The sequence below is a fragment of the Lysobacter sp. DMC104 genome (genome assembly GCF_056313665.1).
This window is the reverse complement of the sequence record NZ_JBQUZW010000003.1, coordinates 115,343-338,674: the sequence shown is the minus strand read 5'-3', so window position 1 is coordinate 338,674 and position 223,332 is coordinate 115,343. Positions and strand designations below refer to the sequence as shown.

General features: G+C 69.3%; 215 protein-coding genes (2 of these 215 only partly in view). 143 read left to right on the top strand and 72 right to left on the bottom strand.

Annotated features, from left to right (window positions below):
- A protein-coding gene (locus ACT53R_RS06495; protein ID WP_476171031.1) for an FdhF/YdeP family oxidoreductase crosses the window boundary here: on the bottom strand, window positions 1-737 show its beginning. The gene continues 1,576 nt to the left of window position 1, outside the view; the window shows 737 of its 2,313 coding nt (coding positions 1-737); it begins with the start codon at window positions 735-737; the stop codon falls past the left edge of the window.
- A gap of 182 nt (window positions 738-919) precedes the next feature.
- Here ACT53R_RS06495 and ACT53R_RS06490 point away from each other — a divergent pair, with 182 nt between their 5' ends.
- From ACT53R_RS06490 to ACT53R_RS06475, 4 genes are all read left to right on the top strand, one after another.
- Window positions 920-2,977, top strand: a complete 2,058-nt coding sequence (locus ACT53R_RS06490; RefSeq protein ID WP_476171030.1) for a tetratricopeptide repeat-containing sulfotransferase family protein — start codon at window positions 920-922, stop codon at window positions 2,975-2,977.
- A gap of 112 nt (window positions 2,978-3,089) precedes the next feature.
- Complete coding sequence (locus tag ACT53R_RS06485; RefSeq protein WP_476171029.1) at window positions 3,090-5,537, top strand: TonB-dependent receptor; 2,448 nt, start codon at window positions 3,090-3,092, stop codon at window positions 5,535-5,537.
- A 117-nt stretch (window positions 5,538-5,654) separates the two neighbouring features.
- Window positions 5,655-6,602, top strand: coding sequence for a DUF4349 domain-containing protein (locus ACT53R_RS06480; protein ID WP_476171028.1), 948 nt, complete (start codon window positions 5,655-5,657; stop codon window positions 6,600-6,602).
- Window positions 6,603-6,734: 132 nt separating this feature from the next.
- Window positions 6,735-8,171, top strand: a complete 1,437-nt coding sequence (locus ACT53R_RS06475; RefSeq protein WP_476171027.1) for a hypothetical protein — start codon at window positions 6,735-6,737, stop codon at window positions 8,169-8,171.
- Window positions 8,172-8,219: 48 nt separating this feature from the next.
- Here the strand turns inward: ACT53R_RS06475 and ACT53R_RS06470 are convergent, their stop codons facing one another.
- Together ACT53R_RS06470 and ACT53R_RS06465 are read right to left on the bottom strand one after the other, a co-directional pair.
- Window positions 8,220-9,632, bottom strand: coding sequence for a serine/threonine protein kinase (locus tag ACT53R_RS06470; protein ID WP_476171026.1), 1,413 nt, complete (start codon window positions 9,630-9,632; stop codon window positions 8,220-8,222).
- 1 nt (window position 9,633) lies between these two features.
- The gene (locus tag ACT53R_RS06465; RefSeq protein WP_476171025.1) at window positions 9,634-10,389 is read right to left on the bottom strand and encodes a metallophosphoesterase family protein; all 756 of its coding nucleotides are present in this window, start codon (window positions 10,387-10,389) and stop codon (window positions 9,634-9,636) included.
- A 115-nt stretch (window positions 10,390-10,504) separates the two neighbouring features.
- Here ACT53R_RS06465 and ACT53R_RS06460 point away from each other — a divergent pair, with 115 nt between their 5' ends.
- The gene (locus tag ACT53R_RS06460; RefSeq protein WP_476171024.1) at window positions 10,505-11,461 is read left to right on the top strand and encodes a hypothetical protein; all 957 of its coding nucleotides are present in this window, start codon (window positions 10,505-10,507) and stop codon (window positions 11,459-11,461) included.
- 45 nt (window positions 11,462-11,506) lie between these two features.
- Here the strand turns inward: ACT53R_RS06460 and ACT53R_RS06455 are convergent, their stop codons facing one another.
- Window positions 11,507-12,487 carry a peptidylprolyl isomerase gene (locus ACT53R_RS06455; RefSeq protein ID WP_476171023.1) on the bottom strand — a complete coding sequence of 327 codons (981 nt, stop codon included), beginning with the start codon at window positions 12,485-12,487 and terminating at the stop codon, window positions 11,507-11,509.
- A gap of 184 nt (window positions 12,488-12,671) precedes the next feature.
- Between ACT53R_RS06455 and ACT53R_RS06450 the strand changes: the two genes are divergently transcribed.
- Window positions 12,672-13,073: a PadR family transcriptional regulator gene (locus ACT53R_RS06450; protein ID WP_476171022.1), complete on the top strand. Its 402-nt coding sequence runs from the start codon at window positions 12,672-12,674 to the stop codon at window positions 13,071-13,073.
- Window positions 13,070-14,026 carry a sensor domain-containing protein gene (locus tag ACT53R_RS06445; RefSeq protein ID WP_476171021.1) on the top strand — a complete coding sequence of 319 codons (957 nt, stop codon included), beginning with the start codon at window positions 13,070-13,072 and terminating at the stop codon, window positions 14,024-14,026. The genes ACT53R_RS06450 and ACT53R_RS06445 overlap by 4 nt, the downstream gene beginning before the upstream one ends.
- Window positions 14,027-14,125: 99 nt before the next feature.
- Here the strand turns inward: ACT53R_RS06445 and ACT53R_RS06440 are convergent, their stop codons facing one another.
- Window positions 14,126-15,451 carry a polyhydroxyalkanoate depolymerase gene (locus ACT53R_RS06440; RefSeq protein ID WP_476171020.1) on the bottom strand — a complete coding sequence of 442 codons (1,326 nt, stop codon included), beginning with the start codon at window positions 15,449-15,451 and terminating at the stop codon, window positions 14,126-14,128.
- Window positions 15,452-15,569: 118 nt separating this feature from the next.
- On the opposite strand from ACT53R_RS06440, the gene ACT53R_RS06435 reads away from it, so the two are divergent.
- Window positions 15,570-15,959, top strand: coding sequence for a TfoX/Sxy family protein (locus ACT53R_RS06435; RefSeq protein ID WP_476171019.1), 390 nt, complete (start codon window positions 15,570-15,572; stop codon window positions 15,957-15,959).
- Window positions 15,960-16,076: 117 nt separating this feature from the next.
- Here the strand turns inward: ACT53R_RS06435 and ACT53R_RS06430 are convergent, their stop codons facing one another.
- The 8 genes from ACT53R_RS06430 to ACT53R_RS06395 all read right to left on the bottom strand — a co-directional run bounded on the left by ACT53R_RS06430 (window position 16,077) and on the right by ACT53R_RS06395 (window position 21,920).
- On the bottom strand, window positions 16,077-16,694 hold the full coding sequence (locus ACT53R_RS06430; protein WP_476171018.1) for a methyltransferase: 618 nt from the start codon (window positions 16,692-16,694) through the stop codon (window positions 16,077-16,079).
- Window positions 16,691-17,485 carry a 4,5-DOPA-extradiol-dioxygenase gene (gene ygiD / locus ACT53R_RS06425; protein WP_476171017.1) on the bottom strand — a complete coding sequence of 265 codons (795 nt, stop codon included), beginning with the start codon at window positions 17,483-17,485 and terminating at the stop codon, window positions 16,691-16,693. Before ygiD ends, ACT53R_RS06430 begins: the two co-directional genes overlap by 4 nt.
- 48 nt (window positions 17,486-17,533) lie before the next feature.
- The gene (locus ACT53R_RS06420; RefSeq protein ID WP_476171016.1) at window positions 17,534-18,394 is read right to left on the bottom strand and encodes an arginase family protein; all 861 of its coding nucleotides are present in this window, start codon (window positions 18,392-18,394) and stop codon (window positions 17,534-17,536) included.
- Window positions 18,395-18,396: 2 nt separating this feature from the next.
- A complete protein-coding gene (locus tag ACT53R_RS06415) occupies window positions 18,397-19,356 on the bottom strand; it encodes a hypothetical protein (RefSeq protein ID WP_476171015.1) in 960 nt (319 codons plus the stop codon).
- The gene (locus tag ACT53R_RS06410) at window positions 19,353-19,880 is read right to left on the bottom strand and encodes a GTP-binding protein (protein ID WP_476171014.1); all 528 of its coding nucleotides are present in this window, start codon (window positions 19,878-19,880) and stop codon (window positions 19,353-19,355) included. Before ACT53R_RS06410 ends, ACT53R_RS06415 begins: the two co-directional genes overlap by 4 nt.
- Before the next feature lie 83 nt (window positions 19,881-19,963).
- Window positions 19,964-20,905: a hypothetical protein gene (locus tag ACT53R_RS06405; protein WP_476171013.1), complete on the bottom strand. Its 942-nt coding sequence runs from the start codon at window positions 20,903-20,905 to the stop codon at window positions 19,964-19,966.
- 82 nt (window positions 20,906-20,987) lie between these two features.
- On the bottom strand, window positions 20,988-21,344 hold the full coding sequence (locus ACT53R_RS06400; protein ID WP_476171012.1) for a roadblock/LC7 domain-containing protein: 357 nt from the start codon (window positions 21,342-21,344) through the stop codon (window positions 20,988-20,990).
- Between the two features lie 126 nt (window positions 21,345-21,470).
- On the bottom strand, window positions 21,471-21,920 hold the full coding sequence (locus ACT53R_RS06395; RefSeq protein WP_476171011.1) for a roadblock/LC7 domain-containing protein: 450 nt from the start codon (window positions 21,918-21,920) through the stop codon (window positions 21,471-21,473).
- A 330-nt stretch (window positions 21,921-22,250) separates the two neighbouring features.
- Between ACT53R_RS06395 and ACT53R_RS06390 the strand changes: the two genes are divergently transcribed.
- On the top strand, window positions 22,251-22,673 hold the full coding sequence (locus ACT53R_RS06390; RefSeq protein WP_476171010.1) for a CopD family protein: 423 nt from the start codon (window positions 22,251-22,253) through the stop codon (window positions 22,671-22,673).
- Between the two features lie 114 nt (window positions 22,674-22,787).
- Here ACT53R_RS06390 and ACT53R_RS06385 read toward each other — a convergent pair whose 3' ends face one another.
- Window positions 22,788-24,488, bottom strand: a complete 1,701-nt coding sequence (locus tag ACT53R_RS06385; RefSeq protein ID WP_476171009.1) for an alkaline phosphatase — start codon at window positions 24,486-24,488, stop codon at window positions 22,788-22,790.
- Between the two features lie 142 nt (window positions 24,489-24,630).
- On the opposite strand from ACT53R_RS06385, the gene ACT53R_RS06380 reads away from it, so the two are divergent.
- Window positions 24,631-25,947, top strand: coding sequence for a dicarboxylate/amino acid:cation symporter (locus ACT53R_RS06380; RefSeq protein ID WP_476171008.1), 1,317 nt, complete (start codon window positions 24,631-24,633; stop codon window positions 25,945-25,947).
- A 64-nt stretch (window positions 25,948-26,011) separates the two neighbouring features.
- Here ACT53R_RS06380 and ACT53R_RS06375 read toward each other — a convergent pair whose 3' ends face one another.
- The 3 genes from ACT53R_RS06375 to ACT53R_RS06365 form a co-directional block, all read right to left on the bottom strand.
- On the bottom strand, window positions 26,012-26,428 hold the full coding sequence (locus tag ACT53R_RS06375) for a hypothetical protein (protein ID WP_476171007.1): 417 nt from the start codon (window positions 26,426-26,428) through the stop codon (window positions 26,012-26,014).
- 338 nt (window positions 26,429-26,766) lie between these two features.
- Window positions 26,767-27,444, bottom strand: coding sequence for a C40 family peptidase (locus ACT53R_RS06370; RefSeq protein ID WP_476171006.1), 678 nt, complete (start codon window positions 27,442-27,444; stop codon window positions 26,767-26,769).
- A gap of 252 nt (window positions 27,445-27,696) precedes the next feature.
- The gene (locus tag ACT53R_RS06365; protein WP_476171005.1) at window positions 27,697-28,269 is read right to left on the bottom strand and encodes a C40 family peptidase; all 573 of its coding nucleotides are present in this window, start codon (window positions 28,267-28,269) and stop codon (window positions 27,697-27,699) included.
- 80 nt (window positions 28,270-28,349) lie between these two features.
- Between ACT53R_RS06365 and ACT53R_RS06360 the strand changes: the two genes are divergently transcribed.
- Window positions 28,350-28,829 carry an FKBP-type peptidyl-prolyl cis-trans isomerase gene (locus tag ACT53R_RS06360; protein ID WP_476171004.1) on the top strand — a complete coding sequence of 160 codons (480 nt, stop codon included), beginning with the start codon at window positions 28,350-28,352 and terminating at the stop codon, window positions 28,827-28,829.
- A gap of 111 nt (window positions 28,830-28,940) precedes the next feature.
- Here ACT53R_RS06360 and ACT53R_RS06355 read toward each other — a convergent pair whose 3' ends face one another.
- Window positions 28,941-30,542 carry a M4 family metallopeptidase gene (locus ACT53R_RS06355; protein ID WP_476171127.1) on the bottom strand — a complete coding sequence of 534 codons (1,602 nt, stop codon included), beginning with the start codon at window positions 30,540-30,542 and terminating at the stop codon, window positions 28,941-28,943.
- 409 nt (window positions 30,543-30,951) lie between these two features.
- Here ACT53R_RS06355 and ACT53R_RS06350 point away from each other — a divergent pair, with 409 nt between their 5' ends.
- Genes ACT53R_RS06350 through ACT53R_RS06330 form a run of 5 tightly spaced genes read left to right on the top strand, consistent with a single transcriptional unit; the run spans window position 30,952 to window position 34,899 of the window.
- Window positions 30,952-32,202, top strand: coding sequence for an NAD(P)/FAD-dependent oxidoreductase (locus ACT53R_RS06350; protein WP_476171003.1), 1,251 nt, complete (start codon window positions 30,952-30,954; stop codon window positions 32,200-32,202).
- Window positions 32,199-32,912, top strand: coding sequence for a Crp/Fnr family transcriptional regulator (locus ACT53R_RS06345; protein ID WP_476171002.1), 714 nt, complete (start codon window positions 32,199-32,201; stop codon window positions 32,910-32,912). The genes ACT53R_RS06350 and ACT53R_RS06345 overlap by 4 nt, the downstream gene beginning before the upstream one ends.
- 55 nt (window positions 32,913-32,967) lie before the next feature.
- The gene (locus tag ACT53R_RS06340) at window positions 32,968-33,165 is read left to right on the top strand and encodes a YgaP family membrane protein (protein ID WP_476171001.1); all 198 of its coding nucleotides are present in this window, start codon (window positions 32,968-32,970) and stop codon (window positions 33,163-33,165) included.
- 40 nt (window positions 33,166-33,205) lie between these two features.
- Window positions 33,206-33,982 (top strand): N-formylglutamate deformylase, encoded by a 777-nt coding sequence (hutG, locus tag ACT53R_RS06335; RefSeq protein ID WP_476171000.1) that lies wholly within the window; start codon window positions 33,206-33,208, stop codon window positions 33,980-33,982.
- Window positions 33,979-34,899: a DMT family transporter gene (locus ACT53R_RS06330; RefSeq protein ID WP_476170999.1), complete on the top strand. Its 921-nt coding sequence runs from the start codon at window positions 33,979-33,981 to the stop codon at window positions 34,897-34,899. The genes hutG and ACT53R_RS06330 overlap by 4 nt, the downstream gene beginning before the upstream one ends.
- Before the next feature lie 23 nt (window positions 34,900-34,922).
- Here the strand turns inward: ACT53R_RS06330 and ACT53R_RS06325 are convergent, their stop codons facing one another.
- The 8 genes from ACT53R_RS06325 to ACT53R_RS06290 form a co-directional block, all read right to left on the bottom strand.
- Window positions 34,923-36,197 carry a glycosyltransferase gene (locus ACT53R_RS06325; protein ID WP_476170998.1) on the bottom strand — a complete coding sequence of 425 codons (1,275 nt, stop codon included), beginning with the start codon at window positions 36,195-36,197 and terminating at the stop codon, window positions 34,923-34,925.
- Entirely contained in the window at window positions 36,194-37,399 is a 1,206-nt protein-coding gene (locus ACT53R_RS06320; RefSeq protein ID WP_476170997.1) for a glycosyltransferase family 4 protein, read from the bottom strand. The genes ACT53R_RS06325 and ACT53R_RS06320 overlap by 4 nt, the downstream gene beginning before the upstream one ends.
- A 14-nt stretch (window positions 37,400-37,413) precedes the next feature.
- Window positions 37,414-38,682, bottom strand: a complete 1,269-nt coding sequence (locus ACT53R_RS06315) for a hypothetical protein (RefSeq protein WP_476170996.1) — start codon at window positions 38,680-38,682, stop codon at window positions 37,414-37,416.
- Complete coding sequence (locus ACT53R_RS06310) at window positions 38,679-39,923, bottom strand: glycosyltransferase family 4 protein (RefSeq protein ID WP_476170995.1); 1,245 nt, start codon at window positions 39,921-39,923, stop codon at window positions 38,679-38,681. The genes ACT53R_RS06315 and ACT53R_RS06310 overlap by 4 nt, the downstream gene beginning before the upstream one ends.
- 10 nt (window positions 39,924-39,933) lie before the next feature.
- Window positions 39,934-41,169, bottom strand: coding sequence for an oligosaccharide flippase family protein (locus ACT53R_RS06305; RefSeq protein WP_476170994.1), 1,236 nt, complete (start codon window positions 41,167-41,169; stop codon window positions 39,934-39,936).
- Entirely contained in the window at window positions 41,166-42,344 is a 1,179-nt protein-coding gene (locus tag ACT53R_RS06300) for a Wzz/FepE/Etk N-terminal domain-containing protein (protein WP_476170993.1), read from the bottom strand. The genes ACT53R_RS06305 and ACT53R_RS06300 overlap by 4 nt, the downstream gene beginning before the upstream one ends.
- Window positions 42,345-42,347: 3 nt before the next feature.
- Window positions 42,348-44,723: an SLBB domain-containing protein gene (locus ACT53R_RS06295; RefSeq protein WP_476170992.1), complete on the bottom strand. Its 2,376-nt coding sequence runs from the start codon at window positions 44,721-44,723 to the stop codon at window positions 42,348-42,350.
- A 290-nt stretch (window positions 44,724-45,013) separates the two neighbouring features.
- The gene (locus ACT53R_RS06290; protein WP_476170991.1) at window positions 45,014-45,325 is read right to left on the bottom strand and encodes a hypothetical protein; all 312 of its coding nucleotides are present in this window, start codon (window positions 45,323-45,325) and stop codon (window positions 45,014-45,016) included.
- Here ACT53R_RS06290 and ACT53R_RS06285 point away from each other — a divergent pair.
- Together ACT53R_RS06285 and ACT53R_RS06280 are read left to right on the top strand one after the other, a co-directional pair.
- Window positions 45,324-46,655 carry an undecaprenyl-phosphate glucose phosphotransferase gene (locus ACT53R_RS06285; protein WP_476170990.1) on the top strand — a complete coding sequence of 444 codons (1,332 nt, stop codon included), beginning with the start codon at window positions 45,324-45,326 and terminating at the stop codon, window positions 46,653-46,655. The two genes, ACT53R_RS06290 and ACT53R_RS06285, sit on opposite strands and share 2 nt — an antisense overlap.
- Before the next feature lie 112 nt (window positions 46,656-46,767).
- On the top strand, window positions 46,768-47,805 hold the full coding sequence (locus ACT53R_RS06280; RefSeq protein ID WP_476170989.1) for a hypothetical protein: 1,038 nt from the start codon (window positions 46,768-46,770) through the stop codon (window positions 47,803-47,805).
- Window positions 47,806-47,821: 16 nt separating this feature from the next.
- Here the strand turns inward: ACT53R_RS06280 and ACT53R_RS06275 are convergent, their stop codons facing one another.
- Both ACT53R_RS06275 and parE read right to left on the bottom strand, forming a co-directional pair.
- A complete protein-coding gene (locus ACT53R_RS06275) occupies window positions 47,822-48,355 on the bottom strand; it encodes a DUF1697 domain-containing protein (protein ID WP_476170988.1) in 534 nt (177 codons plus the stop codon).
- Between the two features lie 190 nt (window positions 48,356-48,545).
- Window positions 48,546-50,435, bottom strand: coding sequence for a DNA topoisomerase IV subunit B (gene parE, locus ACT53R_RS06270; protein WP_476170987.1), 1,890 nt, complete (start codon window positions 50,433-50,435; stop codon window positions 48,546-48,548).
- Between the two features lie 186 nt (window positions 50,436-50,621).
- On the opposite strand from parE, the gene ACT53R_RS06265 reads away from it, so the two are divergent.
- The 12 genes from ACT53R_RS06265 to ACT53R_RS06210 all read left to right on the top strand — a co-directional run bounded on the left by ACT53R_RS06265 (window position 50,622) and on the right by ACT53R_RS06210 (window position 59,280).
- Window positions 50,622-50,915, top strand: coding sequence for a hypothetical protein (locus ACT53R_RS06265; RefSeq protein WP_476170986.1), 294 nt, complete (start codon window positions 50,622-50,624; stop codon window positions 50,913-50,915).
- Window positions 50,916-51,071: 156 nt separating this feature from the next.
- Window positions 51,072-52,775 (top strand): CTP synthase, encoded by a 1,704-nt coding sequence (locus ACT53R_RS06260; protein WP_476170985.1) that lies wholly within the window; start codon window positions 51,072-51,074, stop codon window positions 52,773-52,775.
- A 28-nt stretch (window positions 52,776-52,803) separates the two neighbouring features.
- On the top strand, window positions 52,804-53,136 hold the full coding sequence (locus ACT53R_RS06255; protein ID WP_476170984.1) for a hypothetical protein: 333 nt from the start codon (window positions 52,804-52,806) through the stop codon (window positions 53,134-53,136).
- Window positions 53,133-53,966 (top strand): 3-deoxy-8-phosphooctulonate synthase, encoded by an 834-nt coding sequence (kdsA, locus tag ACT53R_RS06250; RefSeq protein WP_476170983.1) that lies wholly within the window; start codon window positions 53,133-53,135, stop codon window positions 53,964-53,966. The genes ACT53R_RS06255 and kdsA overlap by 4 nt, the downstream gene beginning before the upstream one ends.
- Window positions 53,963-54,454, top strand: a complete 492-nt coding sequence (locus ACT53R_RS06245; RefSeq protein WP_476170982.1) for a DUF2314 domain-containing protein — start codon at window positions 53,963-53,965, stop codon at window positions 54,452-54,454. The genes kdsA and ACT53R_RS06245 overlap by 4 nt, the downstream gene beginning before the upstream one ends.
- Before the next feature lie 40 nt (window positions 54,455-54,494).
- The gene (eno, locus tag ACT53R_RS06240) at window positions 54,495-55,784 is read left to right on the top strand and encodes a phosphopyruvate hydratase (protein ID WP_476170981.1); all 1,290 of its coding nucleotides are present in this window, start codon (window positions 54,495-54,497) and stop codon (window positions 55,782-55,784) included.
- Window positions 55,785-55,794: 10 nt separating this feature from the next.
- A complete protein-coding gene (gene ftsB / locus ACT53R_RS06235) occupies window positions 55,795-56,136 on the top strand; it encodes a cell division protein FtsB (protein ID WP_476170980.1) in 342 nt (113 codons plus the stop codon).
- The gene (gene ispD / locus ACT53R_RS06230; protein WP_476170979.1) at window positions 56,133-56,855 is read left to right on the top strand and encodes a 2-C-methyl-D-erythritol 4-phosphate cytidylyltransferase; all 723 of its coding nucleotides are present in this window, start codon (window positions 56,133-56,135) and stop codon (window positions 56,853-56,855) included. The genes ftsB and ispD overlap by 4 nt, the downstream gene beginning before the upstream one ends.
- Window positions 56,856-56,860: 5 nt before the next feature.
- Window positions 56,861-57,364: a hypothetical protein gene (locus ACT53R_RS06225; protein WP_476170978.1), complete on the top strand. Its 504-nt coding sequence runs from the start codon at window positions 56,861-56,863 to the stop codon at window positions 57,362-57,364.
- 4 nt (window positions 57,365-57,368) lie between these two features.
- A complete protein-coding gene (ispF, locus tag ACT53R_RS06220) occupies window positions 57,369-57,845 on the top strand; it encodes a 2-C-methyl-D-erythritol 2,4-cyclodiphosphate synthase (protein WP_476170977.1) in 477 nt (158 codons plus the stop codon).
- On the top strand, window positions 57,842-58,903 hold the full coding sequence (gene truD / locus ACT53R_RS06215; RefSeq protein WP_476170976.1) for a tRNA pseudouridine(13) synthase TruD: 1,062 nt from the start codon (window positions 57,842-57,844) through the stop codon (window positions 58,901-58,903). Before ispF ends, truD begins: the two co-directional genes overlap by 4 nt.
- A 131-nt stretch (window positions 58,904-59,034) precedes the next feature.
- A complete protein-coding gene (locus ACT53R_RS06210) occupies window positions 59,035-59,280 on the top strand; it encodes a hypothetical protein (protein WP_476170975.1) in 246 nt (81 codons plus the stop codon).
- A 61-nt stretch (window positions 59,281-59,341) separates the two neighbouring features.
- On the opposite strand, the gene ACT53R_RS06205 is transcribed toward ACT53R_RS06210, so the two are convergent.
- From ACT53R_RS06205 to ACT53R_RS06195, 3 genes are all read right to left on the bottom strand, one after another.
- The gene (locus tag ACT53R_RS06205; RefSeq protein ID WP_476170974.1) at window positions 59,342-61,654 is read right to left on the bottom strand and encodes a tetratricopeptide repeat protein; all 2,313 of its coding nucleotides are present in this window, start codon (window positions 61,652-61,654) and stop codon (window positions 59,342-59,344) included.
- The gene (locus ACT53R_RS06200) at window positions 61,651-63,522 is read right to left on the bottom strand and encodes an ATP-binding protein (protein ID WP_476170973.1); all 1,872 of its coding nucleotides are present in this window, start codon (window positions 63,520-63,522) and stop codon (window positions 61,651-61,653) included. The genes ACT53R_RS06205 and ACT53R_RS06200 overlap by 4 nt, the downstream gene beginning before the upstream one ends.
- Before the next feature lie 62 nt (window positions 63,523-63,584).
- A complete protein-coding gene (locus ACT53R_RS06195) occupies window positions 63,585-64,148 on the bottom strand; it encodes a Smr/MutS family protein (RefSeq protein ID WP_476170972.1) in 564 nt (187 codons plus the stop codon).
- Between the two features lie 106 nt (window positions 64,149-64,254).
- On the opposite strand from ACT53R_RS06195, the gene surE reads away from it, so the two are divergent.
- The 7 genes from surE to ACT53R_RS06160 all read left to right on the top strand — a co-directional run bounded on the left by surE (window position 64,255) and on the right by ACT53R_RS06160 (window position 71,058).
- Window positions 64,255-65,052, top strand: coding sequence for a 5'/3'-nucleotidase SurE (gene surE, locus ACT53R_RS06190; RefSeq protein ID WP_476170971.1), 798 nt, complete (start codon window positions 64,255-64,257; stop codon window positions 65,050-65,052).
- On the top strand, window positions 65,049-65,789 hold the full coding sequence (locus ACT53R_RS06185) for a protein-L-isoaspartate O-methyltransferase family protein (RefSeq protein WP_476170970.1): 741 nt from the start codon (window positions 65,049-65,051) through the stop codon (window positions 65,787-65,789). Before surE ends, ACT53R_RS06185 begins: the two co-directional genes overlap by 4 nt.
- Window positions 65,786-66,397, top strand: coding sequence for a YqaA family protein (locus ACT53R_RS06180; RefSeq protein WP_476170969.1), 612 nt, complete (start codon window positions 65,786-65,788; stop codon window positions 66,395-66,397). Before ACT53R_RS06185 ends, ACT53R_RS06180 begins: the two co-directional genes overlap by 4 nt.
- Window positions 66,394-67,245, top strand: coding sequence for a peptidoglycan DD-metalloendopeptidase family protein (locus tag ACT53R_RS06175; protein WP_476170968.1), 852 nt, complete (start codon window positions 66,394-66,396; stop codon window positions 67,243-67,245). Before ACT53R_RS06180 ends, ACT53R_RS06175 begins: the two co-directional genes overlap by 4 nt.
- Window positions 67,242-68,108, top strand: a complete 867-nt coding sequence (locus ACT53R_RS06170; RefSeq protein WP_476170967.1) for an alpha/beta hydrolase — start codon at window positions 67,242-67,244, stop codon at window positions 68,106-68,108. The genes ACT53R_RS06175 and ACT53R_RS06170 overlap by 4 nt, the downstream gene beginning before the upstream one ends.
- Window positions 68,109-68,175: 67 nt before the next feature.
- A complete protein-coding gene (locus ACT53R_RS06165; protein ID WP_476170966.1) occupies window positions 68,176-68,598 on the top strand; it encodes a DUF2946 family protein in 423 nt (140 codons plus the stop codon).
- A gap of 135 nt (window positions 68,599-68,733) precedes the next feature.
- Window positions 68,734-71,058, top strand: a complete 2,325-nt coding sequence (locus tag ACT53R_RS06160; RefSeq protein ID WP_476170965.1) for a TonB-dependent receptor — start codon at window positions 68,734-68,736, stop codon at window positions 71,056-71,058.
- 75 nt (window positions 71,059-71,133) lie between these two features.
- On the opposite strand, the gene ACT53R_RS06155 is transcribed toward ACT53R_RS06160, so the two are convergent.
- Genes ACT53R_RS06155 through yhbY form a run of 3 tightly spaced genes read right to left on the bottom strand, consistent with a single transcriptional unit; the run spans window position 71,134 to window position 72,495 of the window.
- On the bottom strand, window positions 71,134-71,784 hold the full coding sequence (locus ACT53R_RS06155; RefSeq protein WP_476170964.1) for a D-Ala-D-Ala carboxypeptidase family metallohydrolase: 651 nt from the start codon (window positions 71,782-71,784) through the stop codon (window positions 71,134-71,136).
- A gap of 5 nt (window positions 71,785-71,789) precedes the next feature.
- Entirely contained in the window at window positions 71,790-72,164 is a 375-nt protein-coding gene (locus ACT53R_RS06150; protein ID WP_476170963.1) for an Mth938-like domain-containing protein, read from the bottom strand.
- A 25-nt stretch (window positions 72,165-72,189) separates the two neighbouring features.
- Entirely contained in the window at window positions 72,190-72,495 is a 306-nt protein-coding gene (yhbY, locus tag ACT53R_RS06145) for a ribosome assembly RNA-binding protein YhbY (protein ID WP_476170962.1), read from the bottom strand.
- A 99-nt stretch (window positions 72,496-72,594) separates the two neighbouring features.
- Between yhbY and rlmE the strand changes: the two genes are divergently transcribed.
- From rlmE to folP, 3 genes are all read left to right on the top strand, one after another.
- Window positions 72,595-73,227: a 23S rRNA (uridine(2552)-2'-O)-methyltransferase RlmE gene (gene rlmE, locus ACT53R_RS06140; protein WP_476170961.1), complete on the top strand. Its 633-nt coding sequence runs from the start codon at window positions 72,595-72,597 to the stop codon at window positions 73,225-73,227.
- A 49-nt stretch (window positions 73,228-73,276) separates the two neighbouring features.
- Window positions 73,277-75,172, top strand: a complete 1,896-nt coding sequence (gene ftsH, locus ACT53R_RS06135; RefSeq protein ID WP_476170960.1) for an ATP-dependent zinc metalloprotease FtsH — start codon at window positions 73,277-73,279, stop codon at window positions 75,170-75,172.
- Between the two features lie 76 nt (window positions 75,173-75,248).
- Window positions 75,249-76,145 carry a dihydropteroate synthase gene (folP, locus tag ACT53R_RS06130; RefSeq protein ID WP_476170959.1) on the top strand — a complete coding sequence of 299 codons (897 nt, stop codon included), beginning with the start codon at window positions 75,249-75,251 and terminating at the stop codon, window positions 76,143-76,145.
- A 632-nt stretch (window positions 76,146-76,777) separates the two neighbouring features.
- Here folP and ACT53R_RS06125 read toward each other — a convergent pair.
- Together ACT53R_RS06125 and ACT53R_RS06120 are read right to left on the bottom strand one after the other, a co-directional pair.
- Window positions 76,778-77,458: a hypothetical protein gene (locus tag ACT53R_RS06125; protein ID WP_476170958.1), complete on the bottom strand. Its 681-nt coding sequence runs from the start codon at window positions 77,456-77,458 to the stop codon at window positions 76,778-76,780.
- Window positions 77,459-77,533: 75 nt separating this feature from the next.
- The gene (locus tag ACT53R_RS06120; RefSeq protein ID WP_476170957.1) at window positions 77,534-78,622 is read right to left on the bottom strand and encodes an alkane 1-monooxygenase; all 1,089 of its coding nucleotides are present in this window, start codon (window positions 78,620-78,622) and stop codon (window positions 77,534-77,536) included.
- A 136-nt stretch (window positions 78,623-78,758) separates the two neighbouring features.
- On the opposite strand from ACT53R_RS06120, the gene putP reads away from it, so the two are divergent.
- The 11 genes from putP to ACT53R_RS06065 all read left to right on the top strand — a co-directional run bounded on the left by putP (window position 78,759) and on the right by ACT53R_RS06065 (window position 90,392).
- Window positions 78,759-80,267 carry a sodium/proline symporter PutP gene (gene putP / locus ACT53R_RS06115; protein ID WP_476170956.1) on the top strand — a complete coding sequence of 503 codons (1,509 nt, stop codon included), beginning with the start codon at window positions 78,759-78,761 and terminating at the stop codon, window positions 80,265-80,267.
- Window positions 80,257-80,508, top strand: coding sequence for a hypothetical protein (locus ACT53R_RS06110; protein ID WP_476170955.1), 252 nt, complete (start codon window positions 80,257-80,259; stop codon window positions 80,506-80,508). Before putP ends, ACT53R_RS06110 begins: the two co-directional genes overlap by 11 nt.
- Before the next feature lie 9 nt (window positions 80,509-80,517).
- Window positions 80,518-81,528: a tRNA (adenosine(37)-N6)-dimethylallyltransferase MiaA gene (gene miaA, locus ACT53R_RS06105; protein ID WP_476170954.1), complete on the top strand. Its 1,011-nt coding sequence runs from the start codon at window positions 80,518-80,520 to the stop codon at window positions 81,526-81,528.
- Window positions 81,529-81,656: 128 nt separating this feature from the next.
- The gene (gene hfq / locus ACT53R_RS06100) at window positions 81,657-81,944 is read left to right on the top strand and encodes an RNA chaperone Hfq (protein ID WP_476170953.1); all 288 of its coding nucleotides are present in this window, start codon (window positions 81,657-81,659) and stop codon (window positions 81,942-81,944) included.
- Between the two features lie 108 nt (window positions 81,945-82,052).
- On the top strand, window positions 82,053-83,405 hold the full coding sequence (gene hflX / locus ACT53R_RS06095; protein ID WP_476170952.1) for a ribosome rescue GTPase HflX: 1,353 nt from the start codon (window positions 82,053-82,055) through the stop codon (window positions 83,403-83,405).
- Between the two features lie 51 nt (window positions 83,406-83,456).
- Window positions 83,457-84,578, top strand: a complete 1,122-nt coding sequence (gene hflK / locus ACT53R_RS06090; protein ID WP_476170951.1) for an FtsH protease activity modulator HflK — start codon at window positions 83,457-83,459, stop codon at window positions 84,576-84,578.
- Window positions 84,575-85,438 (top strand): protease modulator HflC, encoded by an 864-nt coding sequence (gene hflC, locus ACT53R_RS06085; protein WP_476170950.1) that lies wholly within the window; start codon window positions 84,575-84,577, stop codon window positions 85,436-85,438. The genes hflK and hflC overlap by 4 nt, the downstream gene beginning before the upstream one ends.
- Before the next feature lie 292 nt (window positions 85,439-85,730).
- On the top strand, window positions 85,731-85,916 hold the full coding sequence (locus ACT53R_RS06080; protein WP_476170949.1) for a DUF2065 domain-containing protein: 186 nt from the start codon (window positions 85,731-85,733) through the stop codon (window positions 85,914-85,916).
- Window positions 85,917-86,173: 257 nt separating this feature from the next.
- Window positions 86,174-87,928: a hypothetical protein gene (locus ACT53R_RS06075; protein ID WP_476170948.1), complete on the top strand. Its 1,755-nt coding sequence runs from the start codon at window positions 86,174-86,176 to the stop codon at window positions 87,926-87,928.
- A 268-nt stretch (window positions 87,929-88,196) separates the two neighbouring features.
- Window positions 88,197-89,489 carry an adenylosuccinate synthase gene (locus tag ACT53R_RS06070; protein WP_476170947.1) on the top strand — a complete coding sequence of 431 codons (1,293 nt, stop codon included), beginning with the start codon at window positions 88,197-88,199 and terminating at the stop codon, window positions 89,487-89,489.
- A gap of 435 nt (window positions 89,490-89,924) precedes the next feature.
- Window positions 89,925-90,392, top strand: coding sequence for an N-acetyltransferase family protein (locus ACT53R_RS06065; protein WP_476170946.1), 468 nt, complete (start codon window positions 89,925-89,927; stop codon window positions 90,390-90,392).
- A 662-nt stretch (window positions 90,393-91,054) separates the two neighbouring features.
- Here ACT53R_RS06065 and ACT53R_RS06060 read toward each other — a convergent pair.
- A complete protein-coding gene (locus ACT53R_RS06060) occupies window positions 91,055-92,551 on the bottom strand; it encodes a tyrosinase family protein (protein ID WP_476170945.1) in 1,497 nt (498 codons plus the stop codon).
- A gap of 1,000 nt (window positions 92,552-93,551) precedes the next feature.
- On the opposite strand from ACT53R_RS06060, the gene ACT53R_RS06055 reads away from it, so the two are divergent.
- The gene (locus tag ACT53R_RS06055) at window positions 93,552-93,881 is read left to right on the top strand and encodes a hypothetical protein (protein ID WP_476170944.1); all 330 of its coding nucleotides are present in this window, start codon (window positions 93,552-93,554) and stop codon (window positions 93,879-93,881) included.
- 353 nt (window positions 93,882-94,234) lie between these two features.
- Here the strand turns inward: ACT53R_RS06055 and ACT53R_RS06050 are convergent, their stop codons facing one another.
- A complete protein-coding gene (locus ACT53R_RS06050) occupies window positions 94,235-94,489 on the bottom strand; it encodes a SymE family type I addiction module toxin (protein ID WP_476170943.1) in 255 nt (84 codons plus the stop codon).
- Window positions 94,490-95,130: 641 nt separating this feature from the next.
- Between ACT53R_RS06050 and ACT53R_RS06045 the strand changes: the two genes are divergently transcribed.
- The 5 genes from ACT53R_RS06045 to ACT53R_RS06025 all read left to right on the top strand — a co-directional run bounded on the left by ACT53R_RS06045 (window position 95,131) and on the right by ACT53R_RS06025 (window position 102,720).
- Entirely contained in the window at window positions 95,131-96,585 is a 1,455-nt protein-coding gene (locus tag ACT53R_RS06045; protein ID WP_476170942.1) for a class I SAM-dependent DNA methyltransferase, read from the top strand.
- Window positions 96,585-97,715, top strand: coding sequence for a restriction endonuclease subunit S (locus ACT53R_RS06040; protein WP_476171126.1), 1,131 nt, complete (start codon window positions 96,585-96,587; stop codon window positions 97,713-97,715). The genes ACT53R_RS06045 and ACT53R_RS06040 overlap by 1 nt, the downstream gene beginning before the upstream one ends.
- A gap of 249 nt (window positions 97,716-97,964) precedes the next feature.
- Window positions 97,965-100,304, top strand: a complete 2,340-nt coding sequence (gene hsdR, locus ACT53R_RS06035) for an EcoAI/FtnUII family type I restriction enzme subunit R (RefSeq protein WP_476170941.1) — start codon at window positions 97,965-97,967, stop codon at window positions 100,302-100,304.
- Entirely contained in the window at window positions 100,301-101,302 is a 1,002-nt protein-coding gene (locus ACT53R_RS06030) for a restriction endonuclease (protein ID WP_476170940.1), read from the top strand. The genes hsdR and ACT53R_RS06030 overlap by 4 nt, the downstream gene beginning before the upstream one ends.
- 200 nt (window positions 101,303-101,502) lie before the next feature.
- The gene (locus ACT53R_RS06025) at window positions 101,503-102,720 is read left to right on the top strand and encodes a hypothetical protein (protein WP_476170939.1); all 1,218 of its coding nucleotides are present in this window, start codon (window positions 101,503-101,505) and stop codon (window positions 102,718-102,720) included.
- A gap of 107 nt (window positions 102,721-102,827) precedes the next feature.
- On the opposite strand, the gene ACT53R_RS06020 is transcribed toward ACT53R_RS06025, so the two are convergent.
- The 3 genes from ACT53R_RS06020 to ACT53R_RS06010 form a co-directional block, all read right to left on the bottom strand.
- On the bottom strand, window positions 102,828-103,253 hold the full coding sequence (locus ACT53R_RS06020) for a type II toxin-antitoxin system death-on-curing family toxin (protein ID WP_476170938.1): 426 nt from the start codon (window positions 103,251-103,253) through the stop codon (window positions 102,828-102,830).
- 10 nt (window positions 103,254-103,263) lie between these two features.
- Entirely contained in the window at window positions 103,264-103,485 is a 222-nt protein-coding gene (locus ACT53R_RS06015) for an AbrB/MazE/SpoVT family DNA-binding domain-containing protein (RefSeq protein WP_476170937.1), read from the bottom strand.
- A 117-nt stretch (window positions 103,486-103,602) separates the two neighbouring features.
- Window positions 103,603-105,669 carry a 3-hydroxyacyl-CoA dehydrogenase NAD-binding domain-containing protein gene (locus ACT53R_RS06010; protein ID WP_476170936.1) on the bottom strand — a complete coding sequence of 689 codons (2,067 nt, stop codon included), beginning with the start codon at window positions 105,667-105,669 and terminating at the stop codon, window positions 103,603-103,605.
- Between the two features lie 248 nt (window positions 105,670-105,917).
- Between ACT53R_RS06010 and rpoE the strand changes: the two genes are divergently transcribed.
- The 13 genes from rpoE to recO all read left to right on the top strand — a co-directional run bounded on the left by rpoE (window position 105,918) and on the right by recO (window position 117,969).
- On the top strand, window positions 105,918-106,520 hold the full coding sequence (rpoE, locus tag ACT53R_RS06005) for an RNA polymerase sigma factor RpoE (protein ID WP_476170935.1): 603 nt from the start codon (window positions 105,918-105,920) through the stop codon (window positions 106,518-106,520).
- Window positions 106,521-106,585: 65 nt separating this feature from the next.
- Complete coding sequence (locus ACT53R_RS06000; protein ID WP_476170934.1) at window positions 106,586-107,494, top strand: sigma-E factor negative regulatory protein; 909 nt, start codon at window positions 106,586-106,588, stop codon at window positions 107,492-107,494.
- Window positions 107,495-107,575: 81 nt separating this feature from the next.
- Window positions 107,576-109,144, top strand: coding sequence for a Do family serine endopeptidase (locus ACT53R_RS05995; protein WP_476170933.1), 1,569 nt, complete (start codon window positions 107,576-107,578; stop codon window positions 109,142-109,144).
- A gap of 166 nt (window positions 109,145-109,310) precedes the next feature.
- Complete coding sequence (gene lepA / locus ACT53R_RS05990) at window positions 109,311-111,104, top strand: translation elongation factor 4 (RefSeq protein ID WP_476171125.1); 1,794 nt, start codon at window positions 109,311-109,313, stop codon at window positions 111,102-111,104.
- A 96-nt stretch (window positions 111,105-111,200) separates the two neighbouring features.
- Complete coding sequence (gene lepB, locus ACT53R_RS05985; RefSeq protein ID WP_476170932.1) at window positions 111,201-112,019, top strand: signal peptidase I; 819 nt, start codon at window positions 111,201-111,203, stop codon at window positions 112,017-112,019.
- A 137-nt stretch (window positions 112,020-112,156) separates the two neighbouring features.
- A complete protein-coding gene (locus ACT53R_RS05980; RefSeq protein WP_476170931.1) occupies window positions 112,157-112,534 on the top strand; it encodes a DUF4845 domain-containing protein in 378 nt (125 codons plus the stop codon).
- Between the two features lie 13 nt (window positions 112,535-112,547).
- Window positions 112,548-113,213, top strand: a complete 666-nt coding sequence (gene rnc / locus ACT53R_RS05975; RefSeq protein ID WP_476170930.1) for a ribonuclease III — start codon at window positions 112,548-112,550, stop codon at window positions 113,211-113,213.
- Window positions 113,214-113,270: 57 nt separating this feature from the next.
- Window positions 113,271-114,590: a GH39 family glycosyl hydrolase gene (locus ACT53R_RS05970; protein ID WP_476170929.1), complete on the top strand. Its 1,320-nt coding sequence runs from the start codon at window positions 113,271-113,273 to the stop codon at window positions 114,588-114,590.
- Window positions 114,591-114,766: 176 nt separating this feature from the next.
- Complete coding sequence (locus tag ACT53R_RS05965; RefSeq protein WP_476170928.1) at window positions 114,767-115,240, top strand: hypothetical protein; 474 nt, start codon at window positions 114,767-114,769, stop codon at window positions 115,238-115,240.
- 51 nt (window positions 115,241-115,291) lie between these two features.
- Window positions 115,292-115,684 (top strand): hypothetical protein, encoded by a 393-nt coding sequence (locus tag ACT53R_RS05960; RefSeq protein WP_476170927.1) that lies wholly within the window; start codon window positions 115,292-115,294, stop codon window positions 115,682-115,684.
- 63 nt (window positions 115,685-115,747) lie between these two features.
- Window positions 115,748-116,683, top strand: coding sequence for a GTPase Era (era, locus tag ACT53R_RS05955; protein ID WP_476170926.1), 936 nt, complete (start codon window positions 115,748-115,750; stop codon window positions 116,681-116,683).
- Window positions 116,684-116,695: 12 nt separating this feature from the next.
- Window positions 116,696-117,205: a hypothetical protein gene (locus ACT53R_RS05950; RefSeq protein ID WP_476170925.1), complete on the top strand. Its 510-nt coding sequence runs from the start codon at window positions 116,696-116,698 to the stop codon at window positions 117,203-117,205.
- Window positions 117,205-117,969, top strand: coding sequence for a DNA repair protein RecO (gene recO, locus ACT53R_RS05945; protein ID WP_476170924.1), 765 nt, complete (start codon window positions 117,205-117,207; stop codon window positions 117,967-117,969). Before ACT53R_RS05950 ends, recO begins: the two co-directional genes overlap by 1 nt.
- On the opposite strand, the gene ACT53R_RS05940 is transcribed toward recO, so the two are convergent.
- Window positions 117,927-118,682, bottom strand: a complete 756-nt coding sequence (locus ACT53R_RS05940) for a response regulator (protein ID WP_476170923.1) — start codon at window positions 118,680-118,682, stop codon at window positions 117,927-117,929. The two genes, recO and ACT53R_RS05940, sit on opposite strands and share 43 nt — an antisense overlap.
- Before the next feature lie 24 nt (window positions 118,683-118,706).
- Here ACT53R_RS05940 and ACT53R_RS05935 point away from each other — a divergent pair, with 24 nt between their 5' ends.
- From ACT53R_RS05935 to rlmD, 3 genes are all read left to right on the top strand, one after another.
- Window positions 118,707-120,776, top strand: a complete 2,070-nt coding sequence (locus ACT53R_RS05935; protein WP_476170922.1) for a translocation/assembly module TamB domain-containing protein — start codon at window positions 118,707-118,709, stop codon at window positions 120,774-120,776.
- A 57-nt stretch (window positions 120,777-120,833) separates the two neighbouring features.
- A complete protein-coding gene (locus tag ACT53R_RS05930; protein ID WP_476170921.1) occupies window positions 120,834-121,475 on the top strand; it encodes a YdbL family probable chaperone protein in 642 nt (213 codons plus the stop codon).
- 162 nt (window positions 121,476-121,637) lie between these two features.
- Window positions 121,638-122,978: a 23S rRNA (uracil(1939)-C(5))-methyltransferase RlmD gene (gene rlmD, locus ACT53R_RS05925; RefSeq protein ID WP_476170920.1), complete on the top strand. Its 1,341-nt coding sequence runs from the start codon at window positions 121,638-121,640 to the stop codon at window positions 122,976-122,978.
- A 70-nt stretch (window positions 122,979-123,048) separates the two neighbouring features.
- Here the strand turns inward: rlmD and ACT53R_RS05920 are convergent, their stop codons facing one another.
- Window positions 123,049-123,864: an XVIPCD domain-containing protein gene (locus ACT53R_RS05920; protein WP_476170919.1), complete on the bottom strand. Its 816-nt coding sequence runs from the start codon at window positions 123,862-123,864 to the stop codon at window positions 123,049-123,051.
- Window positions 123,865-124,076: 212 nt separating this feature from the next.
- On the opposite strand from ACT53R_RS05920, the gene ACT53R_RS05915 reads away from it, so the two are divergent.
- From ACT53R_RS05915 to ACT53R_RS05885, 7 genes are all read left to right on the top strand, one after another.
- Window positions 124,077-124,610: a CYTH domain-containing protein gene (locus ACT53R_RS05915; protein ID WP_476170918.1), complete on the top strand. Its 534-nt coding sequence runs from the start codon at window positions 124,077-124,079 to the stop codon at window positions 124,608-124,610.
- Window positions 124,601-125,608, top strand: a complete 1,008-nt coding sequence (gene nagZ, locus ACT53R_RS05910; protein WP_476170917.1) for a beta-N-acetylhexosaminidase — start codon at window positions 124,601-124,603, stop codon at window positions 125,606-125,608. Before ACT53R_RS05915 ends, nagZ begins: the two co-directional genes overlap by 10 nt.
- Entirely contained in the window at window positions 125,605-126,165 is a 561-nt protein-coding gene (locus ACT53R_RS05905; RefSeq protein WP_476170916.1) for a hypoxanthine-guanine phosphoribosyltransferase, read from the top strand. The genes nagZ and ACT53R_RS05905 overlap by 4 nt, the downstream gene beginning before the upstream one ends.
- Window positions 126,162-126,920 carry an S-methyl-5'-thioinosine phosphorylase gene (locus tag ACT53R_RS05900; protein ID WP_476170915.1) on the top strand — a complete coding sequence of 253 codons (759 nt, stop codon included), beginning with the start codon at window positions 126,162-126,164 and terminating at the stop codon, window positions 126,918-126,920. The genes ACT53R_RS05905 and ACT53R_RS05900 overlap by 4 nt, the downstream gene beginning before the upstream one ends.
- A gap of 399 nt (window positions 126,921-127,319) precedes the next feature.
- The gene (locus ACT53R_RS05895) at window positions 127,320-127,526 is read left to right on the top strand and encodes a cold-shock protein (protein ID WP_476171124.1); all 207 of its coding nucleotides are present in this window, start codon (window positions 127,320-127,322) and stop codon (window positions 127,524-127,526) included.
- Window positions 127,527-127,599: 73 nt separating this feature from the next.
- The gene (locus tag ACT53R_RS05890) at window positions 127,600-128,820 is read left to right on the top strand and encodes an FAD-dependent oxidoreductase (RefSeq protein ID WP_476170914.1); all 1,221 of its coding nucleotides are present in this window, start codon (window positions 127,600-127,602) and stop codon (window positions 128,818-128,820) included.
- A gap of 201 nt (window positions 128,821-129,021) precedes the next feature.
- Window positions 129,022-129,534, top strand: coding sequence for a L,D-transpeptidase family protein (locus tag ACT53R_RS05885; protein ID WP_476170913.1), 513 nt, complete (start codon window positions 129,022-129,024; stop codon window positions 129,532-129,534).
- A gap of 54 nt (window positions 129,535-129,588) precedes the next feature.
- Here the strand turns inward: ACT53R_RS05885 and ACT53R_RS05880 are convergent, their stop codons facing one another.
- The gene (locus ACT53R_RS05880) at window positions 129,589-131,574 is read right to left on the bottom strand and encodes an SPFH domain-containing protein (RefSeq protein WP_476170912.1); all 1,986 of its coding nucleotides are present in this window, start codon (window positions 131,572-131,574) and stop codon (window positions 129,589-129,591) included.
- A gap of 526 nt (window positions 131,575-132,100) precedes the next feature.
- Here ACT53R_RS05880 and ACT53R_RS05875 point away from each other — a divergent pair.
- The 8 genes from ACT53R_RS05875 to rlmH are packed head-to-tail and all read left to right on the top strand — an operon-like array spanning window position 132,101 to window position 139,124.
- Complete coding sequence (locus tag ACT53R_RS05875) at window positions 132,101-132,658, top strand: heme NO-binding domain-containing protein (RefSeq protein WP_476170911.1); 558 nt, start codon at window positions 132,101-132,103, stop codon at window positions 132,656-132,658.
- A 49-nt stretch (window positions 132,659-132,707) separates the two neighbouring features.
- Window positions 132,708-135,395 (top strand): leucine--tRNA ligase, encoded by a 2,688-nt coding sequence (gene leuS / locus ACT53R_RS05870; RefSeq protein WP_476170910.1) that lies wholly within the window; start codon window positions 132,708-132,710, stop codon window positions 135,393-135,395.
- A gap of 51 nt (window positions 135,396-135,446) precedes the next feature.
- Entirely contained in the window at window positions 135,447-135,959 is a 513-nt protein-coding gene (locus ACT53R_RS05865) for an LPS-assembly lipoprotein LptE (protein ID WP_476170909.1), read from the top strand.
- Window positions 135,960-135,981: 22 nt separating this feature from the next.
- Entirely contained in the window at window positions 135,982-137,040 is a 1,059-nt protein-coding gene (holA, locus tag ACT53R_RS05860; protein ID WP_476170908.1) for a DNA polymerase III subunit delta, read from the top strand.
- Between the two features lie 2 nt (window positions 137,041-137,042).
- Complete coding sequence (gene nadD / locus ACT53R_RS05855) at window positions 137,043-137,723, top strand: nicotinate-nucleotide adenylyltransferase (protein ID WP_476170907.1); 681 nt, start codon at window positions 137,043-137,045, stop codon at window positions 137,721-137,723.
- A 27-nt stretch (window positions 137,724-137,750) separates the two neighbouring features.
- Entirely contained in the window at window positions 137,751-138,158 is a 408-nt protein-coding gene (rsfS, locus tag ACT53R_RS05850) for a ribosome silencing factor (RefSeq protein ID WP_476170906.1), read from the top strand.
- Between the two features lie 56 nt (window positions 138,159-138,214).
- Entirely contained in the window at window positions 138,215-138,643 is a 429-nt protein-coding gene (locus ACT53R_RS05845; protein ID WP_476170905.1) for a YbjQ family protein, read from the top strand.
- A 10-nt stretch (window positions 138,644-138,653) separates the two neighbouring features.
- Window positions 138,654-139,124 (top strand): 23S rRNA (pseudouridine(1915)-N(3))-methyltransferase RlmH, encoded by a 471-nt coding sequence (gene rlmH, locus ACT53R_RS05840; protein WP_476170904.1) that lies wholly within the window; start codon window positions 138,654-138,656, stop codon window positions 139,122-139,124.
- Window positions 139,125-139,171: 47 nt separating this feature from the next.
- Here the strand turns inward: rlmH and ACT53R_RS05835 are convergent, their stop codons facing one another.
- The 3 genes from ACT53R_RS05835 to ACT53R_RS05825 form a co-directional block, all read right to left on the bottom strand.
- Entirely contained in the window at window positions 139,172-140,242 is a 1,071-nt protein-coding gene (locus ACT53R_RS05835; protein ID WP_476170903.1) for an alkene reductase, read from the bottom strand.
- Window positions 140,243-140,480: 238 nt separating this feature from the next.
- Window positions 140,481-141,173 carry an energy transducer TonB gene (locus ACT53R_RS05830; protein WP_476170902.1) on the bottom strand — a complete coding sequence of 231 codons (693 nt, stop codon included), beginning with the start codon at window positions 141,171-141,173 and terminating at the stop codon, window positions 140,481-140,483.
- 166 nt (window positions 141,174-141,339) lie between these two features.
- Entirely contained in the window at window positions 141,340-142,092 is a 753-nt protein-coding gene (locus ACT53R_RS05825; protein ID WP_476170901.1) for an SIMPL domain-containing protein, read from the bottom strand.
- A gap of 125 nt (window positions 142,093-142,217) precedes the next feature.
- On the opposite strand from ACT53R_RS05825, the gene ACT53R_RS05820 reads away from it, so the two are divergent.
- The 4 genes from ACT53R_RS05820 (at window position 142,218) to tldD (ending at window position 149,852) form a co-directional block, all read left to right on the top strand.
- Window positions 142,218-142,814, top strand: coding sequence for a Maf family protein (locus ACT53R_RS05820; RefSeq protein ID WP_476170900.1), 597 nt, complete (start codon window positions 142,218-142,220; stop codon window positions 142,812-142,814).
- Window positions 142,811-144,361, top strand: coding sequence for an Rne/Rng family ribonuclease (locus tag ACT53R_RS05815; protein ID WP_476170899.1), 1,551 nt, complete (start codon window positions 142,811-142,813; stop codon window positions 144,359-144,361). The genes ACT53R_RS05820 and ACT53R_RS05815 overlap by 4 nt, the downstream gene beginning before the upstream one ends.
- A 30-nt stretch (window positions 144,362-144,391) precedes the next feature.
- A complete protein-coding gene (locus ACT53R_RS05810; RefSeq protein WP_476170898.1) occupies window positions 144,392-148,285 on the top strand; it encodes a YhdP family protein in 3,894 nt (1,297 codons plus the stop codon).
- Between the two features lie 112 nt (window positions 148,286-148,397).
- Entirely contained in the window at window positions 148,398-149,852 is a 1,455-nt protein-coding gene (gene tldD / locus ACT53R_RS05805; protein WP_476170897.1) for a metalloprotease TldD, read from the top strand.
- Between the two features lie 16 nt (window positions 149,853-149,868).
- Here tldD and yjgA read toward each other — a convergent pair whose 3' ends face one another.
- Complete coding sequence (gene yjgA / locus ACT53R_RS05800) at window positions 149,869-150,459, bottom strand: ribosome biogenesis factor YjgA (RefSeq protein WP_476170896.1); 591 nt, start codon at window positions 150,457-150,459, stop codon at window positions 149,869-149,871.
- 17 nt (window positions 150,460-150,476) lie between these two features.
- Between yjgA and pmbA the strand changes: the two genes are divergently transcribed.
- The 7 genes from pmbA (at window position 150,477) to ACT53R_RS05765 (ending at window position 157,615) form a co-directional block, all read left to right on the top strand.
- The gene (gene pmbA, locus ACT53R_RS05795) at window positions 150,477-151,844 is read left to right on the top strand and encodes a metalloprotease PmbA (protein WP_476170895.1); all 1,368 of its coding nucleotides are present in this window, start codon (window positions 150,477-150,479) and stop codon (window positions 151,842-151,844) included.
- 94 nt (window positions 151,845-151,938) lie between these two features.
- Window positions 151,939-152,316, top strand: coding sequence for a DUF4870 domain-containing protein (locus ACT53R_RS05790; protein WP_476170894.1), 378 nt, complete (start codon window positions 151,939-151,941; stop codon window positions 152,314-152,316).
- Window positions 152,317-152,442: 126 nt separating this feature from the next.
- Complete coding sequence (locus ACT53R_RS05785) at window positions 152,443-153,882, top strand: DUF1800 domain-containing protein (protein WP_476170893.1); 1,440 nt, start codon at window positions 152,443-152,445, stop codon at window positions 153,880-153,882.
- A 5-nt stretch (window positions 153,883-153,887) separates the two neighbouring features.
- The gene (locus ACT53R_RS05780) at window positions 153,888-155,042 is read left to right on the top strand and encodes a DUF1501 domain-containing protein (protein ID WP_476170892.1); all 1,155 of its coding nucleotides are present in this window, start codon (window positions 153,888-153,890) and stop codon (window positions 155,040-155,042) included.
- 128 nt (window positions 155,043-155,170) lie between these two features.
- Window positions 155,171-155,608, top strand: coding sequence for a DUF4870 domain-containing protein (locus tag ACT53R_RS05775; protein ID WP_476170891.1), 438 nt, complete (start codon window positions 155,171-155,173; stop codon window positions 155,606-155,608).
- Window positions 155,609-155,849: 241 nt separating this feature from the next.
- A complete protein-coding gene (locus ACT53R_RS05770; RefSeq protein ID WP_476170890.1) occupies window positions 155,850-156,935 on the top strand; it encodes a hypothetical protein in 1,086 nt (361 codons plus the stop codon).
- Between the two features lie 137 nt (window positions 156,936-157,072).
- Window positions 157,073-157,615 carry a redoxin domain-containing protein gene (locus tag ACT53R_RS05765; RefSeq protein ID WP_476170889.1) on the top strand — a complete coding sequence of 181 codons (543 nt, stop codon included), beginning with the start codon at window positions 157,073-157,075 and terminating at the stop codon, window positions 157,613-157,615.
- 9 nt (window positions 157,616-157,624) lie between these two features.
- Here the strand turns inward: ACT53R_RS05765 and ACT53R_RS05760 are convergent, their stop codons facing one another.
- The 4 genes from ACT53R_RS05760 to ACT53R_RS05745 all read right to left on the bottom strand — a co-directional run bounded on the left by ACT53R_RS05760 (window position 157,625) and on the right by ACT53R_RS05745 (window position 160,989).
- Complete coding sequence (locus ACT53R_RS05760; RefSeq protein WP_476170888.1) at window positions 157,625-158,542, bottom strand: polyprenyl synthetase family protein; 918 nt, start codon at window positions 158,540-158,542, stop codon at window positions 157,625-157,627.
- Entirely contained in the window at window positions 158,535-158,807 is a 273-nt protein-coding gene (locus tag ACT53R_RS05755; RefSeq protein WP_476171123.1) for an exodeoxyribonuclease VII small subunit, read from the bottom strand. The genes ACT53R_RS05760 and ACT53R_RS05755 overlap by 8 nt, the downstream gene beginning before the upstream one ends.
- An 82-nt stretch (window positions 158,808-158,889) precedes the next feature.
- A complete protein-coding gene (tilS, locus tag ACT53R_RS05750) occupies window positions 158,890-160,194 on the bottom strand; it encodes a tRNA lysidine(34) synthetase TilS (protein ID WP_476170887.1) in 1,305 nt (434 codons plus the stop codon).
- 45 nt (window positions 160,195-160,239) lie between these two features.
- Window positions 160,240-160,989 (bottom strand): tetratricopeptide repeat protein, encoded by a 750-nt coding sequence (locus ACT53R_RS05745; protein WP_476170886.1) that lies wholly within the window; start codon window positions 160,987-160,989, stop codon window positions 160,240-160,242.
- A gap of 262 nt (window positions 160,990-161,251) precedes the next feature.
- On the opposite strand from ACT53R_RS05745, the gene ACT53R_RS05740 reads away from it, so the two are divergent.
- The 8 genes from ACT53R_RS05740 to ACT53R_RS05705 all read left to right on the top strand — a co-directional run bounded on the left by ACT53R_RS05740 (window position 161,252) and on the right by ACT53R_RS05705 (window position 167,268).
- Window positions 161,252-161,833: a GNAT family N-acetyltransferase gene (locus tag ACT53R_RS05740; protein ID WP_476170885.1), complete on the top strand. Its 582-nt coding sequence runs from the start codon at window positions 161,252-161,254 to the stop codon at window positions 161,831-161,833.
- Window positions 161,830-162,690, top strand: a complete 861-nt coding sequence (locus ACT53R_RS05735) for an SAM-dependent methyltransferase (protein WP_476170884.1) — start codon at window positions 161,830-161,832, stop codon at window positions 162,688-162,690. Before ACT53R_RS05740 ends, ACT53R_RS05735 begins: the two co-directional genes overlap by 4 nt.
- A 173-nt stretch (window positions 162,691-162,863) precedes the next feature.
- Window positions 162,864-163,142, top strand: a complete 279-nt coding sequence (locus ACT53R_RS05730) for a hypothetical protein (protein WP_476170883.1) — start codon at window positions 162,864-162,866, stop codon at window positions 163,140-163,142.
- A gap of 38 nt (window positions 163,143-163,180) precedes the next feature.
- Complete coding sequence (locus ACT53R_RS05725; RefSeq protein WP_476170882.1) at window positions 163,181-164,983, top strand: GGDEF domain-containing protein; 1,803 nt, start codon at window positions 163,181-163,183, stop codon at window positions 164,981-164,983.
- A 16-nt stretch (window positions 164,984-164,999) separates the two neighbouring features.
- Entirely contained in the window at window positions 165,000-165,665 is a 666-nt protein-coding gene (locus ACT53R_RS05720; RefSeq protein WP_476170881.1) for an HD domain-containing protein, read from the top strand.
- Complete coding sequence (locus ACT53R_RS05715; RefSeq protein ID WP_476170880.1) at window positions 165,662-166,468, top strand: sulfurtransferase; 807 nt, start codon at window positions 165,662-165,664, stop codon at window positions 166,466-166,468. Before ACT53R_RS05720 ends, ACT53R_RS05715 begins: the two co-directional genes overlap by 4 nt.
- A gap of 27 nt (window positions 166,469-166,495) precedes the next feature.
- The gene (locus ACT53R_RS05710) at window positions 166,496-166,651 is read left to right on the top strand and encodes a hypothetical protein (protein ID WP_476170879.1); all 156 of its coding nucleotides are present in this window, start codon (window positions 166,496-166,498) and stop codon (window positions 166,649-166,651) included.
- Between the two features lie 11 nt (window positions 166,652-166,662).
- Window positions 166,663-167,268, top strand: coding sequence for a YdeI/OmpD-associated family protein (locus tag ACT53R_RS05705; protein WP_476170878.1), 606 nt, complete (start codon window positions 166,663-166,665; stop codon window positions 167,266-167,268).
- Between the two features lie 48 nt (window positions 167,269-167,316).
- Here the strand turns inward: ACT53R_RS05705 and ACT53R_RS05700 are convergent, their stop codons facing one another.
- On the bottom strand, window positions 167,317-169,077 hold the full coding sequence (locus ACT53R_RS05700) for a M14 family metallopeptidase (protein ID WP_476171122.1): 1,761 nt from the start codon (window positions 169,075-169,077) through the stop codon (window positions 167,317-167,319).
- A gap of 142 nt (window positions 169,078-169,219) precedes the next feature.
- On the opposite strand from ACT53R_RS05700, the gene ACT53R_RS05695 reads away from it, so the two are divergent.
- From ACT53R_RS05695 to ACT53R_RS05685, 3 genes are read left to right on the top strand one after another with little or no spacing between them, the layout of a single operon-like run.
- Window positions 169,220-169,864 (top strand): glutathione S-transferase family protein, encoded by a 645-nt coding sequence (locus ACT53R_RS05695; RefSeq protein ID WP_476170877.1) that lies wholly within the window; start codon window positions 169,220-169,222, stop codon window positions 169,862-169,864.
- Window positions 169,861-171,459, top strand: coding sequence for a POT-type proton-dependent oligopeptide transporter (locus tag ACT53R_RS05690; RefSeq protein WP_476170876.1), 1,599 nt, complete (start codon window positions 169,861-169,863; stop codon window positions 171,457-171,459). Before ACT53R_RS05695 ends, ACT53R_RS05690 begins: the two co-directional genes overlap by 4 nt.
- 42 nt (window positions 171,460-171,501) lie before the next feature.
- Window positions 171,502-172,122 carry a rhomboid family intramembrane serine protease gene (locus ACT53R_RS05685; protein ID WP_476170875.1) on the top strand — a complete coding sequence of 207 codons (621 nt, stop codon included), beginning with the start codon at window positions 171,502-171,504 and terminating at the stop codon, window positions 172,120-172,122.
- A 12-nt stretch (window positions 172,123-172,134) separates the two neighbouring features.
- Here the strand turns inward: ACT53R_RS05685 and ACT53R_RS05680 are convergent, their stop codons facing one another.
- Window positions 172,135-172,314 carry a hypothetical protein gene (locus tag ACT53R_RS05680; protein ID WP_476170874.1) on the bottom strand — a complete coding sequence of 60 codons (180 nt, stop codon included), beginning with the start codon at window positions 172,312-172,314 and terminating at the stop codon, window positions 172,135-172,137.
- A gap of 521 nt (window positions 172,315-172,835) precedes the next feature.
- On the opposite strand from ACT53R_RS05680, the gene ACT53R_RS05675 reads away from it, so the two are divergent.
- Window positions 172,836-173,045, top strand: a complete 210-nt coding sequence (locus ACT53R_RS05675) for a cold-shock protein (RefSeq protein WP_137851067.1) — start codon at window positions 172,836-172,838, stop codon at window positions 173,043-173,045.
- Between the two features lie 150 nt (window positions 173,046-173,195).
- Entirely contained in the window at window positions 173,196-174,107 is a 912-nt protein-coding gene (locus ACT53R_RS05670) for a DUF3298 and DUF4163 domain-containing protein (RefSeq protein ID WP_476170873.1), read from the top strand.
- On the opposite strand, the gene ACT53R_RS05665 is transcribed toward ACT53R_RS05670, so the two are convergent.
- Together ACT53R_RS05665 and ACT53R_RS05660 are read right to left on the bottom strand one after the other, a co-directional pair.
- Entirely contained in the window at window positions 174,097-174,978 is an 882-nt protein-coding gene (locus tag ACT53R_RS05665; protein WP_476171121.1) for an NAD-dependent protein deacetylase, read from the bottom strand. The genes ACT53R_RS05670 and ACT53R_RS05665 overlap by 11 nt on opposite strands.
- Before the next feature lie 80 nt (window positions 174,979-175,058).
- Complete coding sequence (locus ACT53R_RS05660) at window positions 175,059-177,242, bottom strand: M3 family metallopeptidase (protein WP_476170872.1); 2,184 nt, start codon at window positions 177,240-177,242, stop codon at window positions 175,059-175,061.
- A 227-nt stretch (window positions 177,243-177,469) separates the two neighbouring features.
- Here ACT53R_RS05660 and ACT53R_RS05655 point away from each other — a divergent pair, with 227 nt between their 5' ends.
- A complete protein-coding gene (locus ACT53R_RS05655; protein WP_476170871.1) occupies window positions 177,470-179,728 on the top strand; it encodes a TonB-dependent receptor in 2,259 nt (752 codons plus the stop codon).
- A 127-nt stretch (window positions 179,729-179,855) separates the two neighbouring features.
- On the opposite strand, the gene ACT53R_RS05650 is transcribed toward ACT53R_RS05655, so the two are convergent.
- Complete coding sequence (locus ACT53R_RS05650) at window positions 179,856-184,583, bottom strand: carbohydrate binding domain-containing protein (protein WP_476170870.1); 4,728 nt, start codon at window positions 184,581-184,583, stop codon at window positions 179,856-179,858.
- 211 nt (window positions 184,584-184,794) lie between these two features.
- Complete coding sequence (locus ACT53R_RS05645) at window positions 184,795-185,568, bottom strand: MerR family transcriptional regulator (RefSeq protein WP_476170869.1); 774 nt, start codon at window positions 185,566-185,568, stop codon at window positions 184,795-184,797.
- 361 nt (window positions 185,569-185,929) lie between these two features.
- Here ACT53R_RS05645 and ACT53R_RS05640 point away from each other — a divergent pair, with 361 nt between their 5' ends.
- The 3 genes from ACT53R_RS05640 to ACT53R_RS05630 are packed head-to-tail and all read left to right on the top strand — an operon-like array spanning window position 185,930 to window position 188,924.
- A complete protein-coding gene (locus ACT53R_RS05640) occupies window positions 185,930-187,966 on the top strand; it encodes an amidohydrolase family protein (RefSeq protein ID WP_476170868.1) in 2,037 nt (678 codons plus the stop codon).
- A 57-nt stretch (window positions 187,967-188,023) separates the two neighbouring features.
- Window positions 188,024-188,506: a glutathione peroxidase gene (locus ACT53R_RS05635; RefSeq protein WP_476170867.1), complete on the top strand. Its 483-nt coding sequence runs from the start codon at window positions 188,024-188,026 to the stop codon at window positions 188,504-188,506.
- A 13-nt stretch (window positions 188,507-188,519) separates the two neighbouring features.
- Window positions 188,520-188,924, top strand: a complete 405-nt coding sequence (locus ACT53R_RS05630) for a GAF domain-containing protein (protein WP_476170866.1) — start codon at window positions 188,520-188,522, stop codon at window positions 188,922-188,924.
- 31 nt (window positions 188,925-188,955) lie between these two features.
- Here ACT53R_RS05630 and ACT53R_RS05625 read toward each other — a convergent pair whose 3' ends face one another.
- From ACT53R_RS05625 to ACT53R_RS05610, 4 genes are all read right to left on the bottom strand, one after another.
- Window positions 188,956-189,732 carry an alpha/beta hydrolase gene (locus tag ACT53R_RS05625; RefSeq protein ID WP_476170865.1) on the bottom strand — a complete coding sequence of 259 codons (777 nt, stop codon included), beginning with the start codon at window positions 189,730-189,732 and terminating at the stop codon, window positions 188,956-188,958.
- 69 nt (window positions 189,733-189,801) lie between these two features.
- Window positions 189,802-190,611 carry a ferredoxin--NADP reductase gene (locus ACT53R_RS05620; RefSeq protein ID WP_476170864.1) on the bottom strand — a complete coding sequence of 270 codons (810 nt, stop codon included), beginning with the start codon at window positions 190,609-190,611 and terminating at the stop codon, window positions 189,802-189,804.
- A gap of 116 nt (window positions 190,612-190,727) precedes the next feature.
- Window positions 190,728-191,276, bottom strand: coding sequence for an N-acetyltransferase family protein (locus tag ACT53R_RS05615; RefSeq protein WP_476170863.1), 549 nt, complete (start codon window positions 191,274-191,276; stop codon window positions 190,728-190,730).
- A 137-nt stretch (window positions 191,277-191,413) separates the two neighbouring features.
- The gene (locus ACT53R_RS05610; protein ID WP_476170862.1) at window positions 191,414-191,956 is read right to left on the bottom strand and encodes an SRPBCC family protein; all 543 of its coding nucleotides are present in this window, start codon (window positions 191,954-191,956) and stop codon (window positions 191,414-191,416) included.
- Window positions 191,957-192,101: 145 nt separating this feature from the next.
- Between ACT53R_RS05610 and ACT53R_RS05605 the strand changes: the two genes are divergently transcribed.
- Complete coding sequence (locus ACT53R_RS05605; protein WP_476171120.1) at window positions 192,102-193,637, top strand: fumarate hydratase; 1,536 nt, start codon at window positions 192,102-192,104, stop codon at window positions 193,635-193,637.
- Window positions 193,638-193,722: 85 nt separating this feature from the next.
- Here ACT53R_RS05605 and ACT53R_RS05600 read toward each other — a convergent pair whose 3' ends face one another.
- Window positions 193,723-194,181, bottom strand: a complete 459-nt coding sequence (locus ACT53R_RS05600) for an outer membrane lipoprotein (RefSeq protein ID WP_476170861.1) — start codon at window positions 194,179-194,181, stop codon at window positions 193,723-193,725.
- Between the two features lie 112 nt (window positions 194,182-194,293).
- Between ACT53R_RS05600 and ACT53R_RS05595 the strand changes: the two genes are divergently transcribed.
- Window positions 194,294-194,773, top strand: coding sequence for a type II secretion system protein GspG (locus ACT53R_RS05595; protein ID WP_476170860.1), 480 nt, complete (start codon window positions 194,294-194,296; stop codon window positions 194,771-194,773).
- Here the strand turns inward: ACT53R_RS05595 and ACT53R_RS05590 are convergent.
- The 6 genes from ACT53R_RS05590 to ACT53R_RS05565 all read right to left on the bottom strand — a co-directional run bounded on the left by ACT53R_RS05590 (window position 194,755) and on the right by ACT53R_RS05565 (window position 199,045).
- A complete protein-coding gene (locus tag ACT53R_RS05590) occupies window positions 194,755-195,225 on the bottom strand; it encodes a hypothetical protein (protein WP_476170859.1) in 471 nt (156 codons plus the stop codon). The two genes, ACT53R_RS05595 and ACT53R_RS05590, sit on opposite strands and share 19 nt — an antisense overlap.
- Before the next feature lie 55 nt (window positions 195,226-195,280).
- Window positions 195,281-195,559, bottom strand: a complete 279-nt coding sequence (locus ACT53R_RS05585; RefSeq protein ID WP_476170858.1) for a hypothetical protein — start codon at window positions 195,557-195,559, stop codon at window positions 195,281-195,283.
- A gap of 19 nt (window positions 195,560-195,578) precedes the next feature.
- The gene (locus tag ACT53R_RS05580; RefSeq protein ID WP_476170857.1) at window positions 195,579-196,661 is read right to left on the bottom strand and encodes a mechanosensitive ion channel family protein; all 1,083 of its coding nucleotides are present in this window, start codon (window positions 196,659-196,661) and stop codon (window positions 195,579-195,581) included.
- A 27-nt stretch (window positions 196,662-196,688) separates the two neighbouring features.
- A complete protein-coding gene (locus ACT53R_RS05575) occupies window positions 196,689-197,189 on the bottom strand; it encodes a DUF456 domain-containing protein (protein WP_476170856.1) in 501 nt (166 codons plus the stop codon).
- Window positions 197,190-197,365: 176 nt separating this feature from the next.
- Window positions 197,366-198,466, bottom strand: coding sequence for a M35 family metalloendopeptidase (locus tag ACT53R_RS05570; RefSeq protein ID WP_476170855.1), 1,101 nt, complete (start codon window positions 198,464-198,466; stop codon window positions 197,366-197,368).
- 135 nt (window positions 198,467-198,601) lie between these two features.
- Complete coding sequence (locus tag ACT53R_RS05565; RefSeq protein WP_476170854.1) at window positions 198,602-199,045, bottom strand: hypothetical protein; 444 nt, start codon at window positions 199,043-199,045, stop codon at window positions 198,602-198,604.
- Between the two features lie 74 nt (window positions 199,046-199,119).
- On the opposite strand from ACT53R_RS05565, the gene ACT53R_RS05560 reads away from it, so the two are divergent.
- Complete coding sequence (locus ACT53R_RS05560; protein WP_476170853.1) at window positions 199,120-199,977, top strand: tRNA threonylcarbamoyladenosine dehydratase; 858 nt, start codon at window positions 199,120-199,122, stop codon at window positions 199,975-199,977.
- A gap of 73 nt (window positions 199,978-200,050) precedes the next feature.
- Here the strand turns inward: ACT53R_RS05560 and ACT53R_RS05555 are convergent, their stop codons facing one another.
- Window positions 200,051-200,821, bottom strand: coding sequence for a TatD family hydrolase (locus ACT53R_RS05555; protein WP_476170852.1), 771 nt, complete (start codon window positions 200,819-200,821; stop codon window positions 200,051-200,053).
- Window positions 200,822-200,827: 6 nt separating this feature from the next.
- Window positions 200,828-201,064 carry a DUF6116 family protein gene (locus ACT53R_RS05550; RefSeq protein ID WP_476170851.1) on the bottom strand — a complete coding sequence of 79 codons (237 nt, stop codon included), beginning with the start codon at window positions 201,062-201,064 and terminating at the stop codon, window positions 200,828-200,830.
- Between the two features lie 180 nt (window positions 201,065-201,244).
- On the opposite strand from ACT53R_RS05550, the gene ACT53R_RS05545 reads away from it, so the two are divergent.
- The 8 genes from ACT53R_RS05545 (at window position 201,245) to ACT53R_RS05510 (ending at window position 209,646) form a co-directional block, all read left to right on the top strand.
- Window positions 201,245-202,066 carry a glycine zipper 2TM domain-containing protein gene (locus ACT53R_RS05545; protein WP_476170850.1) on the top strand — a complete coding sequence of 274 codons (822 nt, stop codon included), beginning with the start codon at window positions 201,245-201,247 and terminating at the stop codon, window positions 202,064-202,066.
- A 214-nt stretch (window positions 202,067-202,280) separates the two neighbouring features.
- Window positions 202,281-203,444 (top strand): acyl-CoA dehydrogenase family protein, encoded by a 1,164-nt coding sequence (locus ACT53R_RS05540; protein ID WP_476170849.1) that lies wholly within the window; start codon window positions 202,281-202,283, stop codon window positions 203,442-203,444.
- 22 nt (window positions 203,445-203,466) lie between these two features.
- Window positions 203,467-204,009, top strand: a complete 543-nt coding sequence (locus ACT53R_RS05535; protein WP_476170848.1) for a GNAT family N-acetyltransferase — start codon at window positions 203,467-203,469, stop codon at window positions 204,007-204,009.
- The gene (locus ACT53R_RS05530; RefSeq protein WP_476170847.1) at window positions 204,006-204,626 is read left to right on the top strand and encodes a glutathione S-transferase family protein; all 621 of its coding nucleotides are present in this window, start codon (window positions 204,006-204,008) and stop codon (window positions 204,624-204,626) included. Before ACT53R_RS05535 ends, ACT53R_RS05530 begins: the two co-directional genes overlap by 4 nt.
- A gap of 56 nt (window positions 204,627-204,682) precedes the next feature.
- Entirely contained in the window at window positions 204,683-206,968 is a 2,286-nt protein-coding gene (locus ACT53R_RS05525; RefSeq protein ID WP_476170846.1) for a thiamine pyrophosphate-dependent enzyme, read from the top strand.
- Window positions 206,969-207,120: 152 nt separating this feature from the next.
- Window positions 207,121-208,320 carry a S1 family peptidase gene (locus ACT53R_RS05520; RefSeq protein ID WP_476170845.1) on the top strand — a complete coding sequence of 400 codons (1,200 nt, stop codon included), beginning with the start codon at window positions 207,121-207,123 and terminating at the stop codon, window positions 208,318-208,320.
- Window positions 208,321-208,334: 14 nt separating this feature from the next.
- Window positions 208,335-209,072: a hypothetical protein gene (locus tag ACT53R_RS05515; protein ID WP_476170844.1), complete on the top strand. Its 738-nt coding sequence runs from the start codon at window positions 208,335-208,337 to the stop codon at window positions 209,070-209,072.
- Window positions 209,073-209,175: 103 nt separating this feature from the next.
- On the top strand, window positions 209,176-209,646 hold the full coding sequence (locus ACT53R_RS05510; RefSeq protein WP_476170843.1) for an XVIPCD domain-containing protein: 471 nt from the start codon (window positions 209,176-209,178) through the stop codon (window positions 209,644-209,646).
- Between the two features lie 15 nt (window positions 209,647-209,661).
- Here the strand turns inward: ACT53R_RS05510 and ygfZ are convergent, their stop codons facing one another.
- A complete protein-coding gene (gene ygfZ / locus ACT53R_RS05505; RefSeq protein ID WP_476170842.1) occupies window positions 209,662-210,558 on the bottom strand; it encodes a CAF17-like 4Fe-4S cluster assembly/insertion protein YgfZ in 897 nt (298 codons plus the stop codon).
- Between the two features lie 40 nt (window positions 210,559-210,598).
- Here ygfZ and ACT53R_RS05500 point away from each other — a divergent pair, with 40 nt between their 5' ends.
- From ACT53R_RS05500 to virB11, 16 genes are all read left to right on the top strand, one after another.
- The gene (locus ACT53R_RS05500; RefSeq protein ID WP_476170841.1) at window positions 210,599-210,769 is read left to right on the top strand and encodes a DUF1674 domain-containing protein; all 171 of its coding nucleotides are present in this window, start codon (window positions 210,599-210,601) and stop codon (window positions 210,767-210,769) included.
- A gap of 73 nt (window positions 210,770-210,842) precedes the next feature.
- A complete protein-coding gene (gene sdhC / locus ACT53R_RS05495; protein ID WP_476170840.1) occupies window positions 210,843-211,232 on the top strand; it encodes a succinate dehydrogenase, cytochrome b556 subunit in 390 nt (129 codons plus the stop codon).
- Window positions 211,229-211,627: a succinate dehydrogenase, hydrophobic membrane anchor protein gene (gene sdhD, locus ACT53R_RS05490; RefSeq protein ID WP_476170839.1), complete on the top strand. Its 399-nt coding sequence runs from the start codon at window positions 211,229-211,231 to the stop codon at window positions 211,625-211,627. Before sdhC ends, sdhD begins: the two co-directional genes overlap by 4 nt.
- A 5-nt stretch (window positions 211,628-211,632) precedes the next feature.
- Complete coding sequence (gene sdhA / locus ACT53R_RS05485) at window positions 211,633-213,456, top strand: succinate dehydrogenase flavoprotein subunit (RefSeq protein WP_476170838.1); 1,824 nt, start codon at window positions 211,633-211,635, stop codon at window positions 213,454-213,456.
- 32 nt (window positions 213,457-213,488) lie between these two features.
- Window positions 213,489-214,274: a succinate dehydrogenase iron-sulfur subunit gene (locus ACT53R_RS05480; protein WP_476170837.1), complete on the top strand. Its 786-nt coding sequence runs from the start codon at window positions 213,489-213,491 to the stop codon at window positions 214,272-214,274.
- Complete coding sequence (locus tag ACT53R_RS05475) at window positions 214,271-214,954, top strand: hypothetical protein (RefSeq protein ID WP_476170836.1); 684 nt, start codon at window positions 214,271-214,273, stop codon at window positions 214,952-214,954. Before ACT53R_RS05480 ends, ACT53R_RS05475 begins: the two co-directional genes overlap by 4 nt.
- A gap of 18 nt (window positions 214,955-214,972) precedes the next feature.
- Window positions 214,973-215,407, top strand: coding sequence for an MAPEG family protein (locus tag ACT53R_RS05470; RefSeq protein WP_476170835.1), 435 nt, complete (start codon window positions 214,973-214,975; stop codon window positions 215,405-215,407).
- Entirely contained in the window at window positions 215,404-215,661 is a 258-nt protein-coding gene (locus ACT53R_RS05465; protein WP_476170834.1) for an FAD assembly factor SdhE, read from the top strand. The genes ACT53R_RS05470 and ACT53R_RS05465 overlap by 4 nt, the downstream gene beginning before the upstream one ends.
- Window positions 215,624-216,061, top strand: coding sequence for a hypothetical protein (locus ACT53R_RS05460; protein WP_476170833.1), 438 nt, complete (start codon window positions 215,624-215,626; stop codon window positions 216,059-216,061). Before ACT53R_RS05465 ends, ACT53R_RS05460 begins: the two co-directional genes overlap by 38 nt.
- A gap of 23 nt (window positions 216,062-216,084) precedes the next feature.
- Window positions 216,085-217,344, top strand: coding sequence for a lipoprotein-releasing ABC transporter permease subunit (locus ACT53R_RS05455; protein WP_476170832.1), 1,260 nt, complete (start codon window positions 216,085-216,087; stop codon window positions 217,342-217,344).
- Window positions 217,337-218,035 (top strand): lipoprotein-releasing ABC transporter ATP-binding protein LolD, encoded by a 699-nt coding sequence (lolD, locus tag ACT53R_RS05450; protein WP_476170831.1) that lies wholly within the window; start codon window positions 217,337-217,339, stop codon window positions 218,033-218,035. Before ACT53R_RS05455 ends, lolD begins: the two co-directional genes overlap by 8 nt.
- Before the next feature lie 551 nt (window positions 218,036-218,586).
- Entirely contained in the window at window positions 218,587-219,018 is a 432-nt protein-coding gene (locus tag ACT53R_RS05445; RefSeq protein ID WP_476170830.1) for a TcpQ domain-containing protein, read from the top strand.
- Between the two features lie 79 nt (window positions 219,019-219,097).
- A complete protein-coding gene (locus ACT53R_RS05440) occupies window positions 219,098-220,162 on the top strand; it encodes a VirB8 family type IV secretion system protein (protein WP_476170829.1) in 1,065 nt (354 codons plus the stop codon).
- Complete coding sequence (locus ACT53R_RS05435; protein WP_476170828.1) at window positions 220,159-220,944, top strand: TrbG/VirB9 family P-type conjugative transfer protein; 786 nt, start codon at window positions 220,159-220,161, stop codon at window positions 220,942-220,944. Before ACT53R_RS05440 ends, ACT53R_RS05435 begins: the two co-directional genes overlap by 4 nt.
- Window positions 220,941-222,260: a TrbI/VirB10 family protein gene (locus ACT53R_RS05430; protein ID WP_476170827.1), complete on the top strand. Its 1,320-nt coding sequence runs from the start codon at window positions 220,941-220,943 to the stop codon at window positions 222,258-222,260. Before ACT53R_RS05435 ends, ACT53R_RS05430 begins: the two co-directional genes overlap by 4 nt.
- 187 nt (window positions 222,261-222,447) lie before the next feature.
- Window positions 222,448-223,332 carry the 5' portion of a P-type DNA transfer ATPase VirB11 gene (virB11, locus tag ACT53R_RS05425; RefSeq protein ID WP_476170826.1) on the top strand. 165 nt of this gene lie beyond the right edge of the window, so 885 of the gene's 1,050 nt are visible here — the first part of the coding sequence; its start codon is at window positions 222,448-222,450; the stop codon falls past the right edge of the window.

The window sequence follows — 223,332 nt, the reverse complement described above, 5'->3', positions numbered from 1 at the left end:
ATGCGGCAGCCGCGCTTCGCCGCGCGGCGCAGTTCGCCGAGCATCCGCGGATGGTTGGTGCCGGGGTTCTGGCCGAACACGAAGATCGCGTCGGCGCGCTCGAAATCGTCCAGCGTCACCGAGCCCTTGCCGCTGCCGAGCTGCTCGATCAGCGCGACGCCGGACGGCTCGTGGCACATGTTCGAGCAGTCGGGCAGGTTGTTGGTGCCGTAGGCGCGCACGAACAGCTGGTACAGGAACGCGGCCTCGTTCGAGGTGCGGCCCGAGGTGTAGAACAGCGCTTCGTCGGGCGAGGCGAGGGCATTGAGCGCAGCGGCGATCTTCGCGAACGCCGCGTCCCACGCGATCGGCACGTAGCGGTCGGTCGCGGGGTCGTAGGCCAGCGGCTCGGTCAGCCGGCCCTGGGCTTCGAGGAAGGCATCGTCCTGTTCGGCCAGCCACGACACCGGATGCTCGGCGAAGAACGCGGCGCCGATGCGTTTGGAGGTGGCTTCGTTGGCGACCGCCTTGACCCCGTTCTCGCAGAACTCGAAGGTCGAGTGCGGGTTGCGGTCGGGCCAGGCGCAGCCGGGGCAGTCGAAGCCCGCGGGCTGGTTGGTGCGGAGCAGGGTGCCGGGCCCGCGCAGCACGGCGTCCTGCCGGCGCAGCGCCTGCCACGAGGCGCGCAGTGCGTCCCAGCCGCCGGCGGGCTTGTCGTAGGGGCGGATCGGGGCGTCGTCGTCGCGGGTGTCTGACATGGCCGCATGCTAGAGCGTGGCGCGGACTTTTTCATGCCCGGCGCGGACATGCCGGGGCGCGGCTGGACGTGGCGCGCGGGCACGGCGTACATTGCGGCGACGTATGCCCGCATGCGTCCGGCGGGGAAAGCCGGGCGCCCGCGACACCCCCGTTCTTCGCCGCCACCACCCCGGGAATCCCGTTGTCCGCACCCGTCGCCAGCCTCGATGCCGCCCTCGATCGCGCCTCGCGCCTGCTCGGCAGCGATCCCGAAGCGGCCGGCGTGTTGGCGGACGAGATCCTGCGCGCGGTGCCCGGGCATCCCGCCGCGCGATTGATGCGGGCGACCGCGCATCGCCTGTGCGGCCGGGCCGACGCCGCGGTGGCGCTGCTGGAGTCGCTGCTGCGCGAGGCGCCGCGCACCGCGCTCGCCCAGTACGAACTCGGCGTGGCGTTGTCTGCGCTCGGTCGCGGCGACGAAGCCGAGGCCGCGCTGCGTCGGGCGCTGGCGCTGCGCCCGGATCTCGCCCAGGCGCGACTCGCGCTGGCCGACCTGCGTCATGCGGCCGGCGATCGCGTCGGTGCCAACGACGCCTATCTCGCCTACCTGCGCCAGTCCGTGCGCGACCCGCGCCTGCTGCAGGCCGGTGACGCGCTCGCCGCCGGGCGCCTGCCCGAGGCCGAGACCCGCCTCCGCGCGTGGCTGAAGCAGCGGCCCACCGACATCGGCGCGCTGCGCATGCTCGCCGAACTGGCGGTGCGCATCGGCCGCACCGAGGAAGCGCTGCAACTGCTCGAACGCTGCCTCGACCTCGCGCCCGGTTTCCGCGAGGCGCGCCAGCACTATGCGCTGGTGCTGCATCGCGACCAGCAGTCCGAGCACGCGCTGGAACAACTGAACCTGCTGCTCGCCGACGATCCGACGCATCCGGGCAGCCGCACGCTGAAGGCCGCGATCCTGTGCCGGCTGGGCGACTACGCCGAAGGCATCGCGCTGTACGCCGGCCTGCTCGAACAGTTTCCCGACAACGCGCGGGTGTGGATGAGCCAGGGCCACGCGCTGAAGACCGCGGGCCGCCAGGACGAGGCCGTGGCCGCGTACCGCCGCAGCCTCGCGCTCGACCCGGGCTTCGGCGAGGCGTACTGGAGCCTCGCCAACCTCAAGACCGTGCGCTTCGACGACGCCGACCTCGACGCGATGCGCGCGCAGCTGGCGCGCACCGACCTCGCCGACGAGCATCGCCTGCATTTCGATTTCGCGCTGGGCAAGGCGCTGGAAGACCGCAAGGCCTACGCAGACTCGTTCGTGCACTACGCCGACGGCAACGCGCGCCGCCTGTCGATGCTGCCGTACCGCGCCGCCGACACCACGCAGCGCGTGGCGCGCGCGAAGGCGATCTATACGCCCGACTTCTTCTCCGAACGCGCCGATGCCGGCGATCCGTCGCCCGATCCGATCTTCATCGTCGGCCTGCCGCGCTCGGGTTCGACGCTGCTGGAGCAGATCCTCTCCAGCCATCCGGCGGTCGAAGGCACGATGGAGTTGCCGGAGGTGATCGCGCTGACCCGCGCGCTGCGCCGCAGCGCCGAGGATGGCGGCAGTTACCACGATGTCGTCGTCGGGCTCGATCCCGCCGCGTTCGCCGAACTGGGCCGGCAATACCTCGAACGGACCCGCGTGCAGCGCAAGACTGGCGCGCCGCTGTTCATCGACAAGATGCCGAACAACTTCCTGCATCTGGGCCTGATCCACCTGATGCTGCCGAACGCGAAGATCATCGATGCGCGCAGGCATCCGATGGCCTGCTGCTTCTCCGGTTTCAAGCAGCATTTCGCCCGCGGCCAGAACTTCAGCTACAGCCTTGACGACATCGGCCGCTACTACCGCGACTACGTCGAACTGATGGCGCATTTCGACGCGGTGTTCGCCGCGCTCGGGCGCCCGAACCGCGTGCATCGCGTGATCCACGAACGGCTCGTCGACGACACCGAGGGCGAGGTCCGCCGCCTGCTCGACTACTGCGGCCTGCCGTTCGACGACGCCTGCCTGCGCTTCTTCGAGAACGATCGCCCGGTGCGCACCGCCAGTTCCGAACAGGTGCGTCGCCCGATCAATCGCGACGGGCTGGAGCAGTGGCGGCATTACGCGCCGTGGCTCGGGTCGCTGGAGAACGCGCTGGGCCCGGTGCTCGACGCCTATCCCGACGTGCCGTCGTTCGCGCCTGCACCCGGCGATCCCGTCGCGCGCGGCGGAGGATGATCCGTCGCGCGATCACCATTTTCGTTCCAGTGCCTGTCGTTTCCGCTTCCAGAACCGTTTCGCAGACCAGAACCGCTTCCATCCGATCGTTCCACCACACGGGGAGAGTCCGATGCACCACCAGCACCACCCACGAGGTTCCCGCGAACGCCGCGCACCTGCCCGGCTTCCGCTGACCCTCGCCATCTACGCCGCGTTCGCCGGCGTCGGTTTCGCCGGCACCGCGCTGGCCCAGCAGCAGGACGCCGGCAAGGACGGCAATCCGTCGCTGGAGACCATCACCGTCACCGCGCAGAAGCGCACCGAGAACGCGCAGGACGTGCCGATCAGCCTGAACGTCATCGGCGCGCAGCAGCTCGACGAGATGCATGTCGCCGACTTCGAGGACTACGCCAAGCTGCTGCCGAGCGTGTCGATCACGCCCAACGGCCCGGGCTTCGGCCAGGTCTACATGCGCGGCGCGGTCAGCGGCGGCGACGGCAACCATTCCGGTCCGCTGCCCAGCGTCGGCATCTACCTCGACGAACAGCCGATCACGACGATCCAGGGCGCGCTCGACCTGCACGTCTACGACATCGAGCGCGTCGAAGCGCTGTCCGGCCCGCAGGGCACGCTGTACGGCGCCAGCTCCGAATCCGGCACGCTGCGCCTGATCACCCGCAAGCCCGACACCAGCGGTTTCGCCGCCGGCTACGGCGTCGAGGCGAACGCGATCGACGGCGGCGGCTGGGGCCACGTGGTCGAAGGCTTCGTCAACGTGCCGCTGTCCGATCGCACCGCGATCCGCGCGGTGGGCTGGCAGAAGCACGACGCCGGCTGGATCGACAACGTCTACAGCGAGCGCACCTTCCCGACCTCCGGCATCACCCAGAACAACGCGAACCGGGTCGAGGACAACTACAACGACACCGACACCGCCGGTGCCCGCTTCGGCCTGAAGTTCGATCTCAACGAGAACTGGACGATCAGCCCGATGATCATGGGCCAGCGCCAGACCACCGACGGCAGCTTCGCCTACGACCGCACCTTCGGCGAGAACAAGATCAGCCACGCCTATCCGGAATCCTCGGAAGACCGTTGGGCACAGGCCGCGCTGACCGTGCAGGGCAAGATCGGCAACTTCGACCTGACCTACGCCTTCGCCCACCTCAAGCGCGACGTCGACAGCGAATCCGACTACAGCGACTACGGCTACTGGTACGACACGCTGGCCGGCTACGGCGCGTACTTCTACGACGACAGCGGCGACCTGATCAACCCGGCGCAGTACATCCAGGCCAAGGACCGCTACGGCAAGACCAGCCACGAGCTGCGCATTGCCTCGCCGCAGGACCAGCGCCTGCGTTTCGTCGCCGGCCTGTACTACATGGACCAGTCGCACGACATCCAGCAGCGCTACAAGATCGACGGCCTTGCCAGCCTCCTGTCCGTGCGCGGCTGGGAAGACACGATCTGGCTGACCAAGCAGAAGCGCAACGACCGCGACGAAGCCGTCTTCGGCGAACTCGCGTTCGACTTCACCGACAAGCTCACCGGCACCGTCGGCTTCCGCCACTTCCGCGCCAACAATTCGCTGAAGGGCTTCTTCGGTTTCGCCAACGGCTATTCCTCGCAGGGCAGCCAGGCGCCGGAGAACCGCTACGGTGAAGCGGCGTGCATCGTGCGCTACGGCGCCGACCCGGCGCAGTGGCCGTCGTTCCACGGCGCGCCGTGCACCGTGTTCGACAAGAAGGTCACCGAGAACGACACCCTCGGCAAGGCCAACCTGTCGTGGAAGTTCGCGCCGGGCAAGATGGCGTACATCACGTGGTCGGAAGGCTACCGTCCGGGCGGCATCAACCGTCGCGGCACGCTGCCGCCGTACATCACCGAGTTCCTGACCAACTACGAGATCGGCTGGAAGACCTCGTGGCTGGACAACCGGCTGACGTTCAACGGTGCGGCGTTCCGCCAGATCTGGGACGACTTCCAGTTCCCGGTGATCGGCCAGAACGGCCTGACCGAGATCCGCAACGCCAACCAGGCGCGCATCCAGGGCCTGGAAATGGACGTGAACTGGGCCGCGACCTACAACCTGCGGCTGTCGGCCGGCCTCGGCATCTATGACGCCGAACTGACCGAGAACTACTGCGGCCAGGTCGACACCAACGGCAATCCGGTCACCTCGTGCGATCCGGCCGACCTGCAGGCGCCGAAGGGCACCCGCCTGCCGATCACCCCGGACTACAAGGGCAACTTCACCGCGCGCTACACCTTCGACATCGGGTCGTACGAAGCGTACTGGCAGGCGGCCGTGGTGGCCGAGGGCCGTCGCACCTCCGACCTGCGCACCGTCGAGCGCGACATCCTCGGCGACCTGCCGTCGTACAGCATGACCGACATCGGCCTGGGCGTTCGCAAGAACAACTGGTCGGTGGATTTCTACGTCAAGAACCTGCTGAACGACAGCGCGCAGTACAACGTCCGCACCGAATGCGCGATCGCGGTCTGCGGTGCCGAGCCGTACATCGTCGGCGCGCAGCCGCGGACCTTCGGCATCAAGTTCAGCCAGGACTTCTGACCGGACGCGATATCGATTCGATGCGACACGACGGGCCGCCTCCGGGCGGCCCGTTTCTTTTTGACCGTCGCAGCGCCTGCGGGTAGTTTGGTGGCTTTCCCCGTGGAGGTTCACGCCATGCGGCGTTCGATGCTGCCGATCCTGTTGTCCCTCGCACTGCTGTCGACGGCGTGCAGTCGTGGCGGCGACGATGCCGATGCTGCGGCAGCTGCCGCAGCCGCTTACGCGGCCGCCGAGGCAGCGCCTGCCGCGGATGCCTCCTCGGACGGCAATTCCGCGGAGGCACTGAAACAGATGGGCGTGGAGCATCTGGCGCGTGAAATGACCACGCGCAGCGAGATGCCTGCGGCCGACTACAGCGTCATGCGGCCGGGTCGTTCCGCCGAGGAGGCGATGCTGGCCTACGAGCACGACGTCACCGTGCGCATGGACGCCGAGCGCATCCCGGCGCACGTGAAGGCCGTGCGCGAGGCCTGCGAGCGCCGCACGCACGGCGCCTGCCTGGTGCTTGCGGTGAGCGAGAATGGCGGCCGCTACGCCCGCGCCTCGATCCGCGTGCGGGCGGAAGCGAAGGCGATCGATCCGCTCATCCGCGCTGCGGGCGACGGCGGCGAGATCGCCGACCGCAGCACCCGCGCCGAGGATCTCTCCACCGAGGTGCGCGACAACACGCTGCGCCAGGACCGCTTGCGCAAGGAGCATGCGCGGCTGCTGGAATTCCAGGGCCGCAGCGACCTCAAGGTCGCGGACATGATCGCGCTGTCGGAACAGCTGTCGAACGTCGAATCGGAATTGGCGCAGGCCGAGCGCGAAGGCGCCGAGCACAAGCGCCGCATCGAGACGCAGCTGCTGTCGATCGACTTCCTGCCGCCGAACGGCGAGGCCGGCCGCAACGACGTCGCCGAAGCGTTCCGCGATTCCGGTCGCGTGATGGCCGCAAGCACGGCCGGCGTGATCAAGGTGGTCGCGGCACTGGTGCCCGTGCTGCTGGCGCTGGTTGTCGGAATCTGGCTGCTGCGTCGCGCGTGGCGGTTCCTGCGCCGGCGCCGCGCCGCGCAGGAGTGATCGCGACGCGCATGTGCGGGCGCGTCATGCGGATGCACGGCCTCGTGCGCTAGGCTGTGCCTGTGATCGCGTCGCGATCGTCACAGGGGGCCGCGACGTCGGCCGGGACCTTTCTCTTCAAGGAACGAAACCATGAGCCACAGTCATACGGTCGCACCCGTGGTGCAGGCCCACCTGCAGGACGTGCTGGCGGCGGTCAACGCCATCACCGATCCCGGCACCGGGCAGCGGTTGCAGATCCCCGATTTCGCCGCGATCCACGAGGCCGCGGGGCGGCTGGACGATGCCGCCGATCCCGGCGCGCTGCTGTGGACGCTCAACACGCTGCTCGGGCGTGCCGGCAGCGTCGGCAGCGTCGCGCCGACGGCGTCGTATGCACTGTCGTTCCCGGACGACCACCACGTGCATGCGGACATGGGGCTGGAGTGGTACTGGGTGGGCTGCCACATGAACGTCGTCGACGCCAACGGCGACACCGGGCGGATGGCGCTGCTGCTGTCGATGGAGAAGCTGCGCGCAGTCGGCGTCGATGCACAGAAGGCGGCGGGCTGGTCGGCGCTCGATGCCACGGTGGTGACGAATCTGGTGACGGTGGTCGTCGACAAGGGACCGGGCCAGCGCGCGATCCATCGCCGTCGTCCCAACGTGCAGTGGCCGGCGAAGGGCGGCACCGCCGACTTCAGCCAGCCCGGCGACAGCGCGTTCCGCTACGTCTGCGGCAACGACGTGCTCAGCGGCCCGCTCGACGTGCTGCCGCTGTCGGTGAAGGTGGACGATGGCGAGCACATGCAGGTCGACATCACGCTCACGCCGAATGCCGCGACGCAGGCCGCCACCGCGTTCTTCCTGCAGGGCGTGCCGAAGACGAGCGGCGTCGCCGCCGGCGGCACCGGGCTCACGCCCGTGCCGACGCCCGGCGTGTACTACAGCTGGCCGCAGCTGTGCGTCGAAGGCACGATCACGGTGGACGGTCTGGCCTACACCCTCGTGCCCGGCACGGGCACCGGCTGGATCGACCATGAAGTGATGATGGCCAGTCTGGAGAATCCCGACGGTGCCGTGCATCCGGTGCCTTTCACCGAGGATCCGCTGCCGTACAACGGCTGGGTGTGGCAGTACCACAACCTCGCCAACGGGCAGGCGTTCACCGGCGCCGGCTTCGTGCAGGGCGCGATGAACGACAGCCCGGCGCTGTCCTACGGTTATTTCCTGACGCCGAAGGACGGTGGCTGGGAGGCGATCTTCATCCAGGGCCAACTCGAACTGCGCTATCCGCAGGCGTTCCCGGCGCGCATCGGCAGCGCGGGCGACCTCGTCGACATCCCGATCGTGCGCGGCTACGCCGGCATCCAGAATCCGCTGCTGGGCCATCCGCTGTCGGGCATGGCCACGCCGTGGTTCGAGGACGGCACCTTCAACGGGCCGAACGGGTCGATCTGCGCGGAGATTCCCGCCGACTTCACGGATTTTTCGGGGCAGTACGCCAACGGCGTCGGGTTCATGGAGTCGGTCGGCTTCGAGTCCGTCGCGGGCTACCGGGAATACGCGCTGGCGAGACTGAAGGCCTGACGCGACACCTTCCGCAGCACCGGCGCGTCGCGACGCACGCGGCGCGCCTTACACCTCGGTTGTGTCCTCGCGCGCGGGAGCGCGCACCACCGTGACCGTGCACGGCGCTTCCGCGACCACGTGCGCGGAGACGCTGCCGAGGATGCGACGCATGCCGGTCACGCCGCGCGCGCCCATCACGAGATGGTCGACGCCGTTGTCGCGGGCGTAGTCCAGCAGCGCGTGCGCGGGGTCGCTGTGTTCGAGCACGTGCACGGTGACGCGGTGTTCGTCGAGGCCGAGCGGGCGGATCCAGTCGCGCAGCGCGATCAGGCGCTTCACGTGGCGGTTGCGGCCTTCGGCGTCGAGGTTGCTGTCGAGGCCGATGCGCGCGGTCTTCATCACCGTCACGCAGGCCAGCCGCGAATGCGGGAAGGTGGACACGATGCGCTGCACGTTGCCGCGCAGCGCGGCGCACAGGGCCGCGTCCTCGTGCTTGAGGTCGACCGCCACCATCAGCAGTGGCGCTTCCTCCAGGTGCGTCGACACTGCGTGGCGCGGGTCGCGGTCGCGGCCGAGGTTGCGCCACCAGCGCTTCATCACCGTCAGCCGGCCGTCGCGATGGCTGCGGTCGGCGCGTGCGGTCAGCACGACCTGCTCGGGATGCTGCAGGTCGTGCGCGAGTTGCGCGGCGGTCGCGTGGCGCGCGTCGGGGTCGGGTTCGAGGCAGCGCAGGATCGTTTCCTGCAACCAGCGCGGGATGTCGGGGCGGATCGCGCGCGGCGGCACCGGGTCGCGATACAGCCGGCGACGCAGGCCCGCCTCGCTGCCCGGATTGCCGAACGGACGCTCGCCGGTGGCGAGGTGGTACAGCGTCACGCCGAGCGCGAACAGGTCGCTGCGCGGATCGTCGCGCACGCCCAGCACCTGCTCCGGCGCGATGTACGGCGCGGTGCCGATCGGCACGCGGAACTGTTCGGCCAGCAGGTCCGGCAGGTGCGCGTGGTGCGACAGGCCGAAGTCGATCAGCGCGACGCTGCCTTCCGGCCGGCGCAGCAGGTTGCTCGGCTTGATGTCGAGATGGATGGTGTCCTGCTGGTGCAGCGCGTGGATCGCGGTCGCGGCCAGCGCGCCGAGTTCGGCCACCTGCGCCGGCGGCAGCGGCGCCTGGTCGAGCAGCGGCCGCAGCGTCTCGCCTGCGAGATGTTCCATCACCAGCCACGGCTGGTCGTGGTAATCGCCGGCGGCGACGAAGCGCGGCACGTGCGCGCCGCGCAGCGTCGGCAGGATCATCCGCTCCACCTCGAAGCCGACGATCTGCGTCGCGGCCTCGCCGTAGCCGACGCGCGCGAGCTTCATCAGCAGCGGGAACGCATGCTCGGGATGGGTCACGCGCCAGAGCGTGGCCATGCCGCCTTCGTGCAGCGGCGTGACCAGCTCGAAACCGTCGATCACGAGTCCGGGTGTCAGCGGAACCGGCATGTCAGCGACCCTCCAGCAAACGGCGTGCGAGCGATTCGGGGAGGCCTGCGGCGGTGATCCTGGCGGCCGCGGCGTGATGGTCGTAGGCCACGCGCAGCATCGTGAGCGTGCCGCGGACGTCGTCGTAGAGCGCGCAGCAGGCGGCCGGATTGCCGTCGCGCGGCTGTCCGCACGAGCCCGGCACCGCCAGCCAGCGGCGGCTGGCGATCAGCGGCATGGCGACGCCCGGCGTGGGCGCGAAATGGCGCGCGCCGCCGCCCGGCTGCGAGTGGTACAGCGCCGGCTCGTGCACGTGTCCGCAGAAAGTGACGCGCTGGCGGGTGGCGGCGAGGCTCTGCGCGGCCGCCATCGTGTTGGCGACATAGCCCCATTGCAGCGGCGCCCACGCGTTGGCGTGGACGTAGAGGCGATCGCCGTCCTCGATCGACGCGGGCAGGTTCGTGAGGAACGCCCGTTGCGCGTCGCTCAGGTGGTCGCGGGTCCACGCGATCGCCGCCTGCGCATGCGCGTGCCGCTGTGCGGTCGCGTCCGCCTGCGCGGTGCGCACGACGGCTTCGTCGTGGTTGCCCAGCACCGCCGCGCCGCCGGCCTCGACCAGCCCCTGCACGGTGTCCACGGCCCAGCCGGGATCGCCGCCGTAGCCGACGATGTCGCCCAGCACCACCACCCGGTCGAACCCGATCCGCCGCAGTTTCGCGAGACAAGCCTCGCCCGCCTCGCGGTTGGCATGCAGGTCGGCGAGCAGGGCGATGCGCATGCGATGTCCGGGATCGGTCCGGTCTCATCTTAGGCCAGTCGCTTGCCGGTCTGGATTGGCGGATGGTCGAATTCGGCAGTACCAGATGTGTTCCAACCTCTCGTTAGGAGCTTCCATGCGCCTGTTCGGTTCCAGTCACGAAATCATGAACGCGCTGTGCCGTCAGATCGATCAGGAAATCGATATGTATGCTCCGGAGAGGCCGGGCGATGCGGCTTCGGATGCCGTGTCTGCCAACGGCCAAGTTGCGGAGCCGGCGCACGATGCATCCGACGCCTATCGGAAGGAGATGCGACTCATCAACAATCTCAACGAAACCGAGCTGCGGATAAGGATTGCCTTCTATCGCGAAATGTTGCGCGAGTTCTATACCGAATCGGCTTATGCCGAGATCCAGCACATGTTCGTCCAGGATCTTGCTCAGGTGCAGAAAAGTGCCTTGCAGGATGAGTTGCGCGCGCTTTGTGGGCGTCTCTACCGTCGTTACTCTCTGGTGACCTCCGTCGAGGAGGTCAGGTCTCTTCACGCACTACGTGTTCTGTACTTCCCTCTTGTGATGTTCGTGCTTTTCCTTGTCGCATGGTGGGCCTCACGATACTACGGTTGGGGGATTTCCATCCCGGAAGGCATTCGGGTTTCCGTGACCATGGGGGCCTGGGGTGCTGCCGTGAGCACGATCATCCGGTTGTACTCCGTCGATATCCGTACGGATCCCTTGATCAACTGGTTGAATCTCGAAAAAAGCGGCTTTTCGATTTGGGTCGCGCCGGTCCTGGGGGCGTCCTTTGCCCTGATCTTCATGCTCATTCTGCGATCGGGGGTTGTCACGGCCGACTTTTTCCCGAATTTTGGTGCAGCTTGGTGGGATGGGCTCAATTTCTTGCCGAACGGACGTCCATCTAATGTGGATGAGTTGCAGAAAGCGACAAAGGCCGCGACCTTTTCCAGCGGACCGCATTGGGATATCGCAAAGCTGGCGATCTGGTCGTTCGTGTCCGGATGGGCGGAGCGCTTCGTGCCGGATGTCCTCGACAATCTAACGGCGCGCGCCACGAAGGCCGTCGGGAAGTGACGACGAGGTCGTCACTTCCCAAGGAATCATGCGAGCAGCTTCTCTTCAGCGCTTCGGCTTCCCCGCAGCCGGCGCCGGCTCCGGCGCGATGCGCGACGGCAGTGGCACGTTGCACAGGTCGATGTGGCCGGCGGGGCGCTTGTAGAAGTCGTCGCGGCGGTTGCGGCGGGCTTCGACCAGTTCGGCGAACAGCGGGGTGTCGGTGCGCAGGACCTGCAGTTTCAGGCGTTCGGCCGGCTTGAGGTCGGAGGCCATGCGCGCGGCGCGGATGGTCACGCGCTGGGCGGGATCGGCGTAGAAGCCGAGCGGGCCGACGCCGCGGGGCAGGGCGCTGAGCAGCTCCATGCCCTGCACGACGCGGCCGACCATGCTCATGTTGCGGTCGAGCTGGCGCGGCGATTGGCCGATGACCACGTACAGCTCGGTCGCGTTGCTGGAATCGGCGTCGTTCGAGCGCCCGGCGCCGACCACGCCGTAGCAGTGCGCCAGCCAGGCGGTGCCGTCGGTGGTGTCCACGCCGACCGGGAAGCCGTCGCTGAAGCCGACCTGCCGCGCCCAGCCGTCCACGTCGGGCAGCCGGGTGAAGAGGATGTTGCGTTCGCTGCGGGTGAACTCGGCCGGCAGCTTCGCCTTCGCGCCCTTGGGCAGCGGGCGACGGGTGGCGTCGTCTTCCGACGGGTCGCCCCACTGCACGACGAAATTGTCCTGCACGCGGTTGATGCTCAGTCCGTTCCAGTAGCCGCCCTTCGCCAGCGCGCGGATGTTGGCGACGTGGGCGGGCGCGAATTCCGGCGCCAGTTCGATCACCACCCGGCCGGCGTCGAGATCGAGATAGAGCGTGCGCGCCGGGTCCAGTGCGCGCCAGTCGGACGGCTTCGAGCCTTCGAGGATCGCGGACATCGTGCGCGACGGGGCGGCAGGCGACGCGGGTGCCTGCGCGCCTGCGGACAGGGTGCAGGCGAGCAGCAGCGCAGAGGACAGCAGCACGGAAGGCAGAAGGGCAGGCAGACGGCGGGACGGGCTCACGGCAGCGGGATTCCTCGAAGGCGTCGCGGGATTCTGGCCGAGAACCCCCGCGCGGGCCAGCCGCCCGGTGCCGGGGCGGACCATGACCGATGGCCCGGATGACCTCCGGCACATTCTCTATTACGAAGTCGTGAATAGTATTTCGTCCAACCTATCCATCGTTTCGACCCAAGCAGGTGTCCCCATGACCGCCGTCGAACCCATCGAACCCGAACCCGTCGAAGGCCCCGCCGAGGCGCTGTTCCGGAAATTCCAGAAGGAGTTGTCCGCGGGCACCGTGTCGCTGGCGTTGCTGGGCGTGCTCGCCGCGGCCGCCGAGCCGATGTACGGCTACCAGATCGCCAAGACGCTGGAACGCTTCGGCGAGGGCGTGCTGAGCGGCAAGCAGAGCGCGCTCTACCCGGTGCTGCGCAACCTGGAGGCCGCCGGCCTGCTGTCCAGCGAGGTCGAGCCCTCGATCAGCGGGCCGCCGCGCCGCTACTACTGCATCACGCCGTTCGGCCGCGACGTCCTGCGCGCCTGGTCCGAGGCGTGGAGCGCCACCCGAGATTCCGTCGATTCCGTCCTGAAGGGGAGCCTGTCATGAACACGTCCGCGCAGCCCGCCGTGCAGCCGAAGCTGCCGGCGAACATTCCCGAATACCTCGAACACCTGCGGCGTTCGCTGGCCGGGGCCGACCCGGCGCTGATCCAGGACGCGCTGTACGACGCCGAGGAATACCTGCGCTCGGAGATGGCCGAGCATCCGTCGCTGAGCGAGGCGGAGGTGATCGCGCAGGTCGCCTCCAGCTACGGCGCGCCGGAGGAAGTCGCCGACATCTACCGCGACACCGAGGTGAAGGTGCAGACCGCGCTGCGGCCGCCGGTCACGAAGCCGCGGCGTTCGCTGCCCGGGCGCTTCTTCGGCGTGATCGCCGAGCCGCGCACCTACGCGGCGCTGTTCTACATGCTGCTGTCGATGGCGACCGGCATCTTCTACTTCACCTGGGTGGTCACCGGCCTGTCGCTGTCGGCGGGCCTCGCGGTGCTGATCATCGGCGTGCCGTTCGTGATCCTGTACTTCGGCTCGGTGCGCGTGCTGTCGCTGGTCGAGGGCCGGATCGTGGAGACGATGCTCGGCGAACGCATGCCGCGGCGGCCGCTGTACGCCGAGCGCGGCAAGCCGTGGCTCAAGCGCATCGGCGAGATGTTCACCGACCCGCGCACGTGGACCACGCAGCTGTATTTCCTGCTGCTGATGCCGATGGGCATCGTGTACTTCACGATCGCGGTGACGCTGCTGAGCGTGTCGATCGCCTTCATCACCGCGCCGGTCACCGTGTGGTTGGGCCATGCGCAGGTCAGCACGGATCTCGACGGCTGGATGCTGCTGGGCGTGCACGATGGCGTGCTCGGCACCTCGCTCGGCTACGCCGCGCTGCCGCTGGTGTTCGTGCTGGGCTTCCTGCTGCTGTTCGTCACCCTGCACATCGCCCGCGGCATCGGCTACCTGCACGGCCAGTTCGCCAAGCACCTGCTGGTCAAGTTGTCGGCAGCGTGATCCCGTCACGGGCCATGGCCATTCCCACGAAAAAGCCGGCGCGTGTGCCGGCTTTTTCGCGTTCCGCGGAAGGCGACGGCTCAGCCGCGCGCCATCGCATCAGGCGACCGGTGGCTGCCCGACGACCCGCAGTCGCGCGGGCTTTCCAGCGGCCGTTTTTTCCGGGGCTGCGGTGGCCGGGGCGTCCTGGCGGGCGATGAAGTCGCGGACCTGCGGATAGACCTGCTCGCGCCAGCGGCGGCCGCTGAAGATGCCGTAGTGGCCCGCGCCCTGCGCGGTGAGGTGGACGCGGTTCGCCTCGGGGATGCCGGTGCACAGCCGGTGCGCGGCGCGGGTCTGGCCGAGGCCGGCGATGTCGTCCAGCTCGCCCTCGATCGTCATCAGCGCAGTGTCCTTGATGGCGCCCGGCACGACGCGCTCGCCGCGCACGTCCCACAGGCCGCGCGGCAGCAGGTGTTCCTGGAACACCACGCGGATGGTGTCGAGGTAGTACTCCGCGGGCATGTCCAGCACCGCGTTGTATTCGTCGTAGAAACGGCGGTGCGCGTCGGCGTCGTCGAGGTCGCCCTTCACCAGGTCCTGGTAGAAGTCCCAGTGCGACATCACGTGGCGTTCGGGATTCATCGCGATGAAGCCGAGGTGCTGCAGGAAGCCCGGATACACCTGGCGACCACCGCCCGGATAGTTCGCCGGCACGGTGTGGATCACGTTCTGCTCGAACCACCACAGCGGTTTCTGCGTGGCGAGGTTGTTCACCGCCGTCGGCGATTCGCGGCTGTCGATCGGGCCGCCCATCATCACCAGCGAACGCGGCGTGGGCTCGCCGCGCGCTGCCATCAGCGACACCGCCGCCAGCACCGGCACGGTCGGCTGGCACACGCTGATGACGTGCAGCTTGTCGGCGCCGATGTGGCGGATGAAGTTCTCGATCGTGGCGACGTAGTCGTCCAGCGTGAACGCGCCGGCGTCCTTCGGCACCATGCGCGCGTCGATCCAGTCGGTGATGAACACCTTGTGGTCCCGCAGCAGCGTCTGCACGGTGTCGCGCAGCAGGGTCGAGTGGTGGCCCGACAGCGGCGCCACCACCAGCACGGTCGGGTCGTCCTTCAGGTCGACCACACCGTCGGTCTCGTCGGAGAAACGCTTGAAGCGCAGCAGCCGGCAGAACGGCGTGCGCAGGGCCTCGCGTTCGACCACCGGGCAGGTGCGGCCGCTCTTCTCGACGGCGTGGATGCCGAACTTCGGCTTCTCGTAGTCCTTGCCGATGCGGTACAGCAGTTCGTAGCCGGCGGCGACGCGCGGTGCGTACGGCAGCGTGGACAGCCAACTGCCCGGCGCCGAGAACATGCGGGCGTTGGCTTCCGCCCAGTAGGTCATCGGCGCCATCCAGGCGCGGCTCAGTTCGTGCATCTGGTACAGCAGCATCGACGAAGCTCCGGTCGGGAGGGCGCAGTGCCGGATACCCGGCATGTTGCGCCGCAGCATACCCGATCGCGGCCGCGCCGGGGCCCGTTCAGTTTCACGGTTCGGCTAGTCTGGCGGCATGACCAGCCGTGATGACGACATCGCCTGGAACCGGGAACTGCTGTCCGCATTGGGCCGGGTCGACGCGCGCCGGATGTTCGGCGGCACCGGGCTTTATGCCGACGGGCGGATCGTGGCGCTGGAGATCGAAGGCGTGCTGTACCTCAAGACCGATGCCGGGAGTCGCGCCAGTTTCCGTGATGCCGGCGGCCGGCCGTTCGTCTACGACAACGGCAAGCGCGAGGTCGAGACCAGCTACTGGACGCCGCCGGACGAAGCCCTCGACTCGGCCGACGCCATGGCCCCGTGGGCGCGGCTGGCGCGCGAGGCCGCGCTGCGCGCCGAGGCGAAGGCGGTGTCGAAGAAGACGTCGACGACGAAGAAGTCAGCGGCGAAGCGTACGAGGTAGACACCCGGGACACCGCGTCCTCGGTAGAGCGGCCTTCAGGCCGCTGCTCTTGATCGAGCGACGATGGCAAAGGCAGCGGCCTGAAGGCCGCTCTACCGGGCTGCAAGCCTGCCGGTGCTAGCGCGGCGCCGCCTCCAGCGCCGCCGGCTGGTCGGCCAACGCGGGCGACAGCCAGCAATGCGAGCCGAGGAAGCGGAAGCCCAGTGCCGCGAAGCGCGTGCGGTAGAAGCGCGCCGGGCGCGGCTGGAAGCCGACGTCGTCGCCTTCGGTCTCGTCTTCCTTCGCGAAGGTTTCGAGGAAGGCCACGCCGCCGCAGAGTTCCGTCAGCCCGGGCAGGCCCTGCGTCAGTTCGCGCGTCGGCAGGTAATGCATCACGTCGCTGCAAATCAGCAGATCGACCGGCGGGCAGGGCCGCAGGTGCGCGAAGTCGCCGAAGCGCGCGAAGTGCAGATCGCGGCGCGCGCCGTAACGCCGGATCGCGTATTCGCTGCTGTCGAAGCCGAGGTACTGCGCCTTCGGCCGCAGCGCGAGCAGCGGCGCGCGCCACGCGCCTTCGCCGCAGCCGATGTCCAGCACGGTGCGGATCGGGCGTTCGAGGTGGTATTCGGCGGTCGCCACCGCCAGCGCGACCTTGCGCTTGAGCCGCTGCGCGCCGCCGATGCCCGCACGGCGGTACCAGTGGTCGAAGTAGCGCTTGTCGTAGGTCTTGCCGTCGCGCTTGTCCGTCGTGCTCATGCGTGGCCGATCAGCAGGGACGTCATCGACAGCGAGCCGGTGACGTCATCGTTGAAGAACCGCAGCGCGTCGCCGTCGCGGGCCAGCGCGAGGGCGTAGAGCAGCGGCAGGTAGTGTTCGGGCGTCGGGATCGACAGCCGCGCATCCTCGCCCAGCGCGGGCCAGTCGGCGAGTGCGGCGAGGTCGCCTTCGCGGATCAGCGCGTTGACGCGATCGCGGAAGCGCAGCGCCCACGGCAGTGCGCTCGGGTCATGCCAATCGAACAGGCGCAGGTTGTGGACGACGTCGCCGCTGGCGACCACCAGCACGCCGTCGTCGCGCAGCGGCGCCAACCGCCGTGCCAGTGCCACGTGCCATGCGCCCGGGCGACGGCTGTCGATGCCCAGTTGCACCACCGGCACGTCGGCGTCGGGATACATCGGCCGCAGCACGGCCCAGGCGCCGTGGTCCAGCCCGCGACGCGGATCGATGCGCGCGCCGAAGTCCTCGCCCAGCAGCTCGACCACGCGCTGCGCCAGCGCGGGATCGCCCGGCGCCGGCCACTGCACGTCGAACAGCGCCTGCGGGAAGCCGCCGAAGTCGTGGATCGTCGGCGGCGTCGCGCTGCCGGTCAGCCACGGGCCGGGCGTTTCCCAGTGCGCGGACACGCAGAGGATCGCGCGCGGGCGCGGCAGTTCGCGCCCCAGTGCGCGCCAGGATCGCGACCAGGCGTTGTCCTCGATCGCGTTCATCGGCGAACCGTGGCCGAGGAACAGGACGGGCATCGGCGTCGAAGGAAGCGGGGCGGACATCGGGCGCGCTCGGGAAGGCGGGCGGCCAGTATCCCCGCCCGCCCGCGCTCAGGACCAGACCCGTCGCGCGGCACGCACCGTATTGGCGTTGAGACGCGCCACCCGTTCGGCGTCCTGGTAGCCGCCGGCGACCACGAACACCAGCGGGATGCCGCGTGCGTGCGCGATGCGGAACACCGCGAGGTCGCGCTGGAACAGTTGCCGCGTGGTCAGGCCGACCCGGCTCTTGGGATCGTCCTCGTGGCAGTCCGCGCCGGCCTGGTACAGCAGCAGGTCCGGACGGTGCGCGTCCACCAGCGCCTCGGCCGCGCGCAGCGCGTCGAGGTAGCGATCGAAGCCGTCTTCGTCCACGCGCACCTGGTAGGCCCACGAGCGCTGGCCGCCGCGGCAGCCGAAGCGGGTGCCGAAGATCGAGACGTTGAACAGGTTCGGCAGGCGTGCGGCGAATTCCTCGGTGCCGTTGCCGCCGTGTTCGTCGCAGTCGATCACCATCACCCGGCGATCGGGATGCGCATGCGCCACCAGCGCGAGGCCGTTGAGCGGGCAGTAGCCGCTGCCGGATTCCGGCACGGCGTGGTGGAAGCCGCGCGCGATGTTCATCGCGATGCCGTCGCGCAGCGCGGCATCGACCGCCGCCAGCTGTCCGCCGAGCATCGCCAGCGTGGCGTCGCGCACCGCCGGCGACCACGGGATGCCCTGGCGCGACGCCAGCGGTTCTTCGCCGTGCAGGAACGCGTGGAGGTAGCGTGCGTCGTGCAGCCCGGCCAGCATGTCCGGCGTCGCCGGCGGTGCCTGCCGCAAGTCCACCAGCCCCAGGCGTTCGAGCTTGCGCGCCGTCGTCGCCAGCCGTGCCAGCAGCGGCACGTCGCCGGGAGCGTAGTCCTCGCGGAACCAGGCGGGAATGCGCATCGTCACCCTGCCTGGCCGGCGGCGAGCCGCTCCGTGGCGAAGGCGTGGAGATGGGCCAGCGTCGTGGTCTGCGGCGACAGCATGTTGCCGCGGATCTGCGCCTCGAACTGCGCGCTGAAGGCGCGTCGCCGCACCGCGGGCGCGACCGCGAGCGTGGTCAGGCGCAGGAAGCGCGCTTCGGCGATGGTGTCGAGCGCGTGCACGGCGCCGCACGGGATCGCACGCAGCGCCGGCGCGTCGTCGTCGTAGCGCAGCGCGAACAGTGCGCCCGGCGGCAGGGTCACGCCGCACACCGACACCGGCGCCACCGCCATCGCCGAATGCGATTCGCCCAGCGCCATCTTCTCGACCAGCAGCGGGCGGCCATCGGCGTCGACGAACAGGTTGACCTTGCCGCCGCGGCGCACGCGGCCATGCGCGATCTCCAGGAAGAATTCCTCGGCCTGTGAGCAACTGCCGATCTCGGGCTTCTCGCGCATCGGCGGCAGCGCCGGTGCGGTGGTTTCCGCGGGCACCAGCAGATCGCGCAGGATCGGCAGCAGCAGCGTGCTTTCCTCCAGTCGCAGTGATGCGGCGATGGTGGCGAGCCGTGCCGGCAGGGCGACCAGCGACTGCAGCAACGGCGATTGCGGCAGCGATGCGATGAGCGCGGGATCGGCCCGGTCGAGGCCGCGCCAGCCGGACGGCCAGCCTGCGGCGACCAGCGCACCGGCAAGGGTCTCGGTACGCGATTTCGGCCAGTCGTCGAACACGCCGAGGTCGGTCGCGGCGACCGGATCGCGCGGCTGGTTCACGAACGTCGACAGGAATCGCGTGGCTTGCGTGTAGCCGCACCCGCGGCGCTCGGTGCGGTGGCTCGGATGCTCGCCGAGCATTTCGCGCAGCGTGGGATGCAGCGGCAGCCCCGCCTGCGCGAAGGCGTCGACCAGTTCGTGCGCGGCGGCGTTCGCGGCGGTGCTCAATCGAGCGACAGCAGCAGGGCCCGGACCAGGTGCGCCGTCTGTTCGCGGTCGCGGGCGTCGAAGGTGAAGACCGGGATCGGCCGGCCGCAGCGGCGCACGGCCTGGCGCACGGCGTCCATGCGGAAGGCGGGCACGAGGTCGGTGCGGGTGATGCCGATCACCAGGCCGGCGTCGGCGTCGATGTCGCGGATCGCGCGGATCCAGTGTTCGCATTCCAGCGCGATGCGCAGGCTGTCGCCCGGCAGCACCACGATCACGCCCACCGCGCCGGCCATCACGATCGGCCGCATGTGCGCGAAATGTTCCTGCCCGGGCAGGCCGTAGATGTGCAGCGGCGTGCCGTCGTCCAGCAGCACCGGCGAGAAATCCATCGCGACGGTGGTCGTGGTCTTCTCGCCCATCGCGCCGTCGGTCAACGGCATTTCGGTGGACACCGGCGCGACGTCGGACAACGACCGGATGGCCGTGGTCTTGCCGGCGCCGACCGGGCCGGCGAACACGAGTTTTGCGCTTTCGAATGACACGATCGTCTCGCTCCGTGAAAAGGCGTCAGGCCGCGCCATGCGGGCGGCCCTGCCGCTCCTGTCGGTACTGCTGGATCATGGGATCAGGCCCTGGCCAGGCCGAAGCGCGAGGCGATCCGCGCCAGCATGCCGGAGAACGTCCCGACCGGCTGGGCGGGCGCGGGCGCGACCGCGGCGTCGGCCGTCGCGTCCTGCCGTTCCAGCAGGTTCGCGGCGCGATACGCCCACAAGGTCGCGTTGACATCGCGCGGGTCGAGGTTGCAGAGCCTCGTCAGTTCGTCGACGCCGGCGGATGCCCGCATCAGCGCCTTCGCGACTTTCAGTGCGCCCACCAGTTCCGGCGCCGAGCCGACGTCGGGCCAGTCCTTCAGGCGATGGCGGCCCGCCGGGAACTCCGGCAACTGCGTGCGGCCGTGGAAAGCGGCCTGCAGCAGGAAGGCTTCGAGGCTGCGGTGCACGCCGTCCTCGTCGGGCGTTTCGTCGCTGGCGGCCAGCGTCCAGTCCGCGCTGGCGAACGAATCGCGCGCGGACAGCAGGTCGCTGAGCGTCGCGGCATGCACGCGCCCGGTGTCCGGGCGGATGCGGATGCGCCGGCCGTTGAGCTGGGCATCCACCGCGCGGCCGTTGAATTCGGGATCGGCCAGTCGGCACAGCGCGGGCAGCGCGGTGGTGGTGGCCGTTTCATTGGTTTCGGTGCCGGCCGTCGCTTCGACGGCGAGCAGATCGCGCAGCGCCTGCGCCAGCGCGGGCGCGGGGCTGGCCTCGTTCGCATCGACGACGCCCGGGCCGAGATCGGCTGCGGTGGCGCCGAAGGCCAGCACCGGCGTGCCGCGCGATCGCGCACGGGCGAACGCCTGGCGCCCGTAGGCATCGCCGAGGTCCGCCACCAGCAGCGTGCAGCGCGTGCCGTCCCAGGCCCGCACGCGCGCCGTGATGCGCCAGGCCGCGAGCAGCGTGGCGGCGAGGCGGATGCGCTGTTCGGCCTGTTCGTCGAGCGCGGCGGTGGCGATGTCGGCGCGGGTCATGGGCGACGGGCGAAGAGAAGGAAGGGATGGTGCGGTCGCCGCGGGCGCGTGTTGCGCCCGCGGCGGGGATCCGGGCGCCGGATCAGGAGAAGTCCACGCCCTTTTCGAACGTGCGCAGCTCGTGGCGCGCCATCGCGAGGTTCGACTTGGAGCGGTCCAGCACCACGTACAGGAACAGCTTCTGGTTGCTCTCCAGCGGACGGATCACGTGGTACTGCTTGGTGAGGCTGATGAGGATGTCCTCGATGGTGTCGTTGAGCTTCAGCGCGTTGGCGACCTTGCGCTTGGCGCGGACGACTTCGGCATTGCCGGCGGCAGCGAGTTCGAGGTCGATGCCGGCGCCGTCGCCGGCGAGCAGCATGCCGCTCTCGGTGTCGACGAGGGCGGAAGCGACGTAGCCGTCGAGGTTGCGCAGGGGTTCGAGCGAAATCTTGGCCATCTTCTTTGTTTCCTTCAGGGGTCGGTGAAAGTGCGGGATGCGGAGGAAGCGGATGTTGCAGACAATAGGAATCATTACGGGCGCCGTGCCGGCCGCGAGGGTCCGGCGTGGCGGCGCGGATGGGGGTCAGTGGGAAGCGTCGATCTTCGCGGCGAGTTGTCCGGCGGTATCGAGCGCGGCGCGGATGGTCATCGCCAGGATCTCGCTGGCGTCAGCGCAGATGCAGAGCGTGTGCAACTTCGCCTTCGAAGGCACCCGCACCAGCACGATCGAGCCGTGCGCGGTGGCGATGCTGTTGTACTCGGCCGTGCTGTCGAGCGACTCGCGTCCGAACGATTCGACCAGTCCCATCAGCGAGCTCATGATCGCGGCAGCGCGGGGCGCGTTGGCCTGGCGGCCGGGGGCGTCGGCATGGGCGAAGCTGCGGCCGTCGACCGTACCGAGCGAGGCGAAGACGATGGCAGGCGTGCGGGCGACGAGGGCTTCCAGCGTCTGCTGGCATTCGTTGCGGGTCTGCATCTGGGCGGTCGCGTCCTGCGGGTTCGGGGTTTCGATCACTTTGAGGGCGGCCGACATCGCGGGCTCCGTTCGGTTGGGGGCGATGGGTTAAAAGCAAACCGCGTGCCATCTTCCTCCCCGTCTTTCCGGAGCAGCGCGATCAAGATAATTGACGAGGCCGGAGCGGCGGCACTTTGCGGAAACGATTTCATGAATGGCTGGATTTCCGGTCCACGGAGCCCCGCGGATCGGGTTCCGACGAACGGCGAGTGACGTCGGAGGTCAGTTCGCGGGTGACCCGGGGTGTCAAACAGTGTGTTCAAAATTACCGGATGAGAGCGATTCTCATGTTTGCGCCCGGTCCATCTGCTACTGTCCGCCTCCCCCGATCCGAGCCGAGCCCCGCCCATGCAGGCCTACTTCTGGACCAAGACCTTCCATCTCGTCTTCGTGATCGCCTGGATGGCGACCGTGTTCTACCTGCCGCGGATCCTGGTGAACATCGCCGAGGCCGGCGACGTGCCGGCGGTGCGCGAGCGGCTGGTGCTGATGGGCCGCCGGCTGTACCGCTTCGGCCACATCATGTTCGGGCTGGCGGTGATCCCGGGGCTGGCGTTGTGGCTGCACTTCCACATGGCCGGCGGCTGGCTGCACGCCAAGCTGACCCTCGTGGCCCTGCTGCTGGCGTACTTCATCGTCAGCGGCCGCTGGTTGAAGGGTGTGGACAAGGGGCGGCCGCTGCCGTCGGCGAAGACGCTCCGGCTGCTCAACGAGCTGCCGGTGCTGCTGCTGGTGGCGATCGTCTATCTGGTGCTGGCCAAGCCGTTCTGAGGCCGAAGCCCGGTAGGGCGGCCTTTGGGCCGCTGCTCCGGGTTTTCCGGAAAGCGAAAGGCAGCGGCCTAAAGGCCGCTCTACCAGGGGTGTGGGCAGCGTCCGCGTCGGCGATCAGCGCCGGAACGCCGCCGGGTCCGGCAGGGTGACCGGGACGCCGTTGGCGTCGCACAGCTTCTTCGCGCACAGCGCCGCGCGCAGGGCCGGGGTGGCCTGCAGCAGGATGTGGAAGATCGTGTTCTGCTCGATCGTGCCGCGCACGGCCGACGCACCGGGGCCGCGGGCCCAGATGCCGACATCCTCGCCGCCGTGGGTCTCGTTCGACAGCGGGATCATCGCTTCCTGCAGGTAATCCGGCGCTTCGGTGTCGACGTCGCCCAGCTTCGGCCGGCCCTGGGTGGCCTGGCGGAAGCCGCTGACCTCGCGTGCGGCCGACTTCGGGCCTTCCGGCTGCTGGTCGGTGGCGCCGGCGTAGCCCGGGCCGTTGGCGTAATTCAAGGTGGTGTAGGGCAGGCCGGTGGCGTCGGTGGCGAAGCCCGCCGGGTTGCTGCCCTCGCCGCTGCTGCCGCGGACCTTGCCCAGGATCGGGTTGCCGCGCACCGGGTAGCCGGCGAAGGTCAGGGTGTGGGCGTGGTCGGCGGTGACCAGGATCAGCGTGTCGTCGGCGGAGGTCGCCTTGGCCGCGGCGGCGACGGCCTCGCTCAGCGCGATCGCGTCGGTGAGGGCGCGGTAGGCGTTGCCGCCGTGGTGCGCGTGGTCGATGCGGCCGCCTTCCACCAGCAGCACGTAGCCCTGCCGGTTGCGGCCCAGGCGCTCGATCGCCGCGGTCGTCATCTCCGCCAGCGACGGCTCGCCGCCGCGGTCCCGTGCGCGGTCGTGCTCGAACTGCATGTGGCTGGGCTCGAACAGGCCCAGTAGCGGCCCGGTCTTCGGCGCGGCGGCCAGCTGGGCGGCATTCCAGACGTAGTGGCCATCGGGATGGCGGCGCTGCCAGTCGGCGACCAGGTCGCGGCCGTCCAGGCGCAGGCCGACCTGGTCGGCGTATTCGGGATCGGTCTGGGTCGGCGGCATGAAGCTGCCGCGGCCGCCGCCCATCAGCACGTCGGGGCCGTGGCCGAACGGGGTTTCGACCAGCTGCCGGGCGATGTCGGTGCAGCCGGCTTCGGCGGCCGCGGCCGGCAGCTCGGCGTCGTTCTCCCAGTTGCGGTCGGGCGAGTGGGTGAAGGTCGCGCCCGGGGTGGCGTGGGTGATGCGGGTGGTGGTCACCACTCCGGTGGACAGGCCGGTGGCGGCCGCCAGTTCCCACAGCGTCAGCATCGGCGCCTTGAGCGCGCCGGCGCAGTCGTCGCGCATCGGTGCCTGGCCGACGCTCAGCACCCCGCTGCGGGTCTTCACGCCGGTGGCCATCGCCGACATCGTGCCGGCGGAGTCAGGCGTCTGCGTGTCGGTGTTGTAGGTCTTGCTCAGGCCGGTGTCGGGGAAGTCTTCCCAGCTCAGCGCGTTCTCCTCGCCCGGGCCGCCCTTGCGCTGGCCGTCCAGGATGCGGGCGGCGGCCACGGTGGTGATGCTCATGCCGTCGCCCACGAACAGGATGACGTTCTTCGCGCGGCCCGACATCGCGCCGCGGGCGGCGGCCTGCGCGGCGCCGGCACGGAACCACCACGCCGCTGTCTCGCCATCGGGATGCTGGATCGCCGGCACGTCGACGGCCGGGGCGACCGGCGGAGTGGCGCGGCGCGCCTGGGCGACGGGCAGCGTGGCCGCGGCGGCGGCGAGGGTGCAGGCGAGGGCGAGCAGGGCGGGACGGACGATCATGGGCAGGCGACGACGGACGGAAACGTCGATTATGCCCGCCCGCCGTTGCCGGCGTGGGACGCGCTGATGACGCCCGCCCGCTCGCCGCGTCCGGCCGGCTCGGCTATCGTGCCGGCTCGCCTCGTCTTTCGCGGAGCCCCGCATGTCCGTCGTCGCTGTCTGGTTCCGCATCCCGTTCTGGCAGCGCGTGGTCGGCGCGTTCGCGCTCGGCGCGCTGGCGGGATGGGCGTTCGGGCCGAATGCCGAGACGTGGTTCGGGCCGCTGGGCGATCTGTACGTCAAGCTGATCAAGATGATCGCGGTGCCCTTGGTCTTCTTCGCGGTGATCAACGCGGTCGCCTCGCTGCACGGGCAGAAGTCGATCGCCGCGCTCGGCGGACGCACGTTCCTGTGGTTCGCGATCACTGCGGTGCTGGCGGTGGCGATGGGTCTGGCGGTCGGCACGGTGATGCAGCCGGGCGTGCTGCAACTGCCGCTCTCCGTCGATCCCGAATACGTGCCGAAGGACATCCCCAGCGTGGTCGACGTGCTGCTGGGCGTGGTGCCGACCAACGTCTTCCACGCGCTGACCGGCATCGGCGAGGCGAAGAACGCCGCCGGCGAGACCGTGCTGAAGGCCGGCAAGGGCTCGATCCTGCCGGTGATCTTCGTCGCCGGCCTGATCGGCTTCGCGATGGTGAAGCTGGGCGACAAGGTCGCGCTGGCGCGCAAGCTCGCGGGCGAGGCCAGCGCGATCGCGATCCAGATCACGCGCTTCGTGCTGGAGATGACGCCGATCGGCACCTTCGGCCTGATCGCCGCGCTGGTCGGCAACTACGGCTTCAAGCAACTGCTGCCGCTGGGCAGCTTCGTGCTGGCGCTGTACATCGCCTGCGCGCTGCACATCGTCGTCACCTACAGCGGCCTGCTGCTGGCGCACGGGCTCAACCCGCTGAAGTTCTTCCGCGGCGCCGCGGCGGGCATGCAGGTGGCGTTCGTCAGTTCGTCGAGCTTCGCCTCGCTGCCGTCGTCGCTGCGCTGCGCCACCCACAACCTCGGCGTCGACAAGGATTACGCCGCGTTCGCGGTGCCGCTGGGCGCCAGCATCAAGATGGACGGCTGCGGCGCGATCTACCCGGCGCTGTGTGCGGTCTTCATCTCGCAGTACATGGGCACGCCGATGTCGCCCGAGCAGTACCTCATCGTGGTGATCGCCTCGGTCCTTGGCAGCTTCGGCACCGCCGGCGTGCCCGGCACCGCGGTGGTGATGGCGACGGTGGTGCTCAGCGCCGCCGGCCTGCCGCTGGAAGTCATCGGCTATCTCTATGCCATCGACCGCATCCTCGACATGATGCGCACGATGACCAACGTGACCGGCCAGATGCTGGTCCCCGTGCTGGTCGCGAAGGAAACCGGCCTGCTCGACCGCGAGACCTACGAACGCGCGCCGACGAACGTGGGGATCGAGGAAGCGGTGTAGGGCGGGCCCCGGCCCGCCATCGCGAACGGCCCGTTCCATTCCTGGATCACGCGACGCCGCGCGCTCACTTCGGCAACGTCTTCTCCCGCCGCTGCGCCAGCGTCGCGCCGAGCAACGCGGCGGGGATCGGCAGCAGCAGGCCCAGCGCGGAGACCCAGGTCGGGTGTTCGGGGACGATCACGATCATGCCGACCACGCCGGTGATCGTGAGCAAAGCGACGCAGGTCGCGGCGATGCGCGGGTGACGGGCGATGCGTCCGGCGACCCAGCCGCCGACGAAGGCGCCCAGCGTCCAGGCCGTCACCAGCAGCACCAGCGCGGCGGTCGGTGCGGCGGCGAGCATCACCGCCAGCGACTGCGGATCCTGCGGGTCGAGGCCCGGCGGCGGCGGATACAGCATGTGGCTGGCGAACTCCACCGCGGAGGTGGTCAGCCACATCGCGAAGATGCCCAGCACGATGCCCAGCAGCGTACGACCCATCGACATTCCCCCTGGCCGAAGCGGTGATCGCAGCATGGGCCGGCGCCGATCCGGCCGCAAGCGGGCGGGCCCGTGCTCCGGCTGTGCTCGCCGCATCCGGCAGGGCGTGCCGCCGTCGCATACCGTGCGGTTCGCTCTTCTCCCTCCCCTTCAAGGGGAGGGTCGGGGTGGGGATGGGGTTTCCCTGCTTCCACAAGCCGTTTCGAACCCGGAGGGAGTGAAGCCATCCTCTCCCCAGCCCTCCCGTTGACAGGGAAGGGAGAGAAAAGCCTTCGCGCCGCCCGGACACGCGAAGGGCCGCTTGCGCGGCCCTTCGGAGAAGCGGACGGCGTCGACCCTTACTGGGTGGCGACGCGGCGCGCCTGCAGGAACTTCTGCGCCCAGTAGCCCGAGGCCAGGGTCGCGATCTCCACGTCCTTGCCGGTGCGCGGGGCGTGCAGGAACTGGCCGTTGCCGATGTAGATGCCGACGTGGTCGACATGCTTGCCGGCGCGGCTGAAGAACACCAGATCACCTTCGACCAGCGAGTCGCGGTCGCGGATCAGTTCGCCGACCTTGGCCATGTCGCGCGAGATGCGCGGCAGTTCGATGCCGAGGTTGTTGCGGAATACGTAGCCGACCAGGCCGCTGCAGTCGAAGCCGTTCTCCGGCGTGGTGCCGCCCCAGCGATAGGGCGTGCCGAGCAGCGACAGCGCACGGCGCAGCATGCCGCGGATGCGGCCTTCGGCGGGTGCGGCGGCGACCGTCGCATCGGCAGCAATGCCGCCGGCGACCTGCTCGTCGTTGAAGATGGCGCGGACGTCGCGGGCGAACAGCACCGTGCGGCCGGGCAGGGAGAGCGGATTGCGCAGGCCGGCATCGGCCAGCGGTGCCAGCACCGGCGGCGAGAGCTCAAGGGTGTTGCGCGGAGCCTCTGCGGCGATGGCCGGGAGGCTGGCGGCAGCCAGCAGCACAGCAAGCGCGAGGCGGAGGTGGATGGCGGAGGGGCGGCCGGAGCCTTGGGCTGGGGTCGTCACGCGTCATGCACTTTGCGAAAGGAGCCCGCAGTGTGCCCGAGCCCGGCCGCCGGGGGGTTCAGAAAACGTTAGGTCCGGCCCGAAAAAGGTGATCGCGATTCCGGAACGGAACATCCGTACGTCGGCGCAGGGTTGGCCGCCTCCGTGGAGCAGACACCGTGCTTTTTCAGGAAAGTCTTTCTGAATCAATCTGTTGCAGGCCAATGTTCCACGAAAAGGCGGAATCGGGTGTCGTGGCGGCTCGGTGTCCGCTCAGTGCAACACGCGTTTCGCACCGGTGTAATGGTCCCGCCACCAGGCGCCGTCCAGCCGGTCCAGCCGGACCGTGCCGCCGGTGCTGGGCGCATGCACGAACCGGCCCTCGCCGACGTAGATGCCGACGTGGCTGACCTCGCCGCCGCTGCCGAAGAACACCAGGTCGGCCGGGGCAAGGCGATCGGGCGCGATCCGCGGGCCCTGCATCGCCGCCAGTTCGCGCGAGGTGCGCGGCAGGCGCAGGTCGAGCATGTCGCGGAAGACGTAGTTCACCAGCCCGCTGCAGTCGAAGCCGGATTCCGGCGTGTTGCCGCCGTAGCGGTAGGGCGTGCCGACCAGGCCGAGGGCGCGCATCAGCACGGCGTTGGCCGCGGCCGGGTCCTGCGGTGTCGCGGTCGACCAGGAGCGCTGCGGGTGCGGCGTCGGGCGGACGCGTTCGGGCTCGCCGCAGCCGGCCAGGCCGAGGGCCAGCGTCAGGGCCAGCGCCCCGGCCAGCGGCCATGCACGATGCGGCGCGGTTGGCGCCGGGGCGGGGGAGCACGGATAATGCGCGGCCTTCATCGCGGCCATCTTGGCCGCTCCTTCGCCCGGCGATCAAGCCGGCCCGCCGCTTCCATGGCGCCGACCCCGTCGGCCCCCAGAGTCCACGCATGAAAATCGAGAAAGACCGCGCTGTCCGTTTCCACTACACCGTCGGCGAAGTCGGCCAGCCGGCCACCGAAAGCTCCAACGGCGGCGAGCCGCTGTCCATCCTGATCGGCCACGGCAACATCATCCCGGGCCTGGAGAAGGCGATGGAAGGCCGCGAGGCCGGCGAGACCTTCTCGGTCGACGTCCCCGCCGCCGAGGCCTACGGCGACCGTCGCGAAGGCCTGACCCAGCGCATCCCGAAGAAGCACTTCGGCAACCAGAAGCTGGAACCCGGCATGCAGGTCGTGCTGCAGACCAACTTCGGCCCGCGCGCCGTCACCATCGAGAAGATCGGCCTGACCGCGGTCGACGTCGACCTGAACCATCCGATGGCCGGCAAGGACCTGCACTTCGACATCGAGATCGTCGACGTGCGCGAAGCCTCGGCCGAGGAAGTCGAGCACGGCCACGTCCACGGCGACGGCGGCCACCACCACTGATCGCGTCGCGATCGCCTTTGGCGGCCGGTTCCGGTTGCCGCAGGCTTCCGCAAAAGGAAACGGCCCGCGCGAGCGGGCCGTTTCCGTTGGTGCTTCCGGTCGGACAGGCGATCAGTTGACGTTGATCGCGCTCCACGCCGCGGCGACGGCGTTGTAGTTCGCCGAGCCGGTGCCGTACAGGTCGCGGGCCGCGTTGAGCGTGGCGGTGCGGGCGCCGGCGTAGTTGGTGCTGGAGGTCATGTAGACCGTCAGCGCGCGGTACCAGATCGCCGTGGCGGCGGTGCGGCCGATGCCGGTGAGCGACGCGGTACCGGTGCCGGCCTTGGTGTTGCCCGCGGCGCAGGTCGTCGGGGTGTGGTCGACGCCGCTGTAGGTCTTGGCGCCGGTGCCTTCGGCCAGCAGGTAGAAGAAGTGGTTGGCCGGGCCCGAGCTGTAGTGCACGTCCAGCGAACCCACGCCCGAGTACCAGCAGTCCGACGACGCGCCGTCCTTGTTCGGACGGTACATGTAGCGCAGGGCTTTCTGGGTGGCGCTGCCCGGCACGTTGGCGATGTAGATCTCTTCGCCGATCAGGTAGTCGGGGGTGTCCAGCGCGTTGTTGGCGTAGAACTCCACCATCGAGCCCATGATGTCGGAGGTGGCTTCGTTCAGGCCGCCGGACTCGCCCGAGTAGGTGAGGTTGGCCGAGCGCGAGGTCACGCCGTGCGACATTTCGTGGCCGGCCACGTCGAGATCGACCAGCGGGCTGTAGGTCGCGCCGTCGCCGTCGCCGTAGCTCATGCAGAAGCAGCTGTCGGACCAGAAGGCGTTGACGTAGTTGCGGCCGACGTGGACGCGGCTGTACGAGCCGGCGCCGTTGTTGGCGATGCCGTTGCGGCCGAGCGTCTGGTAGAAGTCCCAGGTGGTGGCGACGCCGAAGTGGGCGTCGGCGCCGGCCGAGGCGCGGTCGCTGTTGGTGTTGTTGCCCCAGACGTTGTCGGCGTCGGTGAAGATGGTGCCGGTGCCGGTCTTGTTGGTCGCGCCGTTCTTGAAGTCGGTGGTGTAGGTGCTGCCGCGGCTCGGGTCACGCAGCTCGTAGCCCGTGGCCAGGCTGTTGGTCACGATGCCGACGTTGCCCGAGTAGATGGTCTTGCCGGTGCCGCTGGCGGCGGCGGTGTTCACCGTGTCCCACTTGTCGAGCACGCGGCCATTGCCGGCATCGACGATGTAGTGCATCTCGGTGGGCGTCTGGTCGGCCTTCACGCCGTTGAACACGACCTGGTAGGCCAGCGTCGGCGCGGTGTCGCGGGCGTAGATCACCTTCGAGGCGCTGCTGACGCCGTCGAACTTCGTGCCGAAGTCGGCGCCGGCGATGGTGGTCGCGGCGTCGCCGGTGATGGCGGCGCTGAGGTTCGGGCGGGCGCTGCTGGTCAGCGTCTGGCTGACGCCGAGGACCTGGCCGTTGCGCGAATGGACCACGAGGTCGCCACCGACGACCGGCAGGCCGGCGTAGGTGCGGTTCATGCGCACGTGCTCGGTGCCGTCGCGGTCGACGATGACGTCGTTGGCGGCGAAGGTGTCGGCGGCGGCGCGGCGGGCTTCGAGCGCCGCCGGGCCGGCGAGCAGCGCACGCGCGCGATCGGCCTGCGGGGTGCGGTCGGCGTCGGCGCCGGAACGGGTGTAGGCGACCATCGCGGCGGCGACCGACTGGCCGCTCGCGGCGAGGGCCGGCATGGCCGCGGCCGGCGCGGTGGCGGAGGTGGCGGCGACGGCCGGCGAGGATTCGGGGGTCAGGCCGGGGAGTTTCCCGGAAGTCGCGGTGGATTCGACATGCAGCACGGCGAGCGAAGCAATGATGGCGGCGCTCAGCAAGGAGGTCCTGGTACGCATAGCGAGATGGTGCCCCTGTAGGAAGAATGGTGATCGGGCCGGAGGTGCCGGTCATACTGATGCAGGGGCGTCCCGCTCTCCCGGGAAAGTGCCGCTGCATGCCTCGTGGGGAGGGTGGAACGGACGTCCGGGACGTCTCCCTACCCGCAAGACATCCGAGCATATGCACGGATTCACGAAGCAGTCATGTTGCACTGCAGCATTAATTTTTGCTCGGTGACGGATTCGACACTTTTCTGGAGGTAAGGCAGCAGTGACCATCGATGTCATCATCGCCGGCGGCGGCGTCAGCGGACTCGCCTGCGCGCTGGCGCTGCTCGAATCGGGCCGCGGCGTGCGCGTGGTCGAGGCCGATCGCATCGGCGCCGGCGCCTCGCACGGCAATTGCGGCACGATCACCCCCAGCCACGCGCCGCCACTGGCCGCGCCGGGCACCGTGCTCAAGGCGCTGCGCTGGGCGCTCACGCCCGACGCGCCGCTGTACATCCCGCCGCGACTGGACCCGGTGCTGGCGCGCTGGCTGCTGGGCTTCGCCGCGCGCTGCAACCATCGCGACTGGGAAACGAGCGCGCGCGGCAAGTACGCGCTGCTCGACGACTCCCGCCGCCGGCTCGCCGACTGGGTCGCGCGCTACGGCCTGGCCTGCGAGTTCATCGAATCCGGCGAGGACTACGTCTTCCGCAACGCCCGCGCCTTCGCCCACGAGCAGCGCGAGCTGCCGCTGCTGCGCGAACTGGGCGTGGCGGTCGACGTCATCGACGGCCAGGCCTACGAGGCGCAGGAGCCGGCGCTGCTGCCCGGCGTCGCCGGCGCCCTGCGCTTCTCCGGCGATGCCGCGCTGCGCCCGGACAAGTACCTGGCCGAACTGGCCCGCGCCGTGCGCGAGCGCGGCGGCGAGATCGTCGAAGGCTGCGCGCTGCACGGCCTGCGCGAGGATCGCGAGGGCATCTCCGCCTGGACCGACCACGGCGAAGTGCGCGCCCGCAACGCGGTGCTGGCGCTGGGCGCGTGGTCGGCGCTGTCGGCGGACACCTTCGGCGTGCCGTGGCTGAAGCGGGTGATCCAGCCCGGCAAGGGCTACTCGATCACCTACCGCGCGCCGGGCCTCGTGCCGAAGCGGCCGCTGGTGCTGCGCGAGCGCTCGGTGTGCGTGACCTCGTGGCAGGACGGCTTCCGTCTCGGCAGCACGATGGAGTTCTCCGGTTTCGACCGCACGCTCAACGAGCGCCGGCTGGGCGCGCTGGAACGCGGTGCCCGCGAATACCTGCACGAACCGGTCGGCCCGGAGGTGCGCGAGCGCTGGTACGGCTGGCGGCCGATGAGCCGCGACGACATGCCGCTGATCGGCCGCGCGCCCGGCCTGCGCCGGGTCTGGATGAACGCCGGTCACGGGATGATGGGCGTCGGCATGAGCACCGGCAGCGCGCAGTTGCTGGCCGACCTCATGGCCGGGCGCACGCCGGCGATCGATCCCGCGCCGTACCGGCCGGAGCGCTTCACGTGACCGAGGACGGCTTCCAGGCGCTGACGCAGGCCTACCCGCTGCTGGCCGACCTGCCTGCGTCGCTGCGCGAGGCGGTGGCCGCGCAGGCCGCCTGGCACGAGTTCCGCGACGGCACGCCGATCTTCGGCGAAGGCCAGCGCTGCGGCGGCCTGCCGCTGGTGACGCAGGGCGCGGTGAAGGTGTTCCGGCGCTCGGACAGCGGCCGCGAGATCGTGCTGTACCGCGTCGCCCGCGGCCAGACCTGCATCCTCACCTCCAGTTGCCTGCTTGGCGACGAGGCCTACGGCGCCGAAGGCGTGGCCGAGGGCGCGCTGCGGCTGGCGCTGCTGCCGCCGGCGCTGTTCCAGCGGATGATCGCCGAGTCGCCGCCGGCGCGCGCGTTCCTGTTTTCCACGCTGTCCAGCCGGCTGTCCGACCTGATGGAGCGGGTCGAACGGCTGGCGTTCCATCGCCTCGACCGGCGCATCGCCGAATTTCTCATTGAACGCGCGGACGCCGGGTTCCGCAGCGTGGCGATGACCCACCAGGCGATCGCCGACGAGATCGGCAGCGTGCGCGAGATGGTCACCCGCACCCTCGGCCAACTGGCCGAGCAGGGGCTGGTCGAACTCTCCCGTGCCGGCGTGCGGCTGGCCGACCTCGACGGCCTGCGCGCGCTCGCCCAGGGCGAGGCGGCCGGCGACCGCCCGGCCGGTGACAAAAGTCGCTGAGCGCGCGGCGGGGCCGGCCTAGGCTGTGTCCAACCCAACGCAAGGAGACATCGTCATGCAGAAGAACGTCGGATCCGTGGACAAGATCCTCCGCATCGTCATCGGCCTCGGCCTGCTCAGCCTGCTGTTCGTGCTGGAGGCGCCGATGAAGTACCTCGGCCTGATCGGCCTCGTGCCGCTGGCGACGTCGCTGATGGGCTGGTGCCCGCTGTACACGCTGATCGGCCTCAACACCTGCAAGGTCAAGGCCTGACCGCGCCGGTTCGCGCATCCATGCCGGTACACTCGCCGGCATGGATGTCTTCACCCTGCATCGCGGCAACGCGCCGCTGCTGATCAGCCTGCCGCACGACGGCAGCGCCATTCCCGACGATCTCGCCGCGCGCATGACGCCCGAGGCGCGCCGCGCACCCGACACCGACTGGCACGTCTCGCGGCTGTACGCCTTCGCCCGCGAGCTTGGCGCGTCGATCCTCGCGCCGCATCACTCGCGCTACGTCATCGACCTCAATCGTCCGCCGGACGACGTCTCGCTGTATCCGGGCCAGAACACCACCGGCCTGTGCCCGATCGTGCGGTTCTCCGGCGATCCGGTCTACCTGCCGGGACAGGCGCCGTCGCCGGACGAGATCGCGCAGCGCATCGACACCTACTGGCGTCCGTACCACGCCGCGCTGCGCGAGGAACTCGATCGCCTGCGCGCGACGCACGGCCGTGCGCTGCTGTGGGAAGGCCATTCGATCCGCGGCACCTGTCCGTTCCTGTTCGAAGGCCGCCTGCCGGACCTCAACCTCGGCACCGCCGGCGGCGCGAGCTGCGCGCCGGCCGCGCAGGTGCGGCTGGAAGCGGCGCTGGCTGCGCAGGACGCGTTCGACTGGGTCGCGAACGGCCGCTTCAAGGGCGGCTACATCACCCGCCACTACGGTGACCCGGCGAACGGCGTCGATGCCGTGCAGCTGGAGATGAGCCAGCGCATCTACATGGACGAGGACAGCTTCGCCTGGGACGACGCCCGCGCGGCGCGCACGCAGGCGGTGCTGCGCACGCTGCTCGACGCGTTCCTCGCGTGAACGCGAACGCAGACGGCGTCGCACGGCCGGCGCCGCGCGCGGACCTCGCCGGCGTCGCGCTGGTGGCGCTGGGTGCGATCGCGTTCTCGGGCAAGGCGATCATCGTCAAGCTCGGCCTGCGCCTCGGTGCCGATGCGGTGACGCTGCTCGCGCTGCGCATGCTGGTGGCGCTGCCGCTGTTCCTGCTGATGGGCGTGTGGGCGGCGCGTCATGCGGCGCCGCTGTCGACCGGCGATCGCTGGCGCGTGTTCGCGCTGGGCGTGAGCGGTTACTACCTCGCCAGCCTGTTCGACTTCCTCGGGCTGGCGTACATCTCCGCCACCCTCGAACGCGTCATCCTCTATCTCACGCCCACGTTCGTGCTGCTGATGGGCGCGGTGCTGGCGCGGCGGCGGCCGACGCGCGTGCAACTCGTCGCGCTGGCGATCAGCTACGTCGGCGTCGTGCTCGCCTTCGGCCACGACCTGCGCGTCGGCGGCGAGGGCGTGCTCGTCGGCAGCGTGCTGGTGCTGTGCAGCGCGCTGTCCTATGCGGTGTACCTGTACGGCAGCGGCGAGATCGTCGCCCGCGTCGGTGCGGTGCGCCTGACCGCCTACGCCAGCACGGTCGCGGCGGTGCTGTGCATCGGCCAGTACCTCGTGATCGAACCGTGGGGCCTGCCGCGATTGCCGCACGCAGTCTACGGTCTGTCGCTGCTCAACGGCACGCTGTGCACGGTGGCGCCGGTGCTGATGACGATGATCGGCGTGCGCCGCCTCGGTTCCGGCGTGGCCTCGCAGATCGGCATGATCGGCCCGGTGTCGACGATCGTGCTGAGCCAGCTGATCCTGCACGAGCCCATGGGCCCGTGGCAGATCGCCGGCACCGGGCTGGTGGTCGCCGGCGTGCTGGCGGTCTCGCGCGCGAAGGCCGGCTGAGGCCGCCCGCGCGGCGACGAGCCTCACCGCCCGCCGGTGATCTCGATGTGGCCGCCGCCGAAGATCGCCGGCGCATTGGCGGCCATGACCGGTGGCCGTCGTGGCGCATGCTGCGATGGTGGTGGTGCCGATGTCGGCGTGGTCCGCATTGCCGCCTGCGCATCGCGCACCAGTTCGGCCAGCCGCGCGCGGAAGTGGTCGTTGCCGAAGCGTTCGGCGTTCGCGCGCAGCACGGCCGGGTCGAAGACCCGTTCCATCGCCTCGAACCGTTCGACCGCGTCGCGCAGCGATTCGGGCGTCTGCCGGTCGAAGAACACGCCGGTCGGCTGCGGCGACGGCCAGCCGCGCACGGTGTCGAGCGCGCCGCCCACGCCGTAGGCGATCACCGGCGTGCCGCAGGCCTGCGCCTCGACCGGCACGATCCCGAAATCCTCGTGCGCCGCGAACACGAACGCGCGCGCGCGGCGCATGTGCTCGGCGACCTCGCGATCGGGCAATGCGCCGAGGAAACGCACGTTCGGCGTGGCGCGCCGTTCCAGCGCGGCGCGTTGCGGGCCGTCGCCGATGATCGTGAGTCGGCGGTCGGGCATCGCGGCGAACGCCTCCACCATCAGGTCGTGGCGCTTGTACGGCACCAGTCGCGACACCGTGAGGTAGTCGTCGTCGGCCGTGCCGTCGCGCAGCGAGAAGCGCGAGAGATCCACCGGCGGCGGCAGCAGCGTCGACGTGCGTCCCCAGTAGCGCGCGATGCGGCTGGCGGTGAAGTTCGAATTGGCCAGCAGCAATTGCGGCCGCGAGGCGCTGGCCACGTCCCACATCCGCAACTGGTTGAACAGCAGTGACGTCAGCAGCCCGCGCAGGCCGTGATCGAGGCCTGCATCGCGCCGATAGCTGTGTTCGAGGTCCCACAGGTAGCGCATCGGCGAGTGGCAGTAGCACACGTGCAGGGCATCGGGCCGGGTGATCGCGCCCTTCGCCACCGCGAAGCTGGAGGAGATCACCAGGTCGTAGGCGCTCAGGTCGAAGGATTCGATCGCGGTCGGCATCAGCGGCAGTGCGAGCTTGTGGCGATGCCGCAGCCACGGCGTGCGGCCGATCATCGACACCTTCACCGGGCGTCCGCCGAGGAAGCCGCGCTGGTCGGCGGGCAGGGTGTCGATCAGCGCGTGCACGTCGGCATCGGGGAAGACGTGCAGGATCTGCTCCAGCACGCGCTCCGCGCCGCCGACGACGTTCAGCCAGTCGTGGACCACGGCGACCTTCGGGGTGTCCTGCTTCGAACCAAGGTGGTGATTCATGCCGGCACTCCCCGCAACGCCTCGCAGGCCCGGCTCGCCGTCGCGAGCACGGCGTCGGTGCAGCCATCCCAGGTCAGCTGCGCCGCGCGATGCCGCCCGACCAGTACCTTCGCGCGAACCTCGCGCGGACGCGAGGTCACCGCTTCCAGCGCCTCCACCAGTGCGCCGGTGTCCTCCGGCGGGAACGTCCAGCACGCGTCGATGCCGATCTCCTGCGCGGTCGGCAGGTCGCTGGCGACCACGGGACAGCCGACGGCCATCGCTTCGACCAGCGGCAGGCCGAAGCCTTCGTAGCGCGAGGGAAAGATCAGGCCGCGCGAACGGCGCAGCATCGCCACCATCGTCGGGTCTTCGACATAGCCCAGACGCAGCACGTGGCCGTAGTCCCAATCCGACGGCGCCGTGTCCTCGAACACGCCGCCATGGCGGCCGCCGACCAGCACCAGCGCGGGACCGTCGGGATGGCGACGGAGGAATTCGGCATGCGCCGCCAGCGCCGTGTCCAGGTTCTTGTGCGGTGCGCGGCTGGCGACGACCAGGAAGTAGCCGCGCGTGCGCGCCAGCAGATCCACCTGCATCGGCAGCGGCGCCAGCGCCACCTCGTGGATGTGGTCGCATCCGGGTGCGGCCACGTGCAGGCGATCGCGCGGGAAACCCGCGTAACGCTGGAGTTCGCGCGCCGAGAACACGGAGTTGGTCAGCAGCGCGTCGCCACGCAGGCGATAGGCGCGGTGCAGCGTGCGATACCAGTGGCGGAAGCGCCAGTCGTAGGCGTCGGCGATCGCGTACACGCCGGCGTCGTGCACGTAGGTCACCTGCGGGCCCGCACACAGCGGCGCGGTGTTGCACAGGTTCAGCAGCAGGCCGTCGCGTGCCTGCCACGGCAGCGCGCACTGTTCCCACGCGTTGCCTTGCAGGCGTGCATTGCGTTGCACCGGGATCCGCTTCGGCGGCGCGTGCAGCGGTCCGGCCGGTGCGGCGATGCGCGGCTGGAACACGGTCTCGCCGAAGCGGACCAGACCATCCCCGTCCATCCGCGCTTCGAGGGCGCCCACGATCCCGCGTGCCACGCGCTCCACGCCGGTCACGCGACGGGACAGGAAGCGCCCGTTCACGATCAGCGGGATCGGTTCCTCGCTGCGGAAACGGACCTGCGCCGACGGCGCAGCGGGCAGGGACGACACACCGGGGCGGATCGGCATCGCAGGTTCTCCGGTCATGGGAAGCGGCGGGGGCGCAGCAGGCAGACGCAGCGCTGGAGGAGGAAGCCGTAGGTGGCGGCCAGGATCGGGTGTTCGACGACGTTGCTGACTGCGCCGTACCAGACGACGATCAGCGCGAACGCGCACAGCGTGGCGGTGTCGGCGCGCGACGAACCGCCGATGCGCCAGAAGCCGAAGGCGGCGCAGGCCAGCAGCGGGAACGCCAGCGCCCCCAGCGCCACGCACTGGTAGACCATGAGGTTGTCGGCGGCGTTGAAGCGATCGGGCTCGAACAGCGTCTGTGCCGCGCCGATGCCGCCGAGGCCGCGCCCCAGCCACGGCGCGGGCGCGTCCAGCCACAGGTCGCGCGCCTGCGGCCACATGTTGGCGAGGCGGTCGAGGTACGACCCGTGCGAGGAATGCAGTTGCAGCCGCGCTTCCTGGCTGAAATCCACGGTCCACGCGGTCAGCGGCGGCAGCGCCATCCACGCGTAGCCCAGCAGCAGCCACGCGCGGGCGATGATGCGCTTGCCGAGGTGCTCGCCTTCGATCGCGAGCGTCGCCACCGCCATCGACAGCAGGATGCCGCGCGCGGTCGACAGCATCACCGCCGTCACCGCGAGCAGCCAGATCGTGCCGCGGACCCAGCGCCGCGGCTCGCCGACGTTGTAGAGCGCGGCGAGGATCGCGATCTGGCCCGCGGCGTCGAACGACGAACGCGCAAAGCCGGCCAGCCGCTGGCGTTCGCCGATCGACCAGTCGCGCGCGCCGGCGATCTCCTTGCCGCCCAGCTCGAAGTTCGCCCCGATCCACGGATACGCGATGAACGCGTTGCCGATGATGCCGACGCAGGCCAGCACCAGCAGCGCGAGCGCCGCGCGCCGGCAGGTGACGCTGGTGAGCGGCCAGCGATCCGCCAGCGCGTAGCCGTAGATCAGCGGCGTGAGCACCCACGCACCGAACGCCACCTGCTGCGGCGGCAGCGACAGCAGCCCGGCCAGTGCGCCGACGACCAGCAGGCAGGCCAGCCACAGCGTGGCGCGCGACAGCGCCCGTGCGCGGATCGTCTCGATCGCGACGAGGGCGATGTCGCCCCATGCCAGCAGCGTCGGCACGTAGATCAGCGCCTGCAGGTGCAACGATCCCAGCGCCCAGCGCAGCACGCCGGCGAACACCTGCGCGACGACGAACGACAGCAGGATCGCGAGCGACAGCCGCGCGCGCAGGTCGACCGCGGGCGCGGGCCCGATGATGGTCGACGGCTGCGACGCGGCGAGGGTCATGCCGCGCGCAGCCTCCGGTGCTCGTCGCACCACAGCGCGAGCTGTCCGGCGTAGTGACGCACGGTGTGTTCGGGCTCGTGCTTGCGGCGCGTCTCGATCGCCGCCATGCCCATGTCGGCGACCCGCTGCGGATCGTCGGCGCAGGCCGACAGCAGCGTCGCCAGCGCGTCGACGTCGCCGGCCGGGAAACACCAGCCGTAGCGGCCGTCGCCGATGCGTTCGGGCAATGCGCCGCGGTCGCTCACGATCGACGGCACGCCGAGGCTCGCGCCTTCCATCACCACGTTGCAGAAGCTCTCGTGCGCGCGCGACGGCACCACCAGCAGGTCGATGCGGGTGTGGAACTCGCTTGCCCGGCACGAGCCCAGCCAGTGCACGCCGGCCAGTGTCGGGTGGCGTGTGCGCAGCGCGGCGAGGTAGTCCGCGTCGCCCTCGCCGGCGATGTGCAGCGTGATCCGGTCAGGTTCCAGTCGCGCGGCGGCGTCGAGCAGCGTGTCGATGCCCTTCGCCGCTTCCAGCCGCCCCATGTAACCGACGCGCAGCGGCGTGCCGCAGCGACGTTCGGCCGGTGCCGGCGGCCAGTCCGGTGGCAACGCGTTGGTGAGCACCGCGCTGCGCGGCACGTCGCCGAACCAGCCGAAGCGGCGGTGGCGTTCGAGGATGCTGTGCGACGGCCCGACCACCGCGAACGGCCGCGCCGACAGCGTGCGGCGCAGGCGCGAGAGGCAACTGCAGGACGTGCAGGGCGTTTCGCACAGGCGTTCGCCGCGGGTCATCGCGGTGGCCGGGCAGACCAGTTCGTGGTCGTGCAGCGCGTGCACGGTGCAGATGCCCTGGTCGATCGACGCGCGCCAGACCGCCGCCGACAGGCCCTGCAGTTTGTGGGTCACCACGACATCGGGCCCGATCTCGCGCAGTCTCCTGGCGACGACGTCGGCCATCGCCGGGTTGTGCACGTCCAGCGCGTGCCAGGCGGCGCGGCGCAGCGCCGACGGACGTTCTCCGCCGAACGGGAAATAGAGATTGCGCAGCGCCACGCGATGCACATGCGCGCCGTGGGCATCGACGTAGTCGCGCGGCGCCTCGCCCGGTTCGGCGAGCGTGATCACGTCGACGCGATGGCCCTGCGCGACGAAGCCCGCGACCTGCAACGCCAGTTGCCGCTCCGCGCCGCCGCGCCAGCGATGGTCGTAGAGCGAGGCGATCTTGCAGATGTGCAGTCGGGCAGGCGATGCGGGCATGCGGGTGTCCTCAGGCGGTGCGGACGGGAGGGGGCAGCGGTCGCAATAGTTGGCGCAGGGCCAGCCAGCACGCGGCTTCGGCGGCGACCAGGCCGCAGGCGGCACCGATCGCGCCGCCGGCGATCGCGCCCACGGCGCTGCCGGCGGTGGTGGCGATGGCTTCGACGCCCTGGCTGCGACCGACCAACGCGATGCGGCCGTCGGCCGACAGCCGCAAATTCACGAAGGCACGCCGCGCGGTGTACGCCGGCAGCCACGCGCACAGCACCGACAGCACGCCGACGCTGCCCGCGAACGCGGGCCCGAACAGGCGCGGCAACAGCGGTGCGGCGAGCAGGGCGAGCACGACGCTGCCGAGCGCCGTCACGACGAACAGGCTACCGATCACCCGCGTCGCCAGCCGATGTGCACCGTCGCGATCAGCACCGGCGCGGCGTGCGACCGGTGCGAGGAACGCCTGGTCCAGCGAACCGACGGCGAAGGCGATCGCGCGCACGATCTTTTCCGCCGCCGCATACAGGCCGACCTGCTGCGGCCCGGCGACGCCGCCCAGCAGCAACTGCGGTGCGTACGACGACAGCGCCGCGGCGAAACCCGGGCCGATCGCCGGCCGCACGCGGGCGAGGTAGGTTCGATGGGCATGGATGTCGAGCGTGGCAAATTCGCGCAGCCGCGGCAGCAGCACGATGGCGACGAACAGCAGTCCGGACAGCGCGGTCGCGCCGCATTGCAGCGCGGTGGCGAGCAGCGTGTCGCCGGGATCGTGCACCCACAGCACGATCCCGCCCAGTGCGGCGAGCCGGCCGGCCAGTTGCAGCACCAGCAGCATCGCGCTGCGGCCGCAGGCGATCAGCCACCACTGTGCGAACAACAGCGTGCCGGCCAGTTGCAGCAGCGACAGCGCGGTGGCGGCGAGCGGCATGCCCGGGATCAGCAGGCCGCCCAGCAGCGTCAGCATCGCCGCCGGCAGCGCCAGCCGCGTCCGCGCGAGCACGTTGTCCAGCAGCGGTTGCAGCGGCGCGTGCTGTCCGGTCGCGCCGGTGGCACGCATCGATTCGGCATTGAAGCCGGCGTCCACCAGCAGCGCGGCGATCAGGCCGACGCTCTGCGCCAGCGCAATCTGCCCGAATGCCTCCACGCCGACGCGCTGCGCAAGCAGCGGCAGCGCCGCCAGCGGCAGCAGCATCGTCGCCAGGTTCGCGGCCATCAGCAGCGCCGCGTGGCGCAGGTCGCGATGCGCGCTCATGCGGTCTCCTTGCGCGCGCGCCGCCGCACCCGTGCATACGGACGCAGGATCCGCAGCACCTTGCGCCGATGCCGGCGATCCTGCACCAGCGCGTCCCAGGCCAGGCTGGCCATCAGCGCCAGCACGAAGGCGATCGCGCCGGCCAGTGCGGCGTTGCGCAGCGTGCGCGGGCCGGAGGCGCGGGTGGGCGGCACCGCCGGATCCAGCACCTGCACGTTCGACAGGTCGCGCTTCTCGTCCACGCGCGAGAGCTGGCGCGCCTTCATCAGCTGGTCCAGCACTTCGGTCTGGATGCGCGCCTCGCGGCGCAGCGGTTCGATCCGCGTCATCAGGTCGGGGAGGGCGCCGATCGGCAGCACCACGCCGTCCACGGTGGCGCGTGCGGCGTTCATCGCCTCGCGATCGGCGCGCAGCGCGGCGATCTCCGCGCGCAGGCGCCTGATCGCCGGATGCGCGTCGGTCGCCACCGTGCGCATCCGCGCCAGCTGCGCCTCGCGGGCGAGCAAGGTCGATTCCAGCTCGGCGGCCGTCAGGCTGGTCGCTTCTTCCTGGCCCTTCAGCCGGGTGTAGCCGGTCCGTGCTTCCAGCGTTTCGAGCGCCTTCTCGGCGCGTGCCAACCGGTCGCGGGTCTCGCCGATGATCTGGTCGTAGAACGCCAGCCGGTTCGCGGATTCCTTGCGCGACAACTGCTCGGCCTTGCGGTACACCGCGTCGATCATCGCGTTGACGATCGCCGCCGAGCGTTCGGGGTCGTCGTCGACGTAGCGCAGTTCGATGATGCCGTCCTCGCGCACGTCCACTTTCGTGCGTTCGGCCAGCTCCTGGCGCAGCCCGTCCATGTCGATGTCGCGGTCGCGTCCGAGGTGGAAGCGTGCGATGACGCTGTCCTGCACGCTGCGACTGAGGAACAGGCTGGCGTACAACTCGGACGGCGACTTCAGCGTCAGCGCGGAGGCGCCGAGGGTTTCGGTGCCACCGATCTGGTTGAGCATCGCCGGCGCGGTCGCGGTGTTCGTGCGTGGCGGCAGCAGCCGCGCCAGCGCGGTGTATTCGCCGGGCGACAGCGCCGACACCGCGAACGCGAGTCCGCCCGCCAGCACCGGTGCGAGCACCAGCAGCAGGCGGTAGCGCGCCAGGCGCAGCAGCAGTCGCGGCAGGCTCAGGCCGAAGTCCACGGCTCAGTTCCGGATCACCGTCAGCGCCGCGGCGCCGAGCGTCACCTGGTAGAACAGCGTCGTCCAGTCGCGCAGCCGGCGGCCGAGCGTGGTGCGGTCCACGTCCTCCGGCACGAGGATGCTGTCGCCGGGATGCAGTCGTGCGCCACCCGGGCCGCGACGCAGCGGACGCACGGTGCCGTCGGCATGCAGCACCACGATCTGCGCACGGTCCGCGTGCGGTCGCAGGCCACCGGCCTCGCGCAGGTAATCGCCGGCGTCGGCGCCGGCCTTCCACAGCTGCGTGCCCTGCTGGAACACTGCGCCGGCGATGGTCACGGTCTCGGTCCTGCGCGGGATGCGCACGACGTCGCCGTCCTCCAGCGGCAGCGCGGGCAGCCCGGAGGCGTCGGCGATCTGCCCGTCCAGCGCGAACACGACCCGGCCGATCGGCTGCACGGCGCGCAGCCGCGCGATCAGCGCGCGGGCGTTGCCGGTCTCGCTGGCGGAAACCAGCGCGTCCTCCTGGCTGACCACGTCGCGCGAGCGCGTGGCCAGGAAACGGTCGTAGTCTTCCTCGGCCTGGTCCACGGCCTGCTTCAGCCGCTCGGCTTCCTGCGCGCGTGCGCTGGCACGACTGAGCACGGTGCCGTAGAGATAAGCCTCCGGCGTGGGGCCGCCGGCGCGGGCGATCGCGTCGCGCAGCGATTCGCCGACCGCCATCGAATACACGCCCGGCACCGCCACTTCGCCTTCCACGCGCACCATCCGCATCCGCTTGCGTTCGGGCTGCGCGAATTCGTCCTCGCCGTAGATCAGGATCGTGTCGCCGGCCTGCAGCATCGGATCGCCGGCCCCGTGTGGTGCGGCGAGTGCGGCGCCGAGGTCGAATTCGATCCGGCTCAGCCGCTGCGTGCGCGGATCGATGCGTTCGATCGCGGCGTGGTCCCAGTCGACTTCCGACAGTCGCGGCGAGACCGTGCTGGCGTCGCGGCTGCCGGCGACGCCGCTCAGCGGATTGCGCGCATTGCGTTCCGACCACGCCACGTAGGGCATCAGCGCATCCGCATCCGGCAGCACGTCGCTGACGGTCATGCCCGCATGCCACGGCTGGCGCAGTGGCACCGCGACGTGGCCGCTGACGGTGATGCTGGCCTCGAATCGCGGCGACGTCGGCACCAGCAGCACGATGTCGCCATCGCGCAGCGGCATCGCGCTGCGTCGTGGATCGCCATCGACCTCGACCACGGTGCGCTTGCCGTCGACGAAGCGTTCGATCCTCGCCTGCAGCACGTCGGCGGTCACGGTGGTGCCGCCGGCGGCATCGAGCAGGTCGCCCAGTGTGGTGGCGGCGGTGAGGTGATAGATCGCCGGGCGACGCACGCTGCCGGCGATGGCCGCGAAGCCGCGTGCGGGCGGCAGGTAGACCACGTCGCCTGGCAGGAGTTGCGGATCGCCCGACTTGTCGCCGCGCAGCAGGAACCGGTAGCTGTCGAGCACGGCGACGGTGCGGCCGTCGCGACGCAGCTCGATCGCGCGCAGGTCGGCCGACGGTGCAGGTCCGCCGGCCGCCAGCAGGCCCGACAGCGCGGTCGACGTCGACGGCAGCGTGTGCACGCCCGGTGAGGCGACGAAGCCGCTGAGGTAGACGCGGATGTCGCGCAGATGCGCCAATGACACGGTGAGCTGGAAATCGCGGTACTGCGTGGACACCACGCCGCGGATCAGGTCGCGGGCTTCGTCCAGGCGCAGGCCGGCCACCGACACCTCGCCGATGCCGGTGAGGAACACCGTGCCCGAGCGCGATACCGCGCCCTGGAAGTCGATGCTGATCTGGCCCCAGGCGTGGACCAGCAACTGGTCGCCCGGGCCGATGCGGTAGTCGGCCGGCACCGTCAGCGGATCGACGTCCTTCAGTGAGGAGTCGGCGCCGAACAGGCTTTCGCCGAAGACCGGCAGGTCGTGGCCCACGGTCTGCGCGACCAGTGCGCGGAACTCCAGCGCGGCCGCGGGCGAGGCATCCTTCGGCGGTGCCGGGCGCGGCGCGTCCGCCGGTCCCCGGCCACCGCCGCCAGCCACGGCATGCGTGGTGCGGTTCTCGACCGTCGTTTCCACCGTGGTCGAGAGATTGATCTGTGCCGGCGTCGTCGGCCGTTCGTGCAATTCGTAATCGATGTCGCCCGGCGTGCCTGCGCTGCCGCCGCGCGACGGCAGCCGAGCGGGCTCGGCGCTGGGCAGGGGGCTGTCGGCGATGTCCAGCAGGCGCTGCGCCTTCGCCGTCTCGCCGGCTTTCGCCTGCTGGGCGTGTGCCATCGGCACCGACATGGCCAGCAGCGTCGCGAACGCCACCGCCGCAAGCCGGCCGGCCATGCGACCGATGGTCCGGCGGAGCAGGCGCACGAGGGTCCGGGTGAGCGTCCGCTGCGCTGCGGGAATCCGGGCGGCGCGACGATTTTCGACGTTTTTTGTCAGTGTCCGTGCGTTCTGATGCATGCCGCCCTCCTGTTCCCTGTCCGTCGACGTGTACCGCGACGCAGACCCGCGACTTTGGTGGAATCGATTGCGAAGTCGCTCCAGGCCCGCCGCGGCAACATGCATGCATCGCCCGTCGCCGCCCCGTGAGCCGGGCTTCGTCGTGGATTGAATCGCAACTTCCGTGCCTCTGCCGATGCGTCGGCGAATAATTTTGCCTATCGATCGATCGTCGTTTTCGATGGCGACGTATTCATTCCGCCGCGATCGAGAAAATGAATCGATATTTCACGCAATCGATTGCTATCGCTGATTTCCCGCTGGTTTCTGGCAAGGGAATTGCTTTGCGATGGCAGGCGCAACTCGACGCTGCCGCGGATCGAACGACGTGGCGGCGGTCGCCGCAGGCCCCGGATCGCCGGGAAAAACAATGTCAACGTGTCCACGGGGGAGCACGCGATGTACACACAGGCGCACAGCGAATTGGCTGCCATCCGGCCGACCATGGCCCTTGTCGCGAAATACGTCATGCCGACGGCGTCGGCACTCGTCGCCATTGCCGCATCGAGCGATGCCTGGGACGCGACGCGGGTCGTCGCGGAGTCGCCGCTGCTTGCGCTCGTGGTCGCCTCGCTCGTGGCCCTGCTCGGCGGCGTCGATACCGATGAGGCCATGCGCCACGAAAGCCGATTCCTGTACCTCGCCGCGTCCGCTTCGACCCGCGGTGTCGGCATGGCGCTCGCGCTGCTGGTGTTGATCGCCTTCGCCGGCCGGGAATGGCCGCCGGTGCGCGAAGTGCTGATTTTCTGCGCTTCTTTCGTCGCCACGATGGTGGTCGGCAGCGTCGCCATCGTGCGCCTGGCCATCACCGCGCCGCTGCGCGCGCGGCCGCGCAGCGCGGTGGTCGTCGCGGTCTCGCAATCCAGTCTCGAATTCATCGCCTCGCTGATGCGCGATCCGTTCGTGTCGATCGATTTCCGCGGCTTTTTCGAGGATCGCACGCCCGATCGCCTGCCGGGCGGCAAGCAGTTGCCGATCCTCGGTCGCATCGATGCGATCGGTGCCCATCTCGCGGCGTCGCGGGTCGAGCATGTGTTCATCTGCATGCCGATGGAAGCCGGCCAGCGCATCGGTGCGGTGATGGAGCAACTCCTCGACTCCGCGGTCTCGGTGCATTACCTGCACGATTTCGTCGCGTTCAAGCCGATCCACGAATCGCTGTCGTGGGTGGCGGGCGTGCCGGTCCATACCGTGATCGGTCGTCCCGACTGCGGCCTCTCGGGCGTGCTCAAGCGGGGGCTGGACATCGTCGGTGCCCTGATCTCACTGGTGCTGCTGTCGCCGCTGCTGCTGGTCACCGCGATCGCGATCCGGCTGGAATCGCCGGGTCCGGTGCTGTTCCGCCAGCAGCGCTACGGCACCGACGGTCATCCGTTCCCGATCTACAAGTTCCGCTCGATGACGCAGGCCGCCTGCGCATCCACCGACGTGGCGCAGGCGACGCGCGGCGACATGCGGGTGACGCGCGTGGGCCGTTTCATCCGCCGCACGTCGATCGACGAGTTGCCGCAGCTGATCAACATCCTGATGGGCGACATGAGCCTGGTCGGCCCGCGGCCGCATGCGGTGCCGCACAACGAACACTACCGTCGCCTGATCCGCGGCTACATGCTGCGGCACAAGGTGCGGCCGGGCCTGACCGGCTGGGCGCAAGTCCACGGCCTGCGCGGCGAGACCGAGACCGTCGACAAGATGGAGAACCGCGTGCGGTTCGACCTGGACTACCTGCGTCAGTGGTCGGTCGCGCTGGATCTGTACATCGTGCTGCTCACCGTGCGCCAGGTGCTGCGCGGGGTCTGAGCAGGGGGCGACGGGCAGGGCGGCTCCGCTTCCCCGGCGGGACCGGTGTCGACGGCCACCGCCCCCCTCCGTACACTGCGCCCGGGATCCACCGCGGATGCCGGGAGCCATCATGTCGCTGTTGACCATCCTGCTCGTCGTGTTCCTCGTCCTGCTGGTGCTGGGCGTCGGGGCGCTGTGGGTGCTGCGGATCGTGATCCGCCGCTGGCTGATGAAGAAGATCGCCGCGCAGGATGCCGCCCGCGGCGGCATGGCCGCGCGCATCACGCTGGTGCCCACCGCACAGCCGTGGCGCCAGGCGGGGACGCCCACACTCGTCGATGCACTGGTCGCCGCCGGCTACGTCGAGGTGGGCCGGTTCGATGTGCCCGAAATCCAGACCATGCGCCTGTGGGCCGGCGTGCATCCTGCTGACGGGTCCACCGCCGCGATCTACGACCACGGCACCGTGCCGCCGTTCTACGACCTGGTGCGCGTGTACGACGACTACGCCACCTGCACGGTCACCACCAATCCCATCCACGATCCCGCCAACGTGCCGCCGGACTGCACGTGCATCGCCGACCGCACGCTCTCGCCGGCGAGCGCGCGCGTCGTGCTCTGCGACCAGCCGCTGCGCGAAGGCGTGATGCGCGTGGACGCGGGCAACTTCACCACGATCTTCACCGAGTTGTACGCGCGCGCGATCGAGCACATCCTCACGAAGAACCAGCCCGACGCCGCGAAGATGCGCGAGACCGGCCGGCGCATGGCCGAAGTCCAGGGCCTGCCGGCACCGGAACTGGATGACGCGCAGATGGACCTCGCGGTCGAACTGCATCGGGTCAGTCGGCTCGCGGCACTGCAGGAGGCCATCCTCGAGCGCTTCGCGGGCTCCGGCGAGGTTGCCGCGACCGAATGGGCCCGCCTGCGCGATCGCGTCGTGGTGGTGCATGACCTGCTTGGTCGCGAGGAGGCGGCCGAGATCGCCCGGGCCGCGTCCGATCGCCGCACGTCGCAGCCGATCATCGACGCGGTGCTCGCCGAGCAATTGCCGCCGATCGATACCTTCGAGCGGATCACCGCGCAGTTGCCCGCGCCGCAGCGGCTGCGCCTCGTCGGCGAGGTCGACCACCCGCTGTACGCGCAGATCGTGGTCGCGAACGACTGAGTCCGCGGGGCGGCGCTCAGCCGCCGGCCAGTGCCTGCAGTTTCAGCACCGTCGCCCGGTTGCGCATGGTGACGCGGTCGCGGAACTTCGCGCCGCCCAGCGCCTCGGCGACGCGGCTTTCGAGAATGCCGTCGGGGCACCACAGATGACAGGCGTCGGGGCCGACGACGAAGGCCTCGCCCGGATGCGCCAGCGCCAGCGCCTCGAACGGTGCGCGGTCGTCGTCGAGATAGAAGCCCACCAGCAGCCGCGACGGATCGTCGGCTTCCGCGCCGAACGGATGCTCCGCGACGATCGCGTCCAGCGCGGTCGCCGGCAGCACGAGGGTGTTGGTCGACACGCCGGTGCGTTCCTCGACTGCCGCGGCGATCCGCTTCGCGTGCGACGCGGGCGTGCCGCGCGCGGCGTCGAACACGACGTTGCCACTGTTGAGCAGCGTGCGCACGTTCGTGTAGCCGAGGTCCTCGAACAGCGCCTTCAGCTCGGCCATCGCGATGCGCTTGGCCTTGCCGACGTTGATGCCGCGGAAGAGTGCGACGTGCGTGGTCACGTCAGACCTCCAGTGTCGCCGCGCCCGGCAGGCCGTTCGGCCGTGCCGGAAACGATGCCGTCGCAACGGCTGGCGGCAATGACATCATGGGTCAGACTTCCAGTGTCGCCAGATCGCCCGCGCCCGGCAGGCCGTTCGGCCATGCCGGAAACGATGCCGTCGCAACGGCTGGCGGCAATGACATCATGGGTCAGACTTCCAATGTCGCCAGATCGCCCTTGGCTTCCAGCCACGTCTTCCGATCCGACGCCCGCTTCTTCGCCAGCAACATGTCCATCAGCGCATGCGTTTCGGTGCCGCCGTCGACGGTGAGCTGCACGAGGCGGCGCGTGTCGGGATGGATCGCCGATTCGCGCAGCTGGGCGGGATTCATCTCGCCGAGGCCCTTGAAGCGGGTGACGTTGACCTGCCCGCGGATTTTTTCGCGCTCGATCTTCTCCAGCAGCAGGCGCTTCTCTTCCTCGTCCAGCGCGTAGAACACCTGCTTGCCCACGTCGACGCGGAACAGCGGCGGCATCGCCACGAACACGTGGCCGGCGGTCACCAGCGTCGGGAAATGCTTCAGGAACAGCGCCGACAGCAGCGTCGCGATGTGCAGGCCGTCGGAGTCGGCGTCGGCGAGGATGATGACCTTGCCGTAGCGCAGGCCGGAGATGTCGTCCTTGCCCGGGTCGCAACCGATCGCGACCGCGAGGTCGTGCACTTCCTGCGACGCGAGCACGCTGCCGGAGGCGACTTCCCACGTGTTCAGGATCTTGCCGCGCAGCGGCAGGATCGCCTGGAAATCCTTGTCACGCGCCTGCCGCGCGCTGCCGCCGGCGGAGTCGCCTTCGACGAGGAACAATTCGGTGCGCGACAGGTCCTGGCTGATGCAGTCGGCCAGCTTGCCGGGCAGGGCGGGGCCCTGCGTGACCTTCTTGCGGACGACCTGCTTCTCGGTCTTCAGGCGCGCGGCGGCGCGCTCGATCGCGAGCTGCGCGATCTTCTCGCCGAGGTCGACGTGCTGGTTCAGCCACAGCGAGAACGCATCGTGCGCCGCGCTCTCGACGAAGGCCGCGGCCTGGCGCGAGGACAGGCGTTCCTTGGTCTGTCCGCTGAACTGCGGATCGGTCATCTTCACGCTCAGCACGAACGCGACGCGGTCCCACACGTCCTCGGGCGCCAGCTTCACGCCGCGCGGCAGCAGGTTGCGGAAATCGCAGAACTCGCGCAGCGCATCGGTGAAGCCGGTGCGCAGGCCGTTGACGTGCGTGCCGTGCTGCGCGGTCGGGATCAGGTTGACGTAGCTTTCCTGCACCAGTTCGCCGTCGGGCACCCACGCAGCCGCCCAGTCGACGACTTCCGAATCCTTCTTCAGCTGGCCGACGAACAACTCCGGCGGCAGCACTTCGTTCGCGCCGAGCGCGCCCTTCAAGTAGTCGCGCAGGCCATCCTCGTAATGCCAGCTGTCCTTCTCGCCGGTGGCGACGTCGAACAGCGTGACCGTGAGGCCCGGGCACAGCACCGCCTTGGCGCGCAGCAGGTGGCGCAGGTGGCGCACGGCGAACTTCGGCGAATCGAAGTATTTCGGATCCGGCCAGAAGCGCAGGCGCGTGCCGGTGTTCTTCTTGCCGACGGTGCCGATGGTTTCCAGTTCCGAGGCGCGATCACCGTCGCGGAACTCCATGCGGAATTCGCTGCCTTCGCGCTTGATGAACAGTTCGACCTTCTTCGACAGCGCGTTCACCACGCTCACGCCGACGCCGTGCAGGCCGCCGCTGAAGGTGTAGTTCTTGTTGCTGAACTTGCCGCCCGCATGCAGGCGGGTGAGGATCAGTTCGACGCCGGGGATCTTCTCCTCCGGGTGGATGTCGACCGGCATGCCGCGGCCGTCGTCGGCCACCTCGCAACTGCCGTCGGGATGGATGACCACGTCGATCTGGCGGGCGTGGCCGGCGAGGGCCTCGTCGACCGCGTTGTCGATGACTTCCTGCGCCAGATGGTTCGGGCGCGAGGTATCGGTGTACATGCCCGGCCGGCGCTTGACCGGATCCAGGCCGGACAGGACTTCGATGTCTGCGGCGTTGTAGCGACTGCTCATGTGCGATGCGGGGGGCGGAATGGACGGGACACGCCCGAGGCCGGCGAGCTTGGCGGCACCGCGGGGCGGGGTCAAGCCGTTCAGGTTCGCGGCCGGGTTCATCCCGCAGTGAGCGGGTTCCGGCCATGATGCGCCCGTCCGCCATGAACCCGCCGATCCCCGGCGCGGAGCCGGACGACAGACGCCATGACCCATTCCCGCCGTATCGCCATCGCCGTGCCCGTGGTGGCCCTGTCGGTCGCGCTGCTGGCGCTGGCCGGCGCCGCCACCGCCCAGTCGACGACGACCCGATCGACGGCCGCCGATCCCCAGGCCAATCGCGACGACACCACCGCGTCCGCCGACGCCGACCAGGCCGCCCGCGACGCCGCCGCCAAGGCCGAAGCCGAACGCAAGGCCGAAGCCCGCAAGCCGAAGCGCGACCCGAAGGCCGACCGCAAGCCGCCCGAACGCGAAATCGAGGAAGAAGAGACGCCTTGAAGGAAGTGCCCCGAGCGCGCCACTTGCCGCAACGACGACGCCCCGGACCTCCGGGGCGTTTTCTTTTTCATGGGAAATCAAATGGTTGCGATTTCGAGGGTCGCCGGAAGCGTCGCGTGCCTGTAGACTGTGGCTTTCCAGCGACCCGCTGACCCCATGAACTCCCCCAGCTCCGCGACTCCCCTCGTCTTCGTCACCGGCGGCGTGGTGTCCTCGCTCGGCAAAGGAATCGCCGCAGCCTCTCTCGCCGCCATCCTCGAAGCCCGCGGACTGCGGGTGACGATGATGAAGCTCGATCCGTACATCAACGTCGATCCGGGCACCATGAGCCCGTTCCAGCACGGCGAGGTGTACGTCACCGACGACGGTGCGGAGACCGATCTCGACCTCGGTCACTACGAACGCTTCGTCAATACCCGCCTGACCGGCAAGAACTCGATCACCACCGGCAAGATCTACGAGTCGGTGATCCGCAAGGAGCGTCGCGGCGATTATCTCGGTGCCACGGTCCAGGTCATCCCGCACATCACCGATGCGATCAAGCGCAGCATCGACGAGGCCACCGCCGGCTTCGACGTGGCGCTGGTCGAGATCGGCGGCACGGTGGGCGACATCGAATCGCTGCCGTTCCTCGAAGCCATCCGCCAGATCCGCACCGAGCGCGGCGCCGAGATGGCGCTGTTCATGCATCTCACGCTGGTGCCGTACATCGCCGCAGCGGGCGAGCTGAAGACCAAGCCGACCCAGCACTCGGTGAAGGAGCTGCGGTCGATCGGCATCCAGCCCGACGTGCTGCTGTGCCGCAGCGAACAGCCGCTGCCCGATGGCGAGCGCCGCAAGATCGCGCTGTTCACCAACGTGCCCGAGAAGGCCGTCATTTCCGCGGTCGACCTCGACAACATCTACAAGATCCCGATGTGGCTGCACCAGCAGGAGCTGGACCAGATCGTGGTCGAACGCCTGCACCTGCAGGACAAGGCCGCGAAGACCGCCGATCTGTCCGAATGGCTGGCCGTGGTCGACGCCGCCGAGCATCCGATCGACGAGGTGACCATCGCGGTCGTCGGCAAGTACGTCGATCACCACGACGCGTACAAGTCGGTGGCCGAGGCGCTGAAGCACGGCGGCCTGCGCCAGCGCACGCGGGTGACGCTGAAATGGCTCGAATCCGAGGACATCGAGCGCGAGGGCGCCGAGGCGGTGCTGGCCGGCATCGACGGCATCCTCGTGCCCGGCGGCTTCGGCGATCGCGGCTTCGAGGGCAAGGTGCTGACCGCGCAATTCGCGCGCGAGCGTGGCGTTCCGTATTTCGGCATCTGCTACGGCATGCAGGCGGCGGTCGTCGACTACGCCCGCCACGTGCTCGGTCTGGAAGGTGCGAACAGCACCGAGAACGACCGCCAGAGTCCGCACCCGGTGATCGGCCTGATCACCGAGTGGCGCACCTCGTCCGGCGAGATCGAACGCCGCAGCGAGAAGAGCGACCTCGGCGGCACCATGCGCCTGGGCCTGCAGGAGCAGCGGGTGAAGCCGGGTACGCTGGCGCATCGCCTGTACGGCAAGGACGTGGTCGGTGAGCGCCATCGCCATCGCTACGAATTCAACAACCGCTACCGCACGCAGCTCGAGGACGCGGGCTTGGTGATCGCCGCCAAGTCGATGGACGACCTGCTGGTGGAGATGATCGAGCTGCCGCAGGCGATGCATCCGTGGTTCCTGGCGTGCCAGGCGCATCCGGAATTCCTGTCGACGCCGCGCCACGGCCATCCGCTGTTCATCGGCTTCATCCGCGCCGCGCGCGAGCGCAAGGCGAACGCCGGCCAGGCCGGCGGCAAGCTGCTGAAGGAAGCGAACGGGTGATCCGCGTCGCCGCGCCGGGAGCGTGCGCATGACGCCGGACACGCATCCGGACGGCATGTCGTCGCTGCTCGCGTTGGGTTTCGTCGGCCTGCTGTCGGTGGCGGTCGCGCTGCTGTTCTTCGCCTACGCCATCGGCACCATCGCCGCGATCGGCGCCGCGCGCGAGCGCGGGCCGGAGTGGCGCGCGGTGGTGCTGGCGATCGCGGCGTTCCTGCTGCCGCCGATCGGCTGGGGGTACCTGTTCGTCAAGGACAGCCCGGCACGCTGGGTCCGCCGCTATTTCTGGATCGGCATCGCCAGCCTCGCCGGCGCCGCCGTGCTGTCCCTCATCATGCTCCAGCGGGGAGTCGTCGCATCATGAAACTCTGCGGTTTCGAGGTCGGTCTCGACCGGCCGTTCTTCCTCATCGCCGGCCCCTGCGTGATCGAGTCCGAGCAGTTGCAGCTCGAGACCGCCGGCCGCCTGAAGGAGATCACGACGGCGCTGGGCATCCCCTTCATCTTCAAGTCGAGCTTCGACAAGGCCAACCGCACGTCGGGCACCAGCTTCCGCGGCCCGGGCATGGAAGAAGGGCTGCGCGTGCTGGCCGAAGTGAAGCGCCAGATCGGCGTGCCGGTGCTGACCGACGTGCACGAATACACGCCGATGGACGAAGTGGCGAGCGTGGTCGACGTGTTGCAGACGCCGGCGTTCCTCGTCCGCCAGACCGACTTCATCAAGAAGGTGTGCAGCGCCGGCAAGCCGGTGAACATCAAGAAGGGCCAGTTCCTGTCGCCGTGGGACATGAAGCCCGTGGTCGAAAAGGCGAAGTCGACCGGCAACGCCGACATCATGGTCTGCGAGCGCGGCGCCAGCTTCGGCTACAACAATCTCGTCAGCGACATGCGCAGCCTCGCGGTGATGCGCGACACCGGCTGCCCGGTCGTGTTCGACGCCACCCACTCCGTGCAGTTGCCGGGCGGGCAGGGTACTTCCAGCGGCGGCCAGCGCGAATTCGTGCCGGTGCTGGCGCGCGCCGCCGTTGCCGTGGGCGTGGCCGGCGTGTTCATGGAAACCCATCCCGACCCGAGCAAGGCGCTCAGCGACGGCCCCAACGCCTGGCCGCTGGGCAAGATGCAGGCGCTGCTGGAAACGCTGAAGGCGCTGGATGAAGTGACCAAGCGCAACGGTTTCCTGGAAGTGCAAGCTTGACCTCGTTCTGGCTGGTGCCCGTCGCCTCCATTGCCGTCACATTGACGGCAATGTGGTTCCTCGGGCGCCTATTCGGCGGCAAGGCGACCCCGGTCGACGCCAATGACCCGCTCATGCTGGGCGCGTATGTCCGGGCGCGAGAGACCGTCGATGTGATGAGACAGCTCTACCAGGCGCCGCGCGATGTCGCCGTGAAATTCTCAGTGCAGAATGCGCATGGCGAGATGGAGCACGTGTGGGGTGCGGTTGTTTCGATGGATGCGGACACTGTCGGTGCGCGTATCTTCACTCCCTTGATCCACGGTGCGACGCCGAGTGGCCCTGTCGCAGTCGCACTGGCCGACATCGAGGATTGGCAGACCACTCTCGAAGACGGCCGGATCCGCGGGGGATTCACGACCCGTGCCCAGATCGCGATCGCGCGCCGCGAAGGCCATCCGATCCCCGTGGAAATCCTGGCCCAGGAAAAGTCTTTCGTCGACGACTGATGCATCCCGATTCCACTCATTCCCTCTCTCAGCGAATCCCATGACCACGATCACGAAGATCCACGCTCGCGAAATCCTCGACAGCCGCGGCAATCCGACGCTCGAAGCCGAAGTCGCGCTCGCCGACGGCAGCGTCGGTCGCGCCGCGGTGCCCTCCGGGGCGTCCACCGGCACCAAGGAGGCCGTCGAACTGCGCGACGGCGACAAGACCCGTTACCTCGGCAAGGGCGTGCAGAAGGCCGTCGGTCACGTCAACGGCCCGATCGCGCAGGCGCTGGCCGGGTTCGACGCCGCCGACCAGGCCGGCCTCGATCGCCGCCTGATCGACCTCGACGGCACCGAGAACAAGGGCCGTCTCGGCGCGAACGCGCTGCTGGGCGTCTCGCTCGCCGCCGCGCACGCGGTCGCCGCCTCGCGCAAGCAGGCGCTGTGGCAGTACCTCGCCAAAGGTCGCGAGGCCGTGCTGCCGGTGCCGATGATGAACATCATCAACGGCGGCGCGCACGCCGACAACAACGTCGACTTGCAGGAATTCATGGTGCTGCCGGTCGGTTTCTCGTCGTTCTCCGAAGCGCTGCGCAGCGGCACCGAGATCTTCCACGCGCTGAAGTCGGTGCTGAAGGCGAAGGGCCTGAGCACGGCGGTCGGCGATGAAGGCGGTTTCGCGCCCGACCTGCGCAGCAATGCCGAGGCGCTGGACACCATCCTCGAAGCCATCGGCAAGGCCGGCTACAAGGCGGGCGAGGACGTGCTGCTCGGCCTCGACGTCGCCTCCAGCGAGTTCTTCGAGAACGGCAAGTACAACCTCACCGGCGAAGGCAAGCGCCTGACCAGCGAGCAGTTCACCGACTTCCTCGCCGACTGGTGCCGCGAATACCCGATCGTCACCATCGAGGACGGCATGGCCGAGGACGACTGGGCCGGCTGGAAGCTGCTGACCGAACGCCTGTCGGACAAGGTGCAGCTGGTCGGCGACGACCTGTTCGTCACCAACCCGAAGATATTCCGCGAAGGCATCGACCAGCGCGTCGCGAACGCGATCCTGATCAAGGTCAACCAGATCGGCACGCTCACCGAGACGCTGGAAGCGATCGCGATGGCCGACGCGGCGAAGTACGCGGCGATCGTCTCGCACCGCTCGGGCGAGACCGAGGACACCACCATCGCCGACATCGCCGTCGCCACCACCGCGACCCAGATCAAGACCGGCTCGCTGTGCCGCAGCGACCGCGTCGCGAAGTACAACCAGCTGCTGCGCATCGAACAGCAGCTCGGTGCCGCGGCGAAGTACGCCGGCCGCGACGCGTTCGTGTCGCTGAAGCGGGGTTGATGCGCGGGCGATGAGCGACACCGATCGTCCGCTGCGGATCCTGGCCATCCTGCTGCTCGCGCTGCTGGCGTGGCTGCAGTACCGGCTGTGGTTCGGCGAAGGCGGCGCCATCGCCACCACCGAACTCCAGGCCAAGGTCGATCGCCAGGCCGAGGAGAACCGCGGCCTGGGGCAGCGCAACGGCCAGCTCGCCGCCGAAGTCGACAACCTCAAGTCGGGCGAGGCGGCGGTCGAGGAGCGCGCGCGCAGCGAGCTGGGCATGATCAAGCCCGGCGAGACGTTCTACCGCGTGATCGAATCGACGCCGCCGCCTGCCGAGCCACCGCCGCCGGCCGTGGACCAGGCGCCATGACGACCGACGTCGCGCGCGGTGGCCTGTGGGTGGTGGTGCCGGCCGCCGGTCGCGGCACGCGTTTCGGCGCCGAGCGCCCGAAGCAGTACTGCGAAGTCGCCGGCCACGCGGTGATCGCGCACACGCTGGGCGTGCTGCTGGCGCATCCGTCGGTGGCCGGCGCGATGGTCGTGCTGGCCGCGGACGATGGTTACTGGATCGACGGCGCGATGGCCCATGCTGACAAGCCGGTGCTGACCTGCACCGGCGGTGCAGAGCGAGCCGACTCCGTGCTCGCCGGCCTCGACGCCCTGCCGGACACGGTGCGGGCCGACGATTTCGTGCTGGTGCACGATGCCGCGCGGCCCAACCTCGCGCATGCCGACCTCGATCGCCTGCTGGACGTCGGCCGCGCCGATCCGGTCGGTGCGATCCTCGCCGCACCGGTGCGCGACACATTGAAGCGTGCCGGCGACGACGGCGGCATCGATCGCACCGAGCCGCGCGAGCGGCTGTGGCGCGCGTTCACGCCGCAGCTGTTCCGGCGCATGCAGCTGTCGCGCGCGCTGCGCGTCGCTGCCGAGTCCGGCATCGCCATCACCGACGAGGCGATGGCGATGGAGCGCCAGGGTCTGCGCCCGCTGCTGGTCGAGGGCCGGGAAGACAATTTCAAGATCACCACGCCGGCCGACCTGGCGCGGTTCGAATTCGAACTGGCGCGTCGGCGCCGCATGGAGTAATCACGATGAAGACGAACATGTGCGCCCTCGCGCTCGGCGCCTGCCTGTCCCTCGCGGCCGGTGTCGCCGCCGCCGAACCTTCCAAATCGAAGGGTCGCAGCCCGGAGGACGTCGCCGCCGACGCGGTCCGCGCCAAGCAGGCGCTGAGCGACTGCCTCGTGTCATCGGTCAACACCGACGACAGGCGCGTGCTGGTCGAGTGGATCTTCGGCGTGCTGTCGCGGCATCCCGACGTGAAGCCGCTCACCCGCATCGACGACGCGCAGTACGAGCGCATCACTCGCCGGGCCAGTGAGCTGGTCGTGTCGCTGGTGGCCGAACGCTGCACCGCGCAGTTCGCCGATGTCGCGCGCAAGTCCGGCACGGAGGCGATCGGCGAGAGCTTCGAGAAGCTGGGCGAAACCGCGATGTCCTCGCTGCTGGAGGACGGCAGCGTGCGCGCCGCCAGCGGCGACATCGCCAAGTATGCCGACCCCGCGCGCATCGAACGCGCGCTCAAGGACAAGTGAGCCGATGATCCGCATCGGCCAGGGTTTCGACGTCCACGCCTTCGGCGACGGCGACCACGTGACGCTGGGCGGCGTGCGCGTGCCGCACGACCGCGGCATCGTCGCCCACAGCGACGGCGACGTGCTGCTGCACGCGCTGTGCGATGCGATCCTCGGCGCGCTGGCGCTGGGCGACATCGGCCGGCATTTCCCGCCGACCGACGCGCGCTGGAAGGACGCCGACAGCCGCGTGTTCCTGCGCCATTGCGACCATCTGATCCGCGACCTCGGCTGGAAGGTCGGCAACGCCGACGTCACCGTGATCTGCGAGCGGCCGAAGGTCGGCCCGCATGCCGAGGCGATGCGGCGCACGATCGCGCTGGACCTCGGCATCGACATCGCCGACGTCAGCGTGAAGGCGACGACCAGCGAACGTCTCGGCTTCACCGGCCGCGGCGAAGGCATCGCGGCGCAGGCGGTCTGCCTGCTCGTGCGCACGTGAGCGCGACGCCGGTACGCGCGCACGGCGCGCCCGCACTGCGTGCACGCCTGCGTGCGACGCCGGAGGATTTCGTCGTCGAGGAACTGCATGCCTTCGAGGCGTCCGGCGCGGGCGAACACCTGCTGCTGACGATCGAGAAGCGCGGCATGAACACCGCGTTCGCGGCGAAGCGCATCGCGCAGTGGGCGGGCGTGGCCGAGTCCGCGATCGGCTATGCCGGCCTCAAGGATCGCCACGCGCTCACCCGCCAGCGCTTCAGCGTGTGGCTGCCGAAGAAGGTCGCGCCGGACATCGCGACGCTGGGCGTCGACCCGGATTCGGCCGAGCGCGGCGAGCGCCTGATCGTGCTCGACGCGCGCTGGCACAGCCGCAAACTGCCGCGCGGCGCGCTCGCCGGCAATCGTTTCGAACTGACGCTGCGTGACGTGGTCGGCGACGTCGACGCGATCGACGCGCGGCTGCGCGCCATCGCCGAGCGCGGCGTGCCGAACGCGTTCGGCGAGCAGCGCTTCGGCCGCGGCGGCGACAACGTGGCGAAGGCGCTGGCGATGTTCGGCGGCCGCCGCGTGGCGCGCGAGGAGCGCACGCACCTGCTGTCGGCAGCGCGCTCGGAACTCTTCAATCGCGTGCTGGCGCGTCGCGTCGCCGACGGCAGCTGGGACCGCGGCCTCGACGGCGAGGTCTGGGCGCTGGACGGCAGCCGCAGCGTGTTCGGGCCCGAGCCGTGGAGCGACGCGCTGGCCGAGCGGTTGGCGCGCTTCGACATCCATCCCTCCGGCCCGCTGTGGGGCCGCGGCGCGCTGCGCACGCAGGGCGAGGCGCGGGCGCTGGAAGACGCCGTGCTGGCCGACGACACCGCGCTTGCGCTGCGCGCCGGACTGGAACGCGCCGGCCTCGACCAGGAGCGCCGGGCGCTGCGCCTGCGCCCGGACGCGCTGGCGTGGACTTGGCCCGAGCCGGGCGTGCTGCGGCTGGCCTTCGGCTTGCCGCCGGGCGCTTACGCCACCACGGTGCTGGCGGAACTGGGCGAACTCGACGGCACGGTGCCGGGCTCCTGAACGCGGCGCTTCGCCGCTCCACCGACAGCCGGCAAACCCGGCAAAGCCGGCGCCGCGCCGGAGGCGTATAACGGCCACGAGTGTCCTGCGGTCGCGGGACACCGCCCGCGATGCCTCCCGGAGGTTTCCGCATGAACGCCAGAACGCCGTCCCTGCTGCTCGTCGCGCTAGCCGGCCTCGCCCTCGGCGGTTGCAAGACGATGGACCACAGCGCCTACCAGCCACCGCCGAAAGCGGTCGCGCCCGGCACCACCTACCAGCCGCGCATCGAGGAAGACACGGCCTACGTGGCCTACGTCGAGCACATGGCGCGGATGCGCGGCATCACCGTGCGTTGGGTCAACAAGCCGGTGAAGCGCCACGTCGACGGTGACTGAAGCCGACTGACGGCGACGCGGTGCGCGCCGCCTGCATCGGCGGCACGCACCCGGTCCCGGCTCAGAGCCCGTAACGCTCGATCGCGTCCCGGTGCGGCTGCGGGTCGGCGTCGCTCGCCTCCGCCAATGCCAGCCAGGCGAGGCGATGCGGCCAGTCGGCCGTGGCCTCGGTCAGCACGCGGTCGATCTCGTCGGCGGCGATGCTTGCAGGTGCCGACACGGTGAACACCAGGCCCGGCAGCGGGGCGCCGTCCTGCGCGCCGTCTTCCACCCGGTAGCCGTCGCCGCTGTGGATCCATACCCGCCAGCCGCGCGCATGCAGCGCTTCGCGGAAGGCCGCGAACGCGTCCTCGCCAGGCGCGGGCCCGTCGACGACCCAACTGCGGCCGAAGCCGCCTTCGGACAGCGTGTGGATCGCGCGGAACGTCGGCACGAAATGGCGGCGTTCCTCCTCGTCCTCCGGCGCCGGATACAGCGCGGCGGCGTCGAACACGACGCGGTCGCCCACGCGCTGGCGGTTCGCCGGCGGCGCGTTTTCCAGCACGACGGCGTGCACCGGGCCGCTGCGCCGCGCGTAGTAGTCGAGGGTCTTGCCGTCTTCCTCGTGGCGGACGATCACCCAGCCCCAGTCTTCGTCGATCACGCTCTCGTCGGCATCGCCCTCGCCGGGGTCCAGCGTCATGCCGAGGTCGGCGGCGACGGCGCGCACGTTCGCCCAGTCCTCGGCGGCGGTGGCGGCGGCGAGGTAATCCCAGCGCGCGGAGCGGTCGTCGGGATCGGCTTCGCACAGTTCGCGATGCCGGGCCGCGGCGTCGGCGAAGCGCTGCTGCGTCATCAGCGCGTGCGCCAGCAGCCGGCGTGCGCCCTGCGCGTCGGGCGACAGCGCCAGCAGATCGAGGCAGTGGCGTTCGACCGCCGGCCAGTCCTGCAACTGCTGGGCGAGGCGCGCGCGGCACCAGCACGCCATGCGCGGATCATGCGTTGCGCACAGGCGTGTCAGGCGATCGACGCCCGCGTGGTCGCCTGCAGCCAGCAGCGCGGACAGCAGCGTCGATGCGACGTTGCCGGTGTCCTCGGCGCCTGCGCGGCGTTCGACATGCCGCCAAAGCAGCTCGATGGCGTCGCGGTCGGCACCGCAGGCCTGCAAGGCGGAGGCCGCGTGCGTGCACAGGCCGGCATCGTCCGGGCGGTCGGCGACGGCCGCGAGCAACCACTCGACTTCCTTCTCCGGGTTGCGCTCGTCGTCCGGTCGTTGCTGCAGCCACGCCGACAATTCATCGGCGGGCACGGGCATCGGGTCGAGGCGCGGATGTGCGTCGATCCGCGCCTGCAGCGTCGCCAGCGCGGCGTCGGCCGACGCCGGATGGCGCAGCGCATCGCGGTGCGTCCGCGCGAGACGCAGATGGCGTTCGGCCGACCAGCGCGCGTCGCGCGCCAGCGCGAGGTCGGCGCAGGCGATCGCCATGTCGACCACGGTACGGTGCGCGCCGGCGGTCGCGAAATGCTGCAGCGACTTTTCGACTTCGCGCCCCAGCGCCCAGGTGTTGCGTTCCGGCTGGCGGTGCAGCAGCGGCAGGATCGCGCGCAGCCAGCGCCAGCGGCTGCCGGCGTTGGTGTCGTGGAAGCCCGGCAGTGCGTCCCAGGCCTCGTCGTCGCGACCGAGCGCGGCCAGCGCTTCGGCCTTCTGCAGGGCGCGCGGCAGGCTGATGTTGCGCCATTCGGGGCCGTCGACTTCGGCTTCGAGCGCTTCGATGCGTTCCAGCGCCTCGGCGTGCCGGCCCAGCGCCAGCAGCACGCGGTGGTGCACCTCGCGGATGCCGTCGTTCACCTCCTGTCCGTGCGCGAGCAGCGTCTCCTGCTGCGCCTGCAGGTAGGCCAGCGCCTCCTCGGCGCGACCGGCGTCGAGCAGCGCCTCGGCCTTCTCGTTCGACAGGCACTGGAAGCAGGCCCAGCTCGGATCGATGCGCGCCAGCGTTTCGTCGCAGACCGCGATGCGTTCCTCGACCCAGCCCGGGCCGTCGATGTTGGCGTAGCAGGCCGACAGGTCCTGCGTCACGCACACCGACTGCGGACAGGCGATGGTGTCGTCGCGATGCGCGAATTCGAACAGCGCCACGGCCTCGGGCAGCGCGGTCTCGCCTTCGCCGTTGTTGCCCAGCCGGTTACGCATCTCCCAGTGGCGGATGAAGACCTCCAGCCACGGGTTGTCCAGCGTCTTGCACAGCGCCTTCAGCTCCGGCAGCAGCGCTTCCGCGCGCTCGGCTTCCAGGTCGCAGATCTCGCTGCTGAGGCGTTCGATCAGGTCGGCGCTGTGCGCCTGTCCGGCGTCGGCCAGTTCCTGTTGCAGGCGTTCCATCCATTGCCAGATGTTCATGGGGTGGGGATCTTTTCCGAATGGGGAAGGGTGGGATCGATCAGCCGTTCGACCGACGCGGCGAGGTCGCCGAGCGCGCCCTGCAGCGCGGTCGGCGCATGCGCACCCTGGCCGTCGAGCAGGTTCTTGAACGCCTTCAGCAGGCGTGCGGCGACCGCGGCGTTCGCATCGCCCGCGCGCACCGCACGCAGCAGCCGCGCGACCGCAGGGTTGTCGAGGTTCACGTAGAGCTTGTGGTCGTGGCTGCCGTCGATGCCGGCGGTGAACTTGCGCGCCAGCCGCAGCGCGGAGAGCGAGACCTTGCGGTCGTCGGCGTCTTCCTCCAGCCGCTTCTTCAGTTCGGTGTCGCGGTCGGCGACGACGATCAGCGGCAGTTCGGCCGGCTGGAAATGCGCCGGCACCAGCTTCTCGCCGTTGCCGAGGTGGCGTTCCAGCCACGCGATCTCGTCCGCCGGCAGTTCGGCGAGGCGGAACAGCTGGCGGTTGCCCTGTTCGGTGCCCAGTTCCACCAGTCGCAGGCCGCGGGCGCTGGCCCAGCGGCGCAGGAACGGCACCACGGCGTAGCGGTTGCCGCGCGCGACCGGTACACCCATCGCGCGGAACAGCATCGCCTCGAAGCCCTGGCGGTCTTCCAGGATCACGTGCGCGGCGCCCTTCGATGTCAGGTCGCGCACCGGCAGGTCGCCCTGCGTGGTCGGGATGCGCACCGCGTCCATCAGCATCGTGAACAGGCGGTCGTCGCACAGCGCCGCGCCCAGCAGCGCCTCGTTGTGGCGGGCGAGGATGCGGCGCCACGCCTCCGGTTGCTCGCGCGCGATGGTCGCCAGCCCTTCGATCAGCGCCTCGGTGATCGCGTGCTTCGTCGCGCGGTAGTGCGCGTCGCGCTGCAAATCTTCGCGGCTGGCGGTCGGCGTCATCCGCCGCGATTCGATCACGCCGCCGACGAAGCCCGCCCACGACGGCAGCAGGTCGCGGGCGTCGTCGTCCAGCAGCATGCCGCGCAGGAACACCGACAGGTTGCGGTTGTCGCTGCTGCCGTAGGTGCTGCCGTCCTGCACCCACAGCAGGCCGACGGCGTCGCTGTCGTCGCTCGCGCGCAGCGGCAGCGTGCAGATCGGCTCGAAGCTGTGCTCGAAGCGCGCGGCGAAGGCGAGGTCGCGGCGCCGCGCCTGGATCGGGTGCAGCGTCGCGGTGTCGGCCTGTCGCCACGGCGGCGGTTCGGGATTGATCGCGTCGCCGCCGCCGATGTGGATCGGTTCGGCCAGCAGCGCGCAGTAGTGTTCGAGGATCTCGCGCAGCCGCTGCGCCGTCGCCAGTGCCGCATGCTCGTCGTGCAGCTTCAGCACGACCTCGGTGCCGACCTCGCGCGGCGGCATCGCCTCGACCGAATACTGCTCGGCGTTGATCGAGCTGTAGACGTGGCCGAGGTCCGGCGTCTGGTACGACGTGGTGCGCACCGACACCTGCTTCGCGAGCACGAACGCCGACAGGAAGCCGAGGCCGAACATGCCGATCAGGCCGCCGTCATCCTGCCCGGACTCGCGCAGGCGGCGGGTGTAGCCGACGCCGACGGTGGCGAGGTAGGCGTGGATCTCCGACTCGGTCAGGCCGGCGCCGGTGTCGACGATGCGCAGCGTGTTGGTCGCGCGGTCGCCGACGATGTCGATCCGCGACGGGCCGGTCCAGTCGGGCTGCTCGATGCGCCGCCGCACGATCGAATCGTGCGCGTTCTGCACCAGTTCGCGCAGCGCGACCATCGGCGTGGAGTAGAGGTGCCGGCTGAGGACCGACATCAGACCGCCGAGGTCGACGCCGGCGCGGCGGACGCCGGCCACCGGTGCAGCCGGTCCCGTCTCTTCGTTGTTCATCGGAATTGCGTGTGCGAAGTCCCGCGCATTCTAGGCGATCGGGACAGGCGCCCTGCGCACCGTCAGCGTCGCGAGGCCAGCAGCACCAGCACCGCGCCGGTGCCGCCCTGCGCGGCCGGCGCGGAGTGGAATGCCAGCACGTCGGCGCGCTGGCGCAGCAGGCGGTCGACGAGGTTCTTCAGCAGCGGCACGCCGTCGGGCGAATTCAGGCCCTTGCCGTGGATCACGCGCACGCAGCCGAGTCCGGCGTCGACGGCCTCGCGCAGGAAGCGCCGCAGCAGCGTCTCGGCGGTGGCGAGATCGGCCAGGTGCAGGTCGATCTCGTCCTGCGCCGAATACTGGCCGCGCGACAGCCGCTGCAGCACCCGCGGCGGCACCTCGTCGCGACGGTAGCGCAGCGGGTCGCCGGCCAGCAGCGGCATCTCGTCCAGCGCCAGCCGGAACTCGTCGCGGGCCGCGTCCTCGTCGCGTTCGCGCATCCGCGCCGCGGGCCGCGGCTTCGGCTTCTCCGGCACGGCCGGCAGCGCGGGCAGCTCGCGCACGGGCCCGATCGCGGCGCGGAACAGCGCGGCGTCGTCTTCGTCGTCGTCCGGCGGCGGGGCGGGCGGGGGCTTGCGCGGGCTCATCGGCGGGGAGGGTAGCAGGCGATGGCGTCGATCTCGCATGCCGGAGCCCGCGCGACGCATCCGGTATCATGTCGAGGCTCGATTCCCGAAGGCGACGACACTCCCCATGCGCATCCTGGTCAGCAACGACGACGGCGTCGACGCCCCCGGCATCCGCGCCCTCGCCGAGGGCCTGCGCGCCGCGGGGCACGAGGTGCTGGTGGTCGCGCCCGACCGCGACCGCTCCGGCGCCAGCAATTCGCTCACCCTCGACATGCCCATCCGCGTGATCCGCCAGGACGAAACCACCTGGCGGGTGCACGGCACGCCCACCGACTGCGTCCATGTCGCGATCACCGGCATGCTGGAGCGCGAGCCGGACATCGTCGTCTCCGGCATCAACAACACCGCGAACCTCGGCGACGACGTCATCTACTCGGGCACCGTCGCCGCGGCGATGGAAGGCCGCTTCCTCGGCCTGCCCGCGGTGGCGCTGTCGCTGGTCACCGCCGACCACAAGGGCGCGCACTACGCGACCGCCGCGCGCGCCGCGGTGGAGATCGTCGCCCGCCTGCGCGCCGATCCGCTGCCGGCGGACACCATCCTGAACGTCAACGTGCCCGACCTGCCGTGGGACGAGATCCGCGGCTTCGAGGTCACGCGCCTCGGCAACCGCCACCGCGCCGAGCCTTGCACTGAACAGGAAGACCCGCGCGGCCGCACCTGGTGGTGGATCGGCGCCGCCGGTCCCGAGCAGGACGCCGGCCCGGGCACCGATTTCCATGCCGTGCGCAGCGGCCACATCTCCATCACCCCGATCCACGTCGACCTGACGCGCTACCAGGCGCTGGAGCAGGTCGCCAGCTGGGTCGGCGGCCTTGCCGCAGGCCTGCGCGACGCGGGCATCGGGGAGGGCGCCGCATGATGGCGCGGATCCGGCTGCAGCCGGAGGCGGTGGGCGTGGGCATGACCTCGCAGCGCGTGCGCGATCGCCTGATCGAGCGCCTGCGCGAGCAGCACATCCGCGACGAACGCGTGCTCAACGCGATCCGCACCGTGCCGCGCCACCTGTTCGTGGACGAAGCTCTCGCCGGCCGCGCCTACGAGGACAACGCGCTGCCGATCGGCCACGGCCAGACGATCTCGCAGCCGTGGGTCGTCGCGCGCATGACCGAGGCGCTGTTCGAGGCCGAGCCGTCGGCCGACGCCACCGACACGCCGGTCGATCCTGCCGCGCCGCGCGCCGCGTTCCCGCCGAAGCGGGTGCTGGAAGTCGGCACCGGCTCCGGCTACCAGGCGGCGGTACTGGGCGCGCTGGGGCTGGAGGTGTTCACGGTCGAGCGCATCGGCGACCTGCTGCGCACCGCGCGCAAGCGTTTCCGCAGCCTCGGTCTGGAACTGCGCAGCAAGCACGACGACGGCCGCATCGGCTGGCCGGAGCACGCGCCGTACGACGCCATCCTCGTCACCGCGGCCGCGCCGGCGCTGGTCGACGCGCTCATCGAACAACTCGCGCCCGGTGGCGTGCTGGTGGCGCCGGTCGGCGGCGCGGGCGCGCAGTCGCTGGTGAAGCTGCGCCGCAACGCCGACGGCAGCGTCTCGCGTACCGATCTTGCGTCAGTGGTGTTCGTGCCGCTGTTGTCCGGGACGGTGGACGCATGAAGCTGTTCGGTCCGCTGTACCGGCGCGCCATCGGCTGGTCGCGCGATCCGCGTGCGCCGTCGTTCCTCGTCGGCCTGAGCTTCGTCGAGGCGATCATCTTCCCGGTGCCGCCGGAAGTGATGCTGGCGCCGATGTCGCTGGCGCAGCCGCAGCACGCGATGCGGTTCGCCACGCTGAGCCTGATGGGCTCGCTGGTCGGCGCGGTGCTGGGCTACCTGCTGGGCCATTACGCCTACGAAGTCGTGCGCCCGCTGTTCGATGCCATCGGCTGGGCCGAGACCATCGACCAGGGCGTGCTCAAGCTGCGCGGGATCGCCGCCGAATCGCCGTGGAAGGCGTTCTGGCTGCTGGCGCTGGTCGGCTTCGCGCTGCCGCTGAAGATCGTGACCTGGGCGTCGGGCATCGTCGGCATCCCGTGGCTGCCGTTCCTGACCAGCATGGTCGTGGGTCGCGGCCATCGCGTGTATCCGGTGGCGCTGGCGATCCGCATCGGCGGCGAACGCGCCGAACGCGCGCTGCATCGCTGGATCGAACCGGTGGGCTGGGCGATCTCGGTCCTGCTGTTGGGCGTGGTCGGGTATTTCGCTTACCGTGGATGGGCCGCATGAACCCGCGTCCTGCCATGCCGTTGCGATCGTCGTCCCGTTGCCTCGCCGCGCTGCTCGCCTTCTCGGCGCTGGCGGCCTGCGGGCACAGCACCGTCGTCCGCACTCCGTCGCGGCACGAGCCGCGCGTCGTGCGCCCGGCGCCGCCGAGACCCGGCGCGACCGCGGTCGTGCGCCCTGGCGAGACCGTCTACCGCATCGCCACCCGCCACGGCATCAGTCCGCTGGACCTGGCGATGTGGAACCGCATCCCGCCGCCGTACACCATCCATCCCGGCGAACGCCTGCGGTTGACGCCGCCGCCCGATCGCGCGCCGCCGCCGGTCGCCACGACGCGTCCGCCGCGACCGAATCCGTCCGCGCCGACGCCGCCTTCCACCGGGCGTCAGCCATCGCCGTCGCCGTCGACGTCTCCCAAACCGACCACGCCGACACCTTCGACCCCCAAGCCTCCCGCGCCGCCGCCGGTCGCGAATGCCGCTTTCGCCTGGCGCTGGCCGGCCGACGGCGCGCTGGTCGGCACCTTCGCCGCCGGCGATCCCACCCGGCAGGGCATCGACATCGGCGGGCGTGCGGGGGCGCCGGTGCGCGCCGCCGCGGATGGCGTGGTCGTGTACTCGGGCGCCGGCCTGGTCGGCTACGGCGAGCTGATCATCGTCAAGCACGACGAGCAGTGGCTCTCGGCCTACGGTCACAACCGCGCGCGGCTGGTCAACGAAGGCCAGCGCGTGAAGGCCGGCGAACAGATCGCCGAGATGGGCCACAGCGGCGCCTCGCGCGACATGCTCCATTTCGAGATCCGCTACAACGGCAAGCCGCAGGATCCCTTGCAGGCGCTGCCGAAGCGATGAAAGCACGTCTCTTCGCCATCGCCGCGCTGATGTTATTGGTGTGCGGGTGGTCGCCCGCACGTGCGGCGCAACGCGCGCCCGTCGCGCAGCCGCTGGCGATCGGCGACACCTTCACGCTCGATTCGAAGGCGTTGGGCGAGACCCGGCGCATCAACGTCTGGCGCCCGCCGGCGGCAGTTGCGGAGCCTGGTGCCGCGAAGCCCGACGCGCCGCTGCCGGTGCTGTACCTGCTCGACGGCGGCCTCGGCGAGGATTTCCTGCATGTCGCCGGGCTGATGCAGGTGTCGATCGCCAACGGCACGATGCGGCCGTTCCTGCTGGTCGGCATCGAGAATACCCAGCGCCGGCGCGACATGACGCCGGCGACCGACGTCGCCGAGGACCGCGCGATCGCGCCCGTCGTCGGCGGTGCGGTGCCGTTCCGCGCCTTCCTGCGCGACGAACTGAAGCCGGAGATCGCGCGCCGCTACCGCGTCGACGGCGAGAGCGCGCTCGTCGGCGAATCGCTGGCCGGGTTGTTCGTGCTCGACACGCTGGTCGCCGAGCCGGCGCTGTTCGACGACTGGATCGCGATCGATCCCGCGCTGTGGTGGAACGACAAGGCGCTGCTCAAGGGCCTGCGCACGTTCCTCAAGGCGCATCCCGACCTGCGCGGGCGGGTGTTCGTCGCCGCCAGCGGCGAACCGACGATCGCCTCGCTGACGGTGTGGCTGCCGTCGATCCTGCACGACGAGGCGCCGAAGGGCCTGGCGTGGCGCTACCTGCCGCTGCCGGACGAAACCCATGGCACGGTGTTCCATCCCGCGGCGCTGCGGCTGTTCCGCGCGCTGTCCGAACCGCTTCCGCCGCCGACGTCGCCATGAGCGGGCGGGGCGTGGATTTGATCCGGATCGGATCGCGGTCGCCCGGAATTCAGGATCATCGCCCGCGATGAGCCCGCTCCGTCGCCCGCGCCCGCTGCTGTGGTCGCTCGCCTTCACGGCGAGCCTGCTGCTTGCGCTGCTGCCGGCGGCCGGGCGGCTGCATCGGGCATTCGATGCCGACATCTCGGCGACCGCGATGCAGGCCTTCTGCACCGCGCAGGGACTGGTGCTGCGTCCGTCCATCGTCGATCCGGCGATCGTGGATCCCGCGCCTTCGCCGGACGCGCCTTCGCCGGCGCCCGCGACCGGCGACGACTGCGCCTACTGCCCGTTGCTGGCGACGACCGGCCTGCCCGCCGTCGCGTCGCCGATGCTTCCGCCGTTGCCGCCGATGGCGACGGTATTCGCGCCGCGCCTCGTGCCGCGTGCGGTCGATCGCCATCCGATCGGCCAGGGCCCGCGCGGCCCGCCGGCGCGCTTCGCCGCCTGATCGATCCCGCGTCGCGCCGACCGCGCGCTGCGTCTTCCTTTCGTGTCCTGCCTCCCCCGCGCGTCCGTGCGGCGGGTGCGCATGCGCCGTGACGCTCCGCGCGCACGGCCGCAGTCCCCCTTTCCGGAGTTCCCCATGCGTTCCCTCGTGTCCTTCCCGGTCGCGCCGCTCGCGGCCGCGATCCTCGCCGTGCTGCCGTTCCGTGCCTTCTCCGCCGAGCCGGTGCTCCCCGATGCCGGCGACGGCGTCGTCACCCTGCCGAAGGTGATCGTCGAAAGCGACCGCGCCGACATCGCCCCGGCCCGCCGCGTCGACGCGCAGGCGCTGCGCGCGCGCGGCGCCGCCGCCAGCGATGCCGCCGCGCTGCTCGACGGCCAGCCGGGCGTCACCGTCAACGCCGCCGGCGGCGTGTCCGGCCTGCCGTCGATCCGCGGCCTCGCCGACGACCGCCTGCGCATCCGCGTCGACGGCGCCGACATCACCGCCTCCTGTCCCAACCACATGAATCCGGCGCTGTCGTACGTGCCGCCGGGCGACGTCGCCAGCATCGTCGTCTATCCGGGCATCACGCCGGTGTCGCAGGGCGGCGATTCGATCGGCGGCAGCATCGTCGTCGAGCGCACGCCGCCGACGTTCGCCGCGGCGGGCGAGGGCACGGTGTTCTCCGGCGAATTCGGCGCCTATTACCGCAGCAACGGCGACGCGCACGGCGCGCACGTCGCCGCCGCGCTCGCCACCGAGCACTTCAGCGCGCGCTATACCGGATCGACCGCGCGCGCCGACGACTACCGCGCCGGCGACGACTTCAAGACCTACACCTTCACCGGTCGCGCCGGGCACACGCTGGGTCGCGACGTGGTCGGTTCCAGCGCGTTCGTGTCGCACAACCAGGCGCTCGACCTTGCCTACGCGTGGGGCGATCACCTCGTCGAAGCGAAGTTCGGCTGGCAGCAGATGCCGATGCAGGGTTTCCCCAACCAGCGCATGGACCTCACCGACAACCGGCAGCGCAGCGCCAACCTGCGCTACCTCGGCCAGTTCGACTGGGGGCGGCTGGAAGCCCGCGTCTACCGCGAGACGCTCGATCACGAGATGGATTTCGGCGCGGACAAGCGCTACTGGTACGGGTCCGCTTCCGGCGGCAGCAACCCGCCCGACGGCGCGGGCGTGCCGTGCGCGCCGATCGGTGCGACCTGCGCCATCGGCATGCCGATGGACACCGAGAGCGACACCACTGCGCTGTCGCTCGACGCCGACATCGCGCTGCACGGCGACGATCGCCTGCGCGCGGGTCTCGAACACCGCGCGTACCGGCTCGACGATTGGTGGCCGCCGTCCGGCGGGATGATGGCGCCGGGCACGTTCCGGAACATCCGCGACGGCGAACGCGATCGCACCGCGGCCTACGTCGAGTGGGCGCATCACTTCGACGCGCGCTGGACCGCCGAACTCGGCGCCCGCTACGAGCAGGTGCGGATGGACGCCGGCCTGGTGGAAGGCTATGCGCCGACCAGCAACATGATGGGCTCGTACCAGATGCGCGACGCCGGCCTGTTCAACACCGCCGACCGTTCGCGCCGCGACGGCCACTGGGACGCCAGCGCGATCTTCCGCTTCGCCGCGAGCGAACGTACCGACATCGCCTTCGGCATCGCGCGCAAGGTGCGTGCGCCCGGGCTGTACGAGGTCTATCCGTGGTCGACGTGGTCGATGGCGGCAGTGATGAACAACTTCGTCGGCGACGGCAACGGTTACATCGGCAACCTCGCGCTGCGCCCGGAACGCGCGGTGACGGTGTCGACGACCTTCGACCTGCATGCGCCGGATCGTCGCTGGGAACTGCAATTCACGCCGTACCGCACGCAGATCGCCGACTACATCGACGCCGTGCAGTGGGACGCCGCCGCCAACGCGCCGCGCGCGGTGCCGGTGCGCAACGCGTTCACGGTGCTGAAGTACGCGAACCAGAGCGCGCGGCTCTACGGCGTGGACGTCTCGGGCAAGGTGCGGCTGGCCGAGACCGGCTTCGGCACATTCGGCCTGGAAGGCACGCTGGCATGGTCCGACGGCGAGAACACCCGCACCGGCGACGGCCTCTACAACCGCATGCCCTTGAACGCGACGCTGGCGCTCACCCAGCGCATCGGCGGCTGGGACAACGCCCTCGAAGTGGTCGGCGTGGAGGACAAGGACAGCGTCTCGCGCGTGCGCAACGAAGTGCAGACCGCCGGCTACGGCCTGGTCAATCTGCGCGTGGGCCGTGCGTGGGAGCGCGTGCGGCTGGACGTGGGCGTGGACAACGTGTTCGACCGCTTCTATGCGCTGCCGACGGGCGGTGCGTATCTCGGCCAGGGCACGACGATGTCGATGAATCCGCCGGTGCCGAACTATCCGCAGTGGGGCACGGCCGTGCCAGGCGCGGGGCGTTCGCTCCACGCGGCCATCAACGTGAAGTTCTGATGCGGGACTCCTGATCCGGTACGCCCCGTGCGGGCGGGGGATGCGGAACTCCGGCCGTGTCCCCCGCTCGTGCGGTCAGCGTGCGAGGCACAGCGACGTGCCGCGATGGAAGTCCTGGCCCCAGGTGCGGTAGCCGGCGGTGTCGATGTGGATCGCGGTGGGCGTGTAGAAGCCGAGGCCCATGTTCGCGGCCTCGCCGTGCTCGCGCCAGAACGCGCACAGCCGCGCGACGTTGTCCGGGCGATCGGGCAGGTCGAAGTCGATCGCCTGGTTCTGCAGGTGCTTGCTGCCGGGGCTGCCGCCCGCGCAGGCGTTGAGCTCGGGATCGCGGTACGCCGAACGCGCCAGCGAGGTGTCGAGGATGCCGAGATCGCGCAATTGCGCGATCAGCCGCAGCGTCGGCGGCATGTTCGCCTGCAAGGCATCGGGCGGCACCCCGAATTCATCGCGGCGGCAGGCCCGCCACTTGCGCGCCGTACGTGCGAGCGCCGGTGCGGGGACCACGCCGTCCACGCCTTCGGCCTGCAGTCGCGCGGCGTACTGCTCGGCTTCGGTGCGGTGGCCGGCGTCGAGCCAGCGCGCGTAGCGCTTCGCCGGCGAGAGCGGCAGCAGGGCGCAGCCGGCGAGGGCGACCAGCAGGGCCGCGAGCAACAGCGTGGTGGCGATCGAAGCCGCTGCGATCGAGTGCGTGGCGATCGTCGGCCGGGGCGTGCGCGCGCTGCGCATCCGCCTCAGCCCGCCAGCACGAAACCGGCGACCACGCGCCGGCCTTCGCCTGCCAGCACGTTGAACGTGCGCGCGGCGGCCGCGTTCGTCATGGTTTCCAGGCCGATGCCGCGCGACAGGCAGGCGGCCAGCGTCGCCGCCGGCGGGAAGGTCTGGCGGCCACCGCTGCCCAGCAGCACGACTTCCGGTGCCAGCGCGAACAGCGGTTCGAGGTCGGCGGGCGTCAGCGCCGCGGCATCGCGCACCGGCCAGTCCTCGACCAGCGTGTCGGGCGACAGCACGAAGCTCGCGGTCAGGCGACGGTCGTTGACCAGCGCCGAGGCGCCGTCGGCACCGCGCAGGACGTAGGCGTGGTCGGGTTGTTCGAGGTGGAGGAGCATGGGGCGATCCAGCGAACCGGGATGGTCACGCCCGCGGCAGCACGATCTGCCGGTGGTCCTTGCTCTGGCGGTACAGCACGGCGACGTTGCCGATGCGCTGCACGAGGGTCGCGGCGGTGCGGCCGGCCAGCTCGGCGATCATCGCGTCGCGGGCGTCGCGGTCCTCGGCGGCGACCTTCACCTTGATCAGTTCGTGGTGCTCCAGCGCCAGATCGACCTCCGCCGCCACCGCGTCCGTCAGCCCCTTGGCCCCCAGCTGGAGGATGGCTTTCAGGCCGTGGGCCTGGCCACGGAGGAAACGGATCTGGGCGTTGGTCAACGGACTGGGCATGCGCGAAAGGGAAGATGGGAACGGCGGGCAGGGTATCATGGCCCGCAGGCCGGCCCCGCCGGACCGGCGCCCCGTCCGTCCCCCTTCCGAGCGCCCCGCATGACCCGCAGCAAGAGCAGCCACCGCTGGCTCAGGGAGCATTTCTCCGATCCCTACGTCAAGAAGGCGCAGGCGGAGGGCATGCGCTCGCGGGCGGCCTACAAGCTGGAGGAGCTGGTCGAGCGCGACCGCCTGCTCAAGCCGGGCATGGTGGTGGTCGATCTCGGCGCCGCCCCGGGCGGCTGGTCGCAGTGGGTCCGCCAGGCGCTGGGCGACAGCGGCCGGGTGGTGGCGCTGGACATCCTCGAGATGCCTTCGCTCGCCGGCGTCGAGTTCATCCACGGCGACTTCCGCGAGGATGCGGTCCTGGCCCGTCTGGAAGACTTGCTGAACGGACAGCCCGTGGACCTTGTGCTCTCCGACATGGCGCCCAATATGAGCGGAGTGGATGCGGTGGACCTGCCGCGGGCCATGCATCTGGCGGAACTGGCGATGGATTTCGCCGACCGTCACCTCCGGCCCGGCGGCACCTTCCTGATCAAGCTGTTCCAGGGGGTGGGGTTCGATGCGTACGTCCGGGACTTGCGCGCCCGCTACGACCGTGTCGTGATCCGCAAACCGGCGGCTTCGCGCCGGCGCTCGACCGAGGTCTATGCCCTGGCACAGGGCCGACGCCCCGGGGCGCCCCGCTGAAGTCCTTCGAAACGATTCTTCTGAAAAGTCCTGCGGGACGAGCGACGGGATGAACAACTTGGGCAGGAATCTGATGTTGTGGGTGATCGTCGCCATCGTGCTGATGGCGGTGTTCAACCTGTTCGGCAACGGCGCCGGGCTCGGCGTGGCCGACAAGCCCCTGACCTACGACCAGTTCGTCGATCAGGTCCGCAGCGACCGCGTCACCAAGGTGGAAATCCAGGAAGACGGGATGACCATCCGCGGCGAACGCAAGGACGGCTCCAAGTTCTACACCTACAGCCCGGGCGACCGGGACATGGTCAACGATCTGATCAAGCACAAGGTCCAGATCGTGCAGAACCCGCCGTCGTCGGGTCGCAACATCTTCCTCGGCCTGCTGCTGAACCTGCTGCCGATCGCGCTGCTGGTGGGCCTGTTCTTCTACTTCCTGCGCCAGATGCAGCAGGGCGGCACCAAGGGCGCGATGTCCTTCGGCCGCTCGCGCGCCAAGCTGCTCAACGAGGACCAGACCAAGGCCACCTTCGCCGACGTCGCCGGTTGCGACGAGGCGAAGGAAGAAGTCGCCGAACTGGTCGAGTTCCTGCGCGACCCCGGCAAGTTCCAGAAGCTCGGCGGCAAGATCCCGCGCGGCGTGCTGATGGTCGGCCCGCCGGGCACCGGCAAGACGCTGCTCGCCAAGGCGATCGCCGGCGAGGCGCGCGTGCCGTTCTTCAGCATCTCCGGTTCGGACTTCGTCGAGATGTTCGTCGGCGTCGGCGCCAGCCGCGTGCGCGACATGTTCGAGCAGGCGAAGAAGCACGCGCCCTGCATCATCTTCATCGACGAAATCGACGCCGTCGGCCGCCACCGCGGTTCCGGCATGGGCGGCGGCCACGACGAGCGCGAGCAGACCCTCAACCAGATGCTGGTCGAGATGGACGGCTTCGAGGGCGGCGAGGGCGTGATCGTGATCGCCGCGACCAACCGCCCCGACGTGCTCGACAAGGCGCTGCTGCGCCCGGGTCGCTTCGACCGCCAGGTCATGGTGGGCCTGCCCGACATCAAGGGCCGCGAGCAGATCCTGCGCGTGCACATGCGCAAGGTCCCGCTGAGCGACAACGTGCGCCCCGACGTGCTGGCGCGGGGCACCCCGGGCTTCTCCGGCGCCGACCTCGCCAACCTCGTCAACGAGGCCGCGCTGTTCGCCGCGCGCCGCAACAAGCGCGAAGTCGACATGCAGGACTTCGAGGACGCGAAGGACAAGATCTTCATGGGTCCCGAGCGCCGCAGCATGGTCATGCGCGACGAGGAGCGCCGCAACACCGCGTACCACGAGTCCGGCCACGCGGTGGTGGCGATGTCGCTGCCGAAGGCCGACCCGGTGCACAAGGTCACGATCATGCCGCGCGGCTGGGCGCTGGGCCTGACCTGGCAGCTGCCCGAGCACGACCGGATCAGCGGCTACCGCGACAAGATGCTCGAGGAGATCGCGATCCTGTTCGGCGGCCGCATCGCCGAGGAAATCTTCATGGGCGAGATGTCGACCGGCGCCTCCAACGACTTCGAGCGCGCGACCAAGCTGGCGCGCGGCATGGTCACCCGCTACGGCATGTCCGACGCGCTGGGCACGATGGTCTACGCCGACGCCGAGTCCGGCTACGGCATCCAGAACAAGACCATTTCCGAGGCCACGCAGCAGAAGGTCGATGCCGAGATCCGCCGCATCCTCGACGAGCAGTACGGCGTGGCGCGCAGCATCCTCGAGCAGAAGCGCGACGTGGTCGAGGCGATGACCAAGGCGCTGCTGGAATGGGAAACCATCGACGCCGACCAGGTGAAGGACATCATGGAAGGCCGTCCGCCGCGTCCGCCGGTGGGCAACGGCAAGGGCGACAAGGACAAGGACGACAGCCTGCCGCGGCCGCAGGCCCCCGCGATCGGCGGTCCCGCCGCGACGACCTGACCGCGTCCGTTTCCCGCTTGCCAGTGTTCCCGCGAAAGGCCAGAGTCCGCTCTGGCCTTTTTCGTGTCCGCTGCCCATGTTCGACATCGCCCCCCGGCTCGATTGCGCCGGCAGAGTCCTCGTCCTCGATCGCCCGCGGGTCATGGGCATCGTCAACGTCACCCCCGATTCCTTTTCCGACGGTGGCGCGCACGCCACCGTCGATGCCGCCGTCGCGCACGCGCTGCGGCTGGCGGAAGAGGGCGCCGACGTGCTCGACATCGGCGGCGAATCCACCCGCCCGGGCGCGGCCGAGGTCTCCGTCGACGAGGAACTGGCGCGGGTCATCCCCGTGATCGAACGTCTCGCACAGGCGACGCCGCTGCCGATCAGCATCGACACCTCGAAGCCGGAGGTGATGCGCGCCGCGGTCGCCGCCGGTGCCGGGATGATCAACGACGTGTACGCGCTGCGCCGCGAGGGCGCGCTGGACGCGGCGGCGTCGCTGCGCGTGCCGGTGGTGCTGATGCACATGCAGGGCGAGCCGCGCGCGATGCAGGACGCGCCGGACTACGACGACGTGGTCGCCGACGTCCACCGCTTCCTCGCCGAGCGCATCTTCTCGGCGGAGATGGCCGGCATCGACAAGAAGCGCATCGTCGTCGACCCCGGCTTCGGCTTCGGCAAGACCTCGGCGCACAACCTGGCGCTGCTGGCGCGCTTCGAGCGCTTCGCCGACCTCGGCGTGCCGGTGCTGGCGGGTCTCTCGCGCAAGCGCACCATCGGCGAGCTGACCGGTCGCGACGTGCCGGCCGAGCGCGTGCACGGCTCCGTCGCCGCGCATCTCATCGCCGTGCAGCGCGGCGCGACGCTGGTGCGCGTGCACGACGTCGCGGCCACCGTCGACGCGCTGAAGGTGTGGAACGCGGTCGCCGCGGTGCCGATGCCGAAGCCGAAAACGGCGGCGCCGGCGATCCGCTGGCCCGACGAATGAGGTCGGCAAAGGTTATGCACACGGGCTGTGGACAACCCTTGGAAGAACCCTGTGCACAACCGTCTGCGAGCCTGTCGTGGCGCGGCCTGCAGCGATCCGGCGAAATTTTCGCCACGCGTTGCGTCGCATCGGCGTGGCGGAAAAAGCATCAATCGCGTGCAGCCCGCACGGTGACTGGGCTGCAGCGCGCCGTCCACAACTTCGTGCACGGGTTGTCCACAGCGGCTGTGGATGACGCCTGCGGTGACGTCATGCGCGCGTGAGCACGCGTTCGCGGACGCGAGGCGATGGCGTGGAACATCATCGTCGCGCCGTCGATGCCGATGCCGGAAATCGCTCCGCCGATGCGCCGTCGTCGCAACGAGCGAGAACGGTGTCGGTTATGCACACCGCCTGTGGACAACCCTTGGAAGAACCCTGTGCACAACGCGCTGCGAGCCTGTCGTGGTGCGGCCTGCAGCGGTTCGGCGAAATTTTCGCCACGCGTTTTCCTGCGTCGGCGTGGCGAAAAAAGCGTCAATCGCGTGCAGCCCGCACGGTGACTGGGCTGCAGCGGTCCGTCCACAACTTCGTGCACGGGTTGTCCACAGCGGCTGTGGATGAACCCGTTTCGACGTCGTCGCGCGGTCGCGTCAGGCGTTGCGCAGGCGCAGCCAGATGCCGACGATCACCGCGATCACCAGCCCCAGCACCAGCAGGCGGCCGATGCGGAACGCCGGCCGGGGATCGACCGCCGACCGCACGTCCGCGGGCAGGTCGCCCTGGCCGACGATCACTTCCAGACCGACCGGATGCTGGTCGCTGTCGCGCTCGACCGACACCAGCAGCGGTGGGTGGTCCGCGCCGGGCGCGGGCAGTGTCTTCAGCACCGTGTCCGTCAGGATCGCGCCGGACTTGCGGTTGAGCGCGGCGTAGGCCTCGAACAGCCCCGGGCCCATCGCCGCGGCGAGTTCGGCGTCGCTGCGCTTGCCATAGGCGGCTTCGAGCTTCTGTCCGATCGTGCCCTCCGACGCGGTCTTCTCCATCCGCGACGGCGTGAACACCACCGTCATGTCGCCGAGCGGTGTCGTCGCGCCGTCGAAGCTGCCGCTGACGACGATGTCGCCCGTCGGATCGGAACTCGCCGAGATGGCGTACATCCGGTAGGCCACCCAGACCTCTTCGTCGGGATCGAGGGTTGCGGGCATCGGCAGGGTGATGTGGTCGCTGCTGCCCGGCGCCAGTGGCGTCGGCAGCGTCTGCCGGACGAGTTCGCCGGCCTGCGCGGCGATCGGCAGCAGGCCGCACAGCACGAACATGCCGGACAGCAGCATGCACATGCGCCGGAGGCATCTCGGGAGAAGCGTCATTATCGGGGTCCCCGCAAAGACGCGGAGGATGCCGCCCGCTCAGGCCGCGTGCAACGGCGCCGTGCGGGCGCGGAAGGCCTCGACCCGCGGGTCGATGATCCGGAACCACAGCGGCGGGCACAGCGCCAGCAGGAACATCGAGGCGTAGCCGCCGGGCAGTTGTGGGCTGTCGGCGTGGTGGCGCAGCACCTGGTAGCGGCGGCGCGGCACTGCATGGTGGTCGGAGTGGCGCTGCAGCTGGAACAGCAGCAGGTTGCTCAGCAGGTAGTCCGAGTTCCACGAATGCAGCGGCGTCGTGCGCTCGTAGCGACCGTCGGCCAGTTGACGGCGTTCGAGGCCGTAGTGCTCGATGTAATTGATGATCTCCAGCGCGCACGCGGCGAAGAATCCCTGCGCGACGAAATACGCGGTCCCGACCGGTCCCAGCCACAGCGCGAAGCCCGCGCCCAGCCCCAGCCATAGCGCGCTCCAGCCCAGCAGTTCGTTGCGCGGGCTCCACCACGGCAGCCCGCGCGCGGCGAGGCGCTGCGCCTCCAGCCGCCATGCGTTGGCGGTGTTGCGTACCAGCGCGCGCGGCAGGAAATGCCACAGCGATTCGCGGAACCGTGCGCTGGACGCGTCGGCGGGCGTCGACACGTGCACGTGGTGGCCGCGGACGTGTTCGACCTTGAAGCCGTGGTAGCCGACGGTCGTGAGCAGCAGTCCGCCCGCGGCGCGTTCGAGCCGGGTGTCGCGATGGATCAGCTCGTGGGCAACGTTGATCGCGAGCACGCCGCCGACGATGCCCTGCGACAGCAGCCAGCCGGCGATGCCGAGCGGGCCGAAGCCGGCCTCGACGAAGTGCCGGCCCGACCACAGCATCACCGCGACCTGCACCGGCAGGGCGGCGAGGGTCATCACCGCGAAGCCGCGGTCGCGTTCCAGCGCCGTCTCGTCGGCCGGGGCGGGATTGCGCGGATCGTGGCCCAGCGCGTAGTCGGCCAGCGGCACCAGCACGAACAGGAACACCAGCGGCCACCATGCCATCGCGTCGGGGTGGCCGGTGACTGCACCGAGCCAGGCCGCGCCCGGCATCAGCGCCGGCACGACGAACACGATCAGGAAGCCGAGGCGTTTCCAGAGCGGCATGCGGACGGGGCCGGGCAGAAGGACGATCCCGACAGGCTACGCCGGCCGCAAGGCCGCGCAAGCCCCCGGCCGGGCTGCGTCGCGCCGGCGCCGCGGGGTATCCTCGCCGCTTCCCGACCGCTGCCCGGAATCGCGCATGACCGCAGGCCAACCGCTGCTGATCACCTTCGGCCTCTACCTCGGCGCCATGATCCTGATCGGGTTCTGGGCGTGGCGGTCGACCCGCAGCTTCGACGACTACATCCTCGGCGGACGCTCGCTGGGCAGCGTGGTCACCGCGCTGTCGGCCGGCGCCTCGGACATGAGCGGCTGGCTGCTGATGGGCCTGCCCGGCGCGCTGTACGCCGGCGGCGTGTCGGAGGCATGGATCGCGCTGGGCCTGATCGCCGGCGCCTGGGCCAACTGGAAGTTCGTCGCCGGCCCGCTGCGCATCTACACCGAGCGCACCCGCAACGCGCTGACGCTGCCGGACTACTTCACCCATCGCTTCGAGGACAAACAGAAACTCCTGCGCGTGTTCTCGGCGGTGGTGATCCTGGTGTTCTTCGCCGTGTACTGCGCCAGCGGCATCGTCGCCGGCGCGCGCCTGTTCGAGAGCGTGTTCGGCGTGCCCTACGCGCAGGCGCTGTGGTGGGGCGCGGCAGCGACCATCCTCTACACGCTGGTCGGCGGCTTCCTCGCGGTCAGCTGGACCGACACCGTGCAGGCGTCGCTGATGATCTTCGCGCTGGTGCTGACGCCGATCGTGGTGGTGCTCGGCAGCGGCGGCGTCGGGCCCAGCCTCGCGCTGATCGAGCAGGTCGACCCGGGCAAGCTCGACTGGTTCAAGGGCGGCACGCTGGGTGCGGTCGGGATCATTTCGCTGATGGCGTGGGGGCTGGGGTATTTCGGCCAGCCGCACATCCTCGCCCGCTTCATGGCCGCCGATTCGCTGACCACCATCCCCAAGGCGCGCCGCATCGGCATGACCTGGATGGTGCTGTGCCTGTTCGGCGCGATGGCCGTCGGCTTCTTCGGCAACGCGTATTTCGCGCAGCATCCCGACCAGGTCGGTCCGGTCGCCGAGAACTCCGAGCGCGTCTTCATCCAGCTCGCGACCGTGCTGTTCAACCCGTGGGTGGCGGGCGTGCTGCTGTCGGCCATCCTCGCCGCGATCATGAGCACGCTCTCGTGCCAGTTGCTGGTGTGCTCCAGTGCGCTGACCGAAGACTTCTACAAGGGCTTCCTGCGCCCGAACGCCGGCCAGCGCGAACTGGTGTGGTTCGGCCGCGCGATGGTGCTGGCGGTGGCGCTGCTGGCGATCTGGATCGCGCGCGATCCGGACAGCCGCGTGCTCGGCCTCGTGTCGTACGCGTGGGCCGGCTTCGGCGCCGCGTTCGGCCCGGTGGTGCTGTGCTCGCTGTTCTGGGGCCGCATGACCCGCAACGGCGCGCTGGCCGGCATGATCGCCGGCGCCGCGACCGTGATCCTGTGGAAGGAGATCGCGGTGAAGCAGCACGGCAGCGGCCTCTACGAAATGGTGCCGGGCGTGATCGCGGCGACGCTCGCGATCCTCGTCGTCAGCCGCCTCGGCAAACCGCCTTCCGACGCCGTGCAGTTCACGCACAAGGGCGTGCAGGAGACGCTGAGGGTGCATGGGTACTGAGATCGTTCGCCTGCTGGGTGTACGTCGCCGCTGGCGCATGGTCCTGCTGGTGGCCATGCTGTCGATGGCAGTCTGCATCGCGCTGCTGGCGACCCGCTTGCGCGGTGAGGCCAGTCCGCAGGCCAACGCAGTGATGATGGCTTTGTCCGCCTCGACGCTGTTCGCATGTGTTGCATGGTGGCGGCATTTCCTTGCCTATCTCGCCATCAAGCGACTGCTGTCGAAATCCGCGGCGTCTTAAGCCACGTCCATGCCCGCCGACACCCGCCCCCTCGCCATCGCGCTGATGGGCCCGACCGCGTCGGGCAAGACCGCGCTCGCGCTCGACTGGGCGACGCGCTTCGGCGGCGAGATCGTCAGCGTCGACTCGGCGCTGGTCTACCGCGGGCTCGACATCGGTGCAGCCAAGCCGACGGCGGCGGAGCAGGCGGCCGTCCCGCATCACCTCATCGATGTGCGTGACCCTTGGCAGCCGTATTCCGCCGCCGAGTTCGCGGCCGACGCGCGCGCGGCCGTTGACGACATCATCGCCCGCGGGCGGCTGCCGATCCTCGCCGGCGGCACCGGCCTGTACTTCCGCGCGCTGCTCGACGGCCTGTCGGCGATGCCCGAGGCCGACGCCGCCGTCCGCGCGCAACTGGACGCCGAGGCCGCCGAACGCGGCTGGGCGACGCTGCACGCCGAACTGGCGACGGTCGACCCCGTTGCCGCGGCGCGCATCCACGCCACCGACCCGCAGCGCATCCGTCGCGCGCTGGAGGTGTACCGGGTCAGCGGCCGGCCGATCAGCGCCTGGCAGCGCGACGCCGCGGCCGGGCCGCGCTTCCCGTGCCGCGTGCTGCGGCTGGCGATCGCCCCGGTCGATCGCGCCGTGCTCCACGCCCGTATCGAACGCCGCTTCGACGCCATGCTCGCCGCCGGCTTCCTCGACGAGGTCCGCGCCCTGCGCGCGCTGCCGGCGCTGCGCGACCACCAGGCGCCGCTGGACCTGCCGGCGCTGCGGGCCGTCGGTTACCGCCAGGCGTGGGAACACCTCGACGGCACCACGGATGCCGCGACCTTCCGCGACCGCGGCATCTTCGCCACCCGCCAGCTCGCCAAGCGCCAGCTCACCTGGCTGCGCGGGCTGCCCGAGCTGCGCTGGTTCGATCCCGCAAAAGACATGAAACGTCTTGAAAACGCGATCAACGGCTTTCTTTTCGCGACCGGGGGAAGCAAGCCGGACGATCGTCCGGCTTCCGGTCAGCTCCCGGTTATGTAACCATCCGGGTTCCGGTGGGGGAGTCGCCTCGTTTCGGCGACCGGACCGGCTTGTCGCACATCACCGACACCAGAGCATCGTCAGCCGTCATGTTCCAGCCAATAACAAGACCCAAAACGGGGAGCACCATGTCGAAGGGGCAGTCCTTGCAGGATCCTTTCCTGAACGCGTTGCGCCGCGAGCGCGTTCCGGTGTCCATCTATCTCGTCAACGGCATCAAGCTGCAGGGCACGATCGAGTCCTTCGATCAGTTCGTCGTCCTGCTGCGCAACACCGTCAGCCAGATGGTCTACAAGCACGCCATTTCCACCGTCGTGCCCGCGCGCAACGTGCGCGTCGGCCCGGGTGGCGGCTACGTGCACGCGGCCGACCAGGACGACGCGCCGGCCGGCATGCTGCCGGGCGACCACGACTGACGCCGCGGGCGCCTTCCGGCGCCCCGACGCCAACCCCGTGATCCGGGATGCGGCGCTCCGGCGCCGCAGCGGTCATACTGCGCGTTCTTCATTGACGGACCTTCCGGTTTGTTCGAACGATCCCGAAAGGGCGAGACCGCACTGCTGATCCAGCCGCACGCCGGCGGCCCGCCCGAGCCCGACGTGCTGGAGGAGTTCGCCGACCTGGCCCGCTCCGCCGGCGCCACCGTCGCGGCCCTGCTCCATGCCCGCATCGACCGCCCCAACGCCGCGCTGCTCATCGGCACCGGCAAGCTGGAGGAAGCCAAGGTCGCGGCCGACGCCACCGGCGCCGACCTCGTGCTGGTCAATCATCCGCTGAGCCCGGTGCAGGAGCGCAACCTCGAAAAGGCGCTCGGCCGCCGCGTCGTCGACCGCACCGGCCTGATCCTCGACATCTTCGCCCAGCGCGCGCGCAGCCACGAAGGCAAGCTCCAGGTTGAACTGGCGCAACTTCGGCACATGGCCACGCGCCTCGTGCGCGGCTGGACCCACCTCGAACGCCAGCGCGGCGGTTCGATCGGCCTGCGCGGCCCCGGCGAAACCCAGCTCGAAACCGACCGCCGCCTGCTGCAGAAACGCGTCGAACAACTGCAGCGTCGGCTCGACAAGGTCGAAGTGCAGCACGCGCAGATGCGCCGCGCCCGCGTGCGCAGCGAACTGCCGCGCGTCGCGCTGGTCGGCTACACCAACGCCGGCAAGTCCACGCTGTTCAACGCGCTGACCGGCGCCGAGGCCTACGCCGCGGACAAGCTGTTCGCCACGCTCGATCCCACCGTGCGCCGCATCGCGCTGCCCGGCGGCGGCGTGGTGCTGGCCGACACCGTCGGCTTCGTGCGCGACCTGCCGCACGAACTGGTCGCCGCCTTCCGCTCCACGCTGTCCGAAGCGCGCGAAGCCGATCTGCTGCTGCACGTGATCGACGCCGCCGACCCGCATCGCGACGACCGCATCCGCCAGGTCGACGAAGTGCTGGCCGAAGTTGGCGCCGGCGATCTGCCGCAGCTGCTGGTCTTCAACAAGATCGACCGCATCGAAGGCGCCGTGCCGCGGCACGATCCCGCGGTGCATCCGACCGACGACGGCACCGTCGTCGACCACGGCCTGGACGAAGTCGCGCGCGAACGCGTGTGGCTGTCGGCGCGCGATGGGCTGGGGCTGGACCTGCTGCGCGATGCGCTGGCGGCGCGGCTGGGCCTGCGTCGCGTGCTCGGCCGCGTGCGCCTGCCCGCGCGTGCGGGTGCGCTGCGCGCACGCCTGTTCGCGCTGGAGGCCGTGCGCGCGGAGACGCACGAGGACGACGGCGGCTGGACGCTCGACATCGATCTGGCCCGCGCCGACGCCGAGAAGCTCGCGGCCGGTCCCGGCGGCGACGCGCTGGAGCCGCTGCTGCCCCGCAGCGCGGACGACGACACCTTGTAAACTGCCGGACGCGCCCGCATCCCTGCGGGGCACATCGGCTTCGGAGCGGGCATGGCCTGGAACACCCCCGGCAAAGGCGACAACCGAGATTCCTCTTCCGGCGGCGGCCGCGACCCATGGAAACCCCGTGGCGGCGGACGCGGCGGCGGCGACCTGCTGGCGAAGCTGCGCGGGTTGTTCGACGGTGGCGGTGGCGGCGCGGGCAGCCCGCTGCGCTGGCTGCCGGTGGTGGTCGCGCTGTGGCTCATCTTCTCCTGCTTCGTGCTGGTCACCGAGCAGGAACGCGGCGTGGTCCTGCGCTTCGGCAAGTTCTCGCGGATCATGACCCCCGGTCCCGGCTTCAAGTTGCCGTGGCCGATCGAGACGGTGGAGAAGGTCAACGCCACCGAGATCAAGACCCTCAGCGATACCGTGCCGGTGCTCACCAGCGACGAGAACATCGTCAACGTCGAGTTCAACGTGCAGTACCGCATCAGCGACGCCCGCCAGGCGCTGTTCGGTACCCGCGATGCCGAGATCGTGCTGAAGGAAGCCACGCTCAGCTCGGTGCGCGAACAGGTCGGCCGCTCGCCGCTGGACACCGTGCTCGGTGCGCGCGACGCGCTGGCGGTGGCCGCGCGCACGCGGTTGCAGAAGTCGCTCGACGCCTACCGCACCGGCCTGGTCGTCACCGAACTGAACCTGCCCAACGCGCGTCCGCCGGATGAAGTGAAGCCCGCGTTCGACGACGTGAACAGCGCGCAGCAGGACAAGGACCGCCTGATCAGCGAGGCCCGCGCCTACGCCGCGAAGGTGGTGCCCGAGGCGCGCGGCGAAGCGGCCCGCACCCGCACCGTCGCCGAAGGCTACAAGACCGCGTCCATCGCCCGCGCCACCGGCGACGCGCAGCGCTTCAGCCTGCTGTTGCAGCAATACCGCGGCGCCCCCGACGTCACCCGCAAGCGCCTGTGGCTGGAAACCGTGCAGCAGGTGCTGGCCGAGAACCGCAAGGTCGTCGGCGGCGACAGCCGCCAGGTGCTGTACCTGCCGCCCGCGCCGGCGCGCACGCCGACCGCATCCGCGGCGGCACCCGCGGCGCCCACGCCCGAGATGATCGCGCCGATGGTCACCGCCACGCCGGATGACGACGTGCGCAAGCCCCGCGGCACCGATCGCGAAGGAGATGGCCGATGAGACCGACCCTCTGGATTCCCGCCGCGCTCGCCGCGCTGTTCCTGCTGCTGACGACGACGTTCGTGGTGCCGGAAGGCCACACCGCGATCGTGCTGAACCTCGGCAAGGTCGTGCGCAGCGACCTCGGTTCCGGCCTGCATTTCAAGGTCCCGCTGCTGGAGAGCGCGCGCATCTACGACGCCCGCCCGCAGGTGCTGCCGGACGAACCCGATCGCTACCTCACCTCCGAACGCAAGGACGTGAGCGTCGACTACTTCGTGATCTGGCAGATCCGCGACACCCGTGCGTTCTATCGCGCCACCGCCGGCGACGAAAGCGCCGCGGTGGTGCGCCTGAAGCCGATGATCAAGGACGCGCTGCGCAGCGAGATCAACACCCGCACGCTGTCGCAGGTGGTGTCGGGCGAGCGCAGCACCTTCGCTGGTACCCAGTTGGAGACGATCAACAAGGGCGCGGCCACGCTGGGCGTGCGGATCATCGACCTGCGCATCAAGCAGATCGACCTGCCGACCGACAGCAAGGTGATCGGCGACGTCTACAACCGCATGCGCGCGCAGCGCCACCAGGTCGCCAGCCAGCTGCGGGCCGAGGGCGCGGAGCAGGCCAACGAGATCCGCGCCCGCGCCGATCGCGACCAGGCGGTGATCCTCGCCGAAGCCGAGCGCGACGCGCAGAAGCTGCGCGGCGAAGGCGATGCCGAGGCCGCGCGCCTCTACGGCACCGCCGCCGGTGCCGACCCCGCGTTCTACGCCTTCCAGCGCAGCCTCGAGGCCTACCGCGAGTCGTTCAAGGACGGCCAGGCGGTGATCGTGCTCGACAAGGACGATCCGTTCCTGCAGTACATGCGCAGCGATCGGTGAAGCCTTTCTGACGCATGGCCAAGTACGCTTGTCCATGTTGTCGGCGTGGGTATGCGCACACGAGTGGTGAGATTCCCAATCCGAACGAATACCTCGTCACCAGCGCCCATGCGTGGAACGCCATGCCGGATGCGGGTCTCGCGGCCGACGAGCTGTACGCGAGGGCCACGTTTCTGTACCGATGTGTCGCCTGTGATGCGATTGCGATCTTCTGGCAGGGGTTGGACGCACCACCCACCTGGTACTGCGTCAATGCCGATGCTTGACCGCGAGCGGTGATCAGGCTGTCTCCATGGCCGACCTCTGGACCGCACTCTCCCTCGCCGCCGTGATCGAAGGCCTGCTGCTGTTCGCCTTCCCGGGCGCATGGCGCCGCACCGCGGAACACCTGCTGTCGATGCCGCCGACGCGCTTGCGCGTGCTGGGCGCGTGCGTGATCTCGGCCGGATTATTCGGCCTCTACCTCATGCGCGGCTGATCGAACGCGCGCGCGCCATCCAGACGATCGATCGCACGCGCGCACCGCACGTGCCGATGCCGTGCAATCCGCCCGAAACCGTGACGCTTTCCGGCGCGCGCTTTCATTTTCTTCTGCGCCGTGATGAAGATGCGCCTGCGGGGTACGACGTCGTGCCGAAGGAATCGGAACACAACGCGTCGTGCGTCGCCACGTCGTCGGCATCGGCCGAGCGGCTGGCCGACGTTCCATTCGCACATGCTATGGAGAGGCTTGTCATGAAAGACACGATCCACGCACGCCGCCGCAACCGGACGCTGCGCCGCAGTCTCATCGCCCTTGCCCTGCTGTCCGTCGGCGCCTCCGCGCACGCCGCCACCTGCGTCGCCTACAACCCGGGCAACAAGGCGAACAAGCTCTACCTGCTGTATCCCACCGCGCCGCTGGCGTATCCCTCGTTCGGTTTTTCCGCCGGCTCGGTGACCAATCCCGCGGCACCGTTCAGTGCGGCCGACCTGCCCAGCTACACCGGCACCACCACCGCGCTGCGCGACGCCGTCACGCATGTCGTCGAACTGGATTACTGCGAGTTCAACGTGCAGGTGATCCCGACCTCGACGCTGCCGCCGGCCACGTTCGCGCGCCGCAACACGGTCGCGGTGACGACGAAGTCCGACATCGCCGACGGCCTCTTCGGCCTCGCGCAGGCCGTGGACACCGGTGATCCGACCGCCGTCGACTACGCCTACGTCTGGGGCAAGACCTACCAGGACTGGACCGGCGGCCCGGGCGGCGCGCTCAACGGCGCCAATTCCACGTTGGATCGCTGGGCGAACTCGATCGGCGGCACCGCGGCGCACGAGGCCGGCCACAACTACGGCCTCGCGCACAACACCACCGTCGCCGCCGGCGAGGACACCTACAAGCACCACGTGATGCCGGCCGGCGGCAGCCTCACCGCCGAGGACCGTGCCGGTTACCGCCGCCATTTCAGCGACGGCGAATTCTCCACGCTCGCGGCGAACGTCGGCCTGTCGCTGCAGACGATGTGGAACTGGGACCTGGTGAACCCGAACGCGGCCGCCGCGTACAGCCTCGACATGACCATCCTGTATCCGTCGACGACGCCCCCGGTGGTCGCGTGGTCGTACGGCGGCTGCAACAGCCCGTGGCTCAACCCGACGGTGATCGGCCCCACCGGTGGCGCGCAGGTGTTCCAGGGCAACACCTATTACCCGTACACGCTGCGCTGGAGCGCGCCCAACGGCGGCAGCTGCGTCGGTTCGCCCGGGCAGGCGCCGGGCGGCGTGCTGTTCCACATCGGCGCCACGTTCACCACGGTGAACTTCAGCCTCAACACGCCGAACCCGATCGTCATCAAGGACGTGATCCTGCGCGACAGCGGCGGCACCGCGATGACGCTCAACCCGCGCCTGCATGCCTTCGACGCCGGCACGCTGGACACCATCAACGGTACGCTCAACCTCGGCGTGTTCAACGCGAACGCCGCCGCGGCCCCGCTGCAACTGGCCAACCTGCGCATGCAGGAACTGCCGCGCGTGCAGGCGCTGGACCAGATGGTGCCGGGCGGACGCATCGCCGACTTCACCGGCATGCCGTTCGAGCCCTGGGCCAACACCACGCGCACGCTGGTGGACAAGGCCACGACCATCGAGCCCGGCCGCGGCCTGAGCCTGCCGATCGCCAAGCTCGACCAGCCGCGCCACGTGTACGAGGTGATCACCGCCGACGACTGCCTCAAGGCGCTGGCCGACCGCCTGACCAGCGGGCCCGACACCACCGACTGCTTCCCGGGCACCAACATCGACCTGTTCCCGTCGACCACGATGTACTTCATCGGCGACAGCATCGACCCCGCCGCCACCTACTGGGATCCGGTCAGGAAGGCCTACGTCCGTGGCCCGCTGACCAGCCGCACCTACTACCAGGTGACCGGTCGCCGGCTCGACACCAACAAGAACGGCATCGACGACTATATCGACCGCCAGCAGGCCAAGGCCGGCGCCCGCTGACCCGCGTCCGCCGACCCCGTGCCGCGGGATGTCCGGCCCCGCCGTTCATCCCGCGGCCGGCAAAAAGCCGCGCCGAGGGTGGCCCCCGGGGTCCGAAACCCGGATAATGCACAAAAGCCGGACGGGGCCCACGCCCCGCCGGCTTTTTCCGTGTCGGAGGGTCCACATCGTTGCAGGAGCGCCGGGAGGCGCGACCTGGACATGACCCTCGTCGACGCATCAGGTCGCGCCTCCCGGCGCTCCTGCAACAAACATCCGGAGTCAGGTCATGGGTCAATCAGTGGTGGTGTTGGGCGCCCAGTGGGGCGACGAGGGCAAGGGCAAGATCGTCGATCTGCTCACCCAGGACATCGGCGCCGTCGTGCGCTTCCAGGGCGGCCACAACGCCGGCCACACGCTGGTGATCGGCGGCAAGAAGACCGTCCTGCACCTGATTCCCTCCGGCATCCTGCGCGACGACGCGCTCTGCCTCATCGGCAACGGCGTGGTGCTGCATCCCGGCGCGCTGCAGAAGGAGATCGCCGAGCTCGAAGCCAACGGCGTCGACGTGCGCAGCCGCCTCAAGATCAGCCCGGCCACGCCGATCATCATGCCGTACCACATCGCGCTGGATCAGGCCCGCGAGAAGGCCGCCGGCAAGGGCGCCATCGGCACCACCGGCCGCGGCATCGGCCCCGCTTACGAAGACAAGGTCGCGCGCCGCGGCATCCGCGTCGCCGACCTGCGCTACCCGGCCGAACTCGCCGAGAAGCTGCGCGCCGCGCTCGACTACCACAACTTCGTGCTGACCCAGTACCTCAAGGTCGACGCCATCGACTTCCAGCAGACGCTGGACGACGCGCTGGCCTTCGGCGAGTACGTCGAACCGATGAAGTCCGACGTCGCCGGCATCCTCCACGACCTGCGCAAGCAGGGCAAACGCGTGCTGTTCGAAGGCGCGCAGGGCTCGCTGCTCGACATCGACCACGGCACCTACCCGTACGTCACCTCGTCGAACACCACCGTCGGCGGCGCGCTGGCCGGCACCGGCGTCGGTGCGGATGCGATCGACTACGTCCTCGGCATCGCCAAGGCCTACGCCACCCGCGTCGGTGGCGGCCCGTTCCCGACCGAACTCGACGACGACGTGGGGCAGGGCATCCGCGACCGCGGCCAGGAATACGGCGCGACCACCGGCCGCCCGCGCCGCTGCGGCTGGATGGACATCGTCGCGCTCAAGCGCGCGGTCGCCATCAACGGCATCACCGGCCTGTGCATCACCAAGCTCGACATCCTCGACGGCATGGAGAAGCTCAAGATCTGCATCGCCTACGAGTACCACGGCAAGCGCAGCGAATACGCCCCGCTGGACGCCGACGGCTGGCGCGAGTGCAAGCCGGTGTACCTGGAATTCCCGGGCTGGAGCGAATCCACCGCCGGCATCACCGAGTGGGACAAACTCCCGCCCGCCGCCCGCGCCTACCTGCGCGCGCTGGAAGAACTCGCCGGCTGCCCGCTGGCGATCGTCAGCACCGGACCGGATCGCGACGCCAACATCATCCTGCGCGATCCGTTCGCCTGATCGCGGCAACGACGGCACTTCGTTGTCGTCAGCCGCAGGCGCGGCCTCATCGTCGTTGCGCGATGAGGCCTGCCTGGGCCGGCCCCGACCGCGACGCGAACATCATCCTGCGGGATCCGTTCGCGTAAGCAGCACATTTCTCGCTGTCATCCCGAGCCGAAGGCGAGGGACCCGCTTCACGCATCTCACGAAGCCCTGCATCGCGGGGCTTCGTGCTTTCCGGGCGCATGCATCGCGATGCCGATGCCGTGCGATTACGCCCCAATCACTGTCATCCCGAGCCGAAGGCGAGGGACCTTCTTGTCGTGCGACGCATCACGCCGCATCGCGGTGGGGCTCGATCGTTTCCGCCTCCGAAGCCGACACGCGCCTTGCCGCGCCATGCGCACACCTCCGATTTCCTGCACAGTGCCCACATCCCGCCGGAGTCCCGCCATGACCCACGCCGACCTCCTCGTCCGCCCGCTGCATCGCGACGACCGCCCGCAGTGGCAACCGCTGTGGGACGGCTACAACGCCTTCTACGGCCGCAGCGGCGACACCGCGCTGCCGCAGGCGATCACCGACTGTACGTGGGAGCGCTTCTTCAATCCCGTCGAACCCGTGTTCGCCTTCGTCGCCGAACGCGGCGGCCGCCTCGTCGGGCTCACGCATTACCTGTTCCACCGCAGCACCACCCGCATCGAACCGGTCTGCTACCTGCAGGACCTGTTCACCGACCCAGACCAGCGCGGGCAGGGCATCGGCCGCCGCCTGATCGAAGCCGTCTCCCGCGAAGCCCAGACCGCCGGCGCCCGCCGCGTCTACTGGCAGACCCACGTCGACAACGCCACCGGCCGCGCCCTCTACGACAAGGTCGCCCAACACCTCGGTTTCATCGTCTACAGCCGCGACGCCGGCTGAGCCGCCGCACCCAACCCATCCCCACCCCGGCCCTCCCCTTGAAGGGGAGGGAGCAAGGCAGCGTCCGACATGGCAAGCCTTCCCACCCTTCCTGTAGGAGCGCCGGTAGGCGCGACCACCGACACGGCAGACGCCTCCTGTGGGAGCGGCGTGAGCCGCGACAATCGCCGCGATTGCCGTACCTCCCGCGGCGGCGGGGCTCTTGCAGGAGCGCCGGGAGGCGCGACCCAAACCGCGGCATGCCCTTCCTGTGGGAGCGACGGGAGTCGCGACGACCGAAGCGGCAGCCCCTCCGCTATCTGTACCGGGTCAACGCTCCACCGTCATCCTCGCGAACGCGAGGACCCAAGCCTGATCACGACTGAAACATGGGTCCTCGCTTGCGCGAGGATGACGGCCTTGTACCTTCTTTGCGCGACTCGCTGAAACCCATCCCCACCCCGGCCCTCCCCTTGAAGGGGAGGGAGCAAAGCGGCACCGCTCACCGTGGCGACAAGCCTTCCCGCCTTCTGTGGGAGCGGCGTGAGCCGCGACGCACAAGCGATCCGCCGAGCCAACGAAAAAGCCCGCTTTCGCGGGCTTTTTCGCATGACGAACCGCACGAGTGCGGGCCGCACGGGCAGGGCAACGCCGCAAGGCGTCACCCCGCCAACGCAACGTTGTCAGGGCGCCGTGGCCGACGTCTGCAGCCGCACCCGCGTGACGCTCACGCCGTTGCCGGCCGCCGGTTCCTTCCATTTCTGGCCGACGAGCAGGTTGGTCGGCTCGAAGCGCACCCCGACCAGGTCCGCGGACTGGATGCCCAACTCCGACAACTGCCCGCTGACCTGGTAGACGAGATCGCCGAGCGAGCCGCCATCGCCGTGGCCCGGATGCGCCGGGCCGGCACCGAACATGCTGATCGTGGCGATGTAGCTGGCGCGCTTCGGATGCGCCTTGTCGAAGAGGTAGACCTTGTAGGTCAGCGTCGGCAGGCCGACCAGTTTCACGTCTTCCAGCACCAGATAGGTCTGGCCGGTGGCGTTGGTGTCGATGACCGCCTCGCTGTCCATGCCGGACTTCGGCGCCGCCTGCAGCGACACGTCGACGGGCTTGCTGCCCAGCAGCACCGGCTTGCTCGTCGTGCGCGGCTGATGCACTTTCAGCGGACCGACCTTCTCGGTCGCCGCGGCCAGCAGCAGCGGCCGCGCCTGCACCGGGTTGGTGCCGCAGTTCTGCAACTGGTCGTACTGCGGCGTGTACTTCTCCGAGAACACGTCGGCCACCTTCACCGTCACCGGCTGGCCGTTCTCGTCGATGAAGGTGTACTGCTGCTCGTACCATTCATCCGGCATGCCGAGGTTCGCCTTCGCCCACGCCAGATCGATCGGCTTGCCGCCGGCCTTGCCCACCATCCAGCACTGCCACAGCCGGTCGATGTTGGCGTGGTGCATGTAGAACACCGGGTCCGCACCGGCGATCGGCACCAGCCCGATGTCCGGCATCACGCAGCCCGAGCCCACGGCGCAGTGCATCGCACCGTGCGGCTGGCCCTGCAGCGTGTTGGAGAAGTTGGTGAAATCGTTGAACGCGAACGCCTGCGAGGCATCGGCGGACTGCGGGTCCATCACCACCTTCGCCTCGTTCAGCCCGGGCGTGCGCCACTGGTCCTTCAGCGTGTTCGGGTCACCGACCACCAGCGGCGGCAGCGCGATGCCCTTTCGCGCCGGCACGTAGTTGTCGAAGTAGTTCCAGTACGGCAGCGCGAAGTTCGGGTCCTTCGAGCGTTTGCGCACCGTGCGCTCGAAGTAGTACAGGTAGAAGCGGTGCCACGGCAGGAAGAACAGGTTGCCGTGCTGGCACGTCCCCCAGATCGAATCGGTGAAGCCGTCCGGCGGCACGTTCACGTTCACCACGTGCTGGTAGTACGTGTCGCACACGCTCTTCGGATAAGCCTGCAGGCACTGCGGCATGCGGTAGTTGGTGATGTAGGCCTCCATGCTGGTCGCATGCGTGCCCGTGCCGATGTAACCGTGCGTGTTGGCCCAGTAGGCCAGGCTGGTGCGGAAGTCGACGGACATCGGGTCCGCATTGCTGGCGACCCGCATCGAATCGATCGCGGCCTTCAGGCTGGCGACCTTCGCGGGATCCTTTGAGAACTCGGCGACGCTGATGCGCACGGACTGGGCGTGGACGACGCCACACGCGAGACACCACAACAGCGCCAACAACATCCCCCTCACTGCATGGACGGATCGCATACATCACTCCTTGATCTGTGAACCGACGGATGGACAGACTGCTCCGGGCCCGTCAGGGCCCGCCGGTCACGTTACATGAAAGCCCCGTCACCGCTGCCTGCACGATCCAACAGGCTGGCAGCACCCGTCGGCATCGACATCGATCGCCTTGATCGATGCATCACACGCCAGTCCCGCACTGTGGGAGCGGCGCGAGCCGCGACACCTGCTTCTGTAGGAGCGCCGGTAGGCGCGACCAAAGCCCCGGCAAACCTTCCCCATGGGAGCGACGGAGTCGCGACAACCGAAGCGGCAGCCCCTCGCCACCCGCACCGGCTCAACACCCCACCGTCATCCTCGCGCACGCGAGGACCCAAGCCTGATCGCCCGAAGCGTTGGGTCCTCGCATGCGCGAGGATGACGCCCTTGCTCCCGGCGTCCCCGCCTCCCGGCAACCCCATCCCCACCCCGGCCCTCCCCTTGAAGGGGAGGGAGAAAAACAGAGTCGCGCACCGTGGCGGCAAGCCTTCCCGCCCCCTTGTGGGAGCGGCGTGAGCCGCGACACCCGCCGCGGCAAGCCTGCTTCTGTAGGAGCGCCGGGAGGCGCGACCAAGCTCGCGGCAGACCCTTCCCGTGGGAGCGACGGGAGTCGCGACAACCGAAGCGGCAGACCTCCCCACCCCGATCACACAAAAAATCTGACACCCCCGGCCTTGTGCCCCCCGCCAACCCCTTGCCCCTCCAACCCCCACCGTTGCCCCAATTTGGTGCATCGCTGCCCCTCGGACGGCCGACGTTGCCCCTCCAACCCGCAGCGATGCCGCTTTTTCCGCCACCGCTGCCCCTCGAACGGGCAATCTTCCCCGATCGCGACTCGACTTCTGCCGCTTTTTTCGCCACGCGTGCCCCTCGGAGCGGCAACGTCGGCCCTCGAAGCCGCATGCACGCCCCTTTTTGGTGCAACGCCGACCCTTTGAGCGTCGACGTCGACGCTTTGAGCGTCATCGCTGCCGCTTTTTTCGCCATCGGCCACTCTTTGAGCGTCGATGCCGACGCTTTGACCGTCATCGATGCCGCTTTTTTCGTCATCGACGACCCTTTGAGGGTCGATGTCGACCCTTTGAATGTCATCGATGCCGCTTTTTCTGCCATCGATGCCCCTTCGAGGGGCAATGACGCCCCCGCGGGCGCCGCAATCGCCGCGCCCGCCCCGAAGCCCCGCGTTGAAGCCCTCCCCTTCAAGGGGAGGGTTTGGGTGGGGATGGGGTGAAGGTCTGCCGCTGAGTTCGTCGCGACTCCCATCGCTCCCACAGGTGAGGCGTGCCGCATCTGTGGTCGCGCCTCCCGGCGCTCCTACAAGGGGGGCTGCCGCAGCCATGTCGCGGCTCACGCCGCTCCCACAGTCGGAGCGGGCCGCCGGCAGGCGTCCTCAGCGCGCTTGTCCGTCCCCGAAGCCCGGCGTTGAAGCCCTCCCCTTCAAGGGGAGGGTTTGGGTGGGGATGGGGTGAAGGTCTGCCGCGGCGGTGGTCGCGCCTCCCGGCGCTCCTACAGTTCAGGTCTGCCGCGATCGGTGTCGCGGCTCACGCCGCTCCCACAAGAACCGCGACGACGCAGGGGAGGGCGTCAGCCCGCCGGTTCGATCACCAGCCGGCCGGCGTCCACGCGCACCTGCACGCGCTGGCCCGGGGCGAAGCCCGCGCGCTCCAGCCACACACCGCCCAGGCGCAGCACGGGGAAGCGGCGGCTGCCGACCCTGAAGCCGTCGCGGCGATGCTGGTAGCTGGAATAGGTGAGGGTGAGCTGCCGCGTGTCCGGCTGCGGCGACGGCACGGGCGACCGGCGCGTGGGCCGGCCGATGGAGCGGGAAGTGGTGGTCATGGTGATGCCCTTCGAGATGTGTTCGATTTCGCCCTCTTGTTCAGAGAGGGCGGCCGGGTGCTTGAACACCGCTCGAAGACGGCCCGCAGATTTCCCCTTGCGGGTGTTGTATGGCTGCGGACACCCGGCCACGGAAGATGCGCGCCCTTCGCCTGCTTGGCGAATGACGGGCGCAAAAAAACCGCAGGACTTACGGGTGCGGCGACCGCTTCGAGACAGGTGTGTTCAGCACCTGCCGCGACTCTAGCCCCGCCGCGCGCGACCGGTCAATGCGCGCACCCCATCCCCACCCCGGCCCTCCCCTTGAAGGGGAGGGCGCAACGCCGCGTCGCGCTTTCTGTGGGAGCGGCGTGAGCCGCGACACCGCCGCGGCCGCCCTCCCTGTAGGAGCGCCGGGAGGCGCGACCCCAACCGCGACAAGCCCCTCCCGTGGGAGCGACGGAAGTCGCGACGATCGAAGCCGCACCCTTCCCGCGCATGCAGGCACAGCCGACACACGAGCCATCGCACCCGCAACCCCGTCATCCCGAACACCCGCGTAGCGTGCGAAGGGATCTGCTGCTCAGGCCCGTGCCCCGGCGGGTGCTGTGCCCGCATGGAAGCGTTAAAGTTCCGGCTTCGATGCAAAGGCGGGAAAACGTGTGTTCGAACAGACTTTCAAGAACATCGACGATGTTCTGCACAAGGATGCTGGCTGCACCAGCGAACTTGACTACACCGAGCAAAGCTCGTGGTTGTTGTTCCTCAAATATCTCGACGCCCTCGAACAGGACAAGGCCAACGAGGCGAAGCTCGAAGGCAAGCGCTACGACTACATCATCGACAAGGCCTATCGCTGGGAGGCCTGGGCCGCGCCCAAGGGCAAGGACGGCAGGATCGACTACAACAAGGCGATGACCGGTGCCGACCTGCTGCGGTTCGTCAACCGCAAGCTGTTCCCGTACCTGGCCGGGTTCAAGCAGCGCGCGGAAAGCCCGGACACCATCGAATACAAGATCGGCGAGGTATTCGGCGAGATCAAGAACAAGCTGCAGAGCGGCTACAGCCTGCGCGACGCGATCGATCTGGTCGACGAACTGCGCTTCCGCTCGCAGACCGAGAAGCACGAGCTGTCGCACCTGTACGAAGCCAAGATCAGGAACATGGGCAATGCCGGGCGCAACGGCGGCGAGTACTACACGCCGCGCCCGCTGATCCGCGCCATGATCAAGGTGGTCGACCCGAAGATCGGCGAGCGCATCTACGACGGTGCTTGCGGCTCGGCCGGCTTCCTGTGCGAGGCCTTCGACCATCTGCTGCCGAAGGCGCAGAAGGCCGCCGACCTCAATACCCTGCAGAAGAAGACATTCTTCGGCAAGGAGAAGAAGAGCCTCGCCTATGTCATCGGGATCATGAACATGATCCTGCACGGCATCGAGGCGCCCAACATCATCCACACCAACACGCTGGGCGAGAACATCAACGACATCCAGCAGCGTGACCGCTACGAGGTGATCCTCGCCAACCCACCGTTCGGCGGAAAGGAGCGCAAGGAAGTCCAGCAGAATTTCCCGATCAAGACCGGCGAAACCGCATTCCTGTTCCTGCAGCACTTCATCAAGTCGCTGAAGCCGCACGGCCGGGCGGCCATCGTCATCAAGAACACCTTTCTCAGCAACACCGACAACGCCTCCACCAGCCTGCGCAAGCTGCTGCTGGAAAGCTGCAACCTGCACACCGTGCTGGACATGCCAGGCGGCACGTTCCTGGGCGCGGGCGTGAAGACCGTGGTGCTGTTCTTCGAGAAGGGCGCGCCGACGCGCAAGGTCTGGTACTACCAGCTGAACCCGGGCCGCAACATGGGCAAGACCAACCCGCTCAACGACGACGATCTGGCCGACTTTGTCGACAAGCAGAAGTCCTTTGCCGCATCTGCGCAGAGCTGGTCAGTGGATGTGGCGGACATCGACACGGCGACCTGGGATCTGTCGGTCAAGAACCCGAACGGGGGTGATGCGGTGGTGCTGCGAAAGCCGCAGGAAATTCTGGATGAAATTGCGGCGTTGGATGCTGAGAGTGCTGAACTGCTGGCCAAGGTTCGGGAGCTTGTGGCGTGATGGCCTCATGGGAGTCCAAGAAACTTGGAGATGTTCTTCGATTGGAGTACGGAAAACCACTTTCGCCGGGAGATCGAAATCCGCAGGGAGCATTTCCTGTCTATGGTGCTAATGGCGAGAAAGATCGTAGCGACAGGTTTTATCAAGGAAAACCCAGCATAGTCATTGGCAGAAAGGGTTCTGCTGGTGAGATTGCGCTGACTGAAGAAAAATATTGGCCGCTAGATGTTACCTATTTCGCTCAATTCGATCGTGATTGTTATGACCTGCGCTTCTTGTATTACCTTTTGAAGACTTTGAACTTGCCTGCTCTGGCGAAAGGCGTCAAGCCTGGTATTAATAGAAATGAAGTCCATGAGTTGCCGGTGATGGTGCCTCTGTTATCCGAGCAGCGCCGCATCGTCGCCATCCTAGACGAGGCCTTCGATGGCATTGCCACCGCCAAGGCCAATGCCGAGAAGAGTCTGCACAGTGCAAGCGAGCTGTTCGATGCCTTCATGCAAAGCTTGTTTGAGTTGCGGGTTGGGAGGCTGGCGGGAAGGCGCTTAGTTGATCTCTGTGATCGCCATCGTGTAATCACGTACGGAGTCATTAAGTTAGGTGATTTTGTAGAAGATGGCGTTCCCTGTCTGCGTACGAGCAACGTGCGTTGGCTTTCGATCGACACAAATGGCATGAAGCTGATTTCTCAAGACCTGTCTTCGGAGTATTCGAGAACGATTCTGAGAGGTGGCGAAGTGCTTGTGAACGTTCGAGGTACTCTGGGCGGTGTGGCCGTCGTGCCGTATGAAATGGCGGGCTGGAATGTCTCCAGAGAGGTGGCAGTCGTCCCTGTGGATTCATCCGTTTTGAACCCAGAATATGCGTCATTCTGGATCGGTTCCCGCACGACCCAAGAATGGCTTGCCGGAGTAAAGAAAGGGGCTGCATATACGGGCATCAATATCGAGGATCTTCGTGATCTGCCCGTGCCTGTGCCTGATTTGGATAGTCAGCGAGCAATCGTCGATGACGTTCTGATGATGAGGGGAAATGTACAGCGACTGCAGGCGACATTCAGGGATAAATTGGCCGCTATTGAAGAGTTAAAAAAAGCCCTTCTTCATCAAGCTTTCACTGGGCAACTCTAAGGGCGAGCAAGGATGGCTAAGATTAGATCCTCTGCTGGGTATGTCACTTGGGCTCACGAGCATGCGAGTCTCGCGAGCACCTGTGAGCAGGCTATGTGCCGCACTGGGCCTGACTTTCTTGATCGGGTTTTGATCCGGGGCCGTCCTTTGTCCGATGCTTACGGCTGCGGCTTAATGAAATCAGATGCTTACGATGTTCCTAGTGAGCCTGAATTTTTGATCGGGTTTTGATCCAATGGACGGAACAAGATGAACGAAGCCGAGACCCGCGCCGAACACATCGATCCCGCCCTCAAGGCGGCGGGCTGGGGCGTGGTGGAAGGCAGCCGGGTCCTGCGCGAGCACCGGATCACGCTCGGGCGATTGCAGGGCGGCGGTCGCGCGAGGCCGGAGATTGCCGACTACGTGCTGGTCTACCGCAACACCAAGCTTGCGGTGATCGAGGCCAAGGCCTGGGGCCGGCCGTACACCGAGGGCGTCGGACAGGCGAAGGCCTATGCCGCGAAGTTGGCACTGCGTTACACCTTCGCCACCAACGGGCAGGCGATCTACCGCATCGACATGCAGAGCGGGCAGGAGGGCGACGTCGCTGCCTATCCGACGCCCGACGAACTCTGGGCGCTGACGTTCGCCGAGCGCAATGTCTGGCGCGACCGCTTCGCCGCGGTGCCGTTCGAGAACCGCAGCGGCAGCTGGGACCTGCGCTACTACCAGGAGACCGCCATCCAGCGCGTGCTGGAGAAAGTCGCCGACGGTGCGGAGCGTATCCTGCTGACGCTGGCGACCGGCACGGGCAAGACCTCGATCGCGTTCCAGATCGCGTGGAAACTGTTCGAGGCGCGCTGGTCCCTGAAACGCGACGGTGCCCGTCAGCCGCGCATCCTCTTCCTTGCGGACCGCAACACGCTGGCGGATCAGGCGTTCAACGACTTCAATGCGTTCGCGGCCTTCGAAGAGCGCGCGCTGGTGCGGATCGAACCCGGTTCGATCGCCAAGGCGGGCGCCGTCCCGCGCAACGGCGCCGTCTTCTTCACGATCTTCCAGACCTTCATGAGCGGGCCGCCGAAGGATGGCCAGCCCTCGCCGTACTTCGGCGAATACGCCAAGGACTTCTTCGACTTCATCATCATCGACGAATGCCACCGCGGCGGTGCCAACGACGAAAGCACGTGGCGTGACATCCTCGACTACTTCGCGCCCGCCGTGCAGCTTGGCCTGACCGCCACGCCCAAGCGGAAGGACAACGTCGATACCTATCGCTACTTCGGCGAACCCGTTTACGTGTATTCGCTGAAGGAAGGCATCAACGACGGCTTCCTGACGCCGTTCAAGGTCAAGCAGATCGCCACGACACTGGACGAATACGTCTACACGCCGGACGACCGCGTGATCGAGGGCGAGGTCGAGGCCGGCAAGCGTTACGAGGAAAAGGACTTCAACCGGATCATCGAGATCCGCGAGCGCGAGGTCTATCGCGTCCGCCTGATGATGGATCTCATCGACCAGCGGCAGAAAACCCTCGTGTTCTGCGCCACGCAGGATCACGCGCTTGCGGTGCGCGACCTGATCAACCAGATGAAGACCAGTCCCGATCCGCTGTACTGCGTGCGCGTGACCGCCGCCGACGGCGCTTTGGGAGATCAGTACCTGCACGATTTCCGCGACAACGAAAAGACCATCCCGACCGTGCTGACCACCTCGCAGAAGCTGTCGACGGGCGTGGATGCGCGCAATGTGCGCAACATCGTGCTGATGCGGCCCGTGGGCTCGATGATCGAGTTCAAGCAGATCATCGGCCGGGGCACGCGGCTGTACGAAGGCAAGGACTACTTCACGATCTACGATTTCGTGAAGGCGCATCACCATTTCAGCGATCCGGAGTGGGACGGCGAACCGGTCGAGCCGGGCGACAAGAAGCCGCGCGGCGGACGCGTGGCAGACCCGCCGGCCGATCCGCCCGACGGCAAGCCGCCGTCCGTGCCCCGGCCGGAGAAGGTCAGGATCAAGCTGGCCGATGGCAAGTCGCGCCGCATCCAGCACATGATGGCGACGACTTACTGGAGCGCGGATGGCCGGCCGATGTCGTCGGCGCAGTTCCTCGAAGCGCTGTTCGGCGCGTTGCCGGAATTCTTCCGGGACGAGGACGAATTGCGTCGGCTCTGGGGCGACCCGCAGACCCGCAAGGCCTTGCTGGAGGGACTTGCGGACAAGGGATTCGGCCACGAAGCGCTGATCGAGATGCAGGCCATCATCGATGCGGAGGACAGCGATTTGTTCGACGTGCTGGCCCACGTTTCGTTTGCTGCCGAACCCGTGTCCCGCGAGCGGCGGGCGCAGGCCGCGAAGACAGCGGCGGAGCAGGCATTGACGGACCCGCAGCGTGCTTTCGTCGACTTCGTGCTGTCGCAGTACGTTGCGCAGGGCGTGGATGAGCTGGAGCAGGACAAGCTGTCGCCTCTGCTCAAGTTGCGGTATCGGGATTTGAATGACGCCTTCGACGCGCTGGGCGATCCGGATCGGATACGCGCCATCTTCGTCGGCTTCCAGAAGCATCTTTACGCCAAATCGATTCAGGGGGATGGGCCGTGAGTGACGTTGTCTGGGGCATCCACGCCGGCCGTACCGGCGATGCGGATCACCTGTTCCTCAAGCAGGGCTGTATCGCCATCGGCTGGGATGCGATGGGCGACCTGTCCTCGCTGCCCGCCGACCGCGAGGCGTTCAAGCAGCGCTACGTGCAGGCGTATCCGGATGCCAAGAAGGGCGGCATCGCCACGGTGTCGGGCGTGCCGTTCCGGTTCCTGCACGAGATGAAGCCGGGCGATCTGGTGGTGTACCCCTCCAAGCAGGACAAGCGCGTCTACATCGGGCGGATCGACGGGCCGTACCGTTTCGACCCGAGCGGGGAGAAGGGCTATCCGCATCGCCGCAAGGTGACCTGGCTGAAGGATCGGTCACGACTGGATTTTTCGCAGGGGGCGCTCTACGAGATCGGTTCCGCGCTGAGCCTGTTCCAGGTGCGCAACTACGCGGACGAGTTCCGCGGTGCGGTTGAAGGCAAGTCCGTGGCTGCCGTTCCGGTGGACCAGGATGCGACGGTGGGCGCGGTGGCGGACGAGATCGAAGACACCACGCGGGTGTTCGTCCTGAAGCGGCTCTCGCAGGAGTTGAAGGGCCTGCCGCTGGAGTCGTTCGTGGTACACCTGCTGCAGTGCATGGGTTACCACGCGCGTTTGACGCGAAAGAACGAACCGAGCGTGGACGTCATCGCGCACAAGGACCACCTCGGCATCGAGCCGCCGATCATCAAGGTGCAGGTGAAGAGCGGCGACGGCACGGTGACGGACAAGGATGTGTCGGCGCTGTACGGCAAGCTGTCCGCGGGCGAATACGGGCTGTTCATCACGCTCGGCACCTTCAGCCCGGCGTCGCGGAATTTCGAGTCGAGCAAGGCCAATCTGCGATTGATCGATGGCGATGAATTGGTCGACCTGATCTTCGGTCACTACGAGCAGTTCGACTCGCAGCACAAGAGCATCCTGCCGTTGAAACGGGTGTATGTGCCGCAGGTATTGGATGGGGAGTGAAATTTGCCAGTTAGCGTGATGGGCGGGCAGCGGGTTGTCGCGCCTCCCGGCGCTCCTACAGAGGTTTGCGGTGGTTCGTCGCGACTCCCGTCGCTCCCACAGGAGAGGTTGGCGGGTGTCGCGGCTCACGCCGCTCCCACAGTGGGGCTGTGAGGGCGGTGTTGTGTCGGGCGTGGTGATGGTGACAGGGAGGGGGCGTGATGTCGGAAGGTCGTGATCGGGAATCTGAAAGGCCAGCGGTCGCTTCGGCGGCGGGTGAGGCGGGCGAGAACGCGGTCGCGTCGCCGCTGCGGTCGACGCTGACGTGGGTCTCGGGCAACTGGCAGTGGTTCGTGCCCGGTGCGGGTGGGTTGCTGCTGCTCTTGCACTTCTGGCGGATCGGGTTTCTGCCGTCGCTGTCCTTCGCGGATCTGGGAGCGGTGCTGGGGGCGTTCGTGTTGTTCTTTGTTGCGGGCGTCATCGCGTTTTCCGGATTGATGCTGTTGCCGGTGTTGATGATCGCGACGTGGGTGAGGGCATCGGTGTTGCTGCCGCCGCCGCGGAAGCGGCGTACGGCAACGGACGGTGCAGTCGAAGCAACAGTTCATCGCAAGTCGTTGCGGTCGCCGGTATCTGCGCCGTCGCGGGAGTCGATGTCGGTGGCCCATCGCCGTGTGCTCGGTTGGTCGTTTCGGTCCGGGTCCTTTCTTTCGTTTCTGACGGCCGCGGTGATGGCCCTGGCCATCTACGTCAGCCTGGTGCTCGCAGGCGCGGAGTGGAAGCTCGCTTGGACGTCGCATTGCTTCAGCATCCTGTTCGGTGTTTCGTGTGCCTTGCTGATCTTGTCTTTTTTCCTCGCTGATTCCGGCTGGGTGCAGCGTGGCCTGCTGCAATTGCGCAGGCCCGTGTGGCAGTGGGTGCTGTTGTTCACGCTGTATCTCGCGGCATGGCCCTTCCTGTTGATGCTGTTCGTGACAGTCGACGGATTCAACGGCAGCGGCCCGGCCTTCTGGGTGGCCGTGATCAGCGTGCCGGTGTTGACACCTTTCGTGCACTGGGTCTGGTACATGTCGATGCGCGCGCCCAAGCAGAAGGTGATGGCGCCGCGCTTTTTAATGGTGGGTGGCGTGCTGTTGTATTCAGGCCTGCCATTCCTGTTCGTCGACGCCACCGCCAACACGCTCGGTCTCGGGATGATGCGCCACGTCGATCTGGTGCTGACGGCGCGGGGCTGCGACATCGTGCATGCGGGGTGGCCGGAGCGGGTGTGCACGCCGGACCATCGCGAGGGTGTGGAGATGGGCGTGCTCGACGATGTCGAGGTGCTGACGCGGATCGGGTCGCAGTATTACCTCGCGCCGCCGGGCGGGATCGACGATGCGCACCTGCCGCGGATCACGGTGCCGGCGTCGGAGGTGTTGGGGATGGTGAGGAAGTAGGGCGCGGCGGGAGGTGGCGGCGGGTTTGTCGCGGCTCACGCCGCTCCCACAGGGGAGGTCTGCCGGGCTTTGGTCGCGCCTCCCGGCGCTCCTACGGAAAAGCGGGGTCAGCGGTATGCGGCGCGGGGTTCGTTGACGCTGTCGGCGGTGGACAGGACGAGGCGGGGGCGCAGCCAGTCGGCGAATTCGGCTTCGCTGAGGCTGCCTTCGGCGAGGCGCAGCATCGCGATGTACTTGTCTTCGTCGGTGGCGACCAGTTCTGCATCGTTTAGGGCGAGGAACACGCGATAGCAGACGTGCGCGGTGCGCTTGTTGCCGTCGACGAATGGGTGGTTGCGGGCGAGGCCGAACGCGAGGCTCGCGGCCAGCGCGGCGATGTCCGGAGGCGGGTCGCCGTACGCGAACAACTGCTGCGGACGGGCGAGGGCGGAGTCGAGCAGGGCCTGGTCGCGCACGCCGGTGCCGCCGCCGTGTTCGGCGAGCTGGCGATCGTGGATGGCGAGGGCCAGCCGCTGGGTGATCCAGACGATCATGGATGCCTCCTCACTGCGCCAGCTTGTGCAGCACGAGGCGGTCCTCGCGCATGATCTGCTCGGCCACTTCCATCTGCGCGGCGAGTTCCGGGTCGTAGGTGGTCAGGACGATGCCGCCGGGGGTTTCCAGCGCGAACAGTTCGTCGCCCTTCTCCAGGCGCAGGCGGGCCAGCAGTTCCTTGGGCAGGATGACGCCCGCGGAGTTGCCGACGGTGGTGATTTTCAGTTTCATGGCACCCTCATGGATTGTAGTTATAACGCACGTTATACAATCCCGCCGGGCTTGGCAAGCGGCCATGAAAAACCCCGCCGGAGCGGGGTTCTCGTCGTGGCGTTCCGGCGACCCGGATCAGCCGTTGCGCAGTGCGGGGTTGTCCCAGCCCGGGCGCGGGGCGAAGCGGTCGCCGTGCTTGTCCTGCAGGGCCTTGAGCCGGGCCAGCAGCGGCGCGGTGCCGGTGTCGCGGATGTACTGGATCGGGCCGCCGCGGAACGGGGCGAAGCCGGTGCCGAAGATCACGCCGGCATCCAGCAGTTCGGCGTCGGCCACCACGCCTTCGTGCAGCGCTGCCACGGCCTCGTTGAGGAACGGCAGGATCAGGCGATCTTCCAGATCCTCGGGCGCCTTGTAGTCGCCGGGGATTTCCGGCTTCTGCGCGCGGCCGTCGACCCACTTGTACAGGCCCTGGCCGTCCTTCTTGCCGCGCTTGCCGGCTTCCGGCGGCGAGGCGAGGGCGGCGGGAATCGGCAGGCCGAGGAACGGCGCGAGTTCGGCGCCGACGCCGGCGGCGACGTCGAGGCCGACGGTGTCGATCAGCTCGATCGGGCCCATCGGCATGCCGAACTTCACCGCGGCCTTGTCGATGACCGGGCCGGGGATGCCTTCGGCGAACGCGGTCGCGGCTTCCAGCATGTACGGGAACAGCAGGCGGTTGACGAGGAAGCCCGGCGTGCCCGCCACCGGCACCGGCAGCTTGTCGATGGCCTTGCAGAACGCGGCGAGGCGCTTCTCGGTCTCCGGCGCCATGGTGTCGTGGTGGATGATCTCCACCAGCGGCATCAGCGCAACCGGGTTGAAGTAGTGCAGGCCGGCGAACTGCGCCGGGCGCGCGATGTGTTCGCGCAATTCGGTCAGCGGGATCGACGAGGTGTTGGTGGTCAGCAGCGCGTCGGCCTTCATCTTCGGCTCGACCGTGGTGTAGAGGTCGCGCTTGGCCTCGGGCTTCTCGATGATCGCCTCGATCAGCAGGTCGGCCTTCGCCACGCCGTCGCCGGCGAGGTCGGACACCAGCCGCGCGGCGACTTCGGGACGCTTGCTCTCGTCCTTCACGCGTTTGGCGAACAATTCCTGCGAACGCTTCATCGCGGTGTCGATGAAGCGCTGCTCGCGATCCTGCAGGGTGACATTGAAGCCCTTGTACGCGGCCCACGCGGCGATGTCGCCGCCCATCACGCCGGCGCCGACGACGTGCACGTGCGCGATGCCGTGATCCTTGCCGCCCAGGCCCTTCAGCCGTTCCTGCAGGAAGAACACGCGGGTGAGATTGCGCGCGGTCGGCGTGCCGGCGAGCTTCACCACCGACTTGCGCTCGGCATCGAGCAACTGCTGCAGGTTGCCGCTGCTGCGGCGCCAGGTCTCGATCAGCGAGAACGGCGCCGGGTAGTGTTCCTTGCGCGCCTTGCGGGCGACCTGCTTCACCATCTGCGGCGCCAGGATCTGGCGGGCGATCCGGGTGTTGGTGATCCAGCCGAGGAAGCGCTGCTTGAACGGACGTTCGGTGCCCTTCAGCGCGAGCGCGGCGGCGGTGTCGATCAGCGCCTCGGGCGCGGCGACGCGGTCGACCAGCCCCATCGCCTTCGCCGCGGATGCCGACAGCGTGCGGCCGGTCAGCATGATGTCCATCGCGGCCGGGGCGCCGACGAGCCGGGGCAGGCGCACGCTGCCGCCCCAGCCCGGGTAGATGCCCAGCTTCACTTCGGGCAGGCCGATGCGGGTGGACGGGTCGGTCGAGGCCACGCGGTAGGTGCAGGCCAGCGAGATTTCGGTGCCGCCGCCCATGCAGAAGCCGTGGATCGCGGCGACGGTGGGGAAGGGCAGGTCGGCGATGCGCTGGAACAGCGTCTGGCCGCGGCGGATGGAATCGCCGATGGTGCCCTTGCGATCGAACTCCTGGAATTCGCGGATGTCGGCGCCGGCGATGAAGCCCTTGGCCTTGGCCGAGCGCAGCACCATGGCCTTCGGCGGTTCCAGCACGATGCGTTCGAGCAGAGTGCCGAGTTCGATCAGCACGTCCTGGCCGAAGCTGTTCACCGATTCGCCTTCGCGGTCGAAAGACAGGACGAGCACGCCGTCCGGGCGCAGGTCGGTCTTCCAGTGGCGGAGTCGCAGGCCGTCGAGGCCGGGCTGGGGCGTGGTCATGGGTCGATCCATACGCTGGAGAATGGAGTCTATGATCCCGAGACGGCCGGGACCGCGTCAAATGTGCCGCATCCCGGCCGCGACGGCTTGTGCCGGCGGTCCCCGCCCCCCAGATGAACGGGTGTTGCACGCAGCCGGAAGCACGACCTCCGGCGGGTCCGGGAACTTCCTCCCGCGTGTATTGTCGGAACGACCGGCCCCCGCGCCGGACGATCCATTGCCAGGAGAGCCGGCCGGTGGCCGAGACGATGACCGAAAACGTGGACCTCGAACTGGTCCGGCGGGTACAGCGCGGCGACAGCGCGGCCTTCGACCTGCTGGTGCGCAAGTACCAGCACCGGGTGGTGGCGCTGATCGGACGCTACGTCCATGACTGGAGCGAGGCCCAGGACGTGGCCCAGGAAACGTTCCTGCGCGCCTACCGCGCGCTGGGCAATTTCCGCGGCGACGCCCAGTTCTCGACCTGGCTGCACCGGATCGCGGTGAACACCGCGAAGAACCATCTGGTCGCGCACAAGCGCCGGCCGCCGGGCGAGGACATCGACATCGACGATGCCGAGCAGTTCGAGTCGGCCCTGCGCCTGCGCGACAACGACACTCCGGAGCGCGAATTGATGCGACAAGAGATGGAACAAACGGTGATGCGCGCGGTCGAAGCCTTGCCGGAAGAGCTCCGGGCGGCCATCACCCTGCGCGAGGTGGAAGGGCTGAGTTACGAGGAGATCGCGCAGCAGATGCAGTGTCCGATCGGCACCGTGCGATCGCGGATCTTCCGCGCCCGCGAAGCCATCGATGCGCAACTGCGGCCATTGATGGACGCCGTCGATCCCCGCGCCCGCGCGACCCGCTGACCTCCGCGGTCGGCTTCCCGGTTCGATCCCTCTCCACGCTCCACGCCTTCATCGCGACGACACCCATGACCGGTACGCACGCCATGCCCGCCCTCGACACCGACGCCCGCGACCTGCTTCGCGAACAGCTGTCGGCGATGATGGACGGCGAACTTTCCGCGGACGAGACCCGCTTCCTGCTGCGCCGCATGCAGCACGACGACGCGCTCGCCGACAGCTGGGCCCACTGGCAGTACTACGGCGACGCGATGCGCGGCGAATGCGCACGCGCGCTACCCGACGATTTCTCGAAGCGCGTCGGTCGCGCCATCGCCGACGACATCGCCCAGTCCGCCGCGCAGGCCGAAGCGGCCTCGCGGACCTCGTTCACCCGCCTGCCGCTCGTGCGCTGGGGCGGCGGGGCCGCGCTGGCCGCGTCGGTTGCCCTGGCCGCCTTCCTGGCCGGCCGCATGCCGACCTCGCCGACGCCGTCGCCGGCCACCACGGTGCCGCCCCCGGTCGCCGCGACCACGGGCGGCGCCTCGACGCCGGTGCCGCCCGCGCAGGTGGCGCTGCCGCATCCCGACGGCACCGCGCCGGTCGGCCTGCCCGATGCCGCCGCCGGCGTCGCCTCGCTGGCGACGGCGGCCGCGGTCGCCGGGTCGCGCGGCAACAGATCGCATCGCATGGCCGCGGAACAGATCCTCGCGACCGATCGCGGACTCGCCGCGAATCCCCGTCCTGCCGCGGAGCGCGCGACCGGCGTCATGGTCGCTTCCGCCGACGCGGCCAAGCGCTCGACGGACGACGCGATCGTGATCAAGCCGTGGCCGCGTGCGCTGGTTCCCGGCACCTCCGGCAATGGCCCGCTGACCGCTGATTACGCCGGCGCGGCGCTGGATCGCCATCCGGTTTTCCTGCCGCAGCCGATGCTGCCGGCGCGCGTCGAACCACCGCGACTGGCCCCGGTGCCGGCCGCCGCCGACGCGCCCTGAGCGACTTCCTTCCGTGTCGTGCACCGGCGCGATGCGGGACGTTCCAATCCCTGCAACCCCTTCCTCGAGGACGATTCCCCGATGAACCCCCGTACCCGTACGTTCGCCCTCGTCGCCGTGACCGCCGCGGCGACCGCTGCGGCCACGACCGTGCTGCCGACCGTCGCCCGCCAGACCCCGACGGCCGTCGCGGCCACCGCCGCCGAAGCCATCAACGCCCCGGCCGCGCCACTGGTGACCGGTCTGCCGGACTTCACCCAGCTCGTCGACCGCGTCGGCCCGGCGGTGGTGAACATCGAAGCTACCGGTTCCGCCGGTGGCGGCCGCGCGATCGCCGGCATGCCCGACCAGGACGACATGCCGGAGTTCTTCCGCCGTTTCTTCGGCCCGGGCATGCCGATGCCGGGTGGTCCGGGCGGCCCGCAGGGGCAGGATGACGACGAGGAGGGTGGCCCCGGTGGTCCCGACGGCCCGAAAAGCGTGTCGATCGGCACCGGGTTCCTGATTTCCGAGGACGGCTATCTGCTGACCAACCACCACGTGGTCGAAGGCGCCACCGACGTGAAGGTGAAGCTGTCCGACCGCCGCGAATTCCAGGCGAAGGTCGTCGGCAGCGACCCGCAGTCCGATGTCGCGGTGCTGAAGATCCCCGCCAGCGGCCTGCCGTACCTGCGCGGCGGTGATTCCAAGGCGCTCAAGCCCGGCCAGTGGGTGGTGGCGATCGGTTCGCCGTTCGGCCTCGATCATTCGGTCACCGCCGGCATCGTCAGCGCGGTCGGCCGCGCCGCCAACGCCGAGCAGCGCTACGTGCCCTTCATCCAGACCGACGTGGCGATCAACCGCGGCAATTCCGGCGGCCCGCTGCTCAACACCCGCGGCGAAGTGGTCGGCATCAACTCGCAGATCTTCAGCAATTCCGGCGGTTACATGGGCGTGAGCTTCGCCATCCCGATGGACGTGGCGATGAACGTGGCCCAGCAGTTGCGTACCAGCGGCAAGGTCAGCCGCGGCCAGATCGGCGTCGTGGTCGGCGCGATCAACGCCGATGCCGCCAAGGGTTTCCGCCTGCCCGACACCCGCGGCGCGCTGGTCAACGACGTGCGCCCCGGTGGCCCGGCGGACAAGGCCGGGCTGCAGCCGGGCGACGTGATCCGCTCGGTCGACGGCGTGGCGATCGAGGATTCCAGCGACCTGCCGCCGGTGATCGGCGGGATGGCGCCGGGGTCGACCGCGAAGCTGTCGATCATCCGCGACGGCAAGACCATCGAGCGCAGCGTGACGCTCACCAAGCTGGACGACGACCGTGTCGCCGGCGGCCCGGATCGCCCCGAGCCCAAGCCGGCGGCCGCCACCGGCAAGGGCAATGCGCTGGGTCTGATCGGTCAGGACCTCGGCGGCGACGAGCGCCGCGACCTCGGCTTGCGTGCCGGCGAGGGCGTGGCCATCGCCCGGATCGAGGGCAAGGCCGCGCGCAGCGCCGGCCTGCGCCCGGGCGACATCGTCCTGCGCGTCGGCACCACGCCGGTGGGCAGCGCCTCGGCCCTGGATCGCGAACTGGCCCGGGTCGACGACGCCGACACGGTGATGCTGCTGGTCCGCCGCGGCGGTGCCACCCAGTTCGTGCCGGTGACGCCCGACAAGCGGGGCTGATCGGCCCCGCCCGACGCCATTCCGGGCGTGCTTCCCCGCCGACGGCGGCCTCCGGGCCGCCGTCGGCATGTCCGGCCGTCCGCCGGGCCACGCGCGCCCTGTGCGATAATCCAACGTTTGACCCGAGCGGCCACGAAGGCCGGCCCACGCCCCCATGTCCGACCCCATGCGGAACATCCGCAACTTCTCGATCATCGCCCACGTCGACCACGGCAAGTCGACGCTTGCCGACCGCATCATCCAGCTGTGCGGCGGCCTGGAGGCGCGCGAGATGGAGGCGCAGGTGCTCGACTCGAACCCGATCGAGCGCGAGCGCGGCATCACCATCAAGGCCCAGTCCGTGTCGCTGCCGTACAAGGCGAAGGACGGGCAGATCTACCAGCTCAACTTCATCGACACTCCCGGCCACGTCGACTTCAGCTACGAAGTCAGCCGCTCGCTGGCCGCCTGCGAGGGCGCGCTGCTGGTGGTCGACGCCGCGCAGGGCGTGGAGGCGCAGTCGGTCGCCAACTGCTACACCGCGGTGGAGCAGGGCCTCGAGGTGGTGCCGATCCTCAACAAGATCGACCTGCCGACCGCCGACACCGAGCGGGCGAAGGCCGAGATCGAGGCCGTCATCGGCATCGACGCCACCGACGCCGTCGCGATCAGCGCGAAGACCGGTCTCAACGTGCCGGACGTGCTGGAAGCGATCGTCCACCGCATCCCGCCGCCGAAGCCGCGCGACACCGACCGGCTGCAGGCGCTGATCATCGATTCTTGGTTCGACAACTACCTCGGCGTGGTCTCGCTGGTGCGCGTGATGCAGGGCGAGATCAAGCCCGGCGACAAGCTGCTGGTGATGTCGACCGGCCGCTGGCACCAGGTCGAGAACGTCGGCGTGTTCACGCCCAAGCGCAAGGTGCTGCCGAAGCTCGGTGCCGGCGAGGTGGGTTGGGTCACGGCCAGCATCAAGGACGTGCATGGTGCGCCGGTCGGCGACACCCTGACCAGCGCGCAGCACCCGGCGCCGGAGCCGCTGCCGGGCTTCCAGGAAATGCAGCCGCGCGTGTTCGCCGGCCTGTTCCCGGTGGACGCCGAGGACTACCCGGACCTGCGCGAGGCGCTGGAGAAGCTCAAGCTCAACGACGCCGCGCTGCGCTTCGAGCCGGAAAGCTCCGAGGCGATGGGCTTCGGCTTCCGCTGCGGCTTCCTCGGCATGCTGCACATGGAGATCGTGCAGGAGCGGCTGGAGCGCGAGTACAACCTCGACCTCATCACCACCGCGCCGACGGTCGTCTACGAAGTGCTGAAGACCGACGGCAGCGTGATGCCGCTGGACAACCCGGCCAAGCTGCCGCCGGTGAACCACATCGAGGAAATCCGCGAGCCGATCATCCGCGCGAACATCCTCACCCCGGCCGACTACATCGGCAACATCATCAAGCTGTGCGAAGAGAAGCGCGGCGTGCAGATCGGCATCACCTACATGGCCAGCCAGGTGCAGATCAGCTACGAGCTGCCGATGGCCGAGGTGGTGCTGGACTTCTTCGACAAGCTCAAGTCGGTCTCGCGCGGCTACGCCTCGCTGGACTACCACTTCCTGCGCTTCGACGCCGGCCCGTTCGTGCGCGTGGACACGCTGATCAACGGCGACCGCGTCGACGCGCTGTCGATCATCGTCCATCGCAGCCACGCGGACCGCCGCGGTCGCGAGCTGTGCGAGAAGATGAAGGATCTGATCCCCCGGCAGATGTTCGACGTGGCCATCCAGGCCGCGGTCGGCTCGCAGATCATCTCGCGCAGCACGGTCAAGGCGCTGCGCAAGAACGTGCTGGCGAAGTGCTACGGCGGCGACGTCAGCCGCAAGCGCAAGCTGCTGGAGAAGCAGAAGGAAGGCAAGAAGCGGATGAAGCAGGTCGGGCGGGTGGAGATCCCGCAGGAAGCCTTCCTCGCCGTGCTGCAGGTGGACAACAAGTAGTCCGGGCCACGAGAATCGAGGGCGACCTCGCGTCCGCCGCCGGTTCCCGCACCCGCTTCCCATCGCATTCGCGATCCCCGTTCCGAAGGAACTTCCATGGTCTGGTTCGAACTCCTGCTCGTCGCGCTCACCCTGCTGACCGGCGCGATCTGGCTGCTGGACAAGCTCGTCCTGTCCAAGCGCCGCGCCCGTGCCGACAACCTGCTCGACAGCGCCGAGGAGCCGGTCGTCGTCGATTACGCCCGCGCCTTCTTCCCGGTGCTGGCGCTGGTGCTGGGCCTGCGCAGCTTCGTGGCCGAGCCCTTCCGCATCCCGTCCAGCTCGATGATGCCGACGCTGCTGATCGGCGACTTCATCCTGGTCAACAAGTTCGCCTACGGCCTGCGCCTGCCGGTGACCAACACCAAGATCCTGCAGATGGGCGAGCCGCAGCGCGGCGACGTGGTGGTGTTCCGCTATCCCGGCAAGGGCCCGGACGATCCGAACACCGGGCAGGACTACATCAAGCGCGTCATCGGCCTGCCGGGCGACACCATCGAATACGCCGGCCACACGCTGACGATCAACGGCAAGGTGCTGGACTACGTCGCGGCCGGCGAGTTCATGGGCACCGGCCGCAACGCCGAGATGAACGGTGCGGCCCGTCTCACCGAGAAATTCCCGGGCCACGAACACCAGGTGCTGGAGCTGCCGGACCAGTTCGCCGACCCGCGAGGCGAGGGCACCTGGGTGGTGCCGGCGGGGCATTACCTCGTCATGGGCGACAACCGCGACCGCAGCGATGATGGTAGATTCTGGGGGTTCCTGTCGGAAGACCGGCTCCGCGGCAAGGCGTTCCTGGTGTGGCTGAACTGCAGCGGCTGGTTCTGTTCCGACGGCTTCGACGCCTCGCGCATCGGCAACGGCATTCCCTGACGCCGACCCGCGGGCACCGTCGCCGGTCGGTTCCGGATTCCGTGGACACGTTGATGCAAGGCCGGTCGGTTCCACGGCAGGCCGGTTCCAAGACAAGCCGATTCCAAGACAAGCCGATTTCCAGAGGGGATACGGAGATGCGACGCAAACAGAGCGGCATGACCTTCGCCAGCTTCGTCATCGTGATGGCGGTGGTGGGTTTCTTCCTTTTCATCTTCATGAAGCTGTTCCCGATGTACCAGGAATACTTCTCGGTGAAGAGCGCGCTCAATGGCCTGTCCGCCGAGCCGGACATCGCCGTGCAGTCGCCCGAGCAGATCAAGGACAAGTTCTTCAAGCGGTTGTACATCAGCTACTCGGAGAACGTGAAGCCGCAGAACGTGCGCTTCGAGAACCGCGGCGGCGCCCAGGTGATGACCGTGAACTACGAAGTCCGCAAGCCGCTGATCTACAACCTCGACGTGGTCGGCAAGTTCAGCGCCGAGGCGACCTTCGGCGGCAAGCCGGCGAACTGATGCCGGTGCAGTGGTGAACGCCGCCGTCTCCTGCGGGGGACACGTCTTCCGCGACGGCGGCCTGCTGCAGCGTGCGCTGACCCATCGCAGCGCCGCGGTCCTCCACAACGAGCGACTGGAATTCCTGGGTGACGCGCTGGTCGGCCTCATCGTGGCCGATGCCCTGTGTGCGCGCTGGCCGAAGGCAGCCGAAGGCGAACTCACCCGCGCCCGCGCCGAACTGGTACGTGAGTCCTCGCTCGCGGCGCTCGCGCGTCGCCTCGACCTCGGCGCGCGCCTGCTGCTGGGGCCCGGCGAAATGAAGTCCGGCGGCCACCGCCGTGATTCCATCCTCGCCGACGCGCTGGAAGCGGTGGTCGGCGCGATCTACCTCGACGCCGGTTTCGACGTCTGCCGCGCGGTGGTGCTGCCGTGGTTCGCCGACGCGATCGACAGGCTGCCGCCGCCGCACAAGCTCGGCAAGGACGCGAAGACCCGGCTGCAGGAATGGCTGCAGGGGCGCCAGCGGTCGCTGCCGACCTACACGCTGCTCTCCGAGAGCGGCGAGGAACACGCGAAGACCTTCCGTGCCGAATGCGCGCTCGCCGAGCCGCCGCTGCGCCGCGAGGGCGAAGGCACTTCGCGCCGTGCCGCGGAACAGGCCGCGGCCGAGGCGGTGCTGTCGGCGCTGGGCGAATGAACGCCTGCCGGCCTGCCGCACGGTGACGCCGGGATGCATTCCGCTTCCGTGGCTGCGATGACCCTGTTCCGTCGCGTCGCCGGATGCTTCGCGCTCGCGATGCTGCTCGCCACGGGCGCGCACGCGGCTCCGCCGCCGGTCCGCAAGCCCGTCGTCTTCTCCGATTACCTCGGCGTCAATGCGCCGCTGCTGATGGCACCGCCGGAAGTGCAACGCAGGTTGGTCCGCCGCTGGCGCGATCTGGGCCTGAAGTGGGTGCGGCTGGACGTGCACTGGTACCACCTCGAGCCGCAGGAAGGGCGTTATGCCTTCGCACCGCTCGATGCCGCGATGCGGACGATGCGCGACAACGGCATCCGGCCGGTGGTCTACCTGGTCGGTTCCGCGCGATTTGCCTCGACGGCACCGGCGGGCGTCACCAACATCGACCAGTATCCGCCGCGCAGCAACGAGGTCTTCGCGCAGCGCATGGTGATGCTCGCGCGGCGCTATCCCTTCGTCCGCGACTGGCAGGTGTGGAACGAACCCAACCTCCATCCCTTCTGGCAGCCGCAGGAAGACCCGGAGGCCTACGGCAAGCTGCTGCTGACCACGGTCCGCGGCTTCCGCGCGCAGGTTCCCGACCGCAGGCTGGTGATGGGCGGGATGGCGTATTTCAGCCAGATGGGCAAGCGCGGCGGGCTGATGCTCGAAGCGCTGGGCAACCTGGGCGCATTCCCGCTGGTGGACGTCATCGCCTACCACCCGTACACCGATCAGCCCGAAGGCGATCCGTCGCCCGACGGCATGGCGCTCTTCGCCGATCGCGTGCGCCTGATCAACACCCGCCTGCGCGCCGCGAAGGTCAAGCAGATCTGGGCCACCGAATTCGGCTGGTCGACCTACCGCGGACAGAAGGTGTGGCAGAGCCTCATCGACGAACGCACGCAGGCCGACTACCTGCTGCGCCGCCTCGCCCTCAGCATGGAGCAGGATTTCGACCGCGTGTTCTGGTTCGCGCTGATGGACCTCGACGAACGCGCCGATCCGCGCGATCGCTTCTACGGGCTGCTCACGCGCGATGCCACGCCGAAGCCGGCGTACGTCGCGCTCGCGAATTTCCTGAAGATCACCGGCGACCGGCTCGATCCCGTCGCCAGCCCGATGGCGAGCCGTCACGCGCAGAACCACGTGCTGGCGTGGAAGAAGCCCGGCGGCCCTCGGCTGATCTTCTTCTGGGGCCCCGTGGCGGAATCGCTGGCATTGCCGCGCGGCTTCACGGCGACGCTGCACGACCCGGCGACCGGCCGTCGCACCGTGTTGCCGCCGTCGACATCGCGCATCGCGATCGAGCCGCGATTCCGCATCCTCGAACTGGCCGCTGCGCCGCGCGAATGAGCGTGCGGCACGTGATCCAGCAGGTGATCGCGCTGCACGGGTCTCCGCTGTCCGACCGTTGATCGGACGCATGCCGTTGCCGTGACCCGCGGACTGACCGGTCCGCACGAAGATTCCCGTGTCATTCGATGCCGTCCGCAATGCGGAAGGCGCATCGCCCTCCACGGAAATCCGCCATGTCACGTGTCTCGACGATCGCCATCGTCGTGCTGGCTTCGCTCGCCCTCGCCGAGGGCGTCCTGCTACTGAAGCCCGCGTCTGCCGGGCGCGACGTCGCCTGCACCGACGTCGTGCCGCGCGCCGATGCCGGTGAGGACGCACATGCGTCCGCGGGCACGTCCGATGCGTCGATGAATGCAGTGCTCGGTCGCCTGACCGCGATCGACGCCCGCCTCGCCGCGCTCGAACGTGCCGGTGGCGGCACGCCCGCCGCGACGGCAGCGCCGGCGCGCGCCGAAGCGCCCGATCCCGCGGGGTTCGCCGACGCCGATCGCCGGCTGTCGACGCTGCTCCCCGGGCGTGTGCTCGGCCACGACGACGTGATGCGTTTCCAGGCGACGATCGCTGCGCTGCCTGCGGACCAGAAGCTCGCTTTGTCCGCCGCCTTCGCGCGTGCGGTCAACGAGGACCGGATCCGGCTGCGGTTCTGAACCCATCGGCCCGCGCCGGACCGGATCACCATCCATCACAGGAGATATCGCATGAAGCCCCAGGGAAAGATCGCGCTCGGCCTCGTCCTCGCGCTGTTCGCCGCCGGCTCCGCCGTCGCCGGCGCCCGCATCGGACCGTACACCGTCACCATCAACGACGCCGGCCGCAGCGCTTATGGCGCCTTCGCCGACGCCCGCGCGTCCGCCGACACGCAGCAGTGGATCGGCTGCAACCACAACAGCGGCAACGGCTACTGCATGGCGACCAACGCCGCCGGCACCAGCCGGACCTGTTCGACCACCAACACGGCGCTGCTGGACATCATCCGCAGCCTCACGCCGGAGTCGTACGTCTACTTCCAGTGGAACACCGACGGCACCTGCAGCTACATCCTGGTCGAGAACAGTTCGCGCTTCAAACCCGCGGCGACCTCGGGCACCTGAGCCCCGCCGCCCCGGTCGCCGCCGCCCCCCGCGGCGGCGACCGCCCGGGCTTACAATGCCCGGATGAGCGAATCCCCTTTCCGCGCCGGCCACGTCGCCGTGCTGGGCCGACCCAACGTCGGCAAGTCGACCCTCATCAACGCCCTGGTCGGGACCAAGGTCAGCATCGTCTCGCCGCGGCCGCAGACCACGCGGCACCGCATGCTGGGCATCGCGACCTTCCCCGAGGGCCAACTGGTCCTGGTCGACACCCCCGGCATCCACGCCGACAAGGGCAAGGCCACGGCCTCGGCCATGCACCGGATGATGAACCGCGCCGCCCGCGGCGCACTGGAAGGCGTGGACGCGGCCCTGCTGGTCGTCCGCGCCGGGCAGTGGACCGAGGAGGACACGCTGGCCCACGACGCGCTGAAGGGCGCCGGCATCCCGACCGTGCTGGTGGTCAACCAGGTCGACCGCTATCCCGACAAGAGCGCGCTGCTGCCGTTCCTGAAGGACGCCAGCGAAGGCCGCGACTTTGCCGCGATCGTGCCGCTGTCCGCGCTCAAGCGCCGCGGCCTGCCGTCGCTGCTGAAGGCCGTGCTGCCGCTGCTGCCCGAACAGCCCGCGCTGTACGCCGAGGACGAGATCACCGACCGCAGCCAGCGCTTCCTCGCCGGCGAACTGGTGCGCGAGCAGCTGATGCGCCAGCTGGGCGCGGAACTGCCGTACGCGACCACGGTCGAGATCGAGCGCTTCGAGGAGGAACTGCAGAAGCGCAAGGGTGCACCGCCACAGCCGATCTTCAATATCGGCGCGGTGATCTGGGTCGAACGCGACGGCCAGAAGGCGATCGTCATCGGCAAGGGCGGCGCCCGCCTGCGCGAGATCGGCACCCAGTCGCGGCTGCAGATGGAGCGCATGTTCGGCGTGAAGGTCTTCCTCGAAACCTGGGTCCGCGTCCGCGACGGCTGGTCCGACGACGAAGCGGCGCTGAAGGCGTTCGGGTATTCGGACTGAGCGGCCGCAGTAATGGATCGGCACCAGCGCGTGCTGTCCGGGCTTCGAGAGGTCGTGGTCGGGCGCACGATCGGGCATGTCTGGCGAGGACATGGTTCCGCGATCTTCCTCGAAGCGGGTGCATTGACATCATCCACTCTCGCGGATGGTCGTCCTGGGCAACCGCGCGGAGACGTTTCCATCGGCATCGAATGGAACTGGCGCTTCGAGCGACCTCGTTCGATCCTCGGAGGGACCTGGAGCGATGAGCGGCGTTGGCCCGCTTTCTTTCGTTCGATCCTGGGGCAGACGATCCGTGATCTGGCGGTGCTCGGAACGCTTCCCGAGATCGAGCTGACCTTTTCGAACGCCATGCGCCTGCGTTCGTTCATGAACGACGCGGGGCAGCCGCAATGGTCGGTCATCGAGAAACGATCGAGCCAGACACGGATATGGTGCGTGGAGCGTGGCCGCATCGTGCACAAGACGCTCGTCGACGCACCCGCCGTGCTCGAAGACGCGCCCATGCGGGGCGATGCCTGATGCGATACACCGCCGAACCCGCCTTCGTCCTCCATGCCCGCGCCTGGCGCGAGACCAGCCTGCTGGTCGAAGTGCTGGGTCGCGAGCATGGGCGCATCGGATTGGTGGCGCGCGGCGTGCAGGGGCCGAAGAAACACCAGCTGCGCGCGGCATTGCAGCCGCTGCAGCACATCCGTTTCGACGGCGTGCAGCGCGGCGAACTCGCGCAGTTGCAGGGCGCCGAAGCGATCGACGAGGCGCCGCGGCTGCAGGGCGAGGCGATGCTGGCCGGCTTCTATCTCAACGAATTGATGCTGCGGCTGGCGCCGCGGCACGATGGCGTCGGCGCGCTGTACGCGATCTACGGCGAGACGCGCGCGCGACTGGCGCTGGTCGACTTGCCGCTGGCGTGGACGCTGCGCCGGTTCGAGCGCGACCTGATCGAGGCGCTGGGCGTGGGCTTCGCCTGGGACACCGACGGCGACGGCCGCGACATCGATCCCGCCGCGCGCTACGTGCTCGATGCCGAACACGGCCCGCGGCGCCTGCTTGGCGACGTCGGCCGACGCGAGACCGCGACCGGCCGCGCGCTGCTGGACCTTGCCGTCGACCGCGAACCCTGCGCCGAGGACATGCCCGGTCTGCGCCGCGCGATGCGCGCGCTGCTGCTGCACCATCTCGGCGGCCGCGGCCTGAAGTCGTGGGAACTGATCGCCGCGCTGCCGCGCGCGCCATCGCCGGCTCAGCCGGCCGAGAGCACTGGTTCAGACGACAGCGTGTCCTGAGCGGCGCCCTCGAACTGCGCGAGCGCCGCCGGATCGTCCGGCGCGTCGCGCAGCGCATCGACCGCTGCCGCCAGTCGCGCAGCACCGACGAACCCGCAGCTCGCTTGCAGACGATGCAGTTCGCCGCGCAGTGCGTCCGTGTCGCGACGTGCCGCGGCCTCGGCGACGCGCGTCGCGACCTGCGCCAATTCCTGCAGGAACAGGCCGCGCATCGCGGTCACGTGATCGCGATGGCCGTTGAGCGCGCGCAGCGCGGCGGCATCGTCCCAGACCGGGGATTTGCCGCAGCGGGGCGGGGCGGCAGGCGAGGGCGTGTCGTGCATCCCCGTCGCGCCGTCGAGTACGCGCCGCACCGCCGCCTGCAACTGCGCCACCGTCAGCGGCTTGAGCAGCACCTCCGCGAAGCCGGCGTCGATCAGCGCGTCCAGCGGCTCGCGACGCGCTTCCGCGGTGTGCGCCAGTGCGGGCGTGCGCAGGCCGCGGGCGCGCAATTCGGCCAAGAGCGCTGCACCGTCGCCGTCGGGCAGGTGGGCGTCGAACAGCCACAGGTCGCAGCCGTCGGCCACGGCGCGCGCCTCGGCCAGCGTCGCCGCCGTCGCGACCCGCGCGGGCAGGGCTTCGAGGGCCGCGGCCAGGAACGCCGCGCTCACCGGGTCGTCCTCCAGCAGCAGCACGCAGGACGGAAGGGCGGGGCGGGCGTCGGATGCATTCATCGCGGGTCGTATACGCTGACGGCCATGTCGTCGTCGATCTTACGCATCCTGCTCGCGCTCGTGCTGGCCGCCTGTGCCTGGCCGCACGGCGCGGAGGCGCGGACGGCGACGGCGCGCATCGCGCGGGTGTCGACGGGTGTGGCGACGCTGGAGCGCGTCGAGGTCCGCCTCGACTGGCCTGCCGATGCCGACGCCGGCACGCTGCGCTTGCAGGTCGGCGCGCTCGCCGCGCCCTCGCTGGGTTACGCCTTCCGCGACGTGGCCTGGCAATGCCCGCTGCGGCGCGACGGCGAAGGCGGCTGGCGCTGCGCGGGCGATGTCGTTGCCGGGCGTGCGCCGCCGATGCGGCTGGACCTCGCGCTCGGCACGGCCTTCACCGACGTTGTCCTCGCCCGCGGCGACGCCCGGGTCGAAGTACATCGCCAGGCCTCCGCGCCGGACGACACCCGCATCGACCTCGTGCGCGTGCCGATGGCGTGGACGCAGGCGCTGCTCGACCAGGCGTGGTCCGCGGGCCGGTTGAAGCAGGGCCAGGCCGACGCGCACCTGCGCGTGAACGTGCCCGCGCATGGCCCCGTGCGCGTGAGCGGACCGCTCGCGATCGCCGGCGCGGGGCTGGAAACGCCGGACGCGACCATCGCCGCCGAACACCTCGGCGCGACGCTTGCGCTCGACGCGCGCTTCGGCGACGACGGCGTGCGCACGATCGGCCTCGACGGTGCGCTGCGCGGCGGCGAATTCCTCTACGGCAGCGCCTACGTGTCGTTGCCGGCGACGCCGGTGGCCCTGCGCATCGGTGCCCGCGGCGATGCCGCCGGCTGGCAACTGCCGACGATCCTCTGGCGTGACGGCCGCACGCTTGCGGTGCAGGGCGAAGCCGCGTTCGCGCCCGACGGTGCCTTGCGTGCGCTCGACGTCGCGGTCGACAGCGACGACGTCGCCGAACTGCCCGCGCGCTATCTCTCCGGCTGGCTCGGCAGCGCGGGCCTCGGTGATCTTGCGTTGACGGGCGCGGCGCACGCGCGGTTGCGGCTCGACGCGAACGGATTGCAGGGCGCGGAAGCGCGACTGGCCGGGCTGACCCTGCGCGACGGCAAGGGCCGCTTCCGCTTCGACGGGCTCGACGGCGACGTGCGTTTCGAGGGCGGATCGACGCCGGTCGACAGCCAGTTGTCGTGGCGCGAAGGCCAGCTCTACGACCTTGGGTTCGGCGCGTCGACGCTGGCGCTGCGCAGCGTCGGCGGCGGCATCGGGCTGCGCGCGCCGGCCACGATCCCGGCCGTCGGCGGCACGCTGCGCTTCGATCGCTTCCAGCTGCGGCCGCCGTCCGGCACGCGGCGGCTGGAGGCCGGTTTCGGCCTCACCCTCGACGGCATGGATATCGGCCGGCTCGCGCAGGCGTTCGGTTGGCCGGCGTTCCGCGGCACGCTCGGCGGCACGATTCCCGACGCGCGCTACGCCGACGATCGGCTGAGCTTCGAGGGCGGTCTGGAGATGCAGATGTTCGACGGCCGCGTGCGCGTGTCGTCGCTGGCGATGGAGCGCCCGTTCGGCGTCGCGCCGACGCTGTCGGCCGATCTCGCGCTGGAGAACCTCGACCTGCTCGCGGTCACCGAGGTCTTCGATTTCGGCAGCATCAGCGGCCGGCTCGACGGTGCCATCCGCGACTTGCGCCTGGTCGACTGGACCGCCACCGCCTTCGACGCCGACTTCCACACCGTGCCGCGCAAGGGCGTGCGCCAGCGCATCAGCCAGCGCGCGGTGCAGAACATTTCCAGCGTCGGCGACGCGTCGTTCGTCACCACGCTGCAGGGCCAGTTGATCGGCTTGTTCGACGACTTCGGCTACCGCCGCATCGGCATCGCCTGCCGCCTCCAGAACACGGTCTGCACGATGTCCGGGCTGGAAGGCGCTGGGCTGGCGGGCACATCGTCGACGGAAACGTCCGGTTCAGCCGGCGGATTTACCATCGTCGAGGGCGCGGGGCTGCCGCGCCTGCGGGTGGTGGGGTTCAACCGGCACGTCGATTGGCCGACGCTGGTGGAACGCCTCCAGGCGGTGGGCAGCGGCGACATCGCGCCGGTCATCCACTGACGCCGCCCGCCCGGGGACCGGCTACACTCGATCACGATCTTTCACGGGAGAAAACGCATGCGTCGTCTGTTCGGGCTCTCGATGGTGTCCACGCTGGCCCTCAGCGCCTGCGTCACCATCAACGTGTACTTCCCGGCCGCGGAGGCCAAGGAAGCCGCCAAGGTCTTCGTCGAGAAGGTGCTCGACCAGGCCGACGCACCGCCGCCGCAGCCCGCGCCTTCCGGCGGCGGCATGGCGCTGCGGGCCCCGCGCTTCCAGCCGACCCGCTTCGTCGTGGATCGCCCGGCGTCCGGGGGCTTCGATCCGCTGATCCTGCTCGGCATCTCGCCGGCGATGGCGCAGGACCAGCCCGACTTCAACATCCAGACGCCGGCCATCCAGGCCATCCAGGCGCGGATGGAGCAGCGGTTCGACAGCCAACTGCGCCCGCATTTCGACTCCGGCGCGCTGGGTTTCGGCAGCGACGGCCTGATCGTGGTCCGCGATCCCGCCGCGCTGGCGCTGAAGGATCGCGTGCCGGTCAACAACGCTGTCGCCGACGAGAACCGCGACCGCAAGGCCGTCTACCGCGAGATCGCGGTCGCCAACGGCCACCCCGAGTGGGAAGGCCAGATCCGCAGCGTGTTCGCCCGCCAGTGGATCAGCAGCGCGAAGTCCGGCTGGTGGTACCAGCAGGGCGGGGCGTGGAAGCAGAAGTGAGTCCGGGAGGGACTCACCCCGTGCAGGCCATGGATGGCCGATGACACGGGGTCCATGTATCACGGTCCAGACGACGCCCGCCCTTTGGCGGGCGTCGTCGTTTCCAGCCGCCGGCGCCCGCCATGCGACAATCGCGGCCCGCATTTCCCGCCGAACCAACCCGTGGCCCGCAATCGCATCGACCAGACCCCGTTCGCCCTCGACATCCTCGACCTGAGCCATGACGGCCGCGGCGTCGCCCGCCGTCCCGAGGGCGACGTGCATGCGGGCAAGACGGTGTTCGTGTCCGGCGCGCTGCCGGGCGAGCGGGTGATGGCGAAGCAGACCGCGAAGTCGCGGCATTTCGACGAGGCCGCCACGGTCGAGGTGCTGGCCGCGTCGCCGGACCGCGTCGATCCGCGCTGCCCGCATTTCGGCACCTGCGGCGGCTGCGTGCTGCAGCACCTCGCCGAGGATCGCCAGATCCTCTACAAGCAGCAGGTGCTGCTGGACAACCTGCAGCGCATCGGCCACGTCGAGGCGAAGACGCTGCTGCCGCCGCTGGTCGATGCCGCCTGGGGCTATCGCCGCAAGGGCCGGCTGTCGGTGCGCCGGGTCGAGAAGAAGGACAAGACGCTGGTGGGCTTCCGCGAGGCCGATCCGCGCTTCGTCGCCGACCTGCGCGAATGCCACACCGTGATCCCGGCGATCGGCATGAAGCTCGACGCCATCGGCGCACTGGTCGACGGTCTCGACGCGCGCCGCGACATCCCGCAGATCGAATTCATCGCCGGCGACACGACGGTGGCGCTGATCTTCCGCCACCTGCAGCCGCTGGGCGAGCGTGACCGCGACGCGCTCGTCGCCTTCGCGCAGGCGCACGGGTTCGCGATCTTCCTGCAGCCCGGCGGCATCGATTCGGTGCAGCCGCTGTGGCCGCAGGATCCGCCGCTGTCGTTCGCACTGGCGCCGTGGAATGTCGAGCTGAAGTTCCGGCCGCTGGATTTCATCCAGGTCAACGCCGGCCTCAACGAGAAGATGATCGCGCGCGCACTCGAGCTGCTCGACGTGCAGCCGGACGATCGCGTGCTCGACCTGTTCTGCGGCCTCGGCAACTTCACGCTGCCGCTGGCGCGCATCGCGCGCGAGGTCGTCGGCGTGGAAGGCGAGGCCGGCCTCGTGCTGCGGGCGCGCGAGAACGCGGCGCACAACGCGTTGGCGAACGCGCAGTTCCATGCCGCCGATCTCGCGCAGGATCTGTCGGGGCATGCGTGGATGCGCGCGGGCTTCGATCGCCTGCTGCTGGATCCGCCGCGCTCCGGTGCCGACGGCGTGCTGAAGCAGTTGCCGCTGAAGGGACTGAAGCGGATCGTCTACGTCAGCTGCCATCCGGGCTCGCTGGCGCGCGATGCCGGCTACCTCGTCAACGAGCGCGGCTGGACGCTGGACGCCGCGGGCGTGATGGACATGTTCCCGCACACCGCGCACGTCGAATCGATCGCGCTGTTCTCGCCGCCGCGCTGACACGCATACGCGAAGACGCCCGCGTCCAGCGACGCGGGCGTCCGTGGTGCATTCACGCGGATCGGGACGCTCAGCCGAGCGAACGCGGCGACATTGCCGGTGCCGGTGCGTCCTGCTGGGGCGCGTCCTGTTGGCGCTGCGGCTGCGGCGGTTCGACCATTGCCGCGGCAGTGCTGACCTGCAGCGACTGCTGCTTCGCCTGGTCGACGGACACGTTGGCGTAGACCGCGTCCGGCGCGCCCGGCTGCTGGCCATGGATCGCGAACACCCGGTCGTTGGTTTCGTTCAGCGCGACCGACAGGTGCTTCGCATCGAAGCCTTCGCGATTGAACCCCGGCGTCTGCGCCAGATGCGCGGTCAGCGCGCCGGCGACGTTGCTGCGTTCGTCCGCGGAGAGCGCAAGCCGCGTGCCGTCCTGTGCGTGCAGGCCCTTCAGCACCGCCTCGTACATCGGGAACGCGGGATGCGCCGAGTCGTTCATCAGCGTGCCGTGCTGGCCGCCGCGGTACATGCCGACACGGTGGTGGTCGTGGACGGTGCCTGCTTCGAGGCGGCGCTCGGCCATGAGCAGGGCGCGTTCGGCGGCGGCGAGGAGTTCCATGCGGAGCTCGCTGTCGTCGACGCCGTCGTCGTTGTGGCGGCGCATGGCGAGGAGGCTGCGTTGCTCGCTGGCCGACAGCTTGCGCTCGTGCGGCATGAGCATCGGGCCGGTGTCGCCGGTATCCGAGCTGAAGCCCTGGACCGCATCGCGATCGCTGGTGGCGGTGGTGTGTTCGGAGATTTCCCGCCCCAGGGAGCCCGGGGTGTCGGGGCGCTCGTGAGGCGCGGTGTGGGTCGCGTCCGCGGATTCGGCAGGACGGTTTTCTTGCGGAGTTTCGCTATGCATGGCGACATTCCCTGAGCAGTTGGACGATCGGCGTTCGTCAGTTTCGCCCGGCTGGCCGAGAATTGTTAAAAATTCGCTAATTGCCAGGCAACCGCATTCATCCTAGCACGCGATCCGGGCGTGTGCGCAACCCCGTCGGGGCCGTCGCGGATTCCCGCGCCGCTGCGCCTACAATACCGGCCCGCCTGAGCCCGGACCGGACCTGCCACCCCGTGGCCATCGAAATCGAACGCAAATTCCTCGTCCTCGACGATCGCTGGCGGGCGCAGGCGCACCGGACGATCCCGATGGCGCAGGGTTACCTCAACGACCAGGCGTCGCTGGACGAAGGCCGGCAGCAGGTGTCGGTCCGGGTACGGCTGGAAGGCGACGAGGCGCGGCTGAACCTCAAGAGCCGCGACCTCGGCCACACCCGCGAGGAATACGACTACGCGATCCCGGTCGAGGACGCCCGCGCGCTGCTGGCGCGCTGCGTGGGCGGGCTGATCGACAAGCGGCGGCATCTGGTGTCGTTCGGCGACCACCTGTGGGAAGTCGACGAATTCCTCGGGGACAACGCCGGCCTGGTCGTGGCGGAGGTGGAACTCGACCACGGCGACGAGGCCTTCGCGCGCCCGCCGTGGCTGGGCGCCGAGGTCACCGACATCGTGCGTTACTACAATCTGGCTTTGGCCGCGCGGCCGTTCTCGCAATGGCGCGACGACGAACGCGATGGCCGCGATCTGGAGTCTGTCCCATGCTCGTAATCGGCGTCGCCGGTCCGGAACTCACTGCGCAGGAGCGCGACTGGTTGCAGCATGACGCCTGTGCCGGCGTGATCCTGTTCAAGCGCAACTTCGTGTCGCGCGCGCAGGTGGCGGAGCTGTCCGCGGCCATCCGCGCCGCGGCACCGCGGCCGCAACTGGTCTGCGTCGACCAGGAAGGTGGTCGCGTGCAGCGCTTCCAGGACGGCTACAGCGCACTGCCGCCGCTGGAAGGCTTCGGTCGGCAGTACGCCGCCGATCCCGCCGCGGCGCTGGCGCTCGCCGAGGAACATGCCTGGCTGATGGCCAGCGAAGTGCGCGCCAGCGGCGTCGACCTGAGCTTCGCGCCGGTGGTCGACCTCGGTCGCGGCAACCTCGCCATCGGCAATCGCGCGTTTTCCGATGATCCGCAGGTGGTCGCCGCGTTCACCCGCGCCTACGTGCGCGGCATGCACGCCGCGGGCATGGCCGCGACGCTCAAGCATTTCCCCGGCCACGGGTCGGTGCTGGAGGACACGCATTTCGACGTCGCGGTGGATGATCGTCCGCTCGACGTCATCCGCGCCGAGGACCTCGTGCCGTTCGTCGCGGGCATCGACGCCGGCGCCGACGCGGTGATGCTGGCGCACGTGACCTATCCGCAGGTCGCGCCGGAACCCGCGGGCTATTCGCCGTACTGGATCGAGACGATCCTGCGCAAGGAGATGGGCTTCCGCGGCGTGGTGTTCTCCGACGACATCGGCATGGCCGCGGCATTCTCCGCCGGCGGGGTGAAGCAGCGCATCGACGCCCACCTCGACGCCGGCTGCGACGTGGTGCTGGTCTGCCATCCGGAACTCGTCGAGGAATCGCTGGCGGCGGTCGAAGGCCGCACGCTCAACACGATGGCGCTGACCGGCCTGCTCGGCCGTGGCGCCCTGGGCTGGGACGGCCTGCTGGCCGATGCCCGTCACGATGACGCGCAACGCCGACTGGATGCGCGTCCGGGAGCTTCCGCATGACCGCACCACGACTCGCCGAAGTATTGGCCACCGCCGATCTGCTGCACGACCGCGCCGAACTCGACGCCGTGATCGCGACGATGGCCGACGCCATCGTGCCCGACTACGCCGACGACGACACGCCGCCGCTGTTCGTCACGATCATGCATGGCGGCATGCCGTTCGCGGTGCAACTGGCGTTCGCGCTCGGCGAACGCCGGCTCGACGTCGAATTCGATTACCTGCACGCCACGCGCTATCGCGGCAACACCTCGGGCTCGGGGCTGGCGTGGCTGCACCGGCCGGCGACGTCGATGCGCGGCCGCCGCGTGCTGCTGGTCGACGACATCCTCGACGAAGGCCACACGCTGCTGGCGGTGAAGCGCTGGTGCGAGGACCAGGGCGCGCAGGACGTGCGCGTCGCGGTGCTGGCGGTGAAGCGCCACGATCGCCGCGTCGACGGCATCGACGCGGATTACGTCGGTCTCGAAGTCGTCGACCGCTACGTCTTCGGCTTCGGCATGGATTACCACGAGCAGGGCCGCAACCTGCCCGCGATCTACGCGCTGGCGGAGTGAACGTGAACGCACCGATCGCAATGGCCGTCATCGGCGGCACCGGCCTCTATCGCCTCGCCGAATTGCAGGACGTCGAGGCCCACCAGCCGCCGACGCGCTACGGTGCGCCGTCGGGTCCGGTGCGCGTCGGCACGCTGGCGGGGCATCGCGTCGCGTTCCTCGCTCGCCACGGCGAAGGCCATTCGGTGCCGCCGCACCGCATCAACTACCGCGCGAATCTCGCCGCGCTGCAGGCCGTCGGCGCCACCCGCGTACTCGCGCTCAACACCGTGGGCGGCATCACCGAGCGCTTCGGCCCGCGCGTGCTGGCCTGCCCGGACCAGTTGATCGACTACACCTGGGGCCGCGTCTCGACGCTGTGCGAAGAGCCCGGCACCGACGTGCTGCACGTCGATTTCGGCGACCCGTACACGCCGTCGCTGCGCGCGGCAGTGCTGGGCGCGGCGTCACGGGCGGGCGTCGCGCTGGTCGACGGCGGATGCTACGGCGCGACCCAGGGTCCGCGACTGGAAACCCGCGCCGAGATCGCACGCATGCGTCGCGACGGCTGCGATCTGGTCGGCATGACCGGCATGCCCGAAGCGGGCCTCGCCCGCGAGCTCGGTCTCGACTACGCCTGCCTCGCAATCGTGGCCAACTGGGCGGCCGGGGCGGGACCCGTGACCGACGAGGTCATCACCCTGGACGAGGTGCTGGCGAACGTCGAGGCGGCGAGCGCCGGGCTCGGCCCGCTGCTGGCGACGCTGATCGGCTAGAGCGAGTCATGCCCTTTTTCATGCGTCGCGAAGGCCGTCCGCGGGCGCGAGCCAAGGCGCGCGCCGCCGCCAAGGCTGGCCGCCTTGGCAAGGTGCGCAACACCGGATCGTGCCCGCGGACGGCCTTCCCTTGGGGTTGCGCCCCTGTGGCGCCGATCCTGCGGTCGTGGCTTGCCTTGGCCACCGGCCGGGCTGCGCCACGGGACCTTGTCTCGGCGCCACGGGCTGCGCAACGCGACGCACGAAAAAGGGCATGACACGCTCTGGGACTGATCGCCGCACGTCGGCGGCGGAGGCGTTTCCCCTTGCGCGCCGTTCAGGGACATGCATACTCGCGCCTGTGCGCCCGCGACCATGCGGTTCGCACGACACCGCATCCCAATCGAGGTCATCAGGAATATGCCGTACGGAACAGTGAAGTGGTTCAACGACGCCAAGGGATTTGGCTTCATCGCCCCGGAAGATGGCAGTGCAGACGTGTTCGTGCACTTCTCGGCGATCAACGCGAAAGGCTTCCGCAGCCTCCAGGAAGGTCAGCGCGTGAGCTACGAGGTGACCACGGGCCCGAAGGGCGCCCAGGCAGCGGGTGTCGTGCCGGTCGCCTGAGTCTGGCGATCGTGTCGCATCCCGATTCGAGGCCCCGCTCCGGCGGGGCCTTTTTCATGCCGGAACCCTGCCGATGAAAGCTCCGTTGCGCATCGCCATCGTCGGTTACGGCACCGCGGGCCAGACGCTCGCGGTGGCGTTGTCGCGCGATGGCCACGACGTCGAAGTCTTCGAACGCGTGCCCGACCCGGGGCCGGTGGGCGCCGGCTTCCTGCTGCAGCCCACCGGCCTCTGCGCGTTGTGGTCGCTGGGTCTGCTGCCGGCGGTGCGGGCGCACGGTGCGCCGGTGCGACGGCTGTACGGCGAGACCCCGGAAGGACGCCCGGTGATGGACATGCGCTATCGCGAACTGCATCCGGCGATGCACGGCCTCGGCATGCAACGCGGCGCGATCTTCCGCATTCTCGACGCCGCGTGGACCGAACGGCGCGCATTGCACTGTGGCCGATCGATCGTTTCCGTCGATCACGACCGCGGCGTGCTGCGCGACGACCTCGGCGACGAACACGGCGCCTACGATCTGGTCGCGGTGGCCGACGGCGCCGCGTCGGCGCTGCGGTCGCAGATCGGCGAGATCGCGCTGGACCGGCCGTATCCCTGGGGCGCGCAGTGGTGTCTCGTGCCGGCCGCGGGCTGGCCGTGGATGGACGAACTGCGCCAGCGCTACCGGCGGGCGCGGCAGATGATCGGCATGCTGCCGGTCGGCACGCGCCCGGACGATCCGGTGCCGCGCCTGAGTTTCTTCTGGAGCCTGCCCGTGTCCGCGCTCGCCGACGCCGGTCGCGATGCCGATCGCTGGCGTGCGGACGTCGTCGCGCTCTGGCCCGAGGCGCTGGGCCCGCTGCGCGACATCGCCGTGCCCGAAGGCCTGGCGCAGGCGCGCTACCGCGACTGCGTGCTGAAACGCTGGCATCGCGGTCGCGCAGTGCTGGTCGGCGATGCCGCGCACGCGATGAGCCCGCAACTGGGGCAGGGCGCGAACATGGCGCTGGTCGATGCGCTGGCCTTGCGCGATGCGCTGCGCGAGGCCGACACGCTGGCGGACGCCCTGGCCACCTACGAACGCGGTCGCCGTGCGCACCTGCGTGCCTACCACTTCTGGAGCCGCTGGCTGACGCCGCTGTTCCAGTCCGATCGCGACCGCGTCGCGGCGCTGCGCGATCTGGTGTTCCATCCGTTGTCGCGCGTGCCCGGCGGTCGCGGGCAGTCGCTGCGCGTGCTCACCGGCACGCGCAACGGCTGGTTCGGCGTCTGGCCGCTGCCGCAGGGGTTCATCGAAGCCTGCGCGACGTGATGCCGTCGCCCGGCGTCGCGCGTGGAGGCGTCGCGTGTCTGCGGATGCCGTCGCGCTCGGCCGCCTGCTAGAGTCGACGACATCCGAATGCCGCCTGCGGGCCTGTCCGATGACGATCGCCGCCGAATCCCTCGCCGAGTGCCGTCCTGTCCGAGCGCGATGCGACGCGGCCCGCAGGTCCCTGTCCGCGGGAGCGCTCGCATGACGCCGATCCTCGTTCGCACGGTGCTGGCGGCCGCACTCTCCTTCGCGACGGTGTCCGCGACATCGGCACCGTCGGCATGGCCGCCGCCGCTGGCGCCCGCAGCCGAACAGGTCGACGCGATCCGCGTCGACAAGTCCGAACGTCGCATGGAATTGTTGCGTGGCGGCAAGGTGGTGCGCCGCTACCGCGTGATGCTGGGCGACGATCCGGTCGGGCCCAAGCGCAAGCAGGGCGACGAGCGCACGCCCGAAGGTCGCTACACGATCACGTTCCGCAACGGCGCCAGCCGCTTCCATCTGTCGCTGCGGGTGTCGTATCCGAACGCTGCCGATGCGGCATGGGCGAAAGCGCGCGGCCTCGATCCCGGCGGCGACATCATGATCCACGGCGGCACGCCGCCCGGTTACGGTCGCGACTGGACCGATGGCTGCATCGCGGTCACCAACGCCGAGATCGAGGAGATCTGGCGGCTGGTGCCGGTGGGAACGCCGATCACGATCTCGCCGTGACCGGTCGTTCCGTCGCACCCTGCCGCGAGCAGTGCCGCGGCAGGGCGTCGTGCGTCAGACCACCGGTTCGCTGGTCGTCGGTGCCGGCATCGCCGGGGAGCGGGCCAGTTCGCCGGCCTTGAGCGCGCCCATCAGCGACAGCAGCGTGCCGAGCGCATTGCCGTCGCCACCGGCGCCGCTGCCGCCGCCGAGCTGGATCTGCGGTACCAGCGGCACGCGCGAGGTTTCCAGCGCTTCGGCCAGGCGCAGCATCACCGTCTGCATCAGCTGCTTGTCGGCGCCTTCGCCTTCCAGCGCTTCCGACTTCGCCTTGATCGCCGCGGCCTCGGCTTCGCCGACCGACTTGATCGCCGCCGCACGGCCGCTGCCTTCCATTTCCTGCTTGAACTTCTCGGCGTGCGCCAGCGCCTCGATCTCCTGGCGGCGCTTCTCGGCGGCCTTCACCGATGCCGCGCCCATGTTCTCCTTGATCGAGATGTCGACCAGCGAGGCGGTGAGTTCCTTCTGCTTCGACGCGCGCTGTTCGGCTTCGTTGAGTTCGCGCTGCTTGTCGGCCGCGATCTGCTTCTGGGCGAAGGTCTCGACCTGTTCGCGGGCGATCTGGCGGTCGCGCAGTTGCGCCATGATGTACTCGATCTGAGTGTCGCCCGGCTGCGGCTTGGGCGTGCCGATCAGCACTTCCTGGAATTCCAGCGAGTAGGCGAGGAACCGCGTCTTCATGTCGACCGAGGCCTGCGTCTGCAGCTCGCTGCGCGACTGGATCAGCTCGATGAAGGTCTTGGTCTGCGAGATGTTCTTGAAGTACGAGGACACCATCGGATCCAGCGTCTGTTCCACCAGCTGCGCGACGTTGCCGAAGCGCTGGATCACCAGCGGCGCCTTGCGGTAGTCGATATGCACCACCACCGACAGCGGCAGGTTGGGCTCGAACGCATCCTTGGTGATCAGTGTGATCTCGCGCAGGTTGGAGTCGAAGCGCGAGCCGCTTTCGCCCGACTTCCACATCAGCACGAAGTTGGTGGTCGGTACCAGTTCGATCTTGCCGGCGTAGGTGTTGAACGCGTATTTGCCGGGCATCAGCGGATCGCGCCACACGCCGCGGCAGCCGTTCTCGACCAGTTCGCCGTGGCTGTAGTCGGTGCCGGTGATGTCCTCGCCCTTGCCGCCGGTGTAGGAGACGACGACGCCGACGTGGCCGACCGGGATGATCGTCTTGCCGATGAACTCGACCGTCGCGAACAGGCGGTTGATGTAGTACGTGCCTTCGACCAGCACGCGCTCCTGGCGACCGCGCAGGCCGCCGGCGGCGAGGAATTTCTCCGGTTCCTGGAACGAGTTGTGGTCATCGCCCACGTCGGGCGCGAGCAGTTCGTCGCGCGGCAGGCCGGGGCCGTCCATCACGGTGATGATCGCGAGTTGGTCGGATTCGTGCGTGCCCGGGATTTCCTTGATGACGACCGGCACGAACGCGCTGCGCTGCACGAGCACGCCGCGCATGTTGTCGTAGTACGCCTGTTCGTCCTTGTCCAGCGACAGACCGTAGGTGGCTTCTTCGGTCATCACCACGAACAGCGCGGGATTGATGATGTGCGTGCCTTCGCGCAGGATCTTGCGCTGCGGGCCCTTCTGCCCGCCTGCGGCAAGGAACCCGCGCACGTCGCGGAAATCCTGCGCCCGCGCGTTGTCGGCGAGCGTCTGCCCGGCCGGCAGGTCGTGGCCGTCGCGCGCGAACACATAGCCGATCTTGCCTTGCGTGACGACGATCATCGGACGCGTGTGCACGCGGTACTGCAGCGGCATGAAGAAGTGGAAGCCGCCGCGCAGGAGGTCGGGCTGGAAGCCCGCTTCGCCATCGAGCGCGAGCAGGCCGTTCTTCACCGATCCCTTGGGGCTCCACAGTTTTTCGACGATGCCGATGCGGTTGTTGGGGATGTAGCGGACGACGCCGAGCGCGTACAGCGCGGCGCCGAGCGCAGCGATCGAGAACAAGACGATGCCGGTGATGGCCACCGGACCAAGACCAGAAACGAGGGGAAACATGATGGGTGTCCTGAAGAGGAATGGGGCGCGTTCGTCGGTTGCGTCGAAGGCCGGCGTTCGACATCACGGCGCCGCTTCGGGGCGCGGATGGAGTGCGGCGATGGTGTGCTGCGGACGTGGCGTCTGGGAGGCCTGACCGGAACGGCGCGCGCAGTATGCGCTTCCGCCTGCGGTTTTCCAGAGGCGGGCGGGTAAACTTTCGACAGGGGTGCGGAAAACGCCACATCGATCAGGCGGTTGCATGTGGCGGTTGCATGTTTCGTGCGCTCGCGCACGCTTCCTGCGGCGTCTTGCAGGCACGATCCGCAGCCGCGTCTGCGCACGGAGGATGCGCGCTGCCGCGGCATTCGCCGGTGGCGATGCGCCCGGTTGCGCGCAGCGCCTCGACGTGTGTTAAATGCGGCGGGGGATCAGGGAGTCGTCGAGCCGGAGGGGGAGCCAGGGCGCGACGACATGCGGCCGCGATGGCGGCGAATGCGGGCCTTCGATGGTACGAAGGTGCGCGACAGGGTGTCAGGGAGAACCGATGTACGGTGTGATTTTCGATTTTTTGCGCAGTTACGTGATCGAGCGCCATGGTGGCCGCGCCACCTGGGATGCGCTGCTGAAGGAAGCCGGCATCGGCTACAAGGTGTACTTCCCGGTCGCCCAGTATCCCGACGAGGAGATTGTCAAGCTCGCCACCACCGCCGCGGGCATGCTCAATGCGCCGTTGACGACGGTGCTGGAGGACTTCGGCGATTTCGTCGGCCCGTCGCTGGTGTCGTATTACGAGATGTTCGTCAAACCGGAGTGGCGCACGTTCGAGGTGCTCGAGAACGCGAGCTACAAGATCCACGACGCCATCCACAAGCACAATCCCAAGCGCAATCCGCCCGAACTGCGGACCTACCGCCAGGACGACGACCGGATGCTGCTGACCTATTCTTCCGAGCGCCGGCTGTGCTTCGTGGCCAAGGGCATCGTCCGTGGCCTGGCGAAGAAGTACGGCGAGCAGATCGAGGTCCGCGAGACCCAGTGCATGCACCACGGGGCGGGCCAGTGCCACTTCGAAATCACCCGCAAGCCGGCCCTCGGCAGCTGAGGGGGGGATGCGGTATGGTAGTGGGCTCCCCAGCCCACTGAACGTCGCCGTGTCTGCCGATGCCCAGCAGGGCGCCTCCGCTCCGTCCGAGGCCGCCCCTTACAGCCCCCGTTCCGTCGAAACCGCCGCCCAGACTTTCTGGCGCGACCGTCGCGCCTTCGAGGTCGACGAAGCCTCCGACAAGCCCAAGTACTACTGCCTGTCGATGCTGCCGTACCCGTCGGGGGCGCTCCACATGGGCCACGTGCGCAACTACACGATCGGCGACGTGATCAGTCGCCATCGGCGGATGACCGGCCACAACGTGCTGCAGCCGATGGGCTGGGACGCCTTCGGCCTGCCAGCCGAGAACGCCGCGCTCAAGCACAAGACCGCGCCGGCGAAGTGGACCTACGCCAACATCGACCACATGCGCGGCCAGCTGCAGTCGCTGGGCTACGCGATCGACTGGTCGCGCGAGTTCGCGACCTGCCGCCCGGACTACTACGTCCACGAGCAGCGCATGTTCACCCGGCTGATGAAGAAAGGCCTGGTGTATCGCAGGAACTCGGTGGTGAACTGGGACCCGGTCGACCAGACCGTGCTGGCGAACGAGCAGGTGATCGACGGCCGCGGCTGGCGCTCCGGCGCGCTGGTCGAGAAGCGCGAGATCCCGCAGTGGTTCCTGAAGATCACCGCCTACGCCCAGGAACTGCTGGACGGGCTGGACACGCTGGACGGCTGGCCGGAATCGGTCAAGACGATGCAGCGCAACTGGATCGGCCGCAGCGAAGGCCTGGAGTTCGCGTTCGACGTCGCCGGCAGCGACGACAAGCTCCGTGTCTTCACCACGCGCCCCGACACGCTGATGGGCGTCACCTTCGTCAGCGTCGCCGCCGAGCATCCGCTGGCGCTGCGTGCGGCTGAGCACAATGCCGAACTGGCCGCCTTCATCGCCGAACTGCGCAAGGGCGGCGTGTCCGAGGCGGAACTCGAGACGCAGGAAAAGCGCGGCATGGCCACCGGCCTGTTCGCGATCCATCCGATCAGTGGCGAGCAGGTGCCGATCTGGGTCGCCAACTTCGTGCTGATGGGCTATGGCACCGGCGCGGTGATGGCGGTGCCCGGCCACGACGAGCGCGACTTCGAGTTCGCGACCAAGTATGGCCTGCCGATCAAGCAGGTCATCGGCCTGCGCGGCATCGTGCCGCCGCACCTGCTGCCCGAAGAACACCGCTACGACACCGCGTGCTGGAAGCCGTGGTACGGCGACAAGACCAACCCCGCCGCGATGTGCATCAACTCCGGCGAAGGCCTGGACGGCAAGGGCTATCGCGAGGCGTTCGACCATCTGGCCGCGAAGTTCGAGGCTGAAGGCCGCGGCGAGCGCAAGGTCAACTTCCGCCTGCGAGACTGGGGCGTGAGCCGCCAGCGCTACTGGGGTTGCCCGATCCCGGTGATCTACTGCCCGACCTGCGACGCGGTGCCGGTGCCCGAGGACCAGTTGCCGGTGGTGCTGCCGGAGGACGTGCAGGACGCGTTCGCGTCCGGCGCGGTCTTGTCGCCGATCAAGTCCGATCCGGAGTGGCGCAAGACCATCTGCCCGCAGTGCGGCGGTCCGGCCGAGCGCGAGACCGACACCTTCGACACCTTCATGGAGTCGAGCTGGTACTACGCGCGCTACACCTCGCCCGGTGCGACCGACATGGTCGACGGCCGCGCGAAGTACTGGACGCCGGTCGACCAGTACATCGGCGGCATCGAGCACGCGATCCTGCACCTGCTGTACTTCCGCTTCTACCACAAGCTGCTGCGCGACGAAGGCCTGGTCGACAGCGACGAACCCGCGGTCAACCTGCTGTGCCAGGGCATGGTGATCGCGGAGACCTTCTACCGCGACAACGCCGACGGCTCGAAGGACTGGATCAATCCGGCCGACGTCGAGATCGAGCGCGACGACAAGGGCCGCATCGTCGGCGCGAAGTCGAAGGCCGACGGTGCGCCGGTGCGCATCGGCGCGGTCGAGAAGATGTCGAAGTCGAAGAACAACGGCGTCGATCCGCAGGCGATGGTCGACAAGTTCGGCGCCGACACCGTGCGCCTGTTCTCGATGTTCGCCGCGCCGCCGGAGCAGTCGCTGGAGTGGAACGAGGCCGGCGTCGAGGGCATGTCGCGCTTCCTGCGCCGCTTCTGGCGCGAAGTGACCACGCACGCTTCGCAGCCGGATCATCCGGAAGTCGACGTCGCCGCGCTTAACGCCGCGCAGAAGACGCTGCGCCGCCAGCTGCACGAGGCGATCCAGAAGGTCGGCGACGACTACGGTCGCCGCTACAGCTTCAATACCGCGATCGCCGCGCTGATGGAGCTGCTCAACCATGTCTCGAAGTTCGACGACATGAGCGAGCAGGGCCGCGCGGTGCGCCACGAAGCGTTGCAGGCGATGGTGCTGCTGCTCAACCCGGTGACGCCGCACGTCTGCCACCACCTGTGGCAGGTGCTGGGCCACCCGGAGACGCTGCTGGAGGACGTGCCGTTCCCGCAGGCCGATCCCGCCGCGCTGGTGCGCGACGCGGTGACGCTGGCGGTGCAGGTCAACGGCAAGCTGCGCGGCACGATCGAGATGGCCGTCGATGCCTCGCGCGAGGCCATCGAGGCCGCCGCGCTGGCCGAGCCGAACGTGGTCAAGTTCATGGACGGGCTGTCGGTGCGCAAGGTCATCGTCGTGCCCGGCAAGATCGTCAACATCGTGGCGGGGTAAGCGGGCGACGTCCCGCTTGCCCGCCGCCGCCCCCTCCGCCAGACTGCGCCCATGAAGATCACCCGCCTCGCCATCGGTCTCGCCCTGCTGCTCCCGCTCGCTGGCTGCGGGTTCCACCTGCGCAATGCGCTGGTGCTGCCGGCCGACATCGGCCCGCTGGCGGTCACCGCGCGCGATCCGTACAGCCCGCTCGGCGACTCGCTCGCACGCGCCATGGAGCGTGCGGGCGCGACGCCCGCCACCGCGGGTGCAGGGGGTGCGACCACGCTGGAAGTGCTGTCGGAGAAGTGGAACGACCTGCCGCTGTCGATCGACACCGCCGGTCGTGCCCAGGAATTCAGCCTGCGCTATGCCGTGGTCTTCCGCCTGCGCCATGCCGACGGCACCGACGTCGTGCCGCAGCAGGCGGTGGAACTGTCCCGCGACTACATCGCGCCGCCGGCCGATTCCATCGGCCGCAACAGCGAGCGCGAGCTGCTGGTCGAGGAAATGCGCAAGGACATGAGCGCGGCGATCCTGCGCCGCATCGACGCCGCACTGCGCGCGCCGGCCAGGGTCCCCTGAGCGCGGCGCGCCGCCGCACGCCATGGAACTCTCGCCCGAACGCCTGGTCGCCCAGCTCGACAGCGAGCCGTTGCGGCCCGTCTACCTGATCGCCGGCCCCGAGCCCCTGCGGGTGCTGGAGGCCGCCGACGCCGTGCGCGCCCGTGCCCGTGCCGAGGGCATCGCCGAGCGCGAAGTGCTGGACGCCGACGGCCGCGACTTCGACTGGAACCGCCTGACCCAGAGCCTGGGCGCGATGAGCCTGTTCGCGACCCGGCGCCTGATCGACCTGCGCCTGCCGTCGGCGAAGCCCGGCAAGGACGGCGCCGAGGCGATCCTCGATTTTTGCAACCAGCCGCCCGACGACGTGGTCCTGCTGATCACCGGCGAGGACTGGAGCCGCCAGCACGGCGGCAAGTGGAGCGAGGCCATCGCCCGCGTCGGCCATCACGCCGTGGCGTGGACGCTGAAGCCGCACGAGCTGACGGACTGGGTCGAGCGCCGCCTGCGCGCCCGCGGCCTGCACGCCGACCGCGAGGCGGTGGAGCGGCTGGTCGAGCGGGTCGAGGGCAACCTGCTGGCGGCGGCGCAGGAGATCGACAAGCTCGCGTTGCTGTCCGACGGCCAGGTCATCGACCTCGCGCGGATGGAAGCCTGCGTGGCCGATGCCGCGCGCTTCGACGTGTTCCGGCTGATCGACGTCGCGCTCAACGGCCAGGCCGCGCTGGCGGTGCGCATGCTCCACGGTCTGCGCGCCGAGGGCGAGGCGGTGCCGGCGCTGATGGGCATGCTGGTGATGGAACTGCAGCGCGCCGCGGCGCTGGCGCGGGTGCAGGCGCGCGGCGGCAACCTCGCCGCCGAATTCAAGGCGCAGCGCGTGTGGGACGCCAAGCAGGCGGTTTACCGACGCGCGCTGCAGCGACACGACGCCGCGCGCTGGGAGCGTTTCGTGATCGAGGCCGGTCGGGTCGACCGCATCGCCAAGGGCCGGCCGCGCCCGGGCGAGGAGCCCGCGGACGCGTGGCTGGCGCTGGAACGCCTGCTGCTGGCGGTCGCCGAACCGCGCGGCGCCCGGCTGCTGAGCGGCCGCGCGGCGGGCTGAACATGCTGCTGCGCGTCTTCTACGGCGGCACCTTCGATCCGGTGCACAACGGGCACCTGGCGATCGCGCACGCAGCGCGGGATGCGCTCGGCACCATGGTCCGGCTGATGCCCGCCGCCGACCCGCCGCACCGCACCGCGCCAGGCGCCACCGCCGAACAGCGGGCGGCGATGCTGGACCTGGCGGTCGCGGGGCAGGGCGGGCTGCGGGTGGATCGCCGCGAGCTGGCCCGCGAGACCCCGAGCTACACCATCGACACCCTGCACGGCCTGCGCGCCGAGTTCGGCGAGGCCGCGCCGCTGGCGTTCGTGATCGGCGCCGACAGCCTGCACGGCCTGCCGACGTGGAAGGACCCGGAGGCACTGGTCGCCGGTGCCCACTGGGTGGTCGCCGAGCGCCCGGGCAGCGCCCTCGATACCCACCTGCCGCCTGAGGCCGCCCGGCTGATGGCCGGCCGCTGGACCCGCGATCCCGAGGACCTGCGCGCGTCCCCCGGCGGCCGGGTGCTGCGCCTGCGCCACCCGCTGCATCCCGAATCCGCCACCGACATCCGCCGCCGGATCGCCGGGGGCGAGACCTGGCACCACCTCGTGCCGCCCGCGGTGGGGCGCTACATCGTCGAACACGGCCTCTACGGCGCGGTCCCGGTGACGGTCCGGCCGCCGCCGTCGCCGCGGGTATAATCCGGCCATTCCACGCGAGGACCGCTCTTGTCCAGTTCCAGCAATGCGCACGTGATCAAGACCGTGCTGCCCACCCCGGCGCCCGCCGTCGACGTCCTGCTGCGCCAGGTCCATGCCGCGGTCGAAGACCTCAAGGCCAAGGACGTCGTCGAGATCGACGTCCGCGGCAAGACCAGCGTCTGCGACTTCCTGCTGATCGCCTCCGGCACCTCCACCCGCCACGTGAAGTCGATCGCCGACGAAGTGGTGCGCAAGGTCAAGGAACTCGACGTCATGCCGCTCGGCGTCGAAGGCGAACGCGAGGCCGAATGGGTGCTGGTCGACCTGGGCGACGTGGTCGTTCACGTGATGCTGCCGCGGGTGCGCGAGTTCTATGCGCTGGAGCGACTGTGGACGGTCGGCGATCAGCCGCCGGAATCCGTCGGCGCGGACTGACGGCGCGGACTGAGCAGGCCGCCGGCCGTACGGCACACCACCGGAGGAGCGCGACGATGAGCGATCCCTACAACAGCGGCGCCGGCGCGCTGCCGCCGCCGATGCCCGCACCGCGCCGCATGCCGCCCGCGGCGCTCGGCGACGCGATGGTGACCACGGCGTTCGAACTGCCGGGCTACCGCGTGGTGGAGAATCTCGGCATCGTCCGCGGCATCATGGTGCGGTCGCGCTCGGTGGTCGGCAATTTCATCGGCGGCTTGCAGACGCTGTTCGGCGGCAACATCACCATCTACACCGAGTTGTGCGAACGCGCCCGCGCCGACACCTATCGCGACATGCTGAGCCATGCGCGCCAGCTGCGCGCGAACGCCATCATCGGCATGCGCTACGACGCGACCGAAGTGATGCCCGGGCTCACCGAAGTGCTGTGCTACGGCACCGCGGTGGTTGTCGAGCCGACCGCCGTCGAACCGATCCACGGCTGAGTCTGGCAACGTGAAGGCCCGCCTGATCGCCGTCGGCGAACGTGCGCCGTCGTGGGTGGCGGAAGGCTTCGGCGAATACCGCAAGCGGCTGTCGCATTGGCTGCCGCTGGATCTGGTCGAGATCGAGCCCGGCCTGCGCGGCAAGGGCCGCGATCCCGTGCGCGCGACCGCCGACGAAGGCGCGCGCGTGATCGCCGCGTTGCCGAAGTCCGCGCACGTGATCGCGCTGGATGGCCGTGGCCGGATGCATTCCTCGGAACAGCTCGCGCAGCGCCTGGAGCACTGGCGCGCGGGCGGCCGCGATCTCGCGTTCCTGATCGGCGGCCCGGAAGGGCATGCGCCCGACGTGCTGGCGCGTGCCGACGAACAGTGGTCGCTTGGGCCGCTCACGTTGCCGCACATGCTGGTGCGGCTGGTGCTGGCGGAGCAGCTTTACCGCGCCGCGGCGCTGCTCGCCAACCACCCCTACCATCGCGCCTGACCACCGGACGGCACGCGCCGTCCGATGATCAGGCCGCGCGCTTCGACTCAGCCGGCGAAGCGCGGATAGTCGGTGTAGCCCTTCGCGCCCGGCGTGTAGAACGTGCTGCTGTCCGGCGCCGCCAGCGGCGCGCCGTCGCGGATGCGCTCCGGCAGATCGGGATTGGCGATGAACGCGCTGCCGAACGCCACCGCGTCGAGCTTGCCCGCGGCGATCGCGGCATCGGCCTCGGCCGGCGTGTAGCCCATGTTGCCGATCAGCACGCCGTCGTAGACCTCGCGCGCCGGCGTCATCACGTCGCCCTGCTGCTGGCCGAGGAAATCCGCGCGCATCACGTGCCAGTAGGCGAGATCGAAATCGTTGAGGCGCTTGCCCAGCCAGCGGACCAGGCCGACCGGGTCGCTGTCGCGCATCGCGTTGTAGCTGTTCAGCGGCGACACGCGCACGCCGACCTTGCCGCTGCCCCACACCGCGCACGTCGCTTCGATCACGTCCAGCAGCAGCCGCGCGCGATGCTCGATCGGGCCGCCGTACGGGCCCTGGCGATGGTTCGCGCCGTCGCGCAGGAATTCGTCGAGCAGATAGCCGTTGGCGCCGTGCACTTCGACGCCGTCGAAGCCGGCCTCGTGCGCGTTGCGTGCGGCGGCCTTGAAGCCGGCGACGATGCCCGGCAGTTCGGCGTCGTCCAGCGCGCGCGGCATCACGTAATCGACCTTGCCCTTCGGCGTGTAGACCTGGTCGTTGTCGATGCGCAGCGCGCTCGGCGCGACCGGCTGCGCGTCGTCGTTCAGGTCGGGATGGCAGGCGCGGCCGCCGTGCCAGACCTGCAGCACGATGCGGCCGCCCGCGGCGTGCACGGCGTCGGTGACGCGCTTCCAGCCGGCGATCTGCGGTTCGCCGTAGATGCCCGGCTCGTGCCAGAACGCGGAGTTGCCGGCCATCGCCATCGTGGCTTCGGCGATGATCAGGCCGGCGCTGGCGCGCTGTGCGTAGTACTCGGCCATCAGCGCGCCGGGTACGTGGTCGTCTTCGGCGCGGCAGCGGGTGAGCGGCGCCATCAGGATGCGGTTGGGCAGGTGCAGGTCGCCGGCCTGCAGCGGGGTGAACAGGGACGTCATCGGATCGATCCTGACCGTGAGGGGCGGCCAGTGTCGCCGGTGCCCGGGGTGCGCACCACGGGCACCGGCGGAACGATGCGGCGCGCGCATCGCGCCAAAGGTGCCGGCGCGCGGGCGAAAAAAACCGCCGGTCGCATCGTCGACGACCGGCGGCAGTCCGTCTCCGGACCCGGAGAACGCGGGGATCAATGGCAGGGCGTGCGCATGCAGATCAAGCGCAGGTAGCGCATGTGGAGGGTCACTGGCGGCTCAGCGAGAAGCTCACCGGCACCAGGCCGTAGACCTGGATCGCCTGGCCGTCGCGGATCGCCGGCCGGAACTTCCACTTGCGCAGCACCTGACGCTTGGCGGCATCGTCGAGGCGGCGGTTGCCGCTGCTGTGCTCGATCTCGACCGACAGCGGCGTGCCGTCGACGTCCACCAGCACCTTCAGCAGCACGGTGCCTTCGGCGCCGGCCATCAACGCCTCGCGCGGATACGACGGCGCGGGCGCGTCGGCGTACTGCAGGCGCTCGCTGGCGAGCGGGCCCACCGGCGGCACGTCGATCTTCGCGATCTCGGTGCCGATGTTCGTCGGCGGCGGCAGCGACATCTCGGTGGCGACGTCGGTGAGCACCGGCGGAGGCGGCTGGGTCACCGGCTGCGGACGCAGTTCGGGTTGCGGCGCCGCGGTGTGCGGCTTCTGGATCTCGATTTCATCGATCGGCGGCGGGGGGGGCGGCGGTTTCGGTGTATCGAGCGGAACGTAGATGGTCGTGTCCGGTGGCGCCATCTGGATCGGTGCCGCCACCGGCACCAGCAGCAGCATGAGCGCGGCGATGTTCAGCGCGATCGCGCCGGCCATGCCGAGCACGCGGGAGGGCTGGATCGCCGCGATGGCCTGCGCGAGGCCGTCGCTGCGATCGTGGGTGCGGGACTGGGCCAGGATCATGGAGCACCTCCGTCGGTTGGGGACGTCAGTACGAACGGGGCAGCCGGCGCCGCGGGGTTGCTGCCGCGGACTTTTTTTCGCGGTCGTGTTCCCGCACCCGCAAACGACGACACCCGCCGGGCGGCGGGTGTCGGGTGGATTGCACGATGCGGCGCGGACGGGTCGCTCAGTCGGTCAGTTCGAACACCACGTCCAGCGTGATCGACAGCGAGGTCTCGCCCGGCGACACGGCTGTGTCGGCCGCGCCGGCCATCGCCATCTTCATCACCGGCATCGGGCCGGGCATGCCGCCGTTGCCGCCTTCGGCGACGCTGACGATGCGCTTCACGCGCTTGCCCAGCGCGGCGGCATAGAGTTCGGCACGAGCCTGCGCCTTCTTCAGCGCGGCGCGGCGGGCCTCGTCGTAGACGGCTTCGGGCTCGTCGATCTCGAAGGTCGGGCCGTTGATCTGGTTGGCGCCGTTCGCCACCAGCGCGTCCAGCACCTTGCCCAGCTTCGCGATGTCGCGGACCTTCACGTTGACGGTGTTGCTGGCCTGGTAACCGGTGATCGCCGGGGCCTGGTTCTCGGCGTAGCGATACTGCGGATTGATGCTGATGCCGGCCGTCTGCACGTCGCGCTCGGCGATGCCCGCGGCGCGGATGGCGGCCATCACCTTGTCCATCTGTGCGGCGTTGGCGCGCATCGCGGTGTTGGCGTCGGTCGACTGGGTGACCACGCCGGCGGAGATCGTCGCCACGTCCGGCGTGCGGCTGGCGTGGGCCTCGGCGCTGACCGAGAGCAGGGTGCCGCGCTCTGCGGCGGGGGACGGTTCGGCGGAGGCGGTCATGGCGAGGCCCGGGAGCAGGAGGAAGGCGAGGGTGGCGGCGAAGCGCGGCAGCAGCGTGGCGGGACGGGGCGTCGTGCGAGGGGCGTTCATGGGGATTCCTTGTCGGATCGGGACGGCAGGATGGTCCCGGCGGGCGGGTGAACGCACTGTGAGCTTGGTCGGGGTTCCGTTCCGACCCTTCCGGGGGCGGGCATTCAGCAGGGTATCCTAGCCGGATGTTGCATCTCGCCTCGAAATCCCCCCGCCGTCGCGAACTGCTGGCGCTGCTCGGCCACGACTTCGGCATCCTCGACCTCGACCTGCCCGAAACGCCGGGGCCGTCGGAAAGTCCCGACGACTACGTGCGCCGGGTCGCGCGGGAGAAGGCCGGCGCCGGCCTGCTGCACGTGATCGGCCAGCCCGGGGCGGTGGTGTTGGGCGCCGACACCGAGGTGGTGCTGGATGGTCGCATCTACGGCAAGCCCGCCGATGCCGACGATGCCGCGGAGATGCTGCGCAGTCTTTCGGGCCGCACGCATGCGGTGATCTCGGCGGTTTCGGTGATCGGTGCCGGCCGCGAGTTGCAGGCGGTGTCGGTGTCGGAAGTGCGCTTCGCGCCGCTGACCGAGGACGACATCGCCGACTACCTCGCCACCGGCGAATGGGCCGGCAAGGCGGGTGCCTACGGCATCCAGGGGCTCGCGCAGGTGTTCATCGCGCACTTGGCCGGCAGCTACTCGGGCGTGATGGGCTTGCCGCTGCACGAAACCGCCGGGCTGCTGCGCGGCATCGGCCTGGCGCCCGCGCGCCGCATCACGGAGGCGGCGCGATGAGCGAGGAGATCCTGATCAACGTCACCCCGCGCGAAACCCGCGTCGCGGTGGTCGAGAACGGCATGCTCCAGGAACTCCACATCGAGCGCGGCTGGCGTCGCGGCGTGGTGGGCAACATCTACAAGGGCCGGGTGCAGCGGGTGATGCCCGGCATGCAGGCCGCGTTCGTCGAGATCGGCCTGGATCGCGCGGCGTTCCTGCACGCCAACGACATCGTGCGCGCCAGCGTGGCGCCGGCCGACGCAGCGCTGGAAACGGCGCTGGAAACCGCAGTCGACGGCGACGTCGAAGCCGCCGCCGTTGCGGTCGTCGCGCCGGCCCCGGCGGTCGCGCCGCAGGCGGTGCCGCCGATCACCGAGCTGCTGCGCGAAGGCCAGGAGATCGTGGTCCAGGTGGTGAAGGACCCGATCGGCAGCAAGGGCGCGCGACTGACGACCCAGATCAGCATCCCGTCGCGCTACCTCGTGCTGCTGCCGCATTCGCGCGTGATCGGCGTGTCCTCGCGCATCGAGGACGAAGTCGAACGCCTGCGCCTGAAGACGCTGGTCTCGACCCACAACGCCGGTGCGCCGCACGGCTACATCGTGCGCACGAACGCCGAAGGCCAGCCCGCGGAAGCGCTGGCGGAAGACATCGCCTACCTCGCCCGCGCCTGGGCGCTGATCGAGCAGAACGTGCGCACGGTCGGCATCGGCCGCTGCGTGTACGAGGACCTCAGCCTGCCGATGCGCGCGGTGCGCGACCTGATGCGCCGCGACGTCGAGAAGGTGAAGGTCGATTCGCGCGAGACCTGCGAGAAGCTGCGCACGTTCGCCGCGAAGTTCATGCCCGGCCTCGCCGAGAAGATCGAGCCCTACAGCGGCCAGCGCCCGGTGTTCGACCTGTACGGCGTCGAGGACGAGATCCAGCGCGCGCTGGACAAGGAAGTGCCGCTGAAATCCGGCGGCTACCTCGTCATCGACCAGACCGAGGCGATGACCACGATCGACGTCAACACCGGCTCGTTCCTCGGTCAACGCAACCTCGAGGAAACCGTTTACCGCACCAACCTCGAAGCGGCGCAGGCGGTGGCCCGGCAACTGCGCCTGCGCAACCTCGGCGGCATCATCATCATCGACTTCATCGACATGATCGATCCCGAGCATCGCCGCCAGGTGCTGCGCACGCTGGAGAAATCGCTGGCGCGCGACCACGCCAAGACCACGGTGTACGACTTTTCGCCGCTGGGCCTGGTGGAAATGACCCGCAAGCGCACGGTCGAGAGCCTGCAACGCCAGCTCAGCGAGCCCTGCCACGAATGCGGTGGCCGCGGCACGCTGAAGACCGCCGAGACCGTGACCTACGAGATCTTCCGCGAGATCACCCGCGCGGTGCGCCAGTTCGAGGCGGCGCGCCTGCTGGTGATCGCCTCGCCGAAGGTGGTGGCGCGCATCACCGAGGAGGAATCCCCCGCGGTCGCCGAACTCGAGGAATTCCTCGGCAAGTCGATCCGCTTCCAGGCGGACGAGCAGTACACCCAGGAGCAGTTCGATGTCGTGCTGCTCTGACCGCGCCCGGGTGCGCGGGGTGCCGGCCTGATGCCGACGTCGCTGCGCCGCCGCCTCCGTCTGGCGCGCCGCGGACTGTGGTACGTCGTCGCGGTCTCGATCGTGCTGATGGCGCTGAGTGCGGCCATCCTCAGCCAGCTGCTGCCGCTGGCGGAGCGGCATCCCGACCGCATCGCCGAATGGCTGAGCGCGCGCGCCGGGCGGACCGTGCGCTTCGATCGGCTCGACACCGCGTGGACGCGGCGGGGCCCGCTGCTGCGCCTCGACGGCCTGCGCGTGGGCGATGGCCCGGGCGCGGTGTCGATCGGCGCCGCCGAGATCCTGGTATCGCAGTACGCCGGCCTGCTGCCGGGGCGCTCGTTCACCGAACTGCGCGTGCACCATCTCGCGCTGACGCTGGAGCGCGCCGACGACGGCCGCTGGCAGGTGCGCGGCCTGCCCGGGCAGGCGCAGGGCGGCGATCCGCTGAGCGCGCTGGAAGGGCTGGGCGAGCTGCAGGTGATCGACGCGAAGCTCGGCATCTCGGCGCCGTCGCTGGGCATCGAGACCACGGTGCCGCACGTCGACGTGCGCCTGCAGGTGCAGGGCAAGCACCTGCGCAGCGGCCTGCGCGCGCGCATGCGCACGGATGCCGCGCCGGTCGACTTCGTGCTGGATTTCGACCGCGAGCGCGGCGACGGCCAGCTCTACGCCGCGGCCCGCGACAGTGAACTGGCCGACTGGTCGCCGCTGCTGAAGGTCGGCGGCGTGACCGTGACCGGCGGCAGCGGTCGCGCGGAACTGTGGGCGACGCTGCGACACCGCCAGGTCGCGGCGATCGCGGTCGACGGCGACCTGCGCCGGCTGCGGCTGCGCGGCGCGCCCTTCGCCGATGCGCCGCCCGGCACACCGGCCGTGCAGCCGGTGGTGGAATTCGCGCGGCTGAAGACGGTCGCGCACTGGCGTACCCGCGACGGCGGCTGGCGACTCGACGCGCCGAGCCTGCGGGTCGAAGCCGATGCCGGCAGCCGATCGCAGGTGCTGGACGGGCTGGCGATCGCCGGCGGCCGCGAGTACGGCCTGCGCGCCGGACGCATCGACGCCGGTCCGCTGTTCGCGGTGTTCGCGCTGAGCGACCGCATGCCGCCGAAGCTGCGGCGCTGGCTGGTCGCGGCGCGCCCGGGCGCCGTGCTGGAACAGGTCCGCGTCGCCGGCACGCGCGGCGGGGCGATGCAGGCCGCCGCGCACGTGCACGCGCTGGGCTTCGCGCCGGTCGGCAACACGCCCGGCATCGCCGATCTCGCCGGCAACCTGCACGGCGACGGCGACGGTTTCGCCTTCACCTTCGACCCGGCGACGAAACTGCGCTTCGACTGGCCCACCGGCTTCGGTGCGACCCACGTCGTCGGCCTGCGCGGCGAGGTCGTGGCCTGGCGCGACGAGGACCGCGGCTGGCGCGTGGAAACGCCCGCATTGCGCCTGGACGGCGACGGCTACGGCGTCGACGCCCGCGGCGGACTGTGGTTCCAGGGCGACGGCTCGCGGCCTCGGATCGACCTCGTCGCCGATCTCGACGATGCCCAGGCGCCGGTGGCGAAACGCTTCTGGCCGAAGTTCACGATGTCGCCGTCGCTGGTGCATTGGCTGGACGAGGCGCTCGTCGCCGGACAGGTGCGCGATGGGCGTGCGGTGGTCGCCGGCGAACTCGACGACTGGCCGTTCAAGTCGATCGACGGCGCGCCGCCGAAAGGCGTGTTCGACGCCCGCGCCACGTTGCAGGACATGCACGTGAAGTTCGCCAGCGACTGGCCGACGACCGCGGACATGGACGCCGACATCGCGTTCGTCGACAACGGGTTCCAGGTCGCGGGCAAGGCGGTGCTGGGCGAGGTCGGCATCCGCGAGTTCAGCGCCGGCATCCCCGACTATGCCGGCGGCCTGCTCGACATCCGCGCGCGCAGCGAGACCGACGCCGGGCGGCTGCTGGCGCTGCTGCGCGAGAGTCCGCTGCGTCGCGAGCACGGCAAGGTGCTGTCGACGTTGTCGGCCACAGGCCCGGCGGCGGCGGATTTCAGCTTCGAGATGCCGCTGCACGGCCCGCAGCCGCACAAGCCGAAGATCGACGGGTCGGTGGAACTGCGCGGCGCGCGGCTGGCCGAATCCGAATGGAAGCTGGCCTTCGCCGGCGTCACCGGCAAGGCGCGCTACGACCAGAGCGGTTTCACCGCCGACGGCCTGCGCGCGCAGTACGACCGCCAGGACGGCAAGCTCTCGCTGCGCGCGGGTCCCGGCCACGTGCGCGACCGCCGCCAGGGTTTCGAGGCCGAACTCGAAGCGTCGATGACCAGCGACGACCTGCTCGCGCGCGTGCCGGATCTCGCCTGGCTGCGGCCGCACGTGCGCGGCCGTTCGCGCTGGACGGCGGGCATCGCGATTCCCGCCGCAGCGCCCGGAACCCCGCGGACCGTCGTGCCGCAGATCACCCGCCTGCAACTGCGCTCGGACCTCGTCGGCACCGCCTTCGACCTGCCCGCGCCGATGGACAAGTCGGCCGGTGTCGCGTTGCCCACCACGCTGGACCTGCCGTTGCCGATCGGTCGCGGCGAACTGGCGCTCGCCTTCGGCCAGCGGTTGGCGCTGCGCGTGCGCCAGGGCCCGGGGCAGGGCCCTGGCCAGCTCGGCATCCGCGCCATGTTCGGCACCGATCGCGTGGCCGAGGCGCCGCCGGCATCCGGGCTGGTGCTCGGCGGCCGTGCGCCGACGCTGGACGCCATCGGCTGGATCGCGCTGACCGAAGGCGACGGCGGCAGCGGCCGGCTGGCGCTGCGCCGCGCCGACGTGATGGCCGATCGCCTGCTGCTGCTCGGCGGCGATTTCCCCGACACGCGGTTGCAGATCGCGCCGGTGGCCGGCGGCCTGTCGGCGCAGATCGACGGCGCCGCGTTGTCCGGTGCGGTGACCATCCCCGACACCGGCGCCGGCACGATCTCCGGGCGCCTGCAGCGCGCGCACTGGCGCGCCGCGCCGGGCGGCGTGGCGTCGGTGCCGGTCGCCGCACCCGTTGCCGACGGCGGTTTCGACCCGGCGAAGATCCCGGCGATCGCGCTGCGCGTGGACGACCTGCGCATCGGCGGGGCGTCGCTGGGCGAGGCGCAGTTCCGCTCGCGTCCGACCGCCACCGGGATGGAGGTGCAGCAGCTCCAGACCCGCGGTCCGAAGCGCAGGATCGACGCCACCGGCGAGTGGAGCGGTCGCGGCGCGGCATCGCGGACCCGCATCGACGCGCGCGTCGCCAGCGACGACTTCGGCGATTTCCTCGGCGACCTCGGCCTGAGCGGCCGCATCGGCGCCGGCAAGGGCCAGGTGCGGTTCGCTGCGCAATGGCCGGGTACGCCGATGAACTTCCAGCTTGGCGCGCTCGACGGCGAACTGACCATCGACGTGCGCGATGGCCGGCTGGTGGAAGTCGAGCCCGGCGGCACCGGTCGCGTGCTCGGCCTGCTCAGCCTGGCCCAGCTGCCGCGGCGGCTCACGCTCGATTTCCGCGACTTCTTCTCGAAAGGTTTCGCCTTCAACACGCTCGGTGGCCGCGTGAAGTTCGATGGCGGCAGCGCGCGCAGCGACGATCTGGCCATCGACGGCCCGGCGGCGCGCATCAACATCCGCGGCGCGGCCAACCTGCGCGCGCAGACCTTCGACCAGACCATCGAGGTCGTGCCCAAGGCCGGCAATCTGCTGACCGCGGTCGGCGCCATCGCCGGTGGTCCGGTGGGCGCGGCGGTGGGTGCGGTGGCGAATGCGGTGCTGCAGAAGCCGCTGGGCCAGGCCGCGTCCAAGAACTATCGCGTCACCGGGCCGTGGAAGGACCCGAAGGTGGAGGTCGTCGAACGGCCGGCCGCCTCGGCTTCCGCGGGGCCCGCCAATCCGCACGGCGGGACGCGATGACCTGCCTTCCGTCGCGCCGCCCGCCGCGCCGCGCCGACACAGTACGATGACCCGCCCGGCCCCGATGCCTCCGCATCGCGCCGGTTCCTCCTTTCCCGATGCCGATGCCTGCATGACCGACACCGCTGCCGCCACGTCGTTTCCCGAATCCCGATTGCTGACGCCCGCCGGGCTGGATCTCGCCGGCCTCGACCGCGCGTTCGGCCAGTTGCTGGGGCCGGGCATCGATTTCGGCGACCTGTATTTCCAGCATTCGCGGCGCGAGAGCTGGATGATGGAGGACGGCATCGTCAAGGACGGCGTGCACGCGATCGACCAGGGCGTGGGCGTGCGCGCGATCTCCGGCGAGAAGACCGGTTTCGCGTATTCCGACGAACTGCATGCCGACGCGCTGCTCGCCGCCGCGCGCTCGGCCCGCGCGATCGCGCGCGAGGGCGACGCCCGCGCGCCGCAGGCGCTGGCGCGCATGACCGCGCCCTCGGCGCTGTACGCCGCGCACGATCCGATCGACGCCTACGCCCACGCGGAGAAACTCGACGCCATGCGCCGCGTCGATCGCCTGCTGCGCTCGGCCGATCCGCACGTGCGCCAGGTGACGGTGTCGCTGAGCGGCTCGGTCGACACCATGTTCGTCGCCCGCAGCGACGGCGTGACCGCCGGCGACGTGCGCCCGCTGGTGCGCTTCAACGTGCAGGTGATCGTCGAGCGCAAGGGGCGCCGCGAGTCGGCGTCGGTCGGCTACGGCGGACGCTACGGTTACGACGCGCTGCTCGCCGGCGATCGCCCCGAGCGCTGCGCGCGCGAGGCGCTGCGACAGGCGCTGGTGAACCTCGATGCCGTCGACGCGCCGGCCGGCACCATGCCGGTGGTGCTGGGGCACGGCTGGCCGGGCGTGCTGCTGCATGAGGCCGTCGGCCACGGCCTGGAAGGCGACTTCAACCGCAAGGGCACCTCGACCTACGCCGGCCGCATGGGCCAGCGCGTCGCGTCGCCGGGCGTCACCATCGTCGACGACGGCACGCTGCCGGGCCGCCGCGGCTCGCTCACGGTCGACGACGAAGGCACGCCAACGGCATGCACGACGCTGATCGAGGACGGCGTGCTGGTCGGCTACATGCAGGACACCCACAACGCCCGGCTGATGGGCGTCGCGCCGACCGGCAACGGCCGCCGCGAATCGTTCGCGCACACGGTGATGCCGCGCATGACCAACACCTACATGCTGGCCGGGCAGGACGATCCCGAGGACATGATCCGCTCGGTGAAGAAGGGCCTGTACGCAGTGAACTTCGGTGGCGGCCAGGTCGACATCACCAGCGGCAAGTACGTGTTCTCGGCGACCGAGGCCTATCTCATCGAGGATGGTCGCATCACCGCGCCGGTGAAGGGCGCGACGCTGATCGGCAACGGCCCGGAGACCATGCAGCGGGTGACCATGATCGGCCACGACCTGGAACTCGATGAAGGCGTCGGCACCTGCGGCAAGAACGGCCAGAGCGTGCCCGTCGGCGTGGGTCAGCCGTCGCTGCTGATCGACCGGCTGACGGTGGGCGGGACGAAGGCGTGATCGGCGGCTTGCGCCGTCAACCCTCGTCGTCGTCCTCGAAGTCCGGCGCGTCGTCGCCGTGATCGCCGGCCTCGTCGCCATCATCGGCCTGCGTCTCGAACAGCTCGCGCAGTTCGCGGAACAGTTCGCGGTAGGCGTGCGGCGGCTTGTTCTTCAGCCGTTCCTCGTGCGCGTTGCGTGCGAGCTGGCGCAGGTGCTGGCGGTCCGCATGCGGGTATTCGGCGAGGAATTCCGCCAGCGCGGCGTCGCCGTCGGCGATCAGGCGTTCGCGCCAGGCTTCGGCGCGATGCAGCAGCGCGGCTTCGACGCGCCCGGCCTGGCCGTTGGCGTCCAGCGCGTCGCGGATGGCCTCCAGCGTCTCGTCGTCTTCACGCCGCATCTGTTTCGCCAGATACTGCAACTGCCGCTTGTGCGCGACGTGCGAGGTGATGCGCCGGGTCTCGTCGATATGCGGCACCAGGCGGTCGGGCACCGGCAGTTTCGACAACTGCTGTGGCGTCAGCAGCGACAGCTGCCGCGCCAGTTCGAGTACTTCCAGGGCCTCCCGCCGCTGCTGGCTGCGGCTGGGGGACAGGAATTCGCCGGTTTCGGGATCTTTGCCTCTCATCGCCACAGGATAAAGCATTGAACGTCATCGCTTCCTCTGCCCCCGTCGCCGACGACAGCCAGGAACGCCTGGATCGCCTGTCCGACCTGGCCCGCGACCTGCTCGCCCGCGCCCGGGCGCAGGGCGCCGACCAGGCCGAGGTCCGCTGCGACGAAGACCGCGGGCTGGACGTCAGCGTGCGCATGGGCGCGGTGGAAAGCGTCGAATCCACCCGTGACCGTTCGATCGCCGTTACCGTCTATTTCGGCGGGCGCAAGGGCAGCGCCAGCACCGCCGACCTGCGCCCGGACAGCCTGGACGCCACCGTCGCCATGGCCTGCGCCATCGCCCGCCACACCGAGGCCGATCCCGCCGCCGGCCTTGCCGACGCCGATCGCATGGCCACCGACCTGCGTGAATTCGACGCCTGGCACCCGTGGGCGCTCGAAGCCGATGCCGCAGTCGATCTGGCGCTGGCCTGCGAGGCCGCCGGCCGCGACGCCGACCCGCGCATCGCCAATTCCGACGGCGCCTCGGTCGCGACCAGCCAGTCGATCGGCGTCTACGCCAACTCGCACGGCTTCCTCGGCCGCGAACGCGACACCCAGCACAGCATCGCCTGCGGGCTGATCGGCGGGCGCGGCGATGCCATGCAGCGCGACCAGTGGTTCACCGTCGCGCTGGCCCGCGAGGATCTGGAAGCGCCCGAGGCCGTCGGCCGCCGCGCCGCCGAGCGCGTGCTGGCGCGGCTCGATCCGCGCACGCTCCCGACCGCGGACATGCCGGTGCTGTTCCAGGCGCAGGTCGCGCGCTCGCTGATCAACCATCTGGTGGGCGCCGTGTCCGGATCCGCGCTGTATCGCGGTGCGAGCTTCCTGCTCGACAGTGTCGGCACGCGCGTGCTGCCCGAGTGGTGCGCGATCCGCGAACGGCCGTTCCTCATGCGCGGCCTGCGTTCGTCCGCGTTCGACGCCGAGGGTGTCGCCACCCGCGAGGCCGACCTCGTCCGCGACGGCGTGCTCCAGCGCTACGTGCTGGGCAGCTACTCCGCGCGCCGATTGGGGCTGGAAAGCACCGGCAACGCCGGCGGCGTGTTCAACCTGGAGGTCGCCGCGAACGCGGGCGGTCTCGACGACCTCGTCCGCGGCATGGGCACCGGCCTGCTGGTGACCGAGCTGATGGGGCAGGGCGTGAACACCACCACCGGCGACTACTCGCGCGGTGCGGCCGGGTTCTACGTCGAGAACGGGGCCATCGCGTACCCGGTGGACGGCCTGACCATCGCCGGCAACCTGCGGGCGATGCTGGCGGGCATCGAGGCCATCGGCGACGACGTCGATCCGCGCTCGCACCTGAGAACGGGATCGATCCTCGTCGGGCGGATGACCGTCGCCGGTTCCGTTTGACGTTTGTACCCTCAGCGGCCATGCTCGCGCCCGACCCGGACGCGCGCCGGGTTCAACCTCCGAACGTTCCATTGCATCCCTGGGGAAACACCGAATGAGCAACGCCAACGACTACATCGCCCCGCCGCCGGCCCCGACCGGCGCTCCGCCCGAAGACCAGCGGACGCTGGCGCTGATCACCCACCTCTCCGGCATCGTCCTCGGCTTCATCGTGCCGCTGATCATCTGGCTGGTGAACAAGGACCAGCAGGGCAAGGACTTCGTCAACGACCAAGCCAAGGAAGCGCTGAACTTCCAGATCACGCTGCTGATCGTCTACGTGATCGGCATCGTGCTCAGCATCATCCTGATCGGCGCGCTCATCAATTTCGCCGCCTGGATCGCCTGCATCGTGTTCAGCATCATCGGCGGCCTGAAGGCCAACAGCGGCGAAGCCTACCGCTATCCGTTCGCGATCCGCCTGATCAAGTAATCCGGCGCGTCACGACCGTTCCCGAACGCCTCCGGCGCATTGCGCCGGGGGCGTTTTTTCGTCTGGCGGTCAACCTGCGGCACCGCGGGGCGTTCCCTTCGTCGTCTTCCGACGATGGAGCGCGCGATGGGCCTCGAGCAATCGACCGCAGCGGTCAACCGATTCGGGCTGGGTGCCACGCCCGGCGAACTGGCGCAGGCACGCGATGCGCGCGGCTGGCTGCACGCGCAGCTGCGGCGAGGCCCGGACCTCGCGCCGTTCGCGAACCTGCCCGACAGCGCGACGGTGCTGCGTCGCCAGAACGAATACCGGCGCGAGCGCAAGCAGGCGCGTCCGCCGAAGCAGCGCAACGCGACGGAAGCCGCGCCCGTCGCGACCGACGCCGATGCCCGCGTGCCCGAGCGCGAGCGCACGCCGCTGCAGCAGAGGATCCGTCGCGACGCCTTCGCCGATCTCGCGCTGCGCTATCGCGTGGCCGCCGACACCGCGACGCCGTTCGTCGAGCGCCTCGTGCATTTCTGGTCGAACCATTTCGCCATCTCGATCGACAAGAACCAGGCGCGCCTGCTCGCTGCGCCGATGGAGCGCGAGGCGATCCGGCCGCACGTGACCGGCCGTTTCGCTGACCTGCTGCTGGCGGTGGAAACGCATCCGGGCATGCTGCTGTATCTCGACAATGCGGCGTCGATCGGCGACGACTCGATGCTGGCGCAGCGCGCGGCGCGCCGTGACGGCAAGCGAAAGCTTGGCCTCAACGAGAACCTCGCGCGCGAGATCCTCGAACTGCACACGCTCGGCGTGAATGGCGGCTACGCGCAGCAGGACGTGATCGAACTGGCGAAGGCGATCACCGGCTGGGGCACGCCGCTGCCGCGCGACGCCGGGCGCGGCGGAGACAGCGGTTTCGTGTTCCGCCCGATCGCGCACGAGCCCGGCACGCGCAGCGTGCTCGGCCGGCGCTACGCCGAGGAAGGCGAGGCGCAGGGGCGTGCGGTCCTGCGCGACCTCGCGCTGCATCCGTCCACCGCGAAACACCTGAGCTTCAAGCTCGCGCGGCATTTCGTGGCCGACGCGCCGCCGCCGGCGCTGGTCGAGCGCATGGCCGCGGCCTACCTGCGCAGCGGCGGCGAACTCGTCGCGCTGTACGCGGCGATGATCGACGACGACGCGGCGTGGTCGGCCGATGCGCGCAAGTTCAAGACGCCGGAGGATTTCGTGATCTCGGCGATGCGCGCCGGCGGCATCGCGCTGGATCGCGATCCGCGCGTGCTGCTGCGATTGCTCGGCGCGCTGGGGCAACCCGGGTTCACGCCGCGTTCGCCGGCGGGCTTTCCCGACACTGCGGCCGACTGGGCCAGCGGCGATGCGCTGCGCAAGCGACTGCAGGCGGCGACCGCGCTGTCCTCGCAGGTGGCGTCGGCGCAGCGGCCGCTCGACCTCGCCCGCGACGTGCTCGGCGAGGCCGCGGCGCAGGGCCCGCTCGGCGAAGCGCTGCGCCGCGCCGGTTCGCCGCAGGAAGGCTTCGCCCTGCTGTTCTCCAGCCCCGCGTTCCAGTGGAGGATGTGATGGCCGTGACCGATTTCCACCTGACCCGTCGCCGTTTCCTTGCCGCACTCGGTGGCAGCGCCGCGCTGACGCTGTGGCCCGGCCTCTCGCCCGCGGCCACCGGCGGCGCGCAGACCCGCATGCTCGTCGTGCTGCTGCGCGGCGCGATGGATGGCCTGCACCTGTTGCCGCCGTCGGACGACGCCGACTATCGCCGTCTCCGCGGCGCGCTGGCGGTGGCCGACGCGCTGCCGCTGGACCGCCATTTCGGCCTGCATCCGAAGCTGCCGTTCGCGCACGGCCTGTACGCGCAGCGCGAACTGCTGCCGATCGTCGCGGTGGCGCCGCCGTACCACCAGCGCTCGCATTTCGATGCGCAGGACTGCCTGGAGAACGGCACCGCCGCGCCGGGCGGTGCGCGCGACGGTTGGATCGGTCGCTGCATCGGCGCGATGACGTCGGACGAGGGCGTGGCGATCGCGCAGGTGATGCCGCTGGCGATGCGCGGCTCGACTCGCGCCGGGATCTGGTCGCCGCCGCTGCCGCGCCCGGTGCCGGACGCGCTGATGCAGCAACTGCAGCCGCTGTACGCCGCCGATCCGCGGCTCGCGTCGATGTTCGCCGATGCCATGGCCGAGGCCGGGATGGATGCGGCCGGCGACAGCCGCGGCGCGTTCCGCCTGCCCGACGCCATGGCCGCCGCGGCGCGACGCATGCAGGGCGCGGACGCGGCGAGGATCGGCTTCGTCGAGGACACCGGCTGGGACACGCATCGCGGCCAGCAGGCGACGCTGGAGCGCAAGTTCGCCGAGCTCGACGCCGGCCTGCGCGCGTACCGCGAGGGCATCGGCGGCGACTGGGCGCGCAGCGTCGTCGTCGTCGTCACCGAGTTCGGCCGCACCGCGGCGGCGAACGGCACCGCCGGCACCGACCACGGCGTCGGCGGCATGGCGCTGCTGGCCGGCGGCGCGGTGCGCGGCGGGCGCGTCGCCGGCGACTGGCCGGGCCTGTCGCAAAGCGCGCTCCACGAAGGCCGCGACCTGCGGCCGACCACCGACCTGCGCGCGGTCTTCAAGGCCGTGCTGGCCGGGCACCTGGCGGTCCCGGAATCGGTGCTGGAGACACGGGTGTTCCCGGACAGCCGCGCCGTGCGCCCGCTGGATGGCCTGCTGCGGGCCTGACGTTCGGCAGCAGGACCTTCGGCAGGGTGTCTTCGGTTGGCTTGCGCGGCCTTGCGCAGGTCCCATCCTGTGTTTGCGCCGGACGTTTCCGGCAGCGACCGGCGGGGGTGGCCCCGCGAGGAGTTCCCATGAACGACACCCTGTCCCACGACGCTGCGCCTGCCGTCGACCTGCCGGCCGTCGACACCCCCGCCGGCCTGGCCTCGAACGACCGCACGCTGGCCGCCGCCGCGCACGTCTCGGCGCTCGTGGCCGCACTGGCCACGTCGTGGTTCGCCGGCGTCGCCGGCGCGGTGGCCGCGTTCGTCGTCTGGCTGGTGGTGCGCGACCGCTCCGCGTTCGCCGCCGCGCACGCGAAGGAAGCGCTGAACTTCAACTTCAGCATGTTCCTCTACGCCGTCGCCAGCATCGTGCTGGTCGTCTTCACGCTGGGCATCGGGTTGATCGTCGCCGTGCCGCTGTGGATCGGCCTCGCCATCGCCTGGCTGGTGTTCACCATCGTCGCGTCGGTGAAGGCCTACGACGGCGAGACCTACCGCTACCCGATCACGATCCGTTTGTTCTGATCGACCGCGGGTTCCGGCGTTGCCCGTCCGGCAGGCCGTCGCAGTGCGGCCTGCCGGACCCGCGCTCTCCCGTGGAGGGCGTCGTCTTGTCCATCGCTGTCAACCTGGCGCCGCACCAAGCGTTGCTCTCGGCAGCCGCACCTGTCCCGTGCGGACATGGAGGTGTGCCTTGAAGCGCATGCGAGTGTTGTCCTGCATCGTCGTCTGTTGGCTGGCCATGTGTTTCCCGGCATGCGCGGCGGTGAGCGCGGTCTCGGTCCTGGACACGGATCCCGGCGCGAGCACCGCCTGCGGCAGCGACCGCACGCGCAATCTGTCCCAACCGTGGGTCGCGGCGACATGGACCGTGACCAAGGGCTACGACATCCGTCTGGCGATGGACGGCCTGATCACGGCGGTGGATGCGAACGGTCGTTTCACGATCTGCCTCGACGCGCTGTCGAGCGCACTGGCTTCTGCCGAGGCGCTCGGCCTGAAGTCGAGCCTCACGCTCTTCCCCGGCATGCCGCAACCGGTCGTGGACTATGGCGTCGCCCATGGCGAACCGACCTACGTCTACACCGATCCCAATCCCCGGCATCCCGGCTACGGCATCCCGGTCACCCGCCTTGCGCCGTGGGCACCGAGCGCGGTCCGCGCGCAGCGGGAGATCTACGCGGCGATCCGCAACCTCGTGGTGGTGCAGGTGCCCGGTCAGCCATCGAGTTGCCGCACGGTGAACGGCAATCGCGTGTGCACCGGGGGGCAGTTGCCAGTGCAAGTGAGCCGGTTGACGTACTTCGTGCATTCGCCGCTGCCGGGCATGCGCTACCTGCGCATCATCGCGGGCGAGAACGACCCGACATCGGTCAGCGGCTACTCGCGCGCCACGCTGGAGGCGACGGTGAAGGCCGGTTATGTCGCGGCGCGCGGCATCGCGCCGTTGCAGGTCCACGAGATCTACAACGTCTCCGATGCGCAGGGCGACCTGTCGTCGCTTGCGGTGGGCTGGGCACGCGATGCCGGTGACGTCGGCATCTTCATCGAGAACCTGCAGCCGAATTACCCGACCTGCAGCCAGGGGCAGGGCAAGATCATGTGCGAGGCGGGGCTGCCGGTCGTGTTCGAGATGGTCAGTCCGCTGGGCGCGACCAGCGTCGTTTCCGCCATCAACTGGGGCGAGACGCTCAGCCCGCTCGTCCGCGATTACCGCATCTACGTCGATGACGCGAATGCGTTCACCGGGGCCACGGCCGCCGCCAAGGCCGCATCCGCGGAGATCCGCAACCGTCTCCCGGTCCCCGCTGCGCGGCGGGTGGCGCCGGCGCGTGCCCCGGCGGCGCACTGACGCATTCCCGGCGCTGCCGGAACGATGCTTTCCGGCGGTGCCGGCAGCTCCGGCGCAACGTCGCTGCGCTCGGCGTCCTCCTTTCCGGCATGCGATGTCGCCCGGCATCCCATGTCCACATCGGAAAGGAGGATGTCATGCGTCTGCTGCCACCGGAACCCGCTCCGCGGCTGTCGTTGAAGGACATCGACGGACGGCGCGTCGCCGTTGGTGGCGAGCGACGGATGCTGTTGTCGGTGTTCCGCGAAGCCACGTGCCCGTTCTGCAATTTCAGGGTCTACGAGCTCACCCACAACCATGACGATCTGCGCGACCGCGGGTTAGACGTGGTCGTGATCTTCCATTCCGACGAACAGGACGTGCGTCGTTTCATCGCCCGGCAGCCGCGCCCGTTCCGGATGGTGGCCGACCCCGCCGGCCGCGCGCACGAAGCGTTCGGCGCCGAGCGTTCGACGTTCGGCAAGCTCCGTGCGGTCCTGCTGCGCCTGCCCGCGTTGCTGAAAGGACTGCGCCTGCTGGGCGTCGGGCAGGGCGCAGGCTCGACCGGCACGCTGATGCCGGCGGATTTCCTGATCGACGGCAGCGGCCGCATCGTCGCGACGCACTACGGACGCGATGCCGGCGACCACATGCCGATGGCGCGCATCCTGCGGTTCGCGGAGGACGGCACGGCCGGGTGAGGCCCGGCCTCAGCGGTCGCGTTCGACCACCTGCCGCGCCAGTGCCGCGAGATGCGCCGCACGCGGGCCGAACGGCGCCAGTGCGTCGCGCATCGCGTCGGCCTGTTCGGCCAGCGCGGTGCGCGCGCCGTCCACGCCCAGCAGCGCCGGGAACGTGGCCTTGTTCTGTGCGAGATCCTTGCCCGCGGTCTTGCCGAGCGTGGCGCTGTCGCCTTCGATGTCGAGCAGGTCGTCGCGGATCTGGAAGGCGAGGCCCAGCGCATCGGCGAAGCGGTCGAGCACCGCGGCGGTCTGCGCGTCCGCGCCGCCGGCGAGCACGCCCAGCCGTACTGCGCAGCGCAGCAGCGCGCCGGTCTTCAGTGCGTGCAGCCGGCGCAGTTCGTCCAGCGCGATGTCGCCGCCGCGGCCGGTGGCGTCGATGTCGAACGCCTGCCCGCCGCACATGCCGGCGGCGCCGGCGGCGGTCGCGAGTTCTCGCACCATCGCGATCCGCGCGTCGGCGGGCAGTGCGGCATCGGCCAGTTGCCGGAACGCGAGCGCCTGCAGCGCGTCGCCGGCGAGGATGGCGGTGGCTTCGTCGAAGGCGACGTGCACCGTCGGCTGGCCGCGACGCAGGGCGTCGTCGTCCATCGCTGGCAGGTCGTCGTGCACCAGCGAGTAGGCGTGGATGAGTTCGACCGCGGAGGCGGGCGCGTCGAGCGCGGCGTCGTCGGCGCCGAGCAGGGTGCCGGTGGCGTAGACCAGCAGCGGGCGCATGCGCTTGCCGCCGAGCAGCGCGGCGTGGCGCATGGCCGCCTGCAGGCGCGTGCCGGGGACGGCGTGGGCGTCGATCGCGCGGTCGAGCGTCGTGTCCGCGCGCGTGCGCCAGGCGGCGAAGGCGTCCGCGGGCGCCAGGCCGGCCTGCGCCGGCGACGACGCTTCAGACATCGCCGAAGGGTTCCGCGGCCTCGGGCTGTTCCGGGTCGCTGAGCAGGCGCACGCGCAGTTCGGCCTGTTCCAGCGCCTGCTGGCAGCGGCGATAGAGGCCGACGCCGCGTTCGTACGCGGCGAGCGAATCCTCCAGGCTCATCTGTCCCTGTTCCATCTTCTCGACCAGACGCTCCAGCGCGTCCAGCGACTGTTCGAAATCCGCGACCGGCGACGCGGTGTCCGCGGCGGTCTCGGGCGTGTCCGTGGGTGTCTTGCGGGCCATGATCGAAGTGTAGAGCGTGCGCAGCGCTTTTTCATGCACGGCCTGCATCGGGCACTGGCCATGCGGCGGCGGCCGCGGGACGTCAGGCCCGATGCCAGACGAGGGATGCGCCGCGTTCCGCCAGCCACGACGCAAAACAGGCGTCGAGGAAACGATTGCCGGCGGCCAGCAGCGTGTCGTCGGCGGCACTCAGCAGTGGCAGGCGGGCGCGTTCCCACGGCGGCAGGCCGGCGTCCTGGAGCAGGTGCTTCAGCGCATGGTGATGCGTGCGGCCGGGCAGCCGCAGGCGCTCCCCGCCGCGGCGCGCATGGACGCCGCACGGGCCCGGCAGCGTGTCCGTACCGATGAGCGCCAGCCGGTCGCCGTTCGGCAGCGCCAGCGGCACGCGGCCATCCCAGTCGCAGGACCAGCCGGCCGGCAGCGCATGTGCCGGATCGACCGCGTGCAGCGCACCGCGCCAGCGCCGGAAGGTCCGGCCGTGCCAGTCGACCGACGGCTGGCGATCCGGCGGGATCGTCGCGTCCAGCAGGTGCGTGTCGATGCGCGCCACCGCCGCGGCCGACAGCGGCGGCCAGCCCAGCGTCGTCGCCCACAGGCGCAGCACCCGCGCGCGTTCCGGCGGCGCCAGCGCGCGCAGCGCGGGCACCGACAGTGCGTCGCCGTCCGTGCGCACGTTCGCCAGCGCCGCGCGATCGTGTCCGGCCAGCAAGTCGGCGGATTCGCCGGCCAGCGTCGCCGCCCGCGCGAAGCCGGCATCGGCCTGCGGCCAGCGTTCGCGCAGCAGCGGCAGCACGCGGTGGCGCAGGAAATTGCGGTCGAAGGCGGGATCGGCGTTGGTCGGGTCCTCGATCCAGCGCAGGCCGTGGGCTTCGGCATAGGCGAGCAGCGCACCGCGCGGCGTCTCCAGCAGCGGCCGCCACAGCCAGCCATCGCCGAACCGCCGCCACGGCCGCATCGCCGCCAGCCCGTCGGGGCCGGAGCCGCGCAGGGCGTGCAGCAGGAAGGTTTCGGCCTGGTCGTCGCGATGCTGGGCGAGGGCGAGGCAGTCGCCCGGATGCATCGCGTCCGCGAACGCCGCGCGCCGGGCTTCGCGCGCCGCGGCCTCCGGGCCGAGGCCGCTGTCACGCGGCACGGTCACGCGATGGACGTCCAGCGCGATGCCCAGCGCCGCGCAGGTCTCGGTGCAGTGCGTCGCCCAGGCGTCGGCATCGGCATGCAGGCCATGGTGCACGTGCACGGCGCGCAGGCCGCGGGCGCGGATCGCGGGATCGTCCGCCAGCCGGTGCAGCAGTACGGTGGAATCGAGCCCGCCGCTGTACGCCACGAGCACGGCGCCACCGGATGTGGCGGTCGGGACCAGCGGCAGGGTCGGGGGCGCGTCGCGCATGCCGTCATGCTACCGGCAGGCCGAGCGGATGGCCGGCGCCGCGGCTCAGGCCGACAGCGAGGCCAGTTCGCGCTTGGCCGTCTCCACCCACGGCTTCTGCTGGCGCTGGTAGTACTTCGGCGCCAGGCCGGTGCGCTTGATCGAGGTGCGGAACACCTCTGCCGCCTCGGCGTTCCGTCCGGCGCGGCGCAGCAGCTGGCCATAGCGCACCCGCGCTTCCTCGCCCGGGTAGCCGTCGACCAGCGCCGCGTACTCGTGCAGCGCGGCGGGGACGTCGCTCACCGCTTCGAGGCAGCGGGCGTAGACCAGATGGCCTTCGGGCGAGCGGAAATCCGGATTCGCGGCGATCAGCGCGTCCAGCGTCGTCTTCGCCTCCGCCGCCTGTTCCAGCGCGAACTGCGCGCGCGCCAGCCCCAGCATCAGGTCGGGATCGGTGGTGTACAGCCCGCGCAGGCCGGAGCGATACATCTCCGCCGCCTGCGCATAGTCGCCGCTGTCGAAGCATTCCTGCGCCAGCCGCTTGCGGTTCTCCAGGGTGTCGGCGACGTCGAGCTGGCGCGAGGCCATCCGCTTGCGGCGTTCGGGGTCGATGCGGTCGTGGGCCTGGTTCAGTACCTGCCGCGCCGCGCGGTTGTGGCGCAGGTCGGGCAGCAGTTCGGCGATCACGTAGGCGGCCACGCCGATGAAGGAGCCGGCCATCAGGATGAAGATCCACCAGTAGGCCCGCCGCGTGCGCACCGCGTGGACGATGCAGGCGATCTGGACCAGCGCGGACAGCGACAGCAGTGGGTACATCGGCGGGCTCTCAGCAGTTTGTCGGCGGGCGCGCGCGGCCCCGCCGCGATCGCCCGCGAGTGTAGACAGCGCCCCGGGGGCGCTCAAGCCCGGCGTGCGCATCCCTGCTATCGTTTGCGCGCGGCACGATCGGGTCCTGCGATCGCGACTGCAGCAGGAGAACGACGATGTCGCCGCAAGCCCCTTTCGCCCCGCCGCCCGCAGCGATCCGTACGGCGCGTGTCTTCCGTGTCCCGCGATCGTCCGGCTCCGCGGAGGCGCCATGACCGGCGCGGCAGCCGACGACGGCATCGACTGGCGCTTCGATACCCCGCGCCTGCACGGGCGGCTGGTCGACGAACGCGACCGCGACGTCTACCGCGCGCTCTACACCGACCCGGCGATGATGGCGCACATCGGCCCTGCGCTCGGTCGCGACGCCGCCGACGCCCTGCACGGCAATGTCTGCCGCTGGAACCGGGAAACGCCGATGCGCGCGCGCTACTGGCGCATGGCCCTGCGCGATACCGACGAAGCGGTCGGCATGCAGTCGATTCTCCGCAGCGCCGATGCGCCGGCCAGCGTCGAACTGGGGCTGATGGTGCTGCCGCGCTTCCAGGGCATGCAGTACGGGCTGGAGATCACCGCCGGCGTGCTCGACCACCTGTTCGACCCGCGCTGGAAGCTCGACCTGGAAACGGTGATCGCGCGCCACGTGCCGGCGAACCTCGGCGTCGGCCGGCTCGGCGAACTGCTGCATTTCGACGCCTGCCGCCTGCCGGGCCCCGATGCCTCGGGCCTGCGCATGACCCGCGAACTCTGGGCCGCCGTGCGTGCCGCCCGCTGCGAAGGTGGTGCGCCGTGAGCCGGTCGGGCAGCTACTGCGCCGTCGGCCTCGGCATGATGCTCGGCGCGCACCTCAGCCCGCGCTGCCGCAGCGAGATCGAGCAGGCGGACGTCGTCTTCGGACTGGTGTCGGACGCGGTCGTCGAACTGTGGCTTGCGCAGCTGCGGCCCGACGTCCGCAGCCTCCAGCCGTTCTACGCCGAGGGCAAGCGGCGGACCGACAGCTACCGCGAGATGATCGATGCGATGCTCGCCGAAGTGCGCGCCGGCAAGCGCGTCTGCGGCGTGTTCTACGGGCATCCGGGCGTGTTCGCGCAGGTGCCGCACCATGCCGTCGCCGCCGCGCGCGCCGAAGGTTTCGAGGCGACGATGCATCCCGGCATCTCGGCGGAGGACTGCCTCTACGCCGACCTCGGCATCGATCCGGGCACCTGCGGCTGCCAGCATTTCGAAGCCAGCCAGATGATGTTCTTCCGGCGGCGCATCGACCCGTCGGCCTATCTCGTGCTGTGGCAGATCGGCCTGGCCGGCGACCGCAGCCTGTCCCGCTACGCCACTGCCGCACCGCACCTGCACCTGCTGGTCGAGTTGCTGGAAGCGCAGGGCTATCCGTCCGACCATGAGGTCGTGGTCTACGAAGCCGCGACCCTGCCGATCGCGCAGCCGCGGATCGACCGCATCCCGCTGTCCGCGCTGCCGGAAACCGAACTGCGCCTGCAGACCACTCTGGTGCTGCCGCCGGCCTGGCCGATGCAGCGCGACGAGGCGGTGCTGGCGCGGCTGGCGGCGCTGGACGCCGAACTGGCCCGGGCACAGGCCGGGGCGGGCGAGGGAGCGAAATCGGTACTTTTGCCAGAAACCCCCAGAAGTGATTGATATGAATGACCTTTTCGCATAGCCTGCGAATGCGGTCGTTCCGGTGCCGATTCCGGTTTGGGGAAAGCCGTTCGAAATCAGTGGGTTGCGCCGAAGCGTCGCGGCAATCGTGACGGGTCTGGCCGACAAGCGGTCGGCAGTCCGTTGAAACATCAGCACAATGGGGGGAGTCGATGTCGAATGTGATCCAGTTTCTCGAGTCCATGGGTGCCAACGCGGCCATGGCGAGGATGTCCGCCGGGGACTACGAAGCGGTCATCGCGGGTCTGGTCGAGGAAGGAGAGTGCAGGACCGCGCTGATGCGCCGGGACCCGCGCGCGCTGACCAACGCGCTCAACGGTCGCGACGTGATGATGTGCATGGTCTTCGCGCCCGACGAGAACGAGCAGGAAAAGGCGCCGGGCGAAGAGCAGGAAGACGAGAAAGGCCCGGACGACAAGAGTCTCGAATAATCCGAACCACGCGTCACTGAGATACAGAGGTCTCCCCCATGCAACGGAAGCATTTGGCGGTTCTGTTCGTTTCGTTGTTCTTGTTCTCGACGGGGACCGGCGCGCTCGCGGCCGGGAGGTCCTTCGATGCCGAACTGGCGGAAGCGGACCAGATCAGGAGCGCGCAGCCGAAGGAGTTTCTGGAGTTGCTCGGCCAGCTCCAGAAACAGCGCAAATCGGCCACGCGCAGCCAGGAGGAACGGCTGCGCTACCTCGAGGCCTACGCGCTCGGGGTGTACCGCGACAAGCCGGAAGAAAGCATCCGGATGGCGTCTGCGCTGTTCGAGCAGACCAAGGACGTGACCCTGAAGTACCGGGCCGGCAGCCTGGTCGCCAACCTGGCGGGCCTCAAGCGCGACTTCAGCACCGGGTTGCGCTTCCTGCAGAAGACGCTGGCCATCCGCAACAAGGTGGCGAACAAGGACATCCGCCACGATGGCATCGGCGCGGCTGCGGTCCTCTACAACGAAATCGGCCAGTACCAGATCGCGCTGAACTACGCGCGCGAGATGCTGGCCGACAGCCCCGGACCGCGCACCAAGTGCGCCGCCGGCTACGTGGAGATCCAGTCGCAGCTGGAACTGCACCAGTTGCCCAAGGGCGACGAGTCGGTGCAGAGCGTCATCAACGCCTGCTCCTCGATCCACGAAGTCATCCCGCTGAATCTCTCCAAGGTGGTGCTGGCCCGCAAGTGGGCCGAGGAAGAGCGCCTTCCGGATGCAGTGAAGCTGCTGGAAGACGCGCTGCCCGAGATCGAGCGCACGCGCTATCCGCGCCTGATCGCCGGCGTGCATGCCTTCATCGGCGAATTCAAGCTCAAGCTCGGCGACATCGAGGCGGCCGAGAAGCACGCGAACATGACGATCGCCCTCGGCGAGCAGATCAAGTCGTCGGCCACGCTCGTGAGCGCCTACAACACCCTGTACCAGATCGCATCGCGGCACGAGAAGCCGACGATGGCGCTGGAGCTGTACAAGCACTACGCCGAATCCGAGATCGCGCGCCAGAACGACGTGAAGGCGCGTGAACTGGCTTACGAGATCGTGCGCCACGAGACCCTGCGCCAGACCCAGCAGATTGCGCTGCAGGACCGCGCGATCAAGATCCTCCAGTTGCAGCGCACGCTCGATCGCGAAAGCGCGCAGAAGGCGCGGCTGGCGATGGTGTTCCTGCTGCTGCTGCTCGCGGCCGCGGTGTTCTGGGCCATCCAGGTCAAGCGCCACCAGGCGCAGTTGCAGCGGCTGGCGCAGACCGACGGTCTCACCGGGCTGCGCAACCGCCACTTCTTCAGCCAGAAGGCGGAGCGCACGCTGGTCGAGGCCGCGCGCGCCGGCGACACCGCGGCGCTGGTCATGTTCGACCTCGACCACTTCAAGGCGATCAACGACACCTACGGCCACGGTGCCGGCGACTGGGTGCTGAAGCAGGTCGGCAAGACCTGCGCCGCGCACTGCCGCCGCATCGACTACCTCAGCCGCATCGGCGGCGAGGAGTTCGCGGTGCTGCTGCGCGGTTTCGATCTCGCTGCCGCGGCGCGCATGGCCGAGGACTGTCGCTCGCAGCTGGCCCAGATCGATACCCGCGAGAGTGGCTATTCGTTCGTCGTCACCGCGAGCTTCGGCGTCAGTTCGACCGCGGAGTCGGGCTACGACCTGTCGCGCCTGCTGTCGCACGCCGACCAGATGCTGTACCGCGCGAAGAACGAAGGCCGCAACCGCGTCTGCGCCTACACGGCCGAAACCGCGGCCGAACGCCGCGCCTCGACGAAGCGTTCGCCGACGCTGACGGTCGTCGGCGGTTGATGCCTCGAGGTCGATGGTGACGTCGTCTCCCGCTTCCGGCGCCAGTGTGCCGGAGGACGGGACGGCGTCCCTGTCGCCGGAGCAGGCCCGGGCGCTGCGCGAGGCCTATGCCACGCCGCCGCGGGCGTACCACCACTTCGGCCACGTCATCGAGACGCTCGCGCATTTCCGCAGCGTGGCCGACGGGCCGGGCTGGCAGGCGCCGGAGACGATCCGCTTCGCGCTGCTGTACCACGACGCGGTGTACGTCCCGGGCCGCAAGGACAACGAGGCGCGTTCGGCCGATCTGATGCGCGACCACCTGCGCCGCTGGCCGCCGGACGAGGCGGTCGATGTCGAACGCATCGCCGCGCTGATCCTGCTCACCGCCCGCCATGGCGGGCTGCGCAGCAGCGATTTCCCCGATACGGCGGAAGGCGAGGACACCCGGCGATTCCTCGACTGCGACATGGCGATCCTCGGCGCCGCACCCGATGCCTTCGCCGCCTACGACCGCGCCATCGCCGAGGAGTACCGCGCGGTCCCGCGCTGGCTGTACCGGCGCAAGCGTCGCGCGTTCTTCCGCATGCTGCTCGACGGCGAGCGCATCTTCCTCAGCGACTTCTTCCGCGACCGCTTCGAGGCACAGGCACGCCGCAACCTCGCGAACGTGCTGGCGGCGGGCGGTAAAATTGCCGGATGACCCTGCCTGCCGACGCTTCCGCCTCCGATGCGGTTCCCGCTATCGAACACATCGCCGCCTACCGCTTCGTCGCGGTGGACGACCCTGCCGCCCTCGCCGAACGGCTGCGCACCTCCGCCGAAGCGCAGGCCCTGCGCGGCACGGTGCTGGTGGCGCCGGAAGGGCTGAACCTGTTCCTCGCCGGTGCGCCCGACGCGATCGCCGGCTTCCTCGCCGAGTTGCGCGCCGACCCGCGTTTCGCGGACATCGTGGTCCGCGCGACCCGCTGCGCCGCGATGCCGTTCGCGCGACTGAAGGTGAAGGTCAAGGCCGAGATCATCGCCTTCCGCCAGCCCGATGCCTCGCCGCTCGCGACGCGTGCGCCCGCGGTCGCGCCCGCCACCCTCGCGCGCTGGATCGCGCAGGGCGCCGACGACAACGGCCGCCGGCTGGTGCTGCTGGACACGCGCAACCGCGAGGAGATGGCGCACGGCACCTTCGACGGCGCGCTGGAATTGCCGATCGACAACTTCGTCGACCTGCCGGCGGCGGTGCTGGCCGAGCGCGAGGCGCTGGCCGACGCGACCGTCGTCAGCTTCTGCACCGGTGGCATCCGCTGCGAGAAGGCCGCGCTGTGGATGCATGCGCAGGGCATGGACAACGTGCTGCAGCTCGACGGCGGCATCCTCGGCTATTTCGAGGCGGTCGGCGGCTTCGGCTACCGCGGCGGCTGCTTCGTGTTCGACGAACGCGTGGCGCTCGATCCGGCGCTGGCTCCCGTTCGCGCTGGCGAACGTGCAGAATCTGCTACCTGCACACACTGATCGAGGCGCACGGCAACGATGGCGGACATGAGCTGGATCGGACTGGTGCTGGCCATCATCGCGGCGTATTTCGCGATCAAGGTGGTCAAGTTCCTGTTCAAGCTGCTGTGGTGGGGCATGGTGCTGGCTGGCGCGTACTGGTTCCTTGCGCCGATGCTGGACCTGCCGCGTCCGTTCGGCTGAGGCGTGCCGCGATGGGCGAACGCGATCCGCGCGTCGATGCCTACATCGCGAAGGCCGCGCCATTCGCACGGCCGATCCTCGAACACCTGCGCGCGCTGGTCCATGCGACCTGCCCGGACGCGGACGAGACGATCAAGTGGGGCATGCCGTTCTTCGTCGTCGATGGCGCGTCGCTGTGTCACATGGCGGCGTTCAAGCAGCATGCCGCGTTCGGGTTCTGGCGCCATGCCGAGGTGATGGGCGGCGAACGCCCGGTCGAAGGCATGGGCAGCTTCGGCAAGCTTGCGACGCTGGACGACCTGCCGCCGAAGCGCGCGCTCGCAATGCTGCTGAAGCGCGCCGCGGCGCTCAACGCATCGGGCACGAAGCCCGTTCGCACTGCTGCGAAGAAGCCGCCCGCACCGCTGCCGGAGATGCCCGCAGACTTCGCCGCGGCGCTGGATGGCGTGCCGACCGCGCGAGCCCACTGGGATTCCTTTTCGCCCGGTCACCGTCGCGAATACCTCGAATGGATCCTCGGCGCGAAGCGCGCCGAGACCCGCGCGAAGCGCATCGCCCAGGCCGTCGAATGGCTGGCCGAGGGCAAGGCGAAGAACTGGAAGTGCGAGCGACGTTGAGAGGGTCAGCGGAGCTTCGCTCCGCGCCACGGCACCTAACGTGCGCAGTTACGGCGCGGTATCGACCCGCAGCACCGGATACAGGCCGAAGCGTTCGTCCCAGGCGCTGTGGCGGCGGTAGAAGAACGCGAGGCGCGCGGCCGGGTCGGCGGCGAACGTCGGGTCGTCCTTCAGCTTCTGCTCGAACGCGGCCCTCAGCGCCGGGTCGCGCGCCAGCATCTCGCGCGCCACGTCCTCGGCGACGTAGTCCTCCATGTATTCCTTCTGCTCGAAGGCGTTGTTGAATTCGCCCCACGCAAGCAGCGAATCCGGCGCCTGCGGTTCCAGCAGCGACATCAGCAGTCGCGCCTTCGGCTGCGCGATCGGCACGAACAGCGCGCCGGCGCCGACGTCGCGGGTTTCCGGCGCCCACGCGCCTTCGACCGTGAGGCGCTGGTGGCTTTCGGTCGGCGCGGCGGAGAACGTCGGCGTCTCGTCACGGAATGCCTGCACCGCCAGCGCGGGATGCGCGGCGTCGAGGCGCGAGAACGCGATGCCGTGCTGCTTCAGCTTGGCGGCGACCAGTTCCGCCCACGCCGCAGGCACCACGTAGCCGGCCTTCGGTGCGTCGACGACGAGCGACGGCACGATCTCGTCGCGCAGCGGCAGCTTCCACATCTGCGGGGTCTTGTCGTCGTAGCGCGTCATCAGCGCGCCGGAGACCTCGGAGGGCGTGCGCGTGTAGGCGTAGCCGAGGAAATCGATCGTGCGGACCTTGTCGGTCGCCTTCCAGGTCAGCGGTACGGCGTTGCCGGCCAGCGTGGTCGCGCGGGTGTCGGCGGCATCGGCGGCGCGGCGCCATTCCGCGCCGTGCGCTGCGGTCAGGTCGAGCACGGCGAGCACCGCGTCGTGGGTGATCTTCACGCGGGTGGCGTAGTCCTTCCATGAATGCGTTTCGACCAGCATCGCCAGCCGGTTGCGCAGCAGGAAATAGCCGGTGGAGAAGCGCGGCGGCGCGACGCCGTCGGCGAACCCCGAGGTCGGGTCGTCGCTCTCGACGAACGACGGATAGAACGGCACCGGCAACGACCCGCGCTTGCGCAGGCGTTCGAGCGTGCCGTCGCGCAGTTGCAGGCCGGCGCCACGCAGCGCGTCGTCGCCGGCGTGCAGCGGTTCGACCTGGATCGACACGTCGTGGCGGAACTTGGCGCCGTCGGTGACGTGCAGGTCGATCGTGGCGATCGGGTCCCACGCGTTCTCCAGCGCCAGCATCGCCTGCATCTCGGGCGCGTCGGCCTTCACGTAGTCGCGGTTGAGGTTGAAATTCTGCGCGGTGACGCGCCAGCCCATCGCTTCCGGGCCGACCTGGTTCGGGCGGTTCCAGCGGCCGAAGCGCTCGTGGCCGTCGATGTTGAACACCGGCACGAAGATCAGCACCAGTTTGTCGAGCGCGCCCTTCGCGGCGTTGCCGTCGAGCACTTCGCGCAATGCGAGGAAACCCGCGTCCTTGCCGTCGATCTCGCCGGCGTGGATGCCGCCCTGCACCAGCAGCACCGGCAGCCCGTCGGCCTTCGCCTGATCCGGCGTGAACGCGCCGCGGCGGCTGGCGACCAGCGCCTTCATCGGCCGGCCCTCGGGCGTGGTGCCGAAGTCGATGCAGCGCACCGCATCGGGGTAACGTTGCGCGAACGCGTCGCACAGTGCGATGACTTCCGCGTAGCGGCCGGTGCGGACGAAGCCGCTGCGTTCGGCTTCGGTGGACAGCGGGTCGGCTGCGCGGGCGGGCAGCGTGGTCGACAGCGCGAGCGCGAGGACGGTGAGGGCGGGCAGGGCGATCGTGCGCATGGGCGGTGACGGGAGCGGCGGGCGATCGTGCATTGTGCCCCGATCGCGCCGCGCGGATGCCTGTCGATGGTCATGCGCGAGCGAGCGGAAGGCTGTGCGACACTGGTTCTTTCGCGCAGGAGCCGCCATGACCGCGTCGTCCCATGTCCTCTACTACTCGCCGGGTGCGGCCAGCCTGGTCGTCCATTGGTTGCTGCTGGAAGTCGGTGCGCCGCACACGCTGGCGCTGGTCGACACCGCCGCCGGTGCGCAGAAGCGGCCCGAGTACCTTGCGCTGAATCCCAATGGCGTGGTGCCGACGCTGGTCATCGACGGTGCGCCGCATTACGAGGCCGCCGCGCTGGCGATGCACCTCGCCGACGCGTATCCCGCCGCCGGCCTCGCCCCCGCGCCGGGCGACGCGGCGCGCATCGACTACACGCAGTGGATGTTCAATCTCGCGAACATGGTCCAGCCGCTGTTCCGGCAGTGGTGGTACCCGCACGAACCGGCCGGCGAGGCCAACGCCGAGGCGGTGCTGGCGCACGTGCGGCCGCGGATCGAGGCGCAGTGGGACCGCATCGACGCCCACCTCGCCGCGCACGGGCCGCACCTGCTCGGTGATCGCCTGACCGCCGCCGACTTCCATCTCGTGATGCTGATGCGCTGGTCGCGCAAGATGCCGAAGCAGGCGATCGAGTGGCCGCACCTGGCCGCGCTCGCGGACCGGCTGAAGGCGCGTCCGTCGTTCGCCGAACTGTACCGTCGCGAGGGGCTGACCGAATGGGCGTGACCGCAGCGGAAAACGCCGGCGCGCGCCTGCCCCGGCAGATCCCGTACATCATCGGCAACGAGGCCTGCGAGCGCTTCAGCTTCTACGGGATGCGCAACATCCTGGTGCAGTTCCTGATCGGCAGCGCGCTGCTGGCCTACCTGCCCGGGGCCGAGCGCGAGGGCATGGCGAAGGAGGTGTTCCACAGCTTCGTCATCGGCGTGTACTTCTTCCCGCTGCTCGGCGGCTGGCTGTCGGACCGCTTCTTCGGCAAGTACAACACCATCCTGTGGTTCTCGCTGTTGTACTGCACCGGCCAGTTCTGCCTGGCGCTGTTCGACGGCGACCGCACCGGGTTCTACGCCGGCCTGTTCCTGATCGCGCTGGGGTCCGGCGGCATCAAGCCGCTGGTGTCGTCGTTCGTCGGTGATCAGTTCGACCGCACCAACAAGCACCTCGCGAAGATCGTCTACGACGCGTTCTACTGGACGATCAACTTCGGCTCGTTCTTCGCTTCGCTGTTGATGCCGATCCTGCTGCGCGAGCATGGCGCGAAGATCGCCTTCGGCGTGCCGGGCGTGCTGATGCTGGTGGCGACGCTGATCTTCTGGCTCGGCCGCCGCAGATACGTGAACGTCGCGCCCGACGCACGCGATCCGGACGCCTTCCTCCGCGTCGCCATGACCGCGTTGCGCGGCGGTGCCTCGGGCCGCAAGGGCATGGGCACCGCGATCGCCGGGTTCGGCCTGCTGCTGGCGATCGTGCAACTGGCGGGTTGGGCGAGCGGTGCGGGCTGGTGGCCGGAATCGGTCGGCTTCGTGCCCACGTTCTGCCTCGCGCTGGGCGCGGTGCTGCTGTTCGGCGGCATCGGCACGTCGCTGCAGCTGGAACACGCCCGCGGCAGCCATCCGGATGCAGCGGTGGACGGCGTGCGCGCCGTGCTGCGCATCCTGATCGTGTTCGCCATCGTCAGCCCGTTCTGGTCGCTGTTCGACCAGAAGGCGTCGACCTGGGTGCTGCAGGGCAAGCAGATGGTGATGCCGGAAGGCTGGTGGCTGGGCTGGCTGGTGAAGGAAGCCGGCCAGATGCAGGCGATCAATCCGCTGCTGGTGATGCTGCTGATCCCGTTCAACAACCTCGTGCTGTATCCGACGCTGACGAAGCTGGGTTTCCAGGTCACTGCGCTGCGGCGGATGGGCTTCGGCATCGCGTTCTCCGGGCTCGCCTGGGTGGTCGCCGGGGTGATCCAGTTGTGGATCGACGGCGGCGACCCGGTGCTGCTCACGTGGCAGGTGCTGCCGTACGTCCTGCTGACCTTCGGCGAGGTGCTGGTGTCGGCGACCGGCCTGGAATTCGCCTACAGCCAGGCGCCCGCGCCGATGAAGGGCGTGATCATGAGCTTCTGGATGCTGTCGGTGACCTTCGGCAACGTCTGGGTGCTGCTGACCAACGCCGGGGTGAAGAGCGAGGGCATGCGCGCGCTGGTCGCCTCGTCCGGGCTGAGCGAACACGCCTTCCTGATGTTCTTCTTCGCCGGTTTCGCCTTCGTCGCCGCGCTGGTGTTCGCGCTGTACGCGCGCCGCTACCCGATGCAGGACCACTACCGTGCGGCCTGAGTCCCGACCCGCCACGTCCGCCTTGCGCAGGAGTGTCCGCGAATGACCGGTTACGTCACGCTTGCGCTGATCGCGATCACCGTGGTCGTGTCGTGGCAGGCCTTCGAGAAGCCGCGGCTGCTGGACCGGCTGATCCTGTGGCCGCCGGCGGTGGAGCGCGGGCGCCAGTACGACCGGCTGCTCACCCACGGCTTCATCCACGCCGACTGGGGGCACCTGATCTTCAACATGATCGCCCTGTATTCGTTCGGCCCGGCGATGGAGCGCTATTTCACCGACCGCGTCACCGCGATCGGCTACCTGCTGTTCTATCTGTCGTCGGTGGTCGTGGCGATCCTGCCGACCTACGCACGGCACAAGCACGATGCGTCGTACCGCAGTCTGGGCGCCTCGGGGGCGGTGTCGGCGGTGCTGTTCGCCTTCATCCTGCTCGACCCGTGGGCCGGCATCTACGTGTTCCTGATCCCGGTCGCGATCCCGGCCTTCCTCTTCGCCGGGCTCTACCTCGGCTACACGATCTGGATGGATCGCCGCGGCGGTGATCGGGTCAACCACAGCGCCCACCTGTGGGGCGCGCTCTACGGGGTGGGCTTCACCCTGCTGCTGAATCCGGAGCTGGCCGTCCGCTTCGTTCGGCGGCTGGCCAGCCCCGGATCGTTCTGACCCCTGGCGGCCTCAGGCCGCGCAGGCGCTGCGGGAGCCGTCGCAGCCGTAGGTCTGCAGGAGCCGCTTCTGGATCACGTGATCCAGGAGCTGGTACTCGCGGGTGGTGGTATCGCCCTGGCGGGCGAGGTCGTACAACCGCGCGACGATGTGGTCGTCGCTGACGGGCGTAGCCGGGGCTTCGGTCTGCATGGGCTCCTCTGTGGACGGAGTGGTTCGGGACGGGTCACGCTGCACGGGTGATTCGAGCTTGGAGAAGCAGGAAGCGTGCCAGTCGTTTCGCGCATCCTTCCGCGCACGGATGTTGCCGCGGTGCGTCACATCGGGCCCGCGGAGGGAGGGATCGTCACTTCTCGTCCGTCTAAGGAGTCGAGCCGGTGGCGCCTTCCGTGGAGGCGGAATCCGGAAAATTCCCGGGATTTTTCGCGTACCGCTTTCCCGGCCGGGAGGGCGGGTCGCCCCGTGACCGCCGTCCGGCGGAAAAGTTCCTCCGACCGCTTCACAAAAGCCGACACTTGTGGTGTATGTTGCGCGGACTGTTCCAAGCGGGATCACGGTACATCGTGACCCGATGCGGTAGATCCAAGGTAGCTGTCGGCCCATGGCCGACCCCAGACGATCCGCTCATCGTTCGCGTTACCCCTGGCTAGACAGTCGCGGCGCCCGCAAGCGCCGTGTATCCACCCAACTGTTGCATGTGAGGAGTAACACCCATGTCCGATCGTCAGAGCGGCACCGTGAAGTGGTTCAACGATGCCAAGGGCTACGGCTTCATCACCCCGGAAAGCGGCCAGGACCTCTTCGTCCATTTCCGCTCGATCCAGGGCACCGGCTTCAAGTCGCTGAAGGAAGGCCAGAAGGTCACCTTCAAGGTCGTGCAGGGCCAGAAGGGCCTGCAGGCCGACGAAGTCCAGGCGCTGTAATCCAGCGTCCATCGCGTCAGGGGCCCCGGGCGTTCGCGCCCGGGGTTTTTTTCGTCCGGCCTCCCCGTGGCCGGCATCCGGTGCAGGCATCCGTTATCCTGCTGCGCGATTCCTCCCCATTCGATCGGGTCCCCCTCCCGACACGCCTCCATGTCGACGTCTCCCAGCCTCCGTTTCCGCGCCCGGACGCCCGCCGTCCTGGCGACCGCCCTCGTCCTGAGCCTCGCCCTTGCCGCCTGCGACAAGGACAAGCCGAAAGCCGCCGCCCCGACGCCCGTCCAGAGCGCGGCCAAGCCGGCGCCGCCGCCGCCCGAGCTGAAGGACATCATCGAACACGACGCCCGCTACGTCGTCGGCATCAGTTTCCCGCCGGAGGCGAAGAAATACCCCGGACTGGCCACGGCCTTGCAGGCCTACGCCGACGGCGCGCGCGCCGAGCTGCTGAAGGCGGTGCAGGGTGCCGACCCGGCCAAGCAGACCTCGCCGTTCGAGCTCTCGCTCAACTTCAACCTGCTGCTGGACACGTCGGACGTGGTGGCGGTTGCCGCCGATGGCTCCAGCTTCACCGGCGGCGCGCACGGTGATCCGCTGGTGGCGCGTTTCGTCTGGCTGCCGAAGGCGCAGAAGATGCTGACGGCCAATGAGCTGTTCGCCGATGCCGCGGCGTGGACGATGCTGTCGGACTTTGCCCGCGAGCAGTTGCACGCCACGTTGTCGCAGCGCGTGGATGCGGACGAACTCTCGCCGTCGGAACGCGCCGAGGTCATGCGCTCGGTGGGCCGGATGATCGACGAAGGCACCGAGCCCACGGCGACCGCGTTCGCCGCGTTCGAGCCGATCGCGGCGCCGGCGCCCGACACCGGCCGGCTGATGGGCCTGCGCTTCGTGTTCCCGCCCTACCAGGTCGGGCCCTACGTCGACGGTGTGCGCACGGTCGACGTGCCGACCTCGGTGCTCACGCCGTATCTCGTGCCGGCGCTGCGTCCGCTGTTCGTGGACGTGAAGCCGGCGCCCGCGCCGGTGCCGACCGAGACGACGGGCGCGCCGCAGGTCACCCGGTAACCGTCGCGCCGTCCGATGCGAGCGCGGCGGACAGCGTCGCGCCGCAGTCGGCGTCCAGCCGCAGTTGCGCCAGATCGTCGGCGCGGGTGCGGCCGCGGTTGAGGATCGCCAGCGGCAGCCCGCGCTCGCGGGCGATCCGCGCGAAGCGGAAGCCGGAATACACCATCAGCGACGTGCCGACCGCGAGCATCGCGTCGGCCGATTCCAGCGCGGCCAGCGCGCGGGCGTAGCGTTCGCGCGGGACGTTCTCGCCGAAGAACACCACGTCGGGTTTCAGCAGGCCGCCGCAGACGATGCAGTGCGGCGGTTCGAAGCGGGCCACGGCTGCGGCGTCGATGTCGGCGTCGCCGTCGGGTGCGGCGCCGGCTTCGCGGGGGCGCCAGCCGGGGTTCGCTTCGGCCATGCGCCGTTGCAGATCCTCGCGCGGCGTGTCGTCGCCGCAGCCGAGGCAGACCACGCGGTCCAGCCGACCGTGCAGGTCGATCACGTCGCGGCTGCCCGCGCGCTGGTGCAGGCGGTCGACGTTCTGCGTGACCAGCGACGTCAGCGCGCCTCGACGCTCCAGTTCGACCAGCGCCGCATGCGCGGCGTTCGGCTGCGAGGCCGAGAAGCCCGGCCAGCCGACATGGCTGCGCGCCCAGTAGCGGCGATAGGTGGCCGCATCGCCGGTGAAGGCCTGCCACGTCACCGGCGGCGTGCGCTTCCACGCGCCGTCGCTGTCGCGATAGTCGGGAATGCCGGAGTCGGTGCTGACGCCGGCACCGGTGAGCACGAAGATCCGCGGGTGGCGTTCGAGCCACGCGCGCAGCGCTTTCGCGGGATCGCCGGTGGCGTCGAGGGATTCGGGAGGTGTGTGCGGATCGAGCGGCATGCGGGCGTCGGACATCTCGAAGGCCGGAAACGACACCGCCCGGGCGAGCCGGGCGGTGTCGGGTGCAGCGGGGAGGGCGCTTACTTGCCGGTCAGGCCGCGACGCTCCAGCAGCGGCTGGATGTACGGATCACGACCGGAGAAGTCGTGGAACAGCACCATCGCGTCCTTCGAACCGCCGCGGCTGAGCAGCGTGTCGCGGAAGTGGTCGCCGTTCTTGCGGGTGAGGCCGCCGTGCTGCTTCATCCACTCGACGCTGTCGGCGTCCAGCACTTCCGACCAGATGTAGGCGTAGTAGCCGGCCGCGTAGCCGCCCATGATGTGGCTGAAGTACGGGGTGCGGTAACGCGGCGGCACCGGGGCGTAGTCCACGCCGATGTCCTTGAGCGCCTTCGCCTCGTAGGCCATCACGCCCTTGGCATCGGGCAGCTGGTCGGCCGGCACCTGGTGCCAGCGCTGGTCCAGCATCGCCGCGCCGAGGTACTCGGTGGTCTTGTAGCCCTGGTTGAACTGGTCGGCGGCCAGCACCTTGTCCAGCAGCGCCTGCGGCATGGCTTCACCCGTCTGGTAGTGCTTGGCGTAGTTGGCCAGCACCTCGGGCCAGGTCGCCCACATCTCGTTGACCTGCGACGGGTACTCGACGAAGTCGCGCGGCACGTTGGTGCCGCTGAAGTACGGGTACTTCACGTTCGAGAACATGCCGTGCAGCACGTGGCCGAACTCGTGGAACGAGGTGTTGACGTCGTCCCAGGTCATCAGCGCCGGCTTGCCCGCGGCCGGCTTGGTCACGTTGAGGTGCAGTGCGACGACCGGCTTCTGGTCCAGCAGTTCGGACTGGTCGACGTAGGAGCTCATCCACGCGCCACCGCGCTTGGACGAACGCGCGTACGGGTCGACGATCACGATCGCCAGCTGCGAGCCGTCCTCGTTGAAGACGTCGTAGACGCGCACGTCTTCCTGGTAGGTCGGCAGGTCGGTGCGGCGCTTGAACTTCAGGCCGTACAGCTTCTCGGCGGCGAAGAACACGCCGTTGTTGAGGACGTTGTCCATCTCCAGGTACGGCTTGAGCTGGGCTTCGTCGAAGTCGTACTTCGCCTTGCGCACCTTCTCGCTGTAGTACAGCCAGTCCCACGGCTCGACGGCGAAGGTCGGCTCGCCCTTGGCCTTCTGCTCGGCGTCGATCATGGCCTGCAGTTCGGCGGCTTCCTTCTTCGCGTTGGCGACGGCCGGCGGCGCCAGCTGGGCCATCATCTTGTTGATCGCGTCCGGCGTCTTGGCGGTTTCCTCGGCCACGGCGAACGCCGCGTAGTTCGGATAGCCCATGATCGCGGCGCGTTCGGCGCGCAGCCTGGCGACCTTCGAGACGATGTCGGTGTTGTCCCACTGGTTGCCGCGGCTGCCGCGGGCCATCGAGGCCTTGTAGATGCGCTCGCGCAGCGCGCGGTTCTCCATCTGCGTGGTGATCGGCTGGATCGTGGTGTTGAGCAGCGCGATCAGGAACTTGCCCTTGAGGCCCTTCTTCTCGGCGGCTTCGGCCAGCGGCGCGATCTGGTCGTCGGACAGGCCCTTCAGCTCGTCGCGCGAGTCGACCACGATGGCCGAGTCGTTCACTTCGTCGAGCACGTTCTGGTTGTACTTGGTGGCGAGGGTGGCCAGCTCGGCGTTGATCGCCTTCACCCGCTCCTTCTGCTTGTCGTCCAGCTTGGCGCCGGCGCGGACGAAGTCGGTGTAGTAGCGCTCGATCAGGCGCACGCCCTGCGGGTCGAGGCCCAGGCTCTCGCGCTTGTCGTACAGCGCCTGCACGCGCTGGAACAGCTTCGGGTTGAGGTAGATGCCGTCGTAGTGCGCGGCGAACTTGGGCGAGTATTCCTCGTCCAGCTTGTCCAGCGCGTCGTTGGTGTTGGCGCTGGTGAGGTTGCCGAAGACCTTGGCGGCGCGGCCCAGGAGCTGGCCCGAACGCTCCATCGCCAGGATGGTGTTGTCGAAGGTCGGCTCCTCGGTGCTGTCGGCGATCGCCTGGATCTCCTTCACCTGGTCGGCCATGCCGCGATCGAAGGCCGGCGCGAAGTCGGTGTCCTTGATCTTGTCGAACTGCGGGTAGTGCAGCGGCAGGGGGCTTTCGGAGAAGAAGGGATTCTCGTGGGCGGCGTCGGCGGGCATGGCGGCCTTGTCGGTGGCGGGCTTGGGTTCGGCGGGCTTGTCGCAGCCGGACAGCATGGCGGCGGAGAGGGCCAGCGCCAGGGCGCAGGCGATCGGGCGATTCATTCGGACGGTCCTCGGCGGTGCGAAGGGGCGGAAAAGCACCCCCCAGAGTAGCCCACGACCCTTGCCCGGGGCCCGTGACGAAAGCCATGGCCGGGAGCGGCGATGGGGCGCGGTGACGGCCCATATCACGAATTGTTTACAATCCGCCGCGCGATGCGGTGCGGTATGGCCCGGCCCGGCGGTCGGCCCGCCCGGTCGCGCCTCCATCCCTCTCCCCAGGATCGCCCATGACCCCCTCCTTCCGCTCCCGCCGCGCCCTGCGTCTCGGTGGCCTCGCCGTCGCCATCGGCTTCGCCCTCCCGGCGATGGCCCAGGACGCCGCCCCGGCCGCCAAGGCCGACGCGCCCGAGCTCGACGCCATCACCGTCACCGCCCAGCGGCGTACCGAGAACATCCAGGACGTGCCGGTGGCGATCACCACCGTCGATCGCGAGAAGCTGGAAGCCCTTACCACCAGCGGCGACGACATCCGCCTGCTGTCGGGCCGCCTGCCGAGCCTGAACATCGAGTCCTCGTTCGGCCGCGCCTTCCCGCGCTTCTACATCCGCGGCCTGGGCAACACCGACTTCGACCTCAACGCCTCGCAGCCGGTGTCGCTGGTGTACGACGGTGTGGTCCAGGAGAACCCGATCCTCAAGGGCTTCCCGATGTTCGATCTCGACCAGATCGAAATGGACCGCGGCCCGCAGGGCACGCTGTTCGGCCGCAACACCCCGGCCGGCGTGCTGAAGTTCGAATCGGCCCGCCCCGAGGAGACCTTCGGCGGCTACGGCCGCGTGTCCTACGGCAGCTACGGCACCTTCAACCTGGAAGGCGCGGTCACCGGCCCGCTGACCGACAAGGTCTCGGCCCGCGTGTCGGTGCTGCACCAGCGCCGCGACGACTACGTCGACAACACCTTCAACGGCGCCGGCGACGACCTCGAGGGCTACCGCGAGACCGCCGCGCGCGGCCAGCTGCTGATCAAGCCGAACGACGGCTTCGAGGCGCTGCTCAACGTGCATTCGCGCAAGCTCGACGGCACCGCGCGACTGTTCCGCGCCGGCATCATCAAGCCCGGCACCAACGACCTGGTCGACGGCTTCAGCCGCGACCGCGTGTCGATCGACGGCCGCAACGAGCAGAACCTCGACCAGCTCGGCGGCAACCTGCGCATGCGCTGGGACCTCGGCCGCGTCAGCCTGTACTCGATCACCGGCTACGAGAGCGTCGACGCCTACAGCCGCGGCGACATCGACGGCGGCTCGGTCTACAGCTTCCCGACCGGCGCGCCGGGCGTGGCGCTGTTCCCGGCCGAATCGGCCGACGGCCTGCCCAACCACCGCCAGTACAGCCAGGAATTCCGCGTCGAATCGAACGAGTGGGGCCGCTTCGACTGGCAGGCCGGCCTGTTCTGGTTCGACGAGAAGATCGACGTCGACAGCTTCTCCTACGACGGCTTCGGCGGCGCGGAGAACGGCTACGCCCGCCAGCACCAGGACAACACCGCGTGGGCGGTGTTCGCCTCGGGCGACTTCGACGCCACCGACCGCCTGAAGCTGCGCGGCGGCGTGCGCTACACCGACGACCGCAAGGACTTCACTGCCGAGCGCGTGGTCGGTCCGTTCGGCCCGGCGATCGCGCCGATCACCGTGCACCCGAACGACAACGACGTCAGCTGGGACCTCAGCGCCGTCTACAAGCTCAACGACCAGATCAACCTCTACGGCCGCGTCGCCAAGGGCTTCCGCGCGCCGAGCGTGCAGGGCCGCCTGATGTTCGCCAACGCGGCGCTGCCGTCCAGCGAGCTGGTGACCGTCGCCGACACCGAGACCGTGCTGTCGTGGGAAGGCGGCGTGAAGGCGCAGCTGTGGGACAACCGCCTGCGCCTGGGTTTCGCGCTGTACCGCTACGCCGTCGACGACCAGCAGCTGACCGCGGTCGGCGGTGCGACCAACATCGCGCGCCTCGTCAACGCCGACAAGACCATCGGCCAGGGCGCGGAACTCGATGCGCAGGTGTGGCTGACCGACCACCTGTTCGTCACCCTCGGCGCCAGCTTCAACGACACCGAGATCCAGGACAAGAACCTGACCGTGTTCGGCTGCGGCGGCGGTTGCACCGTGACCGATCCGGCCGGCAGCGTGCCGGGCACGTACCACATCGACGGCAACCCGCTGCCGCAGGCCCCGCGCAACGTCTACAACCTGACGGCGCGCTACGGCCTGCCGGTCGGCGCCGGCGAGTTCTACGCCTACACCGACTGGGCCTACCGCGGCCAGGTGAACTTCTTCCTGTACGAGTCGACCGAGTTCACCGGCAAGTCGTTGCTGGAAGGTGGCCTGCGCCTGGGCTATGCCTGGAACAACGGCGACTACGACGTGGCGCTGTTCGGCCGCAACATCACCGACGAGACCGTGGTCGTCGGCGGCATCGACTTCAACAACCTCACCGGCTTCCTCAACGAGCCGAGCACCTGGGGCGTGGAGTTCAAGGCGCGGTTCTGATGCGCGTGCGTCGATCGGAGCGTCCGATCGACACCGTTGCCCGATGCAAACGAGAACGCCGGACGGGAGACCGTCCGGCGTTCTGCGTTTCAGGTGATGTTTCGTGTTCGTCCCGGAACTTGCGGCCTCAGAACTTGAAGCTGCCGTCGTTGCGCGTGGTGGTGCCGGTGCAGTTCGCGGGCAGGGTGAACTCGCGGTTGCCCGAGGTCGTGGCCTGGTTGCTTTCCCAGGTCGCGGTGCTGCCGTTCCACTTCACGTACTTGTACTGGATCGCCGCGCCGGCCGGCAGGTTCACCGTGCCGGTCCACGGCACGTTCGCGCCGCTGCCCTGGATGGTCAGCGCGAAGCCCGCGCCCGGCGACCATGCGCCCAGCGCCGCGACGTTGCCGACGACGTAGAGGTTCTGGCCGAAGGTCGTGTTCGCGTTGGCGATGGTGAAGCTGACCGTGCAGGTGCTGGGTGTCGTGGTGGTGACGTTGAGCGTGGCGCTGCTCGCCGACACGTTGCCGGCCGCGTCGTAGGCGCGCACGGTGTACGCATACGCGGTGGACGCCGACAGCCCGGTGTCGGTGAAGCTGGTCGACGCGGTGGTGCCGATCTGGTTGCCGTTGCGGAACACGCGGTAGCCCGCGACGCCGACGTTGTCGGTGGACGCGGTCCAGCCGATCGTCGCCGAGGTCGCGGTCACGCCCGAGGCCGCCAGCCCGCCCGGCACCGACGGCGCGGTCGCGTCGTCGTTGAGGCAGGGATCGGTGGTGGTGATCACACCCGCGGAGATCGCCGCCAGGCCGGTGCCGACCGGGTAGTTCGCGCCGTTGCGGCTGTCCCACGTCCCGCTGCCGTTGTTGAACGTGACCTGCGCGCCGGTGGCGGCGCCGAGGTTCAGCGTCTTCACCACCCAGCCGGTGCAGGCCGCGCTCATGGTCACGCCCGGCACCGCGGTCCAGCTGCCGCCGTTCGGCGCGTAGTGGATGTAGGTCGTGGTCCACGTCGCCGACGGCTTGTAGTACACGGTCGCGGTGTTGTTCACCAGCGGCGGCGTGGTGACCGACAGCGCGGTGCTGGCGGCCGACACATTGCCCACGGCGTCCTGCGCCTTCACGGTGTAGCTGTAGGCGGTGCCCGGCATCAGTCCGCTGTCGGCATAGCTGGCCGCGGCGGTGGTGCCGATCTGCGTGCCGTTGCGGAACACGAGGTACGACGACACGCCGACGTTGTCGGTGGACGCCGTCCACGCCAGCGTGAGCGCGGTCGAGGTCAGGTTCTGCGCATTGAGCCCCGCGGGCACGGTCGGCGCCTGCGTGTCCGCGCGCGCCGGCGTGGTGACCGAGACGGCGGTGCTCGCGGCGGAGAGATTGCCCGCGGCGTCGTAGGCGCGCACGGTGTAGCTGTACGCGGTCGACGGCAGCACGCCGTTGTCGACGTGGCCGGTGCCGGTGGTCACGTCCGCGATCTGGGTGCCATTCCGGAACACGCGATAGCCGGCGACGCCGACGTTGTCGGTCGAGGCCACCCAGCCCAGCGCGACCGAGTTGGCGTCGATCGCGTTGCCGGTGAGGCCGGTGGGCGTGGTCGGTGCCTGCGTGTCGGCCGCGCAGGGATCGGTGCCGGTGCTGACGGCGCCGTTCTGCACCACCGACAAGCCGGCGCCCAGCGCGTAGTTGCGGCCGCCGTTGTTGTCCCAGGTGCCGCTGCCGTTGTTGAACGTCGCGGCGAGACCGGTCGCGCTGCCGAGGTTCGCGGTGTAGCGATACCAGCCGGTACACGCGACGCTCATCGCGACGCCGGGCACCGTGGTCCAGGTGCCGCCGGTGGGCGAGTAGTGCAGGTTGACCGTAGTCCAGCCCGCGGCCGGTCGGTAATACACCGTCGCCACGTTGCCCGCGGCGGTGCTGGCCGAAGTCGCGGCCGACGCGGCCGACAGGTTGCCCGCGGCGTCCTTCGCCTTGATCGTGTAGCTGTACGCCGTCGACGGTTGCAGGCCGGTGTCGGTGTAACTGGTGCCGGTGACGCTGGCAGCGAGCGCGCCGTTGCGGAAGACCTGGTAACCGGCGACACCGTAGTTGTCGGTGGCGGCGGTCCACGTCAGCGCGATCGAACTCGCGGTCGTAGCACCCGCGACCGGTGCGCCCGGCGTCGACGGCGGCGTGGTGTCCGGCGCCTTCGTCGTGATCGCCAGCGCCGTGCTGCGCGCGGACTGGTTGCCGGCGCCGTCGTAGGCCAGCACCTGGTAGCTGTAGCTCGTCGAGGCGGCCAGACCACTGTCGTCGAACTGCGTGCCGCTGCCGGTGCCGACCAGCACGCCGTTGCGGAAGATCTGGTACCCCGCGACGCGCACGTTGTCGGTCGCCGGCGACCAGCTGATCGTCACCGAACGGTCGGTGAGGGCGCTCGACGTCAGGCTGCCCTGGAACACCGGCGGCGTGGTGTCGACCGTGAGGAACGGACGCACGCCGGCGACGGTGCCCGTGGTGTCCTCGACGTAGCCCGAGCCGGTGGTCGTCTTGCGGTAGGTGCCCGCGCCGACGTAGACCTGCTGGATGTCGCTGCGGGTGACGTTGCCGCGCGTGTCGGTGGCCTCGATGTAGTAGTCGAGCAGCTGGTTCCGGTACTGGTTGAAGTAGGTGTAGTAGAGGTTGCCGATCTCCTGCGCCGGCAGCACCTGCATGGTCTGCTGCGTCACCGGCATCCACGACACGCCGTTCATCACCGGCTTGAGGTCGCGCACCTGCATCGGGTACGAGGTCCACGCGCTCACGCTCGCCGGCGTGATCGACAGGCCGGGCTTGCCGACCATCGCCGCCGGGTCGTAGACCTTGTAGGTGTCGTCGTTGCCGTCGATGGTGGTCGAGGCGTGCGTGCGCACCTTCACCTGGATGCTGGCGATGTCCGAGACGTCGTAGGCGTAGGTGTAGACCGCGAACTCGTGGTTGTAGTGCTGCACCGTCCAGCCTTCGGCCTTTGACGCGTTCACCGAGCCCGGGTTGTACGGATAGCGCTGCGGCCACCACACCGACGGCCCGGTGCGATCCTTCGCGACGTTCGGCTGCACGTACTGCTTCGAGAAGTACAGCGAGTTGTTGAAGGCGAGCGTCGGCTTGACGTTGTCGTCCTTGTTCTCGTCGTAATAGCCGAAGCCCGAGTCCATCGACGGCAGCAGGAAGTACCACGCCAGCTCGGCCGGATTGGCGCCGCCGGCGTAGTCGCTGGCCGGGTTGCCCTTCACCGGGAACGACATCATCCACGGATTGAGCTGGTTGCCCGGCGGTACGATCTGCTGGTCCAGCGTCGTGGTCGGCGACCAGTACGCCGGATGATCGTCCAGCCAGATCTGCTCGGCGGTCTTCGCGTAGTTCAGCGCGGCCTGCAGCAGCGCGAAGTTGCGCTCCAGGTAGTGCCAGCCGTACTCGAACGACACCGTCGCGCCTTCGGCCACGCCGTTGAGGTTGGTCTTCGGCGAGAGGTTCATGCCGGTGGCGGCGTTGAACGCGGGGAACTGGCCGTTCCAGATCACGAACGGCAGATGCCAGTGGTACCACGTCGGGTCGGACGAGGAATCGCGGGTGTCGATCCACGAGCCGTCCTGCACGTGCTGCACGTCGGCGGCGGGGATCGGGAAGCGCTGCAGGTATTCGTCGATGCCGAGGCAGTAGCCGCTGCCGCCGCAGGTGGTGCCGTAGCCGTTCTGCCACGTCGGCAACGAACCGGCGCGGCCGCCGGAGTTGTCACCGTCGTGCGCGACGACGAAGAACTGGCGCGGCTCCAGCGCGGTGTAGGGCACGTATTCGTCGACGGTGACCGCGCCTTCCCAGCCTTCCAGCCACGAGCCGTTCTGGCTGACGGGAATGCCGGCGAGTTTCGTCACTTCACCGGTCGCCGGATCGACGTGGCGCACCCAGTGCGGCGTCGATGCGAACGGGAACTTGTTGACCACGACCTGCTGCTCGTGCGCCATGCCGGCGGCAACCCAGTTGCCGGAAGTCGAGGTGTTGCGCAGGTCGGCACGGTTCGGCGGTGAGGTCAGCGTGTCGCCGTTGGCGTCGTAGGTCGCGTACGGATAGTCCTTCAGCGTGCGCGAGAAGTGGTTGTTGCCGATCACCGACCACTGCACGCCGAGCTTGGCGAGCACCGGGATCAGGCGTTCGGAGAAACCGAGCTCGGTCGGGAAATAGCCGCGCGACGAACGGAAGTTGCCGCCGAGGAAATACGGCTGCGCCAGCGTCGCGTTCTGGTAGATCAGGTCCTTGAGGAAGTACTCCGACCCGACCAGCGGTCCCATGCTGTGGTGGCCGGTGAAGTGGATGAGATCGAGCGTGCGGTAGCCGTTGGTCGTCGGCAGGCCGCCGTACGCGGTGCGCCACGAGGCGCCCCAGTTGGTGTTCGTGTACCCGGGGACGTTCTGCAGGCGTTCGAGGCTGTCGACGTTGTTGACCACCGCGCCGGACATCGTCACGTGGATCTGCCCGTTCGCGCCCGACCAGTTGCGCACTTCGTTCGCGACCTGCTGCGGCCACCACTGGTACGCGCCGGTCTTCGCGTCGTGCGCGTAGTAGGTCACCAGGTCGTCGTGCGGCATGATCGTGCCGCCGAGCGACGCGGGCAGGTAGTAGCTGTAGCCCGGCGGTGGATTGTTCTTCAGCGCGATCACGTCGCCGTCGTAGAGGTAGCGGATCGGTGCGCCGGTCGCCGTCGCGTTGTAGGTCTGGCCGACGTTGACCGCGTAGAACGGCCAGAAGTTCGGCATGTGGTTGTGGTAGACGTGCGCAGCGGGGATCGCCGCGTTCGCGCCGGGCACGGCGCAGAAGGCCGCGAACATGCCGATCGCGAACGCGACCGGAACGCTGTGCAGTTTCATCGTTTTCTCTCCGTGAACGCCGATACGCCTGACGCCAGACGTGGTTCGTCCGTGCGCGCGCGCCGCGCATCACGCGTGTGATGCGTGATGCCGGCCGGAGAGGATTATTGGTGCGTATCGCTTTGCAGCATGACGGCGTGCAAACGTATACATGCACGAGAGTGCAACGCCGCGCGTAAATCGAACGCAGCGTCGCCTCGTGTTTTCGATGTCAGTCGTGCGCGTGTGCCTGCGCGTTGGCGTTCACCGCGGCCTGCACGTAGGCGGCGAGGCCGTCGGCGCGATCGTCGTAGTGCGCGAGGAAGCGCTCGTCGCCGGTGTAGAAGGCCGCGACCTGCACGTGCATCGCGTGGCTGCACGGATAGAACCAGCGGTCGATGTGCTCGCGGTGCAATTCGGCCAATGCCATCGCGCGTGCGCTGTCGGCCGCGTCGCCCTGTTGCATCGTCGCCAGCAGCTGGTCGGTGATCGCATCGCTCTCGGCGCGGATCTTCGCCCAGTCGTCCTTCGAGTAACGCGCGGTGCGCTGTCGTGAGATCTTCCACGCGTCGGTGTCGCCCCAGCGGCGTTCGGCTTCCTGCGCGTATTCGCCGTTGCGGAATTGGTCGTGGCCTTCGAACAGGGTATCGATGTTCATGGGTGTGCTCGCTTCGAGGGTGAGAAGGGTCGCATCGATCGCGCCGAGCACGGCGTCCGCATGCGCGCGCTGGCGTTCCAGCGTCGCGCGCTGCGCGAGGAGGGCTTCGCGCCGGCGTGCGACGGGGGCGTCCAGCAGGTCGCGCACGGCGTCCAGCCCGAAGCCCAGCTCGCGCAGCACCAGCACCTGCTGCAGGCGCCGGAGGTCGGCTTCGCCGTAGAGGCGGTAGCCGGCGGCGCTGCGGCACGTCGGCGAGACCAGCCCGATCGCGTCGTAATGGTGCAGTGCACGCACGGTCAGGCCGACGAGGGCGGCGACCTGGCCGACGGTGCGTTCGCGGGCGGACATGGGTGGGCTCCGGTGGGCTCGACGGCGTCGATGCAGGACGGATGCTCCGGCCTCACGTCGCGTCAGGGTCAAGCCCCGATTGTGCGCCGGCCGGCACACGCCGGGGCAGCGCGAACCGGCTGGAGCGTGTCATGCACTTTTTCATACGCCGCGGACGGGCTTCCCGAAGGGTTGCGCCCCCGGGCCGCCGATGCGGTGGCCCGCGGCTTGCCTTGCCCACCGGCCAAGGCGGCGCCACGGACCTTGCCCCGGCGGCCCGGGGGCGCAACGCGGCGCATGAAAAAGTGCGTGACACGCTCTAGACTCGACCGGACATCCCGCGGGCAGCGACCCGCCGTCTTCCGGCTCCCAGGAGAAGGACATGCTGCGTCCCGCCTTCCGCTGTCTGCTGTTCGCATCGCTTCTGCTGTCCCCCGCGCTCCATGCCGCCGAAACCTTGCGCTATACCGTGCTGGTCGACGGCGGCAAGCCGGCCGGCCACCAGGTGGTCCAGCGCAACGACGATGGCAGCGTCCACGTCGACTACCTCTTCAAGGACAACGGCCGCGGGCCCGAGCTGAAGGAGGACTACACCCTCGCACCTGACGGCACGTTCGTCACCTATGCGGTCAAGGGCACGTCGACGTTCGGTGCGCCGGTGGACGAATCGTTCCGCGTGGCGGACGGCAAGGCGACATGGACATCGACCTCGGACTCGGGCGAGCAGCCCGCCGCCGCTGGCGCCGCGTACTGGCCGATCGGCGGCACGCCGCAGAGCGGGGCGCAGGTGCTCTCCGCGCTGCTGGCGCGCAGCGACAATCGCCTGCCGCTGATCCCCGGCGGCACGCTCGGCGCGCGCGCGGTCGCCGACCTCACCCTCGCCGGCGATCGCAAGGTGCGCCTGATGCGCGTGACCGGCGTCGGCTTCACCCCGCAGTTCGTGTGGGTCACCGCCGATGCGCAGCCGCGCTTCTACGCGCTGATCGTGCCCGGCTACCTGCAACTGGTCGAAGAAGGGCGCGAAGCCGATGCGGCGATGCTGGAGGAACGCCAGAAGCAGGCCGAGGCCGACGCGCTGACCGAACTGCGCGACACGCTGGCCCACCCGCTGCGCGGCACCACGCTGATCCGCAACGCGCGCGTCTTCGACAGCGAGACGGCGACGCTGGGCCCGGCGTCCGACCTGCTGATCGCGCACGGCCGGATCGTGTCGATCTCGGGGGCGAACCAGGAAACCGCGACCGTCGACCAGGTGATCGATGCCGGCGGCCGCGTGCTCACGCCCGGGCTGTTCGACATGCACGGCCACACCAGCGCCTGGCAGGGCGGCCTGCACCTGGCGGCGGGCGTGACCACCGTGCGCGACATGGGCAACGACAATGCGACGCTGCAGCAGCTGATCGCCGACGAACGCGAGGGCAAGGTGCTGTCGCCATCGATCGTGCCGGCCGGCTTCATCGAGGGCGAAAGCCCGATGTCCGCGCGCAACGGTTTCGTGATCTCCGACCTCGACGGCGCGAAGCAGGCCGTCGACTGGTACGCCGGCCACGGCTATCCGCAGATCAAGATCTACAACTCCTTCCCGAAGGCGATCCTGCGCGAGACCGTCGCCTACGCGCACAGCCGCGACCTGCGCGTGAGCGGGCACATCCCCGTGTTCCTGCGCGCGCAGGACGCGCTCGACGTCGGCTACGACGAGATCCAGCACATCAACCAGGTGCTGCTGAACTTCCTGGTGAAGGACGACACCGATACCCGCACGCTGGAGCGTTTCTACCTGCCGGCGCGCAGCGTGGCCGACATGGACTTCAACGCGAAGCCGGTGCAGGACTTCGTCGCGCGCCTGGCCCGCGACCAGATCGTGATCGACCCGACCCTGACCGCGTTCGACTTCATCCGCCAGCGCGCCGGCGAACTCTCCCCTGCGTACGCCGACGTCGCCGAGCACATGCCGCCGGACGTGCGCCGCGGCCTCAAGAGCGCCGAGTTCGACATCCCCGACGACGCCACTGCGGCGCGCTACAACAAGTCGTACGACAAGATGGTCGATTTCGTCGGCCGCATGTATCGTGCCGGCGTGCCGATCGTGGCCGGCACCGACGGCACGCCGGGCTTCACGCTGCAACGCGAACTGGCGCTGTACGTGCAGGCCGGCATGACCCCGGCGCAGGCGCTGCAGGTCGCGACGCTCAACGGCGCGAAGTACTCGCGCACGCTGAACGATCGCGGCACGATCGCGGTCGGCAAGCGCGCCGACCTCGTGCTGTTCGACGGCGACCCGACCGCCAACATCGCCGATGTGCGCAAGGTGGCGCTCGTCATCAAGAACGGCGAGGCCTACTACCCGGCGGACATCGACCGGGCGCTGGGCATCGCGCCGTTCGCCGAGCCGGTGAAGCCGCAGCCTGCCGCTCCCTGATTGCCGATTCATTCGTCTTTCCTTCGTTTCCCTTCGTCACTTTCCACGGAGTCCTGCATGCAGACCGCCTACGACTTTTCCGCCGTCGACATCGATGGCCACGACCAGGCGCTCGCCGACTACCGCGGCAAGGTGCTGCTGGTGGTCAACGTGGCCTCGAAGTGCGGGTTCACGCCGCAGTACGCCGGCCTGCAGAAACTGTGGGAAACCTACCGCGACCGCGGGCTGGTGATCCTGGGCTTCCCCTGCGACCAGTTCGGGCACCAGGAGCCGGGCGACGAGGCCGAGATCCGCAACTTCTGCTCGCTGACCTACGACGTCGATTTCCCGATGTTCGCGAAGATCGACGTCAACGGCGGCAAGGCGCATCCGCTGTGGAACTGGCTGAAGGAACAGAAGAGCGGTCTGCTCGGCATCGGCGCGATCAAGTGGAACTTCAGCAAGTTCCTGATCGGTCGCGACGGGCGGGTCATCGCGCGCTATGCGCCGACCGACAAGCCCGAGTCGCTGGCGAAGGACATCGAGGCCGCGCTGGGGTGATGCCGCACGTGCCATGAGCCAAGGGCCGAGCCACGGGGAGACGGGTTTCGAACTGGCACTCGCCACCGAGAGCAGCGCGCTGGTGGCGACGGTCACCGGTCGCATCGATGCGGTCGAAGCCCTGATCGCGATCTTCCTGCGCATCGCCGAGGCGGCGCGCACGACCGGCGTGCGCCGGGTGCTGGTGCTCGACCACACCTTCGGCGTGGTGCCGCCCGAAGCGCAGCTGCGCCGGCTGTTCGCTTCGCTCGAAGGACAGGCGATGGAAACGGTCCGGCTGGCTTACGTCGATGCCCGTGGCACCGCCGTCAGCCGCATGGAGCTGGGCGAGATCCTCGGCCGCGAGCATGGTTACGATTGCCGCGTGTTCGACAACGAGGCCCGTGCGCGGATCTGGCTGCACTACGGCGAATCCTGAAGCGGGCGAACGGTCGCGGCACAGGCCGGCCTCAGCGCGGCGGCATTGCGGTGCGGCTTGCGTCGATGCGGCGCAACAGCGTCTCCATCGCGGGCGTCCACACCCGCCAGGCATGGCCGCCCTCGGGCGTGAGCACGTGGTCGGGCGGCAGCGTCGGCGCGAACAGGGCGATGGTGTCGCGCAGGCGGTCGCGGCGGCCGTACGCGAGCCACACCCGCTGTGCCGCCGCGGGATCGCGGGCGATCGCTTGCAGGTGCTGCCACAGGTCCCGCTGCCATGCGTCGAGGTTGCCCGGTTCACCGTCGGGTGGCGTCCAGCGCAGCAGTCCGCCTGCCGCCGTCACGCTCTTCGGGACCGCACCATCGCCCAGATAAGGTGCGAGCAGCAGCAGGCCGGTGGTCCGGCCCGGGTAACGGCGGTCGTAGAGCAGCGTGCCCAGCCCGCCCAGCGACGCGCCGCCGAGCCAGAACTCGCGGTAGCCGCGCGCCCGCGCCGGCTGCATGACCTGCGCCTCGAGGCGTTCGGGCACGTCGCCGCGGCGGTAGTCGGGCAGACGCAGTTCGGTGAACAGCACGTCGGCATCGGGCCAGACCCGCTGGATCGCCTCGGCGACGCCGCTGCGGCCGAGTGCGGCCAGGTCATCGGCGCGCCCGGGCAGCACGACCACGAGGCGGCGCTGCGCCTGCGGCGGCGCGGCCGGCGCCGGGATCAACCGTGTCGGGATCGGGCCATCGGCGGCGGGAATCGACGCACAACCGGCGCCGAGCAGGGACAGCAGCAGAACGAAGGCGGGGAAGGCGAAGCGCATCGCGGTGTCCGGAGTCGGATGACGCCGGTGATACGGACGGCGCGGCGCCGCGGATGCGCGGACGCCCGCCTACTTCTCGACGAATGCCCGCTCGAACACGTATTCGCCGGCGGTGCCGATGCGCGGCGAGGCGGTGAAGCCGCGGCGGTCGAGCATGGCGCGGAAGTCGGCCAGCATCTGCGGGCTGCCGCAGATCATCGCGCGGTCGTGGGCCGGGTCCAGCGGCGGCAGGCCGAGGTCCGAGGCGACGCGGCCGGCGTCGAGCAGGTCGGTGATCCGCCCGCGCTGCAGGCGGCCGTGCCAGTAGAAGTCCTCGCGGCTCACCGCCGGGTAGTACAGCAGCTTGCTGCGGATCTCCTCGCCGAGGTACTCGTGGCATTGCAGGCCGCGGCTGATGTAGTCGCGGTAGGCGAGGTCGGGCTCGCCGCGCACGCCGTGGCAGACGATGACCTTCTCGAAGCGTTCGTACGTGGCCGGGTCCTTGATCACCGCCAGCCACGGCGCCAGACCGGTGCCGGTGGACAGCAGGTAGAGGTTCCGACCCGGGTGCACGTCGGAGATCAGCAGCGTGCCGGTGGGCTTGCGGCCGATGAGGATGGTGTCGCCCGGCTTGATGTGCTGCAGCCGCGAGGTCAGCGGCCCGTTCTGCACCTTGATGCTGAAGAACTCCAGTTCCTCCTCCCAGTTGGCGCTGGCGATGGAGTAGGCGCGCATCAGTGGCTTGGTCGTGCCGTCTTCCTGCGGCACTTCCAGCCCGATCATCACGAACTGGCCGTTGTCGAAGCGGAAACCGTCGTCGCGCGTGGTGGTGAAACTGAAGTAGGCGTCGGTCCAGTGACGGACGTCCAGCACGGTTTCGGTGCCGTAGGGGGAGGCCATGCGTTGGGGGTCTGAAGTATTAGCTGAAGCTAATTATAGACGAGCGCGCCGCCGCGGGAATTTGATTCGGCTCAGAAACCCCCGCGCGCCGCCGCGCGGGGGCTGCGCAGGCCCGATCACAGCTCCAGCGTGTGCACGACCTGCGTGCGATCGTCCGGATCGGGCGCCGAGGTGAAACCGAGGTGGTGCGCGAGATGCGCCATCTCGAGGTTCTCGGCGAAATCCAGCGACACCATGCGGCGGATGCCGCGTTCGCGCGCGGCGTCGATCAGCCGCTGCATCAGCGCCGTGCCGAGGCCGTGGCCCTGCCAGTCGTCGAGCACGGTCACGGCGATCTCGCATTGCAACGGGTCGTTGCCGACGGCGTATCGCGACACGCCGACGATGCGGGCATCGTCGCCTTCGCCGGAGAGGGCCACGAAGGCTTCGTCGTTGACGTGGTCGACGTTCACCAGCTTGTTCACCAGCGCCTCGTCCGGCTCGGTGATCTGCTCCTGGAAGCGGTAGCGGCGGGCGCGCGGCGACAGCGCGGTGATGAAGGCGCGTTCGGCGTCGGCATCGCCCGGATTCATCGGGCGGACGAGCACCTGACGGCCGTCCGACAGGGTCTCCAGCACGTACGGCAGGAAGCTGTCGGGGGCGGGGATGGGCGAGACATCGTTCATGGCGCGGCTCCGGGTGGGATACCGGTATGTTGCGCCGCAGCAACCGCGGGTTTTCTGATCCGGATCAGTTTGACCCGGCGCCATCACCGGCCTGCGACGAACGGTGCGTGGCGTGTCGGGAAGACCGGCGGGCGCGATCAGCGCTCGGCGGCGGCCTTCAGGTTGGCCAGGCCGGCCTCGAAGTCCTTGCCGACCATCCGGTCCATGCCGATCACGGTGTCCATCAGCTTGGTCGGGAAATCGGCCGGGCCGCGCATGATCCAGATGACTTCGGTCCCGCCGGATGGCGCATGCTGGAGCACGAAGCGGGTGGCGTTGGTGGCCCGGATGGGTTCGATGAAGTCGAGCTTGATGTCGAGTGCCTGCGGCGGTTCGATACCGACGATCTCCATCCGACCTTCGCCGACATCCTTGTTGCCACGCCAGGCATAGGTCGCGCCCTTGCCGGCCTGCGGCCCGCCGAAGGTGCGCGTCATCGCCGGGTCCAGCTTCTCCCAGGGCGACCACTCGGGCCAGCGGTGGAAGTCCTGGAGCAGCGGGTAGATCTTCTCCGGCGGTGCCGCGATCACGGTCCTTCGCATGACCGCGAACTGGTCCGGCTTCATCGCCGCGCGGATCAGCACCCCGGCCACGAGGATGGCCAGCAACATCGCGAATCTGAACAGCAGTTTCTTCGACATGGCCTTCCCCGGTCAGTGGAGTCCGCAGGCATTCTCCGCCGATGGTCGGGGGGCGCAAGTGCGGACCCGGGCCGATGGCGCACGGTAAAATCGCGGCCCCACACGTCCCGAAGACCCGTCCGTGTCCGCAGCCCACGCCTCCGCCATGCCCGCCGAACGTCGCCCGGTGTCGATCCGGCAGGACGACCTGATCCAGTCGATCGCCGACGCCCTGCAGTACATCAGCTACTACCACCCGGTCGACTACATCCGCGGCCTCGCCGCCGCGTACGAACGCGAGCAGTCGCCGGCGGCGAAAGACGCGATGGCGCAGATCCTGATCAACTCGCGCATGTGCGCCGAGGGCCACCGCCCGATCTGTCAGGACACCGGCATCGTCACCGTGTTCCTCGACATCGGCATGGACGTGCGCTGGGACGACGCCACGATGGGCGTCGAGGACATGGTCCACGAAGGCGTGCGCCGTGCCTACAACGACCCGGACAACAAGCTGCGCGCGTCGGTGCTGGCCGATCCCGCCGGCAAGCGCACCAACACGAAGGACAACACGCCCGGCGTGGTCAACGTGAAAATCGTGCCGGGCAACACCGTGCACGTCACCGTCGCCGCGAAGGGCGGCGGTTCGGAGGCGAAGTCGAAGTTCGCGATGCTCAACCCGTCCGATTCGATCGTCGACTGGGTGCTGAAGACGGTGCCGACGATGGGCGCCGGCTGGTGTCCGCCGGGCATGCTCGGCATCGGCATCGGCGGCACCGCCGAGAAGGCGATGCTGCTGGCGAAGGAAGCGCTGATGGAGCCGATCGACATCCAGGACCTCATCGCCCGCGGTCCGTCGAATCGCGCCGAGGAACTGCGCATCGAGCTGCACGAGAAGGTCAACGCACTGGGCATCGGCGCGCAGGGCCTGGGCGGCCTGACCACGGTGCTCGACGTGAAGATCAAGGATTACCCGACCCACGCCGCGAACCTGCCCGTCGCGATGATCCCGAACTGCGCCGCCACCCGCCACGCGCATTTCACGCTGGACGGCAGCGGTCCGGCCACGCTGGAACCGCCGTCGCTGGACGACTGGCCGACGCTGACCTACGACGCCTCGAAGGGGCGTCGTGTCGATCTCGACACGGTCACGCAGGCCGATGTCGCCTCGTGGCAGCCGGGCGAAGTGCTGCTGCTCAACGGCAAGCTGTTGACCGGCCGCGATGCCGCGCACAAGCGCATGGTCGACATGTTGAACAAGGGCGAGCCGCTGCCGGTCGATCTGCGCGGCAAGTTCATCTACTACGTCGGCCCGGTCGATCCGGTGCGCGACGAGGTCGTCGGCCCCGCCGGTCCGACCACGGCAACGCGCATGGACAAGTTCACCGAGCAGGTGCTGGCGCAGACCGGCCTGCTGGGCATGGTCGGCAAGGCCGAACGCGGTCCGGTCGCGATCGAAGCGATCAGGAAGCACCAGTCGGTCTACCTGATGGCGGTCGGCGGCGCCGCGTATCTCGTGTCGAAGGCGATCAAGGCCGCGAAGGTCGTCGGTTTCGCCGACCTCGGCATGGAAGCGATCTACGAGTTCGAGGTGAAGGACATGCCGGTCACCGTCGCCGTCGATTCGCAGGGCACGTCGGTGCACCAGACCGGTCCGCGCGAATGGCAGGCGAAGATCGGCAAGATCCCGGTGGTCGTCGCCTGAGCCATCGCGGCCTCGGCAGGTGCAGATGCGAAGGGAGCCGCGGTCGCCGCGGCTCCCTTCGTCATTTCCGTGCCGGTGATGATGGTCAGATGCGGAACGCGCGGCCGTCGCGGACCTGCACGCGCGCACCCACGGCGATGCCGTCGAGGTCGTCCTGCGACACCACGACCTCGCGGCCGTCACGCATGCGCACGGTGATGTCGTAACCCTTGCCGTACTTGTTCTGGACCGAGTTGCCGATGGCCGCGCCTGCGGCGGCGCCGGCGACGGTCGCGGTGTTCTGGCGACCCTTGCTGTCGGTGTTGTCCTGCGCGATCTCGCGGGCGGCGAGGCCGCCGATCACCGCGCCGACGACGGCGCCGGTGGCATTGGGCGTGCGGCTGCCCTTGCCCTCGTCGATGCGGACCACGGTGCCGCAACTGGTGCAGGGATCGCCGTAGGCCGGCGCGGGCGACGAGGCGTAGCCGGACGAGGGCGTGCTGGCGCAGGCCGACAGGGTCAGGGCCGACGCGATGGCGAGCGAAGCGATCAGGGACGTTTTCATGCGGAACTCCTGCGATCGGATGGGGGCATCGCGAAGCCTGTCTCGCGATGTGCCGACCGTAGGCGCGGCTGCGTGAATCGCGCGGAAACCCGCGCCGGCGTGCGCATGCATCGTGCGCGATGCGTGGTCGCGTCGCGATTTGCGCGAACAGCGCCTGCATGGCCGGGAACTCGCCGTGTGGCGCGAGATTCGAAGCAGGATGCGAAAACGGTGGATCGTCCTGCTGCTTGCCTGCGTCGCCGTCACGGGCCTGATGCTCATGCGCGTCATGCGCGACAGCCATGACGATCGATGGTCGCTGGCGCGCTTCCAGCTTGAGCTCATCGCTTCGATCGTCGCGCTGTATCGTGCGGATACGGGGCAATGGCCTGCGTCGCTCGATGCGCTCACGCTTTCCGACGGGCCCGGCCTGGGGCCGTACCTGTCGCGGAGGCAGTTGCTCGATCCGTGGGGCCGCGCGCTTTTCTACGGTGCCGATGCCGACGGCCACGGCTTCGTCGTGTTCACGCTGGGCCGCGATGGACGCCTCGGCGGTTCTGGCGTGGACGCCGATCTCCAGCGCGGTCTGCGCGATCAGATCCCGCGGAAATAGATGTCGACGTAGTCGGTCGCGGTATCGCAGGGGTTGTCCATTTCCTGCATGCGCCAGTACTTGCGGCCCAGCGTGGTCGCGAAATGGAACGTACCGTGGCGACGGCATTCCGCGCCGCCGGCGATGTGCGAGACGCGGGTGAGGATCTCGCCCTCGAACGTGAAGCCGTCGCGCGTGGCCGAGACGATGTGGCCGTCGATGCGGACATAGTCGCCGGCGTTGTCGTCGTGGCCGGCCTGTTCGCCATGCAGGGACAGACCACTGCCCTGCGCGGCGACGACGACCTGGCCGGCGCCGGCCAGGTCGCCCCAGCCGATCCACTGCAGGGTCAGCCGATGGTTCCCGACGAGGCGCGCGCGGGCCGTCGCGTCGATCCCGGGCGTCGAGGCTGCCGTCGAGGCAGCAGCGCAGGCGCAAAGCAGGGCCGGCCACAGGCGGACGATCGGACGCATCGCGAACTCCGGGCAACGCTGGGATGCGGCATGATCCTCCACGCCGCAGGGTCGATCAATGTCCCGGGCGGGATGCCTGATCGGCGGCCACCGGCGCAGCGGCGGACCGGCCACGGAGGGCGGCCTGCCATGCCAGCAGGCCCAGTGCCGACAGCGCGATCCAGGTCGCGAGATAGCACCACGTCGCCGGCCCCGAATGGCCCATCGACTCCAGTCCCGTCGAGGCTTCGATCCACGACCACAGCGGCGACAGCACCGCGGCGGCGACGAAGGCGAACGGTGCGGCGGCCATGAAGATCATCACGGCGACGATGAACGTGCGGATCAGGCGCATGCGGTGCTCCTTCCGGGGGTCACGGCTTCCGGCCGTCGGGTTGCAGCAGGTTCTGGCCGGTGGCGTCGGCGCGTGCCGCCGCGACCTGGGCGTCGATCTCGCGGTTCACCGAGGTGTCGGTGCCGCCGTTGTGGTCGGGCTCGGGCACCGGTGCGTGTTCCTCGCGCAGTCGCGCGATGTAGTGCACCGTGCGCGGCGCCTGGATGCCTGCGTGCGCGAACGCAGCCTTGGTGTGGCGCATCGCTTCGCTGCGGGTCTTGGCGAGATCGCTCTGGCGTTGGTCGATCCAGCCGTGGAAGCGCAGCACGATGCCGTTGGTGCCGTTCTCGACCACCTGCCATGACGGCGCGGGATCGTCGAGCACGCCCTCGATGCCGGCGATGGCCTCCATCGCCAGCGTCTGCGACTGGCGGATCGACTGGCTGCCGTCGATGGTCATCGTGAACTCGAAGCGGCGCTTCGGATTGCGGCTGTAGTTGAGGATCACCGACTTGAACACGAGGTTGTTCGGGATCTGCAGGTGGTTGCCGTCGAAGGTCATCAGCACCGTCGCCCGCGAGTTGACCGAGATCACCTTGCCTTCGCGGCCATCGATGTTGACGGTGTCGCCCGGCTCGAACGGACGGCGCACGCTGAGCAGGATGCCGGCGATGTAGTTCTCGGCGATGTCGCGGAACGCGAAGCCCAGCACCAGGCCGACGACGCCGGCGGAGCCCAGCACCGCGCCGACCACCGAGGTCAGTCCGACGAGGTCGAGCGCGATCAGGATCGCGACCAGCATGATCGCGGTACGCACGATCGTGCGCACCAGGCCATCCATGTACGGGTTGCTCGAGCGCAGGTGCAGCAGGTGCATGCGCTTGCTCACGAAGCGCGAGAACCACGTGGCGAACAGCACCACCAGCACGGCGAGCACCAGCTGCGGGATGCGTTCGATCAGGCGCAGCAGCGAATGGTTGGCGTATTCGAGCATCGCCCGCGCGCAGTCGTGCAGGCCGTCGAAGGTGCATTCGGGGGGGGGCGGCGCGTTGCTCGCCGGCGCCGCCTTGGCGGGCGCGAGCAGGGCGGTGAGGGCGGCGGTGGTCGGATCGGGGCTTTGCATCGTGCGGCGGCGTTGGAAGTGCTTGGGTCAGAAAAACCAGGCGATCAGGAACAGGCCGATCATGGCGAAGGCGAGCGCGAGTTTCAGCACCACGCCGAACAGGATGCCCATCCAGGTGCCGAGGCCGACCTTGGTCGCGTGGCCGAGGTCGGTCTTCGCGAGTTCGCGGCGGTGGATCAGTTCGCCGACCACCGCGCCGATGAAGGGGGCGACGAACACGCCGACGAGGCTGAAGAACAGGCCGACCACGGTGCCGATGGCCGCGCCGGCCAACGCCATGCGGCTGGCGCCGACGCGCTTGGCGCCCATCGCGGTGGCCGCGAGATCGACCGCCAGCGACAGCGCGGTCAACGCGCCGAGCGCGACCAGCGTCCAGACGCCGATGCGCTCGAAACCGTCGGTCCAGGCGGCCAGCAGCATGCCGGCGTAGACCAGTGGCAGGCCGGGCAGGGCGGGGAGCACCACGCCGATCAGCCCCAGCAGGACGAGGGCGGCGGCGAGCACGTAGAACACGATCTGCGGATCCATCGGATGTCCGGTCCGCGGGGACGGAGGGCCGCGGCGGCCGCATCATGGCACGCGGGCGAAGGCGGGGGATGACCCGGAAGTGACCCCCGGCGTGCACGAGGACCGCGGGCAGACACGCGACGGAAAAGGAAACGGCCCGTCGAAGCGGGCCGTTTCCGTGCAACAGGCAATGCCGATCAGTTCTGCGCCGGGGTGTTCTCGGCGAAGTACTCGTGGTTGTCGGCGTTGTCGAGCGCCTTCGTCGGGTTGCTGGTCGCCAGGCTCTTCGCGGCCGTCTGGCCGTAGGCCCAGTCGTCCGTGGCGGCGACGACGTTGAAGTGACTCATCTCGTGGATCAGCGTGCCCGCGCGCGAGTCGGTGCCCGTGTTCGGCGCGCTCCAGAACGCCTTGCAGACGTAGATCTGGTACGGCTGGGTCGGATAGACGTAGGCGTAGTAGTTCTGGCTGCAGCCGCAGTTGATGGTGACCTGCCCGGCGTTCTGGTCGATGGCCGAGTCGATCGCCACATAGTGCTGCTTCGCGGTGGCGTAGCGGCTGGAGGTGTAGGCGCCGAACCACGTGGTGTAGCGGGCACCGGTGGTGCCGGCGTTGAGGTAGCCCTTCGCATTCTCCGAGTAGGTGCGCGCCGAGCTCACCGCGGTACCGGCGCCGCTCTGCTGGGTGCTGGTGCAACCGACGTAGTTCACGCCGTTGACGACCACGCCCTGGACCGGCTTGGCCTTGGTCGAGAAGCCCATGCGCTGGGCCGGGGTCTGCTGGCCGTTGTCCACCCAGATGCGCAGCGGCGCGCTCTGCGTCAGCAGCGGCTGGCCGTTGGCCTGCTTCAGCATCGTGCCGCCGGACAGCGAGGCGTGTTGCAGCGGAGCGGCGAAGGTGACGGTGTAGTCACCGCCCTGCGAGAGGTCGTAGGCCGCGCCGAGGTCGACCGTGGTCTTGAGCGCACGGCCGGGCTGCAGGATGACGAAGTCGGAGGCGGTCGGCAGGCCGCGCTTGACCATGCGGCCTTCGTAGCGGACTTCGACGCCGTCGCGGCTGACCGCGAAGAGGTTCGATTCGGCCATCACCGACGGCAGCTCCCACTTCGGGACGCGCACGGTCTTGCGGCTGGTGTTGGTGACGGTGACTTCGACGATGCCGTCGCCCAGCGAGAGCATGCCGACGCGCAGCGGATTGGAGGTCTGGACGGCCGGTGTGGCGGCGGTGGAACCGAACGTGGCAGCGATGCCCGCGACGAGCGCGGTGGTGGCGCCGAGCGTACCAATGGCTTTCAGCTTCATTCCTTGTGTCCCCGGATTGGAAAATGCCCGCGGTCTGCGGGCAATCCGATCATACGGGGCTTCGCGCCCGCCGTGCACGCTGCCGTGCAACAGGTCGCGGGAGGGCGCCGCGGATGGGCGCGGCGGCCGTCCGGGTCAGCGGAAATCCTGGTGGCAGCCCTTGCAGCTTTCCCCGATCTTGCCCGCGACCGCGTTCACGCCTTCGCAGTTGATCGGCGGCGAGGACAGCGCGGCGTCCAGCGTGGCGCGCATGCCGCTGGCCTGCTTCGTGAAGCGCTCGTCGTCGGCATCGTCCGGGAAGGCGCGTTCGAGGTCGTCGGCCATCGTCCTCAGGCCCTTGAGGTGCGGGATGATGTCGGTGGCGTTGCAGCGGTTGGCCGCGGCCTTCTCGCCGAGCTGCTTCATGTGCCATTCCTGCACGAACATCACGCTTTCCGGGAAGTGGTCGCGGCGCTGCTGCCAGGTCCGCATCAGCATGACGACGGCGACGGCGCCGACGGCCAGGCCCAGCAGGAAAACGAAGAAGTAGCGGCTGAAGGCCGAGGACGTGGGCTTGGCCGGATCGGGCGTGGTCGACATGGGCGTCTCCGTGACGGATGTCGAAAACATACCACGACGGCCGTCCGCGCGTGCCCGCCCGGTACACTGTCGCAATGACTGCCGACGCCCTCGACACCCGCTCCGAAATACCTGCCTCCGTCGTCCTCGGCGCGGACTGGACCGATCGCTTCGCCGGCATTGACCGGCTCTACGGCCGCGGCGCGCTGGCGACGTTCGCGCGCAGCCGCGTCGCCGTGGTCGGGCTGGGCGGCGTCGGTTCGTGGGTGGTCGAAGCGCTGGCCCGCAGCGGCGTGGGGCACCTGGTGCTGATCGACGCCGACGACCTCTGCGTCTCCAACACCAACCGGCAATTGCCTGCGCTGGAAGGACAGTACGGCCGCGGCAAGGCCGAGGCGATGGCCGAACGCTGCCGCGCGATCAATCCGGCGGTCGAGGTCGACACCGTCGTGAGTTTCCTGACGCCGTCGAATCTCGAAGCGTTGCTGGGCACCGGCCACGATCTGGTGATCGACGCCTGCGACAGCTTCCGCACCAAGGTCGAGGCCATCGCGTGGTGCCGCCGCCGAAAGCTGCCGATCGTCACCGTCGGTGCCGCCGGGGGACGACTCGATCCCACGCTGGTGCGCGTGCGCGATCTCTCGCGCACCGAGCACGACGCGATGCTCGCGCTGATCCGCAAGAAGCTGCGCGCGGAGTTCAATTTCCCGAAGAACGCGCAGCGCTACTTCGGCGTGCCCGCGATCTATTCGCTGGAGAACGTGCGCTATCCGCAGGCCGACGGCAGCGTCTGCGGCCTGCGTCCGCAGCTCGGCGCGGATGCCGCGCTCAAGCTCGATTGCGGCGCGGGCCTCGGCGCCGCCACCCACATCACCGGCGCGTTCGCCTTCGCCGCTGCCGGCAAGGCGCTGGAGATGCTGCTGAAGCCGAAGCGCACCGCGCTGTCCCCGTGATCCCTGTTTGGTAGAGCGGGCTTCAGCCCGCTGGGAACCATCCAGAACGCCAACAAGCGGGCTGAAGCCCGCTCTACCGATTCGGGGGAATACGGAACAGGCGTTCCGCATTCGCCGTCGTGGCCGCCGCGAGTTCCGCAGGCGCCATGCCGCGCAGCGCCGCGATGGTGTCGAGCACGTTGAGCAGACGCGCCGGTTCGTTGCGTTGTCCGCGATGCCTGCTGTCGGGTTGGTCGGGAGCATCGGTTTCCAGCAGCAGGCATTCGATCGGCAGCGTCGCCGCCAGCGTGCGCAGGCGGTTCGCGCGTTCGTACGTGACCGGCCCGCCGATGCCGACGAGGAAGCCTAGGTCGTACAGTCGCTTCGCCTGGTCGGCACTGCCCGGATAACTGTGGATCACGCCGCGCAGCGGGCCGAAGCGTCGGATCGCGGCCAGTACCGCATCGACCGCGCGCCGCGCATGCACGACCACCGGCAGGTCGAAATCGCGCGCCAGCCGCAGTTGGCCGTCGAAGAACCGCGCCTGTCGTTCGGGATCGAGTCCCTCGACGAAGAAATCGAGCCCGCATTCGCCGACGGCCACCGGGCGCTCGCGTTCGATCCACGTGCGCAGTTCGGCGAGATGCGTTTCGCGATGATCGTCGAGATACATCGGGTGCAGGCCGTACGCAGGCAGAAGCCCGGCCTCGCGTGCGCAGAGATCTCGCAGCTTCGGCCAGCCGGCGGCATTCACCGCCGGCACGATCTGCCGCATCACGCCGGCAGCGCGCGCCCGCGCGAGCACCGCGTCGCGGTCGGCATCGAATTCGGGCGCGTCGAGGTGCGCGTGGCTGTCGACCAGCATGGAGGATCAGGTGCTGCGCTGGCCTTCGATTGGCGGTTTGGTCGACTGCACTTCGGGCGTGCGGCGCTTGCGCAGGCTCGCCAGCAGCAGCGTGCCGATGCCCAGCAGCAGTTCGTCGATGAAGGGAATGAAATCGGGGATCACCATGTCGATCGCCCACAGGGTCGCGGCGATCATGAACAGGCGCGGGAAACTCAGACGGCCCAGGAAGCCGAGGATCGGGGCGAGGAGCGGGTTGGCCATGGCGACGACTCCGGAGCGATGCGATTGCGCGAACGCTATCACGCTGTCTGCAGCTTTCGGGGCGGGATTCAGGGTTCCGTCACGCGCAGGTGGCCGGGATCGGTCCGGGTTCAGCTTCCCGGTGCTGCAATCCGCCCTCAGCGGGGGAATCCACCGAATGCCGTCTTTCAGGAGGACCGCATGAACCAGAAGACCACCATCGCCGTCGCCATCGGCGCACTGCTCCTCGGCGGCGTCGCCACGGCCGCCTATCTCGGCAATCGCGCCCCGTCCGGCGCCGATCCGTTCGTTGAGCCGTCCGATCTCGCCCGCCCGGCTTCACTCGCCGCGGACGACCATCCGGTCGACGACAACCGCATCCCGGCCGCAGGCGGACTCGAATACGCCGACGTCGTGGCGGTGAAGCCGGTGACCGAGCGCTCGGCGCAATACGCGACCGTGCTGGGCACCGAACCGATCCGTGAGACCACCACCGCCAGCACGCCGCGCGAAGTCTGCGAGGACGTGGCCGTGCAGGAACGCCTGCCGGAACGTGACGGCAACGTCGGCGGCACCGTCGCAGGTGCGCTGATCGGGGGGCTCGTCGGCAACCAGGTCGGCAAGGGCGACGGCCGCAAGCTGGCGACCGTGGCCGGTGCCGTCGGCGGCGGTTTCGCCGGCCACGAGATCGACAAGCGTCACGTCGGCGGCAAGGTCGTGACCCGGACCGAGCGCCAGTGCCACACCGTCACCGACACGTCCAGCCAGAGCCGCACCGTGGCGTGGAACGTCACCTACCGCAATCCCGACGGCAGCACCGGCACGATGCGCACCGACCGCAAGCCGGGCAGCCGCATCCCGCTGGGCCATCGCAACGACGTCGTCGGCTACGACGTGACCTATCGCTACCGTGGCACCGAGCAGCACCTGCGCATGGACGAGAAGCCGGGCGATCGCCTGCCGGTCGTCGATGGCGAGGTGGTGACCGCCGTCGCCACTGCCGGGGCCCCGGGCCGCGGCTGAACCGAGGTTGCAGGAATCGCGATCGACCCCTCGGACGATCGCGCCAGGCGGGGCCGGAGCGATCCGGCCCCGCCGCTTTTCCGGGGGCTGGCGAAATCGCGGAGTTGGCGTCCGAAGTCGGCGTTTTGCCGATATCGTCTTTCCGGTTCGCAGGTATCGATTGTGCAGGATGCCCCCTTACAATGGCGTTTTGCCCGTCCACGACCCCGAAACCATGGCCCTGCATCCCTACGATCTGTACGACGTCCGCTCCCTGCTCAGCGAAGAAGAGTGTGCCGTGCAGGACACGGTCGCCCGTTTCACCGACGAGCGCGTGCTGCCGATCATCGGCAAGGCCTTCGACGAAGGCCGCTTCCCCAAGGAACTGATCCCCGAGATCGCCGAACTCGGCCTGCTCGGCCCATCGCTGCCGGAAAAATACGGTTGCGCCGGCCTCAACGGCGTCAGCTACGGCCTGATCTGCCAGGAGCTGGAGCGCGGCGATTCCGGCATCCGCAGCTTCGTCAGCGTGCAGTCGTCGCTGTGCATGTACCCGATCTACGCCTATGGTTCCGAAGAGCAGCGCATGCGCTGGCTGCCGGACATGGCCGCGGGCAAGGTCATCGGCTGCTTCGGCCTGACCGAGCCGCACGGCGGCTCCGACCCGGCGAACATGAAGACCCGCGCCGTGCGCGATGGCGGCGACTGGGTGATCAACGGCTCCAAGATGTGGATCACCAACGGCAACCTCGCCGACATCGCGATCGTCTGGGCGCAGACCGACGAGGGCATCCAGGGCTTCGTGCTGGAGAAGGGCATGCCGGGCTTCACCGCCCAGGAAATCAAGCACAAGATGAGCCTGCGCGCGTCGGTCACCAGCGCGCTGTTCTTCGACAACGTGCGGGTGCCGGACGCCAATCGCCTGCCGAACGTGAAGGGCCTGAAGGGGCCGCTCGGCTGCCTCACGCAGGCGCGCTACGGCATCACCTGGGGCCCGATCGGCGCGGCCATCGCCTGTCTCGATGAGGCGCTGCGCTACAGCAAGGAGCGCATCCTGTTCGATCGCCCGGTCGCGGCGACGCAGAGCGCGCAGATCAAGATGGCCGACTGGGCCCGACGCATCACCGCCGCACAGCTGATCTCGCTGCAGCTCGGTCGCCTGAAGGACGCCGGCAACATGCAGCCGACGCAGGTGTCGCTGGCGAAGTGGAACAACGTGCGCATGGCGATCGACATCGCCCGCGAGGCGCGCGACCTGCTCGGCGGCGCCGGCATCACCACCGAGCACTGCCCGATCCGCCACGCGCTGAACCTCGAATCGGTGATCACCTACGAAGGCACGGAAACCGTGCACCAGCTGGTGGTCGGCCGCGAGCTGACCGGCATCAACGCGTTCTGACCGGGGCAGGGGCGCGACGCGCATGGACACGCCGGTGCTCGAGACCGAACGCCTGATCCTGCGCGTCCCGCAGGTCGAGGATTTCGACCGCTACGCCGAATTCTTCGCGCACGACTCGTCGGCCGTCATCGGCGGCCCGTACGTGCGTGCGGATGCGTGGCGGCGATTCCTGCAGATGCCGGGCGCGTGGATGCTGCAGGGCTTCGCGATGTTCTCGGTGATCGAGAAGGCGAGCGGGTTGTGGGTCGGGCAGGCCGGGCCGTGGTATCCGGACGGCTGGCCCGGCACCGAAGTCGGCTATGCGTTCCACCAGGATGCGCGCGGCAAGGGCTACTGCACCGAAGCCTGCGTCGCGTCGATGGACTGGGCGTTCGATGTGCTCGGCTGGGACGACGTCGTCCATTCGATCCGGCCGGACAACGTGCCGTCGCAGCGGGTCGCGCAGCGCCTGGGCTCGACCAATCGCGGCCCCGTCCCGTTCGCGCCGCCGCACGACACGCACGTGATCGACCTCTGGGGCCAGACCCGCGAGGAATGGCGCGTCAACCGGGAGCGCTTCGCATGATCACGCTGTACGGCATGTCCTCGTCGGGCAACTGCTACAAGCTGCAACTGCTGATGGCGCAGCTTGGCCGCGACTACGACTGGGAAGAGATCGACGTGACCCGCGGCGAGAATCTCTCGCCCGAATTCCTGGCGATGAACGATCGCGGCAAGGTGCCGGTGATGCGTCTGGCCGACGGCCGCACGATGTCCGAGTCGAACGCGATCCTGAACTACCTTGCGCAGGGCACGCCGCTGCTGCCGGACGACGCGTGGGACCGCGCGAAGACCTTGCAGTGGATGTTCTTCGAGCAGTACAGCCACGAGCCTTGCATCGCGGTGTCGCGCTTCATCCGCAAGTACCTGCCGCCGGACCATCCGCGCCGTGCCCACCTCGATGCGCTGAAGGCATCGGGCGACGAGGCGTTGGCGGCGATGGAGCGGCACCTGTGCCGGTTGCCGTGGTTCGGCGGCGAGCACTACACCATCGCCGACATCGCGCTGTTCGCCTACACCCACGTCGCCGAAGACGGCGGCTTCGACCTCGGCGGCTATCCGCACGTCGAGCGCTGGGTCAAGCGGGTGATGCAGCAGCCGGGCTTCGTGCCGATGCGCGACGCCGACCGCATCGAAGACTGAATTTCCGAATTCCACCATCGTCCGGCTCCCGCCTTGCGGGAGCGGGGGAGAGCGCCATGTTCGCGACCGTTCCGAATCCCATCCCGGCCCGCATGAAGGGCCTGAACCGCGCCGAGATCTGCGACGTCAATTTCCAGACGTTCGTGAAGGAGTGGGACGGCGCCGCGCAGCCGAAGCCGGCACCGGGCGAGGCCATCCTCGACGGCAGCGCGCTCGACGCGCAGGGCTTCCGCGAACTGTTCGAATCGCAGCTGATCTCGCGCCATCTCGACCTGATGGCCCGCGTGCTGCGCGTGCAGAACAAGGTCTTCTACACCATCGGTTCCTCGGGCCACGAGGGCAACGCGATGGTCGCGCGGCTCACGCGCCACACCGATCCGGCGTTCCTGCACTACCGTTCCGGCGGTTTCATGGCCGAGCGCTTCCGCAAGCTGCCGGGCATGGATCCGGTGATGGATTCGGCGCTGTCGTTCGCGGCGAGTGCGGAAGATCCCGCGAGCGGCGGTCGCCACAAGGTGTGGGGCAGCAAGCCGCTGTGGGTACTGCCGCAGACCTCGACGATCGCCTCGCATCTGCCGAAGGCGCTGGGCACGGCGATCGCGATCGAGCACGCGCGCCGCATCGGCCACGCGCTGCCGATCCCCGACGACAGCATCGCGATCTGCTCGTTCGGCGATGCCTCCAGCAACCACGCCACCGCGCAGACCGCGTTCAATGCCGCGGCGTGGACCGCGTACCAGAAGCTGCCGGCGCCGGTGCTGTACGTGTGCGAGGACAACGGCATCGGCATCTCGGTGAAGACGCCGGACGGCTGGGTCGCGCGCAACTATCGTCATCGCGAAGACCTCGACTATTTCTACGCCGACGGTCTCGACCTCGCCGCCGGCTACGGTCAGGTGCAGGCCGCAGTCGAGCACTGCCGCCGCACGCGTCGTCCGACCTTCCTGCACCTGCGCACCACGCGGATCATGGGCCACGCCGGCACCGATTTCGAGATCGAGTGGCGCAACATCGAGGAGCTGTGTGCAGTGGAGGCGAGCGATCCGCTGCTGCGCAGCGCGCAGATCGCGCTCGAATCCGGGTTGATGTCGAAGGACGAGATCCTCGGCCTGTACGAGGCGACGCGCGCGAAGTGCTTCGCCGCCGCCGAGGACGCCGACCGTCGTCCGCGCCTGACCACGCTCGAAGACGTGATGAAGCCGCTGGCGCCGTACACGCCCGCCGCGGTGAAAGCCGAAGCCGAGCGCTTCGACTACGCCGACAAGCGCCTGCAGGTGTTCGGCGGTGAAGCGAAGCTGCCCGAGCAGCAGCCGGCGAAGCACCTCGCGATCCAGATCAATCAGGCGCTGCACGATCTGTTCTGCAAATATCCCGAGACGATGCTGTTCGGCGAGGACGTGGCGCAGAAGGGCGGCGTCTACACGGTGACGAAGGGCCTGCACAAGGCGTTCGGGCCGAAGCGCATCTTCAACACGCTGCTCGACGAGACGGTGATCCTCGGCCTCGCGCAGGGCTACGCGAACATGGGCATGCTGCCGATGCCCGAGATCCAGTACCTCGCGTACTTCCACAACGCCTGCGACCAGATCCGCGGCGAGGCGGCCAGCCTGCAGTTCTTCAGCAACGGCCAGTACCGCAACCCGATGGTGATGCGCATCGCCTCGCTGGGCTACCAGCGCGGCTTCGGCGGCCATTTCCACAACGACAACTCGATCACCGCGCTGCGCGACATTCCGGGTCTCGTCGTCGGTTGCCCGTCGCGCGGCGACGACGCCGCGACGATGCTGCGCACGCTGATGGCGCTGGCGAAGGTGGATGGCCGCGTCTGCGCCTTCCTCGAACCGATCGCGCTGTACATGACCAAGGACCTGCACGAGACCGGTGACGGCCTGTGGCAGACCGAATACCCGTCGCCGGAGCAGGCGATGCCGTTCGGCGAGGGCCGCACGTATGCACCGGAGGACGGCAGCCGTGGCGACGACCTCGTGGTCTTCACCTTCGGCAACGGCGTACCGATGAGCCTGCGCGCGGCCCGACGCATCGAGGCGAAACACGGCTGGAAGACCCGCGTGGTCGACCTGCGCTGGCTGGTGCCGCTCAACGAGGCGTTCATCCGCGAACAGGCCGCCGGCGCGAAGCGGATCCTCATCGTCGACGAGGGCCGCCGCAGTGCGGGCGTGGGCGAGGGCGTGATCACCGCGCTGGTCGAGGGCGGGTTCGGTGGCGTGCCGCTGAAGCGCGTGGTCGGTGCCGACACGTTCACCCCGCTCGCGGGCGCCGCGTTCCTGGTGATCCCGGCGGATGACGACATCGTCGCCGCGGCGGACGCGCTGGCGGGCTGAACACCCGATCGCGGGATCGTGCGGCTGACAGCGATGGGGGGCGTTGCTACACTCCGCCCGTCCCCCATCCCCCTTTCCGCGCGCCGTCGCGACCGCCCGCACCGGGTGCCGTCGCGTCACGGCGCCCGCGGACTTGGCTGCAGGTGTCCCGCATGCGTGTTCCATCGTCGATGTTCCCGGGCCTTGCGCTCGCTTTCGCGTTCGCCATCGCGCCCGTCGCGGTCCGGGCAGCGTCCCAGGCGCCGGCGCCGGTGTCCAACCCGACCGTGGTCGCGATCTACGTGCCGCCGGCGGATCTGACCTCCCGCGCCTACCTCACTCGCCTCAACGTATGGATCGAGCCGGGCAAGGCACTGTCGGACGCATTGGGCGAAGTCGCGCCGCTGTACTTTCCGAACATGACCCTGCTGCCGGCATCGGCCGGGCACAAGTACGGGTTGCTGCTCGACATGAATCCGACGTGGACCCCGGTCGCTGGCAAGGTCCATCTCACGATCCAGTACGACGTCTACGATCCCGACGGCAAGAAGCTGCACGGCGACAGCGTCGACCGGATCGTCCCGGTGAAGGGCATGAACTTCAACGCGGCGGCCTTCAGTGCGTCGCGGCAGGCCGTGCAGGCCGTGCTGCAGGACGTGGGCCGCCAGGTGAATCCGTCGCCGGAGGCGTTCCCCGATCGTGGCGAGACCGCGAAGATCGACCCCGCCGTGCTGGTCGACCACGCCAAGCCGCTGCGGACCGGCACCGCGTTCTTCATCAATCGCACCGGCCAGTTGCTGACCGCCGCCCACGTGGCGCGCGAATGCACGCTGCTGGAGGCACACCAGGACGACAAGACCTTCATCCTCACCGCGAAGGCGTCCAGCGACCTGCTCGACGTGGCCGTGCTCGATTCCGGGCGTCCCCGCGAGAAGCCGCTCGTGTTCCGCGACGGCCAGGCGATCCAGCTCGGCGAGTCCGTCACCAGCGTCGGTTATCCGCTGCACGGCCTGCTCGGCGATTCGCCGAACCTGACCCGTGGCAACGTCAGCGCCAGCAAGGGCATCCGCGGCTCGCTCGGCCATTTCCAGTTCTCGGCCCCGATCCAGCCGGGCAACAGCGGCGGGCCGATCGTGTCGGACAACGGCGAGGTGCTGGGCGTCGCGGTGAGCACGCTCAACGCGGAGTCGCTGGTGAAGGACGGACTGATCCCGCAGAACGTCAATTTCGCGCTGGACGCGCGCCACGTGGTGAAGTTCCTGCGGCGCGAGGGCGTGGCGTTCGACCTGTCGAAACCGCAGGGCGCGGGCAGCATGCAGATCGCCAACGAGGCCGCGCTGTCCAACACCGTCCAGCTGAACTGCTACCAGTGACCGGAGCCGACGCCATGATCCGCACCGTTTTCGTCGTGCTCTGCCTCGGCATCGCCTCGGTCGCGTCCGCGGCCAGGCCGGTGCCGCTCGTTGTGCCCGGCCGCGCCACCGTGTCAGTGCCGGCGACGCCCGCGCCTGCGCCTGCGCAGGGCGAGGCCTCGCCTGCGGCCGCCGCGTCCGCGGACGCAGTGCCCGCGCCTCCCGCGGGCCCTGCGCTGCCGGCGATGATCTTCCTCAGCTCGCTGGCCGAGGACGAACTGTTCAAGATCTTCAAGGCGCAGCCGGGTTACGCCGCGCTGGACAAGGAGCTCTACGGCAGCCCGCTGAAGCTCATCGTCACCCACACCAGCCGCCCGACCGCGGGCGGGCAGGCGGCCGGCCTGCTCAGCGCGGTCCTGTCCGGCAGCACGCTGGGCCTGCTGCCGGTGGTGACCAGCGAGCGCCTGGTGATCCGCTACGAAGTGATGCTCAACGGCAAGGCGGTGGCGAGCTGCAGCTTCGAGCGCACGTCCACCCGTGCGATCAACATCTGGGCCGCGGGTGACGCCGATGCCGGGCTGGGCAAGGACGGCATGGCGTGGCTGAAGTCGACGGCCGCGGAGGCCGCGGTCAAGCTGGCGGCCGATCCCGGCCTGTCTGCGCTGCAGCAGGAGATCCGGTTCTATTTCCCCGAGGCCGAAACGGCCCCGGCCAAGGCGCAGGAGACGCCCGCTGCCGGCGCCAGGCCTGCGGACGCGAAGCCGGCCTCCTGAGCTTCGTTTCGCCTCCGTCCATGCCGGCCGTGCGCGGTTGGCCCGTCCCGGGGCCCGGTGTAACATCGGGCCCGTTTCCCCTGCCGGCCTTCAGGAGTCCGTGATGCAGTACGCACCCCAGAACCCGTCCGATCCCGGTCATCCCGATCATGATCGCTACATGAACATGCGGAACATGGTCGAACGCATGCATGGCGAGAGCGGCATCGCCGCGACCGGCGACATGAACGACCGCGCCACCGCCGCGATGCTGCGCGCGTACAAGGCCGAAGCCACCCGCGAAAACGCCTCGCTCGATCCGCGGGCCGAAGTGGACGGCGTCGTGCTCAGCCGCGGTGACGTGCCCGGTCGCTACGCAATCATGTACCAGGGTGACCCCAACAACCCGACCGTGCGCACGCTCGCCGTGCCGACCCAGGACCTGACCCAGCCCGCCGAGCGCAATTTCGACGAGGTCAACCGGATCAATGCGCAGCATGCGCCGCAGCTGTCGCAGGCCCAGGCGCAGGAACAGGTCCGCCAGCAGGGCCAGGAACAGGCGCCGATGCAGATGGGCTCGCGCTCGCTCATCTGACCGACGCCGACGCCGTCAGCGCGCCAGCCCTTCGCGGAGCGGCGCGAATCGCCAGGAAGCCCCGCCCGTCGCGGGGCTTCCGTCGTTTCGGGCGGCCGGGGACGACGAGGCGGGGTCGAGCGGCACCACCGCCAGCGCGTGCGTGCCGGCCGTGGACACGACGGTCCCGGCCTGCGGGTCGGCGTCATCCAGTGCCGATCCGGGCGACGGTGGCGCATCGGCCTCGATCAGCGCGAGCCCGCGCTTGGCCTGCCCGAGGAAGTGGGTCCGCGCCACGATCTCCTGGCCCGGATAGCAGCCTTTCTTCACGCTGAAGGCGCGCAGGCGTTCGAGCGAGAGTTGCTGCGGTGTCCATTGTTCGGACTGCGCGGCGTCGAGCCGTGGCCAGCCGTGCGCCAGATCCTCGCGGCGCCATGCGGCGAGGGCGACCGGGTCGTCGTCTGCCGTCACCGTCTGGCCGATGCGCAGGCCGCGGCCCGCGTGGCCTCCGTCGAGGTCGCCGGAGAGGTCCAGTTCGATGGCATGGGCCGGATCGCCCGCCCAGTGGTTGCCGGAGGCGAGATCCGACGCGCGCAGGCGGCCGGCGATGGCCAGATCGTCGCGCACCGTGATCGCGACCTTGCTGCGGAACACGAAGCGACGCAGCTGGTCGGCGAGGGCGTCCGCATCTGCATCCGGAACGACCAGCCACACCGTATCAGCAGCGATGCGCACCAGTCCGAACAACGCGATCACGCGGCCCTTGGCCGTCAGCCAGCCGTTCCACTGCCAGCGGCCGTCCTCCAGCGCGGCGACGTCGTTCATCGTCTGCGCCTGCGCAAACGCGACGGCATCGCGCCCTGTCAGGGACAGTAGACGATGGTCTGAGAGACGGAACCAGCGGTCCGGTGCAGCTTGCGGGTTGTCCGGCATGGGGGCGGGACTTAAACTTCACGGTTCAGGAATCCCGACCATGATAGGCGAAACCGTTCTCATCTCCGCGACCGATCCGGAACTCCCGGTGACCGAACCGGCGCCCGCGCAGCGGCCGCCCGTCCCGGCGAAGGAGATCGGCGGTCGCGAGGGCCCGGACCCCACGCGCTACGGGGACTGGGAGAAGAACGGACGCTGCATCGATTTCTGATGCGCTTGCTTGTTTAGATGCTCCGGCTCTCCGGGGTGTTGTTCCTCACTTGACCGATCAGGGCGCCACTCGAATGACCCAACGCGCACGTCCCCTGTCGCCGCACCTGCAGATCTACCGCAAGCAGATCACCAGCGTGATGTCGATCCTGCATCGCATCAGCGGCATCGTCCTCTCCCTCGGCGCGTTCGGCCTGGCCTGGTGGCTGTTGGCCGTGGCCCGCGGCGGCGAGACCTACGCCAACGCCGCGGCCCTGCTGGCCTCGCCGTTCGGCAAGCTGGTGCTGTTCGGCTTCTCGCTGGCGCTGATGTACCACCTGCTCAATGGCATCCGCCATCTGCTGTGGGATCTCGGCTGGGGCTTCCGCATCCCGCAGGTGTACCGCTCCGGCTATACCGTGATCGCGCTGACGTTCGTGTTGACCGCCCTGATCTGGGTCGTCGCACTGGGAGGCAAGGCATGAGCACCCCGACGACCCGCGATTACCGTTCCCCGGTCGGCCGCGCTCGCGGTCTGGGGTCCGCCAAGTCGGGCACCGGCCACTTCTGGTGGCAACGCGTCACCGCCGTCTTCCTCGCGCTGCTGGCCCCGTGGGTGCTCGGCATGCTGGTCGCGCTGGCCGGTGCCGACCAGGCCCAGGTGCAGACGGCGCTCGCGAAGCCGCTCAACGCGATCGTGCTGGCGCTGTTCGCGATCAGCCTGTTCTCGCATGCCCGCATGGGCCTGCAGGTGGTGATCGAGGACTACGTCCACCACCGCGCCATCGAACTCGCGCTGCAGGTGCTGGTGTTGTTCGCCTGCGCGCTGGGCGCCCTTGCTTCCCTTTACGCGATCGGCCGGATCGCGCTGCTGGCCTGATCGACATGACTGCCTACAAGATCACCGAACACAAGTACGACATGATCGTGGTCGGCGCCGGCGGTGCCGGTCTCCGCGCCACCTTCGGCCTCGCGCAGAAGGGCCTGCAGACGGCCTGCCTCACCAAGGTCTTCCCGACCCGCTCGCACACCGTCGCGGCGCAGGGCGGCATTTCCGCCGCGCTGGGCAACATGGGCGAGGACGACTGGCGCTTCCACTTCTACGACACCATCAAGGGGTCGGACTGGCTGGGCGACCAGGACGCGATCGAGTACATGTGCCGCGAGGCCATCCCCGCGATCATCGAACTCGAACACCAGGGCGTGCCGTTCTCGCGCACCGAGGACGGCAGGATCTACCAGCGTCCATTCGGCGGCATGACCACGCACTACGGCAAGGGCACCGCGCAGCGCACCTGCGCCGCCGCCGACCGCACCGGCCACGCGATCCTGCACACGCTGTACCAGCAATCGCTGGCGCACGACGCGCGTTTCTTCATCGAATACTTCGCGCTCGACCTGATCATGGACGCCGAAGGCGCCTGCCGCGGCGTGCTCGCGCTGGACATGGCCGAAGGCACGCTGCACCTGTTCCGCGCCCAGGGCGTGGTGCTGGCCACCGGTGGCTACGGCCGTGCGTACTTCTCGGCGACATCGGCGCACACCTGCACCGGCGACGGCGGCGGCATGGCGCTGCGCGCGGGCCTCGGCCTGCAGGACATGGAGTTCGTGCAGTTCCATCCGACCGGCATCTACGGCGCGGGCTGCCTGATCACCGAAGGCGTGCGCGGCGAAGGCGGCATCCTGCGCAACAACAAGGGCGAGCGCTTCATGGAGCGCTACGCGCCGAACGCGAAGGACCTCGCCTCGCGCGACGTCGTCTCGCGCTCGATGACGCTGGAAATCCGCGAAGGCCGCGGCGTCGGCGAACACGGCGACCACATCCATCTCGACCTGACCCACCTCGACCCGAAGGACATCCACGAGAAGCTGCCCGGCATCGCCGAGAGTGCGCGGATCTTCGCCGGCGTCGACGTCGAGAAGCAGCCGATCCCGGTGATCCCGACCGTGCACTACAACATGGGCGGCATCCCGACCAACTACCACGGCGAAGTCGTGCAACTGCGCAACGGCAATCCCGACGCAGTGGTGCCGGGCCTGTACGCCATCGGCGAAGCGGCCTGCGTCTCGGTGCACGGCGCGAACCGCCTCGGCTCGAACTCGCTGCTCGACCTCGTGGTGTTCGGCCGCGCCGTCGCCAATCGCTGCGCCGAGACGATCAAGCCGGGCGCCGCGCACAAGACGCTGGCGTCCGACGCCTGCGACCAGGCGCTGGCCAACCTCGATCGCGCCCGCAACGCCAACGGCGGCACGTCGACCGCGGAACTTCGCCTGCGCATGCAGCGCATCATGCAGAAGGACGCGGCGGTGTTCCGCACGCCGGAAGGCCTGAAGGACGGCGTCGAACGCATCCGCGAATGCGTGAAGGGCTTCGACGACGTCCGCGTCAGCGATCGTTCGCTGGTGTGGAACTCCGACCTGATCGAGACGCTGGAATTGCAGAACCTGCTCGGCCAGGCACTGGTCACCATCGTGTCGGCCGAGAACCGCAAGGAATCCCGTGGCGCCCACGCCCGCGAGGACTTCTGGGCCAAGGACGAGCAGGGCAACCTCGCCGACGAGGGCATCCGCGACGATGAGCACTGGATGAAGCACACGCTGTGCTCGACCGACGGCGCGGGCAACACGCAGCTCGACTACCGGCCGGTGCACATGTACACGCTGACCGGCGACGTCGACGTCGTTCCGCCGAAGAAGCGCACCTACTGACCGCCCACGGCACCGCATTCCGGATCGAGACAATGGCCGAGTTCACCCTTCCCAAGAATTCCAAGGTCCACAAGGGCAAGCGCTTCTCCGCGCCGGCCGGCGCCAAGCGGGTGCGCGAGTTCAAGATCTATCGCTGGAGCCCGGACGACGACGAGAATCCGCGTACCGACACGTACGAGGTCGACCTCGACACGTGCGGGCCGATGGTTCTCGACGCGCTCATCAAGATCAAGAACGAGATCGACCCGACGCTGACGTTCCGCCGCTCCTGCCGCGAGGGCATCTGCGGTTCGTGCGCGATGAACATCGACGGCACCAACACGCTGGCCTGCACCAAGGCGATCGACGACTGCGGCGGCAAGGAGGTTCCGATCTACCCGCTGCCGCACATGCCGGTGATCAAGGACCTGGTGCCGGACCTCACCCACTTCTACGCGCAGTACGCGTCGATCCGCCCGTGGCTGCGCACGCAGACCCCAGCACCGCCGGATCGCGAGCGCCTGCAGTCGAAGGAAGACCGTGCCAAGCTCGACGGCCTGTACGAGTGCATCCTCTGCGCCTGCTGCAGCACCAGCTGCCCGAGCTACTGGTGGAACGGCGACCGATACCTCGGTCCGGCGATCCTGCTCCAGGCCTACCGCTGGATCATCGACAGCCGCGACGAGGACACCGGTGCGCGCCTCGACGATCTGGAAGACCCGTTCAAGCTGTATCGCTGCCACACGATCATGAACTGCGCGCGGACCTGCCCGAAGGGCCTGAACCCCGCGCAGGCGATCGGCGAGATCAAGCGGCTGATGCTGGCGCGGCAGGTGTGATCGGCCGGGGCGGGGCGCCCGCGCGTGTCGCATGGCTGGCCGCGCTCGTCCTGTGCGCGGCGGCGTCGTCGCTCGCGCATGCGGAGCCGGTGAAGGAAGCGGCTCCGCCGGAGCCCGTCGATCCGCAGCGGCTGCACCGGATCGAAGCGCTGGTCGACGTGTCGCAGTTCCCGAAGATCTACGACACCACGATGCTGAGCATCGCCGATCCCGCGTCCGAGGACCCCGCCACCCGGCTCATCGCCGACACCATGCGCCTGGTCGTGTGGTCCCGCTCCCGTGACGGCTGGCTGCCGCTGATGGCGCGCACCATTCCCGACGACGTGCTGGGCCGGGCGGAAGCGTTCTACGCCAGCGACGCCGGGCGTGCGCTGGTCGCCTGCGTCCACGCGGCGGAGGGGCAGGCGGCGATCCGCGCCTGCGCCTCGATCCCGGAGGTCGGCGACACCGACGTCGCCGACTACGTCAGCGGCGATTTCCTGCGTCCGCATGCCAGCGAGGAGACGGTCTCGGCGGTCTTCAGCGGCACGTTCTGCGATGCACTGGCGCAGGATCGCTCGCTGCTGGAGCGCATCGCGGCGACGTGCGAGAAAGACGCCTCCCCGAGGGCCTGCTCGGCCTTCACCCGGCGCGAGGGCAGGGTCGAGGTGGACCAGGACCACTGCGTCCACAGCTTCTGACCCCTGATCGTCTCACTCATGATCGCCCAAGGCGCCAGCACCACCGTCCTCCTGCCCGGCCTCGCGATGGTCGCGCTGACCTTCGTCGTCCTGATCGTGATGTTCCGGCGCCGCGTCGCGCAGATGAAGCGCGACCGCGTTCGTCCGCAGCAGGTCGCGACCTCGCAGCAGGCCGCGGCGCTCTACGCCGACGTCGCGCCGGCGGACAACTTCCGCAACCTGTTCGAGATGCCGGTGCTGTTCTACTTCGCGCTGGCGGTGGCGGCGATCACCGGGCAGACGGGGCCGCTGGTGCTGGGCCTGGCGTGGGCCTACGTCGCCACGCGCATCGTCCACAGCGTCATCCAGTGCAGCTACAACCGCGTGATGCACCGGTTCCGCGCGTTCGCGGCCGGCGTGTTCGTGCTGTTCGCACTGTGGTGCGTGCTCGGCTACGGGCTGGTCGCGCCATGAGCACCGCAACCGACGACGCCGAACGCCAGCGCCTGCGCTGGCGCTGCCGCCGCGGCATGCGCGAGCTCGACCAGTTGTGCCTGCGCTATCTCGATCGCGTCTGGGGCGACGCATCCGCCGACGAGCGCCAGACCTTCGAGCGGCTGCTCGCCTGCGAGGACGATCGCCTGTGGCGCTGGTTCCTCGGCTACGAGACGCCCGACGACACCGAGCTGCATGCGCTCGTCGAACGCATCCGCGCCCTCCCGGTTTGAGCTGCGCGCTTCGCGCTGGCCGGTCGCCGCGCTGCTCGCGCTGTCGGCGCTTGCGCCGATGGCGGTGCTCGCCTCGGAGATGCCGCGCGCCTTCGCCTGGCCGCTGGCATTCGCCGCATGCGCGACCGGGCTGTGGCGGGCCCGTTCCGAGGCGCAACGGCCGGTGCGCCTGATCGTGGTCGATGGCGATGGCCACGCCACGGTCGATGGCGACGCCGTGAGCGACCTGCGCGTCGCCTGGCGCGGACCGCTGGCCTTCGTCGCCTGGCGCGAGGCGTCGGGCCGGATCGCCCGTGGCAGTTTCTGGCCCGACACGCTGGACGCCACCGGGCGTCGTGAACTGCGACTGGCCGCGGACCGGATCGATGCTGGGCGCCGGGCAGGGCGGATGGCACCATAGCCGGATTCAGCCCGCGGGTCGCCATGTTCAAACCCCTGTCCGTCGCCATCGGCCTGCGCTATCTCCGCGCCAAGCGCCGCAACGGCTTCATCTCCTTCATCTCGCTGGCCTCGATGCTGGGCATCGCGCTCGGCGTGGCCGCGCTGATCACGACGCTTGCGGTGATGAGCGGCTTCCAGCGCGAGATCCGCGACCGCATGCTGCAGATGGCCGCGCATGCCACGATCAGCGCCGACGGCCAGCCACTGCAGGGCTGGGCCGAAGCCGTGAGCGAAGCGAAGCGCGACCCGCGCGTCGCCGGTGCGGCGCCGTACATCGAACGCCCGGTGATGCTGCAGGGCCCGCAGGAAGAGGGCGCACTGTTGCGCGGCGTCGACCCGGCAGCGGAAGGACAGGTGTCGGTGCTGGCGAAGAAGATGGTCGACGGCACCTCGCTGAAATCGCTGGTGCCGGGCGAGTACAACATCGTCCTCGGCCGCGAGCTGGCGCTGTGGCTGGGCGTCGGCGTCGGCGATTCGGTGATCGTCTACACCCCGGAATTCCAGAGCACGCCGCTGGGCGCGATGGTGCAGACCAAGCGCTTCAAGGTCACCGGCCTGTTCGAGGCCGGGCACCAGGAATTCGACCGCAACCTCGCCGTCGTGCACATCGCCGACGCCCAGCGCCTGCTGCGCATGGGCGACGGCGTCACGGGCGTGCGCCTGCGCTTGCACGACATGGACCAGGCCTGGGACGTCTCGCGCGAACTGGCGCGCCGGCTCGCCGCGCGCATGAACGAGACCTTCCGCGTCAGCGACTGGTCGCACGAGAACGCCAACATGTTCCGCGCGCTGAAGCTGGAGAAGACGATGATGGCGATCCTGCTGTCGCTGATCATCCTGATGGGTGCCTTCACCCTGGTGAATTCGCAGGTGATGCTGGTCACCGACAAGCAGGCCGACATCGCGATCCTGCGCACGCTCGGGCTGACGCCGGGCGGGGTGATGCAGGTGTTCATGGTGCAGGGCTCGATGATCGGCATCATCGGCACCGTCTCCGGCGTGATCGGCGGCATCCTGCTCACGCTCAACCTGCAGTACATCCTCGAAGCGATCGAGAACGCCTTCCATGTCGAGCTGCTGCCCGAGGACGTTTACTACATCACCGGCCTGCCCACCGAGCTGCGCGCGTTCGATGTCACCGTGATCGCGCTGGTGGCGCTCACCATGGCTTTCCTCGCCACGCTGTACCCCGCGTGGCGCGCGGCCCGCACCGCGCCGGCGGAGGCGCTGCGCTATGAATGAGCCGACGACGCGGGACGCGGTGATCCGCTGCGAGGACCTCGCGATGACCTACGCCGAGGGCCGGCTGCACACGCCGGTCTTCGAGGGGCTGCAACTGACGGTGGCGTCGGGCGAGACGGTCGCGATCGTCGGTGCGTCCGGCGCCGGCAAGAGCACGCTGCTCCACCTGCTTGGCGGCCTCGACCGGCCGACCCGGGGCGAGGTCTACGTCGCCGGCCAGCGCATGAGCGACCTTTCCGATGCCGATCGCGGCCGCCTGCGCAATCGCGCGCTGGGCTTCGTCTACCAGTTCCACCACCTGCTGCCCGAGTTCACCGCGCTGGAGAACGTGATGCTGCCGGTGCTGCTCAACGGGACCTCGGTGGCCGAGGCCGGGGGGCGCGCCCGCAGGCTGCTCGAATCGGTCGGTCTGGGCCATCGGCTGGAACACAAGCCGGGCGAGCTGTCCGGTGGTGAACGCCAGCGTGCCGCCGTGGCCCGTGCGCTGGTCAACCGGCCTGCCTGCGTGCTCGGCGACGAGCCCACCGGCAACCTCGACGAGAAGACCGCGGCCACCGTGTTCGACCTGATGCTCGGGCTCAATCGCGAGCAGGGCACCAGCCTGGTCCTGGTCACCCATGACCGTGCCCTGGCATCGCGACTGGATCGCGTCCTGGAGCTTCACGAGGGACGGCTGCGTCCCGCGACCTGACGTCGGCCGGGAATGTGCGGCAGTTCACGCTCTCGATGACGAATGCAAGCGCGAAGCGCGGGTTTCCCGTCGCGTTTGCATGATGCACATGCCCGTGGCGCCGGCTGATGCCGGGAACGGCGTCGACTGCACAGGGATTTCTTGACCAATCACGTGGGAACGGGCTATGTTCCCCCGACGCAGCCAAGGATGCGTTCCAGCCTGCCGCCCCGTGGACCCCGGTCCGCAGGTCGCGGGGTGCGGGGGAGCACACTGGGATGAGCAGAAGGACGCCGCAGCAGTTCGCGACACTAGGGAACGACCGGCGGCGATGATCGGTGCGAGGAGGGGGCCTGATCTGTCGTGACAACAGGGAATCCGCCTACCCGCACCCGGTCGTACCGTGTCCGGTGCCATTTGCCCGTCGAAGTTCCGCCCGTGGTGCCTCTGGTCGGCTCCCGTGCGCGGACCCGTTCCGTGCCTGCGTTCCAGCCGTCCGCGCGTCGGACGGGTGGGGTTCCCGTTCCATCCTGTGTTTCACTCAATTTCTCCGATCTTTTCCCGGGTGGCGTGTGAAATCTCGAATCTCGATCCTGACCAAGCTCCTGTTCGCCGCGCTCTGCGCGGTGGCCCTTTCCAGCTGCGCCACGCGCCCGGCCCCGGACTTCGGCGGTCGCTGGAAGACCGTCAACCGTTTCGCGGAAGAGACCCAGGCGATCCCGCTGCAGGACACCTATCTCTACTACGCCTCCCCGATGGATCGCACGCTCAAGAACATGCTCGAGCGCTGGGCGGACGATTCGCACATGACGCTCACCTACCGTCATCCGATGGACTACACCCTGTACTCGGCGGTCGCGGACGTCCGCACCCCGAGCCTGCAGGAGGCCGTGTCCCAGCTCAACGCCGCCTACGCTGCCCAGCAGGTGTCGATCGGCGTGAGCGGCAACGAGATCGTCGTGCGCATCGCCTCCGGCGATGCCGGCGGGAGTTCCGCGCCCTGATGCGCGCCGGCGGCGGCGCACGCGCGCCGTTCGCCGGGACCGGACCCTTTCCAATCCATTCGGGACTACAGGCTTCAGAATGCTCGGCAAGAAAAAAGAATCGCCGCAGATCGACAACTCGGTCGCGAAAGGCGTCAACTTCGAGGTCAGCATCGCCGACCTCGCCCGGCGCAGTGAAAAGCGCGCGTGGATGATCGCCTGGACCTGCCTGGCCATCGTGATCACGATGGTCGGCGGGTTCATCTACATCCTTCCGCTCAAGAAGGAAGTGCCCTACCTGATCATGGCCGACGCCTTCACCGGACAGGCCACCGTCGCCACCCTGCGCGGCGACTTCAACAGCCCCAACAGCATCACCCAGAGCGAAGCGCTGGGTCGCAGCAACGTCGCCCAGTACATCATTGCCCGCGAGTCGTTCGACGTGGCCATGATGAACCTGCGTGACTGGGATCTGGTGAACGTGCTGTCCGCGCCGAACGTGCGCAACGGCTATGCCGCCATCCACGCTGGCAACAACCCCGACAGCCCGTTCAAGAAGTACGGCAAGGAACGCGCCGTCCGCGTGAAGATCCTCAGCATCCAGCTGGATCGCAAGGGGTCGGGTGACAACGCCCGCAACAGCGCCACGGTCCGCTTCCAGCGCGTCGAGTACGACAAGAAGACCGGCGACACCAAGCCGATCGACAGCAAGATCGCGCGCCTCGAATACACCTACAAGCCGAACCTGTCGATGGACGACAAGCAGCGGTGGAACAACCCGCTGGGCTTCCAGGTGACCGAGTACACCGTCGACACCGACTACGCCGCCTCTCCGCCGGTCGAGAACCCCGTGTCCGCCCAGCCGCAGGTGCCTGCCGGCTATCCGCAGCAGCCGTATCCGGGCCAGCCGTATCCGGGCCAGGCCATTCCCGGTCAGCCGATCCCCGGCCAGCCGGTGCCGGGCCAGGCGATCCCGGGTCAGCCCGTCCCGGGCCAGCCGGGTCAGGTCCCGGCTGGTCAGGGCCAGGTCTACCCGTCGGCGCCCGATTTCGGCAACCCCGCCGCGCCGCAGCCGCAGTACCCCGCCGGTGCCGCCCCGGCCGTCCCGCAACAGGTTCCGGCCGCGCAGGCCCCCAATCAAGTCAATGGAGTAGGCAACAGATGAGTCGCTTGCATCGCTCTTGCTATGCGGTCCTGCTGTGCGTGCTGGCGTCGGTGGCGCTGGTGCGGCCGGCGTTCGCGCAAGCCATCGTCGAGTACGAATACGAGCCGGACCGCATCTACGAGGTCCGTACCGGTCTGGGCATCACCACCCAGATCGAGCTGAGTCCCAGCGAGGAAATCCTCGACTACAGCACGGGCTTCAACTCGGGCTGGGAGCTCAACCGTCGCGACAACGTGTTCTACCTGAAGCCGAAGAACACCGACGTCGACACCAACATGATGGTGCGCACGGCGACGCATTCCTACCTGTTCGAACTCAAGGTGGTGGCGACCGACTGGACGGCGCTGGAGCAGGCCAAGCGTGCCGGCGTCAACTACAAGATCACCTTCATCTACGGCAACAGCACCGTGTTCAACGCGGCAGCGGCGGCCGAGGCCAAGGGTGCGCCGAAGCCCCGCCAGAGCGAGATCGACACGGAGCTGGACAAGACCAGGACGTACTACTTCGACTATTCGTTCTCCACCCGGACCAAGAACAAGTGGCTGATCCCGGTGAACGTGTACGACGACGGCCAGTTCACCTACATCCGTTTCAACAACGTCAACCGCTTCCCGTCGGGCGATTTCCCGTCGGTGTATGGGCGCGACCGCGAGGGTGGCGAGGACTTCCTGGTCAACACCACGGTCGAGGACAACACCCTCGTCGTCCATGGCACTTATCCCTTCCTGGTCATCCGTCACGGGAAGAACGTCGTCGGTCTGCGTAGGAACAAGCAAAAGTGAACCAGAATTTCCCGCCGAATCCGCCGGGACAGTCCGGCGACTACCCCTCTGGCGACCCGTACGGCCAGGGCTACGATCCCAACGCGCAGGGGAGCAATCCCTATTACTCCGCGCAGCAGACGCAGGCGCAGCAGCCCGACCTCGACGCCGGTGCGCCGCAGCTGAAGGCGGCCGAATCGCAGCGCATCAACCGCAAGATGATCATGATGCTGGGCGGCATCGTGGTGCTGCTCATCCTGATGACGCTCGTCGTGCTGAAGAACGCGACTTCCAAGAAGGAAGACGAGGTCAAGAAGCCGAAGGAAGAAAAGGTCGTCATCCCCGACCTGCCGAAGGGTGCGGGTTCGCCGAACGGTCCGGATTTCGCGGACGTCCAGCCCGAACCGCAGCCGGTGCCGGTCCAGGAGCTGCCGCCGCTTCCGCCGGAAGAGCCCGCCCGCGCCGCGAACAACAACAATCGCGGGAACGATCGCGGCAACAACAATGACCGCGACTTCGGTCCGCCGGTCCCGCAGGGCCCGACGCTTGCCGAGCGCCGCATGGGCATGACCGACAGCGGCCGCGGCGGTGCGCCGGGTACCGGCCAGCCGAACGACCCGGTCCTCAACGCGATGCTCGACAACCTGCGCAGCGCCACCGCGCAGCAGAACGGCACCGCGGGTGCGGACGCCGGTGCGGCCTCGTCGCGTGACGGCGGCAACAAGGTCAGCATCGCGCAGTACCAGCGCAACCCCGACACGCTGCTGGTCCGCGGCACCTACATCCGCTGCGTGCTCGAGACCCGGATCATCACCGACGTCGACGGCTTCACGTCCTGCATCGTCACCGAGCCGGTCTACTCGATCAACGGCCGCAAGCTGCTGCTGCCGAAGGGTTCGAAGGCGCTCGGTCGCTACCAGGGCGAGCCCAAGGGCCCGCGCGTCGCGGTGCTGTGGGATCGCATCACCACGCCGAACGGCTTGGACGTGACGCTGGAAGGTCCGGGCGTCGACAACCTCGGCGGTGCCGGCCATCCGGGCGACTACAACGCGCACTGGGCCAGCAAGATGAGCTCGGCGCTGATGATCAGCCTGATCAGCGACCTCTTCAAGTACGAGGCCGCGGAGCATGGTCCCTCCACCGATTCGGTGACCACCGGCGGCAACATCGTCACCCAGCCGTTCGACAGCAACACGGCGAAGACGATGGAACGCCTGGCCAACCAGGCGCTCAGCAAGGCGCTGGCGCGTCCGGCCACGGTGACCATCAACCAGGGCACCATCCTGAACATCTACGTCGCCCAGGACGTCGATTTCTCCGGCGTGATCCACCGCTGATGGCGGTCCGGCGCGGCGCGGGGCGTGTCCACGGACACGTCTGGCGCCGCGTCGTCGTTTCCGGGATTCGCGTCGCTTCGGTGGTGCAGGCCCCGTATCCTGACAGGCTCCACTTCGTTCCCGCTTCCGCGTTCCTTCCCGACCGGCATCGCCGGTACCGCCGCCACCGCAAGCCGACCGCAGCCCCATGGACATCGACAACTCACCGATCGCCAACGTCTCCAATGACTTCCTGGAATACCAGTACAGCGTGCTCGGCATCCTCGAGTACATGTCCTCGCCGGAAGTGACCGAAATCTGCATCAACCGTCCGGGGGAGCTGTATCTCGAAACCACCTCGGGCTGGAAGCACATCGAGGTCCCGTCGCTGACCTTCGAGCGTGCCCGCCAGTTCTGCACCGCGGTGGTGAACGAGAGCAACACCGGCCAGCGCATCACCGACGTCGACCCCGTGGTGTCGCTGACCTTCCCGACCGGTCAGCGTGCGCAGTTCGTGATTCCGCCGGCCTGCGATTCGGGCAAGGTCTCGATCACGATCCGACTCCCGGCCAAGCGCACCTTCACGCTGCAGAACTACGTGGACAGCGGCTTCTTCAAGCAGATCCTCGAAGGTGCGCCGGAAGTCAGCGACCTCGACAAGGAACTGCTGGCGCTGCGTGCGGAGCGCAACTACGCCGACTTCTTCAAGAAGGCGGTGCTGTACAAGAAGAACATCGTCGTCGCCGGCGCCACCGGCAGCGGCAAGACGACCTTCATGAAGTCGCTGGTGGGCCATATCCCGCACGAAGAGCGCTTGGTCACGATCGAGGACGCCCGCGAACTCTTCATCGACCAGCCGAACATCGTGCACCTGCTGTACTCGAAGGGCGGCCAGAGCGCGAGCAACGTCACTGCGAAGAGCTGCATGGAGGCCTGCCTCCGCATGAAGCCCGACCGCATCATCCTGGCCGAGTTGCGCGGCGACGAAGCGTTCTACTTCATCCGAAACTGCGCGTCGGGCCACCCGGGTTCGATCACCAGCTGCCACGCCGGCAGCACGGCGCAGACCTGGGACCAGCTGGCGCTGATGGTG

Bases quoted from the DNA above. Each gene is read 5' to 3' on its own strand.
- ACT53R_RS06485 (WP_476171029.1), top strand. From the start codon at position 3,090: ATGCACCACCAGCACCACCCACGAGGTTCCCGCGAACGCCGCGCACCT.
- ACT53R_RS06480 (WP_476171028.1), top strand. From the start codon at position 5,655: ATGCGGCGTTCGATGCTGCCGATCCTGTTGTCCCTCGCACTGCTGTCG.
- ACT53R_RS06475 (WP_476171027.1), top strand. From the start codon at position 6,735: ATGAGCCACAGTCATACGGTCGCACCCGTGGTGCAGGCCCACCTGCAG.
- ACT53R_RS06470 (WP_476171026.1), bottom strand. From the start codon at position 9,632: ATGCCGGTTCCGCTGACACCCGGACTCGTGATCGACGGTTTCGAGCTG.
- ACT53R_RS06465 (WP_476171025.1), bottom strand. From the start codon at position 10,389: ATGCGCATCGCCCTGCTCGCCGACCTGCATGCCAACCGCGAGGCGGGC.
- ACT53R_RS06460 (WP_476171024.1), top strand. From the start codon at position 10,505: ATGCGCCTGTTCGGTTCCAGTCACGAAATCATGAACGCGCTGTGCCGT.
- ACT53R_RS06450 (WP_476171022.1), top strand. From the start codon at position 12,672: ATGACCGCCGTCGAACCCATCGAACCCGAACCCGTCGAAGGCCCCGCC.
- ACT53R_RS06445 (WP_476171021.1), top strand. From the start codon at position 13,070: ATGAACACGTCCGCGCAGCCCGCCGTGCAGCCGAAGCTGCCGGCGAAC.
- ACT53R_RS06440 (WP_476171020.1), bottom strand. From the start codon at position 15,451: ATGCTGCTGTACCAGATGCACGAACTGAGCCGCGCCTGGATGGCGCCG.
- ACT53R_RS06435 (WP_476171019.1), top strand. From the start codon at position 15,570: ATGACCAGCCGTGATGACGACATCGCCTGGAACCGGGAACTGCTGTCC.
- ACT53R_RS06430 (WP_476171018.1), bottom strand. From the start codon at position 16,694: ATGAGCACGACGGACAAGCGCGACGGCAAGACCTACGACAAGCGCTAC.
- ygiD (WP_476171017.1), bottom strand. From the start codon at position 17,485: ATGTCCGCCCCGCTTCCTTCGACGCCGATGCCCGTCCTGTTCCTCGGC.
- ACT53R_RS06420 (WP_476171016.1), bottom strand. From the start codon at position 18,394: ATGCGCATTCCCGCCTGGTTCCGCGAGGACTACGCTCCCGGCGACGTG.
- ACT53R_RS06405 (WP_476171013.1), bottom strand. From the start codon at position 20,905: ATGACCCGCGCCGACATCGCCACCGCCGCGCTCGACGAACAGGCCGAA.
- ACT53R_RS06400 (WP_476171012.1), bottom strand. From the start codon at position 21,344: ATGGCCAAGATTTCGCTCGAACCCCTGCGCAACCTCGACGGCTACGTC.
- ACT53R_RS06395 (WP_476171011.1), bottom strand. From the start codon at position 21,920: ATGTCGGCCGCCCTCAAAGTGATCGAAACCCCGAACCCGCAGGACGCG.
- ACT53R_RS06390 (WP_476171010.1), top strand. From the start codon at position 22,251: ATGCAGGCCTACTTCTGGACCAAGACCTTCCATCTCGTCTTCGTGATC.
- ACT53R_RS06385 (WP_476171009.1), bottom strand. From the start codon at position 24,488: ATGATCGTCCGTCCCGCCCTGCTCGCCCTCGCCTGCACCCTCGCCGCC.
- ACT53R_RS06380 (WP_476171008.1), top strand. From the start codon at position 24,631: ATGTCCGTCGTCGCTGTCTGGTTCCGCATCCCGTTCTGGCAGCGCGTG.
- ACT53R_RS06375 (WP_476171007.1), bottom strand. From the start codon at position 26,428: ATGGGTCGTACGCTGCTGGGCATCGTGCTGGGCATCTTCGCGATGTGG.
- ACT53R_RS06365 (WP_476171005.1), bottom strand. From the start codon at position 28,269: ATGGCCGCGATGAAGGCCGCGCATTATCCGTGCTCCCCCGCCCCGGCG.
- ACT53R_RS06360 (WP_476171004.1), top strand. From the start codon at position 28,350: ATGAAAATCGAGAAAGACCGCGCTGTCCGTTTCCACTACACCGTCGGC.
- ACT53R_RS06355 (WP_476171127.1), bottom strand. From the start codon at position 30,542: ATGCCGGCCCTCGCCGCGAGCGGCCAGTCGGTCGCCGCCGCGATGGTC.
- ACT53R_RS06340 (WP_476171001.1), top strand. From the start codon at position 32,968: ATGCAGAAGAACGTCGGATCCGTGGACAAGATCCTCCGCATCGTCATC.
- hutG (WP_476171000.1), top strand. From the start codon at position 33,206: ATGGATGTCTTCACCCTGCATCGCGGCAACGCGCCGCTGCTGATCAGC.
- ACT53R_RS06325 (WP_476170998.1), bottom strand. From the start codon at position 36,197: ATGAATCACCACCTTGGTTCGAAGCAGGACACCCCGAAGGTCGCCGTG.
- ACT53R_RS06320 (WP_476170997.1), bottom strand. From the start codon at position 37,399: ATGCCGATCCGCCCCGGTGTGTCGTCCCTGCCCGCTGCGCCGTCGGCG.
- ACT53R_RS06315 (WP_476170996.1), bottom strand. From the start codon at position 38,682: ATGACCCTCGCCGCGTCGCAGCCGTCGACCATCATCGGGCCCGCGCCC.
- ACT53R_RS06310 (WP_476170995.1), bottom strand. From the start codon at position 39,923: ATGCCCGCATCGCCTGCCCGACTGCACATCTGCAAGATCGCCTCGCTC.
- ACT53R_RS06305 (WP_476170994.1), bottom strand. From the start codon at position 41,169: ATGAGCGCGCATCGCGACCTGCGCCACGCGGCGCTGCTGATGGCCGCG.
- ACT53R_RS06285 (WP_476170990.1), top strand. From the start codon at position 45,324: ATGCCGACGGCGTCGGCACTCGTCGCCATTGCCGCATCGAGCGATGCC.
- ACT53R_RS06290 (WP_476170991.1), bottom strand. From the start codon at position 45,325: ATGACGTATTTCGCGACAAGGGCCATGGTCGGCCGGATGGCAGCCAAT.
- ACT53R_RS06280 (WP_476170989.1), top strand. From the start codon at position 46,768: ATGTCGCTGTTGACCATCCTGCTCGTCGTGTTCCTCGTCCTGCTGGTG.
- parE (WP_476170987.1), bottom strand. From the start codon at position 50,435: ATGAGCAGTCGCTACAACGCCGCAGACATCGAAGTCCTGTCCGGCCTG.
- ACT53R_RS06265 (WP_476170986.1), top strand. From the start codon at position 50,622: ATGACCCATTCCCGCCGTATCGCCATCGCCGTGCCCGTGGTGGCCCTG.
- ACT53R_RS06260 (WP_476170985.1), top strand. From the start codon at position 51,072: ATGAACTCCCCCAGCTCCGCGACTCCCCTCGTCTTCGTCACCGGCGGC.
- ACT53R_RS06255 (WP_476170984.1), top strand. From the start codon at position 52,804: ATGACGCCGGACACGCATCCGGACGGCATGTCGTCGCTGCTCGCGTTG.
- kdsA (WP_476170983.1), top strand. From the start codon at position 53,133: ATGAAACTCTGCGGTTTCGAGGTCGGTCTCGACCGGCCGTTCTTCCTC.
- eno (WP_476170981.1), top strand. From the start codon at position 54,495: ATGACCACGATCACGAAGATCCACGCTCGCGAAATCCTCGACAGCCGC.
- ftsB (WP_476170980.1), top strand. From the start codon at position 55,795: ATGAGCGACACCGATCGTCCGCTGCGGATCCTGGCCATCCTGCTGCTC.
- ispD (WP_476170979.1), top strand. From the start codon at position 56,133: ATGACGACCGACGTCGCGCGCGGTGGCCTGTGGGTGGTGGTGCCGGCC.
- ACT53R_RS06225 (WP_476170978.1), top strand. From the start codon at position 56,861: ATGAAGACGAACATGTGCGCCCTCGCGCTCGGCGCCTGCCTGTCCCTC.
- ispF (WP_476170977.1), top strand. From the start codon at position 57,369: ATGATCCGCATCGGCCAGGGTTTCGACGTCCACGCCTTCGGCGACGGC.
- ACT53R_RS06210 (WP_476170975.1), top strand. From the start codon at position 59,035: ATGAACGCCAGAACGCCGTCCCTGCTGCTCGTCGCGCTAGCCGGCCTC.
- ACT53R_RS06205 (WP_476170974.1), bottom strand. From the start codon at position 61,654: ATGAACATCTGGCAATGGATGGAACGCCTGCAACAGGAACTGGCCGAC.
- ACT53R_RS06200 (WP_476170973.1), bottom strand. From the start codon at position 63,522: ATGAACAACGAAGAGACGGGACCGGCTGCACCGGTGGCCGGCGTCCGC.
- ACT53R_RS06195 (WP_476170972.1), bottom strand. From the start codon at position 64,148: ATGAGCCCGCGCAAGCCCCCGCCCGCCCCGCCGCCGGACGACGACGAA.
- surE (WP_476170971.1), top strand. From the start codon at position 64,255: ATGCGCATCCTGGTCAGCAACGACGACGGCGTCGACGCCCCCGGCATC.
- ACT53R_RS06185 (WP_476170970.1), top strand. From the start codon at position 65,049: ATGATGGCGCGGATCCGGCTGCAGCCGGAGGCGGTGGGCGTGGGCATG.
- ACT53R_RS06180 (WP_476170969.1), top strand. From the start codon at position 65,786: ATGAAGCTGTTCGGTCCGCTGTACCGGCGCGCCATCGGCTGGTCGCGC.
- ACT53R_RS06175 (WP_476170968.1), top strand. From the start codon at position 66,394: ATGAACCCGCGTCCTGCCATGCCGTTGCGATCGTCGTCCCGTTGCCTC.
- ACT53R_RS06170 (WP_476170967.1), top strand. From the start codon at position 67,242: ATGAAAGCACGTCTCTTCGCCATCGCCGCGCTGATGTTATTGGTGTGC.
- ACT53R_RS06165 (WP_476170966.1), top strand. From the start codon at position 68,176: ATGAGCCCGCTCCGTCGCCCGCGCCCGCTGCTGTGGTCGCTCGCCTTC.
- ACT53R_RS06160 (WP_476170965.1), top strand. From the start codon at position 68,734: ATGCGTTCCCTCGTGTCCTTCCCGGTCGCGCCGCTCGCGGCCGCGATC.
- ACT53R_RS06155 (WP_476170964.1), bottom strand. From the start codon at position 71,784: ATGCGCAGCGCGCGCACGCCCCGGCCGACGATCGCCACGCACTCGATC.
- ACT53R_RS06150 (WP_476170963.1), bottom strand. From the start codon at position 72,164: ATGCTCCTCCACCTCGAACAACCCGACCACGCCTACGTCCTGCGCGGT.
- yhbY (WP_476170962.1), bottom strand. From the start codon at position 72,495: ATGCCCAGTCCGTTGACCAACGCCCAGATCCGTTTCCTCCGTGGCCAG.
- rlmE (WP_476170961.1), top strand. From the start codon at position 72,595: ATGACCCGCAGCAAGAGCAGCCACCGCTGGCTCAGGGAGCATTTCTCC.
- ftsH (WP_476170960.1), top strand. From the start codon at position 73,277: ATGAACAACTTGGGCAGGAATCTGATGTTGTGGGTGATCGTCGCCATC.
- folP (WP_476170959.1), top strand. From the start codon at position 75,249: ATGTTCGACATCGCCCCCCGGCTCGATTGCGCCGGCAGAGTCCTCGTC.
- ACT53R_RS06125 (WP_476170958.1), bottom strand. From the start codon at position 77,458: ATGCTGCTGTCCGGCATGTTCGTGCTGTGCGGCCTGCTGCCGATCGCC.
- ACT53R_RS06120 (WP_476170957.1), bottom strand. From the start codon at position 78,622: ATGCCGCTCTGGAAACGCCTCGGCTTCCTGATCGTGTTCGTCGTGCCG.
- putP (WP_476170956.1), top strand. From the start codon at position 78,759: ATGACCGCAGGCCAACCGCTGCTGATCACCTTCGGCCTCTACCTCGGC.
- ACT53R_RS06110 (WP_476170955.1), top strand. From the start codon at position 80,257: ATGGGTACTGAGATCGTTCGCCTGCTGGGTGTACGTCGCCGCTGGCGC.
- miaA (WP_476170954.1), top strand. From the start codon at position 80,518: ATGCCCGCCGACACCCGCCCCCTCGCCATCGCGCTGATGGGCCCGACC.
- hfq (WP_476170953.1), top strand. From the start codon at position 81,657: ATGTCGAAGGGGCAGTCCTTGCAGGATCCTTTCCTGAACGCGTTGCGC.
- hflK (WP_476170951.1), top strand. From the start codon at position 83,457: ATGGCCTGGAACACCCCCGGCAAAGGCGACAACCGAGATTCCTCTTCC.
- hflC (WP_476170950.1), top strand. From the start codon at position 84,575: ATGAGACCGACCCTCTGGATTCCCGCCGCGCTCGCCGCGCTGTTCCTG.
- ACT53R_RS06080 (WP_476170949.1), top strand. From the start codon at position 85,731: ATGGCCGACCTCTGGACCGCACTCTCCCTCGCCGCCGTGATCGAAGGC.
- ACT53R_RS06075 (WP_476170948.1), top strand. From the start codon at position 86,174: ATGAAAGACACGATCCACGCACGCCGCCGCAACCGGACGCTGCGCCGC.
- ACT53R_RS06070 (WP_476170947.1), top strand. From the start codon at position 88,197: ATGGGTCAATCAGTGGTGGTGTTGGGCGCCCAGTGGGGCGACGAGGGC.
- ACT53R_RS06065 (WP_476170946.1), top strand. From the start codon at position 89,925: ATGACCCACGCCGACCTCCTCGTCCGCCCGCTGCATCGCGACGACCGC.
- ACT53R_RS06055 (WP_476170944.1), top strand. From the start codon at position 93,552: ATGCACGCCCCTTTTTGGTGCAACGCCGACCCTTTGAGCGTCGACGTC.
- ACT53R_RS06050 (WP_476170943.1), bottom strand. From the start codon at position 94,489: ATGACCACCACTTCCCGCTCCATCGGCCGGCCCACGCGCCGGTCGCCC.
- ACT53R_RS06040 (WP_476171126.1), top strand. From the start codon at position 96,585: ATGGCCTCATGGGAGTCCAAGAAACTTGGAGATGTTCTTCGATTGGAG.
- hsdR (WP_476170941.1), top strand. From the start codon at position 97,965: ATGAACGAAGCCGAGACCCGCGCCGAACACATCGATCCCGCCCTCAAG.
- ACT53R_RS06025 (WP_476170939.1), top strand. From the start codon at position 101,503: ATGTCGGAAGGTCGTGATCGGGAATCTGAAAGGCCAGCGGTCGCTTCG.
- ACT53R_RS06020 (WP_476170938.1), bottom strand. From the start codon at position 103,253: ATGATCGTCTGGATCACCCAGCGGCTGGCCCTCGCCATCCACGATCGC.
- ACT53R_RS06015 (WP_476170937.1), bottom strand. From the start codon at position 103,485: ATGAAACTGAAAATCACCACCGTCGGCAACTCCGCGGGCGTCATCCTG.
- ACT53R_RS06010 (WP_476170936.1), bottom strand. From the start codon at position 105,669: ATGACCACGCCCCAGCCCGGCCTCGACGGCCTGCGACTCCGCCACTGG.
- rpoE (WP_476170935.1), top strand. From the start codon at position 105,918: ATGACCGAAAACGTGGACCTCGAACTGGTCCGGCGGGTACAGCGCGGC.
- ACT53R_RS06000 (WP_476170934.1), top strand. From the start codon at position 106,586: ATGACCGGTACGCACGCCATGCCCGCCCTCGACACCGACGCCCGCGAC.
- ACT53R_RS05995 (WP_476170933.1), top strand. From the start codon at position 107,576: ATGAACCCCCGTACCCGTACGTTCGCCCTCGTCGCCGTGACCGCCGCG.
- lepA (WP_476171125.1), top strand. From the start codon at position 109,311: ATGCGGAACATCCGCAACTTCTCGATCATCGCCCACGTCGACCACGGC.
- lepB (WP_476170932.1), top strand. From the start codon at position 111,201: ATGGTCTGGTTCGAACTCCTGCTCGTCGCGCTCACCCTGCTGACCGGC.
- ACT53R_RS05980 (WP_476170931.1), top strand. From the start codon at position 112,157: ATGCGACGCAAACAGAGCGGCATGACCTTCGCCAGCTTCGTCATCGTG.
- ACT53R_RS05970 (WP_476170929.1), top strand. From the start codon at position 113,271: ATGACCCTGTTCCGTCGCGTCGCCGGATGCTTCGCGCTCGCGATGCTG.
- ACT53R_RS05965 (WP_476170928.1), top strand. From the start codon at position 114,767: ATGTCACGTGTCTCGACGATCGCCATCGTCGTGCTGGCTTCGCTCGCC.
- ACT53R_RS05960 (WP_476170927.1), top strand. From the start codon at position 115,292: ATGAAGCCCCAGGGAAAGATCGCGCTCGGCCTCGTCCTCGCGCTGTTC.
- era (WP_476170926.1), top strand. From the start codon at position 115,748: ATGAGCGAATCCCCTTTCCGCGCCGGCCACGTCGCCGTGCTGGGCCGA.
- ACT53R_RS05950 (WP_476170925.1), top strand. From the start codon at position 116,696: ATGGATCGGCACCAGCGCGTGCTGTCCGGGCTTCGAGAGGTCGTGGTC.
- recO (WP_476170924.1), top strand. From the start codon at position 117,205: ATGCGATACACCGCCGAACCCGCCTTCGTCCTCCATGCCCGCGCCTGG.
- ACT53R_RS05940 (WP_476170923.1), bottom strand. From the start codon at position 118,682: ATGAATGCATCCGACGCCCGCCCCGCCCTTCCGTCCTGCGTGCTGCTG.
- ACT53R_RS05935 (WP_476170922.1), top strand. From the start codon at position 118,707: ATGTCGTCGTCGATCTTACGCATCCTGCTCGCGCTCGTGCTGGCCGCC.
- ACT53R_RS05930 (WP_476170921.1), top strand. From the start codon at position 120,834: ATGCGTCGTCTGTTCGGGCTCTCGATGGTGTCCACGCTGGCCCTCAGC.
- ACT53R_RS05920 (WP_476170919.1), bottom strand. From the start codon at position 123,864: ATGCATAGCGAAACTCCGCAAGAAAACCGTCCTGCCGAATCCGCGGAC.
- nagZ (WP_476170917.1), top strand. From the start codon at position 124,601: ATGCTCGTAATCGGCGTCGCCGGTCCGGAACTCACTGCGCAGGAGCGC.
- ACT53R_RS05905 (WP_476170916.1), top strand. From the start codon at position 125,605: ATGACCGCACCACGACTCGCCGAAGTATTGGCCACCGCCGATCTGCTG.
- ACT53R_RS05895 (WP_476171124.1), top strand. From the start codon at position 127,320: ATGCCGTACGGAACAGTGAAGTGGTTCAACGACGCCAAGGGATTTGGC.
- ACT53R_RS05890 (WP_476170914.1), top strand. From the start codon at position 127,600: ATGAAAGCTCCGTTGCGCATCGCCATCGTCGGTTACGGCACCGCGGGC.
- ACT53R_RS05885 (WP_476170913.1), top strand. From the start codon at position 129,022: ATGACGCCGATCCTCGTTCGCACGGTGCTGGCGGCCGCACTCTCCTTC.
- ACT53R_RS05880 (WP_476170912.1), bottom strand. From the start codon at position 131,574: ATGTTTCCCCTCGTTTCTGGTCTTGGTCCGGTGGCCATCACCGGCATC.
- ACT53R_RS05875 (WP_476170911.1), top strand. From the start codon at position 132,101: ATGTACGGTGTGATTTTCGATTTTTTGCGCAGTTACGTGATCGAGCGC.
- ACT53R_RS05865 (WP_476170909.1), top strand. From the start codon at position 135,447: ATGAAGATCACCCGCCTCGCCATCGGTCTCGCCCTGCTGCTCCCGCTC.
- holA (WP_476170908.1), top strand. From the start codon at position 135,982: ATGGAACTCTCGCCCGAACGCCTGGTCGCCCAGCTCGACAGCGAGCCG.
- nadD (WP_476170907.1), top strand. From the start codon at position 137,043: ATGCTGCTGCGCGTCTTCTACGGCGGCACCTTCGATCCGGTGCACAAC.
- ACT53R_RS05845 (WP_476170905.1), top strand. From the start codon at position 138,215: ATGAGCGATCCCTACAACAGCGGCGCCGGCGCGCTGCCGCCGCCGATG.
- ACT53R_RS05835 (WP_476170903.1), bottom strand. From the start codon at position 140,242: ATGACGTCCCTGTTCACCCCGCTGCAGGCCGGCGACCTGCACCTGCCC.
- ACT53R_RS05830 (WP_476170902.1), bottom strand. From the start codon at position 141,173: ATGATCCTGGCCCAGTCCCGCACCCACGATCGCAGCGACGGCCTCGCG.
- ACT53R_RS05825 (WP_476170901.1), bottom strand. From the start codon at position 142,092: ATGAACGCCCCTCGCACGACGCCCCGTCCCGCCACGCTGCTGCCGCGC.
- ACT53R_RS05820 (WP_476170900.1), top strand. From the start codon at position 142,218: ATGTTGCATCTCGCCTCGAAATCCCCCCGCCGTCGCGAACTGCTGGCG.
- ACT53R_RS05815 (WP_476170899.1), top strand. From the start codon at position 142,811: ATGAGCGAGGAGATCCTGATCAACGTCACCCCGCGCGAAACCCGCGTC.
- ACT53R_RS05810 (WP_476170898.1), top strand. From the start codon at position 144,392: ATGCCGACGTCGCTGCGCCGCCGCCTCCGTCTGGCGCGCCGCGGACTG.
- tldD (WP_476170897.1), top strand. From the start codon at position 148,398: ATGACCGACACCGCTGCCGCCACGTCGTTTCCCGAATCCCGATTGCTG.
- yjgA (WP_476170896.1), bottom strand. From the start codon at position 150,459: ATGAGAGGCAAAGATCCCGAAACCGGCGAATTCCTGTCCCCCAGCCGC.
- ACT53R_RS05790 (WP_476170894.1), top strand. From the start codon at position 151,939: ATGAGCAACGCCAACGACTACATCGCCCCGCCGCCGGCCCCGACCGGC.
- ACT53R_RS05785 (WP_476170893.1), top strand. From the start codon at position 152,443: ATGGGCCTCGAGCAATCGACCGCAGCGGTCAACCGATTCGGGCTGGGT.
- ACT53R_RS05775 (WP_476170891.1), top strand. From the start codon at position 155,171: ATGAACGACACCCTGTCCCACGACGCTGCGCCTGCCGTCGACCTGCCG.
- ACT53R_RS05765 (WP_476170889.1), top strand. From the start codon at position 157,073: ATGCGTCTGCTGCCACCGGAACCCGCTCCGCGGCTGTCGTTGAAGGAC.
- ACT53R_RS05760 (WP_476170888.1), bottom strand. From the start codon at position 158,542: ATGTCTGAAGCGTCGTCGCCGGCGCAGGCCGGCCTGGCGCCCGCGGAC.
- ACT53R_RS05755 (WP_476171123.1), bottom strand. From the start codon at position 158,807: ATGGCCCGCAAGACACCCACGGACACGCCCGAGACCGCCGCGGACACC.
- tilS (WP_476170887.1), bottom strand. From the start codon at position 160,194: ATGCGCGACGCGCCCCCGACCCTGCCGCTGGTCCCGACCGCCACATCC.
- ACT53R_RS05745 (WP_476170886.1), bottom strand. From the start codon at position 160,989: ATGTACCCACTGCTGTCGCTGTCCGCGCTGGTCCAGATCGCCTGCATC.
- ACT53R_RS05740 (WP_476170885.1), top strand. From the start codon at position 161,252: ATGACCGGCGCGGCAGCCGACGACGGCATCGACTGGCGCTTCGATACC.
- ACT53R_RS05730 (WP_476170883.1), top strand. From the start codon at position 162,864: ATGTCGAATGTGATCCAGTTTCTCGAGTCCATGGGTGCCAACGCGGCC.
- ACT53R_RS05725 (WP_476170882.1), top strand. From the start codon at position 163,181: ATGCAACGGAAGCATTTGGCGGTTCTGTTCGTTTCGTTGTTCTTGTTC.
- ACT53R_RS05715 (WP_476170880.1), top strand. From the start codon at position 165,662: ATGACCCTGCCTGCCGACGCTTCCGCCTCCGATGCGGTTCCCGCTATC.
- ACT53R_RS05710 (WP_476170879.1), top strand. From the start codon at position 166,496: ATGAGCTGGATCGGACTGGTGCTGGCCATCATCGCGGCGTATTTCGCG.
- ACT53R_RS05705 (WP_476170878.1), top strand. From the start codon at position 166,663: ATGGGCGAACGCGATCCGCGCGTCGATGCCTACATCGCGAAGGCCGCG.
- ACT53R_RS05695 (WP_476170877.1), top strand. From the start codon at position 169,220: ATGACCGCGTCGTCCCATGTCCTCTACTACTCGCCGGGTGCGGCCAGC.
- ACT53R_RS05685 (WP_476170875.1), top strand. From the start codon at position 171,502: ATGACCGGTTACGTCACGCTTGCGCTGATCGCGATCACCGTGGTCGTG.
- ACT53R_RS05680 (WP_476170874.1), bottom strand. From the start codon at position 172,314: ATGCAGACCGAAGCCCCGGCTACGCCCGTCAGCGACGACCACATCGTC.
- ACT53R_RS05675 (WP_137851067.1), top strand. From the start codon at position 172,836: ATGTCCGATCGTCAGAGCGGCACCGTGAAGTGGTTCAACGATGCCAAG.
- ACT53R_RS05670 (WP_476170873.1), top strand. From the start codon at position 173,196: ATGTCGACGTCTCCCAGCCTCCGTTTCCGCGCCCGGACGCCCGCCGTC.
- ACT53R_RS05665 (WP_476171121.1), bottom strand. From the start codon at position 174,978: ATGCCGCTCGATCCGCACACACCTCCCGAATCCCTCGACGCCACCGGC.
- ACT53R_RS05660 (WP_476170872.1), bottom strand. From the start codon at position 177,242: ATGAATCGCCCGATCGCCTGCGCCCTGGCGCTGGCCCTCTCCGCCGCC.
- ACT53R_RS05655 (WP_476170871.1), top strand. From the start codon at position 177,470: ATGACCCCCTCCTTCCGCTCCCGCCGCGCCCTGCGTCTCGGTGGCCTC.
- ACT53R_RS05650 (WP_476170870.1), bottom strand. From the start codon at position 184,583: ATGAAACTGCACAGCGTTCCGGTCGCGTTCGCGATCGGCATGTTCGCG.
- ACT53R_RS05645 (WP_476170869.1), bottom strand. From the start codon at position 185,568: ATGTCCGCCCGCGAACGCACCGTCGGCCAGGTCGCCGCCCTCGTCGGC.
- ACT53R_RS05640 (WP_476170868.1), top strand. From the start codon at position 185,930: ATGCTGCGTCCCGCCTTCCGCTGTCTGCTGTTCGCATCGCTTCTGCTG.
- ACT53R_RS05635 (WP_476170867.1), top strand. From the start codon at position 188,024: ATGCAGACCGCCTACGACTTTTCCGCCGTCGACATCGATGGCCACGAC.
- ACT53R_RS05630 (WP_476170866.1), top strand. From the start codon at position 188,520: ATGAGCCAAGGGCCGAGCCACGGGGAGACGGGTTTCGAACTGGCACTC.
- ACT53R_RS05625 (WP_476170865.1), bottom strand. From the start codon at position 189,732: ATGCGCTTCGCCTTCCCCGCCTTCGTTCTGCTGCTGTCCCTGCTCGGC.
- ACT53R_RS05620 (WP_476170864.1), bottom strand. From the start codon at position 190,611: ATGGCCTCCCCCTACGGCACCGAAACCGTGCTGGACGTCCGTCACTGG.
- ACT53R_RS05615 (WP_476170863.1), bottom strand. From the start codon at position 191,276: ATGAACGATGTCTCGCCCATCCCCGCCCCCGACAGCTTCCTGCCGTAC.
- ACT53R_RS05610 (WP_476170862.1), bottom strand. From the start codon at position 191,956: ATGTCGAAGAAACTGCTGTTCAGATTCGCGATGTTGCTGGCCATCCTC.
- ACT53R_RS05605 (WP_476171120.1), top strand. From the start codon at position 192,102: ATGCCCGCCGAACGTCGCCCGGTGTCGATCCGGCAGGACGACCTGATC.
- ACT53R_RS05600 (WP_476170861.1), bottom strand. From the start codon at position 194,181: ATGAAAACGTCCCTGATCGCTTCGCTCGCCATCGCGTCGGCCCTGACC.
- ACT53R_RS05590 (WP_476170859.1), bottom strand. From the start codon at position 195,225: ATGCGTCCGATCGTCCGCCTGTGGCCGGCCCTGCTTTGCGCCTGCGCT.
- ACT53R_RS05585 (WP_476170858.1), bottom strand. From the start codon at position 195,559: ATGCGCCTGATCCGCACGTTCATCGTCGCCGTGATGATCTTCATGGCC.
- ACT53R_RS05580 (WP_476170857.1), bottom strand. From the start codon at position 196,661: ATGCAAAGCCCCGATCCGACCACCGCCGCCCTCACCGCCCTGCTCGCG.
- ACT53R_RS05575 (WP_476170856.1), bottom strand. From the start codon at position 197,189: ATGGATCCGCAGATCGTGTTCTACGTGCTCGCCGCCGCCCTCGTCCTG.
- ACT53R_RS05570 (WP_476170855.1), bottom strand. From the start codon at position 198,466: ATGAAGCTGAAAGCCATTGGTACGCTCGGCGCCACCACCGCGCTCGTC.
- ACT53R_RS05565 (WP_476170854.1), bottom strand. From the start codon at position 199,045: ATGTCGACCACGCCCGATCCGGCCAAGCCCACGTCCTCGGCCTTCAGC.
- ACT53R_RS05560 (WP_476170853.1), top strand. From the start codon at position 199,120: ATGACTGCCGACGCCCTCGACACCCGCTCCGAAATACCTGCCTCCGTC.
- ACT53R_RS05555 (WP_476170852.1), bottom strand. From the start codon at position 200,821: ATGCTGGTCGACAGCCACGCGCACCTCGACGCGCCCGAATTCGATGCC.
- ACT53R_RS05550 (WP_476170851.1), bottom strand. From the start codon at position 201,064: ATGGCCAACCCGCTCCTCGCCCCGATCCTCGGCTTCCTGGGCCGTCTG.
- ACT53R_RS05545 (WP_476170850.1), top strand. From the start codon at position 201,245: ATGAACCAGAAGACCACCATCGCCGTCGCCATCGGCGCACTGCTCCTC.
- ACT53R_RS05540 (WP_476170849.1), top strand. From the start codon at position 202,281: ATGGCCCTGCATCCCTACGATCTGTACGACGTCCGCTCCCTGCTCAGC.
- ACT53R_RS05535 (WP_476170848.1), top strand. From the start codon at position 203,467: ATGGACACGCCGGTGCTCGAGACCGAACGCCTGATCCTGCGCGTCCCG.
- ACT53R_RS05530 (WP_476170847.1), top strand. From the start codon at position 204,006: ATGATCACGCTGTACGGCATGTCCTCGTCGGGCAACTGCTACAAGCTG.
- ACT53R_RS05525 (WP_476170846.1), top strand. From the start codon at position 204,683: ATGTTCGCGACCGTTCCGAATCCCATCCCGGCCCGCATGAAGGGCCTG.
- ACT53R_RS05520 (WP_476170845.1), top strand. From the start codon at position 207,121: ATGCGTGTTCCATCGTCGATGTTCCCGGGCCTTGCGCTCGCTTTCGCG.
- ACT53R_RS05515 (WP_476170844.1), top strand. From the start codon at position 208,335: ATGATCCGCACCGTTTTCGTCGTGCTCTGCCTCGGCATCGCCTCGGTC.
- ACT53R_RS05510 (WP_476170843.1), top strand. From the start codon at position 209,176: ATGCAGTACGCACCCCAGAACCCGTCCGATCCCGGTCATCCCGATCAT.
- ygfZ (WP_476170842.1), bottom strand. From the start codon at position 210,558: ATGCCGGACAACCCGCAAGCTGCACCGGACCGCTGGTTCCGTCTCTCA.
- ACT53R_RS05500 (WP_476170841.1), top strand. From the start codon at position 210,599: ATGATAGGCGAAACCGTTCTCATCTCCGCGACCGATCCGGAACTCCCG.
- sdhC (WP_476170840.1), top strand. From the start codon at position 210,843: ATGACCCAACGCGCACGTCCCCTGTCGCCGCACCTGCAGATCTACCGC.
- sdhD (WP_476170839.1), top strand. From the start codon at position 211,229: ATGAGCACCCCGACGACCCGCGATTACCGTTCCCCGGTCGGCCGCGCT.
- sdhA (WP_476170838.1), top strand. From the start codon at position 211,633: ATGACTGCCTACAAGATCACCGAACACAAGTACGACATGATCGTGGTC.
- ACT53R_RS05480 (WP_476170837.1), top strand. From the start codon at position 213,489: ATGGCCGAGTTCACCCTTCCCAAGAATTCCAAGGTCCACAAGGGCAAG.
- ACT53R_RS05470 (WP_476170835.1), top strand. From the start codon at position 214,973: ATGATCGCCCAAGGCGCCAGCACCACCGTCCTCCTGCCCGGCCTCGCG.
- ACT53R_RS05465 (WP_476170834.1), top strand. From the start codon at position 215,404: ATGAGCACCGCAACCGACGACGCCGAACGCCAGCGCCTGCGCTGGCGC.
- ACT53R_RS05460 (WP_476170833.1), top strand. From the start codon at position 215,624: ATGCGCTCGTCGAACGCATCCGCGCCCTCCCGGTTTGAGCTGCGCGCT.
- ACT53R_RS05455 (WP_476170832.1), top strand. From the start codon at position 216,085: ATGTTCAAACCCCTGTCCGTCGCCATCGGCCTGCGCTATCTCCGCGCC.
- lolD (WP_476170831.1), top strand. From the start codon at position 217,337: ATGAATGAGCCGACGACGCGGGACGCGGTGATCCGCTGCGAGGACCTC.
- ACT53R_RS05440 (WP_476170829.1), top strand. From the start codon at position 219,098: ATGCTCGGCAAGAAAAAAGAATCGCCGCAGATCGACAACTCGGTCGCG.
- ACT53R_RS05435 (WP_476170828.1), top strand. From the start codon at position 220,159: ATGAGTCGCTTGCATCGCTCTTGCTATGCGGTCCTGCTGTGCGTGCTG.